At 72.1% G+C, this 228,265-nt stretch carries 202 protein-coding genes, 3 tRNA genes and 1 pseudogene (2 of these 206 cut by a window edge); 82 read left to right on the top strand and 124 right to left on the bottom strand.

Annotated features, from left to right (window positions below; all coding sequences use genetic code 11):
* From IE316_RS25520 to IE316_RS25500, 5 genes are all read left to right on the top strand, one after another.
* A protein-coding gene (locus IE316_RS25520) for a helix-turn-helix domain-containing protein (RefSeq protein ID WP_190206805.1) crosses the window boundary here: on the top strand, window positions 1–29 show its end. The gene continues 823 nt to the left of window position 1, outside the view; 29 of the gene's 852 nt are visible here — the last part of the coding sequence; its start codon lies off the left edge, out of view; its stop codon occupies window positions 27–29.
* A 14-nt stretch (window positions 30–43) separates the two neighbouring features.
* On the top strand, window positions 44–235 hold the full coding sequence (locus IE316_RS25515) for a hypothetical protein (RefSeq protein WP_190206804.1): 192 nt from the start codon (window positions 44–46) through the stop codon (window positions 233–235).
* A 103-nt stretch (window positions 236–338) separates the two neighbouring features.
* Complete coding sequence (locus IE316_RS25510; RefSeq protein WP_190206803.1) at window positions 339–1,700, top strand: extracellular solute-binding protein; 1,362 nt, start codon at window positions 339–341, stop codon at window positions 1,698–1,700.
* Window positions 1,697–2,563, top strand: a complete 867-nt coding sequence (locus IE316_RS25505; RefSeq protein ID WP_190206802.1) for a carbohydrate ABC transporter permease — start codon at window positions 1,697–1,699, stop codon at window positions 2,561–2,563. Before IE316_RS25510 ends, IE316_RS25505 begins: the two co-directional genes overlap by 4 nt.
* Before the next feature lie 6 nt (window positions 2,564–2,569).
* Window positions 2,570–3,409, top strand: a complete 840-nt coding sequence (locus tag IE316_RS25500) for a carbohydrate ABC transporter permease (RefSeq protein WP_190206801.1) — start codon at window positions 2,570–2,572, stop codon at window positions 3,407–3,409.
* A gap of 38 nt (window positions 3,410–3,447) precedes the next feature.
* Here the strand turns inward: IE316_RS25500 and IE316_RS25495 are convergent, their stop codons facing one another.
* A complete protein-coding gene (locus IE316_RS25495) occupies window positions 3,448–4,473 on the bottom strand; it encodes an ATP-dependent 6-phosphofructokinase (RefSeq protein ID WP_190206800.1) in 1,026 nt (341 codons plus the stop codon).
* 193 nt (window positions 4,474–4,666) lie between these two features.
* Here IE316_RS25495 and pta point away from each other — a divergent pair, with 193 nt between their 5' ends.
* From pta to pyk, 3 genes are all read left to right on the top strand, one after another.
* Window positions 4,667–6,757 (top strand): phosphate acetyltransferase, encoded by a 2,091-nt coding sequence (gene pta, locus IE316_RS25490; RefSeq protein ID WP_190206799.1) that lies wholly within the window; start codon window positions 4,667–4,669, stop codon window positions 6,755–6,757.
* Window positions 6,754–7,968, top strand: a complete 1,215-nt coding sequence (locus IE316_RS25485; RefSeq protein ID WP_190206798.1) for an acetate kinase — start codon at window positions 6,754–6,756, stop codon at window positions 7,966–7,968. Before pta ends, IE316_RS25485 begins: the two co-directional genes overlap by 4 nt.
* Before the next feature lie 105 nt (window positions 7,969–8,073).
* Complete coding sequence (pyk, locus tag IE316_RS25480; protein ID WP_190206797.1) at window positions 8,074–9,501, top strand: pyruvate kinase; 1,428 nt, start codon at window positions 8,074–8,076, stop codon at window positions 9,499–9,501.
* Between the two features lie 88 nt (window positions 9,502–9,589).
* Here pyk and IE316_RS25475 read toward each other — a convergent pair whose 3' ends face one another.
* The 4 genes from IE316_RS25475 to IE316_RS25460 all read right to left on the bottom strand — a co-directional run bounded on the left by IE316_RS25475 (window position 9,590) and on the right by IE316_RS25460 (window position 13,824).
* Complete coding sequence (locus IE316_RS25475) at window positions 9,590–10,996, bottom strand: hypothetical protein (protein WP_190206796.1); 1,407 nt, start codon at window positions 10,994–10,996, stop codon at window positions 9,590–9,592.
* Entirely contained in the window at window positions 10,986–11,474 is a 489-nt protein-coding gene (locus IE316_RS25470; RefSeq protein ID WP_190206795.1) for a DUF6114 domain-containing protein, read from the bottom strand. Before IE316_RS25470 ends, IE316_RS25475 begins: the two co-directional genes overlap by 11 nt.
* Before the next feature lie 91 nt (window positions 11,475–11,565).
* The gene (locus tag IE316_RS25465) at window positions 11,566–12,210 is read right to left on the bottom strand and encodes a DUF6230 family protein (RefSeq protein WP_190206794.1); all 645 of its coding nucleotides are present in this window, start codon (window positions 12,208–12,210) and stop codon (window positions 11,566–11,568) included.
* A gap of 639 nt (window positions 12,211–12,849) precedes the next feature.
* Window positions 12,850–13,824 (bottom strand): tetratricopeptide repeat protein, encoded by a 975-nt coding sequence (locus tag IE316_RS25460; protein WP_190206793.1) that lies wholly within the window; start codon window positions 13,822–13,824, stop codon window positions 12,850–12,852.
* 235 nt (window positions 13,825–14,059) lie between these two features.
* Here IE316_RS25460 and IE316_RS25455 point away from each other — a divergent pair, with 235 nt between their 5' ends.
* A complete protein-coding gene (locus IE316_RS25455) occupies window positions 14,060–14,779 on the top strand; it encodes a TetR/AcrR family transcriptional regulator (RefSeq protein WP_190206792.1) in 720 nt (239 codons plus the stop codon).
* A gap of 84 nt (window positions 14,780–14,863) precedes the next feature.
* On the opposite strand, the gene icmA is transcribed toward IE316_RS25455, so the two are convergent.
* The 3 genes from icmA to IE316_RS25440 form a co-directional block, all read right to left on the bottom strand.
* Window positions 14,864–16,564 (bottom strand): coenzyme B12-dependent isobutyryl-CoA mutase large subunit, encoded by a 1,701-nt coding sequence (gene icmA / locus IE316_RS25450; RefSeq protein ID WP_190206791.1) that lies wholly within the window; start codon window positions 16,562–16,564, stop codon window positions 14,864–14,866.
* A 72-nt stretch (window positions 16,565–16,636) separates the two neighbouring features.
* Window positions 16,637–16,975, bottom strand: a complete 339-nt coding sequence (locus tag IE316_RS25445) for a DUF3817 domain-containing protein (protein ID WP_190206790.1) — start codon at window positions 16,973–16,975, stop codon at window positions 16,637–16,639.
* 56 nt (window positions 16,976–17,031) lie between these two features.
* Window positions 17,032–17,541 carry a MarR family winged helix-turn-helix transcriptional regulator gene (locus IE316_RS25440; RefSeq protein ID WP_190206789.1) on the bottom strand — a complete coding sequence of 170 codons (510 nt, stop codon included), beginning with the start codon at window positions 17,539–17,541 and terminating at the stop codon, window positions 17,032–17,034.
* Between the two features lie 166 nt (window positions 17,542–17,707).
* Here IE316_RS25440 and IE316_RS25435 point away from each other — a divergent pair, with 166 nt between their 5' ends.
* Window positions 17,708–18,697, top strand: a complete 990-nt coding sequence (locus IE316_RS25435) for a glycoside hydrolase family 6 protein (RefSeq protein WP_190206788.1) — start codon at window positions 17,708–17,710, stop codon at window positions 18,695–18,697.
* 12 nt (window positions 18,698–18,709) lie between these two features.
* Here IE316_RS25435 and glxA read toward each other — a convergent pair whose 3' ends face one another.
* From glxA to IE316_RS25415, 4 genes are all read right to left on the bottom strand, one after another.
* The gene (glxA, locus tag IE316_RS25430) at window positions 18,710–20,665 is read right to left on the bottom strand and encodes a radical copper oxidase GlxA (protein WP_190206787.1); all 1,956 of its coding nucleotides are present in this window, start codon (window positions 20,663–20,665) and stop codon (window positions 18,710–18,712) included.
* 3 nt (window positions 20,666–20,668) lie between these two features.
* Window positions 20,669–22,468, bottom strand: coding sequence for a glycosyltransferase family 2 protein (locus tag IE316_RS25425; RefSeq protein ID WP_190206836.1), 1,800 nt, complete (start codon window positions 22,466–22,468; stop codon window positions 20,669–20,671).
* Window positions 22,469–22,633: 165 nt separating this feature from the next.
* On the bottom strand, window positions 22,634–22,927 hold the full coding sequence (locus IE316_RS25420; protein WP_190206786.1) for an MTH1187 family thiamine-binding protein: 294 nt from the start codon (window positions 22,925–22,927) through the stop codon (window positions 22,634–22,636).
* Entirely contained in the window at window positions 22,924–23,268 is a 345-nt protein-coding gene (locus IE316_RS25415) for a DUF3817 domain-containing protein (protein WP_190206785.1), read from the bottom strand. The genes IE316_RS25420 and IE316_RS25415 overlap by 4 nt, the downstream gene beginning before the upstream one ends.
* Window positions 23,269–23,401: 133 nt before the next feature.
* Here IE316_RS25415 and IE316_RS25410 point away from each other — a divergent pair, with 133 nt between their 5' ends.
* The 4 genes from IE316_RS25410 (at window position 23,402) to IE316_RS25395 (ending at window position 26,026) form a co-directional block, all read left to right on the top strand.
* Entirely contained in the window at window positions 23,402–24,034 is a 633-nt protein-coding gene (locus IE316_RS25410) for an AIM24 family protein (protein WP_190206835.1), read from the top strand.
* Entirely contained in the window at window positions 24,034–24,684 is a 651-nt protein-coding gene (locus IE316_RS25405; protein WP_190206784.1) for an AIM24 family protein, read from the top strand. The genes IE316_RS25410 and IE316_RS25405 overlap by 1 nt, the downstream gene beginning before the upstream one ends.
* Complete coding sequence (locus tag IE316_RS25400; protein WP_190206783.1) at window positions 24,681–25,454, top strand: AIM24 family protein; 774 nt, start codon at window positions 24,681–24,683, stop codon at window positions 25,452–25,454. Before IE316_RS25405 ends, IE316_RS25400 begins: the two co-directional genes overlap by 4 nt.
* Window positions 25,455–25,549: 95 nt before the next feature.
* Complete coding sequence (locus tag IE316_RS25395) at window positions 25,550–26,026, top strand: MarR family winged helix-turn-helix transcriptional regulator (protein WP_190206782.1); 477 nt, start codon at window positions 25,550–25,552, stop codon at window positions 26,024–26,026.
* Window positions 26,027–26,045: 19 nt separating this feature from the next.
* On the opposite strand, the gene IE316_RS25390 is transcribed toward IE316_RS25395, so the two are convergent.
* Together IE316_RS25390 and IE316_RS25385 are read right to left on the bottom strand one after the other, a co-directional pair.
* Entirely contained in the window at window positions 26,046–27,428 is a 1,383-nt protein-coding gene (locus IE316_RS25390; RefSeq protein WP_190206781.1) for a sensor histidine kinase, read from the bottom strand.
* Complete coding sequence (locus tag IE316_RS25385) at window positions 27,425–28,093, bottom strand: response regulator transcription factor (protein WP_190206780.1); 669 nt, start codon at window positions 28,091–28,093, stop codon at window positions 27,425–27,427. The genes IE316_RS25390 and IE316_RS25385 overlap by 4 nt, the downstream gene beginning before the upstream one ends.
* Before the next feature lie 122 nt (window positions 28,094–28,215).
* On the opposite strand from IE316_RS25385, the gene IE316_RS25380 reads away from it, so the two are divergent.
* Window positions 28,216–28,692 carry a PepSY domain-containing protein gene (locus IE316_RS25380; RefSeq protein ID WP_190206779.1) on the top strand — a complete coding sequence of 159 codons (477 nt, stop codon included), beginning with the start codon at window positions 28,216–28,218 and terminating at the stop codon, window positions 28,690–28,692.
* A 145-nt stretch (window positions 28,693–28,837) separates the two neighbouring features.
* Here IE316_RS25380 and meaB read toward each other — a convergent pair whose 3' ends face one another.
* Complete coding sequence (gene meaB / locus IE316_RS25375) at window positions 28,838–29,794, bottom strand: methylmalonyl Co-A mutase-associated GTPase MeaB (protein ID WP_190206778.1); 957 nt, start codon at window positions 29,792–29,794, stop codon at window positions 28,838–28,840.
* 31 nt (window positions 29,795–29,825) lie between these two features.
* Entirely contained in the window at window positions 29,826–31,049 is a 1,224-nt protein-coding gene (locus IE316_RS25370; protein WP_190206777.1) for an acetyl-CoA C-acetyltransferase, read from the bottom strand.
* Window positions 31,050–31,196: 147 nt separating this feature from the next.
* On the opposite strand from IE316_RS25370, the gene mce reads away from it, so the two are divergent.
* The 7 genes from mce (at window position 31,197) to IE316_RS25335 (ending at window position 40,930) form a co-directional block, all read left to right on the top strand.
* A complete protein-coding gene (gene mce, locus IE316_RS25365) occupies window positions 31,197–31,637 on the top strand; it encodes a methylmalonyl-CoA epimerase (protein WP_190206776.1) in 441 nt (146 codons plus the stop codon).
* A 233-nt stretch (window positions 31,638–31,870) separates the two neighbouring features.
* A complete protein-coding gene (gene scy, locus IE316_RS25360) occupies window positions 31,871–35,851 on the top strand; it encodes a polarized growth protein Scy (protein WP_190206775.1) in 3,981 nt (1,326 codons plus the stop codon).
* A 183-nt stretch (window positions 35,852–36,034) separates the two neighbouring features.
* The gene (locus tag IE316_RS25355) at window positions 36,035–36,970 is read left to right on the top strand and encodes a coiled-coil domain-containing protein (RefSeq protein WP_190206774.1); all 936 of its coding nucleotides are present in this window, start codon (window positions 36,035–36,037) and stop codon (window positions 36,968–36,970) included.
* Window positions 36,971–37,055: 85 nt separating this feature from the next.
* Window positions 37,056–38,021: an ABC transporter ATP-binding protein gene (locus tag IE316_RS25350; RefSeq protein WP_190206773.1), complete on the top strand. Its 966-nt coding sequence runs from the start codon at window positions 37,056–37,058 to the stop codon at window positions 38,019–38,021.
* Window positions 38,018–38,794 carry an ABC transporter permease gene (locus tag IE316_RS25345; RefSeq protein WP_190206772.1) on the top strand — a complete coding sequence of 259 codons (777 nt, stop codon included), beginning with the start codon at window positions 38,018–38,020 and terminating at the stop codon, window positions 38,792–38,794. The genes IE316_RS25350 and IE316_RS25345 overlap by 4 nt, the downstream gene beginning before the upstream one ends.
* A 112-nt stretch (window positions 38,795–38,906) precedes the next feature.
* Window positions 38,907–40,082 (top strand): ABC transporter ATP-binding protein, encoded by a 1,176-nt coding sequence (locus IE316_RS25340; RefSeq protein WP_190206771.1) that lies wholly within the window; start codon window positions 38,907–38,909, stop codon window positions 40,080–40,082.
* A complete protein-coding gene (locus IE316_RS25335) occupies window positions 40,079–40,930 on the top strand; it encodes an ABC transporter permease (protein WP_190206770.1) in 852 nt (283 codons plus the stop codon). The genes IE316_RS25340 and IE316_RS25335 overlap by 4 nt, the downstream gene beginning before the upstream one ends.
* A gap of 7 nt (window positions 40,931–40,937) precedes the next feature.
* On the opposite strand, the gene IE316_RS25330 is transcribed toward IE316_RS25335, so the two are convergent.
* A complete protein-coding gene (locus tag IE316_RS25330) occupies window positions 40,938–41,270 on the bottom strand; it encodes an Rv1322 family protein (protein ID WP_190206769.1) in 333 nt (110 codons plus the stop codon).
* 255 nt (window positions 41,271–41,525) lie between these two features.
* Between IE316_RS25330 and IE316_RS25325 the strand changes: the two genes are divergently transcribed.
* Window positions 41,526–42,554, top strand: coding sequence for an LLM class flavin-dependent oxidoreductase (locus tag IE316_RS25325; RefSeq protein WP_190206768.1), 1,029 nt, complete (start codon window positions 41,526–41,528; stop codon window positions 42,552–42,554).
* A gap of 71 nt (window positions 42,555–42,625) precedes the next feature.
* Here IE316_RS25325 and IE316_RS25320 read toward each other — a convergent pair whose 3' ends face one another.
* Window positions 42,626–43,018 carry an SCO5389 family protein gene (locus IE316_RS25320; RefSeq protein WP_190206767.1) on the bottom strand — a complete coding sequence of 131 codons (393 nt, stop codon included), beginning with the start codon at window positions 43,016–43,018 and terminating at the stop codon, window positions 42,626–42,628.
* A 291-nt stretch (window positions 43,019–43,309) separates the two neighbouring features.
* On the opposite strand from IE316_RS25320, the gene nucS reads away from it, so the two are divergent.
* Window positions 43,310–43,981 carry an endonuclease NucS gene (nucS, locus tag IE316_RS25315; RefSeq protein ID WP_190206766.1) on the top strand — a complete coding sequence of 224 codons (672 nt, stop codon included), beginning with the start codon at window positions 43,310–43,312 and terminating at the stop codon, window positions 43,979–43,981.
* A gap of 69 nt (window positions 43,982–44,050) precedes the next feature.
* On the opposite strand, the gene IE316_RS25310 is transcribed toward nucS, so the two are convergent.
* The 4 genes from IE316_RS25310 to IE316_RS25295 form a co-directional block, all read right to left on the bottom strand.
* Window positions 44,051–46,792: an ATP-binding protein gene (locus IE316_RS25310; RefSeq protein WP_190206765.1), complete on the bottom strand. Its 2,742-nt coding sequence runs from the start codon at window positions 46,790–46,792 to the stop codon at window positions 44,051–44,053.
* A gap of 313 nt (window positions 46,793–47,105) precedes the next feature.
* A complete protein-coding gene (locus IE316_RS25305; protein ID WP_003997851.1) occupies window positions 47,106–47,429 on the bottom strand; it encodes an STAS domain-containing protein in 324 nt (107 codons plus the stop codon).
* A gap of 161 nt (window positions 47,430–47,590) precedes the next feature.
* Window positions 47,591–48,439, bottom strand: a complete 849-nt coding sequence (locus IE316_RS25300) for a 3-hydroxyacyl-CoA dehydrogenase family protein (protein ID WP_190206764.1) — start codon at window positions 48,437–48,439, stop codon at window positions 47,591–47,593.
* A gap of 123 nt (window positions 48,440–48,562) precedes the next feature.
* A complete protein-coding gene (locus IE316_RS25295) occupies window positions 48,563–49,204 on the bottom strand; it encodes a TetR/AcrR family transcriptional regulator (protein WP_190206763.1) in 642 nt (213 codons plus the stop codon).
* Window positions 49,205–49,299: 95 nt separating this feature from the next.
* On the opposite strand from IE316_RS25295, the gene IE316_RS25290 reads away from it, so the two are divergent.
* From IE316_RS25290 to IE316_RS25280, 3 genes are read left to right on the top strand one after another with little or no spacing between them, the layout of a single operon-like run.
* Window positions 49,300–50,082, top strand: a complete 783-nt coding sequence (locus IE316_RS25290; RefSeq protein WP_190206762.1) for an ABC transporter ATP-binding protein — start codon at window positions 49,300–49,302, stop codon at window positions 50,080–50,082.
* Window positions 50,083–50,092: 10 nt separating this feature from the next.
* Window positions 50,093–50,842, top strand: a complete 750-nt coding sequence (locus tag IE316_RS25285; RefSeq protein ID WP_190206761.1) for an ABC transporter permease — start codon at window positions 50,093–50,095, stop codon at window positions 50,840–50,842.
* A 13-nt stretch (window positions 50,843–50,855) separates the two neighbouring features.
* Complete coding sequence (locus IE316_RS25280; RefSeq protein WP_190206760.1) at window positions 50,856–51,428, top strand: cob(I)yrinic acid a,c-diamide adenosyltransferase; 573 nt, start codon at window positions 50,856–50,858, stop codon at window positions 51,426–51,428.
* Here IE316_RS25280 and IE316_RS25275 read toward each other — a convergent pair.
* Complete coding sequence (locus IE316_RS25275) at window positions 51,332–52,027, bottom strand: hypothetical protein (RefSeq protein ID WP_229910552.1); 696 nt, start codon at window positions 52,025–52,027, stop codon at window positions 51,332–51,334. The two genes, IE316_RS25280 and IE316_RS25275, sit on opposite strands and share 97 nt — an antisense overlap.
* A 153-nt stretch (window positions 52,028–52,180) precedes the next feature.
* Between IE316_RS25275 and IE316_RS25270 the strand changes: the two genes are divergently transcribed.
* From IE316_RS25270 to IE316_RS25260, 3 genes are all read left to right on the top strand, one after another.
* Complete coding sequence (locus IE316_RS25270; RefSeq protein ID WP_190206759.1) at window positions 52,181–53,356, top strand: sensor histidine kinase; 1,176 nt, start codon at window positions 52,181–52,183, stop codon at window positions 53,354–53,356.
* Window positions 53,353–53,994: a response regulator gene (locus tag IE316_RS25265; protein WP_190206758.1), complete on the top strand. Its 642-nt coding sequence runs from the start codon at window positions 53,353–53,355 to the stop codon at window positions 53,992–53,994. The genes IE316_RS25270 and IE316_RS25265 overlap by 4 nt, the downstream gene beginning before the upstream one ends.
* Window positions 53,995–54,133: 139 nt before the next feature.
* A complete protein-coding gene (locus tag IE316_RS25260; protein ID WP_190206757.1) occupies window positions 54,134–55,969 on the top strand; it encodes a glycoside hydrolase family 18 chitinase in 1,836 nt (611 codons plus the stop codon).
* A 5-nt stretch (window positions 55,970–55,974) separates the two neighbouring features.
* On the opposite strand, the gene IE316_RS25255 is transcribed toward IE316_RS25260, so the two are convergent.
* From IE316_RS25255 to IE316_RS25135, 25 genes are all read right to left on the bottom strand, one after another.
* Window positions 55,975–56,421, bottom strand: coding sequence for a DUF2550 domain-containing protein (locus IE316_RS25255; RefSeq protein ID WP_190206756.1), 447 nt, complete (start codon window positions 56,419–56,421; stop codon window positions 55,975–55,977).
* A 129-nt stretch (window positions 56,422–56,550) separates the two neighbouring features.
* Window positions 56,551–56,925 carry a F0F1 ATP synthase subunit epsilon gene (locus IE316_RS25250; RefSeq protein ID WP_190206755.1) on the bottom strand — a complete coding sequence of 125 codons (375 nt, stop codon included), beginning with the start codon at window positions 56,923–56,925 and terminating at the stop codon, window positions 56,551–56,553.
* A 113-nt stretch (window positions 56,926–57,038) separates the two neighbouring features.
* Window positions 57,039–58,487 carry a F0F1 ATP synthase subunit beta gene (atpD, locus tag IE316_RS25245; protein WP_190206754.1) on the bottom strand — a complete coding sequence of 483 codons (1,449 nt, stop codon included), beginning with the start codon at window positions 58,485–58,487 and terminating at the stop codon, window positions 57,039–57,041.
* Window positions 58,487–59,404: a F0F1 ATP synthase subunit gamma gene (locus IE316_RS25240; RefSeq protein ID WP_190206753.1), complete on the bottom strand. Its 918-nt coding sequence runs from the start codon at window positions 59,402–59,404 to the stop codon at window positions 58,487–58,489. Before IE316_RS25240 ends, atpD begins: the two co-directional genes overlap by 1 nt.
* A 21-nt stretch (window positions 59,405–59,425) precedes the next feature.
* On the bottom strand, window positions 59,426–61,015 hold the full coding sequence (gene atpA, locus IE316_RS25235) for a F0F1 ATP synthase subunit alpha (protein ID WP_190206752.1): 1,590 nt from the start codon (window positions 61,013–61,015) through the stop codon (window positions 59,426–59,428).
* A 142-nt stretch (window positions 61,016–61,157) separates the two neighbouring features.
* Window positions 61,158–61,979, bottom strand: a complete 822-nt coding sequence (locus tag IE316_RS25230) for a F0F1 ATP synthase subunit delta (RefSeq protein ID WP_190206751.1) — start codon at window positions 61,977–61,979, stop codon at window positions 61,158–61,160.
* Window positions 61,976–62,536, bottom strand: a complete 561-nt coding sequence (locus IE316_RS25225; protein ID WP_190206750.1) for a F0F1 ATP synthase subunit B — start codon at window positions 62,534–62,536, stop codon at window positions 61,976–61,978. Before IE316_RS25225 ends, IE316_RS25230 begins: the two co-directional genes overlap by 4 nt.
* Window positions 62,537–62,576: 40 nt before the next feature.
* Window positions 62,577–62,801, bottom strand: a complete 225-nt coding sequence (gene atpE / locus IE316_RS25220) for an ATP synthase F0 subunit C (RefSeq protein WP_190206749.1) — start codon at window positions 62,799–62,801, stop codon at window positions 62,577–62,579.
* Window positions 62,802–62,874: 73 nt separating this feature from the next.
* Entirely contained in the window at window positions 62,875–63,714 is an 840-nt protein-coding gene (gene atpB / locus IE316_RS25215) for a F0F1 ATP synthase subunit A (protein ID WP_190206748.1), read from the bottom strand.
* A 210-nt stretch (window positions 63,715–63,924) separates the two neighbouring features.
* Complete coding sequence (locus IE316_RS25210; RefSeq protein WP_190206747.1) at window positions 63,925–64,359, bottom strand: Cg1360 family ATP-synthase-associated protein; 435 nt, start codon at window positions 64,357–64,359, stop codon at window positions 63,925–63,927.
* A 287-nt stretch (window positions 64,360–64,646) separates the two neighbouring features.
* Window positions 64,647–65,966 carry an MraY family glycosyltransferase gene (locus tag IE316_RS25205; protein ID WP_190206746.1) on the bottom strand — a complete coding sequence of 440 codons (1,320 nt, stop codon included), beginning with the start codon at window positions 65,964–65,966 and terminating at the stop codon, window positions 64,647–64,649.
* A 129-nt stretch (window positions 65,967–66,095) separates the two neighbouring features.
* On the bottom strand, window positions 66,096–67,349 hold the full coding sequence (gene glyA / locus IE316_RS25200; RefSeq protein ID WP_190206745.1) for a serine hydroxymethyltransferase: 1,254 nt from the start codon (window positions 67,347–67,349) through the stop codon (window positions 66,096–66,098).
* A gap of 92 nt (window positions 67,350–67,441) precedes the next feature.
* Window positions 67,442–68,113, bottom strand: coding sequence for an arsenate reductase/protein-tyrosine-phosphatase family protein (locus IE316_RS25195; RefSeq protein ID WP_190206744.1), 672 nt, complete (start codon window positions 68,111–68,113; stop codon window positions 67,442–67,444).
* Window positions 68,110–68,757, bottom strand: coding sequence for an L-threonylcarbamoyladenylate synthase (locus IE316_RS25190; RefSeq protein ID WP_190206743.1), 648 nt, complete (start codon window positions 68,755–68,757; stop codon window positions 68,110–68,112). The genes IE316_RS25195 and IE316_RS25190 overlap by 4 nt, the downstream gene beginning before the upstream one ends.
* Before the next feature lie 52 nt (window positions 68,758–68,809).
* On the bottom strand, window positions 68,810–69,655 hold the full coding sequence (gene prmC, locus IE316_RS25185) for a peptide chain release factor N(5)-glutamine methyltransferase (protein WP_190206742.1): 846 nt from the start codon (window positions 69,653–69,655) through the stop codon (window positions 68,810–68,812).
* A gap of 25 nt (window positions 69,656–69,680) precedes the next feature.
* Window positions 69,681–70,748, bottom strand: a complete 1,068-nt coding sequence (gene prfA / locus IE316_RS25180; RefSeq protein WP_190206741.1) for a peptide chain release factor 1 — start codon at window positions 70,746–70,748, stop codon at window positions 69,681–69,683.
* Between the two features lie 108 nt (window positions 70,749–70,856).
* Window positions 70,857–71,081: a 50S ribosomal protein L31 gene (gene rpmE / locus IE316_RS25175; RefSeq protein ID WP_190206740.1), complete on the bottom strand. Its 225-nt coding sequence runs from the start codon at window positions 71,079–71,081 to the stop codon at window positions 70,857–70,859.
* Between the two features lie 137 nt (window positions 71,082–71,218).
* Window positions 71,219–72,358 carry an LCP family protein gene (locus IE316_RS25170; RefSeq protein ID WP_190206739.1) on the bottom strand — a complete coding sequence of 380 codons (1,140 nt, stop codon included), beginning with the start codon at window positions 72,356–72,358 and terminating at the stop codon, window positions 71,219–71,221.
* Between the two features lie 336 nt (window positions 72,359–72,694).
* Window positions 72,695–74,755: a transcription termination factor Rho gene (gene rho, locus IE316_RS25165; protein WP_190206738.1), complete on the bottom strand. Its 2,061-nt coding sequence runs from the start codon at window positions 74,753–74,755 to the stop codon at window positions 72,695–72,697.
* A 411-nt stretch (window positions 74,756–75,166) separates the two neighbouring features.
* Window positions 75,167–76,096, bottom strand: a complete 930-nt coding sequence (gene thrB / locus IE316_RS25160; protein ID WP_190206737.1) for a homoserine kinase — start codon at window positions 76,094–76,096, stop codon at window positions 75,167–75,169.
* 317 nt (window positions 76,097–76,413) lie between these two features.
* Complete coding sequence (gene thrC, locus IE316_RS25155; protein WP_190206736.1) at window positions 76,414–77,472, bottom strand: threonine synthase; 1,059 nt, start codon at window positions 77,470–77,472, stop codon at window positions 76,414–76,416.
* A gap of 6 nt (window positions 77,473–77,478) precedes the next feature.
* Window positions 77,479–78,771 carry a homoserine dehydrogenase gene (locus IE316_RS25150; protein ID WP_190206735.1) on the bottom strand — a complete coding sequence of 431 codons (1,293 nt, stop codon included), beginning with the start codon at window positions 78,769–78,771 and terminating at the stop codon, window positions 77,479–77,481.
* A gap of 160 nt (window positions 78,772–78,931) precedes the next feature.
* On the bottom strand, window positions 78,932–80,323 hold the full coding sequence (gene lysA, locus IE316_RS25145; protein ID WP_190206734.1) for a diaminopimelate decarboxylase: 1,392 nt from the start codon (window positions 80,321–80,323) through the stop codon (window positions 78,932–78,934).
* A gap of 29 nt (window positions 80,324–80,352) precedes the next feature.
* On the bottom strand, window positions 80,353–81,369 hold the full coding sequence (gene nrtL / locus IE316_RS25140; protein ID WP_190206733.1) for an ArgS-related anticodon-binding protein NrtL: 1,017 nt from the start codon (window positions 81,367–81,369) through the stop codon (window positions 80,353–80,355).
* Window positions 81,370–81,443: 74 nt separating this feature from the next.
* Window positions 81,444–81,944 carry a response regulator gene (locus IE316_RS25135; RefSeq protein WP_190206732.1) on the bottom strand — a complete coding sequence of 167 codons (501 nt, stop codon included), beginning with the start codon at window positions 81,942–81,944 and terminating at the stop codon, window positions 81,444–81,446.
* 98 nt (window positions 81,945–82,042) lie between these two features.
* Here IE316_RS25135 and IE316_RS25130 point away from each other — a divergent pair.
* Window positions 82,043–82,114, top strand: a tRNA-Arg gene (locus tag IE316_RS25130).
* Between the two features lie 175 nt (window positions 82,115–82,289).
* On the opposite strand, the gene IE316_RS36005 is transcribed toward IE316_RS25130, so the two are convergent.
* From IE316_RS36005 to IE316_RS25070, 13 genes are all read right to left on the bottom strand, one after another.
* Window positions 82,290–82,916 (bottom strand): DUF6083 domain-containing protein, encoded by a 627-nt coding sequence (locus tag IE316_RS36005; protein ID WP_268257651.1) that lies wholly within the window; start codon window positions 82,914–82,916, stop codon window positions 82,290–82,292.
* Entirely contained in the window at window positions 82,858–83,391 is a 534-nt protein-coding gene (locus IE316_RS25125; protein WP_373311292.1) for a site-specific integrase, read from the bottom strand. Before IE316_RS25125 ends, IE316_RS36005 begins: the two co-directional genes overlap by 59 nt.
* 126 nt (window positions 83,392–83,517) lie before the next feature.
* A complete protein-coding gene (locus IE316_RS25120; RefSeq protein WP_190206731.1) occupies window positions 83,518–84,813 on the bottom strand; it encodes a 5-methylcytosine restriction system specificity protein McrC in 1,296 nt (431 codons plus the stop codon).
* Window positions 84,813–85,961: an AAA family ATPase gene (locus IE316_RS25115; RefSeq protein WP_190206730.1), complete on the bottom strand. Its 1,149-nt coding sequence runs from the start codon at window positions 85,959–85,961 to the stop codon at window positions 84,813–84,815. Before IE316_RS25115 ends, IE316_RS25120 begins: the two co-directional genes overlap by 1 nt.
* Window positions 85,954–86,394, bottom strand: coding sequence for a hypothetical protein (locus IE316_RS25110; protein ID WP_190206729.1), 441 nt, complete (start codon window positions 86,392–86,394; stop codon window positions 85,954–85,956). Before IE316_RS25110 ends, IE316_RS25115 begins: the two co-directional genes overlap by 8 nt.
* A gap of 196 nt (window positions 86,395–86,590) precedes the next feature.
* The gene (locus tag IE316_RS25105; protein ID WP_190206728.1) at window positions 86,591–88,816 is read right to left on the bottom strand and encodes an Eco57I restriction-modification methylase domain-containing protein; all 2,226 of its coding nucleotides are present in this window, start codon (window positions 88,814–88,816) and stop codon (window positions 86,591–86,593) included.
* Window positions 88,813–89,886 carry a DNA adenine methylase gene (locus IE316_RS25100; RefSeq protein ID WP_190206727.1) on the bottom strand — a complete coding sequence of 358 codons (1,074 nt, stop codon included), beginning with the start codon at window positions 89,884–89,886 and terminating at the stop codon, window positions 88,813–88,815. The genes IE316_RS25105 and IE316_RS25100 overlap by 4 nt, the downstream gene beginning before the upstream one ends.
* A 1,177-nt stretch (window positions 89,887–91,063) precedes the next feature.
* A complete protein-coding gene (locus tag IE316_RS25095; RefSeq protein WP_190206726.1) occupies window positions 91,064–92,704 on the bottom strand; it encodes an alpha/beta hydrolase in 1,641 nt (546 codons plus the stop codon).
* An 87-nt stretch (window positions 92,705–92,791) separates the two neighbouring features.
* The gene (locus IE316_RS25090; protein ID WP_190206725.1) at window positions 92,792–94,783 is read right to left on the bottom strand and encodes a heavy metal translocating P-type ATPase; all 1,992 of its coding nucleotides are present in this window, start codon (window positions 94,781–94,783) and stop codon (window positions 92,792–92,794) included.
* Between the two features lie 93 nt (window positions 94,784–94,876).
* A complete protein-coding gene (locus tag IE316_RS25085; protein WP_190206724.1) occupies window positions 94,877–95,638 on the bottom strand; it encodes a class I SAM-dependent methyltransferase in 762 nt (253 codons plus the stop codon).
* A 150-nt stretch (window positions 95,639–95,788) separates the two neighbouring features.
* Window positions 95,789–96,988, bottom strand: coding sequence for an aminotransferase class V-fold PLP-dependent enzyme (locus IE316_RS25080; RefSeq protein WP_190206723.1), 1,200 nt, complete (start codon window positions 96,986–96,988; stop codon window positions 95,789–95,791).
* 2 nt (window positions 96,989–96,990) lie between these two features.
* Window positions 96,991–98,316 carry a pyridoxal-phosphate dependent enzyme gene (locus IE316_RS25075; RefSeq protein ID WP_190206722.1) on the bottom strand — a complete coding sequence of 442 codons (1,326 nt, stop codon included), beginning with the start codon at window positions 98,314–98,316 and terminating at the stop codon, window positions 96,991–96,993.
* On the bottom strand, window positions 98,313–99,845 hold the full coding sequence (locus tag IE316_RS25070) for a type III PLP-dependent enzyme domain-containing protein (RefSeq protein WP_190206721.1): 1,533 nt from the start codon (window positions 99,843–99,845) through the stop codon (window positions 98,313–98,315). Before IE316_RS25070 ends, IE316_RS25075 begins: the two co-directional genes overlap by 4 nt.
* Window positions 99,846–100,099: 254 nt before the next feature.
* Between IE316_RS25070 and IE316_RS25065 the strand changes: the two genes are divergently transcribed.
* The gene (locus tag IE316_RS25065) at window positions 100,100–100,834 is read left to right on the top strand and encodes a DUF4142 domain-containing protein (RefSeq protein WP_190206720.1); all 735 of its coding nucleotides are present in this window, start codon (window positions 100,100–100,102) and stop codon (window positions 100,832–100,834) included.
* A gap of 14 nt (window positions 100,835–100,848) precedes the next feature.
* On the opposite strand, the gene ku is transcribed toward IE316_RS25065, so the two are convergent.
* Window positions 100,849–101,973 (bottom strand): non-homologous end joining protein Ku, encoded by a 1,125-nt coding sequence (ku, locus tag IE316_RS25060; protein ID WP_190206719.1) that lies wholly within the window; start codon window positions 101,971–101,973, stop codon window positions 100,849–100,851.
* Window positions 101,974–102,040: 67 nt separating this feature from the next.
* Here ku and ligD point away from each other — a divergent pair, with 67 nt between their 5' ends.
* Entirely contained in the window at window positions 102,041–102,922 is an 882-nt protein-coding gene (gene ligD / locus IE316_RS25055) for a non-homologous end-joining DNA ligase (protein ID WP_190206718.1), read from the top strand.
* 75 nt (window positions 102,923–102,997) lie between these two features.
* Here ligD and IE316_RS25050 read toward each other — a convergent pair whose 3' ends face one another.
* Window positions 102,998–103,801, bottom strand: a complete 804-nt coding sequence (locus tag IE316_RS25050; RefSeq protein ID WP_190206717.1) for a nuclease-related domain-containing protein — start codon at window positions 103,799–103,801, stop codon at window positions 102,998–103,000.
* Between the two features lie 112 nt (window positions 103,802–103,913).
* Here IE316_RS25050 and IE316_RS25045 point away from each other — a divergent pair, with 112 nt between their 5' ends.
* From IE316_RS25045 to IE316_RS25020, 6 genes are all read left to right on the top strand, one after another.
* The gene (locus IE316_RS25045; protein ID WP_190206716.1) at window positions 103,914–104,414 is read left to right on the top strand and encodes a protein-tyrosine phosphatase family protein; all 501 of its coding nucleotides are present in this window, start codon (window positions 103,914–103,916) and stop codon (window positions 104,412–104,414) included.
* Window positions 104,415–104,640: 226 nt separating this feature from the next.
* Complete coding sequence (locus tag IE316_RS25040; RefSeq protein ID WP_229910550.1) at window positions 104,641–105,369, top strand: hypothetical protein; 729 nt, start codon at window positions 104,641–104,643, stop codon at window positions 105,367–105,369.
* A 2-nt stretch (window positions 105,370–105,371) separates the two neighbouring features.
* The gene (locus IE316_RS25035; protein WP_190206833.1) at window positions 105,372–106,604 is read left to right on the top strand and encodes an ATP-binding protein; all 1,233 of its coding nucleotides are present in this window, start codon (window positions 105,372–105,374) and stop codon (window positions 106,602–106,604) included.
* A 269-nt stretch (window positions 106,605–106,873) separates the two neighbouring features.
* Window positions 106,874–107,281, top strand: coding sequence for an SH3 domain-containing protein (locus IE316_RS25030; RefSeq protein WP_190206715.1), 408 nt, complete (start codon window positions 106,874–106,876; stop codon window positions 107,279–107,281).
* Window positions 107,282–107,324: 43 nt separating this feature from the next.
* Window positions 107,325–108,683: an FtsW/RodA/SpoVE family cell cycle protein gene (locus IE316_RS25025; RefSeq protein WP_190206714.1), complete on the top strand. Its 1,359-nt coding sequence runs from the start codon at window positions 107,325–107,327 to the stop codon at window positions 108,681–108,683.
* A complete protein-coding gene (locus IE316_RS25020) occupies window positions 108,680–110,137 on the top strand; it encodes a penicillin-binding transpeptidase domain-containing protein (protein WP_190206713.1) in 1,458 nt (485 codons plus the stop codon). Before IE316_RS25025 ends, IE316_RS25020 begins: the two co-directional genes overlap by 4 nt.
* A 47-nt stretch (window positions 110,138–110,184) precedes the next feature.
* Here IE316_RS25020 and IE316_RS35655 read toward each other — a convergent pair.
* Window positions 110,185–110,304: pseudogene (locus IE316_RS35655) on the bottom strand (Uma2 family endonuclease); the annotation flags it as partial.
* Window positions 110,305–110,524: 220 nt separating this feature from the next.
* Here IE316_RS35655 and IE316_RS25015 point away from each other — a divergent pair.
* The 4 genes from IE316_RS25015 (at window position 110,525) to IE316_RS25000 (ending at window position 113,750) form a co-directional block, all read left to right on the top strand.
* Window positions 110,525–111,463, top strand: coding sequence for an AurF N-oxygenase family protein (locus IE316_RS25015; protein ID WP_190206712.1), 939 nt, complete (start codon window positions 110,525–110,527; stop codon window positions 111,461–111,463).
* A 41-nt stretch (window positions 111,464–111,504) separates the two neighbouring features.
* Window positions 111,505–112,158: a TetR/AcrR family transcriptional regulator gene (locus IE316_RS25010; protein ID WP_190206711.1), complete on the top strand. Its 654-nt coding sequence runs from the start codon at window positions 111,505–111,507 to the stop codon at window positions 112,156–112,158.
* Between the two features lie 10 nt (window positions 112,159–112,168).
* Complete coding sequence (locus tag IE316_RS25005; RefSeq protein ID WP_190206710.1) at window positions 112,169–112,480, top strand: DUF8847 domain-containing protein; 312 nt, start codon at window positions 112,169–112,171, stop codon at window positions 112,478–112,480.
* A gap of 103 nt (window positions 112,481–112,583) precedes the next feature.
* Window positions 112,584–113,750: a C40 family peptidase gene (locus tag IE316_RS25000; RefSeq protein ID WP_190206709.1), complete on the top strand. Its 1,167-nt coding sequence runs from the start codon at window positions 112,584–112,586 to the stop codon at window positions 113,748–113,750.
* On the opposite strand, the gene IE316_RS24995 is transcribed toward IE316_RS25000, so the two are convergent.
* Genes IE316_RS24995 through IE316_RS24975 form a run of 5 tightly spaced genes read right to left on the bottom strand, consistent with a single transcriptional unit; the run spans window position 113,714 to window position 119,351 of the window.
* Window positions 113,714–114,976, bottom strand: a complete 1,263-nt coding sequence (locus IE316_RS24995; protein ID WP_190206708.1) for a styrene monooxygenase/indole monooxygenase family protein — start codon at window positions 114,974–114,976, stop codon at window positions 113,714–113,716. The two genes, IE316_RS25000 and IE316_RS24995, sit on opposite strands and share 37 nt — an antisense overlap.
* 17 nt (window positions 114,977–114,993) lie before the next feature.
* Window positions 114,994–115,632: a GTP-binding protein gene (locus IE316_RS24990; RefSeq protein WP_190206707.1), complete on the bottom strand. Its 639-nt coding sequence runs from the start codon at window positions 115,630–115,632 to the stop codon at window positions 114,994–114,996.
* The gene (locus IE316_RS24985; protein ID WP_190206706.1) at window positions 115,613–116,047 is read right to left on the bottom strand and encodes a DUF742 domain-containing protein; all 435 of its coding nucleotides are present in this window, start codon (window positions 116,045–116,047) and stop codon (window positions 115,613–115,615) included. The genes IE316_RS24990 and IE316_RS24985 overlap by 20 nt, the downstream gene beginning before the upstream one ends.
* Window positions 116,044–116,547, bottom strand: a complete 504-nt coding sequence (locus IE316_RS24980; protein ID WP_190206705.1) for a roadblock/LC7 domain-containing protein — start codon at window positions 116,545–116,547, stop codon at window positions 116,044–116,046. Before IE316_RS24980 ends, IE316_RS24985 begins: the two co-directional genes overlap by 4 nt.
* On the bottom strand, window positions 116,544–119,351 hold the full coding sequence (locus IE316_RS24975; protein WP_308438942.1) for a sensor histidine kinase: 2,808 nt from the start codon (window positions 119,349–119,351) through the stop codon (window positions 116,544–116,546). Before IE316_RS24975 ends, IE316_RS24980 begins: the two co-directional genes overlap by 4 nt.
* A gap of 416 nt (window positions 119,352–119,767) precedes the next feature.
* On the opposite strand from IE316_RS24975, the gene IE316_RS24970 reads away from it, so the two are divergent.
* Window positions 119,768–120,553, top strand: coding sequence for a protein phosphatase 2C domain-containing protein (locus IE316_RS24970; RefSeq protein WP_190206703.1), 786 nt, complete (start codon window positions 119,768–119,770; stop codon window positions 120,551–120,553).
* 10 nt (window positions 120,554–120,563) lie between these two features.
* Here the strand turns inward: IE316_RS24970 and IE316_RS24965 are convergent, their stop codons facing one another.
* Entirely contained in the window at window positions 120,564–121,064 is a 501-nt protein-coding gene (locus IE316_RS24965) for a MarR family winged helix-turn-helix transcriptional regulator (RefSeq protein ID WP_190206702.1), read from the bottom strand.
* A 215-nt stretch (window positions 121,065–121,279) separates the two neighbouring features.
* Between IE316_RS24965 and IE316_RS24960 the strand changes: the two genes are divergently transcribed.
* A complete protein-coding gene (locus IE316_RS24960; RefSeq protein WP_190206701.1) occupies window positions 121,280–122,098 on the top strand; it encodes a lysozyme in 819 nt (272 codons plus the stop codon).
* 140 nt (window positions 122,099–122,238) lie between these two features.
* Here the strand turns inward: IE316_RS24960 and lon are convergent, their stop codons facing one another.
* Complete coding sequence (lon, locus tag IE316_RS24955) at window positions 122,239–124,665, bottom strand: endopeptidase La (protein ID WP_190206700.1); 2,427 nt, start codon at window positions 124,663–124,665, stop codon at window positions 122,239–122,241.
* 390 nt (window positions 124,666–125,055) lie between these two features.
* Between lon and IE316_RS24950 the strand changes: the two genes are divergently transcribed.
* The 4 genes from IE316_RS24950 to IE316_RS24935 all read left to right on the top strand — a co-directional run bounded on the left by IE316_RS24950 (window position 125,056) and on the right by IE316_RS24935 (window position 131,825).
* Window positions 125,056–125,742 carry a spermine/spermidine synthase domain-containing protein gene (locus tag IE316_RS24950; protein WP_190206699.1) on the top strand — a complete coding sequence of 229 codons (687 nt, stop codon included), beginning with the start codon at window positions 125,056–125,058 and terminating at the stop codon, window positions 125,740–125,742.
* A gap of 113 nt (window positions 125,743–125,855) precedes the next feature.
* Complete coding sequence (locus IE316_RS24945; RefSeq protein ID WP_190206698.1) at window positions 125,856–126,596, top strand: response regulator transcription factor; 741 nt, start codon at window positions 125,856–125,858, stop codon at window positions 126,594–126,596.
* The gene (locus IE316_RS24940) at window positions 126,593–127,702 is read left to right on the top strand and encodes a HAMP domain-containing sensor histidine kinase (protein ID WP_190206697.1); all 1,110 of its coding nucleotides are present in this window, start codon (window positions 126,593–126,595) and stop codon (window positions 127,700–127,702) included. The genes IE316_RS24945 and IE316_RS24940 overlap by 4 nt, the downstream gene beginning before the upstream one ends.
* Before the next feature lie 280 nt (window positions 127,703–127,982).
* Window positions 127,983–131,825 carry a multifunctional oxoglutarate decarboxylase/oxoglutarate dehydrogenase thiamine pyrophosphate-binding subunit/dihydrolipoyllysine-residue succinyltransferase subunit gene (locus IE316_RS24935; RefSeq protein ID WP_190206696.1) on the top strand — a complete coding sequence of 1,281 codons (3,843 nt, stop codon included), beginning with the start codon at window positions 127,983–127,985 and terminating at the stop codon, window positions 131,823–131,825.
* Between the two features lie 71 nt (window positions 131,826–131,896).
* Here IE316_RS24935 and fxsT (IE316_RS24930) read toward each other — a convergent pair whose 3' ends face one another.
* The 13 genes from fxsT (IE316_RS24930) to IE316_RS24870 form a co-directional block, all read right to left on the bottom strand.
* A complete protein-coding gene (fxsT, locus tag IE316_RS24930) occupies window positions 131,897–134,830 on the bottom strand; it encodes an FxSxx-COOH system tetratricopeptide repeat protein (protein ID WP_229910557.1) in 2,934 nt (977 codons plus the stop codon).
* Between the two features lie 437 nt (window positions 134,831–135,267).
* Window positions 135,268–136,590 carry a CHAT domain-containing protein gene (locus IE316_RS24925; RefSeq protein WP_229910549.1) on the bottom strand — a complete coding sequence of 441 codons (1,323 nt, stop codon included), beginning with the start codon at window positions 136,588–136,590 and terminating at the stop codon, window positions 135,268–135,270.
* Window positions 136,580–138,463: a magnesium chelatase gene (locus tag IE316_RS24920; protein WP_190206695.1), complete on the bottom strand. Its 1,884-nt coding sequence runs from the start codon at window positions 138,461–138,463 to the stop codon at window positions 136,580–136,582. Before IE316_RS24920 ends, IE316_RS24925 begins: the two co-directional genes overlap by 11 nt.
* A gap of 7 nt (window positions 138,464–138,470) precedes the next feature.
* Window positions 138,471–139,412: an AAA family ATPase gene (locus IE316_RS24915; RefSeq protein ID WP_190206694.1), complete on the bottom strand. Its 942-nt coding sequence runs from the start codon at window positions 139,410–139,412 to the stop codon at window positions 138,471–138,473.
* Window positions 139,409–139,789 (bottom strand): CU044_2847 family protein, encoded by a 381-nt coding sequence (locus IE316_RS24910; RefSeq protein ID WP_268257650.1) that lies wholly within the window; start codon window positions 139,787–139,789, stop codon window positions 139,409–139,411. The genes IE316_RS24915 and IE316_RS24910 overlap by 4 nt, the downstream gene beginning before the upstream one ends.
* Window positions 139,790–139,884: 95 nt before the next feature.
* Window positions 139,885–142,926: an FxSxx-COOH system tetratricopeptide repeat protein gene (fxsT, locus tag IE316_RS24905; protein WP_190206693.1), complete on the bottom strand. Its 3,042-nt coding sequence runs from the start codon at window positions 142,924–142,926 to the stop codon at window positions 139,885–139,887.
* A 132-nt stretch (window positions 142,927–143,058) separates the two neighbouring features.
* Complete coding sequence (locus IE316_RS24900) at window positions 143,059–144,576, bottom strand: aKG-HExxH-type peptide beta-hydroxylase (protein WP_190206692.1); 1,518 nt, start codon at window positions 144,574–144,576, stop codon at window positions 143,059–143,061.
* Window positions 144,576–145,805, bottom strand: a complete 1,230-nt coding sequence (locus IE316_RS24895; RefSeq protein WP_190206691.1) for an FxsB family cyclophane-forming radical SAM/SPASM peptide maturase — start codon at window positions 145,803–145,805, stop codon at window positions 144,576–144,578. The genes IE316_RS24900 and IE316_RS24895 overlap by 1 nt, the downstream gene beginning before the upstream one ends.
* A 72-nt stretch (window positions 145,806–145,877) precedes the next feature.
* Entirely contained in the window at window positions 145,878–146,096 is a 219-nt protein-coding gene (fxsA, locus tag IE316_RS24890) for an FxSxx-COOH cyclophane-containing RiPP peptide (RefSeq protein WP_190206690.1), read from the bottom strand.
* Window positions 146,097–146,147: 51 nt separating this feature from the next.
* Window positions 146,148–149,480 (bottom strand): SAV_2336 N-terminal domain-related protein, encoded by a 3,333-nt coding sequence (locus IE316_RS24885; RefSeq protein ID WP_190206689.1) that lies wholly within the window; start codon window positions 149,478–149,480, stop codon window positions 146,148–146,150.
* Window positions 149,481–149,487: 7 nt separating this feature from the next.
* Window positions 149,488–150,513, bottom strand: coding sequence for an AAA family ATPase (locus tag IE316_RS24880; protein ID WP_190206688.1), 1,026 nt, complete (start codon window positions 150,511–150,513; stop codon window positions 149,488–149,490).
* A gap of 114 nt (window positions 150,514–150,627) precedes the next feature.
* Window positions 150,628–152,775, bottom strand: a complete 2,148-nt coding sequence (locus tag IE316_RS24875) for a VMAP-C domain-containing protein (protein WP_229910547.1) — start codon at window positions 152,773–152,775, stop codon at window positions 150,628–150,630.
* A complete protein-coding gene (locus tag IE316_RS24870) occupies window positions 152,772–153,242 on the bottom strand; it encodes a CU044_2847 family protein (RefSeq protein ID WP_190206687.1) in 471 nt (156 codons plus the stop codon). Before IE316_RS24870 ends, IE316_RS24875 begins: the two co-directional genes overlap by 4 nt.
* A 263-nt stretch (window positions 153,243–153,505) precedes the next feature.
* On the opposite strand from IE316_RS24870, the gene IE316_RS24865 reads away from it, so the two are divergent.
* The 3 genes from IE316_RS24865 to IE316_RS24855 all read left to right on the top strand — a co-directional run bounded on the left by IE316_RS24865 (window position 153,506) and on the right by IE316_RS24855 (window position 155,743).
* Window positions 153,506–153,691 carry a DUF6104 family protein gene (locus tag IE316_RS24865; RefSeq protein ID WP_190206686.1) on the top strand — a complete coding sequence of 62 codons (186 nt, stop codon included), beginning with the start codon at window positions 153,506–153,508 and terminating at the stop codon, window positions 153,689–153,691.
* A 194-nt stretch (window positions 153,692–153,885) separates the two neighbouring features.
* Window positions 153,886–154,773: a DUF4097 family beta strand repeat-containing protein gene (locus tag IE316_RS24860; protein WP_190206685.1), complete on the top strand. Its 888-nt coding sequence runs from the start codon at window positions 153,886–153,888 to the stop codon at window positions 154,771–154,773.
* A 1-nt stretch (window position 154,774) separates the two neighbouring features.
* Entirely contained in the window at window positions 154,775–155,743 is a 969-nt protein-coding gene (locus tag IE316_RS24855) for a PadR family transcriptional regulator (protein WP_190206684.1), read from the top strand.
* 71 nt (window positions 155,744–155,814) lie between these two features.
* Here IE316_RS24855 and IE316_RS24850 read toward each other — a convergent pair whose 3' ends face one another.
* From IE316_RS24850 to IE316_RS24835, 4 genes are all read right to left on the bottom strand, one after another.
* A complete protein-coding gene (locus IE316_RS24850; protein ID WP_190206683.1) occupies window positions 155,815–156,378 on the bottom strand; it encodes a Clp protease N-terminal domain-containing protein in 564 nt (187 codons plus the stop codon).
* A complete protein-coding gene (locus IE316_RS24845; RefSeq protein WP_190206682.1) occupies window positions 156,378–156,587 on the bottom strand; it encodes an RNA polymerase sigma factor sigma-70 region 4 domain-containing protein in 210 nt (69 codons plus the stop codon). Before IE316_RS24845 ends, IE316_RS24850 begins: the two co-directional genes overlap by 1 nt.
* A 152-nt stretch (window positions 156,588–156,739) precedes the next feature.
* Entirely contained in the window at window positions 156,740–157,705 is a 966-nt protein-coding gene (locus IE316_RS24840) for a zinc-binding dehydrogenase (protein ID WP_190206681.1), read from the bottom strand.
* Between the two features lie 162 nt (window positions 157,706–157,867).
* Window positions 157,868–159,091: an NAD(P)-dependent malic enzyme gene (locus tag IE316_RS24835; RefSeq protein ID WP_190206680.1), complete on the bottom strand. Its 1,224-nt coding sequence runs from the start codon at window positions 159,089–159,091 to the stop codon at window positions 157,868–157,870.
* Window positions 159,092–159,693: 602 nt separating this feature from the next.
* On the opposite strand from IE316_RS24835, the gene IE316_RS24830 reads away from it, so the two are divergent.
* Genes IE316_RS24830 through IE316_RS24820 form a run of 3 tightly spaced genes read left to right on the top strand, consistent with a single transcriptional unit; the run spans window position 159,694 to window position 162,404 of the window.
* Window positions 159,694–160,662: an ABC transporter substrate-binding protein gene (locus IE316_RS24830; RefSeq protein WP_190206679.1), complete on the top strand. Its 969-nt coding sequence runs from the start codon at window positions 159,694–159,696 to the stop codon at window positions 160,660–160,662.
* Between the two features lie 42 nt (window positions 160,663–160,704).
* Window positions 160,705–161,643: an amino acid ABC transporter permease gene (locus tag IE316_RS24825; protein ID WP_190206678.1), complete on the top strand. Its 939-nt coding sequence runs from the start codon at window positions 160,705–160,707 to the stop codon at window positions 161,641–161,643.
* A gap of 8 nt (window positions 161,644–161,651) precedes the next feature.
* Complete coding sequence (locus IE316_RS24820; RefSeq protein ID WP_190206828.1) at window positions 161,652–162,404, top strand: amino acid ABC transporter ATP-binding protein; 753 nt, start codon at window positions 161,652–161,654, stop codon at window positions 162,402–162,404.
* A gap of 58 nt (window positions 162,405–162,462) precedes the next feature.
* On the opposite strand, the gene IE316_RS24815 is transcribed toward IE316_RS24820, so the two are convergent.
* A complete protein-coding gene (locus tag IE316_RS24815) occupies window positions 162,463–163,233 on the bottom strand; it encodes a class I SAM-dependent methyltransferase (protein WP_190206677.1) in 771 nt (256 codons plus the stop codon).
* Between the two features lie 99 nt (window positions 163,234–163,332).
* Between IE316_RS24815 and IE316_RS24810 the strand changes: the two genes are divergently transcribed.
* On the top strand, window positions 163,333–163,983 hold the full coding sequence (locus IE316_RS24810; protein WP_190206676.1) for a CGNR zinc finger domain-containing protein: 651 nt from the start codon (window positions 163,333–163,335) through the stop codon (window positions 163,981–163,983).
* Here IE316_RS24810 and sodX read toward each other — a convergent pair.
* The gene (sodX, locus tag IE316_RS24805; RefSeq protein ID WP_190206675.1) at window positions 163,866–164,300 is read right to left on the bottom strand and encodes a nickel-type superoxide dismutase maturation protease; all 435 of its coding nucleotides are present in this window, start codon (window positions 164,298–164,300) and stop codon (window positions 163,866–163,868) included. The two genes, IE316_RS24810 and sodX, sit on opposite strands and share 118 nt — an antisense overlap.
* A 145-nt stretch (window positions 164,301–164,445) precedes the next feature.
* Between sodX and sodN the strand changes: the two genes are divergently transcribed.
* Window positions 164,446–164,841 (top strand): superoxide dismutase, Ni, encoded by a 396-nt coding sequence (sodN, locus tag IE316_RS24800; RefSeq protein WP_014674929.1) that lies wholly within the window; start codon window positions 164,446–164,448, stop codon window positions 164,839–164,841.
* Window positions 164,842–165,094: 253 nt separating this feature from the next.
* On the opposite strand, the gene IE316_RS24795 is transcribed toward sodN, so the two are convergent.
* Together IE316_RS24795 and IE316_RS24790 are read right to left on the bottom strand one after the other, a co-directional pair.
* On the bottom strand, window positions 165,095–165,913 hold the full coding sequence (locus IE316_RS24795) for a class I SAM-dependent methyltransferase (RefSeq protein ID WP_190206674.1): 819 nt from the start codon (window positions 165,911–165,913) through the stop codon (window positions 165,095–165,097).
* On the bottom strand, window positions 165,910–167,250 hold the full coding sequence (locus IE316_RS24790; RefSeq protein WP_190206827.1) for a helix-turn-helix domain-containing protein: 1,341 nt from the start codon (window positions 167,248–167,250) through the stop codon (window positions 165,910–165,912). The genes IE316_RS24795 and IE316_RS24790 overlap by 4 nt, the downstream gene beginning before the upstream one ends.
* Before the next feature lie 104 nt (window positions 167,251–167,354).
* On the opposite strand from IE316_RS24790, the gene IE316_RS24785 reads away from it, so the two are divergent.
* A complete protein-coding gene (locus IE316_RS24785; protein WP_229910545.1) occupies window positions 167,355–167,942 on the top strand; it encodes an ATP-binding protein in 588 nt (195 codons plus the stop codon).
* 33 nt (window positions 167,943–167,975) lie between these two features.
* On the top strand, window positions 167,976–168,473 hold the full coding sequence (locus tag IE316_RS24780; protein ID WP_190206673.1) for an NUDIX domain-containing protein: 498 nt from the start codon (window positions 167,976–167,978) through the stop codon (window positions 168,471–168,473).
* 235 nt (window positions 168,474–168,708) lie between these two features.
* Here IE316_RS24780 and IE316_RS24775 read toward each other — a convergent pair whose 3' ends face one another.
* From IE316_RS24775 to IE316_RS24760, 4 genes are all read right to left on the bottom strand, one after another.
* Window positions 168,709–173,529: an ATP-binding protein gene (locus IE316_RS24775; protein ID WP_229910544.1), complete on the bottom strand. Its 4,821-nt coding sequence runs from the start codon at window positions 173,527–173,529 to the stop codon at window positions 168,709–168,711.
* Between the two features lie 627 nt (window positions 173,530–174,156).
* On the bottom strand, window positions 174,157–174,765 hold the full coding sequence (locus tag IE316_RS24770; RefSeq protein WP_190206672.1) for a GNAT family N-acetyltransferase: 609 nt from the start codon (window positions 174,763–174,765) through the stop codon (window positions 174,157–174,159).
* A gap of 360 nt (window positions 174,766–175,125) precedes the next feature.
* The gene (locus tag IE316_RS24765; RefSeq protein WP_190206671.1) at window positions 175,126–176,316 is read right to left on the bottom strand and encodes a family 2 encapsulin nanocompartment cargo protein polyprenyl transferase; all 1,191 of its coding nucleotides are present in this window, start codon (window positions 176,314–176,316) and stop codon (window positions 175,126–175,128) included.
* On the bottom strand, window positions 176,313–177,722 hold the full coding sequence (locus IE316_RS24760) for a family 2B encapsulin nanocompartment shell protein (RefSeq protein ID WP_190206670.1): 1,410 nt from the start codon (window positions 177,720–177,722) through the stop codon (window positions 176,313–176,315). The genes IE316_RS24765 and IE316_RS24760 overlap by 4 nt, the downstream gene beginning before the upstream one ends.
* Before the next feature lie 301 nt (window positions 177,723–178,023).
* Between IE316_RS24760 and IE316_RS24755 the strand changes: the two genes are divergently transcribed.
* On the top strand, window positions 178,024–178,614 hold the full coding sequence (locus IE316_RS24755; RefSeq protein WP_190206669.1) for an N-acetylmuramoyl-L-alanine amidase: 591 nt from the start codon (window positions 178,024–178,026) through the stop codon (window positions 178,612–178,614).
* Between the two features lie 22 nt (window positions 178,615–178,636).
* Window positions 178,637–179,542 carry a 1-aminocyclopropane-1-carboxylate deaminase/D-cysteine desulfhydrase gene (locus IE316_RS24750; RefSeq protein WP_190206668.1) on the top strand — a complete coding sequence of 302 codons (906 nt, stop codon included), beginning with the start codon at window positions 178,637–178,639 and terminating at the stop codon, window positions 179,540–179,542.
* On the opposite strand, the gene IE316_RS24745 is transcribed toward IE316_RS24750, so the two are convergent.
* Window positions 179,543–181,138 (bottom strand): Na+/H+ antiporter, encoded by a 1,596-nt coding sequence (locus tag IE316_RS24745; protein ID WP_190206667.1) that lies wholly within the window; start codon window positions 181,136–181,138, stop codon window positions 179,543–179,545.
* Window positions 181,139–181,199: 61 nt separating this feature from the next.
* On the opposite strand from IE316_RS24745, the gene IE316_RS24740 reads away from it, so the two are divergent.
* The 3 genes from IE316_RS24740 to IE316_RS24730 all read left to right on the top strand — a co-directional run bounded on the left by IE316_RS24740 (window position 181,200) and on the right by IE316_RS24730 (window position 183,290).
* Window positions 181,200–181,466: a UBP-type zinc finger domain-containing protein gene (locus tag IE316_RS24740; RefSeq protein WP_190206666.1), complete on the top strand. Its 267-nt coding sequence runs from the start codon at window positions 181,200–181,202 to the stop codon at window positions 181,464–181,466.
* A gap of 262 nt (window positions 181,467–181,728) precedes the next feature.
* The gene (locus IE316_RS24735; RefSeq protein ID WP_019326945.1) at window positions 181,729–182,142 is read left to right on the top strand and encodes an ATP-binding protein; all 414 of its coding nucleotides are present in this window, start codon (window positions 181,729–181,731) and stop codon (window positions 182,140–182,142) included.
* A 17-nt stretch (window positions 182,143–182,159) separates the two neighbouring features.
* Window positions 182,160–183,290: an RNA polymerase sigma factor SigF gene (locus tag IE316_RS24730; protein WP_190206665.1), complete on the top strand. Its 1,131-nt coding sequence runs from the start codon at window positions 182,160–182,162 to the stop codon at window positions 183,288–183,290.
* 94 nt (window positions 183,291–183,384) lie between these two features.
* Here the strand turns inward: IE316_RS24730 and IE316_RS24725 are convergent, their stop codons facing one another.
* Window positions 183,385–183,846, bottom strand: a complete 462-nt coding sequence (locus tag IE316_RS24725; RefSeq protein ID WP_190206664.1) for a hypothetical protein — start codon at window positions 183,844–183,846, stop codon at window positions 183,385–183,387.
* Between the two features lie 116 nt (window positions 183,847–183,962).
* On the opposite strand from IE316_RS24725, the gene IE316_RS24720 reads away from it, so the two are divergent.
* Window positions 183,963–184,931 carry a diacylglycerol/lipid kinase family protein gene (locus tag IE316_RS24720; protein WP_190206663.1) on the top strand — a complete coding sequence of 323 codons (969 nt, stop codon included), beginning with the start codon at window positions 183,963–183,965 and terminating at the stop codon, window positions 184,929–184,931.
* A gap of 316 nt (window positions 184,932–185,247) precedes the next feature.
* Window positions 185,248–185,505 carry a WhiB family transcriptional regulator gene (locus IE316_RS24715; protein ID WP_029383210.1) on the top strand — a complete coding sequence of 86 codons (258 nt, stop codon included), beginning with the start codon at window positions 185,248–185,250 and terminating at the stop codon, window positions 185,503–185,505.
* Between the two features lie 254 nt (window positions 185,506–185,759).
* Here the strand turns inward: IE316_RS24715 and IE316_RS24710 are convergent, their stop codons facing one another.
* Together IE316_RS24710 and IE316_RS24705 are read right to left on the bottom strand one after the other, a co-directional pair.
* Window positions 185,760–187,226, bottom strand: coding sequence for a PAS domain-containing sensor histidine kinase (locus tag IE316_RS24710; protein ID WP_190206824.1), 1,467 nt, complete (start codon window positions 187,224–187,226; stop codon window positions 185,760–185,762).
* A gap of 495 nt (window positions 187,227–187,721) precedes the next feature.
* Window positions 187,722–188,327, bottom strand: coding sequence for a TetR/AcrR family transcriptional regulator (locus IE316_RS24705; protein ID WP_190206662.1), 606 nt, complete (start codon window positions 188,325–188,327; stop codon window positions 187,722–187,724).
* Window positions 188,328–188,421: 94 nt separating this feature from the next.
* On the opposite strand from IE316_RS24705, the gene IE316_RS24700 reads away from it, so the two are divergent.
* Both IE316_RS24700 and nagB read left to right on the top strand, forming a co-directional pair.
* Window positions 188,422–189,174, top strand: a complete 753-nt coding sequence (locus tag IE316_RS24700; protein ID WP_190206661.1) for an SDR family oxidoreductase — start codon at window positions 188,422–188,424, stop codon at window positions 189,172–189,174.
* Between the two features lie 216 nt (window positions 189,175–189,390).
* Entirely contained in the window at window positions 189,391–190,176 is a 786-nt protein-coding gene (gene nagB / locus IE316_RS24695) for a glucosamine-6-phosphate deaminase (protein ID WP_190206660.1), read from the top strand.
* 266 nt (window positions 190,177–190,442) lie between these two features.
* Here the strand turns inward: nagB and IE316_RS24690 are convergent, their stop codons facing one another.
* The 4 genes from IE316_RS24690 to IE316_RS24675 form a co-directional block, all read right to left on the bottom strand.
* Entirely contained in the window at window positions 190,443–191,933 is a 1,491-nt protein-coding gene (locus tag IE316_RS24690; RefSeq protein WP_190206659.1) for a glycoside hydrolase family 3 protein, read from the bottom strand.
* A gap of 10 nt (window positions 191,934–191,943) precedes the next feature.
* On the bottom strand, window positions 191,944–192,819 hold the full coding sequence (locus IE316_RS24685; RefSeq protein WP_190206658.1) for a carbohydrate ABC transporter permease: 876 nt from the start codon (window positions 192,817–192,819) through the stop codon (window positions 191,944–191,946).
* Window positions 192,816–193,808 (bottom strand): carbohydrate ABC transporter permease, encoded by a 993-nt coding sequence (locus IE316_RS24680; RefSeq protein WP_190206657.1) that lies wholly within the window; start codon window positions 193,806–193,808, stop codon window positions 192,816–192,818. The genes IE316_RS24685 and IE316_RS24680 overlap by 4 nt, the downstream gene beginning before the upstream one ends.
* A gap of 136 nt (window positions 193,809–193,944) precedes the next feature.
* Window positions 193,945–195,246: a sugar ABC transporter substrate-binding protein gene (locus IE316_RS24675; protein WP_190206656.1), complete on the bottom strand. Its 1,302-nt coding sequence runs from the start codon at window positions 195,244–195,246 to the stop codon at window positions 193,945–193,947.
* A gap of 452 nt (window positions 195,247–195,698) precedes the next feature.
* Between IE316_RS24675 and IE316_RS24670 the strand changes: the two genes are divergently transcribed.
* From IE316_RS24670 to mctP, 3 genes are all read left to right on the top strand, one after another.
* Window positions 195,699–196,463: a GntR family transcriptional regulator gene (locus IE316_RS24670; protein ID WP_190206655.1), complete on the top strand. Its 765-nt coding sequence runs from the start codon at window positions 195,699–195,701 to the stop codon at window positions 196,461–196,463.
* Between the two features lie 160 nt (window positions 196,464–196,623).
* Window positions 196,624–196,881, top strand: a complete 258-nt coding sequence (locus IE316_RS24665; protein ID WP_190206654.1) for a DUF3311 domain-containing protein — start codon at window positions 196,624–196,626, stop codon at window positions 196,879–196,881.
* On the top strand, window positions 196,878–198,488 hold the full coding sequence (gene mctP / locus IE316_RS24660; RefSeq protein ID WP_190206653.1) for a monocarboxylate uptake permease MctP: 1,611 nt from the start codon (window positions 196,878–196,880) through the stop codon (window positions 198,486–198,488). Before IE316_RS24665 ends, mctP begins: the two co-directional genes overlap by 4 nt.
* A gap of 107 nt (window positions 198,489–198,595) precedes the next feature.
* Here mctP and IE316_RS24655 read toward each other — a convergent pair whose 3' ends face one another.
* Window positions 198,596–198,814: a hypothetical protein gene (locus IE316_RS24655; protein ID WP_190206652.1), complete on the bottom strand. Its 219-nt coding sequence runs from the start codon at window positions 198,812–198,814 to the stop codon at window positions 198,596–198,598.
* A 93-nt stretch (window positions 198,815–198,907) separates the two neighbouring features.
* On the opposite strand from IE316_RS24655, the gene IE316_RS24650 reads away from it, so the two are divergent.
* Window positions 198,908–199,873, top strand: a complete 966-nt coding sequence (locus IE316_RS24650) for a GlxA family transcriptional regulator (RefSeq protein WP_190206651.1) — start codon at window positions 198,908–198,910, stop codon at window positions 199,871–199,873.
* Window positions 199,874–199,896: 23 nt separating this feature from the next.
* Here the strand turns inward: IE316_RS24650 and IE316_RS24645 are convergent, their stop codons facing one another.
* From IE316_RS24645 to IE316_RS24610, 8 genes are all read right to left on the bottom strand, one after another.
* A complete protein-coding gene (locus IE316_RS24645; protein WP_190206650.1) occupies window positions 199,897–201,267 on the bottom strand; it encodes a bifunctional albaflavenone monooxygenase/terpene synthase in 1,371 nt (456 codons plus the stop codon).
* Window positions 201,268–201,272: 5 nt separating this feature from the next.
* Window positions 201,273–202,349 (bottom strand): epi-isozizaene synthase, encoded by a 1,077-nt coding sequence (gene cyc1, locus IE316_RS24640; RefSeq protein WP_190206649.1) that lies wholly within the window; start codon window positions 202,347–202,349, stop codon window positions 201,273–201,275.
* Window positions 202,350–202,602: 253 nt separating this feature from the next.
* Entirely contained in the window at window positions 202,603–203,253 is a 651-nt protein-coding gene (gene def / locus IE316_RS24635; protein ID WP_190206648.1) for a peptide deformylase, read from the bottom strand.
* A gap of 114 nt (window positions 203,254–203,367) precedes the next feature.
* A complete protein-coding gene (locus tag IE316_RS24630) occupies window positions 203,368–204,348 on the bottom strand; it encodes a tetratricopeptide repeat protein (protein WP_190206647.1) in 981 nt (326 codons plus the stop codon).
* 396 nt (window positions 204,349–204,744) lie between these two features.
* Window positions 204,745–205,056, bottom strand: coding sequence for a mycothiol system anti-sigma-R factor (gene rsrA / locus IE316_RS24625; RefSeq protein ID WP_190206646.1), 312 nt, complete (start codon window positions 205,054–205,056; stop codon window positions 204,745–204,747).
* Window positions 205,053–205,739 carry an RNA polymerase sigma factor SigR gene (gene sigR, locus IE316_RS24620; RefSeq protein ID WP_190206823.1) on the bottom strand — a complete coding sequence of 229 codons (687 nt, stop codon included), beginning with the start codon at window positions 205,737–205,739 and terminating at the stop codon, window positions 205,053–205,055. The genes rsrA and sigR overlap by 4 nt, the downstream gene beginning before the upstream one ends.
* 257 nt (window positions 205,740–205,996) lie before the next feature.
* On the bottom strand, window positions 205,997–206,635 hold the full coding sequence (locus IE316_RS24615; protein WP_190206645.1) for an alpha/beta hydrolase family protein: 639 nt from the start codon (window positions 206,633–206,635) through the stop codon (window positions 205,997–205,999).
* Window position 206,636: 1 nt separating this feature from the next.
* Window positions 206,637–207,452, bottom strand: a complete 816-nt coding sequence (locus IE316_RS24610) for an SOS response-associated peptidase (protein ID WP_190206644.1) — start codon at window positions 207,450–207,452, stop codon at window positions 206,637–206,639.
* A gap of 105 nt (window positions 207,453–207,557) precedes the next feature.
* Between IE316_RS24610 and IE316_RS24605 the strand changes: the two genes are divergently transcribed.
* The 4 genes from IE316_RS24605 to IE316_RS24590 all read left to right on the top strand — a co-directional run bounded on the left by IE316_RS24605 (window position 207,558) and on the right by IE316_RS24590 (window position 211,189).
* The gene (locus IE316_RS24605; protein ID WP_190206643.1) at window positions 207,558–208,280 is read left to right on the top strand and encodes a M50 family metallopeptidase; all 723 of its coding nucleotides are present in this window, start codon (window positions 207,558–207,560) and stop codon (window positions 208,278–208,280) included.
* A 134-nt stretch (window positions 208,281–208,414) separates the two neighbouring features.
* Window positions 208,415–209,731 (top strand): 3-phosphoshikimate 1-carboxyvinyltransferase, encoded by a 1,317-nt coding sequence (gene aroA / locus IE316_RS24600; protein WP_190206642.1) that lies wholly within the window; start codon window positions 208,415–208,417, stop codon window positions 209,729–209,731.
* A gap of 10 nt (window positions 209,732–209,741) precedes the next feature.
* Window positions 209,742–210,755 carry a ribosome small subunit-dependent GTPase A gene (gene rsgA, locus IE316_RS24595; RefSeq protein ID WP_190206641.1) on the top strand — a complete coding sequence of 338 codons (1,014 nt, stop codon included), beginning with the start codon at window positions 209,742–209,744 and terminating at the stop codon, window positions 210,753–210,755.
* A 110-nt stretch (window positions 210,756–210,865) separates the two neighbouring features.
* Window positions 210,866–211,189, top strand: a complete 324-nt coding sequence (locus IE316_RS24590) for a DMT family transporter (RefSeq protein ID WP_190206640.1) — start codon at window positions 210,866–210,868, stop codon at window positions 211,187–211,189.
* A 13-nt stretch (window positions 211,190–211,202) separates the two neighbouring features.
* Here the strand turns inward: IE316_RS24590 and IE316_RS24585 are convergent, their stop codons facing one another.
* Window positions 211,203–211,814 (bottom strand): TetR/AcrR family transcriptional regulator, encoded by a 612-nt coding sequence (locus IE316_RS24585; protein ID WP_190206639.1) that lies wholly within the window; start codon window positions 211,812–211,814, stop codon window positions 211,203–211,205.
* Between the two features lie 425 nt (window positions 211,815–212,239).
* Here IE316_RS24585 and hisN point away from each other — a divergent pair, with 425 nt between their 5' ends.
* Together hisN and IE316_RS24575 are read left to right on the top strand one after the other, a co-directional pair.
* Entirely contained in the window at window positions 212,240–213,040 is an 801-nt protein-coding gene (gene hisN / locus IE316_RS24580) for a histidinol-phosphatase (protein WP_190206638.1), read from the top strand.
* A gap of 140 nt (window positions 213,041–213,180) precedes the next feature.
* Window positions 213,181–213,567, top strand: a complete 387-nt coding sequence (locus tag IE316_RS24575) for a CBS domain-containing protein (protein WP_190206637.1) — start codon at window positions 213,181–213,183, stop codon at window positions 213,565–213,567.
* A gap of 78 nt (window positions 213,568–213,645) precedes the next feature.
* Here IE316_RS24575 and IE316_RS24570 read toward each other — a convergent pair whose 3' ends face one another.
* Window positions 213,646–215,097 carry a catalase gene (locus tag IE316_RS24570; protein ID WP_229910542.1) on the bottom strand — a complete coding sequence of 484 codons (1,452 nt, stop codon included), beginning with the start codon at window positions 215,095–215,097 and terminating at the stop codon, window positions 213,646–213,648.
* A 145-nt stretch (window positions 215,098–215,242) separates the two neighbouring features.
* Between IE316_RS24570 and IE316_RS24565 the strand changes: the two genes are divergently transcribed.
* Window positions 215,243–215,659 carry a Fur family transcriptional regulator gene (locus tag IE316_RS24565; protein ID WP_190206635.1) on the top strand — a complete coding sequence of 139 codons (417 nt, stop codon included), beginning with the start codon at window positions 215,243–215,245 and terminating at the stop codon, window positions 215,657–215,659.
* Window positions 215,660–215,772: 113 nt separating this feature from the next.
* Here IE316_RS24565 and IE316_RS24560 read toward each other — a convergent pair.
* From IE316_RS24560 to IE316_RS24545, 4 genes are all read right to left on the bottom strand, one after another.
* Window positions 215,773–215,846, bottom strand: a tRNA-Met gene (locus IE316_RS24560).
* A 440-nt stretch (window positions 215,847–216,286) separates the two neighbouring features.
* Window positions 216,287–218,101, bottom strand: coding sequence for a tetratricopeptide repeat protein (locus tag IE316_RS24555; RefSeq protein ID WP_190206634.1), 1,815 nt, complete (start codon window positions 218,099–218,101; stop codon window positions 216,287–216,289).
* Between the two features lie 208 nt (window positions 218,102–218,309).
* Window positions 218,310–218,383, bottom strand: a tRNA-Met gene (locus IE316_RS24550).
* Window positions 218,384–218,435: 52 nt separating this feature from the next.
* A complete protein-coding gene (locus IE316_RS24545) occupies window positions 218,436–221,411 on the bottom strand; it encodes a UPF0182 family membrane protein (protein ID WP_190206822.1) in 2,976 nt (991 codons plus the stop codon).
* Window positions 221,412–221,576: 165 nt separating this feature from the next.
* On the opposite strand from IE316_RS24545, the gene IE316_RS24540 reads away from it, so the two are divergent.
* On the top strand, window positions 221,577–222,119 hold the full coding sequence (locus IE316_RS24540; RefSeq protein ID WP_190206633.1) for a PPA1309 family protein: 543 nt from the start codon (window positions 221,577–221,579) through the stop codon (window positions 222,117–222,119).
* Between the two features lie 9 nt (window positions 222,120–222,128).
* Here IE316_RS24540 and IE316_RS24535 read toward each other — a convergent pair whose 3' ends face one another.
* The 4 genes from IE316_RS24535 to IE316_RS24520 all read right to left on the bottom strand — a co-directional run bounded on the left by IE316_RS24535 (window position 222,129) and on the right by IE316_RS24520 (window position 225,331).
* Complete coding sequence (locus IE316_RS24535; RefSeq protein ID WP_190206632.1) at window positions 222,129–223,223, bottom strand: YlbL family protein; 1,095 nt, start codon at window positions 223,221–223,223, stop codon at window positions 222,129–222,131.
* A gap of 57 nt (window positions 223,224–223,280) precedes the next feature.
* Window positions 223,281–223,445, bottom strand: a complete 165-nt coding sequence (locus IE316_RS24530; RefSeq protein ID WP_190206631.1) for a hypothetical protein — start codon at window positions 223,443–223,445, stop codon at window positions 223,281–223,283.
* A 174-nt stretch (window positions 223,446–223,619) separates the two neighbouring features.
* Window positions 223,620–224,078, bottom strand: coding sequence for a molybdenum cofactor biosynthesis protein MoaE (locus IE316_RS24525; protein WP_190206630.1), 459 nt, complete (start codon window positions 224,076–224,078; stop codon window positions 223,620–223,622).
* A 140-nt stretch (window positions 224,079–224,218) separates the two neighbouring features.
* Window positions 224,219–225,331: an SDR family oxidoreductase gene (locus IE316_RS24520; protein ID WP_190206629.1), complete on the bottom strand. Its 1,113-nt coding sequence runs from the start codon at window positions 225,329–225,331 to the stop codon at window positions 224,219–224,221.
* Between the two features lie 193 nt (window positions 225,332–225,524).
* Between IE316_RS24520 and IE316_RS24515 the strand changes: the two genes are divergently transcribed.
* Window positions 225,525–226,952 carry a zinc-dependent metalloprotease gene (locus IE316_RS24515; RefSeq protein ID WP_190206628.1) on the top strand — a complete coding sequence of 476 codons (1,428 nt, stop codon included), beginning with the start codon at window positions 225,525–225,527 and terminating at the stop codon, window positions 226,950–226,952.
* Complete coding sequence (locus IE316_RS24510) at window positions 226,949–227,464, top strand: NUDIX hydrolase (RefSeq protein WP_190206627.1); 516 nt, start codon at window positions 226,949–226,951, stop codon at window positions 227,462–227,464. Before IE316_RS24515 ends, IE316_RS24510 begins: the two co-directional genes overlap by 4 nt.
* Before the next feature lie 126 nt (window positions 227,465–227,590).
* On the opposite strand, the gene IE316_RS24505 is transcribed toward IE316_RS24510, so the two are convergent.
* Window positions 227,591–228,265: the 3' portion of an AIM24 family protein gene (locus tag IE316_RS24505; RefSeq protein ID WP_190206626.1), read on the bottom strand. Its footprint extends 81 nt past the window's final position; only the last 675 of its 756 coding nucleotides appear in the window; the start codon falls outside the window, past its right edge; it ends in the stop codon at window positions 227,591–227,593.

The raw sequence follows: 228,265 nt of genomic DNA, 5'->3' as shown, positions 1-228,265 counted from the left end.
TCATGCATTCCATCGCACGCCAGCTCTGACCCGAGAGGACACCATGCCCGACATCACCTGGGAAGCCCCCTACTGCGCCGAAGGCAACAACTGCTTCCGCATAGGCACCGACCCCCAAGGCAACGCCTACCTCGCCGTCGCCGGGCAGGAGGAGCACTACGTCACCGACACCGCCGAGGCCCTGCGCGCCCTCATCCGCGGTATCAAGGACGGCGCCGCCGACCACCTCCTGTGACCACGCTCCGCGCACACGCATTGACCTGACGCGACCGCTCCTCTTACGTTCGCTGGGCAGGAACTTCCGGCCACAACGACGTAGGCCACCAGGAGGTCAGCCCGTGCGTCCCACCGCAGCCCTGCTCCTCGCCTCCGCACTCGCCGCCACCGCGCTCACCGCCTGCTCCGGCGGAACCGGCGACGACCCCGACACGCTCAAGGTCTCCTACAAGCAGTCGACGGACAACTCCGTGAAGGTGATGGACACCTTCCTCGGTGGCGTGAAGTCGCAGTTCGAGAAGGCCAACCCCGGCAAGAAGGTCGAGCTGGTGCCGATCAAGGCGCCGGACTCGGAGTACTACACCAAGCTCCAGCAGATGCTGCGCAGCCCCAGGACCGCGCCGGATCTGGTCTACGAGGACACCTTCCTCATCAACTCCGACATCACCAGCGGGTATCTGAAGCCGCTCGACCCGTATCTCGCGCAGTGGAAGGACTGGGACAGCTTCATCGGCACGGCGAAGGCCGCCGCCCAGGGCGAGGACGGGAAGACGTACGGCGTCCCGGACGGCACCGACACCCGGGGGCTGTGGTTCAGCAAGGACGTGTTCGCGAAGGCCGGGCTGCCCGCCGACTGGCAGCCGAGGAGCTGGGACGACATCCTCGCCGCCGCCCGCGCCATCAAGGCGAAGGTGCCCGGCGTCACCCCGCTCAACGTCTACACCGGCAAACCGGCCGGTGAGGCGGCCACCATGCAGGGCTTCCAGATGCTGCTGTACGGGACCGGGGACGGCACCGATGACCCGCTCTACGACAAGGCGTCCAAGAAGTGGATCGCCGCGGGGAAGGGCTTCCGGGACGCCTTGTCCTTCGTCCGGACGGTGTACCGGGAGAAGCTCGGGCCCGACGTGTCCGACGCGCTCGACCCCAACTTCGCCACCACGGTCCGCGGCGAGCTGCTGCCCGCCGGAAAGCTCGGCATCGCGCTGGACGGCTCCTGGCTGCCGCAGGACTGGCTGCCCGGCAGCGGCCACGAGTGGCCCGAGTGGTCCAAGGAACTGGGGCTCGCCGCCATGCCGACGCAGACCGGGCAGGCGCCCGGCAAGGTCAGCATGTCGGGCGGCTGGACCTGGGCGATCCCGGCCAAGGCCGGCAACCCCGACCTCGCCTTCGCGTTCATCGAGGCGATGCAGACCAAGGCCAACGCCCGCAAGTGGTACGTCGCCAACTCCGGCATCGCCGTCCGCGAGGACGTCGCGAAGGACCCCGCGTACCGGAACGCCCAGCCCGGCACCGCGTTCTTCACCGGACTCGTCCCGTACACCCACTACCGGCCCGCCTACCCGGCGTATCCGAAGGTCTCCGTCGCCATCCAGGAGGCCATGGAGGGCGTGACGACCGGTGACATGACGGTGGCGGAGGCGGCGCGGCACTACGACGAGGCGCTGAAGGAGGCCACCGGCGACCAGGTGGTCCAGAGGTGAGCGGTGCGCGCCGGTCCCTGGTCCGGGCGCTGCCCCTCTCCCCCGCCGTCGCCCTGCTGCTGCTCTTCCTCGCCGGTCCGATCGCGTACTGCGTGGTCATCGCCTTCACCGACCTGCAACTGACCGGGCAGGCCCAGGAGTCGTTCGTCGGGTTCGACAACTTCCGCCGGGCCTTCGGCGACGAGGCGTTCCTGAACGCCGTATGGCTGACGCTGGTGTTCACGGTGCTGTCGTCGCTGGTCGGGCAGAACACGCTCGGGCTGGCGCTGGCCGCGCTGATGCGGCGGGCGTCGAAGCCGGTGCGCACCCTGACCGGCGGGATCGTCGTCACGGCGTGGGTGCTGCCGGAGGTGGTCGCCGGCTTCCTGCTGTACGCGTTCTTCCGCCGCGAGGGGACTCTCAACGCCATCCTGGACTGGCTGCGTCTGCCCTCCCAGAACTGGCTGTTCACGCTGCCGATCCTCGCCGTGTCCTTCGCCAACGTGTGGCGCGGGACGGCGTTCTCGATGCTCGTCTACTCCGCCGCGCTGGACGAGATCCCCCAGGAGATCACCGAGGCCGCCGAGGTCGACGGCGCCGGGGGCTGGCGCCGGATGTGGCACGTGACCCTGCCGATGATCCGCCGCTCCATCGCCACCAACCTGATGCTCAACACCCTCCAGACGCTGTCGGTGTTCGGGCTGATCTGGGTGATGACCCGGGGCGGCCCCAGCGGCAAGAGCCAGACGCTGCCGCTGTTCATGTACGAGCAGGCGTTCCAGAACAGCCTGATCGGTTACGGCACGGCGGTCGCGCTGCTGCTGTTGCTGATCGGCTCGCTGTTCTCGGTGGTGTACCTGCGGCTGCTGCGGACGGAGGTCTGACCCGCCATGGCCCCTGCCCTCGCCGCGCGCCGCTCCCGCCGCCGACTGGCCGCCGACGCGGGGCTGCTGCTGGCCGCCGCCGCGTTCGCGCTGCCCCTGGTGTGGGTGGTGCTGTCCGCCCTCGACCCGCACGCCGGCCTGACGGTGCGGGCACCGGACGGCCTCACCCTGGACCACTTCGACGCGATCCTCACCGACGACATCACGTTCCGGCCGCTGCTGAACAGCCTGATCCTGTGCGGCGGCGCGACGGCGCTGACGGTGGCCTGCGCGGCGCTCGCGGCGTACCCGCTGTCCCGGTTCCGCTCCCGGCTGAACCGGCCCTTCCTGCTCACCGTGCTCTTCGCCACCTCGCTGCCGATCACCGCGATCATGGTGCCGGTGTACGCCCTGTTCGTCCGGGTGAACCTGATCGACACCTTCCAGGGGACGATCCTGTTCTTCGCCGCCTCCCAGCTCCCGTTCGCCATCTGGCTGATGAAGAACTTCATGGACGGGGTGCCGAAGGAGCTGGAGGAGGCCGCCTGGACCGACGGGGCCTCGTCCTTCCAGTCCCTGCTGCGGATCGTGCTGCCGCTGATGGGGCCGGGGGTGGCGGTGGTGACGGTGTTCTCGTTCGTGATGATGTGGGGGAACTTCTTCGTCCCCTTCATGCTGCTGCTCACCCCGGACCGGATGCCGGCCTCGGTCAGCATCAACGAGTTCTTCGGCAACCGGGGCATGGTGGCCTACGGCCAGCTCGCCGCGTTCTCGGTCGTCTACTCGACGCCGGTGATCCTGCTGTACGTGCTGATCTCCCGGCGGCTCGGCGGGGGGTTCGCGCTGGGCGGGGCGGTCAAGGGGTGAACCGCGGGTCCGCGCCCGCCCGGGCGCCTGCGTACCGCCTAGAAGACCGACTCCGCCTCGTCCATCCGGTCCTTCGGGACCGTCTTCAGCTCGGTCACGGCCTCCGCCAGCGGCACCATCACGATGTCCGTGCCGCGCAGCGCCGTCATCCGCCCGAACTGGCCCCGGTGCGCGGCCTCCACCGCGTGCCAGCCGAACCGGGTGGCCAGCACCCGGTCGTACGCGGTGGGCGTGCCGCCGCGCTGGACGTGGCCGAGGATGACCGGCTTGGCCTCCTTGCCCAGCCGCCGCTCCAGCTCGTACGCCAGGGCGGTGCCGATGCCCTGGAAGCGCTCGTGGCCGAACTGGTCGATCTCGCCGTGCCCGTAGTCCATGGACCCCTCGACGGGGTGGGCGCCCTCGGCCACGCAGATCACCGCGAACTTCTTGCCCCGGGCGAACCGCTCCTCGACCATCTTGACCAGGTCGGCCGGGTCGAAGGGCCGCTCCGGCAGGCAGATGCCGTGGGCGCCGGCCGCCATGCCGGACTCCAGGGCGATCCAGCCGGCGTGCCGGCCCATGACCTCGACGACCATGACCCGCTGGTGGGACTCGGCGGTGGTCTTCAGCCGGTCCATCGCCTCGGTGGCCACGCCGACGGCCGTGTCGAAGCCGAAGGTGCGGTCGGTGGAGGAGATGTCGTTGTCGATGGTCTTCGGCACGCCGACCACCGGCAGACCCGCGTCCGACAGCATCCGGGCCGCGGTCAGCGTGCCCTCGCCGCCGATCGGGATCAGCGCGTCGATGCCGAAGCTCTGGATCATGTCGCCGGCGTTCTCGCAGGCTTCGCGGAGCCGGTCGCGCTCCAGCCGGGAGGAGCCGAGGATGGTGCCGCCGCGGGCGAGGATGCCGCTGACCGCGTTGAGGTCGAGGGGGCGGTAGCGGCCGTCCAGCAGCCCGGCGTACCCGTCCTCGAAGCCGATGACCTCGTCGCCGTAGTTGTCGACCGCTCGGTGCACGACCGACCGGATCACTGCGTTCAGGCCCGGGCAGTCGCCGCCTGCGGTGAGAACTCCGATACGCATCGTGCTGTGTCTCCTGCTCGCTGTTGACACCGGTGAGCCACTGTCGATTCTTCCACGTCCCACCCACCACCGCCGACAGGGCATTGACGGGCGCCTTATATAGCCGCGGAGGTATTGTCAAGAGGGTTCCGCTCACCTCGGTGGGCGATTTTTATGACCGCGACGCCCACTCGCACAGGAACGGAGAGCACGCGTGACGCGCAGCGTGTACGTGACCGGTATCGACCGCGGCGACGGCCGCCAGGTCGTCGAGCTGGGGGTCATGGAACTCCTGACCCGGCAGGTCGACCGGGTCGGCGTCTTCCGCCCCCTCGTCCACGACGGCCCCGACCGGCTCTTCGAGCTGCTGCGCGCCCGCTACCGGCTCGCGCAGGACCCGTCGACCGTGTACGGCATGGACTACCAGCGGGCCTCCGCCCTCCAGGCCGAGCAGGGCACCGACGAGCTGGTCTCCGCCCTGGTGGACCGCTTCCACCTGGTCGCCCGGGACTACGACGTCGTCCTGGTCCTCGGCACCGACTTCGCCGACACCCAGCTCCCCGACGAGCTGTCGCTGAACGCCCGGCTGGCCAACGAGTTCGGCGCGTCGGTGATCCCGGTGGTGGGCGGGCGGCGGCAGAGCGCCGAGTCGGTGCTGGCCGAGACCCGCAACGCCTTCCGCGCCTACGACTCCCTCGGCTGCGACGTCCTGGCCATGGTCGCCAACCGGGTGGCCCGCGAGGACCGGGCGGCCATCGCCGGGCAGATGGCCGGCCGGCTGCCGGTGCCGTGCTGGGTGCTGCCCGACGAGCCGGCCCTGTCGGCGCCCACCGTCTCCCAGATCGCCCACGCCCTCGGCGCCAAGGTGGTCCTCGGCGACGACTCCGGGCTGGCCCGGGACGCGCTGGACTTCGTCTTCGGCGGCGCCATGCTGCCCAACTTCCTGGGCGCCCTGACCCCCGGCTGCCTGGTCGTCACCCCCGGCGACCGCGCCGACCTGGTCGTCGGCTCGCTCGCCGCGCACAGCGCCGGCACCCCGCCGATCGCCGGGGTGCTGCTCACCCTGGACGAGGTGCCGAACGACGCCATCCTCACCCTCGCCGCCCGCCTCGCCCCCGGCACCCCGGTGCTGACGGTGCCCGGCAACAGCTTCCCCACCGCCGAGCGGCTGTTCTCCCTGGAGGGCAAGCTCAACGCGGCCACCCCGCGCAAGGCGGAGACCGCCCTCGGCCTGTTCGAGCGGTACGTCGACACCGCCGACCTCAGCAAGCGGGTCTCCGCTCCGAGCAGCGACCGGGTCACCCCGATGATGTTCGAGCACACCCTTCTCGAACAGGCCCGCTCCGACCGGCGCCGGGTGGTCCTGCCCGAGGGCACCGAGGTGCGCGTCCTGCACGCCGCCGAGGTGCTGCTGCGCCGGGGCGTGTGCGACCTGACGCTGCTCGGCCCGGTCGAGCAGATCCGCAAGAAGGCCGCCGACCTGGGCATCGACCTCGGCGACAGCCAACTGATCGACCCGGCCACCAGCGAGCTGCGCGACGCCTTCGCCCAGCGGTACGCCGAGCTGCGCGCCCACAAGGGTGTCACCGTGGAACTGGCGTACGACGTCGTCTCCGACGTGAACTACTTCGGCACCCTGATGGTGCAGGAGGGCCTCGCCGACGGCATGGTGTCGGGCTCGGTGCACTCCACGGCGGCCACCATCCGCCCCGCCTTCGAGATCATCAAGACCAAGCCGGAGGCGTCGATCGTCTCCTCGGTGTTCTTCATGTGCCTGGCCGACAAGGTCCTGGTCTACGGCGACTGCGCGGTCAACCCGGACCCGGACGCCGAGCAGCTCGCCGACATCGCCGTGCAGTCGGCGACCACGGCGGCCCAGTTCGGGGTGGCGCCCCGGATCGCCATGCTGTCGTACTCGACCGGCACCTCCGGGACCGGCGCCGACGTGGACAAGGTGCGCGCGGCCACCGAGCTGGTCCGGGCCCGCCGCCCCGACCTGCGGATCGAGGGCCCCATCCAGTACGACGCGGCGGTGGAGCCGACGGTCGCCGCGACCAAGCTGCCCGGCTCGGAGGTGGCCGGCCAGGCCACCGTGCTGATCTTCCCCGACCTGAACACCGGCAACAACACCTACAAGGCCGTGCAGCGCTCGGCCGGCGCGATCGCCGTCGGCCCGGTCCTGCAGGGCCTGCGCAAGCCGGTCAACGACCTGTCCCGGGGCGCGCTCGTCCAGGACATCGTCAACACCGTCGCCATCACCGCCATCCAGGCCCAGTCCCCGACCGAGAAGGCCCCCCACCAGTGAGCAGTCCCACCCGTGTCCTCGTCCTCAACTCCGGCTCGTCCTCGCTGAAGTACCAGTTGCTCGACATGCGCGACAGCAGCCGGCTCGCGGTGGGTCTGGTCGAGCGGATCGGCGAGCGGACCTCCCGGCTGAAGCACACCCACGTGCCCGACGGCAGCACCCGCGAGCAGAACGGCCCGATCGCCGACCACGAGGCCGCCCTGAAGGCGGTCGCCGGGGAGCTGGCCCGGGACGGCCTGGGCCTGGACTCCCCGGAGCTGGCCGCGATCGGGCACCGGGTGGTGCACGGCGGCATGTTCTTCACCGAGCCCACCCTCGTCGACGACTCGGTGCTCACCGAGATCGAACGGCTGATCCCGGTCGCCCCGCTGCACAACCCGGCCAACCTCACCGGCCTGCGCACCGCCCGCGCCCTGCGCCCCGACCTGCCCCAGGTCGCCGTCTTCGACACCGCGTTCCACACCACGATGCCGGAGGCCGCGGCGCGCTACGCCATCGACCCGAAGATCGCCGACCGGCACCGCATCCGCCGCTACGGCTTCCACGGCACCTCGCACGCGTACGTCTCCCGCGAGACCGCCAGGCTGCTGGGCAAGGACCCGGCCGAGGTGAACGTCATCGTGCTGCACCTGGGCAACGGCGCCTCGGCCTCGGCGGTCCAGGGCGGCCGGTGCGTGGACACCTCCATGGGGCTGACGCCTTTGGAGGGGCTGGTGATGGGTACGCGGTCGGGAGACCTGGACCCGGCGGTCATCTTCCATTTGGAGCGCGTAGGCGGAATGTCCACCGACGAGATCGACACTCTCCTCAACAAGAGGAGCGGCCTGTTCGGTCTGTGCGGCGACAACGACATGCGGGAGATCCGGCGCCGCGTGGACGCCGGGGACGAAGCGGCGAAGCTCGCCTTCGACATCTACATTCACCGTCTGAAGAAGTACATCGGCGCCTATTACGCGGTCCTCGGACGGGTGGACGCGGTCGCCTTCACGGCCGGGGTCGGCGAGAATGCGGCACCGGTGCGGGAGGCTGCCGTGGCGGGCCTGGAGGGACTGGGCCTGGCGGTCGACGCCGGGCTGAACGCCGTACGCGGCGACGGTCCCCGGCTGATCTCCCCCGAGGACGCCCGGGTGAAGGTCGCCGTGGTGCCCACGGATGAAGAATTGGAGATCGCGACACAGACGTACGCACTGGTCGAAAAGAACAACGGATGACCGGTCGAGGTCACTGCTGAATTCACGACTGAGCACCCCCGCGCCCGTTTGTAGCTTCCGCTAGGCGGAATATTCCGGAGCGAAACAAACCGATAGGATCGCCCCATGCGCCGTTCGAAAATCGTCTGTACTCTCGGCCCCGCGGTCGACTCCCACGAGCAACTGGTCGCGCTGATCGAAGCCGGCATGAACGTGGCCCGCTTCAACTTCAGCCACGGCACGCACGCCGAGCACCAGGGGCGGTACGACCGGGTCCGGGCCGCCGCCAAGGAGACCGGCCGGGCCATCGGGGTGCTCGCCGACCTCCAGGGCCCCAAGATCCGCCTGGAGACCTTCGCCGAGGGCCCGGTGGAGCTGGTCCGGGGTGACGAGTTCACCATCACCACCGAGGACGTGCCGGGCGACAGGACGATCTGCGGCACCACCTACAAGGGCCTGCCCGGCGATGTCGCCAAGGGCGACCAGATCCTCATCAACGACGGCAACGTCGAGCTGAAGGTCACCGAGGTCGAGGGCCCCCGGGTGAAGTCGATCGTCATCGAGGGCGGCGTCATCTCCGACCACAAGGGCATCAACCTGCCCGGCGCGGCGGTCAACGTGCCCGCGCTGTCCGAGAAGGACGTCGAGGACCTGCGGTTCGCGCTGCGCATGGGCTGCGACCTGGTCGCGCTCTCCTTCGTCCGGGACGCCAAGGACGTCGCCGACGTGCACCGGATCATGGACGAGGAGGGCCGCCGGGTCCCCGTCATCGCCAAGGTGGAGAAGCCGCAGGCGGTCGACAACATGGAGGACGTCGTGATGGCGTTCGACGGCGTGATGGTCGCCCGCGGCGACCTGGCCGTCGAGTACCCGCTCGAAAAGGTCCCCATGGTGCAGAAGCGCCTGATCGAGCTGTGCCGGCGCAACGCCAAGCCGGTGATCGTGGCGACCCAGATGATGGAGTCGATGATCACCAACTCCCGGCCGACCCGCGCCGAGGCGTCCGACGTCGCCAACGCCATCCTGGACGGCGCCGACGCGGTGATGCTCTCCGCCGAGTCCAGCGTGGGCGCGTACCCGATCGAGACGGTCAAGACCATGTCGAAGATCGTCACCGCGGCCGAGCAGGAGCTGCTCTCCAAGGGCCTCCAGCCGCTGGTCCCGGGCAAGAAGCCGCGCACGCAGGGCGGTTCGGTGGCTCGTGCCGCCGCCGAGATCGCCGACTTCCTCGGCGGCAAGGGCCTGGTGGCGTTCACCCAGTCCGGTGACACCGCCCGCCGGCTCTCCCGCTACCGCGCGGTCCAGCCGATCATCGCGTACACCACCGACGAGGCCACCCGCAACCAGCTCGCGCTGAGCTGGGGCGTGGAGTCGTACGTCGTGCCGTTCGTGAACTCCACCGACGAGATGGTCGACCTGGTCGACCAGGAGATGGTGAAGCTCAACCGCTTCTCCCCCGGTGACGTCGTCGTGATCACCGCCGGTTCGCCCCCCGGCGTCCCCGGCACCACCAACATGGTCCGCGTCCACCACCTGGGCGAGACGCGGTCCTGACACCGGCGCATACGCACCGAGGGCGCCCCCTGCGGCAGGGGGCGCCCTCGGCGTTGTGCGGCTCCCGAACGGGTCCTTGGCGGGGCGTTCAGCCGGTGACGTACTGATGCAGCCCCGGGATGTGCAGCGTGCCGCCGAACTGGCCGGCCTGCACGACCGTCACCTTGGTGAAGTAGATCACCGGGATGTCCAGCGGCGGCGGGTGCTCCGGGTCGAACGTGATCGGGATCAGCCCGAGCAGGTTGCCCGAGATGCTCTCCGTGTACATGACGGTGTCGCCGTCCTTGATGGTGGACGTCGAGCCCTTCGCCGCCTGCACGTGGTACGTCTTGTTCTGCCGCTCGTCCTGCACGATCTGGTGCAGGTCGCCGATGTCGGTGCCGGCGGACACGACGTACTTGAGCACCTTCTTCGTCGCCCCGCTCGCCGTGCGCACCTCGACGACCCCCTTGTACGAGGCGCCCTTGAGCAGCAGCGAACTGGCCTCCAGCCTCCAGGGAAGGTCGGGCAGCGCGAGGGTGTTGTCCACGCCGCCCTCCGCGTCCGTGGCGGCGGGGCAGTCCTCCGGGTCGACGGAGGGGCCGGCGGAGCCGCTGGGGGTGGGGCTGGGGCTGGCGGAGGCGGTGGCGGTGGCGTCCGGGGACGGGGTGGCCTGGTCGGCCTGGTCCGTCTGGCCCGCCTGGTCCGTCGTGTCGTCCGCTGCCGTCTTGTCGTCACCGGTCGTCCCGGACGCCTTGCCGGGGTCGTCGGTGGCGTCGGTGGCGTCCTTCAGGGCGTCTTTGGCGGCCTCGGCCGCCTCGGTCGCCGGGTCGGTGGTGGCGCCCGACGCCGGTTCCGAGGCTCCGTCCGTCGGCGCCGGGCTCTCCTCGGCGTTCTTGTGACCGCCGGTAAGGATGCCCTCCAGGGCGTCGCCGATGTCCTCCAGCAGACCGCCGTCCTTCTCGGAGGGGGAGGGCGAGGCCGACGGCGACGCGGTGGACGCGGATTTGGAGGCGGACGGCTCGGGGGCCGGGACGGCGGCCTGGTCGTCGTCCTCGTCGTCCCCGTCGTCCCCGTCGTCGGAACCTGAATCCGACGAAGAGGACGAGCCGGTGCCGGTGCCCGTGCCCTTCCGTGTGGTGGCCGAGGGGCTCGGCTCGTCCGACGGTGTGTCGGCGTCCTCGGCCGCCTCCGACTCGCTCGCGCTCGCGGAGGGCGTCGGCGTGGCGGAAGCGTCGTCCTTCTCGCCGGCCAGCGCCTCCACGCACGCCTGGTACTCCTCGGCCGTCAGGCTCTTGGAGTTCGCCGCGGGGTCGTTGCCGTCGGCGAGGGCCAGCGTCGGCGTGAGCCCCATCCCCATGAGGACCGCCGTCGGCATCGCCGCGAGGGCTATCGCCTTCCCGGCCGGCACGTGGAACCTGGTGAACAGCGGCTTCTTGGGTGCCGCGTGGCGCGGCCCGGTTCTCACGCGGGACGCCCCCGCGTCCGACCCGTGAGTCACCTCGTCAGCCGGCACTGTGCCTCCCGTTCGCCCCGTTGGCCGGGCTCGTTCCTGACAGATCGTTCGGCTCGTCCGAGGCGGTCTCCGACACCGGCTGCGGCTGACCCGGCGCCCACGACACGGCCATCGCCCCGCCGATCAGCGAGAGCAGGAAGCCGATGACGAAACCACCGAAGTTGGACACGGGGATGGACACCAGGGCGAGGAGGATCGCCGCGACACCCGCGAAGGTCCGCACGTGCTTCTGGAACCAGAGGCTGATGCCGAGGACGACCAGCAGCACACCGATGATCAGAGAGCCGGCCCCGGCGGTGGTGGACATCGCCACCGTGAGGTTGCCGAGCTTCAGGTTCGCGTACGGGAAGTACATGATCGGGAAGCCGCCGAGCAGGACGAGCAGACCTGCCCAGAACGGCCGGGTGCCCCGCCAGTCTCGGAACTGCTGCCTGCGGCGGGTGAACTGGCCGGTGGCGGCAGGAGTCTCGGCGCTCATGGAAAACAGCTCCCTGGTACAGCGTTGCTGTGGTGATGATGTGCGGGTCGACGGGCGGGGGCGCGGCCGGCCCCCACCCGTCAACAGGGGCTCAGTAGCACTCGACGCCTTCGCCGTCGCCCTTCTTGAGCGACATGTGAAGACCGCTGAGCCTGAAGGTCCCGGCGGTGGTGGCCCACGCCGTCTGCTTCACGTCCTTCAGGTTGGCCTCGGACGCCTGCTGCGAGAAGCCGCCCGGGTTGGCCCGCCCCTGGGAGACCTCCGCCTTCTTCTGCTTGGGACCCTTGCTGATGGCCCCGGCCGCCACACCGATGTCGATGTTCTTGAACTCAGCATCGGCCTGCAGGTCCGCGACGTCGATGTAGAGACGCTCGGCGTAGACCGCTTCCTGCTTCTTGGCCGTGTCACCGGCCTCCAGCCGCAGGGTGATGGGCCCCAGCACCGGGATCTTGGTGACGACCGACTGGCACAGCTTGTCGATCTCGGCGCTCTTGAACGCCGAGACGGCCACGGCGTTCTTGCCGCTGGCGCCCTCGTTGTAGGCGCCGTACTGCGAGAAGCCGTGCCCGGTCAGTTCCCTGGCGGTCACCTTGAACTGCTGCCCCGACACACTGAACGACGCGGCCAGCGCACCCTGGGCCAGGGCGACTCCTATCGCGGCCGTCGCGGCGACGCTGGGCACCATGACCACAGCGAACCGCTTCCATCTGGTCCCGCCACGCACTTGGGACTCCATATTTCCTCCTTCTCGGACGTACATCTCCTGGCCTCGGTTCGCCCTCGGTCGGCGGCTCGGCCGGGCAGGGATGGGAGAAGTGCTACGTCCTCGGGAAGGAGAGCGCCCGCGCTCGGCGGCGCGCTCCACGCGCCCGAATCACCGGCGATCACCCCCGAGCGACAACCACTGGTCGCGCCTGACGCACATCACGCACAACCTGCCGGGCAGGCTCCGCCGGGTGCGGCGAAGACCCCCCTGCCCAAGGACCGGCGTCACTGCCGCCGGACCTGCTCGGTGGGGACCCAGGAAGTCCCGCGGCCCGATTGGCTGTCGGGGTACGGGAATGGACCGAGCGTCGCCGATCGTGGTGCATTCTGGCCGCCCGCACAAGGGGGTTCATTACTCGCTAGTAACGGCCGGATAACCACACCACGACACACCGGCCCCGACCGGCGACGCTCGGTGTCACCGTTGGGCGGAACAAATCCGCCGAACCCCGGACAGAACCCGGCAGTTCGGCGGCCTCGACTTACTGGCAGTAACAGCGGCCGCGATTGCCAAGATTTGGCAAAGCGCGGCCGCATCGGTCGTCGGGCGTCAACTTGTCGCTAACGGACAGCACACCGGCGGTACACCGGGGCATGCGCCCGGCGCGGGTCAGAACAGGGCGCGCGCCAGCGCGCGGCGGGCCGCGACCACCCGCGGATCCTCCGCGCCGACCACCTCGAACAGCTCCAGCAGCCGTACGCGTACGGCGTCCCGGTCGTCGCCGAAGGTGCGCCGCACGGTGTCGATGAGGCGCCCGAAGGCGTCGTCCACGTGCCCGCCGACGAGGTCGAGGTCGGCGGCGGCGATCTGCGCCTGGACGTCGTCCGGCTTCTCGGCGGCGTCCTTGCGCACCTGCTGGGGGTCGAGGTCCTGGACCCGCTGCAGCAACTGGGCCTGGGCGAGGCCGAGCTTGGCCTCCATGTTGGCCGGGTCCTCGTTGAGCACGTTCTGGTACGCGCGCACCGCGCCGCCCAGGTCGCCCGCGTCCAGCGCGCGGACGGCGGCCTCCAGGGCGGCGTCGTGCGGGCCGGCCGGGGCGGCGGGGGCCTGCTGGGCGGCGCCGGGCTGGGCCTCGGGGTCGACGACCAGGCCGGTGAGGCCGAAGCGCTCCTCGGCCACCTGCACCAACTGGTCCAGGGTCCCCCGGATCTGGGTCTCGCCGGCGGCGCCCTGGAAGAGCGGCAGCGCCTGCCCGGCGACCACCGCGAAGACGGCCGGGATGCCCTGGATGCCGAACTGCTGCATCAGCATCTGGTTGGCGTCGACATCGATCTTGGCCAGCACGAACCGGCCGTTGTACTCGACGGCGAGCCGCTCCAGGACGGGGCTCAACTGCTTGCAGGGCTCGCACCACTCGGCCCAGAAGTCGATGACGACCGGGACCTCGGTGGACCGCTGGAGGACATCGCGCTCGAAGCCCGCCTCGTCGACGTCGATGACGAGATCGGCCGGGGAGACGCCGCCCCCGCCGCCCTGCCGCGCGGCCTGGGCGCGCGCCTGCTCCGCCTTCGCCTTGGCCTCCTGGGCCGCCTTCACCGCGGCGAGGTCGACGACTCCGCTCATGGACATGTTCCGTGGCTGCATGCGCCTATCCTCCCCCGTACCGCGCGCGTCTGTGAAAAGCGGTCCGAAACCCGCCCTGATGTGTGCTGCCGGCGCCGGGTCCCCACCCGCGCCCCGGTGGTCGTCGCTCGGCGCGGCGGTGTCCCCGCGCGCTTTCGCTACGGCTCGTAGCGTAATACCCCGGGGTGGCGCCGGACCAGGGCCCGCCGGTGATCTGCCTCACGGCCGGGCCGGAACGGCCGGATAGGGTCGGGGGATGCAGAGCCGCACCCCCGTCAGCCGTGCCGGCCGTCCGCGCAGCGCCGCGGCCGACGCCGCGATCCTGGCCGCGACCCGGGCGGCCCTGGTCGAACTGGGCTGGTCCAAGCTCACCCTGTCCGACGTGGCCCTGCGGGCGGGGGTCGCCAAGACGACCCTCTACCGCCGCTGGGCAGGCAAGAACGAACTGGTGGTCGACGCGGTGGCCGAGCTCTTCGACGAGCTGGCCCTGCCCGACCGCGGCAGTCTCGCCGCGGACGTGGAGGGCGTGGTGCTCCAGTTCGCCGCGATCCTGGCGCGTCCGGAGGCGCGCAGCGGCCTGATGGCGGTGGTGGCGGAGGCCACGCGCGACGACGCGCTGCGCGAGCGCATCCGCGGCTCGATCGTGGAACGCCAGAAGCGGCTCGTCCTGGCGGGCCGCGCCCGCGCCCAGGCCCGCGGCGAACTGCCCGCCGACCCGGACCCGGAGCGCGCCGCCCGCACGGCCGACCTGATCTTCGACATGGTCGCGGGCGCGGTCGTCCACCGCACCCTGGTCAGCGCCCAACCCGCGGACGGACCCTGGGTGACCGCCCTCACCCACGTCCTCCTCCACGGCCTGACGACCCCCTCCCGCCCGCCCGAGCCGGACACGACGGCCACCACCCGCCCGACCGACCCACCCCCGACGGCCACTTCCCGCCCGACCGAGCCGGACACGACGGCCACTTCTCAGTAGGCCGAGTCGGGTGGTGGGTGGGCATAGGCCGGGGGTCCAGGGGGCGGAGCCCCCTGGTGCGGGCCGCCGCCCCGGAACCGGCGCCTAGAAGCCCGCCGGTTCCGTGTACACCCCCCACTCCTCCCGCAGCACCCCGCAGATCTCCCCCAGCGTGGCTTCCGCCCGCACCGCCTCCAGCATCGGCCCGATCATGTTCCCGCCCGCCCGCGCAGCACCCAGCATCGCGTCCAGCGCCCCCCGAACCGCCGCCTCGTCCCGCCCGGCCTTGCGCGCGCCCAGCGCCCGCACCTGCTCGCGCTCCACCTCGTGGCTGACCCGCAGAATCTCCAGGTCCCCGGTGACCGACCCGGTGTGGGCGTTGACGCCCACCACTTTCTTGTCGCCCTTCTCCAGCGCCTGCTGGTACCGGAACGCCGACTCCGCGATCTCCCCGGTGAACCAGCCGTCCTCGATCCCGCGCAGGATCCCGGAGGTCATCGGCCCGATCGGGTGCCGCCCGTCGGGGTGCGCCCGCAGCCCCCGCTCCTTGATCTGCTCGAAGATCTTCTCCGCGTCCGCCTCGATCCGGTCGGTGAGCTGCTCCACGTACCAGGACCCGCCCAGCGGGTCGGCGACGTTGCCGACGCCGGTCTCCTCCATCAGCACCTGCTGAGTGCGCAGCGCGATCTCCGCGGCCTGCTCGCTGGGCAGCGCGAGGGTCTCGTCGAGCGCGTTGGTGTGCAGCGAGTTGGTCCCGCCGAGCACCGCCGCCAGCGCCTCCACCGCCGTGCGCACCACGTTGTTGTACGGCTGCTGCGCGGTCAGCGAGACCCCGGCGGTCTGGGTGTGGAAGCGCAGCCACTGCGCCTTCTCGCTGCGGGCCCCGTACACGTCCCGCATCCAGCGCGCCCAGATCCGCCGCGCGGCCCGGAACTTGGCGATCTCCTCGAAGAAGTCGACGTGCGCGTCGAAGAAGAAGGACAGCCCCGGCGCGAACACGTCCACGTCGAGGCCGCGCGACAGCCCCAGCTCCACGTACCCGAAGCCGTCCGCGAGGGTGTACGCCAGCTCCTGCGCCGCCGTCGCCCCGGCCTCGCGGATGTGGTAGCCGGAGACGGAGAGCGGCTTGTAGGCGGGGATGCCGGCCGCGCAGTACTCCATCAGGTCGCCGATCAGGCGCAGGTGCGGCTCGGGCTGGAAGAGCCACTCCTTCTGGGCGATGTACTCCTTGAAGATGTCGGTCTGGAGCGTGCCGTTGAGCACGGCCGGGTCGACGCCCTGCCGTTCGGCGGCGACCAGGTACATGCAGAAGACGGGCACGGCGGGCCCGCTGATCGTCATCGACGTGGTCACGTCGCCCAGCGGGATGTCCCGGAACAGCACCTCCATGTCGGCGGCCGAGTCGATGGCGACCCCGCAGTGGCCGACCTCGCCGAGCGAGCGGGGGTCGTCGGAGTCGCGGCCCATCAGCGTCGGCATGTCGAAGGCGACCGAGAGGCCGCCGCCGCCGTTGCGCAGGATCATCTTGTAGCGCTCGTTGGTCTGCTCGGCGTTGCCGAACCCGGCGAACTGCCGGATGGTCCACGTCCGCCCCCGGTAGCCGGTCGGATACAGCCCCCGGGTGAAGGGGTACTCCCCGGGCCAGCCGATCCGCTCGAACCCCTCGTACCGGTCGCCGGGCCGGGGCCCGTACACCGGTTCCACGGGGTCGCCGGAGAGCGTGGTGAAGTCCGCCTCGCGCTTGCGCGCGGCATCGTACCGGGCCTGCCAGCGACGGCGGCCTTCCTCTATGGCGTCAGCGTCCATACCCCGAATTTACTAGGACGTCCAAGTAAATGTCGATGGGCAACCGCCGTACGGGTCCGTACGGCGGCGGGACTACGCCTTGGCGACCGCCGGCGCGTCCTGGGCGAACCGCGCCTGCAGCTCGGGGGTGATCCGGCGCTCCACGAAGAACGCGGCGGTCGGGATGGTCCCCGCGAGCAGCACCCAGAGCTGCTTCTTCACCGGCCACTTGGCCTTGGCGCCCAGGTCGAAGGCGAACACCAGGTAGATCACGTAGAGCCAGCCGTGCGCGATGCTGACGACCCGGGTGAAGTCGTCGGCACCGTCCATCTTCAGCAGGTACTTCGCGATCATGCCGAGGCAGAGCAGGATCAGCAGCACACCGGTGACGTACGCCATGACGCGGTAGCGCGTCAGCACGCTCTTTTTCATGCGTACGAGCGTAACCACCCGTTTCGGGCGATCTTCCGGCGGGCCCGCCGGCCCGCTCAGTCGTCCGCGAAGTCCCCCGCCGCCACCCGCAGCGGCCGGAGCATCGCGAAGATCTCGGCGCACTCCTCGGCGTCGTAGCAGCCCAGGCCGAAGTCCATGGCCATCAGGTCGCGGGTGGCGGCCTCGACCACCTCGCGGCCCTTGTCGGTGATGGTGGCCAGGGTGCCGCGCCCGTCGTTGGGGTTGGGGCGCTTGGCCACCAGACCGGACCTGACCAGCCGGTCGACGGTGTTGGTCACGGAGGTGGGGTGCACCATGAGCCGCTCGCCGATCTTGGACATCGGCAGTTCGCCGGACTTGGAGAAGGTGAGCAGCACCAGCGCCTCGTACCGCGCGAAGGTCAGCCCGTAGGGCTTGACCACCGCGTCGACCTCGGCCAGCAGGATCTGCTGGGCGCGCATGATCGAGGTGATGGCCGCCATGGAGGGCACGTTGCCCCAGCGCCGCTTCCAGCTTTCGTCGGCGCGGGCGATGGGGTCGAAGGAGAGACTGAGGGGCTTCGGCACGGCATCAGACCTTACCGGCCGGTCATATGCCGAACAGCCCTGTCTCGCCCATCGGGCGGCCGTCCGGCCCCCTCCCCGGCGGGCCCTGCCGCGCCGAGCGTGTCCCTTGTGTCACGATACGTTTCGGATCATCACACAATGTCACCTCGGTTCTCAGGGAGCAGCGATGTCCCGGCTGATCCAGACCCTCGCGACGCTCGCCGCCCTCGGCCTCGCGGCGGGCTGCTCGTCCGCGCCCGAGACCGGCGGGGCGTCCGTCGCCGCGCCCGCCTCGACCCGGCCGGCCGACTCCCCGTTCTGGGTCGACCCGGACAGCCCCGCCGCCCGGCAGAGCCGGCTCTGGCGCCAGCAGGGCCGGGCCGAGGAGGCCGGGCTGCTCCAGCGGATCGCCGGGCAGCCCGCCGCGCTCTGGCCGGCCGGTGAGATCGACCCGGCGCCGCTGGTGAGCCGGGTCGCCCGGGCGGCGAAGGCGGCGGGCCGCACGGCGCTGTTCACCGCGTACAACATCCCGCACCGCGACTGCGGCCAGCACTCGGCCGGCGGGGCCCCCGACGCGGCGGCCTACCGGCAGTGGACCGGCCGGTTCGCCGACGCCATCGGGGACGCGAAGGCCCTGGTGGTGCTGGAGCCCGACGCGGTCGCGCACATCGTGGACGGCTGCACCCCCGGCGAGCTGCACGCCGAGCGCGAGCAACTGCTCGGCGAGGCGATCGCCCGGTTCAAGGAGCAGCCGAACACCGCGGTGTACCTGGACGCCGGCAACCCGGCCTGGATCACCGAGCCGGAGAAACTGGTGGAGCCGCTGAAGCGGGCCGGGATCGACCGGGCCGACGGCTTCGCGCTGAACGTCTCCAACTTCCAGACCACCGAGGACACCACCCGGTACGGCAAGCTGCTCTCGGCGGGCCTGGGCGGCAAGCACTTCGTCATCGACACCAGCCGCAACGGCAACGGCCCGCTGCCCGGCGTCTGGTGCAACCCGCCCGGCCGGGCGCTGGGCACCCGCCCCACCACCGGCACCGGCGACCCGGCCGTCGACGCCTATCTGTGGGTCAAGCGGCCGGGCGAGTCGGACGGCAGTTGCGCGGGCGGTCCGGACGCGGGCCGGTGGTGGCCGGAGTACGCCCTGGGGCTGGCCCGCGGCGCCGGGGCGTAGCGCCGAGGCCGCTCACGGCACCTGGAGCCACCGGGCCTTCGACGGCGTGCCCTCGGCGTCGGTGACGAACAGCATGTACCAACCGGGCGGCACCAGCGCGGGGTCCTCGGGGACGTCGAAGGTGACCGCGTTCCCCTTCTTGGTGACGCCGAGTTCGATGGAGCGCTGCTCGACGTCGGTGGTGTGGGTGACCGCGCTGGGCCGCATCAGCCGGGCCTCGGCCACCCGCTCGGGGTGCGCGGTGCGGAAGGTGACCCGGTGGCCGGCGCCGAGGCGCTCGGGACCGCCGGTCAGGACCGGGCGGCCGGCCGCGTTGCGGTGCAGGGCGGGCGGGGTGAAGACCTCCATGCGCTGCTCGAAGTGGCCGAGCTTGGTGTTGCGCTGGTCGTCGAAGAGCGGGTCGGAGCCGAAGGTGGCGATCCGGCCGTCGGGCAGCAGCAGCGCCTCGGAGTGGTAGTTGCGGCCCACCTTCGGCGCGGCGGCCTCCTTGAAGGTGTTGCTCTTCGGGTCGTAGACCTGCGCCCGGAGGATGTTGCTGGCGCTGCGGCCCCGGTAGTCCCTGGAGCCGTTGGAGGTGAACACGGTGTCGTCCGGCATGATCACGCTGTTCAGGTAGCGCGTGCCCTGCGGCAGCTCCGGGCCCCGCTCGAAGACCGGGTTGTCCTTCTTCAGGTCCACCACGGCCGTGCGCGGGGTCGACTTCTTCGACTCGCCGACGCCGCCGCCGCCGAGCACCATCACCTTCTGGTCCTGCGCCGGGGGCAGCAGCAGGGAGGCGGAGGTCTCCAACTGGTCGGGGTCGGTCAGGCCGGGCACCTTGCGGAAGGTGTTGGTCTCCAGGTCCCACAGCCCGGGGTCGCGGCCCTGGTCGGCGGGCCCGTACCCGGCGTTGGAGCCGGAGTAGAACAGCTTGCCGCCCTGGGTGAGGAACAGGGCCGGGTACGTCGGGAAGTACCGCTTGGGGCCGGGCGACCACTTCTTGGTCCGCGGGTCGTAGATCTCGTTGTCGCCGGGGTCGATCATGCCGACGTCGTCGAGGCCGGAGGCGGCGAGCACCCGGCCGTCGTCGAGGCCGACCAGGGTCGGGTACCAGCGGGCCTTGTCCATCGGGTCGACCGGCACGTACTTCTCGGCGACCGGGTCGAACTCGTAGGCGGCGCGGATGCCCTGGAAGTCCTGCTTCTCCAGGGTGATCTTCTCCGACAGCCCGTAGGTGTTGGCGGCCTCCTCGCCCTTGAGGCCGACGATTTCGTACTGGGCCTGGGTGTCGGTGACCGACAGCGGGCCCTTCTCCACGGCCTCCACGAAGACCCGGGCCTCGCTGGCGGTGACCTTGGTCTTCCAGGGCTGGACGACCCCGCGGGCGTCCCGGGTGACCTCGAAGGAGCGCTTGGCCCGGGGCAGGGTGACGTCGAACTTGGAGACGTACTCGACGCCGGCCGGGGAGCGGAACCGGGTGCCCTTGGGGAGGCGTACGGTCTTGTCCGGGTTCTCGTTCTTCACCCGCATGCCGCCGCCGGCCCGTTCCACCTCGCCGTCGAGCAGTTCGTAGCGGGCGGTGCCGCCGGCCACCAGCAGGCGGCCGTCGGGGAGCTGGGCGTGTCCGGAGCAGAAGAAGTCCTCCGGGGTGGGGATCTTCTTGAAGGTGTTCTTCTCCGGGTCCCACAGCACGGTGTCGAAGGAGCCCGCGTCGAACTTCTTCTGCTCGTTGCCGGAACCCGCCACGATCAGCACCTTGCCGGTGTGCAGCAGGGCCGCGTGGATGGCGTTGGTGCGGTACTCCTCGGGGATGGCGACCTGGCTCCAGGAGCCGTACTTCGCCTGGTAGGCGGGCCGGGAGATCTTGTAGTCGTGGTACTTCTCGCCCGCGAAGTCCAGGGCGGCCGGGGCGTTGAGGCCGGCCAGCACCGCGATGCCGCCGATGCCCAGGACGGTCTTCTTGGTTCTCTGCGAGGGCTGGTAGGCCATGGCCTAGTTGCCTCCTGTCATGGTGCCGGAGACGGACGAGGTGGCGCCGGTCGCGGCGAACGCCGGGGCGGGGCCCGCCGCGGCGGACGCGGGCGCCGGGGTGTCCGGGGCGGGCCGGGGGCCGGGGGCGCGGCGGTCTCGCAGGCGGCCCGCGGCCCAGACGCCGACCGGGGCGAGCGAGATCGCGGTGGCCAGGAACGCCCAGGTCCGCATGGCCACGTGGGTGTGGTCCAGGACGGCCGAGGCGGTCAGCGAGGCGATCAGCAGCGCGGCCCAGGAGAGGTGGATGCGGAAGGTGAGCAGCCGGTCGGGGCTGGCGTCGCCGCCCTTGGGGGTGACGACGAAGCGGCTGGGGCGGCGCAGCAGCGCCTCGGTGAAGGACTTCAGGTAGATCGGGGCGGACAGCGCCGACATGGCCATGCCGGCCAGGCCGCCGGAGCCCCGGGGCTCGTGCGGGGAGACGTTGTGCCGGCGGTTCCACAGGTAGAGGCCGACCTGGAGGGCGGCGGCGTCGCTGTAGAGCATCAGCCAGACCGAGGCCGCGACCTCGGTGCCGGAGGCGCCGAACCAGAGGAACAGCACACAGCTCAGGATGCCGAGGAACCAGTTGACGGCCGTCATCGGGTAGTAGACGAGCATCAGGCTGTAGGAGAGCAGCCGCCCCGCGGGCATCCGGAAGGGGGCCTTCCAGTACTGCTTGAGGAGGGTCTCGTAGGTGCCCCGGGACCAGCGCATCTGCTGGGTGAAGAAGTCGGTCCAGGAGGCCGGGCCCTCGCCCACCGCGAGCACGTCGGGGGTGTAGACGGACTCCCAGTGGCGGCCGGTGGCCGGGTTGCGGTGCCGGTGGATCTCGAAGCCGGTGGCCATGTCCTCGGTGATGGAGTCGTACAGGCCGCCGACCTGTTTGACGGCACAGACCCGCACCACGTTGTTGGTGCCGACGAACATGGGGGCCCGGTAGCGGTTGCCGGCCCGCTGGATCAGGGCGTGGAAGAGGAACTGCTGGGACTCGGCGGCCTTGGTGACCGGGTTGTGGTAGTTGCCGTACACCTGGGGGCCGACCACGAAGGCGACGTCCGGGTCGCGGAAGTAACCGAGCATCCGCTCCAGGAAGTTGGGCAGCGGTACGTGGTCGGTGTCGACGGAGGCGAAGAAGTCGTAGGCGTCGCCGTGCATGGCGATCCAGGCGTTGTAGTTGCCGTGCTTGGTGCGGGCCTTGTGGACGCCGCTGTCCTGGTTCCACTCGGGGACGCCGCGGCGGGTGAAGTGCTTCACGCCGAGTTCCGCGCAGAGCGCCCTGGCCCGCTCGTCGTCGCCCTCGTCGAGCAGCCAGACGTCGAGGGTGCCGTCGTGGGTGAGGCGGGTGGCGCCCTCCAGGGTGGCGCGGACCATGGCGAGGGGTTCCTTGCCCGGGACGTACGTGGTCAGGAAGGCGACGCGGGTGCCGGGTTCGGGGACGACCGGGACGGGGTCGCGGGCGACCATCGTGGCGTGCGCCACGGAGGCGACGTTGACCAGCATGAACAGCTCGATCAGGCCGATGGAGACCAGCATGGCCACGTCGAGGCCGGTCAGCCAGCGGTCGGCGCCCTCGCGCCGCACCCAGTGGGTGGGCCAGACCAGGTAGACGAGCAGGACGCCGGTGAGCAGCGGCGCGAGGCTCATCAGGAGGACGGCCCTTATTCGCCGGGGCTCCCGTGCGAGCAGCGAGGTGTACCGCACCCGGTAGGCGGCGCCGTCCGGCTGGGTGAGCGGGCCCGCCAGTCGGCTGTGGGTGTCGTAGTCGTAGCCCTCCGGCCGCACAGCGTCCTCCAAGGGATGGGGAGTGATCTACCCATACAAAAGTGGAGAATTACCGGCGTGTCGAACTGGGGGCGTCCAGCCGGGTGGGCACCTGCCACCGCCCGGAGCGGGGTACGGCGACGCCCCCGGCCGGGGCGGCGCGGGGGCGTACGGGTGAGGCCCGGGTCAGCCGGCGAGATGCCGCTCGACCGTCTCGACCTTGGCGGTGAGCGCGTCGGTGACGCCGGGGCGGATGTCGGCCTTGAGGACCAGGGAGACGCGGGGCGCCCGCGCCTCGACCGCCGCCACCGCGCGCCGGACGACGTCCATGACCTCGTCCCACTCGCCCTCGACGGAGGTGAACATCGCGTCGGTGCGGTTGGGCAGCCCGGACTCCCGCACCACCCGCACGGCGTCGGCGACGTACTCCCCCACGTCCTCGCCGACGCCGAGCGGCGTCACGGAGAAGGCGACGATCACGCGCCCACCACCCCTTCCCGGCGGGCGCGGGAGGCGATCACCGCGTCCTCGGCCTCGCGGCGCAGCCTGCGCTCGGCGAAGAAGCCGCCGGTCGGCAGGACCGACAGCACGAAGTACAGGGCGGCGGTGCCCAGCGGCCACTTGGCGCGGTTCCAGGCGTCCGCCCAGAAGACCACGTAGAGGACGAAGAGCACGCCGTGGATCATGCCCATCACCGGCACGGCGTTGAAGTCCGTGGTGCGCTTCAGCACCGAGCAGACCAGCAGGAGCAGGAAGGAGATCGCCTCGGGGCCGGAGACCAGGCGGAGGCGGCGGAGGGCTGTGGCGGTCTTGAGGTCCACGGGTGGGTCACCTTCGGTGGGAGAGACGTCGACGATCTTTGTGAACGTACGCACAAGCGCCCGGCCATTGTGGCAAACCCGGGACCGGCGGGGCCGGGCGGGTGCGGTCTCGGCTACCGTCCAGGGCGTGGCGATGTTCCGACTCCAGGGCAGCAAGGTGCTCGCCGTCGACCTGACCGGGGACGCCGTGAAGGCGAAGAACGGCTCGATGGTCGCGTACGACGGGCAGATGTCCTTCAAGAAGCTGAGCGGCGGGGGTGAGGGGCTGCGCGGCATGGTGACGCGGCGGCTCACCGGGGAGCAGATGACGGTGATGGAGGTGAAGGGGCACGGGACCTGCTGGTTCGCCGACCGGGCGGCCGAGATCAACCTGGTGACGCTCCGGGGCGACCGACTGTACGTCGAGTCGAGCAACTTCCTCGCGGCCGACGCGGGGCTGCGCACGGGCACGGAGTTCACCGGGCTGCGCGGCGCCTCGCAGGGCAACGGGCTGTTCACCACGACCGTCGAGGGGCACGGCCAGGCGGCGGTCATGTCGGACGGGCCGGCGGTGGTGCTGCGGGTCAGCGCCCAGTACCCGCTGACCGTGGACCCGGGGGCGTACGTCGCCCACCAGGGGAACCTGCGGCAGTCCTTCCAGTCGGGTGTGACCTTCCGCACCCTGATGGGCGAGGGCGGCGGGGAGGCGTTCCAGATCCGGTTCGAGGGGGACGGCCTGGTGTACGTGCAGCCGAGCGAGCGGAACACGATCGCGGGGGATGTCTGATGGCGTTCCGGGAGATCAACTCCAAGATGGTCGAGGCCACCGTCGCGCCCGGCGAGAGGCTGTTCAGCCAGCGCGGGGCGATGCTCGCCTACCGGGGCGAGGTGTCCTTCACCCCGAACCTGCGCGGCGGCCAGGGCGGGGTGATGTCGATGATCGGGCGCCGGGTGGCGAACGAGGACACCCCGCTGATGACCGTCGAGGGCAGCGGCACGGTGCTGTTCGGGCACGGCGGCCACCACGTCCAGGTGATCCGGCTGGCCGGCGACACCCTCTACGTGGAGGCCGACCGGCTGCTCGCCTTCGAGGGCACCCTGGAGCAGGGCACGGTCTTCCTCGGCGCCCAGGGCGGGGTGATGGGCCTGGTGCGCGGGCAGGTCAGCGGCCAGGGGCTGTTCACCACCTCGCTCACGGGGCACGGGGCGGTCGCCGTCATGGCGCACGGCGGGGTGATCGAGATCCCGATCAGCCCCCAGCGCCCGGTCCACGTCGACCCGCAGGCGTACGTCGCCCACCACGGCGACGTGCGCAACAGGCTGTCCACGGCACTGGGCTGGCGGGACATGGTGGGGCGCGGCTCGGGCGAGGCGTTCCAACTGGAGCTGAGCGGCAGCGGGGCGGTCTACGTCCAGGCGTCGGAGGAGAAGCTGTGAGCACGGTCTGGGACCCGGCGACCCTGCCGGCCGACGACAACGTCGACGCGTACACCTTCTGCGTGGAGCTGACGGGCAGCCAGTGGTTCCTGCAGAAGGGCAAGATGACCGCCTACTACGGGACGATCGAGTTCAACGGGATCGGGCACGGCCGGCTGGACCGGCTGGTGCGGACCTCGTTCCATTCGCCTCTGCACGCGAGCGACTGGGTGGTGGCCGAGGGCTCGGGCAAGATGCTCCTCGCCGACCGGGCCTTCGACGTCAATTCCTACGACCTCGAAGAGGGCAACCTCACCATTCGCTCCGGCAACCTGCTTGCTTTTCAGCCAAGTCTCGCTCTCAAGCAGTCGATCGTGCCGGGTTTTCTGACCCTCATCGGAACCGGCAAGTTCGTGGCCGCCTCCAACGGCCCGGTGGTGTTCATGGAACCCCCGCTGCGGGTGGACCCGCAGGCCCTGGTCGGCTGGGCCGACTGCCCCTCGCCGTGCCACCACTACGACCACGGGTACATGACCGGTCTGCTGGGCGGTCTACGTGCGCTGACGGGCCTCGGCGGGGCCTCCGGGGAGGAGCACCAGTTCGAGTTCGTGGGGGCGGGGACGGTGCTGCTCCAGTCGAGCGAGGCGCTCATGCCCGAGCAGCCGACGGGGGCGGCTCCGCAGCAGCCGGGGGTGCCCGGCGGCGGGGCGCCCGGCCCCCAGGGAGCGGGCCCCGGGACACCGCGCCTTCCCGGACAGCTCGGCGACCTCCAGCGCCGCTTCGGCCTGTGAGCGGTAACCTGCGGAGTGTGACCTCGAACGTGTGCACACCGTCACAGAACACCCCTCACTAGTTCGCTTTTCAACTTCTTAGGTAGACTTCATTCATGGAGACCGAGACGGCCACCCGCTGGCTGACCGATGCGGAGCAGTGTGCTTGGCGCACCCACCTGGAGGTCAACAAGCTGTTGACGTACCAACTGGAGAAGGACCTGCAGCCGTTCGGCCTGACGATGAACGACTACGAGATCCTGGTGAACCTGTCCGAGTCGGACGACGAGCGGATGCGGATGAGCGACCTCGCCACCGCCACCCTCCAGTCCAAGAGCCGCCTCTCGCACCAGATCACCCGCATGGAGAACGCGAACCTGGTACGGCGCGAGAACTGCGAGTCCGACCGCCGGGGCCTGTACGCGGTGCTCACCGAGCACGGCAAGGAGACCATGCGGAAGGTCGCGCCGCACCACGTGGCATCGGTGCGCAGGCACTTCATCGACCTGCTGCCCCAGGAGGCCCTGACGGAGCTGGACAAGGCCCTGCGGCCCGTCGCCGACCATCTGCGGGGCCAGCGCGGACGCCCCTGACCGGGGACGTCCCGCCCGGCTAGGCGGCCGGCAGGCGGAGCTCGAACAGGGCGCCGCCCGCCGGTGCGTCGCGGACCGTGAGCGTGCCCTCGTGCCGGACGGCCACGTCCCGGGCGATGGCCAGGCCCAGCCCGGCGCCGCCGTCGTCCCGGCTGCGGGCCGCGTCCAGCCGGACGAACCGCTCGAAGATCCGCTCCCGGTCGCCCGCGGGCACCCCGTCCCCGTCGTCGGCGACCCCGGCCACGGCGACCCCGCCCTCCCGCCGCACCGACACCTCGACCGCCGACCGGGCGTGCCGCTGGGCGTTGTCCAGCAGGTTGGCCAGCACCCGCGCCAGTTGCCCGCGCGAACCCAGGACGGTCACCCCGTCCGCCGCGCGCACCGTCACCCCGGCGCGTCCCGCGGCCTCCTCCCGGGCCAGCGCCGCCAGGTCGACCCGCGCGTCCGCCGGCCGCTCCCCCGCGTCCAGCCGGGCGAGCAGCAGCAGATCGGCGGCGAGCCGCTGGAGCCGTACGGTGTCCTCCACCGCGCCCGCCACGTCCAGCAACTCCGGGTGCGCGGCGCCCACTTCGAGCTGGGTGCGCAGGGAGGCGATGGGGCTGCGCAGCTCGTGCGAGGCGTCGGCGACGAACCGCCGCTGGCGTTCCACCGAGCTCTGCAGGGCGGCCAGCGTCTCGTTGGTGGTCAGCGCCAGCCGGGCCACCTCGTCGTGGGTGCCGGGCACCGGGACGCGCCGGGCGAGGTCCTCGGAGCGGGTGATGGCGGCCATCTCCCGCCGGATGCCCTCCACGGGGCGCAGCGCGCGCCGGGTGACCAGCCAGGTCACGGCCCCGACCACCACCAGCAGCACCGGGAAGCCGATCAGCATCACGGTCAGCGCGGTCCGTACCGCGCCGTGCTCGGCGGAGAGCGGGGCGCCCGCGTACACGGTGAGGGTGCCGCGGTCCTCGGTCTCCACGGTCACCGCGGCGAACCGGTAGTCCTCGGTCTCCCCGTCGACCGTCGCCCACCCGTCGCTGAGCGTGGCCCGCGCCCCGACCTCACCGTCCCCGGCGTCGTCGGCGTCGTCGTGTCCTTCCCCCGGCCGCGGCTCGACCGCGTCGGTCCCCGTGCCGCCGATCCGCTCCAGGTCCTCGCCGGCCGCGACCAGCCGCCCGTCCTCGTCGACGACCTGCACCGGCCGGTCGTCCAGGTCCAGCGCCAGGTCCTCGTACGGCGTCCCGGCGGCCACCTGGGCCGCCACCTGCCGCGCGGACCGCTCGGCCTGCGTCCCGGCCTGGCCGAGCAGGTTCGAGCGCAGCGACAGCAGGACGGCGGTCCCGGCGGCGACCAGGGCCACGGCGACCACCAGCGTCGCGGCGAGCGTGGCCCGCGCCCGCACCGAGCCGAACAGCCGGTTCACGGCCGGGCCTCCAGCCGGTACCCGGCGCCGCGCACGGTCCGGATCAGCTCCGCCCGCAGCTTGCGGCGGAGCGCGCTGACGTACACCTCGACGATGTTGGGGTCGCCGTCGTAGGCGAAGTCCCAGACGTGTTCGAGGATCTCGCTCTTGGACACCACCTCCCCGGCCCGCATCACGAGCTGTTCGAGGACCGCGAACTCCTTGGCGGTGAGCGCGACTTCGGCCGCGCCGAGGAAGACGCGCCGCGCGGCGGTGTCGACCTTCAGGTCCCCGAGCACCCGCACCGGGGAGGCCGAGCCGCCCGGCCCGCGCCGCCGCAGCAGCGCCTTGACCCGGGCGACCAGGACGACGTAGGAGAACGGCTTGGTCAGGTAGTCGTCCGCGCCCGTGTCCAGCCCCTCCGCCTCGTCGTACTCGCCGTCCTTCGCGGTGAGCATCAGGATCGGCACGTCGTGGCCGGCGGCGCGCAGGGCGGCGCAGACCCGGTAGCCGTTCAGGCCGGGCAGCATGATGTCGAGGACCACCAGGTCGTACGTGCCCTCCCCGGCCCGGCGCAGGCCCTCCCGGCCGTCGTGGACCACGTCCACGGCGTAGCCCTCGGCCGTCAGGCCCCGGGCGAGCGACAGGGCCAGCCGCTTCTCGTCCTCCACGATCAACAGGCGCATGCGGTCCAGGGTGGCAAACCCGACCTGAAGATCCCTTCAGGCGGCTTCAGCGCGCGTTCAGCGACGGTCGGCGACGGTGGGGGCATCGACATCGGTCACGGACCACTTCGGGAGGAAACCGTATGAAGCGCAAGGCCGTCATCGCCGCCGTCACCGCCGCCGTCCTGCTGGGCGGGGGTACCGCCACGGCCCTCGCGGTCGCGGAGGACGACGACCGGGCCGTGCCCGCCCGCGTCGGCGCCGCGGACGCCATCACCGCCGCGCTGCGGCACACCGCGGGCACGGCCGTCTCCGCCGAGCTGGAGGACGAGGACGACGGCCGCCCGGCGGCCTGGGAGGTCGACATCCTCGCCGGCGACGACACCTGGCACAGCGTCCGGATCGACCCGGCCACCGGCAAGGTCCTCGGCTCCCGGGCCGACGACGCCGAGGACGACGACCCGGCCGGGGTGCGGGCGGCGCTGAAGCGCACGTCGGTGACAGCGGCGCAGGCGGCGGCGTCCGCCAAGGGGACGGTGACCTCCGTGGAGCTGGACGACGACGGGCGCGGGGGCTGGGAGGTCGAGACGCGCTCCGGCGACGGGGCGGACGACGACTGACGGCGGGTGCGGGTGGTCTGTGGCTGGTCGCGCAGTTCCCCGCGCCCCTGACGGGGCGCTCACCGCGCGTCCCTCAAGGGGCGCGGGGAACTGCGCGACCAGCCCCCACTCGCCGGCACCCGGCGACGGCGCGCTGGCCCCCGGATCAGCCCCGCGTCAGCCCCGCGACCAGTTCGTCCGCCGCCCGGTACGGGTCCAGCTCGCCCGCGACGATCCGCTCCGCCAGCGCCCCCAGCCGCCGGTCCCCGTGCAGGTCCCCGATCCGCTCGCGCAGCGCCGTGACCGCGATGGTCTCGACCTCGCGGGCGGCCCGCGCCGCCCGGCGCTCGGTCAGCACCCCCCGCTCCTCCATCCACGCCCGGTGCTTCTCCAGCGCCTCGACGACCTCGTCGACGCCCTCGGCGCGGGCGGCGACCGTCTTGACGATGGGGGGCCGCCAGTCGCCGGGGGCGCGGGACTCGCCGAGGCCGAGCATGTGGTTCAGCTCCCGGGCCGTCGCGTCCGCGCCGTCGCGGTCGGCCTTGTTGACCACGTACACGTCGCCGATCTCCAGTATCCCGGCCTTCGCCGCCTGGATGCCGTCGCCCATGCCGGGGGCCAGCAGGACCACGGAGGTGTCGGCCTGGGAGGCGATCTCCACCTCCGACTGCCCGACGCCGACCGTCTCGACGAGGATCACGTCGCAGCCCGCCGCGTCCAGCACCCGGATGGCCTGCGGCGCGGCCCAGGCGAGGCCGCCGAGGTGGCCGCGGGTGGCCATGGAGCGGATGTAGACGCCGGGGTCGGAGGCGTGCTCCGACATCCGCACCCGGTCGCCGAGCAGCGCACCGCCGGAGAACGGGGAGGACGGGTCGACGGCGAGCACACCGACCCGCTTGCCCTGCTTGCGGTACGCCGTCACCAGCGCCGAGGTCGAGGTCGACTTGCCGACGCCCGGGGAGCCGGTGAGGCCGACCACGTACGCCCCGCCGGTCAGCGGGGCCAGCGCCGCCATGACCTCGCGGAGCTGCGGGGACGCCCCCTCGACCAGCGAGATCAGCCGCGCCACGGCCCGCGGCCGGCCTTCCCTGGCCTGGGCCACCAGCGAGGAGACGTCCTGCATCACAGCTCCGTTCCACTCAGAGGAAGTCGGGTCAGACCTTCGGTACCCGGACGATCAGCGCGTCACCCTGGCCGCCGCCGCCGCACAGCGCCGCCGCGCCGACGCCGCCGCCGCGCCGCTTCAGCTCCAGCGCCAGGTGGAGCACCAGACGGGCGCCGGACATGCCGATCGGGTGACCGAGGGCGATCGCACCCCCGTTCACGTTCACCTTTTCGGGGGAGATCCCGAGGTCCTTCATGGACTGCACGGCGACCGCCGCGAACGCCTCGTTGATCTCGATCAGATCAAGATCCGAGACCTCCAGGCCCTCCTTCTTCAGCGCGTGCCGGATCGCGTTCGACGGCTGCGACTGCAAAGAGTTGTCCGGCCCGGCCACGTTGCCGTGCGCGCCGATCTCGGCGATCCAGTCCAGGCCCAGCTCCTGCGCCTTGGCCTTGCTCATGACGACGACGGCCGCCGCGCCGTCGGAGATCTGCGAGGACGACCCGGCCGTGATCGTGCCGTCCTTGGCGAAGGCCGGGCGCAGCTTGCCGAGGGACTCGGCGGTGGTGTCCGGGCGGATCCCCTCGTCCTTGCTGAACAGCACCGGGTCGCCCTTGCGCTGCGGGATCTCCACCGGGGTGATCTCGGCCTCGAACAGGCCGTTCTTCTGCGCGGCGGCGGCCCGCTGGTGGGAGAGGGCGGCGATCTCGTCCTGCTCCGCGCGGCCGAGGCCCAGCCTGGCGTTGTGCTTCTCGGTGGACTCGCCCATGGCGATGCCCTCGAAGGAGTCGGTCAGCCCGTCGTACGCCATCGCGTCGAGCAGCTCGACCGCGCCGTACTTGAAGCCCTCGCGGGACTTGGGCAGCAGGTGCGGGGCGTTGGTCATGGACTCCTGGCCGCCGGCCACGATCACGTCGAACTCGCCGGCCCGGATCAACTGGTCGGCCAGCGCGATCGCGTCCAGCCCGGACAGGCAGACCTTGTTGACGGTGAGCGCCGGGACGTTCATCGGGATGCCGGCCTTGACGGCGGCCTGCCGGGCCGGGATCTGCCCCGCCCCGGCCTGGAGCACCTGACCCATGATCACGTACTGCACCTGGTCGCCGCCGATCCCCGCACGGTCGAGGGCGGCCTTGATCGCGAAGCCGCCGAGGTCGGCCCCGGAGAAGGACTTCAGCGAGCCCAGCAGCCGTCCCATCGGGGTACGCGCGCCCGCGACGATGACGGAGGTCGTGCCGTTCGTTCCGGAGGCTCCGGACGTTCCAGAAGACATGAGCTGCGATCCCCTTACCGGCCTGCACAGCCGAGGAGTGAACGAGGGTTTACTCGAATGTACTGAGCGGTATCCCGCCCGTCACCGGGCCGTCGGTGTGATCGCGCGCACGTTGCGTAACCACCCCGGGAGCGCTGCACTGAAACCATGCTGACGCGAATCGACCACATCGGAATCGCCTGTCATGACCTCGACGCAACGGTCGAGTTCTACCGGACCACCTACGGCTTCGAGGTCTTCCACACCGAGGTGAACGAGGAGCAGGGCGTCCGCGAGGCCATGCTCAAGATCAACGATACGTCGGACGGCGGCTCCTCGTACCTCCAGCTCCTCCAACCGGTCCGCGAGGACTCCACGGTCGCGAAGTGGCTGGCCAAGAACGGCGAGGGGGTGCACCACATCGCCTTCGGCACCGCCGACGTCGACGCCGACGCCGCGGACATCCGCGGCAAGGGCGTACGCGTGCTCTACGACCAGCCCCGGCGCGGCTCCATGGACTCGCGCATCACCTTCCTGCACCCCAAGGACTGCCATGGCGTCCTGACAGAACTGGTGACTTCCGCCCCCGTTGAGTCACCTGAGCACTGACCCCCGTACATAGGGGCCGGTAGGGTTGGGTGCGGTCGCCGCTCGATCCATGGCGACCGGTTCCGCCGTCGCCGGCGGGGCCGTATGCCGGGGTCCGGGTTTCGGGGGACGAGCGCCGGGGCAGCAGCTCATGCTCCGCCGTTGATCTGACACCATTCCCCGGGGGCCCCGTCCGCGGACGGACGGGGCTCGTTCGGAGAGTGTTGCGACCAGGGGACGGATGGGACCGCGCAGTGCGGGGCTACGAGAGCCAGGAGCGAGAGCCGGCGGCTGACGTCGACCACCTCTCTCGGTTCGAGGCCGAGATGAAGCGGCTGAAGACCGAGCGGGAAAAGGCGATCCAGCACGCCGAGGACCTCGGCTACCAGGTCGAGGTGCTGCGCGCCAAGCTGCACGAGGCGCGCCGCACCATCATGTCCCGGCCCGCCTTCGACGGCGGTGATCTCGGGTACCAGGCCGAGCAGTTGCTGCGCAACGCCCAGATGCAGGCCGACCAGATCCGCGCCGACGCCGAGCGCGAGCTGAGCCAGGCCCGGGCGCAGACCCAGCGCATCCTCCAGGAGCACGCCGAGCAGGCGGCCCGGCTCCAGGCGGAGCTGCACCAGGAGGCGGTCGCCCGGCGCCAGCAGCTCGACCAGGAGCTGGCCGAGCGCCGGCAGACCGTCGAGAGCCACGTCAACGAGAACGTCGCCTGGGCCGAGCAGTTGCGCGCCCGCACCGAGCAGCAGGCCCGCCGGCTCCTCGACGAGTCCCGCGCGGAGGCCGAGCAGTCCCTGGCCGCCGCCCGCGCGGAGGCCGAGCGGCTGACCGCCGAGGCCCGGCAGAAGCTGCGCGGCGAGGCCGAGTCGGCGCGCGCCGAGGCCGAGCAGATCCTGCGCCGCGCCCGCGCCGACGCCGAACGGCTGCTCGACGCGGCCTCCACCCAGGCCCAGGAGGCCACCGACCACGCCGAGCGGCTGCGTACCTCCACCGTCACCGAGTCCGAGGAGGCGCGCCGCCGCGCCCAGGAGCTGAGCCGCGCCGCCGAGCAGCGGATGGCCGAGGCCGAGGAGGCGCTGCGCAAGGCCCAGTCGGAGGCCGAGAAGCTGGTCGCCGAGGCCCGCGAGTCCGCCGCCAAGGCCCTGGCCGGCGCCGAGGCGGCCAACGAGACCCGGACCCGCACCGCCAAGGAGCAGGTCGCCCGGCTGGTCGGCGAGGCCACCAAGGAGGCGGAGGCCACCAAGGCGGAGGCCGAGCAGCTCGTCGCGGACGCCCGCGCCGAGGCCGAGAAGATCGTCGCCGAGGCCGCCGAGAAGGCCCGCACGATCACCGCCGAGGAGACCGCCACCCAGTTGTCCAAGGCGGCCAGGACCGCCGAGGACGTGCTCACCAAGGCGTCCGAGGAGGCCAAGCGGACCACCCGCGCCGCCGCCGAGGAGGCCGAGCGGATCCGCCGGGAGGCCGAGGCCGAGGCGGACCGGCTGCGCGCCGAGGCGCACGACATCGCCGAGCAGCTCAAGGGCGCGGCCAAGGACGACACCAAGGAGTACCGGGCCAAGACGGTCGAGCTGCAGGAGGAGGCCCGCAAGCTGCGCGGCGAGGCCGAGCAGTTGCGGGCCGAGGCGGTCGAGGAGGGCGAGAAGATCCGCGCCGAGGCCCGCCGGGAGGCCGTGGCGCAGATCGAGGAGGCCGCGAAGTCCGCCGAGGAACTCCTCGCCAAGGCCAAGGCCGACGCCGACGAGCTGCGGGGGACCGCCACCGCCGACAGCGAGAAGGTCCGCACCGAGGCGATCGAGCGGGCCACCACCCTGCGCCGGCAGGCCGAGGAGACGCTGGAGCGCACCCGCGCGGAGGCCGAGCGGCACCGCGCCGAGGCCGCCGAGCAGGCCGAGGCCCTCCAGGCCGACGCCGAGCGCGCCGCCCGCGAGCTGCGCGAGGAGACCGAGCGGGCCGTCGCGGCCCGGCAGGCGGAGGCCGCCGAGGAGCTGACCCGGCTGCGTACCGAGGCCGAGGAGCGCCTGGCCGCCGCCGAGCGGGCGCTGACCGAGGCCCGCGAGGAGGCCGAGCGGATCCGCCGGGAGGCCGCCGAGGAGACCGAGCGGCAGCGCGCCGAGGCCGCCGAGCGGATCCGGACGCTCCAGCAGCAGGCCGAGGCCGAGGCCGACCGGCTGCGCACCGAGGCCGCCGCCGACGCCTCCGCCTCCCGCGCGGAGGGCGAGAGCGTCGCCGTACGCCTGCGGTCGGAGGCCGCGGCCGAGGCCGAGCGGCTGAAGTCGGAGGCGCAGGACAGCGCGGACCGGATGCGGGCGGAGGCGCAGGCCGCCGCCGAGCGGATCGCCGCCGAGGCGTCCGAGACGCTGGCCGCCGCCCAGGAGGAGGCCGCCCGGCGCCGCCGCGAGGCCGAGGAGCTGCTGGGCTCGGCCCGGCAGGAGGCCGGCCAGGAGCGCGAGCGGGCCCGCGAGCAGAGCGAGGAGCTGCTCGCCTCCGCGCGCACCCGCGTGGAGGAGGCGCAGGCCGAGGCCACCCGGCTGGTCGAGGAGGCCGACCGGCGCGCCACCGAGCTGGTGTCGGCCGCCGAGCAGCACGCGACGCAGGTCCGGGAGTCGGTCGCCGGACTGCACGAGCAGGCCCAGGAGGAGATCGCCGGGCTGCGCAGCGCCGCCGAGCACGCCGCGGAGCGGACCCGCCGCGAGGCCGAGGAGGAGGCCGACCGGGTCCGCGCCGACGCCTACGCCGAGCGGGAGCGGGCCGGCGAGGACGCCTCCCGGCTGCGCCGCGAGGCCCGCGAGGAGACCGAGGCGGCCAAGGCGCTGGCCGAGCGGACGGTGTCCGAGGCGGCCGCCGAGGCCGAGCGGATCCGCTCGGACGTCGCCGAGCACGCCCAGCGGGTGCGCACCGAGGCGTCCGACACCATCGCCGAGGCCGAGCAGAGCGCGGCCCGCACCCGGGCCGACGCCCGGGAGGACGCCAACCGCATCCGCTCGGACGCGGCCACCCAGGCGGACACCCTGATCAGCGAGGCCCGCTCGGAGGCCGAGAAGCTGACCACCCAGACGGCCGCCGAGACCGACAAGCTGCGCACCGAGACGGCCGCGGCGGCCGAGCGGGTCCGCACCGAGGCCGCGGACGAGGCCCGGCGGGTGCGCGCGGAGGCCGCCGAGGCGTCCGAGAAGCTGCGCGGCGAGGCGGCGGCCGAGGCCGAGCGGGTCCGGGCGGAGGCGACCGCGCGGGCCGAGGCGCTGCTGTCGGACGCCACCGGCGAGGCGGAGCGGTTGCGGGCCGAGGCCGCCGAGGCGGTGGGCTCCGCGCAGGCGCACGCCGAGCGGATCCGGACCGAGGCCGAGCGGGTCAAGGCGGAGGCGGCGGCCCAGGCCGAGCGGGTCACCACCGCCGCCCGCGAGGAGGCCGAGCGCACCCTGGACGAGGCCCGCAAGGACGCCAACAAGCGGCGTTCGGAGGCGGCCGAGCAGGTCGACAAGCTGATCACGGAGACCACCGCCGAGGCCGACAAGCTGCTCACCGAGGCGCAGCAGCAGGCGCTGAAGACCACCGCGGACGCCGAGTCGCAGGCCGACAGCATGGTGGGCGCGGCCCGCGCGGAGGCCGAGCGGATCGTCGCCGAGGCGACCGTCGAGGGCAACACCCGGGTGGAGAAGGCCCGCACGGACGCCGACGAGCTGCTGGTCGGCGCCCGCCGGGACGCCACCGCCATCCGGGAGCGCGCCGAGGAGCTGCGCGAGCGGCTCACCGCCGAGATCGAGGAGCTGCACGAGCGGGCCCGCCGGGAGGCCGCCGAGACGATGAAGTCGGCCGGCGACCGCTGCGACGCGCTGATCAAGGCGGCCGAGGAGCAGCTCGCCAAGGCCGAGGCGAAGGCCAAGGAGATCGTCTCCGAGGCCAACTCCGAGGCGGGCAAGGTCCGGATCGCCGCGGTCAAGAAGGCCGAGGGGCTTCTGAAGGAGGCCGAGCAGAAGAAGGCCACCCTGGTGAAGGAGGCCGAGGAGCTGAAGGCCGAGGCGATCCGCGAGGCACGGCGTACGGTGGAGGAGGGCCAGCGCGAGCTGGAGGTCCTCGTCCGGCGGCGGCAGGACATCAACGCCGAGATCTCCCGGGTGCAGGACGTGCTGGAGGCGCTGGAGTCCTTCGAGGCACCGGCCGCCGGCAAGGACGCCGGGGTCAAGGCCGGCGCCGCGGTGGGCGCTCCCCGATCGGGTGGCAAACCGTCGGACGGGTAGCGCTCACGGCCAATTCGTAGTCTCCTTGAGACCTTTGGCCAACTCTTTGGCAAGGCATCCGTCGGTCAGCCACTCGAAAGAGGTGTCATTCTCCAGATCAAACACGCATCCGCTCGATGACACACCGCATTGGCCCCTAGGATTCCGACTATCACCTCACCGGTCTCATTCGACAGGAACCCCATGAGCGACACTTCCCCCTACGGCTTCGAGCTTGTGCGGCGTGGGTACGACCGCGCTCAGGTGGACGAACGTATCTCCAAGCTCGTCTCCGACCGTGACAGCGCTCTCGCCCGCATCACCGCTCTGGAAAAGCGCATCGAGGAGCTTCACCTCGAAACCCAGAACGCCCAGGCGCAGGTCAGCGACGCGGAGCCGTCGTACGCCGGTCTCGGCGCCCGGGTCGAGAAGATCCTGCGGCTCGCCGAGGAAGAGGCGAAGGAACTGCGCGAGGAGGCCCGCCGTGCCGCCGAGCAGCACCGCGAGCTGGCCGAGTCGGCCGCCCAGCAGGTGCGCAACGACGCGGAGGCGTACGCGGCCGAGCGCAAGGCCAAGGCCGAGGACGAGGGCATCCGGATCGTCGAGAAGGCCAAGAGCGACGCCTCGCAGTTGCGGTCCGAGGCGCAGAAGGACGCGCAGTCCAAGCGCGAGGAGGCCGACGCCCTCTTCGAGGAGACCCGGGCCAAGGCCGCGCAGGCCGCCGCCGACTTCGAGACCAACCTGGCCAAGCGCCGCGAGCAGTCCGAGCGGGACCTGGCCTCGCGTCAGGCCAAGGCCGAGAAGCGGCTCGCCGAGATCGAGCACCGCGCGGAGCAGCTCCGGCTGGAGGCCGAGAAGCTGCGCACCGACGCCGAGCGCCGGGCCCGCCAGACGGTGGAGACCGCGCAGCGCCAGGCCGAGGACATCGTGGCCGACGCCAACGCCAAGGCCGACCGGATCCGTTCGGAGTCCGAGCGCGAGCTGGCCGCCCTGACCAACCGCCGCGACTCCATCAACGCGCAGCTCACCAACGTGCGCGAGATGCTGGCGACCCTCACGGGCGCCGCGGTGGCCGCCGCCGGCACGTCCTCCGACGACGAGCCGATCTCCCGCGGGGTGCCCGCGCAGCAGTCCCGGTAACACCTCGCTGTACCGGGGTCGAACACCGGCCGAGCCCTCTGCCACTGGGGTGGCAGAGGGCTCCGTCGCGTTCTAGCGTGTCCGCATGATTGAGCTGGAGGGGCTGACCAAGCGGTACGGCGAGAAGGTGGCGGTCGACCATCTGACCTTCTCCGTCAGACCGGGCATCGTCACGGGCTTCCTCGGGCCCAACGGCGCCGGCAAGTCGACGACCATGCGGATGATGCTGGGCCTGGACCGGCCCACCGCCGGCGCGGTGCGCATCGACGGGATGCGCTACGACCAGCTCAAGGACCCGCTGAAGTACATCGGGGCGCTGCTGGACGCCAAGGCGATGCACGGCGGGCGCAGCGCCTACCACCATCTGCTCTGCCTGGCCCAGTCCAACGGGATCGACCGGCGCCGGGTGCACGAGGTGCTGGACACGGTCGGTCTGACCTCGGTGGCGAAGAAGAAGGCCAAGGGCTTCTCGCTCGGCATGGGCCAGCGGCTCGGCATCGCGGGCGCGCTGCTCGGCGACCCGCGGATCCTGATGTTCGACGAGCCGGTCAACGGCCTGGACCCCGAGGGCATCCACTGGATCCGCAATCTGATGAAGGCCCTCGCCGCCGAGGGCCGGACCGTCTTCGTCTCCTCGCACCTGATGAGCGAGATGGCGCTGACCGCCGACCACCTGGTCGTCATCGGCCAGGGCAGGCTGCTCGCCGACACCTCCATGGCCGACTTCATCGCCCGCAACTCCCGCTCGTACGTGCGCATCCGCACGCCGCAGCGCGAGCAACTGCTCGACGCGCTGCACGGAGCCGGGATCACCGTGGTGGAGGCCGGCGCCGAGGTGCTGGAGGTGGACGGCGAGAAGTCCGAGCAGATCGGCGAGCTGGCCGCGCGGCACCAGATCGTGCTGCACGAGCTGAGCCCCCAGCGGGCCTCGCTGGAGGAGGCGTTCATGCGGCTCACCGCGGAGTCGGTGGAGTACCACGCGCACGACGGGCGGCCGCTCGGCGGGCCCGAGCCGCGGCAGGCGTGGGGACCCGACTGGAGGAAGGCATGAGCATGGCGGCGACACAGGTGGTCCGGTCCGAGTGGACCAAGATCCGGTCGGTGGCCTCCACGGTGTGGACGCTGGGGCTGGCCGTGGTCGTCACCCTCGCGCTCGGGATGCTGATCGCGGCCCTGTCCAAGAACGAGTACGACACCATGGACGAACGGGACCGGCTCGCCTTCGACCCGACCTTCACCAGCTTCGCCGGGATGAGCCTCGGCCAGTTGGCAATGATCGTCTTCGGGGTGCTGGTGGTGGCCAACGAGTACAGCAGCGGCATGATCCGGACCTCGCTGGCGGCGGTGCCCCGGCGCGGCACCTTCCTGTTCAGCAAGGTCGCCGTGGCCACCCTGCTCGCCCTGGTGGTCTCCATGGTCACCAGCTTCGCCGCCTTCTTCCTGGGGCAGGCGATGCTCGGCCACCTCAAGGCGTCGATCGGTGACGCCGGGGTGCTGCGGGCGGTGATCGGCGGCGGCCTCTACATGACGCTCATCACCATGTTCTCCATGGGCGTCGCCGCGATGCTGCGCTCCCCGATGCTGTCGCTGGGCATCCTGATGCCGTTCTTCTTCCTGATCTCCAACATCCTGGGCAGCGTCGACGCGACCGAGAAGGTCGGGCGGTTCCTGCCGGACCAGGCGGGCAGCAAGATCATGCAGGTGGTCCCGCCGCTCGACGACGACACCCCGTACGGCCCCTGGGGCGGCCTCGGCATTCTGGCGCTCTGGGTGGTCGCGGCGCTCCTCGGCGGCTATCTGGTGCTGAAGCGGCGGGACGCCTGAGCCCGGCCGGATTTTGCGCGGACTTGAACGGAACCGTCAGCGCCTCGATAGGCTCCTAACCCTTACGGGGGCGTGTGCCCCGCTGTCCTGAACCATTCGATGGGTGCGGAGCATGATCGAGGCTGTCGGCCTGACCAAGCGATACGGCGACAAGACCGCCGTGCACAACCTGTCCTTCCAGGTGCGGCCCGGCGCCGTCACCGGCTTCCTCGGACCCAACGGCTCGGGCAAGTCGACGACGATGCGGATGATCCTGGGCCTGGACAACCCGACCGCGGGCCACGTCACGATCAGCGGCCACCCGTACCGGCAACTGCCGAACGCCCCCCGGCACGTCGGCGCCCTGCTCGACGCCAAGGCGGTGCACGGCGGCCGCTCCGCCCGCAACCACCTGCTCAGCCTCGCCCAACTGTCCGGCATCCCGGCCCGCCGGGTCGACGAGGTGCTCGGCGTGGTCGGCCTGCAGGAGGTCGCCGGCAAGCGGTCCAAGGGCTTCTCGCTCGGCATGGGCCAGCGGCTCGGCATCGCCGCCGCGCTGCTCGGCGACCCCCAGGTGCTGCTCTTCGACGAGCCGGTCAACGGCCTCGACCCGGAGGGCATCCTCTGGGTGCGGAACCTGATGAAGGCGCTCGCCGCCGAGGGCCGGACCGTCTTCGTCTCCTCGCACCTGATGAGCGAGATGGCGCTGACCGCCGACCACCTGATCGTCATCGGGCGCGGCCAGTTGCTCGCCGACATGAGCGTGACCGACTTCATCTCCGCCAACTCCGCCGACTTCGCCCGCGTCCGCACCCCCGGCACCGAACCGCAGGCCCGCGAGAAGCTCACCTCCGCGCTGACCGAGGCGGGCGGGCACGTCATGCCGGAGCAGGACGGCGCGCTGCGGGTGACCGGGCTGCCGCTCCCCCGGATCAGCGACATCGCCCACGAGGCGGGCGTCCGGCTGTGGGAGCTGTCGCCGCACCAGGCGTCGCTGGAGGAGGCGTACATGCGGATGACACAGGGCGTGGTGGACTACCGGTCCACCGACGACCAGAAGGCCGGGCTGCACCAGGTGCCCCCGCCCGGCGCGGGGCCCGCGGTGCCGGTGCCGGGGCAGGGCCAGCCCGGCTGGTACGCCCCGCCGCCGCCCCAGCAGGGCGGGCCGCTGTTCGCGCCGCCGCCCGGCCCGTACGGCGCGCCGCAGCCCAACCCCTACGCGCAGCCGGCGCCCCAGGGCCAGGGGCCGGGGCAGCCCGCCGCCGCGCCCGTCACCGCCGACCGCACCGAGCCCGAGGACCCACGATGAGCACGCCCCAGCCCCCGCTGCCGCAGGCCGCGCCGCGGCCGCCGTACCCCGGTTACACCTCGCCGATCCCGGTGGTGCGCACCCATCTGCTGCACGCCGTCGCCTCCGAGTGGACGAAGATGCGGTCGGTGCGCTCCACGATGTGGACGCTCGGGGTGTTCGTGCTGCTGGTCGTCGGCATCGGCGTGCTGGCCGGTGCGGTGGTCGGCTCCACCACCGCCGACATGTCCGGGTCCAATCCGCTGGAGCTGGGCTTCTTCGGGCTGCTGCTGGGCAGCATGTGCCTCATCACGCTCGGCGTGCTGACCACGGCCTCGGAGTACGGCACCGGCATGGTCCGCACCACGATGACCGCCTGCCCCAGCCGGGGCCGGGTGCTGGCGGCCAAGGCCGTGGTGTTCTTCCTGGTGGCCTTCGTGGTGACCCTGGTCTCCACCACGCTGACGGCGGTCGTGCAGGTGGCGCTGCTGGAGGGCAGCGGCGCCGAGTCGCCCGGCGGCGAGGACTGGCTCAAGGCCACCGTCGGCGTCTCGCTCTACCTGGCGCTGCTGGGCCTGGCCTCGCTCGCCGTCGGCTCGATCATCCGGCACTCGGCGGGCGCCATCACCATCATGATCGGCGTGCTGCTGGCCCCGCTGGTGATCGCCCTGTTCATGTTCACCGATTCGCTCAAGGACGTGCAGCAGGCCCTGTTCGAGTACTCGATCCCCAACCAGCTCAGCATCTTCTACGCCAACTCGCTCAGCGACAGCGGCCCCTCGGGCTGGGACCCGCTGTGGATGGTGCTGGTGGTGACCGCCGTCGCGTTCGGCCTCGCCTACGCCCTGCTGGAACGGCGGGACGTCTGAGCGCCGTTCAGAACCGCGGCGCGTTCCGGGACCGCTGCACCCGCGTGGTGCGGCGGTCCCGGGCGTTCCAGCACGCCTTGTGCCAGTGCCGGCGCTCGTCGACGCCCGAGTGCTCCGGCCAGGCCACCACGTGCGGCACGCCGTCGGGGATCATCTGGTCGCAGCCGGGGCAGCGGTAGGACTTGCCCTGCGCGCTGGCGCCGGCCACGTGCCGCACGTACCACTCCTCGTCCCCCCAGCTCTGCGAGGACTGCCAGCCGCCGTAGCGCCCCGGGCGGTCGTCCTCGGCACTCCGGCCGGACAGACCGGCTCCCTTGGGTCGGTTGCGACGCGGGGACACGGGACACCTCACGGAGCTCTACGGGGAGTACGGGTCGGAAACCAGCCTACGCGGGCGGGGCGGGGGCGGACGGTACGGCACCCGGCGTCCGCGGCGCCCGTACGACGGGTCCCCGGCACGTCCCCCGCCGCGCCCGGGGGCCCGTTCTCCCGACAATCGGCAAATCTCTCCGCTCGGCCGTGTCCTCGGCACGTGTCGTGCGGTTATGCGCTGTGGGGGAGCTCCGCGTCGGAGCCGAGGAAGCAGGAAAAAGCAATGCGCGTAGGAACTTTCGTGTTGGCTGCCCAGTTCCCGGGGCAGGGCCAGGGAGAGGCGTTGCACCGCGCGGTCCGCTCCGCCGAGGTCGCCGAGGAGGCCGGGCTGGACTCGGTCTGGCTGGCCGAGCACCACTTCGTGCCGTACGGCACCTGCCCGTCCGCCGTGACGCTGGCCGCCCTGCTGCTGGGCCGCACCTCCCGGCTGCGGATCGGCACCGCCGTCAGCGTGCTGCCTACCGCCCATCCCGTCGCCCTCGGCGAGCAGGCCGCGCTGCTGCACGTGACGAGCGGCGGCCGGTTCACGCTGGGCGTGGGGCGCGGCGGGCCCTGGGTGGACCTGGAGGTGTTCGGCGCGGGTCTGGCGGCCTACGAGCGGCAGTTCCCGGAGTCGCTGGACCTGCTGCTGCGCTGGCTGCGCGACCCGGTGGTCTCGGCGTCCGGCGAGCGCCACCGGTTCCGCGAGGTCCCCGTCGTCCCCCGCCCCCGCGAGGCCCTCACCGAGGCGCCGGGCCCGGAGGTCGTCGTCGCCTGCACCTCCCCGGCCGGCGTGGAGCTGGCCGCCGGGCGCGGGCTGCCGATGCTGCTCGGGATGCACATCGGGGACGAGGAGAAGGCCGAGATGGTCGCCCTGTGGCGGCGGCACGCGCGGGCGGCCGGGCGGCCCGGCGAGGAGATCAGGGGCGCCCCGCACATCTCGGCCGGCGTCTGCCAGATCGCCGACCGGCGCGGCGACGCGGCGGAGACGCTGACCAAGGCGATGCCGGGCTGGCTGCGCCGGGGCCTGGCGGCCCATGTCACGGTGGACGGCCGGGCCCGGCGGATGCGCGACCCGCTGGCCTATACGGAGCTGCTGTGCGGCCTGCACCCGGTGGGCACCCCCCGGCTCTGCGCCGACCGGCTGGCGGCGACCAGCGAGCGCACCGGTATCTCCCGGTTCGCCCTGCTGGTGGAGGGCTCCGGCGATCTCGCGGCCACCGAGGAGAACGTACGGCGGCTCGGCTCCGAGGTCCTGCCCCACCTGCGCTGACTCCCCGGGGGCCTGCCGCTCCGGTACGGACCGCGCCTCCCGCGCACGGAGCGGCAAGCGGGGCTTCGGCATCAGCAGTCGCGGAGTTCCGGCGACTGGTTGAGCACCTGGCCGCGCACCGAGGTGAACCGGGCCAGCCTCCCGTCGGCGGAGGAGTCCGGCGCGAAGACGGCCACCCGGTGGCAGTTCTGGAAGGCCAGGCGGACACCGAAGTGCCGCTGCAGCGCTCCGCGTATCGCGTCACTCGCGAGTGCGCGCAGCAACTGGCCGCGCGCCTGCTCGTCCGGCGGGGGCGTCTGATTGTCGGCGAACTCGCCGCCGTCGACCTTGAGCTGAGCCACCAGGGAGCTGATCATTTCCCATGCGTAGGGCAGGGAAGTCCGGACGCAGTCGACGAATGCAGCGTCGTCGACCTCGCCTCGCTCGGCCTGTTCGAGTAGGGCCGGTGAGACGTCGAGCGACATGGGTTCTCCTCTCGCACCCCCGACCAGCGGGGGATGCCGGACAGTAAGGGAGTCCTGGGGCTCCGGACACGCTGTGTGCACGACCCGCGACCTCCCGTTCCCTACCGTAGGCAGCCCGAGGGGGCCGCACCAGGAGAATGTGCAGATGCGCGACCGGGGACCGGGGCACAATCGGCCAGTGCGCAAGAAGGGACCAAGGGGAGAAGCGGGGCGATCCCCGGCCCCTCGTCCGGGAGGCGGGACGGGGTGCGAATCGCGCCGGGGCGGGCGGGTCGAGTAGCGTTGCCGACCATGCGTCTCGTCATTGCCCGCTGCTCCGTGGACTACGCCGGGCGGCTCACCGCTCATCTCCCCTCGGCACCCCGCCTGATCCTGGTCAAGGCGGACGGCAGCGTCTCGATCCACGCCGACGACCGGGCCTACAAGCCCCTGAACTGGATGTCGCCGCCCTGCACCCTGAAGGAGGGCACCGGTGACGACGCCGGTGTGTGGACGGTCGTCAACAAGGCGGGCGAGAAGCTCATCATCACGATGGAGGAGGTCCTCCACGACTCCTCGCACGAACTGGGCGTGGACCCCGGCCTGATCAAGGACGGGGTGGAGGCACACCTCCAGGAGCTGCTCGCCGACCGGATCGAGGTGCTCGGCCAGGGCTACACCCTCATCCGCCGCGAGTACCCGACGGCGATCGGGCCGGTCGACATCCTGTGCCGGGACGCCGAGGGGCGGACCGTCGCGGTGGAGATCAAGCGGCGCGGCGAGATCGACGGCGTGGAGCAGCTCACCCGCTACCTGGAGCTGCTGAACCGGGATCCGCTGCTCGCCCCGGTGCGCGGGGTGTTCGCCGCGCAGGAGATCAAGCCGCAGGCCCGGGTGCTGGCGACCGACCGGGGCATCGGCTGCCAGGTGCTGGACTACGACGCGCTGCGCGGCATCGAGGACGACAAGCTGCGGCTGTTCTGAGCCATCGCGGACGAGGGCCGGGCTCCCCTGGGGGGCCCGGCCCTCGCCCGTCGCGGGGTGCGGGCGGTGTCACATGATCTGGCCGGTGGCCGCCGTGCCGGGGGCGCTGCCGGACGCGCTGGAGGCGGAGGTCACCGGGGATGTCGGCGTCTCCGGGGTCTGCGTCGGCTGGGTCGGCGTCTCCGGCTCCGTTTCCGTGGGCGAGGTCGGCGTGCTCGGCGTCTGGCTGCCGCTGGGCGGCTTCTGCGTGCCCGTGGGGGGCTTGTGGGTGCCGGTGGGCGGCTTGCCGGACGTCGACGGCTTCGGGCTCTGGGACGGGTCGGCGGAGCCGCTCGGGCGGCGGGTGCCGCTCGGGTCGTCCGACGGCGTGGCCGAGCCGGTCGGCGCCGGGTCGTCGGCGGTGCCCGGGGTGCCGTCCGGGCCGGGGTCGGTGGGGACCGCGCCCGCGTACCCGGGGTCGCCGGAGCCGCCGTCGCCGTCGTCGCCCGGGTCGGTAGAGGAGTTGCCGTCGTCGCCGGTGCCCTGGCTGGCGGAGGGGTTGACGCCGACCCGGTCGGCGGGGCCGTCGGTGTCGCCGTCGGAGGTGGCGCCGAGGGTGACGACGGTGCCGAGCACGGCGACCAGCAGGGCGCCGGCGCCCGCCGCGACGAGGTTGCGCCGGGCGAAGCCCCTGATGCCACCGCGGGCCTTGCGGGACGGGCTGCCGCCCGGGGGACGGCCGGGGGGACGGCCCGAGGACCGGTTGGCGACCAGGGTCGGGGCCTGCGGGGAGGGACGCAGCGGCGGAAAGGGCTCGGGCGCCTGCTCCCGCCGGTCACCGGCCCCCTCCGCCCCAGTAGCCGGGGCGGAGCCGTCCGGGGCCGGCCCGGACCCGCCCGCGACCGCGGCGAAGCCGCTCGCGGTATCGGACCCACCGGCCGCGGCACCGGGACCACCCGTTACGGCACCGAAGCCGTCCGGGCCACCCGCTACCACACCGAAGCCGCCCGGACCGTCCGCTACGGCACCGGGACCGGCCGCCCCCGCGCCGGGCGCGAAGGGGACTCCCGCTCCGAAGCCCCCGAAGACCGCCCCGCCGCTCATCCCGGGAGTGTCCCCGGACCGGTCGGCGACCAGGGCGAGGGCGCGGCGGCCGGCCACGGTGCCGCGGCGGTCGGCGGCGGCGCCGCGCAGCCCGATGGACGCCTCCAGTTCGGCGCGGGCCCGGTCCAGACGGTCCTCGCAGAGCGCGAGGACGCCGAGTTCGTGGTGGAAGTACGCCTGTTCGGCGACGTCGCCGGCGAGCCGGGCGGCCTCCGCGCCGGAGCGCAGCGACCGCTCCCAGGCGGCCCAGCGCAGCCCGGCGGCGAACGCGGGCGCCGCCGTGCGGGCCAGGGCCACCGCCGGGGCCTCCTCGTCCTCGGCCGGCGGCTCGGTGCCCGGCGCCAGCACCGTGAGGGCGGCCAGCAGGGCGTCGGCCTCGGCGCAGACGCGTTCGGGGGTGACCGAGGGGTGCCCGGCCCACCAGGCGTAGTGCCGGGCGGCCTCCAGGGCGCGGCCGGGGATGTCGTCGCCGTACCCGGCGCTCTCCAGTTGGGTGAGGACCCCGGCGGCCAGCCGGTAGCGGGAGCCGACCGGCGAGATCAGTCCGCAGGCGGACAGCTCGCCGAGGGCGGCGTCCGCGTGGGTGTCGCCGACCAGCGCGGGCAGATGCGCCTGGTGGGGCATCTCGCCGCCGAGGGCGACGGCGAACTCCAGGGCGGCCCGGCCGGCGGCGCTGAGCCGGGAGGCGAGCAGCGGCGCGGGCGCGGCGGCCTCCCCGAGGGACGGCAGCGGTACGTCGTCCCCGGCGCCGGTGTCGTAGGGGGCGGCGTCCTCGGGGGCGGTGTCGGCGAAGACGCCGAACTCGTCGACGGCGTCGGCGCCGGCCCGCAGTCTGTCGCGGTGCCGCAGCAGGGCGCCGGCCTGGACGAACCGCAGCGGCAGGCCCTCGGACTCGAACCAGAGGTCGCCGGCCCAGTTGGCCTCCTCCTCGGTGAGGGGGCGGCCGGCGGCGTGCTCCAGCAGGGCCACGCCGTCGGCGCGGTCCAGGCCGGTGAGGAGGACCTCCTCGACGCCCGCCTCGGCGGACGGGGCGGGCACGTCGGGGGTGGCGGCGAAGAGGAAGGCGCACTCGGGGGTGGCCGCCAGCAGTTCGTCGAGGGCGGTGCCGCCGAACTCCAGGTCGTCCAGCAGGACGACCGCGCCGATCTCCCGGACGTGGGTGAGGAGTTCCTCGCGGGCCGGGCGGTGCCGGGGCGCGTGGTGGACGGCGTGGAAGAGGTCGTGGAGCAGGTCGTCGGCGGTGCGGTGGAAGCCGCTGAGGCGGACCACGCCGTCGGGGGCGAGGTCGGCGCAGTCCTCGGCGACCACGTCGAGCAGGCGGGTGCGGCCGGAGCCGGCGGGGCCGGTGAGGCGTACCGACCGGCCGCGGGCGAGCAGCCGGACCAGGCGGTCGCGTTCGTCGTCGCGGGCGAGCAGCGGCAGCGCCGGCCGGGCGGGGCCGGGCGGCGCGGGGGGCCGGGCGGCGCGTGCGGTCGCGGCGCGTTCGGCCGGGGTGCGCTTGACGGGGCGGGCGGGCCGCTCGGTGGGCGGGCAGACCTCTATCTCGCTGCCGTCGACGGGGTTGACGGTGAGCAGGAAGTCGCCGGCCACGAGCCGCACCATGCGGGCCGGCGCGGGCGCGTGCTGGCCGAAGTCGGGCGTCAGGGGGTCCCTGGGCGGACGCGGGCGCGGCGCGTGGCCGTCGCCGTCGTGGCCGTACTCCTCAGGTCCCCGGTCGTTCGGGTCCATAGGTTCAAGCCCCCCAAAAGCGTCGTGTGCTTCGGTCACCGGTCGGGACCACCCTCCCGGCCTTGCCGCACACCGCGCTGTCGCTTCTGGTCCGGGCCCGCCTGTGGGTCACGAAGGCGGCGGGCAGCCGAACCCTAAACCTTCGGTCAGTATCTCCGACAGTCCGGGGTACCGCGCCGCCCGAGACGTCACGGTCTCGTGAGGATTGCGCGCGTCGTACGTTTCGCCGAGGGGTGATCCGGGTCTCCCCCGGGCGCCGCTTCACACCTGTCCCGGGGGCACGGCCGTCCCGGAGCCGCATCCGTCCGGGGAGTCACACCCGGGGCAGGCTCTCCACGCCGATGCCGCCCTCGATGGCGAGGATGCGGTGCAGCCGGGTGGCCACCAGCAGGCGCTGCATCTGCGGCGGTACGCCGCGCAGCACCAGGCGCCGGCCGCAGCGGCCGGCCCGCCGGTGGGCTCCCATGATCACGCCGAGTCCGGTGGCGTCCCAGGAGTCCAGCTCGGACAGGTCGAGCACCAGGTCGCCGGCTCCGTCGTCGACGGCCGAGTGCAGGACCGTACGGGCGTCCGCCGCGCTGCGGACGTCGAGGCGGCCCCCGACGACCAGTTCGGCGTGGTCGCCCCTGATGTGCATATGCGCTCCCGTGAGTGCGTCTCGTGCTCCGCGGTGTGGTGTCGGATCGGTGCCCGGTGTGCCATGCGGGTGACGCAACCTCTGACCGCGTGGGGCGGACGGAGGTTGCGGGCCGTGAGCGAACCGATACCGAATTCACTCCGGCGTGTGATGTGCGCGGCTCAGTACTTGTAGAAGCCCTGCCCGCTCTTGCGGCCGATGTCACCGGCGTCGACCATTCGGCGCATCGACTCCGGCGCGGCGAACTTCTCGTCCTGGGACTCGGTGTAGATGTTGCTGGTGGCGTGCAGCAGGATGTCCACGCCGGTCAGGTCGGCGGTGGCCAGCGGTCCCATGGCGTGGCCGAAGCCGAGCTTGCAGGCGAGGTCGATGTCCTCGGCGGTGGCGACGCCCGACTCGTGGAGCTTGGCGGCCTCGACCACCAGGGCGGAGATGAGCCGGGTGGTGACGAAGCCGGCCACGTCGCGGTTGACGACGATGCAGGTCTTGCCGGTGGACTCGGCGAACTCCCGCGCGGTGGCGAGGGTTTCGTCGCTGGTCTTGTAGCCGCGTACCAGCTCGCACAGCCGCATCATCGGGACCGGGGAGAAGAAGTGGGTGCCGACGACCCGTTCGGGGCGCTCGGTCACGGCCGCGATCTTGGTGATCGGGATGGCGGAGGTGTTGGAGGCCAGGATCGCCTCGTCCTTCGCCAGTTTGTCGAGCGCGCGGAAGATCTCGTGCTTGACGTCCAGCTTCTCGAAGACGGCCTCGACGATGACGTCCGCGTCGGCGACGGCGTCCAGGTCGGTGGTGGGGGTGATCCGGGCGAGGGCGGCGTCGGCGTCGTGCGCCTCCAGGGCGCCCTTGGCGACGAACTTGTCGTAGGACGCCTTGATGCCGTCGGTGCCGCGGCGCAGCGCCTCGTCGGTGACGTCGCGCAGGACGACGTCCCAGCCCGCCTGTGCGGAGACCTGGGCGATGCCGGACCCCATGAGACCGGCTCCGATGACGGCGAGCTTGCGTGCCACTGTGCGACTCCCCTGATGCGCGTCCTTCTGCCTCTCCGGCGGACACTAGCGGTCGGAAGGGGCGGTGTGACCGGTAAGTAACGCGCGTCACGTCTCAGATGACGGACATCACACCGCAGGGGGTCATCCGGCGGCTCGTACGGCGTAGTTGAGCACCTTCTCGCTCAGCAGGTCCTCCATCTCGTCGAGGAGCACCAGTGTTTCCCGGGAGACCCGGGAGGGGGTGCCGCCGGCCAGCATCCGCTGCCCGATGGCGGACATCACGGTGGAGTGCACCCAGTTGATCTGACCGGCGATCAGGGCGGGCATCGGGTCGTCGCCGGGGGCGCCGGTCTCCTCGCGCAGGGTCTGTTCGAGGTCCTGGAGGACCTCCTGGCCGATGGCCCACAGGCGGGAGCGGAGCGCGGGCGAGTCGTGCACCACCCGCATGAACCGCGCGTACCCGGCCATCAGGCCGACGCGGGGCGACACCGACTCGACCTCCTCGCGCAGTTCGCGCAGGACCGCGGCGGCGGCCGACTCCCCGTCAGGCCGGCCGCGCACCCAGCGCGAGAGGCGGTCGACGACGCCCCGGGAGCGGTCGAGGAAGAGGTCCTCCTTGGCCGGGAAGTAGTTGTAGACGGTGTTGACGGAGACGTCGGCGGCCTCGGCGACCTCGGCGACGGTCACCGCCTCGAAGCCGCGCTCCAGGAACAGACCGGTGGCGACATCCGAGATGTACTGCCTGGTCTGCCGCTTCTTCCGTTCCCTGAGTCCCTCGGCCATGCCCGCATCCTAGTTCGCTGGGCACGGTCAAAACTTGGGTCGCGCGAAAACTTGGGGACGTTGCAAGTTTTCAGTGACTCTGTTTTTCTGGGGGCATGGCAATCATCAGCACCGCCGGTCTGGCCCGTACCTTCCGCACCCGGCACGGCCCCGTCCAGGCCGTGCGCGGCATCGACCTGACCGTGCGCGAGGGGGAGATCCTCGGCTTCCTCGGGCCCAACGGCGCCGGCAAGACCACCACCCTCCGGATGCTCACCACGCTGCTCCCGCCGACCGGCGGCGCGGCCACGGTCGCCGGGTGCGACCTGGCGAAGGACCCCGCCGGGGTGCGCCGGGCCTGCGGGTACGTGGCCCAGTCCGGCGGCGTCGACCCCCAGATCACCGTCCGGGAGGAGCTGGTCACCCAGGGCCGCCTCTACCGCCTGCCGAAAGCGGTGGCCGCCGAGCGCGCCGGGGAACTCGCCCGCGAGCTGGACCTGACCGGGCTGCTCGACCGCAGGTGCGGGGCGCTCTCCGGCGGGCAGCGGCGCAGGCTGGACATCGCGATGGCGCTCACCCACCGCCCGAAGGTGCTCTTCCTCGACGAGCCGACCACCGGTCTGGACCCCGGCAGCCGCGCCGGCCTGTGGGAGCTGGTCCGCGGGCTGCGCGACCGGTACGGCACGACCGTCTTCCTGACCACCCACTACCTGGACGAGGCGGACGCCCTCGCGGACCGCCTGGTCATCGTCGACCGGGGCGTGGTGGCCGCCGAGGGCACTCCGGCCGCGCTGAAGCTGGCCTACGGCGGCTCGGCCGACGCCACCCTCCAGGACACCTTCCTCGCCATCACCGGCCGCGGCCCCGCCCCGGCCGACGCCGCCCCCGTCGCCGTATAGGAGCCCCCGGATGCTGCTGCACGACACCGCTCTCGTCTACGGCCGCTATCTGCGCCAGTCGCTGCGCTCGCGGTTCGCGCTGCTGTTCGGCGTGCTGATGCCGCTGCTGTACCTGCTCTTCTTCGGGCCGCTGCTCACCGGTCTGCCGCTGGGCGGGCGGGGCAGTTCCTGGCAGGTGCTGGTGCCCGGACTGCTGCTGCAACTCGGGCTGTTCGGCGCCTCGTTCGCCGGGTTCATGATCATCCTGGAGAAGGGGCAGGGGGTGGTCGAGCGGATGCGGGTCACGCCCGTGAGCCGGCTCGCGCTGCTGCTGGGGCGGGTGCTGCGGGAGGCGACCGTGTTCGTCTTCCAGGCGGTGCTGCTGGTGCTGGCCGCCGTGGCGATGGGGCTGCGGGCCCCGCTGCCCGGGGTGCTGATCGGGTTCGGGTTCGTCGCGCTGCTCACCGTCTCGCTGGCGTCGCTGTCGTACGCGCTGGCGATGAAGGTCGCCACCCCGCAGGGGTTCGGTCCGGTGGTCAACGCGCTGACCCTGCCCGCGATGCTGCTGAGCGGTCTGATGCTGCCGATGACGCTGGGCCCGCGCTGGCTGGACGTGCTGTCCCACCTGATGCCGCTGCGCTACCTGGTGGACGCCGTGCGGGACGCCTACGTCGGCCGGTACGCCACCGCGCACATGCTCTACGGCTCCCTGGTCGCCGTCGGCCTGACCGTGCTCTCCGTGACGGTCGGCACACGCGTGTTCCGCACGGCCGGGGCGTAACTACGCTGGGCGCATGGTCAACCTGACGCGCATCTACACCCGGACCGGCGACCGGGGCACCACCGCCCTCGGCGACATGAGCCGGGTCCCCAAGACCGACCTGCGGATCGCCGCGTACGCCGACGCCAACGAGGCCAACGCGGTGATCGGCACGGCGATCGCGCTCGGCGGGCTGCCCGAGGAGGTCGTCGAGGTCCTGGTCCGGGTGCAGAACGACCTGTTCGACGTGGGCGCGGACCTCTCCACGCCGGTCGTCGAGAACCCGGAGTACCCGCCGCTGCGCGTCGAGCAGTTCTACGTGGACAGGCTGGAGGCGGACTGCGACCGCTTCAACGGCGAGCTGGAGAAGCTCCGCTCGTTCATCCTCCCCGGCGGCACGCCCGGCGCCGCGCTGCTGCACCAGGCGTGCACGGTGGTCCGCCGGGCCGAACGCTCCACCTGGGCCGCGCTGGAGGCGCACGGCGAGACGATGAACCCGCTCACCGCGACCTACCTCAACCGCCTGTCCGACCTGCTCTTCATCCTCGCCCGCACCGCGAACAAGGAGGTCGGGGACGTGCTGTGGGTGCCGGGCGGGGAGAGGTAGCTCCCGGCCCGGTCCCCGGCCGCGCCCTCGTCGCGGCCGGGCGCGCCGGTCCCCGCGCCCTTGGGCGGCTCCGGCGGACGCTTCGGCCAGATCAGGTACGTCAGGGCGATCAGGCCGTGGATGACGGCCGCCCGCCAGGCGAACTGCTCCCAGCTCTCCAGGGGGCCGCTCCGGGCGGGGTCGTCGACGTACCACATGGCGAGCCGGAGCAGCCCGGTCGCCACCGCGGCGGCGACCAGCGTGCCGAGCCAGACCGCGCCCTCGTGCCGGGCCCGGGCCAGCCCGTAGCGCGGGGGCCGGACCGGCGGGCGGCCGTCGAGGCGGTGCGCGGCGTGGCCGTCGAGCCACTTCACCGTGCGGTGGCCGTGACCGGCGGTGTAGCCGAGGTAGAGCGCGGCCAGGCCGTGCGTCCAGTCCGGATCGGCGCCGTTCCTCAGGTCCAGCGCGGTGACGGCCAGCAGCGCGACCTCCAGGAGCGGCTCGCACAGCAGCAGGGCCAGGCCGGTGCGCGGCATCCGCAGCAGATAGCGCACGGCCAGCCCGGCGGCCAGCAGCACCCAGAAGCCGACCTCGCAGACGATGATCAGGGTGACGATCACGGTTCGCTCCTCTCGGTCACCCCGTCCAGGCTCCCCCGTGCGCCGCCCCCGGGCGTCGTCGCCGGTGACGAATCCCGGGTACATCGAACGATGCAGTGCCGGACCGTCCCCGGGGATCAGGCGGACGCCGCCCCGGCCGTGTTGGATGAGGACATGGCCGTACGACTCCCCCGCCCGCACCGCTTCGACGGGTACGTCGCGGCCGGCGGCCTGCTCAGCGGCGTGCTGCTGACGGTCCTCGGACTCGGCGTCCGCCCCTCCGACGACCCGATCGTGCTCTTCGACGGGCCCTGGCCGCCGCTGGTGCCGCTCGCCGTCACGGCGGGCTGCGAGCTGCTGCGCCGGTCCGCGCCGCGCGCCGCCCTGCTGGTCGGCACCGCCGCCGTCGTCCTGGACCTGACCACCCAGGGCAACCTGGTCACGGTCATGCTCTTCACCGACCTGATGTACGCCGCCGTCCTGTACGGCCCGCCCGCCGCGGCCCGCCGCATCCCGTGGATCACCGGGCTGCTCACGGTCGCGGGCACGGTGGTGCCGTTCGCGGTGTGGCGGGTGCCGGAGGCGCTGCTGATCGGGGTGGCGATCGGGATCGTCGCCTTCGGGCCGGCCTCCACCGGCCTGATCGTCCGCAACCACCGGGAGGCCGCCGACGCCGCCCTGCTGCGCGCCGAGCAGACCGCGCTCCTCGCCGAGCAGGACCGCGTGCAGGCGGTCACCGCGGAACGGTCCCGGATGGCCCGCGAACTGCACGACCTGGTCGCCAACCACCTCTCCGCGATCGCCATCCACTCCACGGCCGCGCTCTCCCTGGACGACCCCGGCACCTCCCGCCGCGCCCTCGCCGTGATCCGCGAGAACAGCGTGGAGGGACTGGCCGAGATGCGGCGCCTGATCGGCATCCTGCGCGACGCCGGCGCCGACGCCGGGCCCGCCGCCGCGCCCACCCTCGACGGCCTGCCCGCCCTGGCCGACGGCGCCCGCGCCAACGGACTCGACGTGCGCCTCACGACCGTCCCCGGCGAGGGACTGCCGGTGCCGGTCGAGCTGGCCGCCTACCGGATCGTCCAGGAGTCCCTCACCAACGCCCTCAAGCACGCCGCCGCCGGACCCGTGCACGTCACCCTGGCCAGGGACGCCCGGGTCCTCACCGTGACGGTGACCAGTCCGTACGCCGAGCGGGACCGGCCCCGCGCCCCGGGTTCCGGGGCCGGTCTGGTCGGGATGCGGGAGCGGGCCGCGCTGCTGGGCGGCACCTTCGCCGCCGGACCCGACGGCGCCCGGTGGACCGTACGCGCCGTGCTGCCCCTCACCGAAGGAGACCCCGCATGATCCGCGTCCTGGTCGCCGAGGACCAGTCCGCCGTCCGCGCCGGACTGGTGCTGATCCTGGACAGCGCCCCCGACATCGAGGTGGCCGGCGAGGCCGCCGACGGCGAACGGGCGGTGGCCCTAGCCCGGGAGCTGCGACCCGACCTGGTGCTGATGGACGTACAGATGCCGCGCCTGGACGGGGTGTCGGCGACCCGGGAGATCGTCGCCGAGGGGCTGGCGGACGTGCTGGTGCTGACCACCTTCGACCTGGACGAGTACGTGTTCGGGGCGCTGCGGGCGGGCGCCGCCGGGTTCCTGCTGAAGAACACCGAGGCGGCCGACCTGCTCACCGCCGTGCGCACGGTGGCCGCCGGGGAGGGCATCGTCGCCCCGGCCGTGACCCGGCGGCTGATCGCCGAGTTCGCGGCGCGGCCGGCCCGGCGGACCGGCGTCGACCCGGCGGTGCTGGAGGAGTTGACCCGGCGGGAGCGCGAGGTACTGTCCTGCCTCGGCGAGGGGCTGTCCAACGCGGCGATCGCCGACCGCCTCCAGATGGCCGAGGCCACGGTGAAGACGCACGTCAGCCGCTTGCTGGGCAAGCTGGGGCTGCGCAGCCGGGTGCAAGCGGCGGTGCTCGCGCAGGAGTTGGAGCGCTGAGTCCGGGGACGACACCCGCCGTTCGCCCAGTGGTCCAGACCTATTGACCTATGGTCCAGACCTTTCTATTCTCGCGGCACTGCGGGCGTGATGGCTCAGTCATGCCCCCGACAACACCCCCATAAAAGGGAGGCGCATCATGCGCTTCAAGCTCAGACACCGGGCCGCGGCGCTCACCGCGACGCTCGCTCTCCCCCTCGCCGGCCTCGTCGCCCTCGCGGCGCCCGCCCCGGCCGCCACCACCGCGACCGCCGCCACCGCCACCTACGCCAAGACCCAGGACTGGGGCTCCGGCTTCGAGGGCAAGTGGACGGTGAAGAACACCGGCACCACCAGTATCAGCTCCTGGACCGTGGAGTGGGACTTCCCCTCCGGCACCAAGGTCACCTCCGCCTGGGACGCCACCGTCACCAACTCCGGTGACCACTGGACCGCCAAGAACCTCGGCTGGAACGGCACCCTCGCCCCGGGCGCCTCCGTCTCCTTCGGCTTCAACGGCTCCGGCTCGGGCTCCCCGGCCGGCTGTAAGCTCAACGGCGGCTCCTGTGACGGCACCTCCGTCCCCGGCGACGCCGCCCCCTCGGCGCCGGGCACCCCCACCGCCTCGGACATCACCGACACCTCGGTGAAGCTGTCCTGGTCGGCGGCGACCGACGACAAGGGCATCAAGAACTACGACGTGCTGCGCGACGGCGCCAAGGTGGCCACCGTCACCGGCACCTCGTACAGCGACACCGGCCTGACCAAGGGCACCGACTACTCGTACACCGTCCAGGCCCGGGACACCGCCGACCAGACCGGCCCGGCCAGCGGCGCCGTCAAGGTCCGCACCACCGGCACCACCGACCCGGGCACCCCCGGCTCCAAGGTCAACCTCGGCTACTTCACCGAGTGGGGCGTCTACGGCCGCAACTACCACGTGAAGAACCTGGTGACCTCGGGCTCCGCCTCGAAGATCACCCACATCAACTACGCGTTCGGCAACGTCAAGAACGGTCAGTGCACCGTCGACGACACCTTCGCCGCGTACGAGAAGGCGTACACCGCCGACCAGTCCGTCAGCGGCACCGCCGACACCTGGGACCAGCCGCTGCGCGGCAACTTCAACCAGTTGCGGCAGCTCAAGGCGAAGTACCCGAAGATCAAGATCCTGTACTCCTTCGGCGGCTGGACCTACTCCGGCGGCTTCGGACAGGCCGCCCAGAACGCGGCCGCGTTCGCCAAGTCCTGCAAGTCGGTCGTGGAGGACCCGCGCTGGGCGGACGTCTTCGACGGCATCGACATCGACTGGGAGTACCCGAACGCCTGCGGCCTGACCTGCGACACCTCCGGCCCCGCCGCGCTCAAGACGCTGACCCAGGCGCTGCGCGCCGAGTTCGGCAAGGACTACCTCATCACCGCCGCGATCACCGCTGACGGCTCCTCCGGCGGCAAGCTCGACGCGGCCGACTACGGCGGCGCCGCGCAGTACCTCGACTGGTACAACGTGATGACGTACGACTACTTCGGCGCCTGGGCCACCACCGGCCCGACCGCCCCGCACTCCCCGCTGACCTCGTACTCCGGCATCCCGACCGCGGGCTTCAACTCCGCGGACGCGATCGCCAAGCTCAAGGCCAAGGGCGTGCCGGCCGGCAAGCTGCTGCTCGGCATCGGCTTCTACGGCCGCGGCTGGACCGGCGTCACCCAGTCCGCCCCCGGCGGCACGGCGACCGGCGCGGCGCCCGGCACCTACGAGGCGGGCATCGAGGACTACAAGGTCCTCAAGAACTCCTGCCCCGTCACCGGCACCATCGCCGGCACGGCGTACGCCCACTGCGGCACCCAGTGGTGGTCGTACGACACCCCCTCGACGATCGCCGGCAAGATGACCTGGGCCAAGAACCAGGGTCTGGGCGGCGCGTTCTTCTGGGAGTTCAGCGGCGACACCAGCAACGGCGAGCTGGTCACCGCGATCAGCAACGGCCTGAAGTAATACCCCTAAGCGACATTGACGCGCTGACCGGGCGGGGCTGCCTCAAGCCACGCGAGGAAACCGGTCAGCGCGTCTTCGCTCATCGCCAGTTCCAGCCGGGTCCCCCGGTGCAGACACGCGAGGACCACGGAGTCGGAGAGCAGGGCCAGCTCCTCCTCGCCCTCCGGGACGCGGCGGCCGGCCACCTCGATCGCGGAGCGCTCCAGCACCCGGCGCGGCCGGGGCGAGTACGAGAAGACCCGGTACCACTCGACGCGGTCGCCGTTGTACCGGGCCACCCCGTAGGCCCAGCCCTTGCCGTCGGCGTCGCCCTCCCGGGGGGCGTCCCAGCGCAGCGAGCAGTCGAAGGTGCCGCCCGAGCGCTGGATCAGCCGGCGGCGCAGTCCGAAGACGAACAGTCCCACCACCAGGAGGGCGACGATCGTTCCGCACACAGTCAGAGCGAGGACCATCGGCACCGACCTCCTCGTCTCCTAGGTAACGGAACGTAAAAAACACCCACATCTGCCTCAGCCGCGGCCGGGTCCGGATCACTCCGGTCCCAGCCGCGGCTGAGTGACGTCATAGCACGGCGCGTGGGCTCAGTGCGCCGCCGCCGCACGCAGTCGGACGTCCGCGCGCCGCTCGGCGGTGGCGTCGCCCTCCGCCTTGGCGCGCTCCAGCTCCCGCTCCGCGCGCTGGACGTCGATCTCGTCCGACAGCTCGGCGACCTCCGCCAGCAGCGACAGCTTGTCGTCCGCGAACGAGATGAAACCGCCGTGCACCGCGGCGACGACCGTCCCGCCGTCACTCGTACGAATGGTCACCGGGCCCGACTCCAGCACACCGAGCAGCGGCTGGTGACCGGGCATGACGCCGATGTCGCCGGACGTGGTGCGCGCGACGACCAGGGTGGCCTCGCCGGACCAGACCTCTCGGTCGGCCGCGACCAGCGCGACGTGCAGCTCAGCAGCCAAGGGTGGCTCCTCGGGTCACCACCCGGCGGTTCTGCCGGGTGTTGGTTACAAGTCTAAGGGGCGTGGCGGAGGGGGCGGGACGCGCCCGCCCCCTCACCGGAAGACCGCGGGGGTCAGGAGACGCCCAGCTCCTTCGCGTTCTTCTTCAGGTCCTCGAGACCACCGCACATGAAGAACGCCTGCTCGGGGAAGTGGTCGTACTCACCGTCGCAGATCGCGTTGAACGCGGCGATCGACTCGTCCAGCGGCACGTCCGAGCCGTCCACGCCGGTGAACTGCTTGGCGACGTGGGTGTTCTGGGACAGGAAGCGCTCGACGCGGCGGGCGCGCTGGACGACCAGCTTGTCCTCCTCGCCCAGCTCGTCGATGCCGAGGATGGCGATGATGTCCTGGAGGTCCTTGTACTTCTGCAGGATGTTCTTGACGCGCATGGCGCAGTCGTAGTGGTCCTGCGCGATGTACCGCGGGTCCAGGATGCGGGACGTGGAGTCCAGCGGGTCCACGGCCGGGTAGATGCCCTTCTCCGAGATCGGACGGGAGAGCACCGTCGTCGCGTCGAGGTGGGCGAAGGTGGTGGCCGGGGCCGGGTCGGTCAGGTCGTCCGCGGGGACGTAGATCGCCTGCATCGAGGTGATCGAGTGACCGCGGGTCGAGGTGATGCGCTCCTGGAGGAGGCCCATCTCGTCGGCCAGGTTCGGCTGGTAGCCCACCGCGGAGGGCATGCGGCCGAGCAGGGTCGACACCTCGGAGCCGGCCTGCGTGAAGCGGAAGATGTTGTCGATGAAGAACAGCACGTCCTGCTTCTGGACGTCACGGAAGTACTCGGCCATGGTCAGGCCGGCCAGCGCGACGCGCAGACGGGTGCCCGGGGGCTCGTCCATCTGGCCGAAGACCAGGGCGGTCTTGTCGATGACGCCGGACTCGCTCATCTCGTCGATGAGGTCGTTGCCCTCACGGGTGCGCTCGCCGACACCGGCGAACACGGAGACACCGTCGTGGTTGTTGGCGACGCGGTAGATCATCTCCTGGATGAGCACCGTCTTGCCGACGCCGGCGCCGCCGAACAGACCGATCTTGCCGCCCTTGACGTACGGGGTCAGCAGGTCGATGACCTTGACGCCGGTCTCGAACATCTCGGTCTTCGACTCGAGCTCGTCGAAGTTCGGGGCCTTGCGGTGGATGGACCAGCGCTCGCCCTCGTACTTCTCGTCGACGTTCAGCACCTCACCGAGGGTGTTGAACACCTTGCCCTTGGTGAAGTCGCCGACCGGGACGGTGATGCCGTCGCCGGTGTCGGTGACCGGGGCCTGGCGGACCAGGCCGTCGGTGGGCTGCATGGAGATGGTGCGGACCAGGCCGTCACCCAGGTGCTGGGCGACCTCCAGGGTCAGCGTCTTCTTCTCGCCGGCGTTGGCCGGGTCGGCCACCTCGACGTGAAGGGCGTTGTAGATGTCCGGCATCGCGTCGACGGGGAACTCCACGTCGACGACCGGGCCGATGACCCGCGCGACGCGGCCCGTGGCCACGCCCGCCGCAGCGGTCGGCTCAACAGTGGTGGTCATTACTTGTCACTCCCCGCGGTCGCGTCGGCCAGGGCGCTGGCGCCACCGACGATCTCGCTGATTTCCTGGGTGATTTCGGCCTGGCGGGCCGCGTTGGCAAGACGGGAGAGCGTGTTGATCAGCTCGCCCGCGTTGTCGGTGGCCGACTTCATCGCGCGCCGCGTGGCGGCGTGCTTGGAAGCGGCCGACTGGAGCAGCGCGTTGTAGATCCGGCTCTCGACGTACCGCGGCAGCAGGGCGTCGAGGACGTCCTCCGCCGACGGCTCGAAGTCGTACAGCGGGAGGATCTCGCCCTTGGCGGGCGACTCCTCCTTGACCTCTTCGAGGCGCAGCGGCAGCAACTGGGCGCCGACCGCCGTCTGGGTCATCATCGACACGAACTCCGTGTAGACGATGTGGAGCTCGTCCACGCCGCCGTCCGCGGTGTCCTTCTCGATGGCCTCGATCAGCGGCGCCGCGACCTTCTTGGCGTCCGCGTACGACGGCTCGTCGGTGAAGCCCGACCACGACTCCGCGATCTTGCGCTCGCGGAAGTTGTAGTGGGCGACACCCCGGCGGCCGACGATGTAGACGACGACCTCCTTGCCTTCCTGCTCCAGCTTGGCGGTGAGCTGCTCCGCCTGCTTGATGGCGTTGGAGTTGAAGGCACCGGCCAGACCGCGGTCGCTGGTCAGCAGCAGCACCGCGGACCGGGTGACCGTCTCGGCCTGGGTGGTCAGCGGGTGCTTGGTGTTCGATCCCGTGCCGACCGCGGTGACCGCGCGGGTCAGCTCGGTCGCGTACGGCGTGGAGGCCGCCACCTTGCGCTGCGCCTTGACGACGCGCGAGGCGGCGATCATCTCCATCGCCTTCGTGATCTTCTTGGTCGCGGTGACGGATCGGATGCGACGCTTGTAGACCCGGAGCTGGGCTCCCATGAGTCAGGTCCCTTCCTTACGTCACTTGGCCGCGGCCGGGGCGTCCTCGCCGAGCAGCTTGCCGTCCGAGGTCTCGAACTGCTTCTTGAACTCGGCGATGGCGTCACCGACGGCCTGCAGGGTGTCGTCGGACATCTTGCCGCCCTCGCGGATGGAGGTCATCAGGCCCTGCTCCTTGCGGTGCAGGTACTCCAGCAGCTCCCGCTCGAAGCGGCGGATGTCGGCGACCGGCACGTCGTCCATGCGGCCGGTGGTGCCGGCCCAGACGGAGACGACCTGGTCCTCGGTGGACATCGGCTCGTACTGGTTCTGCTTGAGCAGCTCGACCATGCGCTGGCCGCGCTCGAGCTGGGCCTTGGAGGCCGCGTCCAGGTCGGAACCGAAGGCGGCGAACGCCTCCAGCTCACGGAACTGGGCGAGGTCCACGCGGAGCCGGCCGGAGACCTGCTTCATCGCCTTGTGCTGCGCGGAACCACCGACTCGGGAGACGGAGATACCGACGTTCAGCGCGGGGCGCTGACCGGCGTTGAACAGGTCCGACTCCAGGAAGCACTGGCCGTCGGTGATGGAGATGACGTTGGTCGGGATGAACGCCGAGACGTCGTTGGCCTTGGTCTCGACGATCGGCAGACCGGTCATCGAGCCGGCGCCCATGTCGTCGGAGAGCTTGGCGCAGCGCTCCAGCAGCCGGGAGTGCAGGTAGAAGACGTCACCGGGGTACGCCTCGCGGCCCGGCGGACGGCGCAGCAGCAGCGACACGGCGCGGTAGGCGTCGGCCTGCTTCGACAGGTCGTCGAAGATGATCAGGACGTGCTTGCCCTCGTACATCCACTGCTGGCCGATGGCCGAGCCGGTGTACGGCGCCAGGTACTTGAAGCCGGCCGGGTCGGAGGCCGGGGCGGCGACGATGGTCGTGTACTCCAGCGCGCCGTTCTCCTCCAGCGCGCGGCGGACCGACGCGATGGTGGAGCCCTTCTGGCCGATGGCGACGTAGATGCAGCGGACCTGCTTCTTCGGGTCGCCCGAGCGCCAGTTGTCGCGCTGGTTGATGATCGTGTCGACGGCCAGGGCGGTCTTGCCGGTCTGGCGGTCGCCGATGATGAGCTGGCGCTGGCCGCGGCCGATCGGCGTCATGGCGTCGACGGCCTTGTAGCCGGTCTCCATCGGCTCGTGCACCGACTTGCGCTGCATGACCGTGGGGGCCTGCAGCTCGAGGGCGCGGCGACCGGAGGTCTCGATCTCGCCGAGGCCGTCGATCGGGTTGCCGAGGGGGTCGACGACGCGGCCGAGGTAGCCCTCGCCGACCGCGACGGAGAGGACCTCGCCGGTACGGGTGACCGGCTGACCCTCCTCGATGCCGCTGAACTCACCGAGGACGATGGCACCGATCTCGCGCTCCTCGAGGTTGAGGGCGAGGCCGAGGGTGCCGTCCTCGAACTTCAGCAGTTCGTTGGCCATGGCCGAGGGCAGCCCCTCGACCTTCGCGATGCCGTCGCCGGCAAGGGTGACCGTACCGACCTCCTCGCGCGAGGCCGCGTCCGGCTGGTACGACTGGACGAAGGTCTCCAGTGCGTCCCGGATCTCCTCCGGCCGGATCGTGAGCTCCGCCATCTGGGTTCCCTGCTCTCCTTGTTGGGCCCGAAGTTTCACTTTGGGGGGATGTCTCGAAATCCCGGACTCCCCCCTGAACGAGGTGAATCCTCTGCACGGCCCAACCGGGCCGTAGGTACACGTACGTACTGCTTTGAAGTCGCTAGCCCGCCAGGCGGCGGCCGGCGTCCTCGAGGCGGTCGGCGATGGAGCCGTTGATCACCTCGTCGCCGACCTGCACCCGCATCCCGCCGAGGACCGCGGGGTCCACGTCGAGGTTGAGGTGCATGGGGCGGCCGTAGAGCTTGGCGAGGGCGGCGCCCAGGCGCTGCTTCTGCGGGTCGCTCAGCGGCACCGCCGACGTGACGACGGCGACCATGCGGTCCCGGCGCTCGGCGGCGAGCTTGGACAGGGACTCGAGTCCCGCTTCCAGGCTACGTCCCCGGGGCGCGGTGACCAGACGGGTCACCAGCCGCTCGGTGACCGGCTTGGCCCTGCCCCCGAGCAGGGTGCGCAGCAGCGCGCCCTTGGCCGGGGCGGTGGCCTTGCGGTCGGTCAGCGCGGCCCGCAGCTCGGTGCTGGAGCCGACGATCCGGCCGAACCGGAACAGCTCGTCCTCCACGTCGTCGAGGCTGCCGTCGCGCTGGGCGGCGGTGAGGTCGGCGGTGTTCGCCAGTTCCTCCAGCGCGTCCACCAGGTCGCGCGACTGCGACCAGCGGGCGCGCACCAGTCCGGCGACCAGATCGGCGGTGGGGCCGCCGACCTGGGTGCCGAGCAGGCGCCGCGCCAGTTGCGCCTTGGCCTCGCCGTCCTGCGCCGGGTCGGTGAGGACCCGACGCAGCGACACCTCACGGTCGAGCAGCGCGGTCACGGCGGCCAGCTCGTCGGCGAGCCGGGCCGCGTCCACGGACGTGGCGTCCGTCAACGCGTCCAGTCGCTCACGGGCGGCGGCCAGCGCCTCGCGGCTCGCACCGTGCGCGGTCATCGGGCCGCCTCGGCGGTCGACGCCTTGCCGTCCAGCTCGTCGAGGAAGCGGTCGATGACCCGGCTCTGCCGGGCGTGGTCCTGGAGGGACTCGCCGACCAGCTTGCCGGCCAGCTCCGTGGCGAGCTTGCCGACGTCCTGGCGCAGCGCGGACGCGGCGGCCTTGCGGTCGGCTTCGATCTGGGCGTGACCGGCGGCGATGATCTCCTCACGCTGCCGCTGGCCTTCCGCGCGCATCTCGGCGATGAGCGCGGCACCCTGCTCCTGCGCCTCCTGGCGCAGGCGCGCGGCCTCGTGGCGGGCCTCGGCGAGCTGGGCCTTGTACTGCTCAAGGACGCTCTGGGCCTCGGTCTGCGCGGCCTCGGCCTTCTCGATACCGCCCTCGATGGCCTCGCGACGCTCCTCCAGAACCTTGTTGATGTTCGGGAGCAGCTTCTTGGCGAGGAAGCCGAAGACGATGACGAAAGCGATGAGGCCGATGACGACTTCCGGCCACGGCGGGATGAGGGGGTTTTCCTTCTCACCCTCAGCCGCCAGGAAAACCAGGGCGGAGTTCACATCAGTGCCTTTCGTCGAAAGGGTCGGTCGTCAGTCCGTCTTAGTAGACGAACGGCATGACGAGACCGATCAGGGCGAGCGCCTCACAGAAGGCGAAGCCCAGGATCTGGTTGGCGCGGATCAGGCCGGCCGCCTCGGGCTGGCGGGCGAGGGCCTGGGTGCCGTTGCCGAAGATGATGCCGACGCCGACGCCGGGGCCGATGGCGGCCAGGCCGTAACCAACGGAGCTGAGCGAACCATCGACAGCGGCAAGGGTGTTGGACATGCCAGTTCTTCCTTCTCTTTACGGACCGGTGGGGGTTGGCCACCGGACGGCTAGGGGGTAGGAGGCGGGACGCTCAGTGGTGCTCGGCGAGCGCGCCCTGGATGTAGGTGCAGGTCAGCAGGACGAACACATACGCCTGCACGGCCTGGATGAACAGCTCGAAGGCCGTCATGATGATCGTCATGACGAACGAGACGCCGGCGTAGGCGATGCCGATGCCGTTCAGCAGGTACCAGCTCGCGATCGTGAAGAGCAGCAGCAGGGTGTGGCCCGCGAACATGTTGGCGAAGAGCCGGACGGCGTGCGTGAAGGGGCGGACGATCAGGTTCGAGAAGAACTCGATCAGCATGGCCAGCGGCAGCACGGCGCCGAGCGACTTGTCGTAGCCCGTCACGTTCTTGAAGAAGCCGACGAATCCGTGGCGCTTGAACGTCAGGGAGACCCAGAGGATGTAGACGATCGCGGCGAGGCCGGCGGGGTAGGCGATGATCGACGTCACCGGGAACTGGGCGACCGGGATGATCGACCAGAGGTTCATCATCCAGATGAAGAAGAACAGGGTGACGATCAGCGGGACGTACTTCTCACCCTCCCGCTTGCCGAGCGTCTCGTAGACCACACCGCGGCGGATGAAGTCGTAGCCGGACTCGGCGATCATCTGGAGCTTGCCCGGGACGACCTTGGGGCGCGCGAACGCGGCCCAGAAGAAGCCGACGATGATGACCGAGCCGAGGAGCGCGAGCAGCATCGGCTTGTTGAAGTAGAAGCCGTTGCCGTCCGCGTTGCCGGCGAGCGGCTCGAAGAGGAACGAGTGCAGGCCGGGAGCCGGGAAGCCACAGCCGTCGAAGATGTGGCAGTCGGTCTCGAAGGCGAGCACCTGCGTCGGGTCAGCACTCACCGCGGGCTCCTTCATCGTGGCGCATGGGTACGGCAACCTCGTTGTGTCGGCGCGGCGCGGAGCCGCGGTTCGGCACGGGACTGGTGTTACGGATGTGGGGGCGGCTGTGGGGCATCTCGCCTCGCGAATGAGCAGGCGACAGCTCAGATGCCCGCGCCCGCGATGCCGCAGTTGGCACCGGACGATAGCAGGATCTCTTCGACGTGCTTATCCCGGCCCTACCCCTCACGACGGGCGCCCCGTCTTTTCGGGCTTGTCGTCCGAGGAGTCGGGTTCGACGTAGAGGATCTTCGCCTTCATGTGGGCGCGGGTCTGCGCGGCGATCCACGCCAGGGTGCCGACGACCAACGTGATCGCGAAGGACCGGGGGTTGAACAGGCTGGTGTTCTTGAACGCGGCGAGGAAGACGAACAGCAGCAGGATCTGCGCCGCGTAGAGCATCAGGCCCATCGCCTGGAAGAGGTGCGGAAGCGATTTGGCGGTGCGCTGCAGGACGTACAGCCCGATGCCCATGAACAGGGTCACCACCAGGGTCGCGACGACCGCTCCGAGCACACCCTTGCCACCGGCCAGCACACCACTGACGACGGCGGCGATGGCGCCGGCGGCGACTGTGGGCACAGCGGCCTGGAGCAGGGTCCGGACGTCGTTGGACGGCATGGCGGCAACTCCGCTTTTCACAGGGGGCAGGGTGTCGTCATGGACGAGCGTAGTCCCGGGCTGAGTGGTGTCCTCACGCCAAGAGAACCGGCGCATCGCGGTCCTTCGGCTCTATCCGGGGGTTCTCGTGAACCGTATCACAAACTATTTGATGAGGTCTTTACCTGAGGGTGTGCGCGCTGTCACACATGAGAGTGAAGCTGCGCGTTTGTGCAAAAACAGCGCCGACTTGTCTGGTATTGGGGCGCTTCGCTCCCCCACGACTTGGCAATGCTCTAGTCAGATTCTTACCTTGGCAGCTTCGATCGGGGACCGACGGCCGTTGCGCCATTGACACCCGTGACACCGGAGACCCCGGCCGGCACCCGGTCCTCGCCCTCGTCGTCCGCGTCCGCCGCCCGCGCCCGCGGTGCCGCGCCGGCCGCCGGGGCACCCACCGCGCGCCGCCGGTAGCGCGGCGGGACCAGGCGCTGCGCCCAGAGCGGGACGCGCGGGGTGAACCGCGGCAGCAGGAGCAGCACCAGGCCCAGGGCGCTGAGGAAGACGACCCCCAGCACGATCCACATCGAGGCCGAGTTCACCGAGTAGGCGAGCGCGCCGAAGGCGATCAGCGCCGACCAGAAGTACATGATCAGCACCGCCCGGCTGTGGCTGTGCCCCACCTCCAGCAGCCGGTGGTGCAGATGCCCCCGGTCGGCGGCGAACGGCGACTGGCCGCGCCAGGTGCGCCGGACGATCGCCAGGATCAGGTCGGCGGCCGGGATGGCGATGATGGTCAGCGGCATCAGCAGCGGGATGTAGACCGGCACCATCTGGTGCACGGTGTTGCGCTCGGAGCCGGAGAACAGCCGCATCGCGTCCGGGTCGACCTGCCCGGTCACCGAGATCGCGCCGGCCGCCAGCACCAGGCCGATCAGCATCGACCCGGAGTCCCCCATGAAGATCCGCGCCGGGTGCATGTTGTGCGGCAGGAAGCCCAGGCACATGCCCATCAGGATCGCCGCGAACAGGGTGGCCGGGGCGGCGGCCTCGATGCCGTACGAGTACCAGATCCGGTAGGCGTACATGAAGAACGCCGCCGAGGCGATGCACACCATGCCGGCCGCGAGCCCGTCCAGGCCGTCCACGAAGTTGACCGCGTTGATGGTGATGACCACCAGCGCCACCGTCAGCAGCGTGCCCTGCCCCTGGGTGAGCGCCACGTTGCCGACGCCCGGGATGGGCAGCCACAGGATCGTCAGACCCTGCACCACCATCACACCGGCGGCGATCATCTGGGCGCCCAGCTTGATCAGGGCGTCGATCTCGAACTTGTCGTCCAGCACACCGATCAGCCAGATCAGCGCGGCCCCGGAGAGCAGCGCCCGGGGCTCGTTGGAGGTCTCGAAGACCTGGTTGAGGTTGGTGAGGTGGTCGGCGACCAGCATGCCCGCGCACAGGCCGAAGAACATGGCGATACCGCCGAGCCGCGGAGTGGGTTCCCGGTGCACGTCCCGGGCCCGGATCTCCGGCATCGCCCCCGCCACGATCGCGAACTTCCGCACCGGCCCGGTCAGCAGGTACGTCACCGCGGCCGTGATGCAGAGCGTCAGCAGGTATTCACGCACGGGCTTCCCCACAGGTCTCGCTGGCCATTCCAGGCCCACACCCTAGCGATGCGCGCATATGGGTGGGGACTTCCGGGTAGCGACGATGGTTGCACGCGCGGCTGTGCCCCCCGGAGCAACCGCCGTCTTTCACCCCGGATACGGCGGAAACGCCTCCGCCAGTCCCCGGGCCAGCGACCGCGCCCGGGTGACCCCCGTCTCCTCCCTGAGCACCCCGCCGATCAGTTCGGCGATCAGCGCCATCTCCGGCTCCGCCATGCCCTGCGTGGTGACCGCCGCGGTGCCAAGGCGCAGGCCCCGGGCGTCCGGGTGCGGCAGCGCGCAGCAGTCCAGGACCAGGCCGGCCGCCGCCAGCCTCCCGCGCGCGGTGCGGCCGTCGACGCCGAGCGGCGCCGGGTCGACGGTCAGCAGGTGGGTGTCGGTGCCGCCGGTGGTGACCGCCAGGCCCTGGGCGGCCAGCCGGTCGCCGAGCACCCGGGCGTTGGCGACGACCTGATGGGCGTAGGCGGCGAAGGCGGGGGTGCGGGCCTCGCCGAAGGCGACCGCCTTGGCGGCGACGGTGTGCATCTGCGCGCCGCTCTGGGTGAACGGGAAGACCGCCCGGTCCACCCGCTCGGCCAGCTCGGCGCCGCACAGGATCATGCCGCCGCGCGGACCGCGCAGCACCTTGTGGGTGGTGGCGCAGACGATGTCCGCGTACGGCACCGGGCTGGGCGCCGCTCCCCCGGCGACCAGCCCGATCGGATGGGCGGCGTCCGCGATGAGGTACGCGCCGGCCTCGTCGGCGACCTCGCGGAAGAAGGCGTAGTCCAGGTGCCGGGGGTAGCAGATCGAGCCGCACACGATGGCCTTGGGCCGGTGCGCGCGGGCCAGCGCGCGCACCTGGTCCCGGTCGATCAGGCCGGTCTCCGCGTCCACCCCGTAGCCGATGAACCGGAACCAGCGGCCGGAGAAGTTCCCGGGCGACCCGTGGGTGAGGTGCCCGCCGTGCGGCAGGCCGAGGGCGAGGACGGTGTCGCCGGGGCGCAGCAGCGCGGCGTAGGCGGCGAGCACCGCCGAGGAGCCCGAGTGGGGCTGGACGTTGGCGTGCTCGGCCCCGAACAGCGCCCGGGCCCGCTGTACGGCGAGGCGCTCGGCGGCGTCGGCCAGCTCGCAGCCGCCGTGGTGCCGGGCGCCCGGGTAGCCCTCGGCGTACTTGTTGGCCAGCGGGGAGCCGAGCGCGGCCAGCACGGCGGGTGAGGTGAAGTTCTCGGCGGCGATGAGCTGGAGCGTGCCGGCCTGCCGGTCCCGCTCGGCGAGCAGCACGTCGGCCATCTCGGGGTCCTGCCGCCGCAGAACGTCGGCGTCGGCCACGCCGGGGGCGACGGGATGGGTGACCGGCATGGCAGCGCTCCGGGCGGCTCGTCGACGAGGGCGTACGACCACTGTAGGCCCGGGGCGCGCCGGGTGCCCGCCGGAGTGCGGCGGGGTGCCCGTCAGGTGCGCGCGGGCACCCCGGTCAGCGCGGTGACCACCGGGTCGAGCGCCTGGTGTATCTCCTCGCCGATCGACCGGAAGAAGGTCAGCGGGGCGCCGTAGGGGTCGTAGACCTCGTCCGCCTCCGCCGTCGGGGCCAGCAGCCAGCCGCGCAGCGCGGCGGCGGCCCGCACCAGGGCGCGGGCGCGGGCCACCACGCCCTCCTCCAGGGGCGGCAGGGTGGCCGGGTCGATGGCGTTGACCAGGCGGGTGAACTCCTTCAGCGTGAAGGTCCGCAGGCCCGCCGAGTGCCCCATGGAGATCACCTGCGCGCGGTGGTCGCGGGTCGCGGTCAGCACCAGGTCGGCCCGGATCACGTGCTCGTCCAGCAGTTCGCGGCCGACGAAGCCGGAGGCGTCCGCGCCGAAGTCGGCGAGCACGGTCTCCGCGTTGGCCTCCATCGGGGCGCCCTCGTGGCCCCAGGTGCCGGCGCTCTCGACGATCAGCGGGCCGCCCAGGATGCCGAGCCGCTCCCGTACGAAATGGCGGGTCAGCCGCTCGGTGATGGGCGAGCGGCAGACGTTGCCGGTGCTGACGTGGAGGATGCGGAACCGGTCGCGGGGAAGGCCGACGAAGGTCGTCGTCTGTTCCGCGAGACCGCCTATGCCGCGCCCCGCCTCAGGGGCCGTCAATTCGCCACCTCGAGGTCGGGTACGACCTTCCTCAGTTCCTCCGCCGGGATCGCGCCGGCCCGCAGCAGCACGGGCACCTCGCCGGTGACGTCGACGATGGAGGAGGGCTCGTTGCCGGGGGTGGGGCCGCCGTCCAGGTAGACGGAGACGGAGTCGCCGAGCATGCTCTGCGCGGCGTCGCAGTCCTCCGGCACGGGGTGCCCGGTGAGGTTGGCGGAGGTGACGCCCATGGGGCCGACCTCGGTGAGCAGCTCGATGGCGACCGGGTGCAGCGGCATCCGGACGGCGACGGTGCCCCGGGTGTCCCCGAGGTCCCACTGGAGCGAGGGCTGGTGCCGGGCGACCAGGGTGAGCGCGCCCGGCCAGAACGCGTCGACCAGCTCCCAGGCCGACTCGGAGAAGTCGGTGACCAGGCCGTGCAGCGTGTTCGGGGAGCCGATCAGCACGGGGGTGGGCATGGCACGGCCCCGTCCCTTGGCCTCCAGCAGGTCGGCGACGGCCTCCGCGGAGAACGCGTCGGCGCCGATCCCGTACACCGTGTCCGTCGGCAGCACCACCAGCTCGCCACGGCGGACGGCGGACGCGGCCTCGCGCAGACCGGTCACGCGGTCGGTCGCGTCGTTGGTGTCGTATCGCCGTGCCATGTCTAGCGGGCCTCCTCGTGCACGTGCTGCGGATGCGGGGTCGGGGCGGTGCTCACGGCAGCGCCTTGCGGGCGGTGGCGAACCGGGGGCGGTTGTTGAGGTCGGGGTGGTCGGCGGCGTCGGCCCAGCCCCGCTCCTCGGTGAAGATCCACGGCACCTGGCCGCCCTGGGTGTCGGCGTGCTCGACGACCACCACACCGCCGGGGCGCAGCAGCCGGTGCGCGGTGCGCTCCAGGCCGCGGATGAGGTCCAGGCCGTCCTCGCCGGAGAACAGCGCCATCTGCGGGTCGTGGTCGCGGGCCTCGGGGGCGACGTACTCCCACTCGGTGAGCGGGATGTACGGCGGGTTGGAGATGACCAGGTCGACCTGGCCGTCGAGGTCCGGGAAGGCGGTCAGGGCGTCGCCCTGGCGCAGCTCGACCCTGGAGCCCGCCATGTTCCTGCGGGTCCACACCAGGGCGTCCTCGCTCAGCTCCACGGCGTACACCCGCGAGCGCGGCACCTCCTGGGCGAGGGCCAGCGCGATGGCGCCGGAGCCGGTGCACAGGTCGACGATGCAGGGCTCGACGACGTCCATGGCGCGCACCGCGTCTATCGCCCAGCCGACCACCGACTCGGTCTCCGGGCGGGGCACGAAGACGCCGGGGCCGACCTGGAGCTCCAGGTAGCGGAAGTAGGCGCGTCCGGTGATGTGCTGGAGCGGCTCGCGGGCCTCACGGCGGGCGATGACCTCCCAGTACCGGGCGTCGAAGTCCGCGTCCCGCACGGTGTGCAGCTCGCCCCGCTTGACGCCGTGCACGAACGCGGCGAGCTCCTCCGCGTCGGTGCGCGGCGAGGGCACGCCGGCGTCGGCCAGCCGCTGGGTGGCCTGGGCCACCTCCATGAGCAGCAGGTTCACGCGTCCTCCGAGCTGTCGGTGAGGGTCAGGCGGCGGCGAGCTTGGCGGCCGAGTCCGCGTCGACGCAAGCCTGGATCACCGCGTCGAGGTCGCCGTCCAGGACCTGGTCCAGGTTGTACGCCTTGAAGCCGACGCGGTGGTCCGAGATGCGGTTCTCCGGGAAGTTGTACGTACGGATCTTCTCGGAGCGGTCGACGGTGCGGACCTGGCTGCGGCGGGCGTCGGCGGCCTCCCGCTCCGCCTCCTCCTGCGCCATGGCCAGCAGCCGTGAGCGCAGGATACGCAGGGCCTGCTCCTTGTTCTGGAGCTGGCTCTTCTCGTTCTGGCAGGAGGCGACGACGCCGGTCGGGATGTGCGTGATGCGCACGGCGGAGTCGGTGGTGTTCACGGACTGCCCGCCGGGCCCGGAGGACCGGTAGACGTCGATGCGCAGGTCATTGGGGTTGATCTCGACGTCGACCTCCTCGGCCTCGGGGGTCACCAGGACACCGGCGGCGGAGGTGTGGATGCGGCCCTGCGACTCGGTGGCGGGCACCCGCTGCACGCGGTGCACCCCGCCCTCGTACTTCAGCCGGGCCCACACGCCCTGGCCGGGCTCGGTCTGGCCGCGGGTCTTCACGGCGACCTGGACGTCCTTGTAGCCGCCCAGCTCGGACTCGGTGGCGTCGATGATCTCGGTCTTCCAGCCGACCCGCTCGGCGTAGCGCAGGTACATGCGCAGCAGGTCCCCGGCGAACAGCGCGGACTCGTCGCCGCCGGCGCCGGCCTTGATCTCCAGGATGACGTCCTTGTCGTCGCTGGGGTCGCGCGGGACGAGCAGCAGCCGCAGCTTCTCGGTCAGCTCCTCGCGGTGCTTCTCCAGCTCCTTGACCTCGGCCGCGAACTCCGGGTCGTCGGCGCCCAGTTCCCGCGCGGTCTCGATGTCGTCGCCCGTCTGCTTCCAGGAGCGGTACGTGGCGATGATCGGGGTCAGCTCGGCGTAGCGCTTGTTCAGCTTGCGCGCGTTCGCCTGGTCGGCGTGGACCGACGGGTCGGCGAGCGTCTTCTCCAGGTCGGCGTGCTCGGCGACGAGTTCCTCGACGGCCTCGAACATCTTGGGGCTCCTGATACTGCGGGGAAAGGGGAAGGCGGGCGACCAAAAACGCCGGTCCCGGCACGCCCCGGGCGGGGGCGCGGCCGTGGACCGGCGGTCTGGGGCTCGCTACTTCTTGGAGCCGGCGGCAGCCTTGCCGAAGCGGGCCTCGAAGCGGGCCACGCGGCCACCGGTGTCGAGGATCTTCTGCTTGCCCGTGTAGAACGGGTGGCACTCGGAGCAGACCTCGGCCCGGATGGTGCCGGACTGGATGGTGCTGCGGGTGGTGAACGACGCGCCGCAGGTGCAGCTCACCTGGGTCTCGACGTACTCGGGGTGGATCTCGCGCTTCAAGGTGTCTCCTAGGTTCGGGAGGGCTCCGGGTCGCCGCCGCGGATTGCGGGAGCGTGAACCGGGGCCGACGGACCAGTCTGCCAGGACTGGCGCCTACTCCCCAAACCGGGGGGCGGGGCCGGGTATTCCCGGCCTGGTCAGGAGGGGCTGACGACGCCGTCCGCCTTGCCGGTGGCGGTGTCCTTCGTGGCGCTCTTGGGGATCGCCCGGTCGTTCTTGAGGGCCGTCCAGACCTGCTGGGCCTTGGTCTCCTCGACGATGACGCGGTTGCCGTCCTGCGGGTCGTACTGGACCGGCATCGTGACCATGGTCATGCTGCCGGCGCCGATGCCCTTGAGGCCGCCGGCGAAGGACATCAGGGCGTTCACCGAGCCCAGGCCGGAGTCGGTGGTGACGGCCTTGGTGGCGGTGTCGGCGAGGTCGACCAGCTTCTTGGGGCTGGTCAGCAGCCCGATCTCCTTGACCTGATCGACCAGGGCCTTGATGAACGCCTGCTGGAGCTGGATGCGGCCGAGGTCGGAGCCGTCGCCGACGCCGTGCCGGGTGCGGACCAGGCCGAGCGCCTGCTCGCCGTCGAGGGTGTGCTCGCCGGCCTTGAGGCTGAGGTGGCTGTCGGGGTCCTCGATGTCCTTCGTGGTGGTGATGTCGACGCCGCCGAGTTCGTCGATGAGCTTCTGGAAGCCGCTGAAGTCGACTTCCAGGTAGTGGTCCATGCGCAGTCCGCTGAGCGACTCGACGGTCTTGACCGCGCAGGCGGCGCCGCCGGTGGCGTACGCGGAGTTGAACATGGCGTTGGTGGCGGCGGGGTGGACGCCGCCCTCGGCGTCGGTGCACTCGGGGCGCTCGATGATGGTGTCGCGGGGGATGGAGACCACGCTGGCCTTCTGGTGGCCCTCGTGGATGTGCACGATCATCGCGGTGTCGGAGCGGGCGGTGCCGTCGTCGGTGCCGCCGCCGAGCTTCTTGTTGCCGCCGGCGCGGGTGTCGGAGCCGAGGACCAGGATGTTCTCGGAGCCGTCGTCGGTCTTCTCCGGGCGGTCGGTGCCCAGGGCCTGGTCGATGTCGACGCTGTGCAGGTTGCCGTTGAGCTTGAAGTACAGGTAGCCGACCCCGCTGCCGCCCAGGACGACGATGCCGGCCGCGGTCCAGGCGGCGACCAGCAGGCCCGTGCGGCGCCGGCCGCGCGGCTTGCGGCGGCGGCCCTTGGCGCGGCGGCGCGGGGCCCTGGTGCCGGGCTCTGACGGTATGCCGGGCTCCGGCGTGCTCTCGGCGGACATGTGCTCCTCGGCTCTCGGACTCTCGACGCACCATCGTCGCTCCGTCCGGTCAGACGGAGAAACCCGGGAAAGGGTTGCACAGCGTTCCGTGACCGAACGGCCCCGCCATGACTACGCACCGTATCGACGGTGGCGGCGAAACCGGGGGCTCACCTGCGGTTTCACCGGGGCGCACGGAACCGCACAGAAAACTCACAGAAAGGGAGCAGTGTGGCAAACGTCTCCCGTGCGCCCCTGCCGTCCCTCCCGTCACCGGGGCCTACGCACGCCACGAGGGCCGCTCCCGGTGCGGGAGCGGCCCTCGTGGCGTTACGGGTGGCGGTGCGGGACGGGCCCTCAGTCGCCGTTGCCCGGCGCGGGGGTCGTCTTCTGGATCTGGAGCAGGAACTCGGCGTTCGACTTGGTCTGCTTCATCTTGTCCAGCAGCAGCTCGATCGCCTGCTGCGAGTCGAGGGCGTGCAGCACCCGGCGCAGCTTCCAGACGATGGCCAGCTCCTCGCTGCCGAGCAGGATCTCCTCCTTGCGGGTGCCGGACGCGTCCACGTCCACCGCGGGGAAGATGCGCTTGTCGGCGAGCTTCCGGTCGAGCTTGAGCTCCATGTTGCCGGTGCCCTTGAACTCCTCGAAGATCACCTCGTCCATGCGGGACCCGGTGTCCACCAGCGCGGTGGCGAGGATGGTCAGCGAACCGCCGTCCTCGATGTTGCGGGCCGCACCGAAGAAGCGCTTCGGCGGGTACAGGGCGGTGGAGTCGACACCACCGGAGAGGATGCGGCCGGAGGCCGGCGCGGCGAGGTTGTACGCACGGCCCAGACGCGTGATCGAGTCCAGCAGCACGACCACGTCGTGGCCCAGCTCCACCAGGCGCTTGGCGCGCTCGATGGCCAGCTCGGCGACGGTGGTGTGGTCCTCGGCCGGGCGGTCGAAGGTCGAGGAGATGACCTCGCCCTTGACCGACCGCTGCATGTCGGTGACCTCTTCCGGACGCTCGTCGACGAGGACGACCATCAGGTGGCACTCGGGGTTGTTGTGCGTGATCGCGTTGGCGACCGCCTGCATGATCATGGTCTTGCCGGTCTTCGGCGGGGCCACGATCAGACCGCGCTGGCCCTTGCCGATCGGCGAGACCAGGTCGATGATCCGGGTCGTCAGCACGCCCGGGTCGGTCTCCAGGCGGAGCCGGTCCTGCGGGTACAGCGGCGTCAGCTTGTTGAACTCCGGCCGCCCGCGGCCGTGTTCGGGCGCCATGCCGTTGACCGAGTCGAGGCGGACCAGCGCGTTGAACTTCTCGCGCCGCTCGCCCTCCTTGGGCTGGCGCACCGCGCCGGTGATGTGGTCGCCCTTGCGCAGGCCGTTCTTGCGGACCTGGGCGAGGGAGACGTACACGTCGTTGGGGCCCGGGAGGTAGCCCGAGGTACGGATGAACGCGTAGTTGTCGAGGATGTCGAGGATGCCCGCGACCGGGATCAGGACGTCGTCCTCGTTGATCTGCGGCTCGGCGGCGATGTCGTCGCGCCCGCGGCGGCCCCGGCGGTCCCGGTAGCGCCCGCGTCGGCCGCGCCGGCCGCCGTCGAAGTCGTCGTCGTCCTGCTGCTGGCGGTCCTGCCGGCCGCCGCCCTGCTGCTGGCGCTGGCCGCCGCCCTGGTTCTGCTGGTCGTCGCCCTTGCCGCGGCGGTCGCGGTCACCGCGCTCCCGGTCACCGCGGTCGCGGTCCCGGCCGCGGTCCCGGCGGTCACGCCGGCGGCCCTCGCCGCCGTCGCCGTCGGAGCGGGCGTCGCCCTGGTGCTGCTGGCCGCCCTGGCCCTGCTGCTGCGTCTGCTGCGCGGTGTCGGTCTTCGGCTCGGCGACGGCCGTGTCGGCCGCGGCGGCCGGGCTCCCGGCGTCGGCGGTGGCGCGGCGGCGGCGGCGCTCGGCGGGGGCCTCCTCGGCCTCGCTCGTCCGGGCGGGGGTGCCGGCGGGCTGTCCCGGGATCTCGATCTGCTGCTGGGCGCCGGCGGCCTTCTCGGCGGAGTCGGTGGCCTTGGCCGCCTTCTTCCCCGCCTTCTCGCCCTTGTCGGCCTGCTCGGCGGCGGGGCCCTCGTCGCCGGTGCGGGTCCGGGCGGTGGCGCGGCGCTTCGGCTTGCTCTCGGCGGCGCCGTCCGCGGCCTTGGCGGGCGCGCCCGAAGCGGCCTGCGCCTCCTTGATGACCTCGATCAACTGGCTCTTGCGCATCCGCGCGGTGCCCCTGATGCCGAGGCCGGATGCGACCTGCTGCAACTCGGCCAGCACCATGCCCTCGAGGCCGGTACCGCGGCGCCGCCGGGAGCCGGCACCGGTGGCAGGCGCGGAGGCGTCCGTGGCGGGCGCTGCAGCGGTCTCCTCGACACGTGCGCCCATCAGATCGGTGGTGTCGCTCACGAAGGGTCCTTCCCTGGAGCGGACGTCGGCCTGTCTGGCTCGGCGACCGGTTGTGCTGTCCGGCTTCGGTCCTTGCTGTGTGAACCGTGCCGGGGCGGTGGTCCGCCTAAGCGGCGGAAGAGATATCTGGTGATGGCGCTTCCTTGAGCCGTGGCACCCAGTGTCTGTGTCACGCGGCGTGGTCGCACCGGTTCCGAAGCGTGCCCGGCGAGCCGCTCAGTGCCGATGGAGGCCGGACGCGTGGCGTACGGCGGTCACAACACAATGCGGCTTGGGGGGCTCCCGGAAGAATGTCTGTCCCGGACGGGGACACGAGGCACCTCGCCATGGTGAGGTCGGGTGCAGACTTGAGGTTAACACTACCGGATCCAACAAACATTCCCCCTCTCCAAATCCGGCAACCGTGCGCATTCACATGTCGCCGGGGGGCGCGAGCGGCAGCACGCTCGCCCCTCGCAGGTCCAGGCCGAGCCGGTTCGCCGCCCAGTCCGCACCGGCCAGCGCCTCGACCTTGTCGGCGGTGCCGGCGTCGGCCAGCGCCATGACGGTGGGCCCGGCACCGGAGATCACCGCCGGGATGCCGTCGCTCCGCAGCCGGTCCACCAGCGCCGCGCTCTCGGGCATCGCCGGGGCGCGGTACTCCTGGTGGAGGCGGTCCTCGGTGGCCGGCAGCAACAGCTCGGGGCGCCGGGTGAGGGCTTCGACGAGCAGTGCGGCGCGGCCGGCGTTGGCGGCGGCGTCGACATGCGGCACGGTCCGCGGGAGCAGTCCGCGCGCCGTCTCCGTCAGTACCGGCTTCCCGGGGACGAAAACCACCGGAACGATGGAATCGGCGGGCTCCATCCTGATCGCACGGGCGGCACCGCTCTCCATCCAGGACAGGGTGAAGCCGCCGAGCAGACAGGCCGCCACATTGTCCGGGTGCCCCTCTATCTCGGTGGCGAGGTCGAGCAGCGCCGCGTCGTCCAGGCGGGCCTCGCCGCCTATGGTCACCGCGCGGGCGGCGACGATGCCGGCGCAGATGGCGGCGGAGGAGGAGCCGAGGCCGCGGCCGTGCGGGATGCGGTTGGCGCAGACGATCTCCAGGCCGCGCGGCTGCCCGCCGAGCAGGTCGAAGGCGGTGCGCAGGGAGCGTACGAGCAGGTGCTTCTCGTCGCGCGGCAGGGTCTCGCTGCCCTCCCCGGCGATGTCGATGTGCAGCCCGGAGTCGGCCACCCGGACGACGACGTCGTCGTAGAGCCCCAGCGCGAGGCCGAGGGCGTCGAAGCCCGGGCCGAGGTTGGCGCTGGTGGCGGGGACGCGCACCCGGACGGCGGCGGCGCGGAACGCTGGACCGGCCATCGCTCGTTGACTCTCCTTGAGCTGCGTGATGGTCGAATGACTCCGAGGGACATCCGATGACGTACGGGAACCCGATCCGGTCGCCGCAGCCTGCCGTACGGACGACCGTCCCGACCGCTTCCCGGCCGCGGGGACGGCGCGGCACCGCGGCATATGCGGCGGGCGGGTTCGGTACAGCCTATCGAAGGAAGGTTCTGTGGCGACATAGGGCGCACAGGAGGCGCACGATGCGTGTCGTAAGCCCCCTATGCACCCCCTGGGGAACGCCTCCCCCGACCGGCGCCGCCGGGGCCCCGGCTAGGCGGACCGCGGCGGCGTCAGACCAGGCCGAGGCGTTGCGCGGCGGTCGCGGCGTCGACCGGGACGGTGACCGGCTGGGGGGCGCCGGCCACGGCCCAGTCGGGGTCCTTCAGGCCATTGCCGGTGACCGTGCACACGATCGTCTGGCCCGGGTCGACCTTGCCCTGCTCGGCGGCCTTCAGCAGACCGGCGACCGACGCGGCGGAGGCGGGCTCCACGAAGACGCCCTCCTGGGAGGCCAACAGCCGGTAGGCGCGCAGGATCTCACGGTCCGTCACCTCGTCGATGGCGCCGCCCGACTCGTCCCGCGCGGCGAGCGCGAAGTCCCAGGAGGCGGGGTTGCCGATCCGGATGGCGGTGGCGATGGTCGAGGGGTCCTTGACCACCTCGCCGCGCACGATCGGCGCGGAGCCGGACGCCTGGAACCCCCACATGCGCGGGGTGCGCGCGGCGACCCCGTCGGCGGCGTACTCCCGGTACCCCTTCCAGTACGCGGTGATGTTGCCCGCGTTGCCGACCGGCAGGACGTGGATGTCGGGCGCGTCGCCGAGCATGTCGACGATCTCGAAGGCGGCCGTCTTCTGCCCCTCGATCCGCACCGGGTTGACCGAATTGACCAGCGCCACCGGGTAGTTGTCGCTGAGCGCGCGGGCCAGGGTGAGGCAGTCGTCGAAGTTGCCGTCGACCTGGAGGATCTTCGCGCCGTGCACCAGGGCCTGGCCCATCTTGCCGAGCGCGATCTTGCCCTGCGGCACCAGGACGGCGGACACCATGCCGGCCCGCACCCCGTACGCGGCGGCGGAGGCCGACGTGTTGCCGGTGGAGGCGCAGATGACGGCCTGCGCGCCCTCCTCCTTGGCCTTGCTGATGGCCATGGTCATGCCGCGGTCCTTGAAGGACCCGGTGGGGTTCGCGCCCTCCACCTTGAGGTGGACCTCGCAGCCCGTGCGCTCGGAGAGCACCTGCGCGGGCACGAGCGGCGTGCCGCCCTCGCGGAGCGTCACGACCGGCGTGCTGGCGGAGACCGGCAGCCTGTCCCGGTACTCCTCGATGATTCCGCGCCACTGGTGGGTCATTGCTGGTTACTCTCCTTCAACCCGCATGATGCTGGCGACACCCCGCACGGTGTCGAGCTTGCGCAGCGCCTCGACGGTGCCGCCCAGGGCGGCGTCGGACGCGCGGTGGGTGACGACGACGAGCGATGCCTCGCCGTCCTTGCCGGACTGCCGGACGGTGTCGATGGACACCCCGTGCTCGGCGAACACCGTGGCCACCTGGGCGAGGACGCCCGGCTTGTCGGCGACGTCGAGACTGATGTGGTACCGCGTGACCACCTCGCCCATCGGCGACACGGGCAGCGCGGCGTACGCGGACTCACCGGGCCCGCGCCCGCCGCCGAGCCGGTTGCGGCAGACGGCGACCAGGTCGCCGAGGACGGCGGAGGCGGTCGGCGCCCCGCCGGCGCCGGGCCCGTAGAACATGAGCTGCCCGGCCGCCTCCGCTTCCACGAAGACGGCGTTGTAGGCCCCGCGGACATTGGCCAGCGGATGGCTGAGCGGGATCATCGCGGGGTGCACCCGCGCGGTGACGGAGGCCCCGTCCGCGGCCCGCTCGCAGATGGCGAGCAGCTTGATGGTGCAGCCCATCTCCTTGGCGGAGGCGAAGTCGGCGGCGGTGACCTCGGTCATGCCCTCGCGGTGGACGTCGTCCAGGCGCACCCGCGTGTGGAAGGCGATCCCGGCGAGGATGGCGGCCTTGGCGGCGGCGTCGAAGCCCTCCACGTCGGCGGTCGGGTCGGCCTCCGCGTACCCGAGGGCGGTGGCCTCGTCCAGCGCCTCCTGGTAGCCGGCGCCGGTGGAGTCCATGGCGTCGAGGATGAAGTTGGTCGTCCCGTTGACGATGCCCAGCACCCGGTTGACCTTGTCGCCGGCCAGGGACTCGCGCAGCGGCCGGATCAGCGGGATGGCGCCGGCCACGGCGGCCTCGTAGTACAGGTCCCGGCCCTGCCCGGCGGCGACGGCGTGCAGCGCGGGGCCGTCCTGGGCGAGCAGCGCCTTGTTGGCGGAGACCACGGAGGCGCCGTGCTCCATGGCGGTGGTGATCAACGTCCGGGCGGGCTCGATGCCGCCGATGACCTCGACGACCACGTCGATGTCCCCGCGTTTGACCAGGGCGGTGGCGTCCGTGGTGACCAGGGCGGGGTCGATGCCCTCGCGTACCCGGTCCGGCCGCCGTACCGCCACGCCCGCCAGCTCCACCGGGGCGCCGATCCGGGCGGCGAGGTCGTCGGCGTGCGTCGTCATGATGCGCGCCACCTCTGAGCCGACCACTCCACAGCCCAGCAGCGCCACCTTCAGCGGACGCGTACGCATCATCCGACCTCGTTTCCTCTTACCGTCTGCGGTGGAACCAGTCTCACTCACCGGACGGGAGTTTCTGCCCTTCGTCCGGATCCTGAGACATTAATTTCATTTGCGCGGGGCGTACGCACGGAAGATCTCCCGCGCGTACGCCCCTCCCCCGGGGCCCGCCGGATCAGCCGACGTCGAGCCGCAGCAGGTCCTCCTCGGTCTCCCGCCGCACGATCGCCCGCGCCTCACCGTCCCGGACCGCGACCACGGGCGGGCGCAGCACATGGTTGTAGTTGCTCGCCATGGACCGGCAGTACGCCCCGGTGGCCGGTACGGCGATGAGGTCGCCGGGCGCCAGATCGGCCGGCAGGAACGCGTCCTTGACCACGATGTCCCCGCTCTCGCAGTGCTTGCCGACCACCCGCGCGAGCATCGGCTCGGCATCGCTGGCCCGGGACACCAGGGCGACGCTGTACTCGGCGTCGTAGAGCGCGGTACGGATGTTGTCCGACATGCCCCCGTCGACGGAGACGTAGGTCCGCAGCCCGTCGAGCGGCTTGACGGTGCCGACCTCGTACAGCGTGAAGGCGGTCGGCCCGACGATGGCCCGCCCGGGCTCCACCGAGATCCGCGGCACCCGCAGGCTCGCCGCCTCGCACTCCCGCGTGACGATCTCGGTCAGCGCCTTGGCGATCTCGTGCGGCTCGCGCGGGTCGTCGTCACTGGTGTACGCGATCCCGAGCCCGCCCCCGAGGTCGATCTCGGGCAGCTCCACACCGTGCTCGTCCCGGATGTCCTTCAGCAGCCCGACCACCCGGTGCGCGGCGACCTCGAACCCGGACATGTCGAAGATCTGCGACCCGATGTGCGAGTGGATGCCGATCAGCTCCAGCCCGTCGAGCTGCAACGCCCGCCGCACCGCCTCGGCGGCCTGCCCGCCCGCCAGCGGAATCCCGAACTTCTGATCCTCGTGGGCGGTGGCGATGAACTCGTGCGTGTGCGCCTCCACCCCCACGGTGATACGGATCTGCACCCGCTGCCGCGTCCCCAGCTCCCGGGCGATGTGCGCCACCCGGACGATCTCCTGGAAGGAGTCGAGCACGATCCGCCCGACCCCGGCGCGCACCGCCCGCTCCAGCTCCTGGACGGACTTGTTGTTGCCGTGGAAGGCGATCCGCTCGGGCGCCATCCCGGCGGACAGCGCGGTGGCCAGCTCGCCCCCCGAGCACACGTCGAGGTTCAGCCCTTCCTCGTCCAGCCAGCGGACGACGGCCCGGGACAGGAACGCCTTCCCGGCGTAGAACACGTCGGCGCCGGCCCCGAAGGCCGTGCGCCAGGCCCGCGCCCGGGCCCGGAAGTCGCTCTCGTCCAGGACGTAGGCGGGCGTGCCGAACTCCTCGGCGAGCCGGACGACGGACATCCCGCCGACGGTGACGACCCCGTCGGCGCCGCGGTCGACGGTCCGCGCCCACACCTTCGGGTCCAGGGCGTTGAGATCGGCGGGCGGGGCGGCGTAGTGCCCCTCGGGGAGGACGTCGGCGTGCCGGGGCCCGGCGGGGTGTGCGGAACGGCTCATTTCTCCGGTGGCTCTCTTCTGGGCTCTCGTCAGAGGTGGTCGGGTGCGTCGATGCCGAGCAGGGACAAGCCGCCGGCCAGCACCGCCCCGGCGGCTTCGGCGAGCGCGAGCCGGGCACGGTGGGCGGCCGAGGGTTTCTCCTCCCCGACGGGCAGCACCAGCGGCAGCAACGGCAGCAGCTCGTCGGCGACGGCGACGAGCTGCCGGGCCACCCGGTCCGGAGCCCGGTCCCGCGCCGCCACCGCCAGCACCCGCGGATGATCCCCGAGCCGCGCGAGCAACGCCTGCGCCCCGTCGACGGGCCCCGGGACGGCCCCGAACCCCAGCTCGGCGGCGTTGCGCCCGAGCGCCCGCGTACGGGCATGGGCGTACCGCACCCGGAACAGGGGGTTCTCCTCGCGCTGCACGAGATGCCGGGCGTCGATGCGGGGGGTGTCGTGGGCGGCCGGGTGGAGCAGGGCCCAGCGGGAGGCGTCGGGGCCTAGGGGGTGGGGGGAGGTGGGGGCGGGGGTTGGGTGGAGGTGGAGGGCGGTGGGGGCGTCTGTGGGGGTGGGGCGGGCGTTGGTGTGGGCGTCGCGGGCGTCGGCGTCGTACACGGGGACGCCTTGTGATCGGAGGATGCGGGCGACGGCGTCACGGAAGACGAGGGCGCGAGCCTCGGAAGGACAGAGGAGCCGCACTCCAGGCCCCTCCCCACCGCGCTCGACGAACCCGTACCGGACCCCGTCCCGCAGGATGCGCTCGACGAGCCCGACGGAGGCGTCCTGGCCAAGGTGGACATTGAGGAACCCGGGCCCGGTGACGACGACCTCGCGGATACCGCCGGTGCCGAGGAGATAGGGCCGCAGCACCTCGGCCACACGCCGGGGCGGCTGCCCGGCCGGCCGGGCGAGCTGCAAGGCGAGGTTGCTGGCGTAGTCCCCGCACCCCCCGGGCCCCGGCACGGTCACCACGGCCCGCTCAGGAACGGCCACGCTGAGCTTGCCCTCGTCGACAGCGCACCGCACGGCGTGCAGCAGGGTGCGCGAGAGCTCGACGGGGGTCACGGGACCAGCGTAGGGGAGGAGAGGGGCGGGTAGGCGAACCGGTTCGCGGCAGTCCCGGCATGTGGACGACGCCGCTACCCGGCCCACTCCCCACGCGCGGCGAACCGACCCCCGTCACCGTCACCGTCCCCTCCCTCCCGGCGCGGCGGACACTCGGCCAGCCGCCGCACCAGCCCCACCAGGTCGGCGGGCTCGAACGGCTTGGACAGAAACGCGTCGACACCGACATCAAGACCGGCGTCGACCTCGCCCTGGGCGCAAGCACTGACGATGGCGAGCGGAAGATCCCGGGTACGCGGATCGGCCCGCAGTCTGGCAGCGGTACGGAGCCCGTCGAGGCGGGGCATGACCACGTCGAGGGTGACCACATCGGGCCGCACCTGATGCACGACTTCCAGACACTCGGCACCATCGGCCGCGGTCACGACCTCGAAGCCCTCCAGCTCGAGGTTGACCCTGATCAACTGCCGGATCACCTTGTTGTCGTCCACGACAAGGACCCGGCTAGACGCGCCTGGCACAACTTGAGAGTAGGTCGGGACCGGCCATCGCGTCCGGCTTTTCCCGACTTCCACCCCCTGTGGGGGACCCGCCCTTGATCACCTGACGCCCAACCCGGTCATGACCACCCCGACAGAGCTGGTAGTGTTCTACCCGTCGCCGCGAGCGACACGCCCCCGTAGCTCAGGGGATAGAGCAACGGCCTCCGGAGCCGTGTGCGCAGGTTCGAATCCTGCCGGGGGCACCTTGCAGGAGGTGCCTAAAGACCCCGTCATCAGCGGAAACGCTGAGAGCGGGGTCTTCGCGTATGTGCAGGCGTGTGCGGCCCGGAGCGGCCGTATGCCGGGGTCTGTGGACTATTCGTGGACAGGGCCTTGGGGCATTCGCCCTGGTCAGGCCCAACGTTTCGAGAGTGCCCGTCAGTCGGCGTCCGGCCATTGCTCAGGGGGCGGAGGCGGCTCCGGCTCGTCCCGTTCCGTCTGCCGCGCGTTCTCTCCTCGCAAGGCCGTCAGCCACGGCCATGAATCCGGCAGCGGTTGCGCAGGGCAGGCTAAGCGGTGCGCGATACGGCAGCGCTGGAACTGAGCCGGCGGACAGACCCCGTAGACGGTCACCCGCCCATCAGACAGCTCGATCCACCGGTGCTCCGCGGGCACCGTGTGAGCCAGTGGAGCCATGTGGGGTTCCAACATCACCCAGTCATACTCAAGCATCGCCACCCGATCTTGCGGTAAGCCACAGTACGGACAGCGGGACTGCCCGCTACCCAGTCGGAGCGGCGTCTTCTCCAAAGCCCCCGTAAGGCGAGGGGCGGCATCGCGGCGGCCCCTGCGTAGAGCGCGAACCAGACGGGACACCTGAGGCAGTGGTGCGCTGATAGAGAAATACGACCCGGCAGGTGCAACCAGCAACCACCGACCAAAAAAGCGACCGAGACATGACGAAGCCCCCAGCCCGAAAGCCAGGGGGCCAACGCCCAGAGACCGATCACTCGTACTCGCGCGACAACTCTTCGATCTTGCCGTTAGCGATTTCCTGCCGACCATCGATGCATTTGGCATAGCGGGACAGCAGAACCTCGACACTGTTGCCCGCACGCTCGACAACCTCGGTGGTGTCCACCCCGGAGTTCAGCCACGTCGACAGCGCCGAGTGCCGAAGATCGTACGGACGCGCAGCGAGCGGGGAGGCGACCGCGGCCGGCGGGAGTGCCAGCGCACGAGCCTCCTGCCAGACGCGGTAGTACGTGGACGAGCCGTCCACTCCCCCGCGTTCTTTGGTGAACAGCCGCCCGTCCTCGGCAGTCCCGAACGTATCGATGTGCTGCCGGAGGATAGTCAAGAGCTGGGGCGGGATCGGCACGAGCCGGACCTCTTCCGCCAGCCGGTTCTTGCGGCCCTGGTCGTCGTGGGTCTCGCTATAGTCGGTCCACCGCTTGCCGACACTGGACCGCGTCCGGTTCAACAGTGCTGCACCCCAACCGGCCTCGGGCAACTTCAGATCCGCACCGGTGAGGCCCACGGCCTCAGCCGGACGCAGGGCGCCGTCGAATGAGATGACTTCTTAGGCCCTCGAACTCTGCCGTAGCCGCTCAGGCCACGGGTACCTGTCCGGAGGCCGTCGGCAGCCAGCAGCAAGCGTCGCGGATCAATTACTGAGAAGTTGCGCGTCCATGACTCCCGATGCGAGGTTTCGGCTGAAGCTTTCGAAGCCCTGGGTGAGGCTGACGCCTCGGCACTCGACCAGCATGGCATCAATCCTTTCCTCGCCGACCTCGATCGTTTGGAATATCTGAGTTGAACCGGGCTCCGTCGGGTCCCCGTGTGAGGCGGGGCGTGGATAGAGGAGAATCATCCGCTGGACACCCGCAGCGCGCATGAAGGCCAGAGACTCGTAGACGTCGGAGTTGTCGACGGACAGCTTGCCGTTCAGCCGGGTTCGGTACTTGGCGTCGACAAGCAGTGTGGGCGCGTCGCGTGGCCCAACCGTCACGTCCGGAGTGACCTTAAGCACCTTGCTGTCCCTCTTGCCGAGCGAGAAGCCCATTGACGAGTGCACCTCGGTCGGGGCAAGCCCCACACGCAGCGCAAGCTCGCACAGCTGCTGCCAGGTGGACCACATCACCATCACGTAGCCGGGTGCATTCAGGTGTTTCTCCTGATAGCCAACGCCGAAGCCGTTGAGCACTTCCACGGATAGGTCGTACAGGGACTGCCAGTGGTGGTAGCGGTTCGGCAGCTTGCGATGCCTGGCCGAGCGCACCTCCCGCTGGGGAGCCAGCGCCTGGCGCATGCGGAGCAGCTGGCGCGCCGTCTCACCGTCCTGGGCCTCGGGTATCAGGACACTCGCCGCAGACGAGATGATTTCATTCCAGAAATTCACATGGTCGAAGACCAGCTGGGTCTGGCGGAAACCCTCTGCGTCCGGCAAGACAATGCCGACCGGGTCGAGGTCACCGACGACGGCATAGTCGTACACCGTACGGGACCTGTACTCGCGCAGCGGACGCCGGTGACTGGCCCAATACAGGTTCGCGAGGGTACGGCCTACCAGCGTGGCGAGATCGCCGCGGGTGGCAACGTCGGCGCGCAGATGCTCCCGCGGCAACAGCTTTCCCGTTCTACTCAGCAGGGCCACGCGGAAGAAGTCCTGCCGCCAGTCTGGGTCCGCCCCGTCCAAGAACTTCGGCACGATCTCCAGCTCTAGCTGCGGTGAGAGCCTGAGCAAGCCGGCGACGCCATCGATCCGGACCGTGCCAGCCGATGAGATACGCAGTGGGAGACGCTCATAACCAAGCAGATTCACCAGGCGCTGCCCCGCCTGGAAGAGCAGCCGCTCGACCTCCGGTTCCGGCTGCCCCGCCAACTGGGCCAGCCGGGACACCAAACGTGTTTCCTCACGATTCTCAGCCAGGCGTACTCGATGCAACGTCGTGCTGCTCATCAGGGCGACTCAGCGATGGCCTTGAGGGCCGGATAGACCTGGTCTTGCCGCAGTTCCCCGGCTGGCGACAGCTGGAGTACCGGCTGCTCGGCGAAGGTCACCGACGTGAGCGAGAACGGGCTGCCTGGAGCACCTGCCGATATTGTCTCGGCGACGCCCTGCAGGTCACCGAAAAAAACCTCGTCGATGTGGGCGCGTAGAAGCCGCCAGCAGTCGGCCGCGTACCGCAGTGCCATTTCCTTGTCCGTCGGCGCGACCGCGTGCATGAGAGCACCATGGCCCATCTGATAGGCCGCACCTCGGCCTAGGGTAAGCCGTTCGTTCACCTTCCGCCAAGCCCGCACCAACGCCGCGTAGACATCCCTGTGATCTGTCGGCTGCTCGGGAAGGGTCGCGTCGGGCTGGGCTACGGGGCTTCCCACAAGCTCGAAATAGGTCCTTAGGACAGCCTCGTCGGGGTTCAGCTGGTGGGGCACGAACCGCCGTTGGAAGGCCACATCGAGCGGCGCCACCGACGCGTCCGCCTGGTTCATCGCACCGACGATGTAGAGATGCCGTGGAAGCGCGTAGTCGACCATCTGTCCGTCGTCGCCGAGCAGTTCGAAGGTCTGGGTGGACTTCCGGGGCAGGCCGTCAACATCGAGGCGCTTGTCGCTCTCCAGTGCCACGATACTCGCGCCGAAGACGGCCACGGCCGGCCCTCTGTTGATTTCGTCGATGATGAGCAGAGAGGCACCGTCGCCCTTCAGGGCGTGTTCGGCCGCTCGGTAGAGGATGCCCCGGGAAACGGTGAAGCCCAGCGGCTCTCCTTCCTGAACGATTCTGGGTACGAGACCACGTAGCACGTCCCGCTGGTGAGTGCTCTGGTCGAAGGCGGTGCTGAATACCCGGCGATCCGTGCGGTCTGGGCTGGGTAGCCAGTCGGGGACGGCACCCACCGAGGGCAGCAAAATGTCCTCGTCAGGCTGGTAGATCGATGCATTGCCGCCGCCTTCTCCGCGAAAGGCATGCTTTAGTTCGGCGAGCAGCCGTGACTTGCCCGTCGCGGGTGGACCGCTAAGCAATACGTTGTTTCGCTCGCCCAGGAGCTCCATAATACGAATGCAGTCATCGGAGAACGTGGGGGCCGTCATTTGCTGATCAGTCATCGGCGATCCCGTGACAGTGCTCAACCTCGGCCACACAATCGATGTAGCCCTGGACGGAACTCTTGGCCCTGCGGCTGGGGCTGTCCTTGCACGAGAGAATGTGATACGTCAGTTCCCCGTCCCACTTTCCGGCGCGCAGGTCGCGCTCATACGCGTAGTGGGCTCTGACCTCAGTTTTGTGTTGCATAAGCAGAAAGAACGCCGCTCCGAGCTCGGGGTCGGTCTTCGGCAGACCGAAATGCTTGTGGATGAGGGGAATCCGTCCTTCCGTGGGGCGCGTATCCGTGGGGTCTTCCCAAAGCAGTTCGACCTCGATGGCCCCGGTCCCGTTCGATTTTCGGTACTTCACGGGACCGCACGGGAAGTGCACGACCTTCCTGCCCCCGCCCCGCACCCGCTGCAGCTGCTTCGTATGGGGCAACAGCTTCCTCATGACCGGATCGAACTCCCGGTAGGGAAGCCGGAAATCACGCGCTCCACCCCCCGTTGGGGCGTCATTCGATACTGCCTGGAGCTTCCTTAGATCCCCAGCACTCACCTGTTTGTAGACAACCCGCAGTATGCCTGCCGTACGCAGCGACCCATTCACCGCCATCTTTACCCCCACTTCACCTGCCGTGCAGGTCACTTCATTCGCAAAACCGGGCGTAGTCCGCCGGGACATAGGCGACAGCCCCCAGCCGCTCCGCCTCGGCGACCCTGTCAGCCCATGGCTTGGCCGCGCCACCGGAGTGTGCCCGGGACAGAACGAGGTCCCGGGTGATCGTCGACTGCTCCTCGCCGTCGAGCGCGGGCTGGCCTCGGTCGAGCAACGGGAAGTCATCGAAAATCAACTGAAGTTCGTCCGGCCCCAGGCCGTACGCCTCAGCCACCAGCACGTCGATCTCAGCCCTCGCCCGAGCTGCGGCGGCGGCATCTAGGGCGTAGCAGCGCTGGCCTTCCATCCCCGTCAGCTGCTGGGACAGCTCGATGATGCGGCCACCGTCGCGGCTGTCCGGCTCGATAGACGGAAGCGGGATGGAGTTCAGCAGGAAATAGTTCATTGAGGTGGTGGTGATCCGGCGGGCCAGCCAGTCCACCGGGATGCTGTTCATCAGCGCCACCCACAGATGTACCAACGTCTCGCCTTTGCCCGATGGCGGTTCGAAGACTACGGTCGGTACCTTGTTTCCACACACCACCCCTGGCGGGATGACGGCCGCGAGCAGAGTGCGCTCGTTGGTCTGCCCGGTGACATCGCAGAACCCCGCCCTTACGGTGTTTACCCGCTCCGCTATGCCGCGCCGCAACTGGATGGTGGGGTACCAGTGCTGCGGGCCGATGTCCGCGTTGGCGAGAGCCAGCGCCTCCCACTGCGCGGCCCGGCCGGTCCCCGAGCGATACGCTTTGGCCCGGGAGCGGTACTGATGGACCATCCGGCCCTCGATCACCGGCAGATAGCCGACTGCCGGACGGCTCCTGAAGTGGGCACGGTCCCGAGACATATCGACTTCACGCGCCAGCTGCGCCTGCCATGGGCCGTCTTGATCGCCGAACGGCGTGCCAGCTTCGGACATCCGTCGGAACAGGTTCCACTCCGCCTGCCCTCGCACCTCGGGAACAGTCAGATCTGCGCGGGTCGCGGCGAGTTCGGACCGATCGATGATGACGCGGGAGGTTTCGCCGAGGCCGGTGTCCGTCCCGGAGGCATGCTTAAGCACGATTGGACGCGCCTTCGGGCTCTCTTGCCTGCGCTCCTGGCTTTCGCCGAGACGTGCCTCGACAGCGAGAAACTTAAAGCGTGTGTCGATAGCGAAGAACCGGGCGCGGTTCTCCATGACGGTGAACTCCAGCTCCGAGGCACAGTCAAACAGGAATCTACGCAGCGCCTCGGTACCTTGCGAGCGGATCAAGCCGGCTGGCACCAGTAGGGCCAGCCTTCCCCCTGAGCGTAGCCGCCGGCAGGAGAATTCCAAGAATAGCTTGTACAGGTCGGCCTCCCCCCGCCCCTGCAGTTGGGCGTTGGCGGCCAGCTGCCCGAGGTAGTCCAGCATCTGGCGACGTTCCTGGGTTAGCGCCTGGGACAGACCGTCATGGGGTGTGTAGTCGGCGCCGTAGTGACGCTCCACGCCGACCTTCGCAAGCAGCTCGTGCCGCGTGACCTTGAGCTTTTCCCATGGCGGGTTGCCGATCACCGCGTCGAAGCCGCCCGGGCTCACCCGTTCCCATGCGGCGTCCTCGACCAGCAGGCTGTCCCCCTGGAGCAACCGCTCCTGAAGGCTTAGCACGGCCTTGAAGTCGTTGCTAACAGCGGCCAGCGCCAGCCGGGCACCGCGCAACGCCAGGTCGGACAGGTCTGCGGCACAGGCGATGTCCGCGACGTAGTCCGTGGTGCTGACCCTGCCGTGTTCGCCCACTGCCAGCGCGAGGGCGGTCAGGAGCAGGCCAGAGCCAGCCGCCGGGTCGATAACCTTCATTCCGGGCCGGATGTGCCCGGCAAGCTCCTCAGCGAGGTAGCGCGCGAGGCGGAAATCGGTGTAGTAGGCGCCCATGGCGCGCCGTTCTCCGTGCGAAACTTCCACGCGCGCGAGTGAGGCCAGCGCGAGCGGCAGAGGAACAACGGCGCTGTCCGCAGCACCGAGGGCTTCAAGAAGCCGGGCTGCCGACTGCCGGACGGCCACCACATTGGTACCCGTGCGCTGTCGGGACTCGGCGCAGAAAGCGGCCCAATACTCATCAACGTCTAGACCCGCGAACCCGCAGGAGGCGACTTCGAGCACCTCCAAGCGCCGCTCCGGGTCACGCCCCGCAGTCTCCTCGAGCACAGTCTCGGCACCGGCCATCAAGCTCTGCTCGTAGGCGCGCACGGCGGTCATGCCACCTCCCGCTCGGCGTGCTGAGCAGCGGGCACGAGGGCGACCTGCGCCGTACGACGCAGTTCGAGAACGTATTCGTGCACCGAGTCAGCCTTGCGGACAGCGGCGTCGTTCGGTCGGTAGCGTCCGATGTCGCCGAGGGAGTGCACGGTCAGTTCACCGAGAGGCGCCAGCGCGGCTATCAATTCATCCTGTGCCACATGCCCCTCGGAGCTGTACGAAAGCAGCACCCGCCCAGCGGCACAGTCACGCATCAGGGAAACCAGCGCTCCCAGAGCCCGTTTGCGGTAGCAGAAATCGGAAGCCAGGTGCTTCCACGGCCGCAGACCAGTGACTCCGCCGACCTCGGGTTCGTCACCCACCGCGATGGTCTCCAGAATGTGGTAATAGGCTGCGTACTGCCGCTTGGTGTACGGCGGGTCGAAGTACACGACGTCCTCGGGGCCGACCGGAACTTCGGTGACGTCTCCGACGTAGACGTCCACCTCAACCGTTTGGCTGCGCAGCTCCCGGGGCCTGAGTTCGAGGTCGCGCATGCCTGTGCTCGACCAGTGGCGCAGGAAGCATCCGTAGGTACCGGCGATGTTGGCCACACGGTTGGCAGCCGCGAGCAGGTCCGCGATAAGCAGCCGTTCCTCTACTGCGCTGATCACACCCTCCTTGCGCCAGGCTGTGATTTGCGCCCGCATGGCGTCTATACGAGAAGCGTTCGCCTTAGTGAAGTAGCGGCGCTCTACACCAGCATGTTCTGCTGACAGAGGGCTGTACTCGCGTGTAATGAAGCCGACCACTGGATGCAAGGCGCTTAGTGCTTCGAGCGCGGCCTCATAACCGCCGAGCTCAGCGAAGAGCACTTCACTGCTGGCGATCAACCGGGCCGCAGCGACGATGGTGGAGCTTGTGAGATGGTCGTTGATCCGCACTGGCCAACCCATGTTTGCCGCGGCCTCCGCGACCACGCCAGTACCGCTGAAGCCGTCCACGAAGACCCCGGCGCCGGACGGAAACCCAGCTAGCTCGGCGATCAGCCCCGAAACCCTGGCCTTGGAGCCGATGTACCGGACACTCACCGTCTTGCCACTCCCATCACGTACCAGTTCGGCCGCACGACTGAACCCTCAGAAACCACAGCTCGAGACCCTGTGAAGTTATACCGCGCCCCACTGACAACGCTCGAAACAGCAGACCGAGCTTACGGCACGGGCCAAGAAACACCCGAGGGTCCTCCAGCTCCGGCGCGAGGTGACAGCGAGACAGGTTTGTTCTGACGGGATCAATGGCCAGATCGTGTCCCACCTCATGATATACGCGACCTTGCTCGATACGTAGCGGTAAGCCGCACGTCGGCCGCCGCATGGGACACGACTCCCGCATCACAAGCGGTTGACCTGCCGTCAGCGCCGTTGACGGCCCTGGAACCGCGTCGATGCTGCGGTGGCCTGCACATTCCGAGCACTTGATCGGCTACACCACCCGGCGGGACGCAGCTTGTGGCCATGCTGCTCGCAGAAAGCACCACTAAGATTCTGCCAGCGTGCGGTGCTAACGTACTGCGTTGCCGAGCCCAAGCTCGTCATCCGTTGCATGGCCGAGGAACTCGGCGTTCACCCCGAGGCTGTGCGCGGCTCGGTCCGCCAGACCAAGGCAGATGCTGGCGAGTGGGATGACCAGTGACCAGCTGAGCGTGAGGAGCTTGTGGCCTTGCGCAGGGAGAATGTCCAGCTCAAGCGAGCGAATGAAGTGCTGCCGACGACGTTAGCGCCTCTCGCAGCGAAATCCGACCCGACCCGGCATAGGTGACGGCACTCCTTGACCTCGGCGCTCAACCAGCTCGCCGCGCTGGCCGAGCTTGTGGAGACGGTATGGCGGCGGTGGGCCATGGACTATCTGTGGACTTGGCCGCACTCCCCACCGGCTCCAAGGCCGTGGCCTGCCGCTTCGCGAGGGAGCCAACCGGCCACCGGAGCCGCGTGCGCAGGTCCGAGTCCTGCCGGGCACTTTGCCTCAACGAGCACGACGATGCGGTTAAGCAGCGCAGATGCCAAGGATGAAGAGCGGGAACCAGCCTCACTGGGTCCCGCTCTTTGTCGTTGGGCGCGGATCACCACGGAGACCAGTCTCCAGGCGTCGTCTGAGAGCCGCAGTGAAGGAGACGTTCCGGTGCAACCTGGTGGAACGGTGCTTCAACCGGCTGAAGCAGTGGCGCCGCATCGTCGGACAAGACGGCCGAGTCCTGCCAGGTGGCCGTCATCGTCGCTGCTCTGCTGACGTGGGCGTGACCGTCGGCAGCAGCTCCGCGGGCCACTTCTGCGGCACGTCGGTGCAGTAGACGTCCCTGCTCGGCATGCGGCCGGTCGTCAGGAAGGTGACCGTGGTTTTGTCGGCGCAGGTGGAGCCCTGGGCGTAGACGGAGTGGCCGCCGTTGTCGACGCCGATGAAGGCGGAGGCGGAGCCGAGGGACTTGTGCAGGCCGAGGCCGGCTTCCCAGGGGGTGGCGTGGTCGCGGCGGTTCTGGAGGATGAGGGTGTTGCGTGGGCCGCCCTTCAGCACCTTGACGGGCGGCTCGGTCGGCTTGGCCCAGTAGGCGCAGGGCCAGATGTTGGCGGGCATGCCCGCGGTGAGCGGCCACTTCTGGCGGTCGGCGGCGGTGCGGGCGGCGTAACCGTCGATGTCGTGCGGCCATTCGGCGTCGCCGCAGGTGAGGGCCATGAACATGGTGGCCTGGTTGTCCGCGGGGACGCCCGGGGTCGGCGGAGTGTCGGCGAGCAGCTCGTTCAGGACCGCGGTGTCGGCGGGTGTGAGGCTCCCGTGGGACAGGTCCTCGGCGGCCTTCCAGAACTCGGTGAGCTTGGGGAGGGTGGTGTTGTGGAGAAGGAGGGCGTAGGTCATGTTGCGCAGGAGTGCGCCGTCCAAGGAGATCGGTGTGCCGGGTATGGGTGCGGGGGTGCGGTCGAGCCGGTCGGCCAGAGCGAGATAGGTGCGGGTCACCTGCGCGGCGGTCGTGCCCAGTTCCAGGGTGTCGGACCGGGCCGCGGCGACGCGGGCGGCGTCGGGGAAGCGGTCGGCCATGCCCTTGCCCCAGGTGTCCGCCACCTGGTGGGCCCATACCTTGGTGGGGTCGACGTTGCCTTCCAGGATCACCCGGTCGGTGCGGTTCTGGAAGAGGGAGCGGTAGACGGTGCCGAGATAGGTGCCGTAGGACTGGCCCCAGTAGGAGATCTTCCGCTCACCGAGCGCCTGGCGGATGCGGTCCATGTCGCGGGCGGTGTTGGCGGTGTTGTAGTGCCGCAGGGTCTTGCCCACCGTGTCGGCGCACTGCTGGGCGGCGGCTCGGGCGTGGGCCACGTTCTTGGTGATCGAGCCGTCCGCGGCGGGATAGGGGAAGAGGCCGGGGACGCTGGGGTCGCGCAGACCGCAGCTCTGCGGGGTGCTGTGTTCGACGCCGCGCGGGTCGAAGCCGATCAGGTCGTAGCGGTCCAGCACGGACTTCGGCAGGGTGGACGCCATGGTCTCGGGCATGTCGAGGCCGCCCACGGCCGGTCCGCCGGGGTTCAGCAGGAGAACGCCGTGTCGCTTCCCGGGCTGGGCGGTGGACAGCCGGGAGACCGCCACGTCGATCTTCGTCCCGCCCGGCTTCCGGTAGTCGAGCGGTACCTTCAGCGTTCCGCAGTCCAGGCGGGGGGTACGGGTCCGTCCGCCGGCCGGGGGCGGGCACTCGCCCCAGGTGATCCGGGCGTCGCCCGCGGTTGCGCCGACGCGCTTGTCCGAGACCGTGGCCGATGGTGAGCCCTCGGCCTCGGCGCCGCACGCGACCAGTGCGGTGCCTGCCAGGGTGGAGACCAGCAGGGCTGCGGCGATGCGGTGGGTGGGACTGCCTGTGGTGGGCATGGTGGTGTCCTTGACTGCTGGATCGGTCGGCCTTGTCGGGCCGTTTCGTTGATGATCCGAGTCAATAAGAGAGCGCCGGCTGGCGCGTCACCCCGGAGAAGGCACTTGCCGGTAGCTCGCTCGGGGGATCCCCCAAGCCTTCTCCCGCAGCAGCCGCAAGCCGTTCAGGCCGACCAGGACCGTCGAGCCCTCGTGACCCGCGACGCCCAGGGGCAGGGGCAGGGTGCCGAAGAGGTCCCACAGGGAGAGGGCGGCGATGAAGGTGCCCGCGATGACCAGGTTCTGGGTGACCAGGCGGTGGGCGCGGCGGGAGAGGGCGACGACCTGGGGGACGGTGGCGAGTTCGTCGCGGACGACGACCGCGTCGGCGGTCTCCAGGGCCAGGTCGGAGCCGGCCCGGCCCATCGCGACGCCGGTGTGGGCGGCGGCCAGGGCGGGGGCGTCGTTGACGCCGTCGCCGACCAGCAGGACCTTGCGGTCGCGGTCCGTCAGGCGTCGTACCGCCGTCACCTTGTCCTCGGGGAGCAGGCCCGCGTGGACGTCGTCGCCCGCGATGCCGACCTCGGTGGCCACGCGGTGGGCGGCGCGTGCGTTGTCGCCGGTGAGCAGGAGCGGGCCGGTGCCGGTCAGGGCGGTGAGCGCGGCGATCGTGGCGGGGGCGTCGGGGCGTACGCGGTCCGCGATGCCCAGGACGCCCAGGCAGTCGCCGTCGCGGGTGACGACGACCGCCGTACGGCCCGCCGCCTCCAGGTCACGTACGGCCGCTGCCGCCGGCCCCTCGACCGGAAGCCGGGACGGGGCGCCCACCCGGATCGTCGCGCCGCGCACCGTCGCGGTCACGCCGACTCCGGGGGCGGAGGCGAAGTCCGTCGCGGGCGGCAGGGCGAGTCCGAGGGCGCGGGCCGCCTCGACGACGGCTCGGGCCAGCGGGTGTTCGCTGGGGTGTTCGGCCGCGGCGGCCAGGGTCAGCAGGTCGGTCTCGGGGACGGTCAGCGGGCGCAGGTCGGTGACCTGGGGGACGCCCTCGGTCAGGGTGCCCGTCTTGTCCAGGGCGACCGTGTCGATCCGGCCCAGGCGTTCCATCACCACCGCCGACTTGACCAGGACGCCGTGCCGGCCCGCGTTGGCGATGGCCGAGAGCAGCGGCGGCATCGTGGCGAGGACCACCGCGCACGGCGAGGCGACGATCATGAAGGTCATCGCCCGCAGGAGGGTGTCGCGGACCTCGGCGCCGAGGGCGAGCGGGATCAGGAACAGGGCCAGCGTGGCGGTGACCATGCCGATCGAGTAGCGCTGCTCGATCTTCTCGATGAAGAGCTGGGCGGGGGCCTTGGTCTCCGAGGCTTCCTCGACCATCCGCACGATCCGGGCGATCACCGAGTCGGACGGGTCGCGTTCGACGCGGACCCGGACCGCGCCCGTGCCGTTCAGGGTGCCGGCGAAGACCTCGTCGCCGGGCCGCTTGGGTACGGGGAGGGGTTCTCCGGTGATGGTGGCCTGGTCGATCTCCGTGCTGCCGGCCAGGACCCGGCCGTCGGCGCCCACCCGCTCCCCCGGGCGGATCAGGAGCGTGTCCCCGACGGCGAGCCGCTCGGTCGGCACCGTCTCCTCCGTGCCGTCGGGCGCCAGCCGGGTCGCCGTGGTGGGGGCGAGGTCGAGCAGGCCGCGTACCGAGTCGGCGGTACGGGCGGTCGCCACCGCCTCCAGGGCACCGGAGGTGGCGAAGATGACGATCAGCAGCGCGCCGTCCAGGAACTGTCCGATGGCGGCGGCGCCGAGGGCGGCGACCACCATCAGCAGGTCCACGTCGAGGGTCTTGTCCTTGAGCGCCTTCAGGCCCGCCCAGCCGGGCTCCCAGCCGCCGGTGACGTACACGGCGGCGTACAGCGGGGCCCAGGTCCACGCGGGGGCGCCGAGCAGGTCGAGCGGGAGGGCCAGGAGGAACAGCAGCAGCGCGGCGGCGGCCCAGCGGGCCTCCGGCAGGGCGAGGACGCGGGTGCGGCGGCGGACGACGGCGCCTTCGCGGACGTCGCCGGGGGCCCGGGACGAGGACAGGGTGGACGACGGCGTGGAGGACATGGCCGACAGAATACAGGAATGGATGAACAGGTCTTCATGCGTTCACCCGCAGTCGCAGTCGCAGTCGCAGTCGCAAGTGCCTACGGCCGCCGTTTACGCCACCGCCGCCAGGACGTGGCTGTCGCCGAACTGCCAGACCGGTGTCACCTCGCGGAAGCCCGCCGCCCGGAGGAGTTCCGTGTGGTGGGCGACGGTCCGCGGGGTGTCCCGCGCGGCCGGGGCCGGGGGGCGGCGGGCGCGTTCCGTGAACAGGTCGGTGAGTTCCGGGTCGCGGGCCGCCGCGCTCCACCAGGACTCCCAGTCCTCCGCGCCGCCCGTCCGCGAGCGTTCGGCGCGCCGGCGTCCGACGTGTGCGGTGAGGGCGGCGCAGGCCGGGCCGGCCGGCGGGAAGTGGTCGCCGTTGACGAGGACGCCGCCGGGGCGGAGCAGGGCGGCCAGGCGGCGGTAGGTGCGGAGCAGGGCGGGACGGGAGAGGTAGTGCAGGGCGGTGGTGGAGACGGCCGCGTCCAGGGGGCGGTCCAGGCCGAGCGCCCGGTCCCAGTCACCGGCGCCGATCTCGGTGTCGACGTATCGCGCGGCGTACGGGTGGTGGGTGCGGCCCAGTTCGAGCAGGACGGGGTCCGTGTCCACGGCGACGATCTCGGCGTCGGGGAAGCGGGCGGCCAGCCGGGCGGCGAGGGAGCCGGGGCCGCAGCCGAGGTCGAGGAGGAGGGGGCGGCCGGAGTGGCCGGCGGTGGCGTGTTCGACGACATCGGCGATCACGGTGAAGCGTTCCTCGCGGTCCAGGGCGTAGCGCTCCTGCTGGCGTTCCCAGCGCTCCACCCATCGGCGGGCCGTCGCCATGCTCACGCCCATCGGCTCACACCCATCGGCTCACACCCATCGGTTCCCACTCATCGCCACATCGGCTTTCGGCGCGTGCGCGCCTCAGCCGTCTCGTTCGTCCCGGGTGGCGCAGACTCTACAGGTGAAAACGGTTCTCATTCACATCGACGGGCCGGGCGCTCAGGCGAGTGATGCGAGGACGTCCAGCAGGCGGTCGATCTCCGCCACGGAGGTGTAGCCGTGCACGCTCACCCGGACGACGCCCTCCGTCTCGTCCGCCCCGGCCTGGCAGAGGGTGTCCGCGCGGACCATGAAGCCGTGGCTGAAGAGGATGAAGCCGAGGTCGTCGGAGGGGATGGCCGGGTGGCGGAAGGAGACCAGGCTGTGCCGGCGCTGCACGTCCGTCCCGGCGGTCAGGCTGGCCTGGCAGCCGAGGATCTCGTACGGGGCGAGGCGGGCCAGGCCCTCGGTGAGGCGGGCGGTGAGGGCGGTGGTCCAGCGGGCGATCCGGTCGACGCCCGCCGTGTCCAGGGCGTCGAGGGCGGCCTCCAGGGAGGCGATGCCCACGGTGTTGGGGGTGCCCCGCCAGCCGCCGGGGCGGAACTCGGGGCCGCGCCGGGGGTCGTTGCGGGCCCAGACGGCGCCGGTGCCGGGCAGGGCGAGGGCCTTGTGGCCGGAGAAGACCACGAAGTCCACGTCCAGGTCGGACACGGAGACGGGGAGGTGGCCGACGCTCTGGGCGGCGTCCAGGCAGATCGGTACGCCGGGGCCGACGGCCGCGCGCAGCCGGTGCACGTTCATGTCGCCGCCGTAGACGTGGTGGACGTGGGTGGCGGCGACGAACCGGGTGCGGGGGCCGACGAGGGCGGGCAGGGCGCGGTGGTCGTAGTCGCCGGAGCCGCGCTGGTAGGGCAGGGGGCGTATCCGGACGCGCACGCCCCGGGCGGCGAGCAGGTCGGCGGCCTCCCGCCAGGGGTCGAGGTTGGCGCGGTGGTCGGCGTGCGGGACGAGGATCTCGTCGCCGTCGGTGAGGTGGGCGGTGAGCCAGTCCCGGGCGACGGTGCGCAGCCCCTCGGTGGTCCCGCTGGTGAAGTGGACGGCGGAGCCGGACCCGCCGGGGTCGCCGAGGAACTCCCCGACCCGGCGGCGGGTGCGTTCCACCAGCTCGGTGGTGCGGTTGGCCCAGGGGTAGGTGCCCCGGCCCGCGTTGGCGTTGGCCGTCGTCAGATACGTCTGTACGGCGTCCAGGACGGCCCGGGGCTTCTGGGCGGTGGCGGCGCTGTCGAGGTAGGCCAGGCCGGGGTGGGCGGTGATGATGGGGAACCCGGCGCGGAAGTCCCGGTGCCAGCCGTCGAGTTCCTTCAGGTCGGCGTCGCTCATGGTCAGTCCCGTACCAGGGGGGCGCCCGCGTCCCGCCAGGCGACGACGCCGCCGGCCAGGCTGCGGACGTCGGGGTGGCCCATGCGGGTCAGCAGGGCGGCGTAGCGGGCGGACTTCTCGCCGACCGGGCAGGCCAGCAGGACGGGGCGGCGGGTGCTGAACGGCAGGCCGCCGCGGAGCAGTTCGCCGAAGAGTTCGTCGGCGATGTTGATCGAGCCGTCGATGTGCAGGGCGGCGTAGGCGTGCGGTCCGCGCAGGTCGACGACGAGGGGGGCCGGGTCGCCCTCGGTGATCCAGCGGCGGGCGGCCTCGGGGCCGACGGTCTTGGCCTCGGCCCGGACCTCGGCCTCGGTGAGGGCGGCGGCGGAGTTCTTCAGCGGGGGCCGGCCGAGGAGTTCGGGGCGGCGCTGGCGGACGTATCCCAGGTAGCTCTCGGCGCGGTCGCAGACGATGAAGACCGCCGTGCGGCGTTCGGTCAGCTCCCGGTCGACGGTACGCAGGTGGCGTATCGCGCCCTGGAAGGCGGCGCCGCCGGTGGGGCCGGAGAGCAGGGCGCAGCGGCGGATCAGGGTGACCATGCCGTCGATGGCCTCGTCGGCGGTGACGGTCTCGATGGTGTCGTACGTGGCCGGGTCGAAGAGGCCGACCTGCTGGACCTCGTCGATGGTGCGGATGCCGGGGATGAAGTCGGACTTGTCGGCGACCAGGCCGATGACCCGCACGTCGGGGTCGTGTTCGCGCAGGACGCGGGCGACTCCGGTGGAGGAGCCGGCGGTGCCGACGCAGGCCACGAAGTAGTCCGGGGCGCGGCCGTCGAGGTCCTTGACGATCTCGGGGCCGGTGCCGGAGGCGTGGGCGTCGGTGTTGCGCGGGTTGAAGTACTGGTCGGTGTGCAGGTAGTGGCCGCCGGGTTCGGCGAGGGCCTGGTGGAAGCGGGTGAGCGGGTCGTCGGTGTCGGTGGGGTCCAGGCACTCGCTGCGGCCGGGGAGTTCCTCGATCTCGGCGCCGAGCAGCAGCAGGAGTTCCTTGATCTCCGGGATGCGCATCCGGTTGGTGACGCTCTTGAACGTCAGGCCGTGCAGTCCGGCGAGGAGGGCGAGGGCCTTGGCGGTGTTGCCGCTGGAGAGTTCCACGACCTGTTCGCCGGGGCCGGCCGCCGCCAGCAGCGGGCGGGCCATGTGCCAGGCGGGGCGGTCCTTGACCGAGCCGAAGGGGTTGAGCATCTCCAGCTTGGCGTACAGGTCGATACGGGTGAGGCCGTGCACGGCCGGGTCGATGCGGACCAGCGGGGTGTTGCCGATGGCGTCGGTGATGCTGTCGTACCTCATGCCGTTCCCCCCGGGTGCGTGGTGGGCCAGTACTCCTCGTCCAGGCACCAGCGCCAGGAGCCGCCGTCGCGGACCACGGCGACCGTCCGGGCGACCGGCTGGCGCTGGGCCCGGTGGGCGTGGAAGTCCATGGCGTAACCGGCGGTGTTGGCGAAGGCGAGCAGGTCGCCGGGGCGGGGCCGGCGGGGCAGGAACACGGTCCTTCGGGTGATCAGGTCGGCCTCCAGACAGAGGTTGCCGAACAGGTGGACGCCCACCGGTCCGGCGTCGGGCGGGCTGTCGGCGGGTGTGGTGTCACCGGATGGGCTGTCGGCGGGTGGGCTGTCGCCGGGGCGCGGCAGGAGGACCGGGTCGACGAGGACGCCGTGTTCCTCCAGGCTCATGTCCCCGGCGTTCATGGCCAGGCGGACCAGGAGGTCGCCCGAGTCGGAGGGGGTGACGTCGAGCACCCGGGCGAGGACGGCGCCGCACTGGTCGACCAGGGCGCGTCCCGGCTGGGTGGACAGGTCGTAGAGGTGTTCCAGGAGCAGGGTGGCGGGCGGGCGGCCGGTGGCCGGGGCGGGGGTGGTGAGCAGCTCGTCGAGGTAGCCGGGGCCGGCGTCGGGGCGGTGGGCCGGGTAGAGGGCGAGGGCGCCGCGCAGGGTGCCGCCCTCGTTGCGCAGGCCGTAGCCGTGGCCGCGCCAGGTGAGGGCGGGGCGGGTGCCGAGGACGGCGTTGCCCAGTTCGGTGGTGTAGCGGTCCCACTGGGCGGCGTCGTCGACGTAGCCGACGCCGAAGCCGCCGCCGATGTCGAGGACGCGGGGGTCCCGGCCGCGGGCGCGCAGGGCGTCCAGGAAGCCGACGCACTGCTCCAGGGCGACGGCCTTCTCGGCGAGGCCGGTGGTGTCCAGGTGGTAGGCGACGCCGACGGGTTCGACGGCGTCGCGGTGCCGGTCGAGGGCGTCCAGCAGGGCCTCGGCCTCGGTCAGGGGGGTGCCGAAGCGGCTGCGCCGGGAGCGGACCCTGACCCCGGTGGCACCGGCGCCGGTGGCGGCGTCGAAGCCGGACAGCCGCGGCAGGACGGCGACCCGGGGCAGCGCGAACCGGCGTACGAGGTCGGCGAGTTGGCCGAGTTCGGTGATCGAGTCGGGGTGGACGGTGACGCCGGTACGGGCGGCCAGCCACAGGAACGCGGGGTCCTTCGGGCCGGTGGCCGTGATCCGGTCCGGGGTGAAGCCGGAGGCCAGCGCGTGCTGGAGTTCGCCGAGCGAGGCGACGTCCACGCCGACGGCGGCCGGGTCGGCGGCGGCCAGCCGGCGCAGCAGGCTGTTCGCGCCGTTGGCCTTGTGGGCGAAGGTGACCCGGCCGGCGAGGTGGTGCTTGCGGTAGACGGCGAGGAAGCGCTCGGCGTTCTCCGCGACGCGGTCGGGCAGCAGCACGTTGAGCGGGGAGCCGAGGGCGTCGACGAGGGTGTGCAGGAGGTGCGGGGTGTCCAGCAGTGCGTCCAGCGGGGGTTCGAGCCGGGGTCGCAGGTATAAGGGCACGCGCACGTCGGGTTCCTCCCGCGGGGACCGGCCAGTGGTTCGGAGGCATCATTTCCGAATACATACGTCTTTATGCTCGGGGCCGGTGGGGAGCGCGCGGCGAGCCGGGCGCCGGGGTGGTGAGCGAGGCGGGCGCCGGGGCGGTGAGTGAGCCGGGCACCGGGGCCGTGAGCGGGGCGGGCGCCGGGCCGTGAGCGGGGCGGGCGCCGGGCACGTACCTCCTGCCGTACGCGAGGGGTTCGTGTCGTACGGGAGGCAGCATGCGCATGTCCCGCGGCGGGTTCGGGGTGGTCGCCCTGTTCGGTCTGCTGGGTCTGACCCTCACCGCGCTGGCGTTCCCGTCGGTGGTCGGGCTGGAGGGGAAGCCGGGCGGTCAGGACCGGGTGGTGGCCAGTACCCCGTTCGGGCCGCTGACCGAGGCCGACCGGGACTTCGTGGTGAAGGTGCGGGCGGCGGGGCTGTGGGAGTACCCGCTGGGCGAGCTGTCGATGCGGCGGGGGACGACGGAGGCGATGCGGGAGGCCGGCGCGCACCTGGTCGCCGGCCACGCGGGGCTGGACGCCGCCTGCCGCCGGATCGCCCCGCGACTGGGCATCACCCTGCCCAACCGGCCCAGTCCGCAGCAGCAGGGGTTCGTACGGACGGTGTCGGCGGCCTCGGGCGAGGAGTTCGACGCGACGGCGGTCACCATCATGCGCGTCACCCACGGGCAGATCTTCCCGGTGGTCGCCGGCATCCGGGCGACCACCCGGAACACGCTGGTGCGGGAGCTGGCCGACCTGGCCAACGACACCGTCCTGGACCATATGACGGTCCTGGAGAGGACCGGCCTGGTCGGATTCGGGGAGGTCGGCTTCCGGCAGACCGCGCCCGCGAAGCTGCCCGGGGACCGGACCACCCCGCCGCCGCCCCGGCCGGGCGAGCCGGTCGCCGTCCTCACGCCCCGGCCGGACCTGGACGTGCGGACCGGGGGGCCGGCGGGCGAGGGCCGCTGAGCCGCCGTACCCGGTCAGGCGCTGCGCTTGCGGGAGGCCGTCTTCTTGGCGGAGGTCTTGGACGCCGACGCCCCCGACGACGACTTGGCCCCCGTTCTGGACGCCGTCTTGGAGGCCGTCTTCTTCGCGGTGCCCTTCGCCGTGGCCGTGGTCTTCTTCTCCGTGCTCCTGGCCGTCGACTTCTTCGGGGCGTCCGCGGCCTTCCGGCCGGCGGCGGCCGTCTTCTTCGCCGTGGAGGTCGACTTGCGGCCGGCGGGCTGCTTGGGGGCGGCGCGGGACGTCTTGCGCCGCGGCAGCGATCTGACCTCCGCCTCGGCCCGCTCCCCGGCCTGCTCGCCGGGCTCCTCCTCCCCCGGTTCCTCCCCGCGCGAGCGGCGGGCCGCCCGGACGCTGTTCTCCAGGGCCGCCATCAGGTCCAGGACCTTGCCGGGCGTCGCCGCACGCGGCGCCTCGGGGGGCGCCTCCCCCGCCGCCTTCGCGGCGATGACCTCTTCCAGGGCCTCGCGGTACTCGTCGTGCAGATCGTCCAGGTCGATCTCGCCGAGGGTGTCCATCAGGGCGTCCGCGAGATCCAGTTCCTTGTCGCGGACGGTGACGTCGGTGTCGGGGGCGACGCCCTCGGGGGCGCGTACCTCGTCCGGCCAGAGCAGCCCGTGCATGGCGATCGCGTCGCCCACCACCCGCAGCATGCCCAGCCGCTCCCGGCCGCGCAGCGCGTACTTGGCGATGGCGACCCGGTTGCTGCGCTTGAGCGCCTCGCGCAGCAGCGTGTACGGCTTGGCGGCGGGGGCGCCGCCGGCCGCGAGGTAGTAGGCGGCGCCCATCTGGAGCGGGTCGATGCGGTCCTCGGGGACGAAGGCCACGATCTCGATGGTCCGCGCGGTCGGGATCGGCAACTGCTCCAGGTCCTCGTCGGAGATCGGGATCATCGAGCCGTCGGCGTCCTCGTACGCCTTGCCGATCTCCGCCGAGGTGACCTCGCGGTCCTCCAGTTCGCAGACCTTGCGGTAGCGGATGCGGCCGCCGTCCTCCGTATGGATCTGGCGGAAGGAGATCGCGTGGCTCTCGGTCGCGTTCACCAGCTTGATGGGGATGCTGACCAGGCCGAACGAGATGGCGCCGTTCCAGATGGATCGCACGTGCCGCACCCTTCCTCTCGATGGCCACGCGGGGCGGTATGTCCCTGTTTTATGAGATTCTCACGGTATGGCGCCTATCACAGAGGTGGAGGGGCGGCGGGTGGCCCTCAGCAACCTGGAGAAGGTGCTGTATCCCGCGACCGGGTTCACCAAGGCCGAGCTGCTGCACTACTACGCGACCGTGGCCGGGGTGCTCCTCCCCCATCTGCGGGACCGGCCGGTGTCCTTCCTGCGGTATCCGGACGGGCCGGACGGGCAGCGGTTCTTCACCAAGAACGTGCCGCCGGGTACGCCCGACTGGGTCACCACCGCCGAGGTGCCGCGCTCGGAGGGGCCCTCCCGGATGGTGCTGGTGCGGGACCTGCCGAGCCTGATGTGGGCGGCGAACCTGGTGGCCGAGTTCCACACCCACCAGTGGGTGGCCGTCGACCCCGAGCGGGCCGACCGGCTGGTCTTCGACCTGGACCCGGGGCCGCCCGCGACCGTCGTGCACTGCTGCGAGGTCGCGCTGTGGCTGCGCGAGCGGCTTCGGCGGGACGGCATCGAGGTGTACGCCAAGACGTCCGGGGCGAAGGGGCTGCACCTGCTGGCCGGGGTGCGGGGGTCCTCCTCGGAGCGGGTGTCGGAGTACGCCAAGGCCCTCGCGGTGGAGGCGGAGCGGGCCATGCCGGAGCTGGTGGTGCACCGGATGACGCGCAGTCTGCGGCCGGGGAAGGTGTTCGTGGACTGGAGCCAGAACGCCGCGCGGAAGACCACCGCCGCCCCCTACACCCTGCGGGCCCGCGCCGAGCCGGCCGTGTCCGCGCCGGTCACCTGGGAGGAGGTGGCCGGGTGCCGGGCACCGGGGGATCTGGCGTTCCTGGCGGCGGACGTGGTGGCCCGGGTGCGGGACTCCGGGGATCTGCTGGCCCCGCTGTTCGACCGGGGGGCGGCGGGGGCGCTGCCGTGACGGGGCGTGGTTCGGCGGGGGGGTGCCGGACGCGGGAGGCGGGGAGGGGCCAGCCGCCGGGATCGGGGACGCGTCTCAGACCCGGGTCCAGGTGGCCCGGTCGCGGGCCAGGGCGTGCAGGGACTCGACGTCCGCCGGTTTGAGGACGCCGCCGGGGCGGGACAGCTCGGGCAGTTCCGTGTCGGTGAGGACGCGGACCTCCCGGGGCGGGGCGGTCACCGTGACGGAGGCGGCGCCGACCAGGACGAGCACCGGGCGGACCTCGGCGGTCAGGGCGTAGGAGGCGCGGTGGGCGTCGGCGCGCACCCGGTCCAGCAGCGGCCGGGGCTCCCGGCGCCCCAGGGCGACCAGCGGATCGGCGACCCGCACGCGCAGCCTGCGGGCGTACCGCGCGTGCACGGCGAAGAGGCCGCCGGGGCCGATCAGCAGATGGTGGATGCGGTCGCCGCCCGGCAGCGGCACGGAGTGCAGGGTGTGCCAGCCGGCGCCGTCGAGCCGGTCCAGGGCCTCCCCGGTGGCCTGCTCGGCGGCCAGTGCCCGGCGCCGGGGGTCGGCGCGCAGCCGGTGCGGCGGGCCGGGGTCGCGGTCCAGGTCGATCAGGAGGGCCTCGCCGGGCCGGTTGGGGGCCAGGTCGTCGTCGGGGTGCAGGGTCAGCCGGGCCAGCTCGGCCGAGGTGGGCACCGGGGGCGGGCCGACGGTGACGGGGCCGGTGAGGAACGGGGCCAGGGCGTCCAGCACGTCCTGGCGGCGCTCGTCGCCGAGCAGGCTGACCCGGCCCGTGTCCCGGTCGTACCAGGCGATGTTCCGGCCGTCGGCGAGACAGACGTAGAGCCGGTCCCGGCCGCGGCGCCGGCGCGGTACGACGCGCAGTCCGCTCATGCACCATCACCCCGGACCATGGGAACAGGCGGGGTGCTCCAGGGGCAAGAACCCGGCTACCTTGGACAGCGCTCGGTCCGGCGGAGGCGACCACGGGGAGGCGCGCTTGCGTATGCGGGGCGGAGAGGCCGGCGTACCGGCTCCGGACAGTCCGTGGAACGAGATCGTGCCCGGTCTGTGGATGGGCGGGCACCAGTACCGCAGGTCCCCCGGGCAGTTGGCGTCCGCCGTGGTGGGGGACGAGTTCGACCTGGTGCAGACCCTGCTGCGGCTGCCCGGACACGGGCCGGCGGCGGGCGTCGAGCACCAGGTGTGGCCGATCCCCGACGGGCCGCTGGACGGCACCCAGTTGGCCGGGGTGATCCGGCTGGCGGAGGCCGCGTGCGCGGCGCTGGACCGGGGCCGCAGGGTTCTCGTCCGCTGCTACCACGGGTACAACCGCTCGGGTCTGGTCGTCGCCCACGCCCTGGTCCGGCGGGGCCGGTCCCCGGAGGAGGCGATCCGGCTGATCCGGGCCCGGCGCTCGCCCTGGGCGCTGCACAACGAGCTGTTCGTGGAGTACCTGCGCACGGGGCTGCCGACGGTCCGGCTGCTGGAGGAGCTGGCGGAGTAGGTCTCTCTCCCCACCGACCCGCCCCGCACGACACCGGGCCCCGCAACGCCCCCCCCCCCCCCCCCCCCCCCCCCGCGAGCCGGCGGAGTAGGTCCCCACCCGCCGGGAGGGCGCGCGCCCGCCACCGGGAACCCGCCGGTACCGCGCCGGTACCGGTGCGCAAAAGGGACGTCCGCCTGAATAAGGTGGTCCGGGTCATCGACGAGCCACGAACCGCGGGAGTGCCGTGCCCCCCAGTCGCCGCCGGCGCGCGTTGCGTCCCCTCGCCACCGGGGCCCTGGTGCTCGCGGCCGGCTCCGGCTGCGGCGACTCCGGCGGGCCGCTGAGCGCGGGCGCGACCCCGACCGCGGTGAGCCCGGCGCGGCTCTGGCCCGGACTGCCGCCGGCCTCCAGTCCGGCGTGGGACTACGGCGAGACGGACACCGAGACCGTCGAGGGCGTCCGCGTGCCGGACGGCGATGTGCGCCGGGTGGACCCGGCGGCGGTGGTCCGCGCGGAGATCGCCGCGCACCCGGAGGACTACGCCGGGGCGAAGGCCCCGTACCGCGAGACCGGCGCGCGGCTGGCCGGGTGCGGCGCGGACCGGGACCGGTGCCCGCTGCTCACGCCGTACTACCGGGACCTGACCGGGGACGGCCGGGACGATCTGACGCTGGGCTTCCGGCTGCCGCCGACCGGGCAGACGGCCGTGCGGGTCTACACCGTCATCGGGCACGAGCTGGTGCGGGTGATGTCGAACAACGACGCGGTGAGCGCGGTGGAGCTGGCCGGACGGTCGGTGATCATCAGGTCGCCGTCCGAGGTGGCGGGGTACGAGTACCGGCTCCAGTGGACCTGGGACGCCGACCAGCGCGCGATGCTGCTCACCCACGACGAGATGCTGCGCACCGGGGACCACGGGCACCCCCGGCCCCGGCGCACGCCCTCGCCCTCGCCCTCGGGGGGCGCCCGGTGAGGATGCCCCGGTGGGCCGGTCCGCTCGCGGTGAAGGCCGCCGTGTTCATCACGGTGATGTGCTGCGCGCTGGCGGCGCTGCTCGGCGTGCTGGTGCACGTCTCGGTGACCAACCAGACCGTCGGCCAGGCCCGCGACCGGGCGCTGGACCAACTGGCGGAGGCGACCGCGGCGTACGAGGCCGGGGACGCCCCGCGCCGGGGCGCGGCCGTCGATCCGCCGGAGCTGCCGGGGGCGCTGCGGAAGCTGGCGGTGGCGGGGAACCGGGCGACGATGGTCGCCGAGTACCGGGGGCGACCGGCGATGTGGGCGGCGGGCCCCGTCCAGGGCGGCCGGGCGCTGGCGGTGACCGTCGACTACGCGCAGGGCAAGCGGACCATCGACGGTCTGGACCGGGCCATCGTCGGGTCCTCCGCGCTGGCCATCGGGGCGACGCTGCTGGTCGGCGCGTTCGCGGTGACCCGGGTGACGAGGCGACTGCGGGCCACCGCGGCGGTGGCCCGGCGGATCAGCGCGGGGGACCTGGACGCGCGGGTCGGCGACCCGCGGACCAAGGACCCGGCGCGGTCGCAGGACGAGGTGGCCGCGGTGGCCGCCGCGCTGGACTCCATGGCGGCCTCGCTGCAGGGCAAGCTGCTGGCCGAGCAGCGGTTCACCGCGGACGTGGCGCACGAGCTGCGGACCCCGCTGACCGGGCTGCACGCGGCGGCCGAGCTGCTGCCGCCGGGCCGCCCGACCGAGCTGGTCCGGGACCGGGTGGCGGCGCTGCGCACGCTCACCGAGGACCTGCTGGAGATCTCCCGGCTGGACACCGGGCGGGAGCGCCTGGAGGTGGACGCCGAGGAGCTGGGCGCGCTGGCCCGCCGGGTGGTGCGGGCCTCCGGCACCGACACCGAGGTGCGGGTCGTGCGGGACGCCCGGGTGGAGACCGACCGCCGCCGGCTGGAGCGGGTGCTCGGCAACCTGGTCGGCAACGCGCACCGGCACGGGCGGGCGCCGGTGGTGCTGACCGTGGACGGGCCGGTGATCACCGTACGGGACCACGGGGACGGCTATCCGGAGTACCTCCTGGCGCACGGGCCGCAGCGGTTCCGCACCGAGGGCGGGGCGAAGGGGCACGGGCTGGGGCTGACCATCGCGCGGGGCCAGGCGGAGGTGCTGGGCGCGCGCCTGGAGTTCACCAACCCGGCGGACGGCGGGGCGGCGGCGGTACTGACACTGCCGCGACGGCCGTGACACCGCCGTCCCGGCGGTACTGACGCTGCCGTCCCGGCGGCCCTGACCCTGCCGTCCCGCCTCGGCGGTGCCGACCCTCCCCGGCCCTGGCCCTGTCGTCCCGGCGCGGCGGCCCTGACGCTGCCCCGCTGCCCCGCTGCCCCGTGCCCCCAGCAGCCCCGACAGACACCCCTCCCCGATGGCGCAGCGCGACGCGCGCGCACCCCTCGCCGCTCCTAAGGTGGCGATCAGTCACGTCCGACACCTTTCGTCCCCGTGGAGGTCACGCCATGTCCCCGCACTCCCCCGCCGCCCGCCGTCTCGCCATGGCGCTCGCCGCCGGTGCGGTCGCCGCGGTGGCCGCCGCCGGGCCCTCCGCCGCGCTCGGGCCCGCGCCCGGGCCCGCGCCCCGGGGCGACGGTCCCGCGACGAGCGGCCGGCCGGGCGGCGACCAGTCCGGGCCGGCCCGCTACCGGGGCGTCGTCACCGCCGGCACGCTCGCCCTGCGCAGCGGCCCCGACCGGGGTTCGGAGGTCATCCGGTACGCCCACCGGGGCGAGACCGTGCGCATCTACTGCAAGACCGGCGGCGAAACGGTCGACGGCAACCCCCTCTGGTACCTGCTCGCGGACGGCACCTGGGCCTGGGGGTCGGCCCGGTACATCGACAACATCGGCCCGGCACCGCACTGGTGCTGATGCCGAAACACCACACACCCTCCCCATTAGGTAAGTTCCGGACATGACGAAGGCCGGAACCGGAATCACCGTGGCAGCGGCGGACGCCCCCGCTCCCGTCGCCCGCCTCCCGCGGCGCCGGGGCATCGAACTCGCCCTCATCGTGGTGGCCGTCCTGCTGTCCGTGTTCGGCTACTGCAACGTGGGCCTGGCCCAGCACGGCACCCTCCCGCCCGGCGCCGCCGGCTACGGCGCCGGGCTCGGGGTGCTCGCCCTGCTGGCGCACCTCGCGGTCCGGCTGCGCGCCCCCTGGGCCGACCCGCTGCCGCTGCCGATCGGGGTGCTGCTCAACGGCCTGGGCCTGGTGCTGATCTACCGGCTGGACCTGGAGACGCCCGGCGACCGGGCGGCCCCCACCCAACTGGTGTGGTCCACCCTCGGCATCGCCCTGTTCATCGTCATCGTGCTGGTGCTGCGCGACCACCGCCTGCTCCAGCGCTACACCTACGTCTGCGTGGCCGCGGCGCTGGTGCTGCTGACGCTGCCGATCCTGTTCCCGGCGGTCAACGGCGCCCGGATCTGGCTGCGGGTGGCCGGGTTCTCCATCCAGCCGGGCGAGTTCGCGAAGGTGCTGCTCGCGGTGTTCTTCGCCGCGTACCTGGCCGCCAACCGCAGCGCGCTGGCGTACGCGGGCCGCCGGGTGTGGCGGCTGCAACTGCCCACCGGGCGGGTGCTCGGCCCGATCGTCGCGGTCTGGCTGGTCAGCGTGGGCGTGCTGGTCCTGGAGCGCGACCTCGGCACCTCGCTGCTGTTCTTCGGCCTGTTCGTGGTCATGCTGTACGTCGCCACCGGCCGCCTCGGCTGGATCGCCGTCGGCCTGCTGCTGGCCTCGCTCGGCGCGGTCGCCGTGGGCTGGCTGGAGCCGCATGTGCACGGCCGGGTGGAGGACTGGCTGCACCCGTTCGCGTCCATCGAGGCCGGGCGGGGCCCGAACCAGTTGGCCCAGTCGCTGTTCGCGTTCGCCGCCGGGGGTGTGACCGGCACCGGGCTGGGGCTCGGCCACTCGGTGCTGATCGGCTTCGCCACGAAGTCCGACTTCATCCTGGCCACCGCCGGGGAGGAGCTGGGCCTGCTCGGTCTGACGGCGATCTTCCTGCTGTACGCGCTGCTGGTGGAGCGGGGGCTGCGGGCGGGGCTGGTGCTGCGGGACCCGTTCGGGCGGCTGCTCGCGGTGGGGCTGTCCTCGCTGGTGGCGCTCCAGGTGTTCGTCATCGCGGGCGGGGTGACCGGGCTGATCCCGCTGACCGGGATGGCGATGCCGTTCCTGGCGCAGGGCGGCTCCTCGGTGGTCACCAACTGGGCGATCGTCGCCCTGCTGATCCGGCTCGGCGACTCGGCGCGCAGGCCGGCGGCGCGGTCATGACCCGGCACATCCGGCACGCCGCCGCGTTCTGCGTCCTGCTGCTGGTCGCGCTGCTGGTCAACGCGGTGCGGGTGCAGGTGGTCAGCGCCCCGGAGTACGACCGCAACCCGGCCAACCGGCGGCCGGACATCGCCCGGTACCAGCAGCCGCGCGGGGACATCCTGGCGGGCGGCGAGCCGGTCACCGGCTCCCGGGACACCGGGCAGCACCTGCGCTACGAACGGACCTACCGGGACGGGCCGCTGTACGCCCCGGTGACCGGCTTCGCCTCGCAGGAGTACGGCACCACGCTGCTGGAGCACGCGGCGGACGGGGTGCTGTCCGGCGCCGACCCGCTGCTCGCGCCGCTGCCGCTGTGGCACGACGTGACGGGCGCCCCCAACCCGGGCGGCGACGTGGTGACGACGATCCTGCCGGCGGCGCAGCGGGCGGCGTACCGGGGGCTGGGCCGGCGTCCGGGGGCGGTGGCCGCGGTGGAACCGGCCACCGGGCGGATCCTCGCCCTGGTGTCCACGCCGTCCTACGACCCGGGGGAGCTGTCCGGCAACGGGAAGGCGGCGCTGCGGTCCTGGCGGCGGCTCAACCGGGACCCGGGCAGGCCGATGCTGAACCGGGCGGTGCGCCGCACCTATCCGCCGGGGTCGACGTTCAAGGTGGTCACGGCGGCGGCGGCGCTGGACGCGGGGGTGGCCGGGGACCTGGACGCGCCGACCCGGTCCCCGGACCCGTACCCGCTGCCCGGCACCCGGACGCGGCTGACCAACGGGTCCGGGGGGTGCCGGAACGCCTCGCTGCGGGCGGCGTTCGAACGGTCCTGCAACACCGTCTTCGCGCGGCTCGGGGTGGACGTGGGCGTGCGGCGGATGACGGCGACGGCCGAGGCCCTCGGCTTCAACGACGGGGGGCTCACCGTCCCGTTCCCGGTGGCGCGGAGCACCTTCGACGCCTCGGTGGACCGGGCGCAGTTGGCGCTGTCGTCGATCGGGCAGTACAACACGCGGGCCACGCCGCTGCAGATGGCGATGGTGGCGGCGGCGGTCGCGGACCGGGGGCGAGTGCGCACGCCGTACCTGGTGGAGCGGACCACGCGGGCGGGCGGCGGCGTGCTGTCGGCGGCCGGGGCCCGGCCGGTGCGGCAGGCGATGCGGCCGATGACGGCCGCGCGGCTGAAGGAGCTGATGCGGGACGTGGTGGAGCACGGCACCGGCGGCAACGCGGCGATCCCGGGCGCGGTCGTCGGCGGCAAGACCGGCACCGCCCAGCACGGCGTCGGCAACTCCGGCGCGCCCTACGCCTGGTTCGTCTCCTGGGCGCAGGGCGCCCGGGACCTGGAGCCGAGGGTGGCGGTCGCGGCGGTGGTCGAGGGCGCACCGGCGGACCGGGGGGAGATCACCGGCGGCGGGCTGGCGGCCCCGGTGGCCCGCGCGGTGATGGCGGCGGTTCTGGGTTCCTGAGGCGGAGGGGGTGCCGGGTCGCTACGAGGGCTGCTCCGGAGGGACGACAGCTCCGTGTGCGGAGGCAGGTTCGGGAGCCGGTCGAGGTCGTCGGCCGTCCAGCCGCCCTCCGGCGGACGAGGCCACGCGTATTCCGCGTCCAGCCCGTCCTCGCGTGCGGCGCTCATCATCACTCCCCTGCGCTGGAGTCCGGCCGACCCGGCCAGCGTACCCAGGGCGAACGTCCGCACGGCACTCCAACGGGCGACCCGGCGCCGTGCCGTTGACGGCGACGCCCTTCTTTACTCGCGGTCAACAAGTTGCGCGCAGGGGATTGACGGGCTTGCTGACAGGCAGTCTTATAAGAAGGGAGAGTGACCGCGGGTAACACGACGAGGTGGGACAGCCATGACGACCCTGACGGAAGCCGACGCGCTCGAAGGGCTGCGGGACGCGCTCGGTCTGCTCAAGGACCGCGAGCAGGTCGCCGAACGGCTGCTCGCCTCTTCCGCCAAGCACTCCTTCGACCCGGACAAGGAGCTGGACTGGGACGCGCCCTTCGAGGAGGGCAAGTGGTTCTGGCCGCCGGAGCTGGTGTCGCTGTACGACACTCCGCTGTGGAAGCGGATGAGCGAGGAGCAGCGGATCCTGCTCTCCCAGCACGAGGCCGCGGCCCTCGCCTCGCTCGGCATCTGGTTCGAGCTGATCCTGATGCAGTTGCTGGTCCGGCACATCTACGACAAGTCGGCGACCAGCGCGCACGTGCGGTACGCGCTGACCGAGATCGAGGACGAGTGCCGGCACTCCAAGATGTTCGCCCGGCTGATATCGCGCGGCGGGACGCCCTGGTACCCGGTGAGCCCGCTCCACCAGCACCTCGGCCGGCTGTTCAAGACGATCTCCACCACGCCGGGGTCCTTCACCGCCACCCTGCTCGGCGAGGAGGTCCTGGACTGGATGCAGCGGCTGACCTTCCCCGACGAGCGGGTCCAGCCGCTGGTCCGGGGCGTCACCCGCATCCACGTCGTGGAGGAGGCCCGCCACGTCCGGTACGCCCGCGAGGAGCTGCGCCGCCAGATGGTGACGGCCCCGAAGTGGTCCCAGGAGTTCACCCGGATCACCTCCGGCGAGTTCGCCCGGGTCTTCTCGATCGCCTTCATCAACCCCGAGGTCTACACGAACGTGGGACTGGACAAGCGCGAGGCGATGGCCCAGGTCAAGGCCAGCGGCCACCGCCGCGAGGTGATGCAGAACGGCTCGAAGCGCCTGACGGACTTCTTGGACGACATCGGCGTGCTGCGCGGCGTCGGCCGGAGGCTGTGGCGGTCGTCGGGGTTGCTGGCCTAAGCCGGACAAGGCGGGCGGACGTACCCGTTACCCTGCGGGACATGACCCCGCAGGCTCCCCCACCCGCGTACCGCCGGCTCAGCGTCGAGGAGCGCCGCAGCCAACTGCTGGAGGCGGCGCTCGCCCTCTTCGCCCACCGGCCGCCCGAGGAGGTGTCGCTGGACGACGTGGCCGAGCAGGCCGGGGTCTCCCGCCCCCTGGTGTACCGGTACTTCCCCGGCGGCAAGCAGCAGCTCTACGAGGCCGCCCTGCGCTCGGCCGCCGACGAGCTGCGGCTCTGCTTCGACGAGCCCCGTCAGGGCTCCCCGCTCGCCCGGCTGGCCCGCGTCCTGGACCGCTACCTCGCCTTCGTCGACCAGCACGACACCGGCTTCAGCGCCCTGCTGCGCGGCGGCAGCGTCGCCGAGACCTCCCGGGCGTCGGCCATAGTGGACGGCGTACGCCGGGACGCCGCCGAGCACATCCTGCGCCACCTGGACGCCGACGAGCCCGGCCCCCGGCTGCGGATGACGGTCCGGATGTGGATCGCGGCGGTGGAGGCGGCCTCGCTGATCTGGCTGGACGAGGAGAAGCAGCCGCCCGCCGAGGAGCTGCGGGACTGGCTCGTGGAGCAGTTCGCCGCCGTGCTGGCGGTCACCGCCCGCCGCGACCCGCAGGCGGAGGCGGTGCTCCGGGTGCTGTCGGCGGATGTCTGACACTGGTGCGGTGAAGAGCGAAGAGACCCCCTTCGAGGGCGGCCCCATGGACGGCCGGGTGCTGCCCGTGCTGGTGGGGATGACCGGGCATCCGCCGAAGACGTACCGCATCCCGGTGCCCGACCCGGCCGGCGGCCCCCCGACGGTGCTGGTCTACCGCCGGGTGCCCAGGGACCCCGGCCGCCGGGCCGGCTTCGCCCGCTGGAAGTACTCCTACGCCCCCGAGGGCGTGCCCCGCGCCCGCCCCCGCTGGCCCTGGTCGAAACCCGCGGCGGGCCCGGAGGCCACGCCGGGCGGCAAGCCGGACGACGCCGACGGGTGACGCGGTTGCGCCGGGCGGCGCACACTCGGCGCGCGCGCCGTAAGCGGGCGCCCGATGCTCGCGGTGCGGAGCGGACCCGCCGCTGCGCACCGGAGGTGATGACGTGTCAGGAAGGCTTCTGCGCCTGGTCTGTGCGACCGCGGTGGCGGCCGGCACCGCCCTCGCACCCGTACCCGCCGCGGCCGAACCCGCCCCCGGCGGGCGCCCGGTGGCCGAGCTGCTGACGGACCTTCAGAAGCTGTACCGGGACGCCGAGAAGGCCACCGAGGTCTACAACGGCGCCGAGCAGCGGCTCCAGGAGCAGCAGCGCCGGGTGCGGGACCTGGACGCGGCGCTGGCCCGTGCCCGGCTCTCGCTGCGCACCAGCCGGGCCGAGGCCGGGAAGCTGGCCCGGCAGCAGTACCAGAGCAGCACCGGCCTCTCCCCCTACGTACGGCTGCTGCTGGCCCGCGATCCGCAGCACGCCCTCGACCAGGGCCATGTCATCGGGCAACTGGCCCGGGACCGGGCGCGCACGGTGGGCGAACTGACCGGCGGCGAGAAGAAGGCCGGTGAGCTGGCCCGCCGGGCCCGCACCGCCCTGGACCGGCAGCGCGCGCTGGCCGAGCGCCGCAAGGCGGCCCGCGACGAGGTGCGGGAGAAGCTGCGCGAGGTCGAGGAGCTGCTGGTCTCGCTCGCCCCGGAGGAGCTGGCGGCGCTGGCCGCGTTCGAGCGGAAGGGCACCGCCGAGGCCCAGGACCGGTTCCTGGCCTCCGGCGCGCTCGGCACCGCCGCCGCCCCGCCGTCCGCCGCCGGCGACCGGGCGCTGCGCTTCGCGGTGGACCAGCTCGGCAAGCCCTACGCGTGGGGCGCGCAGGGCCCCGGGGCGTACGACTGCTCGGGGCTGACCTCGCGGGCGTGGGCGCGGGCCGGGACGCCGATCCCCCGGACCAGCCAGGAGCAGTGGGCCCGTCTGGAGCGGGTGCCGCTGGACGAGCTGCGCCCCGGCGACCTGGTCGTGTACTTCCCCGAGGCCACCCATGTGGCGCTGTACCTCGGCTCCGGCCTGGTGGTGCAGGCTCCGCGTCCCGGCGCCGAGGTCAAGGTGTCGCCGATCGCGGCCAACCCGGTCCTCGGCGCGGTACGGCCCGACCCCGGGGCGCCGCCGGTACGGGACTACGTGCCGCCGGAGCTGCCCGCGGGGGCGGCGGACGGGTCGGACGAGGGGTACGCCTCCGTGTACGCGCCGGGCGCTCAGGCGCCGGCCGCGCCGGAGACCTCCATCAGGTAGCCCTCGGCCTTCTTCGGGTCGTAGAAGAAGTTCTCGAAGTCGGCCGGGTCGTTGAAGCCGTTGGCGATGCGGTGGGCGACCGGCTGGAGCTGGCCGGCCGCGCCGATCAGGTTCAGCACGTGCTCCGGCGGCGGGGCCAGCATGGCGTTGGTCCACTTGACGACGTGCTGGGCGGTCTCCCAGTAGCGGTCGAAGGCGGCCTGCATCCAGGTCTCGTCGAACGGCTTGTCGCCGTGTTCCAGGATCGAGGCGAGGTAGGAGGCGGCGCACTTGGACGCCGAGTTGGAGCCCTGCCCGGTGATCGGGTCGTTGGCGACGACCACGTCGGCCACGCCGAGCACCAGGCCGCCGCCGGGCAGGCGGCCGATGGGGTGGCGGACGGTGGGGGCGTAGCGGCCGGCCAGGGTGCCGCCGGCGTCGGTCAGTTCGACCTTGGTGGCCCGCGCGTACTCCCAGGGGACGAACTTCTCCATGAGTTCCAGGGTCAGGGAGAGGTGCTCCGCCGGGTCCTTGACGTCCTTGAAGACGTCCAGCGGGCCGCCGGGTATGCCCTCCCAGAACAGGATGTCGGCGCGGCCGGAGGTGGTGAACGTCGGCATGATGAACAGCTCGCCGACGCCCGGCACCAGGTTGCAGCGGACCGCGTCGAAGTCGGGGTGCTCCGGGCGCGGGGCCAGGCCGTGCACATAGGCGACGGCGAGGGCGCGCTGCGGCTCGCTGTACGGGGACCGCGAGGCGTCCCGGCCGAACATCTGCACGAGTTCGCCCTTGCCGGCCGAGACCAGGACCAGGTCGTAGGCGCGGGAGAAGTAGTCCAGGTCGCCGACGGCGGCGCCGTGGATGACCAACTGGCCGCCGCGCTGGGCGAAGGTCTCCATCCAGCCGGCCATCTTCACCCGCTGGTCCACGGACTGCGCGTAGCCGTCCAGCCTGCCCACCCAGTCGACAGCGCGCTGGGTGGGGCCCGGGTCGTGCGAGCCGGGCGCGGCGACCGAGACCCCGAGGCCCTCGATCTTCGGGGCCTGGGACTCCCAGAAGTTCAGCTTCAGGTCACGCTCGTGCTGGAGGGCGGTGTGGAACATGCACTGCGTCGACATCACCCGGCCCGTGCGGATCTCGTCCGCGGTCCGGTTGGACATCAGGGTGACCTCGTAGCCGTGCGACTGGAGGCCGAGGGCGAGCTGGAGACCGGACTGGCCGGCTCCGACGACGAGTATCTTCCGCATGCGGGGGTTTCCGTCTTCTACTCGGGTGTTTCGTCCAGCGCGTGGCCCACGAGGGACAGGAGGGTCTCGATGACCGAGATCCGGCGGCGCGCATCCATGATCATTACAGGTATGTGCCGCGGGATCGTCAACGCCTCCCGTACGTCCTCCGGTTCGAACCGCTCGCTGCCGTCGAAGTGGTTGACCGCCACGACGTACGGCAGCCCGCAGCTCTCGAAGTAGTCCAGCGCCGGGAAGCAGTCCTTCAGCCGCCGGGTGTCGGCCATCACCACCGCGCCGATCGCGCCGCGCACCAGGTCGTCCCACATGAACCAGAACCGCTGCTGGCCCGGCGTGCCGAACAGGTAGAGCACCAGGTCGTCGTCGAGCGTGATGCGGCCGAAGTCCATGGCCACCGTGGTGGTGAGCTTCTCCGGCGTGGCGGTGAGGTCGTCGGTCTCCTCGCTCGCCTCGGTCATCAGCGCCTCGGTCTGCAGGGGCGTGATCTCCGAGACGGACGTGACCAGCGTGGTCTTGCCCACGCCGAAGCCGCCCGCCACGACGATCTTCGTGGCGATCGGCGCGCGGCCCGGGTCCGTCTGCCAGGGCTGCAGGGGCTCGTCGGGCTCGACGAGCGGGGAGACGCCGAAGGCGGCGTCAGAGACGACGGAGTCCACTCAGCACCCTTTCCAGCAGAGCGCGGTCCGGACGGCCCGTGCCGTGGCCGGTCCCGGTGCCGTACACACGGATCTTTCCCTGGTCCGCGAGGTCGCTCAGGAGCACGCGGACCACGCCGAGCGGCATCTTCAGCAGCGCGGCGATCTCGGCCACCGTACGCATCCGGCGGCACAGTTCGACGATGGCCCGCATCTCCGGCATCACCCGGGAGAGCGGGGCGCTCGTCAGTTCCTTGCGCTCCTCGGCGGCCTCCAGCGCGGCCGTGCCGGTGGCGCCGACGAACGTCTCCACCAGCAGCACATGGCCGAACCGGGTCCGGCCGCCGGTGAGCGAGTAGGGGCGGACGCGGGCCGGCTTGCGGTCGGCGCCGCGGACGGGGAGGTTCTTGCGGTTCTTCTCGGGGCCGCTGCTCATCGGGGGCTCCCCGTCGACTCGGACTCCAGGGATTTTCGCAGCTCGCTGCGGAGCTCCGGGGTGAGCACATGCCCGGCCCGGCCCACGAAGAGCGCCATGTGGTACGCCACCACGCTCATGTCGCAGTCGGCGGAGCCGTGCACGCCGAGCAGCGAGCCGTCGCTGATCGACATCACGAACAGGCTGCCCTCCTCCATGGCGACCATGGTGTGCTTCACGGTGCCGAAGTCCATCAGCTTGGCGGCGCCGACGGTCAGGCTGCCGATGCCCGAGACGATGGTCGCGAGGTCGGCGGCGGAGCCGCGCGGACCGGTGCGGCGCTCGGTGCGCGCGCGGCGGGCGGCGTCGGTGCTCTCCTGGTCGGAGGAGAGCAGGAGCAGTCCGTCGGAGGAGACGACGGCGACCGAGAGGATGCCGGGCACCTCCTCGACGAGGTTGGTCAGCAGCCAGTGCAGGTTGCGGGCCTCACTGCTCAGTCCGAAGGTACTGGGCGCGGTCAACTGCTTGCCTCCTCGACAGTGCCCCCCGTGGCTTCTTCGGTCGTCCCCGCCGCGGCGTCCGGGGTGCGGTGCCCGGCGGTCTGCTCGGCGATCTCCGCCGCCACATCGCGCCGGCCGGCCTCCGCGCCCCGGCGGAATCCGCCGAGGCGGCGGCGGAGCGCCTCGGCGTCCACGGAACCCGCGCGCGGGGGCGGCGCCGCCGCGGGGGTGCTGATCCTGGGGGTCCGCTTGGGCAGCCCCTTGTCGGTGACGGGGTCCTCCGGGTCGTCGGGGACCCGGTCGTGGGCGGGTTCGGCCTCGGGCCGGCCCTCGTCCCGGTTCTCGTCCCGGTTGTCGTTCTCGTTCTCGGTGCCGGTCTCCGGCGTGCCGGGGGCGGAGTCGGGGGACGGTTCCGCCGCCGGGGCCGGGATGAGCAGTTCCATGGTGGTCTCGGAGACCGTCCGGTCGGCCTCCTCGGGGGCCTCTTCGGCGGGCTCCGCGGGCTCCTCGGAGGCCGCTGCGGGGGCCTGCTCTGGTGCGTCCGTGCGCTGGCCGTCCGCCGACCGCCGTACCGCCCGCTCCGCCGCCTCGACCAGCGGGTCGCCGCCCTCGGAGCGGCCGTGCAGGACGTTGGAGTTGGCCTCGGCGTCGGCGCCCGGCAGGGAGAAGCCGCCGGTGCCGTCGGTGACCGGGGCGGCCGGGGCGACCGCGGCCGGCGGCGCCTCGGCGAGCAGGGCCGTCGGCAGCACGACGACGGCGGCGATCCCGCCCTGCTTCTGCTCGCGCAGCTTCACCCGGGCGCCGTGCCGGTGGGCGAGGCGGGCGACGACGTACAGGCCCAGTCCCAGGCCGTCCTCGCCGTCCTGGTCGTAGGCGGCCTCCGGGTCGAAGTCGGCGAGGCGGGCGTTGAGCCGCTCCAGCTTGTCGCCGGGGACGCCGATGCCCTCGTCCTGGACGGAGAGCATCACCTCGCCGTTCTCCAGCAGCCAGCCGGAGACCTCGACGGGCAGCTCGGGCGGGGAGAACGAGGTGGCGTTCTCCATCAGTTCGGCCAGCAGGTGGGAGAGGTCGTCGGCGGCGAACCCGGCCACGTGCGCGTGCGGCGGCAGCGCGGCGATGCGGACCCGCTCGTAGCGCTCGATCTCGCTGACGGCGGCCCGCACCACGTCGACCAGCGGCACCGGTCCGGCGGTGTGCTGGACGTGCTCGGTGCCGGCCAGCACCAGGAGGTTCTCGCTGTGCCGGCGCATGACCGTGGCGAAGTGGTCGAGCTTGAACAGGGTGGCCAGCCGCTCGGGGTCCTGCTCGCGCTCCTCCAGGCCCTCGATGACGCCCAACTGGCGCTCGATCAGGGCAAGGGTGCGCAGCGCGAGGTTGACGAAGGTGCCGTCGACGGCCTGCCGCATCCGCTTGAGCTGGGCGGCGGACTCGGCCAGCTCGGCGCGGAGCTCCTCGCGGGCGTCGGCCATCTTCTGCCGCTGCCCGACCAGGTGCTTGCGGTCGGCCTCCAGGGTGGTGACGCGCTCGGCGAGGGCGACGGCCCGCGCGTGCAGGGCGTTGACGGAGCGGACGGCCTGCGCGAACTCGTCGTTGCGGCCGGTGAAGGCGACCGGCTCCTCGGCGGTGGGGTCCTCGGCCCCGGCGAGCCGGGCGGAGCCCCGGCGCAGCACCGCCAGCGGCCGGGTGAGACTGCGGGCCATGGCGGTGGCGACGCCGACCGCCAGCAGCATCAGGGCGCCGAGCAGGGCGATGCGGATCTCCAGCGCGGTGACGTCGTCGTCGCGGAGCTGGGCGAGGTCCTTGGTGCGCCGGTCGTAGAGGGCGGACTCGGCGCCGCGCATGGCGTCGACCCGGGCGGTGAGCGCGGCCTCCAGCTTCTCGGCGCTGGTGGTGAGGTCGTCGTCGGAGAGGGAGGGCTGGTCGGTGAGGGCGGCCAGGTACTTCTCGGCGGTGTCGACCTCGGGCCCGGTGACCGTGGCGTCGTAGCGCTCGCGTGCCGTCCGAGGGGCGCTCTCGCGGAAGCCGGCGAGCGCGGCGTCGGAGCGGACCCGGGACTGCTGGGCGGCGGCGGCCAGGGCGTCGCGCTGCTTGCCGTCGGCGCCCGAGGAGGTGGTCGTCTCGGTCGGCAGCCCGCTGACCGGGTCGATGACCGTCTGGGTGCTGCTGGGCACGGCGAGGGCGGCCAGCAGCAGGCCCCGGGCGGCGGCGGCCTGCTGGACGGCGGAGTCCAGCTCGGCCAGCGCGTGCCCGCCGGCGCCGGCCCGGGACGGCATGCGCTCGGCCAGCTCCTCGGCCAGGGCGTGCAGTTCGGTGATGACGGTGGAGTACGCCTGGTGCGCCTCCAGGGCGCTGGTCCGGCCGGTGAGCGCCGCCCGGCGCAGGGCGGCCACCGCGTCCAGGTCCTCGCGGAGCGCGGCGGGCGCGTCGGGGTCGGCGCGCAACTCCTCGACCTGCCGGTCCACCCGGGCGCCGCGCTGCTCCGAGGGCGCCTTGGACTTGGGGCGCCCGGCGGCGATGTACGGGGTGACCTCGTCGCGTTCGTCGGCGAGGGAGTGGGCGAGGGTGAGCGCGTCCTGGGTCCGCTGGGCGAGCGTCACCAGTTCCTGCGCGTCACCGACCTGGCCCGACGCGGCGACCACCGAGGGCGCGCCGGCGGCGGCGATCGCGGCGGCGACCACCGCCACGGCCACGATCAGCCGGTTCCGTACATGGGTGGGGCGGCCCTTGCCGACGGGGGCGGCCGGGGCGGCGGTCCCGGGGGTCGGCTCCGTCCCCCCGACGGGGGCCGTCTGCTTGCCTGTGCGACGAGGCCGCGTCTTCTGCACCGGTGCTCGCATTCCTGACTCGTGTACCCGTGGGCCCGGGTGGCGCTCCGTCAACTGGCCGGCCGGCGCGTTCACCCTCCCCCGAGCCGTCGACCGCGCTCGAGCGGAGCGGGGCCCCCACCGGCTCCCGACCCTTGCAGTGCCCCTCGGCACCGGGTGTGCAACACCTGACCCGCCACCCGAAGGAGTGAACCCCGGAGGGGAGTTGGTGGGCAAGTCGCCCCGACGGGCGGGGCCCGCCCGCGCGGTGAGCCGGTTGGACGTTCGCGGCGGGGCGGTGGCAGTATTTGCCGCCGCGCGTTCCCGGGGTGCGGCATTCCCCCCAAATTGGGCGGCTGACCTGCACCGCCGTACCGGTTCCGGGATCTCCGCCGACGCTTCGCGGACGGTGTGAAGGGCTGGTGCAGACTGACCGGATGCGTACCGAACTGGTCTCGGAACCCAGCAGCCCCGGTCTGCCCAACGAGGACTTCGCGAGCGTCGGTCTCGCGGCCTCCGGACAGGGCGGCGCGCTCGTCCTGCTGGACGGGGTCACCCCGCCGCGCGGCGCGTCGGGCTGCCGGCACTCGGTGCCCTGGTTCACCGCGCACCTCGGCGGGGCGCTGACCGATCTGACCGTTTCCCTCCTGGATGTCCCCCTCACCGAGGCCCTTTCCCGTGCCATCGCCGCTACCGCCGATGCACACGCCGTCACCTGTGACCTTTCTCACCCCCGGACGCCGCAGGCGACGGTGGTCCTGGCGCGCTGGTCGCCGGAGGCGGTGGAGTACCTGGTGCTGTCCGACTCGGCGCTGCTGCTGGAGTCCCCCGACGGGACGGTGACGGCCCGTCTGGACGACCGGCTGGCGCGCCTGCCGCGCTCGGCGCTCGCCTCCGCGGCGCGGGTCGACGCGGAACTGCGCAACAAGGAGGGCGGCTTCTTCACCGCGGCGGCCGATCCGGCGGTGGCGGCGCGGGCGGTGACGGGAGTGCTGCCGCGCGGTGAGGTGCGGGCGCTGGCGACGCTCACGGACGGGGCGGCGCGCTGGGTGGAGACGTTCGGGGAGGGCGACTGGGCGGACTGCTTCCGGGTGGTCCGCAAACAGGGGGCGCGGTGGCTGGTGGACCGGGTGCGGGAGCTGGAACGCGCGGACACCGGCCGCCGGTTCCTGGGCCGGGCCAAGACCCACGACGACGCCACGGTGGTCTACGCGGAGCTGTAGCCCTCCCGGGTCAGCGCTGCTCCATGCCCCGGTTCAGCTCGTGCAGCAGCCGGGCCAGTTCGGCGACCTCGGCCGGGTCCCAGTCGGCGAGCCGGCCGGCGTAGCGGGCGCGGCGGGCCTCGCGCACCCGGCGGACCCGCTCATGGCCCTCCTCGGTGAGGGTGATCAGCCAGGCGCGGCCGTCGGCGGGGTCGGGCTCGCGGGCCACCAGGCCCAGCTCCTCCAGGGCGCGCAACTGGCGGGACATGGTGGCCTTGCCGACGCCGATGTAGGCGGCGAGTTCGGTGGCGCGCTGGCCGCCGCACTCGTCCAGCCGGACCAGCAGCCCGTACGCGGAGGACTCCAGGTCCGGGTGGACCTCCCGGGCCATCTCGCCCTGGTTGGCCCGCGCGCGGCGCAGCAGGACCGTCAACTCGCGCTCCAGGGCGAGGAACTCGGGCTGTTCCAGGCCGTTCGCGGCGGCCGGCCCCGCCGCGCCCCGCCGTCCGTCGCCGTTCCCGCTTCCGTGCACGTCAGCCCCTGCCTCGTTTTCCCGGTTCTGAAAGTTTCCGCCGGACAGCGCCATCGCCGCAGCTCCGTCAGTATTTCGCAGGCTTAGACCAACGGCAGCTTCCGGTCCCCCTTCCACCGGCCGGTCTACGTGCGTAGCGTCGCCCCCGGGACCTGGCTGGCATGCCCACGCCAGTCCCCTCCCCACCGGGCACCACCGACCATCGGAGGCACGCCATGCCCGTGCACAGACCCGGATCGGCCCCCCGCCGCCGACTCGCCGCCGTCGGGACCCTGCTCGCCGCCTTCTCCCTGCTGCTCACCCTGCCCTCGGCCGCCGCGGACACCCCGCCCCGCGGCTCGGCCCACATGGGCATGGGCGTCCTGGAGCACGACGGGCGGCAGGGCACGCCCGTCCCCGGCGACGCCACCCAGACCGAGGGCGTCGACGTCTCCAGCCACCAGGGCAACGTCGCCTGGTCGACCCTGTGGAACAGCGGGGTCAAATGGGCCTACGTCAAGGCCACCGAGGGCACGTACTACACCAATCCGTACTTCGCCCAGCAGTACAACGGCTCGTACAACGTGGGCATGATCCGCGGCGCGTACCACTTCGCCACCCCGGACACCACCAGCGGCGCCACCCAGGCCAACTACTTCGTCGACCACGGCGGCGGCTGGTCCCGCGACGGCCGGACGCTGCCGGGCGCCCTCGACATCGAGTGGAACCCGTACGGCGCCTCCTGCTACGGCAAGACGCAGAGCCAGATGGTGAGCTGGATCGCGGACTTCCTGGCCACCTACAAGGCCCGCACCGGCCGGGACGCCGTCATCTACACCGCCACCAGTTGGTGGACCGAGTGCACCGGGAACTACGGCGGTTTCGCCACCGCCAACCCGCTGTGGATCGCCCGGTACGCCACCACGGTGGGGACGCTGCCGGCCGGCTGGTCGTACTACACGATGTGGCAGTACACCTCGTCCGGACCGACCGTCGGCGACCACGACCGGTTCAACGGCGCCCTGGACCGGGTGGTGGCGCTCGCCAACGGCTGAGCCGCCCGCGTACGGCGACGGACCCAACGGCCGACCCGCCCGCGCACGGCGAAGGACCAACGGCCGACCCGCCCGCGTACGGCGAGAGCCCGGGCCTCCCTCACGGGACCCGGGCCCTCCCCTGCGTCCGGCCGCGTCCGTCACGCCGCGACCGGAACCTCCTTGGGCGCCACCCCGCTGGTCGCGGGCGCGAGTGCCAGTTCCAGGACCTGGCGGACGTCGGTGACGGTGTGGACGTCGAGCTTGTCCAGCACCTCCGCGGGCACGTCGTCCAGGTCGGGCTCGTTGCGCTTGGGGATGATCACCGTGGTGACGCCCGTCCGGTGCGCCGCGAGCAGCTTCTGCTTCACCCCGCCGATCGGCAGCACCCGGCCGGTCAGCGACACCTCACCGGTCATCGCCACGTCGGTGCGGACCAGCCGGCCCGACAGCAGCGAGGCCAGCGCCGTGGTCATGGTGATGCCGGCGCTCGGGCCGTCCTTGGGGACCGCGCCCGCCGGGAAGTGGATGTGCACGCCCCGGTCCTTCAGATCGGCGACCGGCAGTTCCAGTTCGGCGCCGTGCGAGCGCAGGAAGCTCAGGGCGATCTGCGCGGACTCCTTCATCACGTCGCCGAGCTGCCCGGTCAGGGTCAGCCCCGCCCCGCCCGTCTCCGGGTCGGCCAGCGACGCCTCGACGTACAGCACGTCGCCGCCCGCGCCGGTGACCGCCAGGCCGGTGGCCACACCCGGCACCGAGGTGCGCCGCTGAGCCGGGTCCTGGGCGGACTCGGGCACGTGGTGCGGCCGGCCGATCAGGTCCCGCAGGTGCTCGGCGCCCACGGTGAACGGCAGCTCCCGCTCGCCCAGTTCGTGCTGGGCCGCCACCTTGCGCAGCAGCCGGGCGATCGACCGCTCCAAGGTGCGCACCCCGGCCTCGCGGGTGTACTCCCCGGCCAGCTTGCGCAGCGCGCCCTCCTCCAGGACCACCTCGTCCTTGTCCAGGCCGGCCCGCTCCAGTTGGCGCGGGAGCAGGTGGTCCCGGGCGATGACGATCTTCTCGTCCTCGGTGTAGCCGTCCAGGCGGACCAGCTCCATGCGGTCGAGCAGGGCCTCCGGGATGGCCTCCAGGACGTTGGCGGTGGCCAGGAAGACCACGTCGGAGAGGTCCAGCTCGACCTCCAGGTAGTGGTCGCGGAAGGTGTGGTTCTGGGCCGGGTCCAGCACCTCCAGCAGGGCCGCCGCCGGGTCGCCGCGGAAGTCCGAGCCGACCTTGTCGATCTCGTCCAGCAGGACGACCGGGTTCATCGAGCCGGCCTCCTTGATCGCGCGCACGATCCGGCCGGGCAGCGCGCCCACGTACGTACGGCGGTGGCCGCGGATCTCCGCCTCGTCGCGCACGCCGCCGAGGGCGACGCGGACGAACTTGCGGCCCATGGCGTGGGCGACGGACTCGCCGAGGCTGGTCTTGCCCACGCCGGGCGGGCCGACCAGGGCGAGGACCGCGCCGCCGCGGCGCCCGCCGACCACGCCCAGACCGCGCTCGGCGCGGCGCTTGCGGACGGCCAGGTACTCGGTGATCCGCTCCTTCACGTCCTCCAGGCCCGCGTGCTCGGCGTCCAGGACGGCCTTGGCGCCCTGGATGTCGTACCGGTCCTCGGTCCGCTCGTTCCACGGCAGTTCCAGGACGGTGTCCAGCCAGGTGCGGATCCAGGAGCCCTCGGGGGACTGGTCGCTGGCCCGCTCCAGCTTGTCGACCTCCTTGAGCGCGGCCTCGCGGACCTTCTCGGGCAGGTCGGCGGCCTCCACCCGGGCGCGGTAGTCGTCGGACTCCTCGCCCTCCTGCTCGCCGTTCAGCTCGCGCAGCTCCTTGCGGACGGCCTCCAACTGGCGGCGCAGCAGGAACTCGCGCTGCTGCTTGTCGACGCCCTCCTGGACGTCCTTGGCGATGGTCTCGGCGACGTCCTGCTCGGCGAGGTGGTCGCGCAACTGCTGGGTGGCGAGCTTCAGGCGGGCGACCGGGTCGGCGGTCTCCAGCAGCTCGACCTTCTGGTCGGTGGTCAGGAACGGCGAGTAGCCGGAGTTGTCGGCGAGGGCGGAGACGTCGTCGATGGCCTGCACGCGGTCCACGACCTGCCAGGCGCCGCGCTTCTTCAGCCAGGCGGTGGCGAGTGCCTTGTACTCCTTCACCAGTTCGGTGACGTGACCCGGCAGCGGGTCGGGCACGCTCTCGTCGATCCGGGTGCCCTCGACCCAGAGGGCCGCGCCCGGCCCGGTGGTCCCGGCGCCGATCTTCACCCGGCCCCGGCCGCGGATCAGGGCCCCCGGGTCGCCGTCGGCCAGCCGGCCGACCTGCTCGACGGTGCCGAGCACGCCGGTGCCCGGGTAGGAGCCGTCGATGCGCGGCACCAGCAGGACCTTCGGCTTGCCGGGTTCGTTGCGGGCGGCGGCCTGGGCGGCTTCCACCGCGGCCCGTACCTCGGAGTCGCTCAGATCGAGGGGGACCACCATCCCGGGCAGCACGACCTCGTCGTCGAGCGGCAGCACGGGCAGGGTGAGCGGTGTGAACGCCGTGGACTCAGCAGCCATGATCTCCCCTTCGGCAGTCAAGTTGAGTTATGCCGACTCAATGCTCGGGGAGCGGTGATTGTTCCCCGCCCCGTGTTCGCTCTGAGCGATCACCCTCCCGGGGTGGCTGGTCGCGCAGTTCCCCGCGCCCCTGACTGCGCTGCCTCACCCGCCCCGAAAGGGCACCCCACCCATGACCGCCGGGGAGCACACCCACCCAGGGGCGCGGGGAACTGCGCGACCAGCCCCCACGCACCCGCACCCGACCCTCAGGGGCGCGGGGAACTGCGCAACCAAACCCCACGCACCCGCACCCGCCCCCCCCAGGCCGACCGCCACGCGTACTCTCAGCGGCCACCGCGCCCCGGTAATTCCGCCACCCACCGCTCGGCCGGATGTCAGGATGACCGCATGTCCGTCGGCCACGAAGTCCCCGAAGTCCTGGACCGCCGCGAGGGCCCCTACGGCGAGGTCGTACTGCGCCGGCACGGCGACCTGCTGCAGATCATCGCCAACGGCTGCTTCCTCATGGACACCTCCGACGGCCGCTCCGAACGCCGGCTCGTGGACGCCGCGCTCGCCGCGCTGCCGGCGCCCGCCGTGCGCCCCGCCCCGCACGTCCTGATCGGCGGCCTGGGCGTGGGCTTCTCCCTCGCCCGTGCGGCCGCGAATTCGCGCTGGGGACGGATCACGGTGATCGAGCGCGAGCCCGCCGTCATCGACTGGCACCGCACCGGACCGCTGGCCGCACTGACCCGCGAGGCGCTGGCCGACCCCCGCACCCGGATCGTGGAAGCGGATCTCGTCGATTACGTCAATGAGACTTCCGACACGTTCGACGCGCTCTGCCTCGACATCGACAACGGCCCCGGCTGGACCGTCACCGAGGGCAACGAGGGCCTGTACGCGCCGACCGGACTGGCGGGCTGCGCACGGGTGTTGAGACCCGGCGGAGTGCTCGCCGTGTGGTCCGCGCGACCCTCTCCCGAATTCGAAGAAACCTTGTGTAATGCCGGGTTCCAGCAGGTGCGTACCGAAGAGATCCCCGTTGCCCGGGGCGTTCCGGACGTGGTGCACCTCGGCGTCCGGCCTGGATAGCGATGGCCCGGTGACTCCCCGTACGCTGCTGCTCTGACGCCGATCATTCAAGCGTCAATCGCAGTCATGGGATCACCCCACGGATTCCGTAAAGCACACCTCAGGGGCGGGCGATGGAGCAGACACACACCTCCCACAACGGCACGACGACGGCTGCCCCGGGCGCGCAGCGCCGGGTGCTGGTGGTCGAGGACGACCAGACGATCGTGGACGCCATCGCGACCCGCCTGCGCGCCGAGGGATTCCTGGTGCAAACGGCGGGCGACGGTCCGTCCGCCGTGGACACGGCCGAGGCGTGGCAGCCCGACCTGCTGATCCTCGACATCATGCTGCCCGGCTTCGACGGCCTGGAGGTCTGCCGCCGGGTGCAGGCCCAGCGCCCGGTGCCGGTGCTGATGCTCACCGCCCGCGACGACGAGACGGACCTGCTGGTCGGGCTCGGCGTCGGCGCCGACGACTACATGACCAAGCCGTTCTCGATGCGCGAGCTGGCCGCGCGGGTGCATGTGCTGCTGCGCCGCGTGGAGCGGGCCGCGCTGGCCGCCACCACCCCGCGCAGCGGCATCCTGCGCCTGGGCGAGCTGGAGATCGACCACGCACAGCGCAGGGTGCGGGTGCGCAGCGAGGACGTCCACCTCACGCCCACCGAGTTCGACCTGCTGGTGTGCCTGGCCAACACCCCGCGCGCGGTGCTCTCCCGGGAGCAGTTGCTGGCGGAGGTGTGGGACTGGGCGGACGCCTCCGGGACCCGCACCGTCGACAGCCACATCAAGGCGCTGCGCCGGAAGATCGGCGCCGAGCGCATCCGCACGGTGCACGGCGTGGGCTACGCGCTGGAGACGCCGACGCCATGAGCGCCGGACGGGAGGCCGCGCGGAGGAGCCCCGGGCAGCCCTGGGGCGGCGTACGCCCGTTCTCGATCAAGACCAAGCTGGGCGCGCTGGTCGTCATCTCGGTGCTCATCACCACCGGGCTGCTGATCATCGCCGCCCGCACCGAGACCGAGCTGCGGTTCATCACGGTCTTCTCGATGATCGCCACGCTGCTGATCACCCAGTTCGTGGCCCACTCGCTGACCGCCCCGCTGGACGAGATGAACGCCGTCGCCCGGTCCATCTCGCACGGCGACTACACCCGCCGGGTCAGCGAGAACCGCCGTGACGAGCTGGGCGACCTCGCCCAGACCATCAACCGGATGGCCGACGACCTGGAGGCCCAGGACCGCCAGCGCAAGGAGCTGGTGGCCAATGTCTCGCACGAGCTGCGCACCCCCATCGCGGGCCTGCGCGCGGTGCTGGAGAACATCGTCGACGGCGTCACCGAGGCCGACCCCGAGACCATGCGGACCGCCCTCGGGCAGACCGAGCGGCTCGGCCGGCTGGTGGAGACCCTGCTGGACCTGTCCCGCCTGGACAACGGCGTGGTGCCGCTGCGCGCCCGGCGCTTCGAGGTGTGGCCGTACCTGTCCGGGGTGCTCAAGGAGGCCAACATGGTCGCCTCGGCCCGCGCGGGCATCGCCTCCGGCTCCGGCAGCCACACCCGCACCGACGTCCACCTGGCGCTGGACGTCTTCCCCACCGACCTGACCGCGCACGCCGACCCCGAGCGCATCCACCAGGTGGTCGCCAACCTCATCGACAACGCGGTCAAGCACAGCCCCCCGCACGGCCGGGTGACGGTCCGGGCCCGGCGCGGGGACGGGCCGGACTCCCTGGAGCTGGAAGTGATCGACGAGGGGCCCGGCATCCCGCGCTCGGAGTGGCACCGGGTCTTCGAGCGGTTCAACCGGGGCGCGGTGACCCGGCCGCACGGCCCCGGCAGCGACGGCGGCACCGGCTTGGGCCTGGCGATCGCCCGCTGGGCGGTGGATCTGCACGGCGGCCGGATCGGGGTGGCCGAATCGGAGCGCGGCTGCCGGATCCTCGTCACCCTTCCGGGAGAGCCGTCCACCGCCGGTTGACGTACAGTGCGAAGCGGAGCCACCAGGTCCAGGGAAGTCCGCGCTGGCGGACACGTGTGACCCGGAAGGAGCCCGCGCCGCTGGGCGCCGCGGGCCGCCGCGCCCTTCCCGGACGACCCGGAACCCCGCTTGTTTCCCGTCCTTTCCGGCGGTGAAACACGCTCCGTGATGTGACTTACACGACGATGAACGGGCCCGGCCTGACCTTCCGGGTCCGGGAGGCGTAGCCTTTATTCCCGCTGTCCATCACCTTGTGAAGCGGAAGAGGGCGGTTGCCGCCGTGTCGCCACAGTCCCCCAGTAACTCGAGCATCTCGACCGACACCGACCAAGCGGGGAAGAACCCCGCAGCGGCCTTCGGTGCCAATGAGTGGCTCGTCGACGAGATCTATCAGCAGTACCTCCAGGACCCCAATTCGGTGGACCGAGCCTGGTGGGACTTCTTCGCCGACTACAAGCCGGGGGCGCCCGCCGCCCAGGCTGCGTCGGGCAGTGCGGCCGCGGGGGCCGCGCAGACCACCAGCACGGCCCAGCCCGCCCCGGCTCCCCGGGCCGCCCAGGAGCCCGCCCAGGCCCCGGCCCCGGCCGCCCCGGCAGGGCCCGCCCAGGCCCCGGCGCCCGCCGCCCAGCCGGCCGCGCAGGCCGCTCCCGCCGCCCCGGCCGGGAAGCCCGCCGCCGCCCAGCCGGCCCCCGCCGCGAAGCCGCAGCAGCAGCCTCAGCCGAAGGCCAAGGCCGAGCCGGCCCAGGAGTCCGCCGAGGGCCCCGAGCTGGTCACCCTGCGCGGCCCGGCCGCCGCGGTCGCGAAGAACATGGACGCCTCGCTGGAGATGCCCACGGCCACGTCCGTGCGCGCCGTCCCGGTGAAGCTGCTGTTCGACAACCGCATCGTCATCAACAACCACCTCAAGCGCGCCCGCGGCGGGAAGATCTCCTTCACCCACCTCATCGGGTACGCGATGGTGCAGGCCATCAAGGCCATGCCGTCGATGAACTGGTCCTTCCAGGTCAAGGACGGCAAGCCGACCCTGGTCAAGCCGGACCACGTCAACCTCGGTCTCGCCATCGACCTGGTCAAGCCCAACGGCGACCGCCAGCTCGTCGTCGCGGCGATCAAGAAGGCCGAGACGCTCAACTTCTTCGAGTTCTGGCAGGCGTACGAGGACATCGTCCGCCGCGCCCGCGAGAACAAGCTGACGATGGCCGACTTCACCGGCGTCACGGTCTCCCTGACCAACCCCGGCGGCCTGGGCACCGTCCACTCCGTGCCCCGGCTGATGCCCGGCCAGTCGGTCATCATGGGCGTCGGCTCCATGGACTACCCGGCCGAGTTCCAGGGCACCTCCCAGGACACCCTGAACAAGCTGGGCATCTCCAAGGTCATGACGCTGACCTCGACCTACGACCACCGCGTCATCCAGGGCGCCGCGTCCGGCGAGTTCCTCCGCCAGGTCGCCAACCTGCTGCTCGGCGAGAACGGCTTCTACGACGAGATCTTCGAGGCGCTGCGCATCCCCTACGAGCCGGTCCGCTGGCTCAAGGACATCGACGCCTCCCACGACGACGACGTCACCAAGGCCGCGCGGGTCTTCGAGCTGATCCACTCCTACCGGGTCCGCGGCCACGTCATGGCCGACACCGACCCGCTGGAGTACCGCCAGCGCAAGCACCCCGACCTGGACATCATCGAGCACGGCCTCACCCTGTGGGACCTGGAGCGCGAGTTCGCCGTCGGCGGCTTCGCCGGCAAGTCGATGATGAAGCTCCGCGACATCCTCGGCGTGCTCCGCGACTCGTACTGCCGCACCACCGGCATCGAGTTCATGCACATCCAGGACCCCAAGCAGCGCAAGTGGATCCAGGACCGGGTGGAGCGCTCGCACTCCAAGCCGGAGCGCGAGGAGCAGTTGCGCATCCTGCGCCGCCTGAACGCGGCCGAGGCGTTCGAAACCTTCCTGCAGACCAAGTACGTCGGCCAGAAGCGGTTCTCGCTGGAGGGCGGCGAGTCCGTCATCCCGCTGCTGGACGCGGTCCTGGACTCGGCCGCCGAGTCCCGCCTGGACGAGGTCGTCATCGGCATGGCCCACCGCGGCCGGCTGAACGTACTGGCCAACATCGTCGGCAAGTCGTACGCGCAGATCTTCCGCGAGTTCGAGGGCAACCTCGACCCGAAGTCCATGCACGGCTCCGGTGACGTGAAGTACCACCTGGGCGCCGAGGGCACCTTCACCGGCCTGGACGGCGAGCAGATCAAGGTCTCGCTGGTCGCCAACCCCTCGCACCTGGAGGCGGTCGACCCGGTCCTGGAGGGCGTCGCCCGCGCCAAGCAGGACATCATCAACAAGGGCGGTACGGACTTCACCGTGCTGCCGGTGGCGATCCACGGCGACGCGGCCTTCGCGGGCCAGGGCGTGGTGGCCGAGACCCTGAACATGTCGCAGTTGCGCGGCTACCGCACCGGCGGCACGGTCCACATCGTCATCAACAACCAGGTCGGCTTCACGGCGGCGCCGGAGTCCTCGCGCTCCTCCATGTACGCCACCGACGTGGCCCGCATGATCGAGGCCCCGATCTTCCACGTGAACGGCGACGACCCGGAGGCCGTGGTCCGCGTCGCGCGGCTCGCCTTCGAGTTCCGCCAGGCGTTCAACAAGGACGTGGTGATCGACCTCATCTGCTACCGCCGCCGCGGTCACAACGAGTCGGACAACCCGGCCTTCACCCAGCCGCTGATGTACGACCTGATCGACAAGAAGCGCTCGGTGCGCAAGCTCTACACCGAGTCCCTCATCGGTCGCGGCGACATCACCCTGGAGGAGGCCGAGCAGGCCCTGCAGGACTACCAGGGCCAGTTGGAGAAGGTCTTCACCGAGGTCCGCGAGGCCACCTCGAGCCCGGCCGCCGTGGCGCCCGCCGACCCGCAGGCCGAGTTCCCCGTCGCCGTGAACACCGCGGTGACCGGCGAGGTCGTCAAGCGGATCGCCGAGTCCCAGGTCAACATCCCCGACCACATCACCGTCCACCCGCGGCTGCTGCCGCAGTTGCAGCGCCGGGCGGCGATGGTCGAGGACGGCACCATCGACTGGGGCATGGGCGAGACCCTCGCCATCGGCTCGCTGCTGCTGGAGAACGTGCCGGTGCGGCTGGCCGGCCAGGACTCGCAGCGCGGCACCTTCGGCCAGCGGCACGCGGTGATCATCGACCGCACCACCGGCGACGAGTACACCCCGCTGCAGTACCTCTCCGAGGACCAGGCCCGGCTCAACGTCTACAACTCGCTGCTGTCCGAGTACGCCGCGATGGGCTTCGAGTACGGCTACTCGCTGGCCCGCCCGGACGCGCTGGTGATGTGGGAGGCGCAGTTCGGCGACTTCGTCAACGGCGCCCAGACGGTCGTGGACGAGTTCATCTCCTCGGCCGAGCAGAAGTGGAACCAGACCTCCGGTGTGGTCCTGCTCCTCCCGCACGGCTACGAGGGCCAGGGCCCGGACCACTCCTCGGCCCGCCCGGAGCGGTTCCTCCAGCTCTGCGCGCAGAACAACATGACGGTCGCCATGCCGACCTCGCCGGCGAACTACTTCCACCTGCTGCGGTGGCAGGTGCACAACCCGCACCACAAGCCGCTGGTGGTCTTCACCCCGAAGTCGATGCTCCGCCTGAAGGCGGCGGCGTCGAAGGCGGAGGAGTTCACCACCGGCCAGTTCCGCCCGGTCATCGGCGACGACTCGGTCGACGCGGCCGCCGTCAAGAAGGTCGTCTTCTGCGCCGGCAAGGTCTACTACGACCTGGACGCCGAGCGGAAGAAGCGCGGCGTCACGGACACCGCCATCATCCGCATCGAGCGCCTGTACCCGCTGCCGGGTGCCGAGCTCCAGGCGGAGATCGCCAAGTACCCGAACGCCGAGAAGTACCTGTGGGCCCAGGAGGAGCCGGCCAACCAGGGTGCCTGGCCGTTCATCGCGCTCAACCTGATCGACCACCTGGACCTGGCGGTCGGCGCCGACGTCCCGCACGGCGAGCGCCTGCGCCGCATCTCGCGCCCGCACAGCTCCTCCCCGGCGGTCGGCTCCGCGAAGCGGCACCAGGCCGAGCAGGAGCAGTTGGTCCGCGAGGTCTTCGAGGCGTGACCGGCTGACCCGATGTGACACGGCGAAGGGCCCGGCCCCGGGGGGTTTCCCCGGGGCCGGGCCCTTCCGTGTCAGGTGCGGTGCGGCTCGAAGTCCCAGTAGCGGCGGGCGGGCCCGCCGTGCCCCGCCTCGTCCAGCGCCCGTTCCCGGGCCCGGTCGGCCTCGTCCGCCCGCCCCAGGGCGCGCAGATCGGCCGCCAGCCCGCGCAGGGCCGACCCGGTGAAGGGGTGCGCGGGGCCGAGCACCCGGGCGGCCCGGTCGGCGGTGTCCCGGCTCAGCGCGGCGGCGCGCTCGGTGTCCCCGGCGACCGCGCGCAGCGCCGCCTCGTTCAGCGCGCAGCCCAGCGTCCAGGGATGGCCGGGGCCCAGCCTCGCGGCCATGCCCGCCCGGGCCGCCCGGGCCAGCTCCAGGGCGCCCCGCGGGTCGCCGGCCCGGTGCAGCGCCAGCGCGTGGTTGGCGCGGGCGCCCACCGCGTACGGGTGGTCCGGGGACAGGGTCTCCTCATAGGCGGCGACGACGGCCGCGCTGAGGGCGCGGGCCCGCTCGGCGTCGCCGTGTTCCCGGGCGAAGCAGCTCTGGCCGACGGCGAGGATCAGGGTCAGCGGATCGCGGTCGCCCAGGATGTGGACGGCCCGCTCCAGCGCGTCGGCGAAGTACCGGCCCGCGTCGTCCAGGTCGCGCGCCGCGTACCGGCACATCGCCAGGTTGTGCTGGGCCCGCAGCGCCTGGACGGTGTCGGGGCCCAGCGTCTCCCGGACCACCCGCAGGCTCGGCTCCTGCACCGCTGTCGCCTCGCCGTACCGGCCCAGCAGCCGCAGGTCGAGGGCGTAGGCGTGCTCCGAGTTCAGCGTCCACGGGTGCCGGTCCCCCAGCAGGGCGCGGCGTGCGGCCAGTGTGGCGCTGTTGAGCCGGCAGGCGTCCTCGTAGCGGCCGAGCAGGCGCAGCGAGACGGCCACGTTGTTGCGGGCGTTGACGGTGGCGGTGTCGTCCTCGCCGAGCCGCTCGCGGTAGGCCGTGAGGACCCGCTCGGACATCTCCAGTGCCTCCGCGTACCGGCCGAGTCCGCGCAGGTCCGCGGCGAGGCCGCCCAGGGCGCGCAGGTAGGCCGGGTCCCGTTCGCCGCGCTGCCGGCGCAGGTGGTCGGCGGCGGCCCGCTCGATGCGCATCGTGCGGTCGTAGTCGCCCACGGCCCGCAGCAGATTGGCGTAGTGGTACGTCAGCTCCCAGATCCGCGGGTGGCTCTCGCCGAGCAGGGCGCGCCAGGCGTCCATGGCCCGGCCGCCGAGCTTGCCGCCGGCCGCGTACTCGCCCGAGAGGTACAGGTAGCGCAGGCAGTTGAGGACCAGGCGCTGCACGCCGGGGTCCTCGCTCGCCAGGACCTGGGCGTGCTTGAGGTGCGGGACGATCTCGGCGTAGGCGGGCCACAGCGCCGGGCTGGACGGCTTGCCGGGGTCGGCGGCGGCCAGGGCCCGCCGGACCACGTCGGCGAGTTCACGCGCGGTGTCCTCGGGCAGCTCGGCGCGGACGAAGCCGTGCACCACGCGGTGGAGGTAGAGGACCTCGCGGGCGGGGTCGGCCTCGTGCGGTTCGACCCGGACCACGGAGTACCGGCGGAGCTGGTCGACCGCCGCCGCCCACAGCGCGGGGTCGGTCAGCAGACGGGCGACGGAGGGCGGCAGGCCCTCGCGCGGCAGCTTCCTGAGCAGGTGGACGGGGACGTGGCCGGGGGCGAAGAAGGTGCACAGGCGCAGCAGGTCGACGGACTCGGGGACGGCCGCGCGCAGGCTCTCCAGGAGGATCGTCCAGGCCGTCCGGTAGGCCAGCGGGAAGTCCGCCGACACCCGCAGCACGTCGTCGGCGGTGCCGGCCTCCAGCAGGGCGAGGTACTCGCCCACCGGCAGGTCGGACTCGTCGAGCCAGCCGGCCGTCTGGTCGAGGAGCAGCGGCAGGTCCCCCAGCGCCTCCGCCAACTGGTCCGCCTCGGGGCCGCTCAGCCGGGGCGCCCGGCGGCGGACGAAGGCCACCGACTCCTCCCGGGTGTAGACGGGCACCTCCAGCAGCTCGCTGCCGTGCTCCGCCCAGTCCGGGTTGCGGGAGGTGACGAGCACGTGTCCGGGACCGGCGGGCAGCAGATCGTGGATCTGGTCCGGCTCGTCCGCGCCGTCCAGGACCAGCAGCCACCGGGAGTACGGCTCGCCCCGGCGCAGGGCGTCGCGCACGGCCCGCACCCGCATGCCGTACTCCTCGCCCGTCCGCAGTCCCAGTGCCGGCGCCAGTTCGGCCAGCCGGCGACGGCAGGTGGCCCGGGACTCGGCGTGCACCCACCACACCACGTCGTACTCCGGGCCGAACCGGTACACGTACTCGGTGGCCATCTGGGTCTTGCCGACGCCGGACATGCCGTGCAGCGTGACCCTTCCGGCGTCCCGCAGAAGGCGGTGCGCCGCGGCGAGCAGCGCCTCCCGGCCGGTGAAGCGGGGGTTGTGGCGCGGTACCAGGCCCCAGACGTCCGGCCTCGACGCGGGGTACCGCACGTCGTCCACCCGCTCGGGAAGGGGGTCGGCCGGCAGGTCCAGCCGGGCCAGCAGCCGTCGTTCGGCCTCCTCGGCACCGAGTGCCGTCAGGTCCACCGGGCGGAGGGCGGCGGTGGCCGCCGGGACGGGCACCGAGGTGACGGACACGGCGGCGAACCCCGACGGGTCCGCGGCGGCGATGTCGCGCAGGGCCCGCTCCCATTCGTCCCGGGTGCGTCCGCCCGCCTCGAAGTAGGGGGCGCTGAGGACCATCAGGACCGGTCCCGCCGTCCGCAGGCCGGAGAGCAGTCCGGCCAGCGGCACCCCGGCGGGCGGGTCCCAGCGCCGGCGGTCCACCCGCACTCCGCGCCTTCTCAGCCGGTCCCCGATCCAGGCGGCCCACGCCCGGTCGGGACCGGCGAAGCTGATGGTGACCGTCCCCGTCCCGGGACGCGGGCGGGGCGGCGCGGGCTCGGCGCGGCCGGGCCGCAGGACGGGCGGCCGGGGCACGTCCTCGACCGGGCGGGCCGGGGTCCGCTCCTCCCGGGTGCCGTCGCCGGCCCGGATCTCGCAGCGCAGCTCGGCCTTGCGGACGGGCACCCCCCACTGGTTGCTGACCGTCAGCCACAGCGAGGCCGGGCCGGTGTCGGTGCCCGCGGAGACCCGGAAGCGGGCGGGTCCGTACGTACCGCCGAAGCGGTGCAGGACCACGCTGGGTTCGCCGAGGGCGGCGCAGGCGAACAGGGGGGCACCGTCGAGGGTGACGGTGAAGGTGAACTCCTCCTCCGGGTACGGCCAGTCGGCCGGGGTGCCGTCCGGGGCCGGGAGGGGGCCGCGCAGGTCGACGGTGACGAGGTAGTCAGCGCCCGCCTCGGCCTGCCGGGGCCAGGCCACGACCGGTTCGATCAGCAGCGGGCGCTCGTTGCCGGTCACCGTCCGGGCCCCGCTTCGGTGTGCCGCGCGCCCGCCGCCGAGATGAGCCCCAGTGTGGTCCGGGGGTGCCCGTAGTAGTGGAACATGAAGGCGTACAGCAGCCGCAGGACCCGTTTCTGGCCGGTGCCGTCGATCCGTCCGGTGTCGTCGAGGAGGCTGGGCAGCCGGGCCGGGGACCCGAACTCGGCGAGGGCCCGGGCGCGGAAGGCCCGCAGCGTCTGGGGCACCGACCGGTGCGGGTGGGCGGCGACCTCGCGCACCAGCTCGCGTACGAGCGTCCTGGCTTCCTCGTCGCCGACCTTCCCGGCGGTGACGAGACAGCCGCCGGCGCCCTTGCGCAGGAACAGCTCCGCGAAGCCGCGCAGCGCCTCCTCGCCCTGCGCCCGGTTGGTGACGAACCGCCCGGAGTCGCAGGCGTTGAGGCAGACCAGCGAGCGGTCGCGCAGCAGCACGGTCATGGCCTCGCCGTTCAGCTCGGCCCAGGTGCGGTCGCCCAGGGTGAGACGCGGCACGGTGTCGCCGTAGCCGCCGTGGCAGCCGAGGTAGACCAGGCCGGTGGTGTCGGGGTGGGTGTCGAGGTCGTGCAGGAAGGGGGTCATCCGCCCGTGCAGCTTGTGCGCGTACGGGGCGAAGACGTGGCCGTCGTCGGCCATGTCCCGGTGCAGATAGCCGAGGACGCGGCCGCGGCAGCCGCCGGTCTCCCGGGGCAGGCCGTGGCTCAGGTCGCGGACGGTGGTCCAGCGGGAGACGACGGTCAGCGCGCCCAGCGGCCCGCCGGGCAGCCCGCGGGCCGGGTCCTCGGGCAGCCAGAACAGCTCCCAGGGCAGGTCGAAGCCGGTGTCGTCCCAGACGACGAGGCGCAGTTCGTCACCGTGCCGGGCACGGATCCGGTCGAGCCAGTGGGTGAGTTCCGGTTGGTTGGACGACCACAGGCGGATGCCGTGCAGCACCTCGGAGGGGTACTCGCCGTCGTCCCGGCGCAGGGTGGCGAGGCTGATGCCGGGGGCGGCCAGGCGGGTCGGGCCGGGCGCGCAGGTCAGGGTCAGGTCGCCGCACCAGCCGCGCAGCCGGTACCCCTGCGCTCCGCCGGGGCCCTCGCCGCGCAGGACGCGGAGCACCGCGAAGCCGTCCTCCAGGCGGGCGCCGGGGTGGGTCTCGGTGCCGCCGAGTCCGGCGGGCGGTTCCTGCACGCGGCGCATCTGCCCGGTCCGCACGACCGGTCTGCGTGCCGCCGCCTTCAGCCCGGGCAGTCCTCTGCGGAGCACGGCGGTACGGGTCTCCCCCAGCCACCTCGGCGCCCGCTGCGGCTCAGTGGCCACGCTCGCCCCCCGGGGTGCGGGGCGGGCCGGACCGCGGCTCGCCGTCCACCGGTGCCCCCGGTTCCGTGCGGCCCTCGACGACCGTCGCGCCGAGGCTGTCGGCGAGGACGAACGGCAGGTCGCCGTAGGGTTCCCGGGCCGGGTCGACGACGGCGACGTGCAGCCGGGTGCGGTCCATCGCGCCGATCCGGGCGGCGGCCTCGACCGTGTCCTCGACGCCGGCGGCGGCCACCTCGCCGGTGAGCCGCCCGGTGTGGCTGGCCCGCAGGGGGATGTTGCCGCGGCCGTCGGTGACGACGACCAGCCACGCCTCCGCGGGTCCGGTGCCGTGCTGCCGGAACGTGCGCCGCAGCGTCTGCGCCGCGAGTTCGATCCCGTGGGCCAGCGGCGTCGCGCGGCCCGCCCGGCGGTACAGCGCGGCCAGCACCTGGGGGTCCAGGACGCTGCGCGCGGCGAAGCTCTGGGCGCGCAGTTCCTCGGCCGTGTCCGCCGCGCCCACCTCGACGACATGGACGGTGGCCCGGCTGGTGTACGCCCACTGCAGGAAGGGCGTCAGGGCGTCCTGCCAGTCCCAGTCGCCGCCCCGGCAGGTGTGGTCCAGGAGCAGCACCAGGACGCGCTCGGGGGCGCCGGCCCGGATGTTGCTGTGCAGATCGGCCGGCGAGACGGTGAACCGGTCGGTGCCGCGCACCCGCTGGTGCACCGCGGCCTCCCGCACGGTACGCACGTACGCGAGGTCGCGCAGGTCGGTGGCGCGCCGGGTGCCGATGACGGGGCCGCGGGCCAGGGCGGGCCCGGAGGTGCGCCGGCCGGGGCTGCGCAGCGGCGTGGCGTCGGGAGGACCGGACGCCTCGTCCTCCGGGAACGGGGTGCCGGACCCGGCCGGGCTGCCGCCGGGGGCGCCGCCGATGCCTTCGGCGGGGCCGGTCTCCAGCAGCGCCCGGTCCCCGGCGGGGCGGGGCGGTGCGTCCCGGGCGGGCCGGCGTGCCGGGACCGTGCGGGGCGTGCCGCCGGCCGGCGGCCCGGGGTCGCCGTCCGGCGCGGGGACGGGTCCGGGGCGCGGGGCGTCCGGCACGGGCAGGCCGATGACCCGGGCCGCCGCGTCGCAGTGCCCGGCGTCCGCCGACGGGGCGCCGTCCAGGGCGGCGAGGGTGCGGGCGAGGCGGGCGAGGGCCAGTCGGCGGCGGACGCCCGCCTCGCCGCCGAGCAGTTCGTGGACGCGGGTGAGGGCCTCGTCGGTGACCGGGACGGGCGGCACGCCCCGGACGGCGGCGGCCCGCCAGGCGGGCGGCAGGGCGGCGAGCAGCGGCTCCACGGGCGGCAGGGTGAGGCCGGGCACCGGCAGCCGTACCGCGAACCGGTCCAGCAGATGCCGGCTGAGCCGTCCCGCGTCGGCCGACCGGCACAGGGCCAGCCAGCGGGCCCGGGGCCGGATCGTCCGGCGTACTCCGGTGCGTTCCACCACGGTGACGTCGGCACCGACCAACTGGACGGCGGCGCGCATCCCGGCGACGCTCAGCCGGGGCAGGTCGGGCACGACGACGAGCGGCGGCGGTCCGGGCTGGCCGGCGGCGGCGACGAGGGGGCCGGGTGCGGTGCGGAAGGAGAGGCCGTGCTCCTCGCGCCGCAGCTCGGTGCGGGCCCACAGGTCCTCGTCGCGGCCGGCGGCGCCCAGCACCAGGGGCGCGGGCGGGCGGTCCGTGGTGCCGGTGAGGAGGGCGGTGAACAGCCGGGTCACCGGGTCGAGGAGCCGGGGCTCCAGGTCGAGGAGGAGGACCCCGGACAGGGCGGGTTCGGCGGCCGCGCAGACCAGGGCGTGGGTGAGGCGGCGCGCGGGGTCGTCGGCGGTGCGGCGCGGCAACGGGGCGGCCATGACCGGCTCAGGCCCCGAAGAGGTCCTCGACCCGGGCCTGGTCCTCCGGCCCCCAGTCGAAGGTGCCGCCGTGGGTGGTCTCCGGCCGCCGGTGCCGCAGGGCCATCGGCAGGACCCGCAGGACGTGCTCGGGCGCCACCCGGTCCGCGCCCTCCAGGGCGGCGAGGGCACGGGCCGCCAGCGTGGCCACGATCTCCCCGCGCTGGCCGACGGCCTCCGTGCGGTCCGCCGCCCGGCCGCAGAGCCTGAGGACCTCGTCGGGCACGCCGACCTCGGGTACCCGCCGCCGGGCCGTCTCCAGCCGCTGCCGGAGCTCGGCGTCGTCGCGCCGCGCGGCCGCGAGCCAGCCGGAGTCCTTCCGCTCCAGTTCCTCCTCGAAGTCCAGCACCGTGCGGATCAGCCGGTACCGGGCGTTCTCGTCCAGTTGTTCGGCGGTGACCATCAGCCCGAACCGGTCGAGCAACTGCGGCCGCAGTCCGCCCTCTTCGGGGTTCATGGTGCCGACCAGCCCGAAGGAGAGGGTCCGCGCGGCGGCGAGCCCTTCGCGCTGCACCGACAGCACACCGGTGGAGACGACGTCCAGGATGATGTCCACCAGGTGGTCGTCGAGGAGGTTGACCTCGTCGACGTAGAGCAGCCCCTTGTCCGCCGCGTCCTCCAGCAGGCCGGGCTGGGGGCGGGCCTCGCCGCGGATCAGGGCGTCCAGTTCCCAGCCGCCGAGGACCCGGTCGTCGGTGGCGTTGATGGGCAGGGTGACCGGCAGCTCGCCGTGCGCCATCAGCGCGAAGGCCCGCACCAGCGTGGACTTGGCGGTGCCGCGCGGCCCGGCCATCAGCACCCCGCCGATCCGGGGCAGTACGTGGTTCAGCTCCAGCGCGAGCTTCAGCTCCCCCTGGCCCACCACCCGGGAGTAGGGCAGGATCCGCGCGTCCGGCGGGGCGCCCGTCACGGGGCGGTCCCCGCGGGGGCGGTCCGCCAGCGCAGGGTGACCTGGAGCTGGGCCTCGGCGCCGCTGCGGACGAGGGTGGCCACCCCGGCGTCGAGCCTGATGGCGAGCTGCAGCTCGATCTCGTCGGGCCGCAGCGCCTCCTCCAGTTCCCCGAAGCGCCGTACGGCCTGCGCCGCACACCGGCGGGCCAGGTCGAGTCCCTCGGTGTAGACGTCGCGGGCCACCCGGACGACGCGTTGCCCGGCGCCGTCCCGGGTTCTCTCGTCGCCGTAGACGAGGTCGAGTCCGTCGACGGCGGCCCCGGACAGCTCCGCGTCCACCTCGACCGGTACGGGCCCGTCCGCTCCCCCGGCAACGGGCCCCACCAAGATCACCACACGTCCCCCTGGGTCAGCTCACGTGTGTTTCCGGCGTGCTGAGTGAACCGGTTCCTTCCCCGGCGCGGTGGGGGTTATGCGCACCGGGGAGGCCGTCAGGTCGACTGCGGTTCGAAGTCCCAGTAGGGCCGGTTGCGGGCGCGGGCCGAGACGGTGTGCGAGTGCTTGCTGCCGAGGGTGGCGTCCAGGTCGGTCAGCGCCTCCTGCTCGACCTTCTCGGCCTGGCGGCGGTCCCGCAGTCCGCGCAGGTCGGCGGCGTAGGCGATACGGGTCGACAGGGTGAGCGGGTGGGTGCGTCCGAGCCACTCCGTCGCCCGGGTCACGGTGTCCCGGCTCAGGTCGGCCGCGCCCTCGATGTCGCCCACCAGGTTGCGCAGCGCCGAGGCGTTCAGGGCGCAGCCGAGGGACCAGGGGTGGCTCTCGCCCAGCGCCTGGGTCATCTCCCCGTGCGCCTGCTCGATGAGGGCGTGCGCCTGCTCCCGCTCACCGACGTTGCGCAGGATCAGCGCCTGGTTGGCGCGGGCCCCGGCGATGAACGGATGGCCCTCGGTGAGCATCACCTCGTAGCGGGCCACGACGGCCTCGCTCAGTTCCCGGGCCTGGTCGATGTCACCATGCTCTCGGGCGTAGCAGCTCTGGCCGGTGGCGAACATCAGGGTCCACGGGTTGGTCTCGCCGAGCACGCGCTCGCCCCGCTCCAGGACGCTGGCGAGCAGCGCCCCGGGCTCCTGGGGACCGTCGCCCTGGTCCCTGCGGCGGTCGCGGTCGCCCATCCGGTACCGGCACAGGGCGAGGTTGTACTCGGCCCTGAGGGTGAGCGGATTGTCGCGGCCCAGGGCGATGCGCGCCTCGTGGACGTTCTTGCGCTGGATCGACTCGGCCTCCGCGTAGCGGCCCAGCAGCCGCAGGTCGATGGAGTACGAGTTCTCCGAGCTGAGGGTGAAGGGGTGCCGGGCGCGCAGGAACTGGCGGCGGGCCTCCATGGTCTGCTTGTCGACGTCCAGGGCCTCCCGGTACCAGCCGAGCAGCCGCAGGGACAGCGCCAGGTTGTTCTGCGCGCTCAGTGTCCGGGAGTCCTGTTCGCCGAGGAGTTCGCGGTAGGCCGCCAGGACCCACTGGGACATCTCCAGCGCCTCGTCGAAGCGGCCCAGACCGCGCAGGTCGGCGGCGAGGCCGGCGGCGGCGCGCACGTGTTCCAGGTCCTGCTCCCCGCGCTGCTCGCGCAGGTGGTCCACGGCGTCCCGGCTCAGTGCCTCGCTGCGGACGTAGTCGCCGCTGGCCCGCAGCAGATTGGTGTAGTGGTACGTCAGTTCCCAGATGCGCGGGTGGCTCTGGCCGAGCAGTTCCCGCCAGGCGTTCAGGGCGCGCTCGGCGAGCTTGATGCCGGAGGGGTACTCGCCGGAGAAGTACATGTAGCGCAGGCAGTTGAAGACCAGGCGCTGCACCTGCGGGTCGCGGCTCTGCAGGACGTCCGCGTACTTCAGGTGCGGGGTGATCTCGGCGTAGCCCGGCCAGAGGTCGGAGTCGGTGGGGCGGCGCGGGTCGGCGGCGGCCAGGGCGCGGCGCACGACGTCGACGAACTCGTGCCGGTCGCTGTCCGGCATGTCCTTGTGCACGATCTGGTGGACCATGCGGTGCAGGTACAGCGACTCGCCGGAGGAGACGGTCTCGTCGCCCGAGGACTCGTGGGACTCCAGACGCACCACCGAGTACGTACGGAGCTGGTTGATCGCCCGGTTCCACAGCAGCGGGTCGTTGAACAGCCGGGCGAGCTGCTCCGGCAGTTCGTCGCTCGGCACCTCCCGCAGCAGTCGTACGGGGATGAAGCCGGGGGCGAAGAAGGTGCACAGCCGCAGCAGGTCGACGGATTCGGGGACGGTCTCGCGGAGCTTGTTCAGCAGTATCGACCAGGCGGTCTGGAAGGCCAGCGGGAAGTCCGCGGACACCTTGACCACATCGCCGTCGACGCCGTCCTCCAGCAGCCTGATGTACTGCCGTACCGACATGTCCGAGTCGTTGAGCCAGCCGGCCGTCTGGTCGAGGAGCAGGGGCAGATCCTCCAGCGCATCCGCCAACTGGTCCGCCTCGGTCTCGGTCAGCCGCGGAGCGCGGCGGCGGATGAAGGCCACCGACTCGTCGCGGGCGTAGACCGGGACCTCCAGCAGCCGGCTGTTGTGCTCGCCCCACTCGGGGTTGCGGGAGGTGATGAGGACGTGCCCGGGGCCGTTGGGCACCATGTCCCAGATCTGGTCCGGTTCGTCCGCGCCGTCGAGGATGAGCAGCCACCGCGAGTACGGCTCGCCCCGCCGCAGCGAGTCGCGTACCGCCCGCAGCCGCTCGCCGTACTCCTGGCCGGTCTGCAGGCCCAGTTTGGGCGCCATCTCGGCCAGTTGCCGGCGGTAGGTGACCCGGCCCTCCGCGTTGACCCACCACACCACGTCGTACTCGGAGCCGAACCGGTGGGCGTACTCCGCGGCCAACTGGGTCTTGCCGACGCCGGACATGCCGTAGAAGGTCAGGACGCCCGCCCCCGGCTCCGAGTTCAGCAGCAGGTTGTACGCCTCGTTGAAGAGGTCCTCGCGGCCGGTGAAGCGGGTGTTGCGGCGGGGGACGGCGCCCCAGACGTCCGGCATGGAGGCCGGGAAGCGCGGGCCGCGGCGGGCGGCGGCGGGGGGTTCGGACAGCGGCTCGGAGGGCAGGTCGAGGCGGTCCAGGAGCCGGCGTTCGGCCTCCTCGGCGCCCATGTTGGTGAGGGCGACCGGGGCCAGGACGGCGGCGGCCGAGGGGATGGTGGCGGTGGTGACGGAGACGGCGGCGAAGCGGGACGGGTCGGGGGCGACGACCTCGCGCAGCGCCTCGTTCCACTCCTCGTGGGTGCGCGGGCCGAGCTGGAAGTACCAGTCGCTGACGACGATGAGGATGCGGCCCTCGGCCAGCTTCAGGTCGCGCAGCAGGTCCACCAGGGGGACGTCGGCGGGCGACTCCCAGCGCAGGTACACCACCCGCTGCCCGCGCCGCTCCAGGCGGTCGCCGATCCAGGCCGCCCACGCCCGGTTGAAGCCGGCGAAGTGGATCGTGACCGTCTGCCTCGCGGCCCCCCTCTCGGTCGGGTCGACCGGCTTACGAGCTCCAGACATGCAGCGGCCTCCAGCGCGCGTAGTACCACGGAATCCTAGGACCTCGGCGCGCCACGCGTAAGTACGACGACCGACGGGCACACACCTCGGCGCGACGATCTTTCCGCACCCGGGCGGTCCGCGCAGGCATCCTCACTCTTTCGGCCGTGGGAGAGCGGGAGCGTGCCGCTGTGTCCACAGGGCGCGCGCCGATTGCACGTACGCCCGCGCGCGGGCCGTGTGGTCGCGGGGTGCGGGGTGGTCGGCCAGTTTCTCGTAGGTGGCGGCCAGCGCGTCGACGAAGCGGCGGCCGGACACGGTGAGGTCGGGCGAGCCGACCAGGGCGGGCAGGGCGGCGCCGACCTGGGCGTGGTAGCGGGCGTGCTGGGCCCAGGCCCACTCCCGTTCCGGCGGGCGGGCGGTGAGGGCGCGGCGCTGGTGGAACGCGGCCAGCGCGAGGTGCGAGTAGGTGCCCTGGAGCAGCCCGTCGTAGGGCCGGGGGTCGGGCCGCCAGGGGGCGAAGTAGCGGGCCTCGGGGCCGGCCCGGTGCAGGGTCAGCAGGTCGCCGAGGGCGGCGAGTTTGGCGTGCTGGAGTTCGTGCACCAGGGTGGCGGCGAAGGTGACCGGGTCGGGGGGCGTGCTGCTGAGCAGGGCGCCGAACGCCTCGCCCCGGGTGGCGCTGCAACTGCCCCGGCCGGTGCCCACGTCGGGCGGCATCTCCAGCGGGACCAGGCAGCGCAGCAGGGCGGTGGCCTCGGTGAGGCGGTGGGCGCCGCCCGAGCGCAGCGCGGCGGCCGTGCCGGACCAGGACTGCAGCCACCGTTTGCGTCCGGCGTCGTCGAGGGTGGCGACGCCGCTGAGGCTGCCGCGGTGGCTGGCGTAGGGGGGCTCGCGGTAGGGGTCGAGGTCGTCGAGCGGCATCGGGGGCGCGTCGGGGGTGAGCCCGGGGAGCGCGTGCGCGGGCGTCCACGCCGGGGAGCCGGACCAGGCGCCGGTGCCGTGCTCCAGATGGACGCGGATGTCGGGCGCGTCGGGCTGCCGGACCGTCAGGGTGCCCTTGCGGTGGGTGACGTCGACGGGTACGTCACCGGAGGCGGCGGTGTGCAGGGCGCCCAGCGAGGGCAGGGTGAGCACCCCGGCGCGGGCGGTCAGCCGCACGGTGAACGGGAGGCCGGCCACGGCGGCGGCGACCGCGGCGACCGCGCTGAAGTGGGCGAGGTCCCGCCGCAGCGCCCGCCGCCCGGCCGGGGTGCGGGCCCCGCCGTCCAGGCCGCGCAGGCAGGAACGGGCCCAGGGGCCGATGAGCGGGTGGAAGAGCCGGGCCCGGGCGGGAGTGGGCCGGGGCGCCGTCCCGCCCTCGGCCGGTGGGGCCTCCCCGCCCCCGGCCGATGGGGCCGCCCCGCCCTGGGCCGGTGGGGCGCCGCCGGTCCGGGCGGTGGCCGGCGCGGGGGCCCGGTCCGCCTCCGCCAGCATCGCCCAGTCCGCCCGCAGCCGGGCCCTGCGGTCCGGGTCGCAGACGTCGGGACCGGCCGACTCCGCCGCGTCCAGGACGGCCCGCAGGGCGAGCAGGCGCCGGGTGTCCTGGTCGCGGACGAGGAAGGCGAGGGCGTCGGGTCCGCCCTCGGTACGGGCGAGTTCGTCCAGGAACCGGTCCGGGACGGTCGGGAACATCACGGAGCGCCCCCTTCGGGCGAGGACGGCAGGGACGGTACGGGTGCCGCGGCGCCGGCCAGCTTCCCGGCCACGTGCCGGATGAAGCGCTGGAGGTCGGCGCAGTACACGGACGGGTTGCGGAAGCCGTGTCCGGCGCGGTAGCGGTGCGCGTAGTGGCCGCCGCCGCACACGCGCAGCAGCGGACAGGCCCGGCACTGCCCGGCGAGGGCCGCCGCGCCCGTCTGCCGGGCGGCGACACCGGGGTGCCGCAGGGCCTCGTCGAAGCTGTGCCGGAACACGTCGAGGCCGGTCAGCGCGGCCCCGGGGTACGCCGAGGCGAGCGAGTCGACCTGCTGGATCGACCCGTCGGTCTCCACCACGACCGCGTCGAACGGCGCCAGCCCCAGCGCCTCGGTGGCCGCCGGCAGCCCGAGCAGCAGCGCCACGCACTCCTCGAACAGCCGCACCCGGGTCTCCCGGCGGCCCGCCGCCCACCAGCGGTCGAAGGCGGCGCACAGCCAGTCGCCGTAGCGGGTGCCGGTCCGGCCCGGCGGAGGCGTGGTCCAGTTCCCGTGCGGCAGCAGCAGGTGCAGCGCGGGCGGGCGCAGGGCGAGCAGGGACTCGTACGTCCCGACCGGGTCGAGGTCCGGGTCGACGACGGTGAGGACGCCCGCGTACGAGGCCGGGAAGCGGTCGGCGAGCAACCGGGTGCCGCGGGCCGCGGCCGGCCAGGACGGGCGGCCCGCGTGGTCCACCCGCCGCCGGTTGTGCGCGGCGGTGCCCCCGTCGAGGCTGACGCCGACCCGGATGCCGGCGCCGGCCAGCACGGTGAGGCGGGCCGCGGTCAGCAGGGTGGCGTTGGTCTGCACGACGGCGTGCACGGCGCATCCGGCGGGGACGCGCTCGCGGACCCGGTCGGTGAAGGCGGCGAGCGTGCCGGCGCCCGCGAGCAGGGGTTCGCCGCCGTGCAGGACGAGGGCGAGGCCGGTCAGGGCGTGGGCGCGGGCGTGCTCGGCGATCCGGGTGGCGGTGCGGTCCAGGACCTCGGCGGGCGCGGCGGCGGGGCGGCTGCGCCAGTTGCTGTCGGGGCCCTCGTAGAGGTAGCAGTAGGTGCAGGCGAGGTTGCAGCGGCCGTGCGCCTTGACGATGAACTGACGGAAGGGGACGGCCGCCGATCCGGACACTGAGCACCCCCATGCCGTACGCCCCCGCGCCGCCGCGGCCGCCGGTGCCGCACGGGGCGGCATTCCCGGCGCGGCCCGGGGCCGAAACCCGGGCCGGTCGAAGTTGTCCTAATCACGCACCCGGGTCAGCGAACCTCAGAAGGAGTTGTCGAAGCCCCACATCATCTCGCTCGGCTCCGCCGCCCGGGTCCGCAGTTCCTGGAGCACCTCCCGCAGCACCGGGTGCTCGATCGTCCCCAGCCGGTCCAGGTCCAGGGCGAGCAGGTCGGGCAGGGGCTCGGGCGGGGGCTCCGGCCGCTGCTCCGCGGCACCGGTGCTCCCCGGCCCGTCGGCGGGCTCGTACGCTGCGTCCATACCCCGTTCCCTCTCGCTCGATGACCCGGTGAGCCGGCCCGGCGCGGCGGCTCACTCCAGTTCGGCCAGCCGCTGTGCCGTCTGCCGCGCGGTCGGCTCCGCCGTGCCCAGGTGGTCCTCCGGCAGCCTGGCCCACTGCGCGCGGGCCGCCCGGTACGCCTCCCGGGCCGCCCGGGGGCGCGCCGCCGCCTCATAGGACATACCCCGCCAGTGGTGTGCCTGCGCGGCCAGTTCCACCGCCTCCTGGCGGCGGCGTTCCGTTTCGGCCGCCGCCTCCGCCCGCCCGGCGGACTCGGCGGCGGCCCGGAACGCGTCCACCGCCACGTCCAGCCGGGTCGCCCGGCCCAGGTTCTGGTATGCCTCGAACTGCGCCTGCCCCAGCTCCAGTCGGCAGCGCGCCGCCAGCAGCGGGTCGTCCGCGTCGGCCGCGGCGAGCCCGAGGAGGTGCTCGGCCTCGCGCAGGTCGACCCGGTCGCCGCGCACCTGGTAGCGGTGCATCAGCGCGCGGCCGAGCAGCAGCAGCCGGTGGGCGGTGCGGCGGCTGCCCGCCGGGGTCTCCATCCGGCAGTCCCGCAGCACCCGGATGGCCTGGGACAGTTGCTCCTGGGAGGGCGTGCCGCTCTCCAGGGCGGCCAGCCGCAGCAGCACCTCGCCCCACTCGGCGAGCACGTCGGCGTGGGCGGGCGCGTCCCGGGGCATGCGCTGCGCGGCCCGGGCGAAGCGGTCGGCGGCCCGGTGCAGTTCGGCGGGGTCGCCCGTCTCGGCGTACCGGGCGACGGCGATCCGCCCGGCGCGCACCAGCAGCGCCGCGCGCTGTCCCTGCTCCCGTACGACGCCGAGGGCCTCGTCGGTGCGGGTCTCGGCCTCGTCGAGCGGCCCGTCCGACCGCAGCAGGGCGTCGACCAGGTCGGTCAGCGTCCGCACCCGGGCCCGGACCGCCTCGGCGCTCTCCGCCCGGCCGCCGGTGGCCAGCGCCCGGCCCAGCGACCGCGCCGCCTGCTCGGCGTACAGCTTGGCCTGCGCCCGGTCGGCCGTCACCTCCGCCAGCCGCAGCAGCATCCGGCCGTGGGCCAGCGGCAGTTCGGGCGGGCGGTCGGTGCGGTCGGGCCAGGCGTCGGCGAACGCCTCCAGCATGCCGACGGCGCCCTGGAGGAGCGCGCTGTCGCCGCCGAGCCGCCACTGGGCCTCCAGGGCGTCGACCCGCTCCAGGGTGAGCCGCAGCGCCTCCCGTTCGTCCAGGCCGGGGGCGGCGCTGGCCACGGCGTACTCGCGGTCGGCGCGGCGCAGCAGCTCCAGCGCGCCGGGCCGGTCGCCGTGGCGCCGGGCGTCGGTGGCGGCGGCGTGCAGCACGCGCGCGAGGACGGCGCGTTCGCGCAGCGCGTGCGGGTGCGCGGCGGCGCGCTCGGCGGCCTGTTCCGCCTCGCCGAGCAGGGCGGTGCCGCCCTGCACCTCCCACAGCCGCAGCGTGCAGCGCGCGTACTCGGCCCACAGGGCGGGGTCGGTGCCGGCCGGGCCCTCCCGCTCGGTGGCGCCGCGCAGCAACTGCACGGCGTCGATGAGGTCCTGGACCATGCCCTCGTCGTCGAACCGGGCGAGCAGGTCGCGGGCGCGGGTGACCGCCTGGTGCGGGGGGCGCCGGTCGGCCGGCGGGGGGTCGGCGCGGTCGTCGTACCCGGGCGGGCCGTCGTAGAGGGCGAGCTGCTCGGGCAGGGGCATGAACCGCTCCAGGACGCGGGCCGCGATCTCCGCGAAGGGCTGCGGGACGGTGGCGTCCTCGCCGTTGTCGGCGTAGCGGGCGCCCGGGGCCCGGGAGCGGCCGTCGCCGTCGCCCAACTGGGCCAGGGCGAGGGCGGGGAAGTTGGGGCCGCCCTTGCCGAAGCGCTGCTCGATGTACTCCGAACAGTGCTTGAGCACCAGCATGGCCTCGTCGCGGCCGAGCCGGGACAGCAGGGCGTCGCGCACGTCCGGCTCGATCTCGTACCACTGGGTGCCGTCCGTGCCGTACTCCTCGCCGGCCCGGGTGACCAGGCCGCTGACCAGGACCTCGGCCAGTTCGGCGGGGCCGGAGCCGGGGAGCATGGTGCGCTGCACCAACTGCATCACCGGCAGGCACAGCGGCGCCGCCGCGAGGTAGACGGCGAGCCGGCCGGCGGCCGGGGAGGCGCCGGAGCTGAACCGGCTGACCCGCTGGTACGGGCTGAGCCGGCGGTCGGCGCGGGCGGCCGGGGCGGGCGGCTGGTCGGCGCGGACCCAGCCGACGGCGCCCGGCACCGGTCCGGCGCCGGCCCCGGAGAGCAGCTTGGCCCAGGCGCCGAGGGCGACCGGCTCGGGCGGCAGCACGGGTACGGGCAGGGCGCCCCGGCGGGCCGCGGCGGGCCGGCCGCCGGGGACCCGGACGCAGAGCGCGGCGGCGCCGCCGAGGGTGTCGCCGCGGGACAGCTCGCCGAAGGTGACGGGCAGCCGGGTGCGGTTCCACATGCGCTGCGGCAGCGGCTGGAGGACGGCGACCGGGCCCTGCCGGGACAGGTGGTGCAGCAGCCGGTGGGCGTGGCCGCTGTGCCAGAGCGGGCCCGCGCAGTCGCTGACCAGCAGCACGATCCGGCGGCCGGTGGGGTCGCCGAGCCGGTCCGCGGAGTGCAGCGGCGCGGCGTGCGCGTCGGGGCTGCGGCTGACCGCGACCGCGCCGTCCGGGTCGCGGTGCAGATGGCTGACCTCGATGTCGGAGAAGGCGCCCAACTGGCTGAAGATCTGCTCCAGTTCGAGGAACAGCCGGTCCCACACCCGCATCGAGGAGGAGGCGTCCAGCACCAGGTGCAGCCGGGCGTCGCGCCGGGTCACCCGGCGGTACACGGGCAGCACCAGCCCGCCGGCCCGGGCGCTGCGGTCGGCGGTGGCGGTCTCGTCCAGGGTGCGGCGGCGGGGCGGGGCGGGGCTGCGGTAGCCCTGCAACGGCCGCAGCACCCGCTGGAGTTCGAGGGGGGCGGGGAGTACGGGGGCGGCGGGGACCCCGACCGGCAGGGCGCGGGCGCGGCCCGCTCCCCCGGTGCCCCCGGCGCGCGGCACCGGGTAGAGGGCGACCCGCCGGTCGGCGGGGACGGTGCCCGGCGGTTCCCCGGGCGCGGCGGGGCGCGGGTCGCCGTCCGGCGGCGGGGACACGGGCCGGGCGGGCGGCGGTGCCGGTGGCGGCACGACCCGGCCGCCCGGCGGGAACCGCTCGTCCGGTTCCCGGGCCGGGCGGGTCCAGCGGGCCAGCCACAGGGCGTCGCTGAGCTGCTCGGCGTCCGGGTCGAGGCCGATCTCCCGCAGCCGCAGGACGAGTTCGGCCAGGGGGTCGGGGCGGTCGCCGGGGGTGCCGGGACCGTGCCGCGCCGCTGCGTCGGGCATCAGCGCGTCACCTCGGACGGTCGAGCCGCTGGATGAGCAGGTCGGCGAGCCGGTCGCGGCTGGGCGGCGCGGCGGCGTCCGTGAGGTAGATCGCGTTGAGCAACTGGTCCGCCGCCAGCAGTTCGCTGCGCGAGCGCTCCAGGAACCGGGTGATCAGGTCGTCGCCCGCGCGGGCCGCCTCGTCGCCCAGGTGGGCCCGGACGAAGGTGGCGAGCCGGTTGTGGTCGGGGCGGCCCAGCTCCAGGTGGATGCAGCGGCGCATCAGGGGCGCCGGGAAGTCCCGTTCGCCGTTGCTGGTGAGCACCACGAAGGGGAACGCCCGGCAGCGCACCCGGCCGTCGCGCACCCGCACCTTCACGCCGTCGGCGGTGAGCACCTCGGCCTCGCCGCCGGGCAGCCGGTCGGCGATGCGCTCCAGCTCGGGGATGGCGAACTCGCCCTCCTCCAGCACGTTCAGCAGGTCGTTGGGGAGGTCGATGTCGCTCTTGTCCAGCTCGTCGATGAGCAGCACGCGCGGTGTCTCCGAGGGCAGCAGTGCGGTGCCCAGCGGGCCGAGCCGGATGTAGCTGCCGATGCCCTCCACGGCCCCCGGCGACCCGGCCGCCGACCCGTACCCCCCTTGGGCGGCGATCTGCACGTCCTGGAGCCGGGCGATGGCGTCGTAGTGGTAGAGGCCGTCCTGGAGGCTGGAGCGGCTGACGATGGACCAGCGCAGCACATTGCCGAGGCCCAGTTCGTACGCCACCGAGTGCGCCAGGGTGCTCTTGCCGGCCCCGGGCGAGCCGGTGACCAGCAGGGGGCGGCGCAGATACAGCGCCGCGTTGATCATCTCCAGCTCCTCGGCGCCCGGCCGGTGCAGTTCGGCCAGGTGCCGGTGGGCGCCGAGCCTGCGGTCCTCGGAGCCGTCGCCCGCGTCCGGCCCCTCGTGCCGGCTGGAGAAGTCGCGCCAGGGCGGCGGGTCGGGGAGGCGCTCGATCCCGTCATGGGGTTCGCCGGCGCCTCGGTAGATGAGCCACTCACTGGATTCGGTCATGATCCGGTCCTCGTCGTCACTCGTCCACAGGGGCGGCCGTCCGAACGTTCCTCACCGTATCGATCCTCCGAGGGCCTGATAAGGCGGTCGGCGAAGACAGGGGGGTGGACGGGGTCAAGGCGCCTCCAGCAGTTCGCCCGCGCCGGGCAGCGGCTGGTGCGGATCGTCGTACAGGAGTGCTATGCCGTCGGCCCAGAAGGTCTCGGTCCGGCCGTCCCGCAGGCCCCGGCGCAGGGCGTGCACGACCTCGGGCAGTCCGTGCGCGCTGGGCGGGTCGGCGATCTCGTCGAAGGTGCCGCGGTGGAACTCGCCGCAGACCGCGTCCGGCAGCCCGCGCCGGCGGCGCCACAGGGCGACGCCGAAGCCGCCGCGCACGATCCGGGCGAGCGCCGCGGCGTCGTCGTCGAAGCGGTCGTCGCCGTAGCGGCAGAGCACGGGCACTGTGCCGTGCGCCAGGGCGCGCAACTGCTCCAGCGGCGGTACGGGTTTGCGCAGCCCTTCGTCGCAGTCGAGGACCTCGACCTTGGCGCTGTGCGTGTGCAGCCACCGCCAGCGGGCCCGGCGCTCCTCCTCCAGGTCGACCGGGTCGGCCAGCGGCCAGATGTCCTCGCCGTCGGCGAACGGGTCGTCCGCGGCGAGCTGTTCGCGGTCCGAGCAGCGCAGCACCACCGGGCGCAGCGCGCCCAGCGGCTGCTCGTCCGGGCCCAGCGTCCACTCGTCGGCGTCGACCCGGCCCAGCAGGGAGTGCGGTACGGCGACCTGGAGGACGGCGGGCCGGCCCGGCTCGTCGCACTGCCGGAACGCCTCGGTGAGCGCGGCCGCCAGGTGGTCGGCGAGCCGCGCCAGCGGGGCCCGCTCGGCCTCGTCCAGGCGCCGGGCGTCCTGGCCGGGCGGGACCACCGAGACCGACCAGTCGCAGTGGTCCGGCTCCCAGTGCCGCCGCACCAGCTCCACCAGGACGGACGGCCGCGCCACGGGCGTCCGCTCGGGGAGCCGGCCGGGCGGTGCGGCCGGGCCGGGGCCGGCCGGGGGCCGGTCGGGCCGCCCGCCGGTACGGGGCCGGGGCGTAAGACCGCGCAGCCGCTGCTCGGCGAGGCCCCGGCGCTGCCGGACCCCGAGCCGCTGCCCGGCCGCCCACACCCAGTCCCACAGGGCCTCCTCGGCGGCCTGGGTGCTGGGCGCCACATAGGGCCGCTCGGCGGTCAGCACCCGTACCGCGTAGTCGAGGACCAGGCCGAGGGCGCCGTCGTCGCGGGCGCTCTCGTACAGGGCGCCCAGTCCGTCCCGCCAGCCCCGGGGGGCGGGCAGCGGCAGGGGCGCCTGGAACTCCGGCAGGTCGTCGAGGATGTCGAGCAGCGAGCGGGTGCTGGCCGGGGGCGGCAGGTCGGCGAGCCGGCCGAGCAACTGCGCCCGCTCGTCCGGGCTGAGGGTGCGGCCGGGCCGGGCGCCCAACTGGCCCTGTACGTCGACCCAGGTGTGGCGGCGCCCGGCGGGGTGCCGCTGGCGGTCCCGGTGGTAGCGGTCGTGGGCGTGGAAGACGCGCTGGTAGAGGTCGTCGCGCTCGGTGGTGAGGGGGCCGGCGGGCACGGGCAGCGTGCGCAGTTGCTCCAGCCCGATGGAGGTGCCGCCGCGCGCGTGCTGCGAACGGGACTTCACGATGCCGATGATCTCGCCGCGCAGCGGGTCGACCACGGGGCCGCCGGAGACGCCGTGCGGCAGGTCGTTCTCCCCGAGGCGCATCTGGACGTCCGTGGACAGGCTGCCGACGGTGCCCTGGACGGCGAGGGTGCCGTACAGCATCTGGAGGCGGCCGTCGAGGACGGTCCAGCCCGCGTAGAGCACCTTGCCGTCGCCGTAGTACGCGGCCGGGCGCTCGGACACGTACCCGCACTCGTGCTGGACGGGCGCGGTCAGCTCGATCAGCGCCAGGTCGGGGGGCGGCCAGGTGCCGGGGACCGCGGCGGCGCCCTCCGGGAGGGTCGTCACCACATGGCCGGGGACCGCGGACATGCCGTGGCCCGGCGCCGGTTCGTACACCACCGAGACGTCGCCCCCCTCCCCCTCGCATGCCACGTGCGCGCAGGTCACCACCCAGTTGGGAGCGATGAAGAAGCCGCTCCCGAGGAATGCCTCGGGTTCGTCCAGGGCATACCCGGCCCCCGGTCGATGAATGCGCACGGTGGCCGCCATGACGAGGCCACCCAGCGCACGGCGGGCGGCATCCAGGGGGCTCGACGCGCCCGGGTCGTGCCGGTCCGTCATGCCGCGCCCCCGCCCGGCGTGCCCGGAGCGCCGCCGTGCCCCGCCGCGCCGGGGGGTGCGCCGTGGCGCGGGGCGCCGGCGTCGCTCCCCCCGCCGTCGCCGCTCCCGTCCTGCGGCACCGGCGGTCCGCCGTTCCAGGTGAGGGTGACGGTGAGGCCGGCCTTGGCCTCGCCGTCGGCGAGCAGGCCGACGACCTTGCCGGCCTTCGCGGTCAGCTCGATGCCGAACTGCACGCTGACCTCGTCCGGCCGTACCGCGCGCAGCGGCTCGGCCAGCGACCGCGCCACCCCGGTGACCAGCGAGTGCAGGCCCTCCACGGTCGCCTCGACGCGCTCGGCGAACCCGGTGTCGCTGTACGACAGCTCCCCCGGGTGCCCGGACAGCTCGGCGGCGCCCGAGATCCGGGCCCACACCGGGGTGCCGTCCGGTAAGGCGATCCGTGCGACCCTCGTCACTTCCTGTTCCATGGACGTCCCCCGTTCCCCCGCGAACCCCTGGTACCGGCCGCCTTCGCGAGGCTAGCCCCCCGGGTTCCGCCGGCGCGAGGGCCCGGCCGCGGCCGCGGGCCCGCCGTTCCCTGCGCCTATCCTTTTTTCTGTCCTCTGTCGTCTTTCGTGCCCGGTCGCGCGCCGGGCACGAAAGACCTCACCCTCATTTTTTCCCGCAGGAAACAGGGTCCTTCCCAGGAGGGGCGTGCCCTATCCCTGCGCCGACCGACGGAGCACCATCCATGTACTTCACCGACCGCGGCATCGAGGAGCTGGAGAAGCGGCGCGGCGAGGAGGAGATCACCTTCGAGTGGCTCGCCGAGCAGTTGCGGACCTTCGTCGACCTCAACCCGGACTTCGAGGTCCCGGTGGAACGCCTGGCGACCTGGCTGGCCCGGCTGGACGACGAGGACGACGACGACCTGTAGCGGCGGCCCGGCTCGGCGGGGCCTGCCCGGGGTGTTCCGCCCTGGGTCCCCGCCCGGCACCAGCACCGGCACCAGCACCGGCACCGGCTCTGAACCACTCGTACGAGTGTCTTGACTTCCGACACCCGCGATATATCGTGATAGAGGCAGAACGCGATATGGCGTGTCGCGTCGCGTCGTCAGGAGGGTGCACCATGTCCGAGTGGTCCGTTTCCGAGCCCACCAGGCTCACCTTCGACGCCCCCGTGAGCGAACTCCATGTCCGCGTCGTCGACGGCACGGTGAACGTGGTGGGGACGGAGGAGAGTTCCGCCCGCCTGGAAGTCTCCTCGATCGAGGGACCCCCGCTGATCGTGACCCAGCGCGGCGGCACCCTCACGGTGGCCTACGAGGACCTGCCCTGGAAGGACTTCCTCAAGTGGCTGGACCGTACCGGCCGGCGCCGCAGCGCGGTGGTCTCCCTGGCCGTCCCGGCGGCCACGCGCGTGGAGGTCGGCGCGGTCTGCGCCGCCACCGTGGTCTCCGGGCTCGACGCCCCCGCCGAGGTCAAGGGCGTCACCGGCGACACCACACTGGTCCGGCTGGCCGGCCCGGTCCGCGCCGACACGGTCTCCGGCAGCGTGGAGGCCCAGGCCCTCACCGGCGACCTGCGGTTCCACTCCGTCTCCGGGGACCTGACGGTCGTCGAGGCCGGGTCCTCCGTCCGGGCGGATTCGGTGAGCGGTTCGGTGATCGTCGACTGCGATCCGGCCAGCCGCCCCACCGACCTCAGCCTGACCAGCGTCTCCGGTGAGATCGCCGTCCGGCTCCCGCACCCGGCCGACACCGAGGTCGAGGCCAACACGGCGAGCGGCACGGTCTCCAGCGCCTTCGAGGACCTGCGGATCGGCGGCCGCTGGGGCGCCAAGCACATCACCGGCCAACTGGGCGCGGGCAGCGGCAGACTCAAGGCGACCACGGTCTCCGGTTCCATCGCCCTGCTGCGCCGCCCGCCGGCCCAGGAGCATCCGTGGGACGCCGAGCCGGTGGACACCCCCGGTGACGACCCCACCGCCGGCCCGACCGACAAGAAGGTGCTCTGACATGCCCCCCGTCTTCGCCCACGGCCGCCTCCGCCTCTACCTCCTGAAGCTGCTCGACGAGGCCCCCCGCCACGGCTACGAGGTCATCCGCCTCCTCGAAGAACGCTTCCAGGGCCTCTACGCGCCCTCGGCCGGCACGGTCTACCCGCGTCTGGCCAAGCTGGAGGCCGAGGGCCTGGTCACCCACACCACCGAGGGCGGCCGGAAGGTGTACGCCATCACCGACGCGGGCCGCGCCGAACTGGCCGACCGCAGCGGCGAGCTGGCCGATCTGGAACTGGAGATCCGCGAGTCGGTCGCCGAACTCGCCGCGGAGATACGGGCCGATGTGCGGGGCGCGGCCGGCGATCTGCGCCGGGAGATGCGGGCGGCGGCCACCGCCTCCCGCCGGACCACCGGGGGCGGGGGCGACCAGGGCTCGCCGTTCGGGGACTTCGCCGACCTGGGCGACAAGGACGCGTGGCGGGCCGCCAAGGAGGAGATGCGCCGGGTCAAGCAGGAGTGGAAGGAGCAGGCCCGCCGCGCCAAGGACGAGAGCCGCCGGGCCCGCGAGGAGGCCCAGCGGGCCCGCCGCCAGGCCAAGGAGGCCCAGGAGGAGGTGCAGCGCATCGCCCGCCGGGTGCAGGAGCAGGTGCAGGACCACTTCGCCCGCGGCGACTGGCCGACCGGCCTGCGCGAACTGGCCAAGGAGGTCGCCGAGTTCGGCAAGGGCGTCGGCTTCGGCCGCCCGGCCTACACCCCCGCCGCCGAGGACTTCCCGGCCGGCTACGAGCCCTCCTGGGCCCACGCCACCGACTCCACCGGCGACCCGGCCCGCGACCTCGACCGCCTGCTGGACCGCTTCCGTGACGACATCCGCGACACCGCCCGCGACCACGGCATCACCGACGCCCAGCTCCAGGCCGTCCGCCACCACCTGACGGCCACCGCGGCCCACCTCCACACGGTCCTGGACCCCCGGAAACCCTGAGCGGTGCCGGGCGCCCCGGAGGGACGCGGGTCACCGCACCAGGAGGGCGTCCGGAAGGGAAGAAGCACCGCTCACCCCGCCCGAGCCTCCCCCTCCCCGCCCAGCACCCGGCTCAGGGACTCATGGGTCACGCCGTGGTCGGCGAGGACCTCGGCCGGGACGCCGGGGCGGGTGGTCAGGGCGAGGAGGAGGTGCTCGTCGCCGATGTGCCGGTCGCGGCGCGCGAGGGCCGCCCGGAGGGACCCGGTGAGGACCTCCTTGGCGTCCCGCCCGAAGCCGACCCGGCGCGAGCGCCGGGCCCCGCCCTCCGGATCGCCGGTCATCGCCCCGGCGCCGTGCGCCTCCTCCACCCGGGACACGATCTCCGTCACATCGATCCCGAGCCCGGCCAGCGCGTCCGCCTCGGCCCGGGAGAGCCCGGCCCGCCGCCGGGCCTCGTCCAGCGCCCGCCGTACCGACTCCCCCTGACCGCCGGCCCCCAGCGCGGCCAGCGCGAACGAGGCACGGCTGCCCTCCCGGTCCAGCAGCGCCAGCAGCAGGTGCTCGGCGCCCACCGTCCGCGCCCCCGCCGCCTCCGCGTGACCGACCGCGTCCTGCACCACGGCCCGCGCGTCCTTCGTGAACCGCTCGAACATCAACGCCTCCCGTACTTCTTGTGCACGGCCTGCCTGCTCACCCCGAGTTCCGAGGCGATCTCCTGCCACGACCAGCCCTGCTCGCGCGCACTGCGCACCTGCACCGACTCCAACTGCTCCAGCAGCCTCCGCAGCGCGGCGACGGCCCGCAGCCCGACCCGTGGATCGCGATCCCCCGCCCGCGCGGCGAGATCCGTTGCTTCGCTCATACCGTCAACCTAAATTGACATCCATCGCTCGTCAACCCTAGTTGACACCCCGATCACCCCGATCGCGCCGATCGCGCCGATCGCCCTGGAAAACACGAACGGCGGGCCCGTTCCCGGACCCGCCGCCCACGACCGCGCCTGCCCGGCGACCGTCAGGCCGTGCTCAGTACGATCTTCCCGAACTGCTCCCCGGCCGCCATCCGTTCGAAGCCCTCCCGGGCCCGGTCCAGCGGCAGCACCTCGTCGACGACCGGACGCACCCCGGTCGCGGCGCAGAAGGACAGCAGGTCCTCCAGCTCGTCCTTGGTGCCCATCGTCGACCCGACCACCTTCAGCTCCAGGAAGAAGATCCGGGTCAGCTCCGCGTGCGAGGGCCGGTCACCGCTGGTCGCACCGGAGATGACGATCGTCCCGCCGGGCCGCAGCGACTTCACCGAGTGCGACCAGGTCGCCGCCCCCACCGTCTCGATCACCGCGTCGACCCGCTGGGGCAGCCTCGCCCCCGGCTCCACCGCCTCCACGGCCCCCAGCTCCACCGCCCGCTTCCGCTTCGCCTCGTCCCGGCTGGTGGCGAAGACCCGCAGCCCGGCCGCCTTGCCCAGCACGATCGCGGCGGTGGCGACCCCGCCGCCGGCCCCCTGCACCAGCACCGAGTCCCCGGGCCGCACCCCGGCGTTGGTGAACAGCATCCGGTACGCCGTCAGCCAGGCCGTCGGCAGACAGGCGGCCTGTGCGAAGGAGAGTTCCTTCGGCTTGGGCAGGATGTTCCAGGTCGGCACGGCGACCCGCTCGGCGAACGTCCCCTGGTAGCGCTCGGTGAGGATGGACCGGGGCTCCCCCGGCCCGACCCCGTGCCCGGTCTGGCCGATGACCGAGTGCAGGACGACCTCGTTGCCGTCCTCGTCGATCCCGGCGGCATCGCACCCCAGGATCATCGGCAGCCGGTCCTCGGAGAGGCCGACGCCCCGCAGGGACCACAGGTCGTGATGGTTGAGGGAGGCGGCTCTGACCTCGACGACACTCCAGCCGGGGCGGGCCTCGGGAGCCGGGCGCTCTCCCGACTCCAGCCCGGTCAGCGGCTGGTCGCGGTCGATTCGGGCGGCGTAGACAGCGAACATGCCCCCGACGATAGGTTCCCCGCCCGCCGTCCGGAACCGTGCGCCCCTGTGACACACACCCTCTTGCGCAACACGCGGAACGGCCCCGCCCCCGAGCCGGGAGCGGGACCGTTCACACCACGGACGCCGCGGACGCCATAGACGCCACGTGCGTCAGCGACGTCACCGCCGCGCGACCCCCTCCGCCCGCGCCGCGGCCGCCACCGCCGCGGTGACCGCCGGCGCGACCCGCTCGTCGAACGGCGACGGGATGACGTAGTCGGCCGCGAGGTCGTCGCCGACGACGGAGGCCAGCGCCTCGGCCGCCGCCAGCTTCATGCCCTCGGTGATCCGGGAGGCCCGCACCTGCAGCGCCCCGGCGAAGATCCCGGGGAACGCCAGCACGTTGTTGATCTGGTTGGGGAAGTCCGACCGCCCGGTGGCGACGACGGCCGCGTACTTGTGGGCGACCTCCGGGTGGACCTCGGGGTTCGGGTTGGCCATGGCGAACACGAACGCGCCCGGCGCCATCGACGCCACCGCCGCCTCCGGCACCGTACCGCCGGAGACCCCGATGAAGACGTCGGCGCCTTCCAGCGCCGCCTCCAGCGACCCGGACCGCCCCGCCTTGTTGGTGAACTCGGCCAGTTCCCGCTTCACCGACGTCAGGTCGTCCCGGTCCGCCGACACCACGCCCTTGCGGTCGGCGACCGCCACGTCCCCGATCCCGGCCTCGACGAGCATCCTGGCGATGGCGACGCCCGCCGCGCCCGCGCCCGAGATCACGGCGCGCAGCTCGCCCAGCGACCGCCCGCTCAGCCGCGCCGCGTTCCGCAGCGCCGCCAGCGTCACGACCGCCGTACCGTGCTGGTCGTCGTGGAAGACCGGGATGTCCAGCCGTTCCTGGAGCCGGCGCTCGATCTCGAAGCACCGCGGCGCCGAGATGTCCTCCAGGTTGACCCCGCCGAACGAGGGCGCGAGCCGCACCACCGTCTCGACGATCTCGTCGACGTCCGTGCAGGCGAGCGCGATCGGCACCGCGTCCACCCCGCCGAACTGCTTGAAGAGGATGGCCTTGCCCTCCATCACCGGGAGGGAGGCTTCGGGCCCGATGTCACCGAGCCCCAGGACGGCCGTACCGTCCGTCACGACCGCGACGACCGACGACTTCCACGTGTAGTCGTGCACCAGGTCCGGCTGCTCGGCGATCGCGCTGCACACTTTCGCGACCCCGGGCGTGTACGCCAGGGACAGGTCGTCCTTGTCACGGACGGGCACGGTGGCCCGCACGGCCATCTTGCCGCCGCGGTGCAGCGCGAACGCGGGGTCCAGCGAATCGAAGGAATCGCCGGCACGGTCGCTGTCGCTGTCACTGTCGCTGCGAGGATTGACGATCTCCGCTGCCACTTCCTATTACCCCTTAGCTCTGCATGGTTTGAGGGTTTGTCCACTCCTGGTGAGGAATGGGCGGGACCGCGCAAGGCCCACGGTGTGATGCGTACGGGCCAGTACGCGACGGACGCGCCGCACACGCGCCCTGAGCCCCGGATGAGGGGTGTAACGCTCCTTCTTACCGGACGGGCACCGCCCACGACGAGCCCCATAGGCGCAAGCTCACATCCCGGACGTCGGAAGCTGTCCGCAGTCATATGTCGGTGACATGACTCATAGTGCGAATTCCGGCCAAGCTCTCCGCGCCTCTTGACAAGAGAGGGAAGCAGTCCTTGGCGGACGGTCCGGCGCCCTGCCACCCGTCCGCATTCCGAGACCGACCGGAGATCTTCCGGCCGGACGCAGCGATTCCCGCAAAGGTTCGGTCGTGATGTACCGACCTGGTGCGGTTCGGGGGGTCACCCGTTATCCGATTTTGACATGGCGGCCTCCCTGAACAGCGCCGTCCGAATGGCAAGATGCCGTAATCACACGAGGTAGCGACACCCGAAGGTGTGTGCGCACGCCTGTGCACCCCGTCCCATCGGCTACTCCACCATCCGCCGGAGGAACCCACCATGACCGCAAGCTCCACCCGTCGCCCGACCGCCGCGACCTCCCGCACCGCAGCGGTCGGTGCGATCGCGGTCGCAGGCGCGCTGCTGCTCACCGGATGCGGCGACCAGACCAAGGACAAGGACAAGGGCTCCGGCGAGAGCCAGTCCGCGAGCAAGGCCCCGCTCGCCGACAAGCTGCCCCAGCAGATCCGCGACAAGGGCGTCATCAAGGTCGGCTCGGACATCGCGTACGCGCCGGTGGAGTTCAAGGACGACGCCGGCAAGACCGTCGGCATCGACCCGGACATCGCGGCGGCGCTGGGCAAGCAGCTCGGCGTGACGTTCGAGTTCCAGAACGGCACCTTCGACACGCTGATCGGCGGTCTCGCCGCCAAGCGGTACGACATCGCCATGTCGGCCATGACCGACACCAAGGACCGCCAGGAGGGCGTCGACGCCGACACCGGCAAGAAGGTCGGCGCGGGCGTCGACTTCGTCGACTACTTCACCGCGGGCGTCTCGCTCTACACCAACAAGGGCGACGACCAGGGCATCAAGACCTGGGACGACCTGTGCGGCAAGACCATGGCGGTGCAGCGCAACACCTTCTCCCACGACCTCGCCAAGGACCAGGCGGCGAAGTGCAAGAAGGACGGCAAGGGGACGCTGAAGATCGAGGACTTCGGCACCAACCCCGAGGCCGAGACCCGGATGCGCTCCAAGGGCGCCGACGTGGTCTCCGCCGACTTCCCGATCGCCGCGTACTCGGTGAAGAACGCGGGCGGCGGCAAGTACTTCGAGATCGTCGGCGACCAGGTCGAGGCGGGTCCGTACGGCATCGCCGTGGCCAAGGACAACACCCGGTTGCGCGACGCCCTCAAGGCGGCCGTGCAGGCGATCATCGACAACGGCGAGTACCAGAAGATCGTGGAGAAGTGGGGCGTCGCGGACGGCGCCGTCACCGAGGCCAAGATCAACGGCGGTTCCTGAACCGGCACGTCCGAACCGACTCGGTTCTGAAAGGCTCCACCCGTGACTGTTGACGTCAGCAAGACGGACGGTCCCGGCGCGACGCCCCCCGCCGGTCCGGAGGCCATCAAGGCCATCCCGGTCCGGCACCCCGGGCGGTACGTGTCCGCGATCATCGCGCTCGGCCTGCTGGGCGCGGTCGTCTACGCCTTCGCGCAAGGAAACATCAACTGGGGCGCGGTCCCCGACTACTTCTTCGACGACCGGATCCTGCACGGTGTCGGGAACACCCTGCTGCTCACCGTGCTCTCCATGCTGATCGGCATCGTCGGCGGCATCGTGCTCGCGGTGATGCGGCTGTCGAAGAACCCGGTGACCTCGTCGATCGCGTGGTTCTACATCTGGTTCTTCCGCGGCACCCCGGTCCTGGTCCAGCTCTTCGTCTGGTTCAACCTCGGCCTGGTCTTCGAGTACATCAACCTGGGCCCGATCTACAAGGACTACTGGTCGTCCTTCATGACGCCGCTGCTGACGGCGCTGCTCGGCCTGGGCCTGAACGAGGCCGCGTACATGGCGGAGATCTGCCGGGCCGGCCTGCTCTCGGTCGACGAGGGCCAGACCGAGGCCGCGCACGCGCTGGGCATGAGCCACACCAAGACCCTGGGCCGGATCGTCATCCCCCAGGCGATGCGGGTGATCGTGCCGCCCACCGGCAACGAGGTCATCAACATGCTGAAGACGACCTCGCTCGTCTCGGCGGTGCAGTTCTACGACCTCTTCAAGGAGGCCCAGGACATCGGCCAGAACGCGGGCTCCACGGTGGAGATGTACTTCCTCGCCGCCGCCTGGTACCTGATCATGACCTCGATCCTCAGTGTCGGCCAGTACTACGTCGAGCGGTACTACGCCCGCGGCTCCACCCGCTCGCTGCCGCCGACCCCGCTCCAGCGCTTCAGGGCCGCGGTCCTGCCCGCCCGCCGCCCGAAGGGAGTCACGGCATGACGCATCCCATGGTCAGGGCCGAGGGCGTGCACAAGTCCTTCGGCACGGTCGAGGTCCTCAAGGGCATCGACCTCCAGGTGAACTCCGGCGAGGTCTTCTGCCTCATCGGCCCCTCCGGCTCCGGCAAGTCCACCTTCCTCAGGTGTATCAACCACCTCGAAAAGATCAACGCCGGGCGTCTGTACGTCGACGGGGAGCTGGTCGGCTACCGGCAGAAGGGCGACAAGCTCTACGAGCTGAAGGACAGCGAGGTCGCCCTCAAGCGCCGGGACATCGGCATGGTCTTCCAGCGCTTCAACCTGTTCCCGCACATGACGGCCATCGAGAACGTCATGGAGGCGCCGGTCCAGGTCAAGGGCGCGAGCAAGGCCGAGGCCCGGGAGCGCGCGACCCGGCTGCTGGACCGGGTCGGCCTGGCCGACAAGGCCGGCAACTACCCCGCGCAGCTCTCCGGCGGCCAGCAGCAGCGGGTCGCCATCGCCCGGGCGCTGGCGATGGACCCCAAGCTGATGCTGTTCGACGAGCCGACCTCGGCCCTCGACCCGGAGCTGGTCGGCGACGTCCTGGACGTCATGCGCGACCTCGCCGAGTCCGGTATGACCATGGTCGTCGTCACCCACGAGATGGGCTTCGCCCGCGAGGTCGGCGACAGCCTGGTCTTCATGGACGGCGGCGTGGTGGTCGAGTCCGGCAACCCGCGCGAGGTGCTGACCGACCCGCAGCACGAGCGGACGAAGGCGTTCCTGTCCAAGGTGCTCTGAACGACCGGAAGGGGGCGGTACGGTTCCGCCGTACCGCCCCCTTCCTCCGCTCCGGCGGCTACTTCAGCGCGAGCAGCAGCGTGTCCGACGGCGAGCACCACACGGGCCGCACCTCGCCGAAGCCCTTCTCGCGCAGCACGCGCGCGTGCCAGGCCACCGGCGGGGTGTCGCCCTCGGCGTGCTCGCCGTAGAGCGCGAAGCGCCGGGCCGTCGGCTCGGCGAGGACCGGGTCCGCGGCGGCGAGCCGCCACCACTCGGCCCAGTCCAGGGCGCCCTCGCGCCGGGCCTCCTCCATGCGCGCGTGCCGCTGCGCCCGCTCGGCCTCGTTGATCCGGGGCGTCGTGTCGTCGATCATGTGGTCCGCGTTCAGGAACACACCGCCGTCGCGGACGAGTTCCGCGATCTGGCCGTAGAGGGCCGCGAGGGGTTCGGCGTGCAGCCAGTGCAGGGCCGTGGCGGTCAGCACCGCGTCGTAGGAGTCGTACGGCAGCCCGGCCGTCCAGCCGGGGTCCTTGAGGTCGGCCGTGACCAGGGTGACCCGGTCGTCGCCGCCGAAGGTGCCCTCGGCGATGGCCAGCAGCGCCGGGTCGAGGTCGACACCGGTGCTGGTGGCCCCGGGGAAGCGGGCGAGCAGCCGGGCCGTGATGCTGCCGGTGCCGCAGGCGAGGTCCAGGACGCGCGGCGTCCGGCCGACCAGGGCCTCCACCATGTCGAGCATGATGCGGAAGCGTTCCTCGCGGTCGGGCATGTACCACTCCTGCTGCCGGTCCCAGCTCTTCTGCCAGGCCCCCCAGTCGGCACCGGTCGTGGTGGTGTCCGCGTCCGTCATCGAGCCCCTCCTCGGATCCGTCACGTAATACCCTGGAAGCACGATCGCTCATTACCCGACCGCAGGCACGACCATAGAGCCCCTTCGTAAGGACTACAAGTGGAACTGGCCTATTACTCGGATTACGCCGTACGCCTCGTCAACACCGAGGAGCCGGTCCGGGGCAAGGACTCGCTGACGTCCGTGGAGGCCGTCCGCGACCTGTTCGGCGACAACCAGTCGGCGGCCCGGCGGGCCACCGAGGCGGACGTGACCCGGTTCCGCGGGGTCCGGGCCCGGCTGCGCGCGGTCTTCGACGCGGCCGACGGCGGCGACGAGACCCTGGCGGTGGACCTGCTGAACTCCCTGCTCCTGGAGTTCCCGGTCAGCCCCCAGATCTCCGGCCACGACTTCCGGGACGACGACGGCCGCCCGCTGTGGCACATGCACCTGGCCGACCACCCGTCGAACGCGACCGCCGGGTACGCCGCGATCGCCGCGATGGGCCTGGCCTTCCACCTCACCGAGTACGGCGTGGACCGCCTGGGCGTGTGCGAGGCGACCCCGTGCCGCAACGCCTACCTGGACACCTCCACCAACCGCTCCCGCCGCTACTGCTCCGACCGCTGCGCCACCCGCGCCAACGTGGCCGCCTACCGGGCCCGCAAGCGCCTGGCGGCCGACCGGTCGGACAGCACCGGCCTGACCGCCGACAGCGCCCAGCGGACCAGCGCGAACGGCGACCGCCGGCCCGGCCCGAGCGGCCGGTAGCGCAGCCGTACCGTGCCCAGGACCAGGTCCTCGGGCACCACCCCGTAGTCCGTGCTGTCGCCCCCGGCGTACGCGTTGTCCCCGAGCACCCACCAGCCGCCCTCGCGCCGCTGCGCGGCCCGCTTGACGACGAGCAGGTCCTGCTGGAACGGGTGCCGCAGCACCACCACGTCACCGGGCCGCACCCGGGCTCCCCAGTGCACCAGCAGCAGGTCCCCGTGGTACAGCGTCGGCACCATCGACGGTCCGGTCACCTCGGCCGGCCCGAAGGGCAGCGGCCCTCTCGCACGGCCGGTCTCCTGCGACAGCTCCGGCATCACCCGGCACCTCCCCGGTCATTCCTCCACCAGTCCCAGTGTCACCCCGGACTTTTGTCCTAAGCCCACGGGGGCACTCGCGAAAACGGGCCTCCAGGGGAGTAATGTCCCCCCTGAGAAGACGATCACGAGGAAGGAATGCTTCATGCTTTCCCGCCTGTTTGCCCCCAAGGTCAAGGTCAGCGCCCACTGCGACCTTCCCTGCGGCGTGTACGACCCTGCCCAGGCCCGCATCGAGGCGGAGTCGGTCAAGGCCGTCCAGGAGAAGATGGCCGGCAACGACGACCCGCACTTCCAGGCCCGCGCCACCGTCATCAAGGAGCAGCGCGCGGAGCTGGCCAAGCACCACGTGTCGGTCCTGTGGAGCGACTACTTCAAGGCCCCGCACTTCGAGAAGTACCCGGAGCTGCACCAGTTGGTCAACGACACCCTGAAGGCCCTCTCGGCCGCCAAGGCGTCCACCGACCCGGCCACCGGCCAGAAGGCGCTGGACTACATCGCCCAGATCGACAAGATCTTCTGGGAGACCAAGAAGGCGTGATCTTCGATCATGCCGTTTGACCTGCGGTTTCCTTGTTCGCATGGTCTTCCGGTCCGCACCCGGTCCGCAGTCCGCCGAGCACGGCGTCCATGACGGACCGGGTGCGGTCCTGTCTGCGCGGCCACAGGTACGCGTCGATCCACGGCATGGTGAGGGCGGACGCGCGCCCGCTCGGGGGCCTCGTTCCCGGCCGCCTGGAGCGCCTTGCGGGCGACGTTCCACCGGGTCTGGCAGCGCCACTGGTTGAGGGATCTCAGGGGCGGCAGACGAGGATGCCGCCGAGGCAGGTGATCCGGTACGTGCCGTCGCGGGCGATGTGATCGGCGACGAGCGTGCGGGCCCGGTCGATCGTCGCGTCGAAGGGCACCTCGTGCTGGTCCGCCCAGGCGCGGTACGAAGCCATGTGGGCGATGACGGGCCCGGGCTCGTGGACCGTGATGGTTCCCGGCAGTTCGATGACCTCCACGCGGCGGAATCGTTCGCCGAGGAGAGCCGGTGCCTTCTCGAGGGAGAAACGGGCGCTGAGCGAGATGCGAGCCGGACCCCGGCCGGTACCGAGGACGTCACCGGCGGCCCGCTGCCAGAGGTCGTCGAGTTCGGCCTTGTCACGGTCGCTGTTGGTGGAGGCGATCACCACCCCGCCGCGGGTGATGACACGGGCCAGTTCCTCGACCGCCTGGGGAATGTCGGACACGTGGTAGAGCATGTGGAGCGCCAGAGCGGCGTCCATGCTCCGCGTCGCCAGCGGAAGCCTCGTCGCGTCCGCCACGGCAACCGGACCGGGGACACCGGCAATGATTCCGGGGGCGATGTCGAGTCCGAGCAGGGACAGGTCGGGGCGGTCCTGGCGGAGCCGTTGGATGAACTTGCCGTTGCCACAGCCGATGTCGACGACGCTCCCGCGTACGTCGCCGAGTCGCTCGGCGACCAGGCCGGGCAGGTCGTACCGGGGCGTCTGCCACCGGTAGAGCGACTGCCGGGCGGCCAGGTCCCGGTCTCCGTTGTAGGCGCTGCCCACCAGGCGGGTCCGGTCGGTGACAGCGGCATCGTGGGCGGCGGACGGATCGGTCACGTCGGCGACTCCGGAGGGCGGGCGGCTGGCGAGGAAGCACGGACGGCGATGTGCTGAAGTCGTTCGCGCAGGTGCACCGCCTGCGTGGCTCCACCGTACTGCGGCCCCGCCAACTCCCGCCCGAGAGCGGTCAGGCGGCGCACGATGCTGGCCGACATGCGCTCCGGTGAGGACCGGAGCACGAAACCGAGCGTCTCCTCGGTCCCGTCCAGGTCGCCCAGGAGCAGGTGCCCGCGGGCGAGATCGAGATGCGCGGCGAACAAGTCCCCGACCGACTGGTCGTCACCGTCCGCGCTGCGATAGAGGCGGATCGCCGTCCTCGCGCTGCCGATGGCCCGCTGGACGTGCTGCCGTCCTCCCACGGCCAGGAGGGTGGTGCCGGCGTACGCGAACTGCTTGGCGGCCGGGAAGTCGAAGATCCCCGGTTCCTCGCCCCGACCGGACATCGCCTCACGGGCATGCTCGGCGTCCGACAGAGCGGTGAGCGCACCCACCGAGTCGCCCACCATGGCCAAGGCCCGTGCCTCCAGGCTCGCCAGACGCGCGCGGATACTGCCACTCGCCCGGTGCCGCCGGCCTTCATGGGCCAGCCGTGCCGCCTGCTCGTACTGCCCGGTCCAGTACGCGATCAGAGACTCCACGGCCCGTACCCAGGCAAGCATCCCCTCGTGTCCGGCCGCCGCGGCACTGGCACGTGCGGTGCGGGCATGGGTGGCGGCGGAGCCGTAGTCGCCGAGGTCGAGGCAGACATGCGCGAACAAGCCGCAGAGGCGCGAGGCGGAGAGACAGAGGTCGGTGGTCTGCCGGGGATGCTGACGCCCCCGCAACAGCTCGAACACGCCGTCCCGCAAGCGTTTGATCTCGACGTACTGCTCCATCAAGGGGTGACTGACGTACGTACGGGCAAGACGACCGACATCCGCGTCCACCTGCTCGACGACCACCTCGTCGGCGTTGCGTCGCGCGATGAACCGGGCGAACTCGGCCGATCGCGCAGCGTCCTCGGACAACGTCTTGCCACGAATGCCGGACGATGGGAACGATCGGGCGAGCGGCTCGTTCTCGCCCTTCACGGGACCCGCTTCGCTGCCCCGTCGCCCTTTGCTGACGGCGGCGGCCCGGTCGAGCAGAGCGACCTCGACACCGAAGACCTGAGCCAGGTACCTGCGGGCGTACGGAACGGGAATCCGTGCCTCACGCTCGTAGCGCCCGATCTCCTTGCCGGTCTTCGCGTGGCGTCCTTCCAGGACGTTGTACTCGTCGGCGACCCTCTGCTGGCTCCAGCCGCGTGCGGTGCGCAGATGGACGAGCAACGAGCCGATCCCGGTGCCGTTCAAGCTGTCCCCCAGGAACACGTGGACTCCGGCCCCCATAGTGGCTCCCGCTTTGGCCCCCGCGGCGGCTCCCGACCCGAACGAGTTAAGCCGCTTTGCTGTCGGCCATGACGATCGGACCCACCGACGAGGCGCCCGACGCCGCACCGAACCACCTGCCGGGCACGGGCCGGCACCGCGCCATGCTCCTCCCCCGCAGCCGGACCACACCACGTGCCGCTCGCGACTTCGTCGTCGCCGCACTGACCGAATGGGGCGAGACCAGCCGCCTCGACGACATCCGGGTGTGCACCTCCGAACTCGTCACCAACGCCTTGCTCCACGGGACACCCGCCGGCCGCATGATCCTCGTAAGCGTCGAGGTTCTCGACGAGCAGGTGCGGATCGAGGTCCACGACGCCCGTGAGGAGGCTCCAGTCCAACGTGCTCCAGCGGATTCCGCCGTCGACGGCCGCGGCCTGCTGATCGTCTCGACGACCGCCGACAGTTGGGGTACGACTGAGCGGGTAGGCCCCGGGAAGTGTGTCTGGGCCACATTCCAACGCGCCACAGGCGGAGCCGCGCCGCTGTCGGCCCACACCACCGGTCAGTGGGCCTCAACCTCGCCGCCCAGGCCCATGCCGCCGAAGCGGTCTCTCCGACCGGACGCGGAAGGCAATCACCTCACGCCGCACCCCGGGGGAGTCCGCCCCTGACATGCTCAGGAACCGACCGCCGAAGGGAAAACCGTGGCCCCGCAGACCGACGACCAACCGAAGGCCCTCAAGTCAGCGCGCGAATCCATGACGCTGCTGGTCGCCGCGGTCATCGTCCACGACAAGGTCACCAACCGCGTCGTCCTGCTCCAACGCAGCGAGACCGCAAAATTCGCCCAGGGCATGTGGGACCTCCCCGTCGGCAAGAGCGAACCGGGCGAGCCCATCACGGAGACCGCGGTCCGCGAACTCTACGAGGAGACGGGCCTCATCGTGAAGCCCGAGTCCCTCAAGGTCGCCCACATCATCCACGGCGCCTGGGGCGTCGAGGCCCCAAACGGCTTCCTCACGGTCGTCTTCGCCGCTGAGGAATGGACCGGCGAACCCGAGAACCGCGAACCTCGCAAGCACGCCCAGGTCCGCTGGGTCGCCGCTGACGCCATCCCTGAAAACTTCGTGGACACCACGTCAAGCGCCCTCCACCATTACCTAGGGGGAGGATCAGCGGTCTCCCTTGACGGCTGGCAATAGCAGCCGGACTATTTCAAGGGCATCCGTGCGCAATAGGCGTACGTCAGCCAAGGTCGTTCGCGCGTGATTCAAGACACCAAGGCCGTTTCCTCCTTGCTCAATGCCATCGCGCGTTCCAGTCGCCGAATGCAAACCCTCGCGACCTTGCTGCCCCTTGCCGACGCGACGTACCCGCATGATCGACCATATCTCGCAGCCCGGAAGTCTCGCGAGAGATCGGGCAGGCCCTGAGCCATCACCTGCTATATGGCGCCAGTCCTTCATTTCCGGCGACGACCAAGGAATCGACGAGCACTTGCCACTTGTCCAATTCACCGATTTCTTCGGCCGTCCTACGAATTTCCTTAAGCCAGTTGTTCGAGAGCCACGACCGCTTGACCGTGACACGTCCATCTTGAATGCAGAGGTCAGAAACCCAATACACGCCACGGGTAGCCTGCACTTCCTCCGGGAGCTTCCGCAGGATGCCGATGAGCGCGTCGACGGACTGGGCCTCCCCGCGAGCAGTCGGCAGCCAATCGTCGATCGATTCGACTAGGTCCTCAGCGCGGACCCAGTCGACGGGTTCGCCGACGACCTCGTTGTACAGGCCCTGCGTCCACGGAAGAGGGTCCGGCAGCAGGGCAGCGGCAGCCCAGTCGCCCCAATGATGGTCACGGTAGGGGCTCGAGTCATCATTTAGGTAGCCAATGGCATGGCGCAGCAACGACGGCCAGACACCTCGCGCAGCTTCAGCCAAGCGTTCGTTCTCTGCACCTGCCGCGGCAAGACCGTGGAGAAAATTCGACATTAGCCCTGCGTCTGCGCGAAGGACGTCGAGGTGTTCGAGCACCGGCCCGGCGTCACCGTCCCTCGCGAAGCATTCGAGCAGGGCCCGTGCGGCGACAAGGGTGTGCGTCCCGCGGTCGTCCGCGGTCCAGCCCTCCTTCTCGTACACAACCATGGCACGTCGCTCAACGTCGAGAAACGCGGCGAGGAGCGTAGCTGCGTCGTCGGTGCAACAGTGGTCCGCCGACGCAGCTGCCCCGAGCCCGCGAATGGCCGCGTCCAGAACCGCGATATCAACGCAGTCACCCGTTAGTTCCTGGAGCCGTTCGGCAACGTCGCCAGCAATCCGGACATTCGGCCGTCGCTGACCGTTCTGGTCCCACAGACCGATTTCTGCGCCACGGGCGGTCTCAAGAAGCCAGTTCAACGCGGTCCGGTGGATGCAAGAGTCGTAGTGGCATGGGGACCTCCAGACGACATCGCATCCGCGCGCCAGGTACAGCCGAGTCTCCAAGGACGCCTTGCCTGCCATCACATGGCCGGCCTCGGCAACATCTTCGATCGAGCCGCTGGCTGCTTCCAGCGGCCCTGCCAGTGCGGGTGTGAGAAACGCCGGCAAGGCTTGAGCCACGGCTCGGTCGGCACCAAGATCGAAGAACTGGTCTTCGTGACGTTGATCCTCGGCCTCCCGGAACAACAATACGATTCCGATGACGAACTCAGTTACGAACTGCTCTTCGTTGCCCAGCGCCTCCATATCACCAGCGGCGGCTCGTTCGACCGCAGCTCGAACGACATGGGCAACGGCGTCCACAGGCCGACTCGGCATCAGGTCTTCATCGGCTTCGACCAAAGCACGTCCTGCCGCCAGGTCCGCAGCGATCTCCTCCGACGAGGGCGGCACGTACTCGGCGTCGTGCTTGGTCGAGCCCCAGTACCGATTCTGCAGGCGCAGACTGGTCCGCACGACCTCCTGGTGAGCCGCGTGCGCCTCTTGCGCTGCTTGCAGCTCAAGCGGTGGTTCGACCTCGATGTAGACCTGATCACCATGCTGCTTAACCCGATATTGCTCCGGGTCCAGGCTAGCGGCCCAATTCTTCGTACACTCCTGGCTAATGCTCAGCCGGTCGCCGTTCTCGACAAGCTTGTCGGCGACCTTCTTCAAAGCCTGGGCACGCTCCTTCCCGCCGTGCACCATCAGCCACATGGCTACCTCACGCGGTGTCCACTGGCGACGTTCAAGGTTTGCGAGTCCTTCAGTTGCTGCACGCAGCCCTACGTACTCACTCGTCCTGCGGCCAAACTCCAGCTCCCATACCACAGGTTCGGCGAGGAAAAGGTCGAGCTCGGTGCCGACTTTCTCAATGTGGCGCACTAGCAGACCGAATAGCATCCCCGGAATCGCCAGGTTTTCGCAGCCGTTCAAGAGGGTCTCGACAATCACCCTCGGTGATGCCCCCTGACTCAACCATGTGTCAGCAAGACGTTCCATCGCCTGGAGCGCGCTCATAGCCGAGTATGGGCCAACTGACGTGCCCCGGTACCAGCTCCACACGTGGCTGTCGCCGACGTACAGGCGGGCGGTGCCGTCAAGGTTCAGAACCGCACCGAGGTCTTCACCCTCTGCGCTATCTGTTTCGCCATCGGCGCTTTCGTCCCGGGCCCGGACAGGCTCAGCAAACGCGTCAGGTGACCTAAGCCGCGACAGCGTCGTTACGCGCGCCCGAGCACCGCTGTTCAGGACGTCGTTCAACACCCGCACCGATGTCGGCAAGGGCGCTGTCTGGAACAGCTGCCAGAACCCACCGAAGTAGTACTGGAAGAAGGGTGCTCCGAAACCGGTCCATCGGCCCTGATGCCCTCGGACACCCTCGTCTCGGTGCCAGCTGGGCTGATCGTCGATGTAGTAGGCCGCCATCAACGTCGCCAATAGTTCGGGGTCTTTCTGGGCCAAGGCTCGGGCGCTCAACGGCGAGTCCACAGCCGGAGCCAGGAACGCTGGCGCATCGTCCGCGATGGCCCGAAGGCATGCTTCGGCGGCATCATCGATGTCCGGGCCGAGCAGGGCCAACGTTTCGACGAACTCTTCCTTCGTCAGGTGGTGATTCAGCTCGCGTCGGCGTCGCCGACGCTGCGACATCCACCCAGACGGTATGTCCCCGCTGTTTTTGCGTAGAGGGAAGGAGTTCCAGTAGGCAACGAGACGGTCCCGAAGCCGGACTCGTAGTTCGTTGCCAGCCGTAACGTCCGCTAGGGACAGGGCTTGCAGCCAGTCCGCGAGCAGTTCGAACGACTCCTTCGACACGTCCCACGGCTTTTCGTCATCGAGGAGAAGTTGCACAACCGGGTTCGTGACCAGACGGTCGACCAGCCCGTTCGCCTTATGCCGCTGCTGAACAACTCGAACCACGTCGCCGAGCACCAGGCCGACCGCCTGATCCGTGCACGCTGACTTCAGGCATTCGTACGCGTATGGAGTCGCCAGAACCGCCTCAACCGGAACATCACTCCACCGGGGTCCGCGTGCTGCCGCGAACACCTCAAACTGCGAGCGCAGTTCGATGAACTTCCGGACGGGCCGAGCGTCTGGTGCTTTCAGTAGTCCCTCGCACGCAAGAGTGGTGGCCGACAGCGCCCACCGGGGCGCTCCCGCTGCCTGCAGCAACTCGGCGGGGCTCTGATCACGGACGAGAAGGATGGCGGTCGCGTACCGTCGGACTTCGTCATGTGCAAAGTCCGGCTGGTTCCGATACCGGCTCGGTGGCGCAAGCAGATGATCCCGACGCAGCATGTCGACCGCTGCGGCATCGACGCCTGCGTCAGGTCGACGGTCCTGGGGCAGCTTCATGGTCTCTGCGGCTACCGCGAGCAGTGTCTGTTCGCGTGCCTCCGCCGAGCCGACACCGGGCCGCCCATCGCCCCGCACAATCCTGCTCCACACCAGATCAAGGCATTCCCACTCACCCAGTGAGCTATCTGGCTCCGCCCCGGTTCGAGCCAGAAGATCCAGTACGACGGGCCTTCTCAGCAGCGAGTTCACGGGCAGGTCTCGCAGGACCGTACGCAAAAGCGGAAAGTGGTCTGAGACGACGGATATGTCCTCATCGCCCAACGGCCGCATCTCAAAAGACGAAATGGACTTCGGGAACCCCAGCTCCACCTGCTCCCGCACGAAACCCAGTGCCACGTCAGATGTCACCGCAACGAGCCCAACACCCGCCGCAGCCGCGGCCAGCACCAGGTCACTCAACAGGCCAGCAGACCGCTCCAGAGCAGCATCAGCAGCGTCGATGACCAGTACTCGAGAAGGTGCCGATATCTCCGCGAGCACGTCCTCCAGCGAAACCCCGAGCGCAGCTCGCAGCTCCAAACTCGACTGCGGCATGCCACGGAAGTTCACCACCGCCCCCCGGAACCCGGCGGGGTCTGCGGCTTCCAACTCTGCAACGGCCGACAGAGTCAGCGCACTCTTACCGATGCCCGACTCGCCAGATACCAACAAAGCCGAAGCACGGGTACCGGCCTCGCGCAGGGCATGAGCGAGTCGTTCGCGGCGGTCGGCGAACGAGATCTCGACCGGCCCTCCGGACGACTCATCACCGATAGTGGCCCGCACACCGGCAACGGCCAACTTGCGTTGCTCAGCAAGCACCGACCAGGCGTGCCGACTTCGAGTCGTAGCCGAGTCCAAGACCACGTGAATGTCACGGCGGAGCACCTTGAGGTCCACCACAGCGCCAGTCGCGTCGTAGCGGGTTGCCTCGACCTCGAGACGGTCCCGGACCACCACCCCGTCGGCGGCAGCCGAGGCCACGCTGTCCAGCGACGTCGCGACCGCTGTGCGGTCGCCTTCGTCCGGGCTCTGAACCGCAAAACCGAGGATGTGCAGCCGGCCAAGCAGCCGCCACTCCAGCCGCAGGATCTCTTCCTGCGTTGTGTCGTCTTCGACGACCTTCTCGACCATCTCCAGAAAATGCTCATGCCGCTTACGCACCGGCTTGGACCAGCGGCGTTCGACGTCCATGGACGCTTGGAACGACTCCGGGTCGGCATGAGCACGCGCGATGCCGCAGAGCGTTGCGAGCTGGTCCCACTGATCGGACCGACCGGCGGTCGCTACGGCGACCTGGTGAGTGTCGGCGTCGAACCTCTCGACCTCGGCGAGCATGGACCCGACGAGCTTCACCGTGTCGCCGTGGCTCTGGACGAAGTTCGGCGTTGCTCGACATGCCACGGCAAGGATGACCTCGGCTGCCGCATCGCCGCATTCGATCAGAAGATCGTCCACCGGGTGCGCCGGACCGGTTTGGAACGACACCCTCCGGACCGGCAGCTCAGATACCTCCGTCCGTCGTGCGCCAGTCAACATGCCAGCGAGATAGACAGCCGCGACGCGGTGCGCGAACGAAACACCACCACCGCCGGTCGCATAGGTGCTCGATCCTCGCTCAGTTTCACCGGCTGCAGCGATGTCGCCTCCGGCCGTCGCATCTTCGGGAGCAGCAGCGGGTCCAGATGCCGTTTCACCCCCGGGCCGAGCAGCATCCGGTGCAACAGACTCGTCCATATGTTCCTCGGTGGCATCGTGCTATCAGCGGCCGTACGGCTCACCGTAGCGGAGCGTTCAGAACCGTGCAGTGATATCGCATCAGTCCCGGCCCAGTCCGCACACAGTCCGCAGAACACCCGATCAGGACCGTCGCACCCCATCACCACCAATCACCAAACGGCCAGGTCAGCGACCCGCAGGAGACATCCTCGCAGGTCACCGACCCGGCCCATTACTAGGAGACCAAGAAGGCGTGACCCTGGTCGGCCGGCGATCGGTGCACCATCGCGGGCCTTTGGGCATCCTGCAGGGGCCCGGCCGTACCGGCCGGGCCCTCAGCGCTGTCCGGGACGCCTCGCGGCGGGGCTACCCGGCCACCGCCCCCGGCTCGCGCCACATCGGCCACATCCGGGGGCCGTCGTACGGGAGTTCCAGGGGGCGGCCGGTGAGGGTGAATCCCAGGCGCTGGTACAGGCCGGAGCTGCGGGCGCTGCTGGCCTCCAGGTAGGCGGGTGTGCCGGCGCGGTCGCAGCGGTCGAGGACCGAGCCGATGAGCGCGGTGCCCAAGCCCTCGCCCTGCCGCTCGGGGGTGACGCCGATCATCCACAGGTACTCGTGGGCCCGGCCCGTGGGATGCACATCGGCGGTGAGCCGGGCGATCAGCTCCACGCGCTCGTTGTCCGGGTCGACGGCCTCGCGGATCCGCGCCGGTTCGTCGTCACCGTCGTCGTCGGGTGCGTCGGCGGGTATCGGCAGCCAGAGCGCGCAGGCCGAGCCGTCCTCGGTGAGGTCGACGCGACCCTCGGCGAGGACGATGTCGGTGAAGGCGGCCATCAGCCGGTGGTGCGTCCGGCGGCGGTACTCCGCGCCGGGGAAGACCCAGGTGCTGACCGGGTCGTCCTGGAAGGCCGCGTCCAGCAGTCGCACGACCGTGTCCCGGTCGTCCTCCCCCGCCGTCCGGATCGCCACGCCCATGCCCCACCCCTTCGTCTCAACGGCCAGTGTCCGTACGGGGGTTGAGCGTAACCGGTGGGACTGGCGGGGGCTCGGGGTACGCCTGAGGCGGGTCCCGCACACCGTGGGGCAGTGCGGGACCCGCCGGGACCGGAGCCCGCGCGGTGCGACCGCACGGTGTCGGAACCGTACGGCCCTGTTACGGGCTCCGGGGTCGGTGGGGGAAGGTGCGGAGCGGCGGGGACTGGCCTGGGTCGGCGCTCGCTGCGGGTTCCAGGTCGGCGGGGGAACGGGACCGGGGTGGCGCCCCGCCGCGGGCACCGGGCTCCTGGGCCGGTGCCCGCGGCGGACGCTGGGTGGGGGAGACGGCGGCGCCCGGGCTCACGCGGTGCGGCGGGTGACGAACTCCGCCAGGGCGAGGAGGCCGCCCGCCGCCTCCGGTTCGGGGACGGCACGGGACAGTTCCTGCATCGCGCGGGCCATCCGGTCGGCCGCCTGGGTCTGCGCCCAGTCCCGGCCGCCCGCCCGCTCCACGGCCAGCGCGGTGCGCTCCAGGTCCTCCGCTCCCTCCTCGTACGGCATCGCGTACCGCTCGGCCAGCTCGGCCGCCGCCGGGGTGCCGGAGGTGAGCGCGGCGACCACCGGCAGCGACTTCTTGCGGGCCGCCAGGTCCGCCCCGGCCGGCTTGCCGGTGCGGTCCGGGTCGCCCCACAGGCCGATGACGTCGTCGATGAGCTGGAACGCCAGCCCCGCCTCCCGGCCGAACGCGTCCAGCGCCGCCACGTCGTCCTCCTCGGCACCCGCGTACAGCCCGCCCAGGGCGCAGGCGCAGCCCAGCAGCGCGCCGGTCTTGGCCTCGGCCATGGCGAGGGTCTCCGCCAGGGTGACCTCGTCCGGCCGGCGCCGCTCCATCGCCGTGTCCGTCTGCTGTCCGGCGCACAGCTCCACCACGCAGTCCGCGAGCCGGGCGACCGCCGCCGCGGACGCCGGGTGCGGGTCGGCGGCGAGCAGCCGCAGGGCCAGCGCCAGGAGGGCGTCGCCGACCAGGATCGCGTCGGCGTCGCCGAACACGGTCCAGGCGGTGGGCCGGTGGCGACGGGTGGTGTCCCGGTCCATCACGTCGTCGTGCAGCAGCGTGAAGTTGTGCACGAGTTCCACCGCGACCGCCGCGCGGACGGCCGCCGCGCGGGCCCGGGCTCCGCCGACCGCGGCGGCCGAGGCGAGCACGAGCGCGGGCCGGATCGCCTTGCCCGCGTTGCCCGTCGCCGGGCTGCCGTCCGCGTGGCTCCAGCCGAAGTGGTAGCGGGCCACCCGGCCCAGTGCGGCGGGCAACTCACCGACGGCCGCACGCAGTTCCGGGTCGACCGCCGCCCGCGCGCGGCGCAGCAGCGTCGTCGCCTCGTGTCCCTCGGACTCGCCCGGTGCCCGCCCCTCGGAGCTCCGCGGCCCGTTCGTGCGCTGCGTCCCGATCGCCCCCTGCCTCTCCAGCGTGCCGGCGGGACCGCCTCCCGTACCCCCCGGGACGTCCCCGCCCGGCGGGACGGGGACACGGCGTGCGGGAGGAGGGGTCATCGCCAGCGGCCGATCTCGACGTTCTCCAGGACGCCGAGCGCGTCCGGCACCAGGACCGCGGCCGAGTAGTAGGCGGTCACCAGGTACTTGATGATGGCCTGTTCGTTGATGCCCATGAAGCGCACCGACAGGCTGGGCTCGATCTCGTCCGGGATGCCGGTGGCGCGCAGCCCGATGACACCCTGGTCGGCCTCGCCGGTACGCATGGCGATGATCGAGGTGGTCCGGGCCTCGCTGACCGGGATCTTGTTGCACGGGTAGATCGGCACGCCCCGCCAGGTGGGGATCCGGTTGCCGGCGATGTCGATGGTCTCCGGGACCAGTCCCCGCTTGTTCAGCTCGCGTCCGATGGCGGCGATCGCGCGCGGGTGGGCGAAGAGCAGCCTGGTGCCGCGGCGGCGGCTGAGCAGCTCGTCCAGGTCGTCCGGGCTGGGGACGCCGTCGTGCGGCTGGATCCGCTGGTCGTACTCGCAGTTGTGCAGCAGGCCGAACTCGCGGTTGTTGATCAGCTCGTGCTCCTGGCGCTCCTTGAGCGCCTCGACCGTCAGCCGGATCTGCTGCTCGGTCTGGTTCATCGGCTGGTTGTAGAGGTCGGCCACGCGCGAGTGGATGCGCAGGACGGTCTGGGCGACGCTCAGTTCGTACTCGCGGGGCTTGGCCTCGTAGTCGACGAAGGTGTGCGGGATGTCCGGTTCGCCGGTGTGGCCGGCGGCGAGGTCGATCTCCTTCTCCCCGTGCTTGTTGGTGCGCTGCTGGGGGATGGAGCGCCGCTGCTGGATGTGGTCGCGCAGGGAGTCGCTGCGCTCCGAGACCTGCTCGACCGCCTGGCGGGGCAGTACCAGGACCGTGCAGGCGGTCACCGCGCGGGCGGTGTACTCCCAGATGGCGTCCGCGTCGAGCAGGGCCTGGTCGCCGAAGTAGGCGCCGTCGGCGAGGACGCCGAGCACCGCGTCGTCGCCGTAGGGGCCGGTGCCGACCTTCTCGACCTTGCCGTGCGCCAGCAGGTAGACCTCTTCGGTCTGGCTGCCGAACGAGGCGATCACGTCGCCGGGGCCGAACTCCCGCTGCTCGCAGCGCCGGGCCAGCTCCGAGAGCACCTCGTCGTCCTCGTACGAGCGCAGGGCCGGCAGCTCGGTCAGCTCCGCGGGGATGACTTCGACCCGGTCACCCGTCTTCACGAACGTGACCCGGCCGTCGCCCACGGCGAAGGTTAAACGCCGGTTCACCCGGTACGTACCGCCCTGGATGTCGACCCAGGGCAGTGTGCGCAGCAGCCAGCGCGAGCTGATCTCCTGCATCTGGGGCACGGACTTGGTCGTGGTGGCCAGGTTCCGCGCGGCCGCCGTGCCGAGGGACTGCTGCGGCCTGGTCTGCTCGGTGCTGCGGACCTCATCGCCTACCGACATAAAGGATTGCCTTCCCGGTCCTGCCCGGCGCGTCCGTGCGCCCGGCATCGATGTGCACGGGTCAGCCTTCCTCACCCGCCGGGGCGGTGCTATTACCCGAAAGAGCGGGAATGGACGGGCCTGTGGCGGGGCACCATAAGGGCTCGTTCCACCGCCTCTCCGGCGACCGGATTCCGGACGCTGGCCGGTTCGGCTCGCACACGGTCCGAACGGCTGGCTGGCGATCACCGCGTTGCGGTATACGCAACCGGTACGAGCGGATCGCGCCGGGCGGTCGCCGTGCGGGACGAAGGAGCGGCCCATGGCTACACCCATGTCCGCGAGCAGTCTGGTCAAGGCGTTGAAGGCGGAGGGGGTCACGGTCGTCGAGGTCGGCGACTGGCGGACCCACAACCGCAACCACAAGGGGCCCTGGGGCCCGGTCCACGGGGTCATGATCCACCACACGGTGACCAAGGGCAGCGCCCGGACCGTGGAGATCTGCCGCAAGGGCTACGAGGACCTGCCGGGCCCCCTGTGCCACGGCGTGATCACCAAGGACGGCCGGGTCCATCTGATCGGCCATGGCCGGGCCAACCACGCGGGCCTCGGCGACGACGAGGTGCTGCGCGCCGTGATCGCGGAGAAGGGGCTGCCGAAGGACAACGAGGCCAACACCGACGGCAACCGGTACTTCTACGGCTTCGAGTGCGAGAACCTGGGCGACGGCGAGGACCCGTGGCCGGCCGTCCAGTTGGAGGCCGTCGAGCGGGTGGCCGCCGCGATCTGCCGCTACCACGACTGGAACGAGCGGTCCGTCATCGGACACCTGGAGTGGCAGCCGGGGAAGGTGGACCCGCGCGGGTTCACGATGGCGTCGATGCGCGAGCGGATCCGGGACCGCCTGAAGTGAGCCGGTGTCCGACAATGGCGGGATGACCGCCCTGGACGTCCTGCGCCCCCGCCTGCCGTCACCGCTGCGGGAGGTGCGGGACGACCGCTTCGAGCGGCACGGTGTCCGTCTGCTTCTCAAACGCGACGACCTGGTGCACCCGGAGCTGATCGGCAACAAGTGGCGCAAGCTCGCACCGAACCTCGCGGCGGCGGCCGGCCGCCCGGTCGTCACCTTCGGCGGCGCCTACTCCAACCATCTGCGCGCCACCGCCGCCGCGGGCCGCCTCCTGGGCCTGAGCACCGTGGGCGTGGTCCGCGGCCACGAGCTGGCCGGCCGGCCGCTGAACCCGTCCCTGGCCCGGTGCGCCGCCGACGGGATGCGGCTGCGCTTCGTCGACCGGGCGACGTACCGGCGCAAGACCGAGCCCGCGGTGCTCGCCGCGCTCCTTCGCGATTGCGACGCCGAGAACGCGTACGTCGTCCCCGAGGGTGGCAGCAACGCCGCGGCGGTGCGCGCCTGCCGGGAGCTGGGCGCGGAGCTGGGCGACCGGGCCGACGTCGTCGCCGTGGCGTGCGGCACCGGGGGCACCCTGGCGGGGCTGGCCGCCGGGCTCGCCCCCGGGCGGCGGGCGCTGGGCGTGCCCGTGCTCAAGGGCGGCTTCCTGGACGGCGACATACGCCGTCTCCAGCAGGCGGCCTTCGGCGGGCCCCGGGGCGCGTGGTGGCTGGACGACCGCTTCCACTTCGGCGGTTACGCCCGGGTCTCCCCCGCGCTGGACGCCTTCGCCGCGGACTTCGAACGCCGCCACGGGGTGCCCGTGGAGCGCCTGTACGTCGCCAAGGCGCTCTACGCCCTGCTCGCCCTCACCGAGGAGGGCGCCTTCCCGCGCGGGACGACGCTGGCGGCCGTGATCACCGGCCGCCCTTTCCCCGAGCGAACGCTCTGACTAGGCGGCCTCCCGGTACGCGGCGGCCTCCTCCAGGTCCAGGCGGCGCAGCAGGACGCGCAGCATCTCGTCGTCGATGTAGCGGCCGTCGCGCAGCTTGACGAACACCTCGCGCTCGGCGCTGATCATCTCCCGGGAGAGCCGGCGGTAGGTGTCGTCGACGGTCTCGCCGGTGACCGGGTTGACCTGGCCGAGCCGTTCCCAGACGGCGTTGCGGCGGCGCTCCAGGACCGTGCGCAGGCGCTCGGCGAGCGGGCCCGGCAGGGCGTTGCGGTCGTCCGCCAGGAGGTCGTCCAGGCGCCGCTCGGCGGCCCGGGACGCCTGTGCCTGGGCGTTGGCCTCGGCGAGCGTCTCGGCCTGGGGGTCGCGGCCGGCGAACTTCAGCAGCCGGATCAGCGGGGGCAGGGTCACGCCTTGGACCACCAGGGTGCCGATGACCGTGGTGAACGTCAGGAACAGGATGAGGTTGCGCTCGGGGAAGGGGTCGCCGCCGTGCACGGTGAGGGGGATCGAGAAGGCGATCGCCAGGGAGACCACGCCGCGCATCCCGGCCCAGCCGATGACGAACGGCGTCTTCCAGGTGGGGTTCTCCTCGCGCGCGCGGATGCGTGCCGACAGGACGCGCGGCAGGAAGGTGGCCGGGTACACCCACAGGAACCGGGTGACGACCACCACCACGAAGAGCAGGATCGCGTACCAGGCGGCGTCGATCCCCTCGTACGCCCCGAGTCCCCGCAGGACCACCGGCAACTGGAGGCCGATCAGGGCGAACACGGCCGACTCCAGGACGAAGGCGACCATCTTCCACACCGCCTCCTCCTGGAGCCGGGTGGCGAAGTCGACCTCCCACGCGCGGTGGCCGAGGTAGAGGGCGACGACGACCACCGCGAGGACGCCGGAGGCGTGCACCTGCTCGGCGACCGAGTAGGCCACGAACGGGATCAGCAGGGAGAGCGTGTTCTGCAGCAGCGCCTCCCGCACGTGCGTGCGCAGCCAGTGCAGCGGCGCCATCAGCACCAGGCCGACACCGACGCCGCCGACCGCGGCGATCAGGAACTCCCCGATCCCGCCGGCCCAGGTGGCGCCCTCGCCGACCGCCGCCGCGAGCGCCACCTTGTAGGCGGTGATCGCGGTGGCGTCGTTCACCAGGGACTCGCCCTGCAGGATCGTGGTGATCCGCGAGGGCAGCCCCACCCGGCGCGCGACCGCCGTGGCGGCGACGGCGTCCGGCGGCGCCACCACCGCGCCCAGCACCAGCGCCGCGGTCAGCGGCAGCCCCGGCACGATCAGGTAGGCGGCCCAGCCGACCGCGAACGTCGCGAACAGCACGTACCCGACGGAGAGCAGGGCCACCGGCCGCATCTGGGCCCGCAGGTCCAGGTAGGAGCTGTCGGTGGCGGCGGTGTAGAGCAGCGGGGGCAGCAGCAGCGGCAGCACGATGTGCGGGTCGAGGGTGTAGTCGGGCACCTTCGGTACGTAGCTGACCGCCAGTCCGGCCGCGACCAGCAGCAGCGGCACCGGCACCGGGAAGCGCCGTCCCGCCGCGGCGACCGCCGCACTGCCCGCCACCAGCAACAGCAGCGGCATCACGTCCATGCTCCCCGCCCGCCCTCTTCTTCCGCGCGGTCACCCGCGCACCCGTCGTAACCTGGCAATCATGAAACAGTGCACGCACGTCGACGCGCTGCCGCACCCGGAGCCGAGGCCGCTGAGCGAGACCTGTCCGGAGTGCCTGGCCGAGGGTACGGACCCGGTGCAGTTGCGGCTCTGCCTCACCTGCGGTCATGTCGGCTGCTGCGACTCCTCGCCGCGCAGGCACGCCACCGCCCACCACCAGGCGACCGGGCACCCGGTGATGCGGACCTTCGAGCCCGGCGAGGACTGGCGCTGGTGCTTCGTCGACCACGTCCTCGTGCCAAGCTGAGGGCGGCCCGGGAGGGGACGGTTCGACCGTCTGACGCCTGGGTACGTCAACCCGGCGCGCGCTCTTCCGATTTGGGCCCGCCCGACCTCTAGCCACTCAGCGTGTTCAGGTGTTTACTATGAGTGACAGCAAGGGGTTGGGGTCTCGGGGACAGGAAAGTTCCGAGCGCGATAACGTCACCGCTGAACCACGTATCGCGTCACCGCGTTACCCGAGGGCTGACCCTCGGCCCTGAAACGCTTGTACCACCTTGGAGGTGAGGGTGTCCCAGATCGCAGGCGAGCCCGCGACCCAGGACTTCGTGGAAGTCCGGCTGCCGGCCGCGGGTGCCTACCTGTCGGTGCTGCGTACGGCGACGGCCGGCCTCGCGGCCCGTTTGGACTTCACCCTCGACGAGATCGAGGACCTGCGCATCGCGGTGGACGAAGCCTGCGCGATCCTGCTCCAGCAGGCCGTGCCCGGCTCCGTGCTGAGCTGTGTCTTCCGCCTCGTCGACGACTCGCTGGAGGTCACCGTCTCGGCGCCCACCACGGACGGCCACGCCCCGTCGCGCGACACCTTCGCCTGGACCGTCCTGTCCGCCCTGGCGGGCAAGGTCTCCTCCGCCGTGGACGAGGACAACACCGTGTCGATCAGTCTCTACAAACAGCGCGGCGCGGGACCCGGGCCGGCGTGAGGACAGGGGACGGGCCGGTGCGGGACGAGAATCGCGGCACACGGGAGCTGCCGTACGAGGACCCCCGTTCCCCGAACGGGACCCGGTGCACGGCGGATGGCATCGATGGCATCGACGGCATCCCCGAGCAGGCCCGCCCGCACCCCGAGGACACCACCGAGGAGGCCGGCGCGGGAACCGGCGTCCCGGGCGAAGGGCGGCGGGCCGGGAGCGGGGACGGTGCCGTGCAGAGCGCGCCTGCGGGCGGGCGGAGCGGGGGCGGCCCCGCCCGGCCCGGCCGAGCGGAGGCGAGGGCTCCGGAAAGGGCTACGGGCGGGACGATGAGCGAGCACGAGCGACACTCCGAGGACGACGCGCCGGGCGCGCGGGGCGTGCCGGGCGCACACCACGATCCGCAGGACCGCAGCGGGGCGCGTGCCCTCTTCACCGAGCTGCGCGGACTGGCGGACGGCAGCCCCGAGTACGCGGAGCTGCGCAACCGGCTGGTCCGCATGCACCTGCCGCTCGTCGAGCACCTCGCGCGCCGCTTCCGCAACCGCGGGGAGCCGCTGGACGACCTCACCCAGGTCGCCACCATCGGGCTGATCAAGTCCGTCGACCGCTTCGACCCGGACCGCGGCGTGGAGTTCTCCACGTACGCGACCCCGACGGTGGTCGGCGAGATCAAGCGGCACTTCCGGGACAAGGGCTGGGCGGTACGGGTCCCGCGCCGCCTGCAGGAGCTGCGGCTGTCGCTCACCACGGCCACGGCGGAGCTGTCCCAGTTGCACGGCCGCTCCCCCACCGTGCACGAGCTGGCCGAGAAGCTCGGCATCTCGGAGGAGGAGGTCCTGGAGGGCCTGGAGTCCGCCAACGCGTACTCCACCCTGTCCCTGGACGTCCCCGACACGGACGACGAGTCCCCGGCGGTCGCGGACACCCTCGGCGCGGAGGACGAGGCGCTGGAGGGCGTCGAGTACCGCGAGTCGCTCAAGCCGCTCCTGGAGGACCTGCCGCCCCGGGAGAAGCGGATCCTGCTGCTGCGCTTCTTCGGCAACATGACGCAGTCGCAGATCGCCCAGGAGGTCGGCATCTCGCAGATGCACGTCTCCCGGCTGCTGGCGCGCACCCTGGCGCAGTTGCGGGAGAAGCTGCTCGTCGAGGAGTGAGGCCGCGCGGGGCGGGTCTCGCAGGGGACCAGTGGGCCGCCGGACCGGCGGGCCGGCTGCTCGCGGGTGCCGCCGGAGCGGACCGGCCGACCCGCTACTCGCGGGTGCCGCCGGGCCCCCGGATGCCGAGGGCCCGCGTGGTCTCGGGGTTCACGATCAGCACCAGCGCCGCGACGGCCACGACCGCGAGCACGATCCCCGCGGGGATGGCGACGCTGTCGGCCTGGAGCAGGTTGTAGGCCACCGGCAGCGCCATGATCTGCGTGATCACGGCGGGCCCCCGGCTCCAGCCCCGCCGGGCGAGCAGTCCCCGGGCGGCCAGCAGCGGCAGCAGCGCGAGGACGACCAGGGTGACCCCGCCGGTGACGGCCTGGGTGCGGTCGTCGGGGTGGCCGGTGAGGCCGCCCACCAGCATCCACAGCCCGCCGACGACGAGCGCGAGCCCCTCCAGCCCGGCGAGTGCGGCCGCGGCGGTCAGCCGGGCCGGGCGGGGGCCCGGCTCGCCGGCGGCGACGGGGGCGGCGGCTTCGGGGCGGGGGTTCTGCTCACTGCTCACCCCTGAAGGGTAGCCCGCACGGCACCGGGGTCCGTGTCCAGGTTCACGCCGGTATCGCCTCCCTGATCCACACCTTGGTCTGGGCCCGGTACCGCCCAGTAGGTACCCTGCAACCCATGCGTGCACTTCTCGTGGTCAACCCGGCGGCAACCACCACGAGCGCGCGCACGCGCGACGTACTGATCCACGCGCTCGCCAGCGAGATGAAGCTGGAGGCGGTCACCACCGAGTACCGCGGCCACGCCCGGGACCTCGGCAAGCAGGCGGCGCTGAGCCAGGACATCGAGCTGGTGGTCGCCCTCGGCGGCGACGGCACCGTCAACGAGGTCGTCAACGGCCTGCTGCACGCGGGCCCCGACCCGGAGCACCTGCCCGGCCTGGCGGTGGTCCCCGGCGGCTCCACCAATGTCTTCGCCCGCGCCCTCGGCCTGCCCAACCACGCGGTGGAGGCCACCGGCGCCCTGCTGGACGCCCTGCGCCGGGGCAGCGAGCGCACCGTGGGCCTGGGGCTGGCCTCCGGCACCCCGGGCTCGGAGGACGAGGCCGTGCCCGCCCGCTGGTTCACCTTCAACGCCGGACTCGGCTTCGACGCCGGTGTCGTCGGCCGGGTCGAGCAGAAGCGCGAGCGGGGCAAGAAGTCGACCCACGCGCTCTACGTCCGTCAGGTCGTGCGCCAGTTGCTGGGCGAGCCGCACCGGCGCAGCGGGACGATCACTTTGGAGCGGGTCGGTGAGGAACCGGTCACGGATCTGGTCCTCTCCATAGTCTCGAACACATGCCCCTGGACTTTCCTGGGTAATCGCCCGATCTATGCGTCACCTAAAGCCTCGTTCGACACCGGACTCGACGTACTGGGCCTCAGCCGCCTCTCCACGGCCGCTGTTGCCCGGTATGGCACCCAGTTGCTCACTTCGTCCCCCGAGCGCGGACCCCGGGGAAAGCACGCCGTGTCGCTGCACGATCTGACCGACTTCACCTTGCATTCGAAGGTGCCGCTGCCCCTCCAGATGGACGGTGACCACCTGGGGCTGCGTACCAGCGTGACGTTCACAGGCGTACGCCGTGCACTGCGTGTGATTGTGTGAGCAGAACGGGCGAAAGTCCTTTCACTCGAACGTTTAGGCCAGGGTCCACCCCATGGAAGTACGGCTGTGACCTAGTCGACACCGAAGAATCAAAAAAAACTTTCCGGAAGGGGTTGTATCCGCCGCTGAGGTTTGCGAGTCTCTACGTGGCGATCGGGACGGCCCGCAACACCGGCCTCCACAGATCACCGGAACCCCTCTTCAAACCAAGGACCACGCCAAGGATTGGCGGTCGGCCCTTCACTTGTTGAGGGATTCGTGAAAGCGTTCACATTCACAAGCAACCTGCAAGTCATACCAAGGAGAGGTAGCAGCCATGGACTGGCGTCACCGCGCCGTTTGCCGCGAGGAAGACCCCGAGCTCTTCTTCCCCATCGGCAACACCGGTCCTGCGCTGCTGCAGATCGAGGAAGCCAAGGCCGTCTGCCGTCGCTGCCCGGTTATCGAGCAGTGCCTGCAGTGGGCGCTCGAGTCCGGTCAGGACTCCGGCGTCTGGGGTGGTCTCAGCGAGGACGAGCGCCGTGCCATGAAGCGCCGCGCCGCCCGCAACCGGGCCCGTCAGGCATCCGCCTGACACACCCGCCCCGCAAACAGCCTGAGCTTGGCGGCGCGTACAGCGAGTACGCATCTCCCGCCCCCGAGCCGCAGCGCGCAGTACCCCCGATGCTCCCCGAAGCTCTTCGAGCCAGGGGTACCCCCAAGGGCAGCAGCGAGCACTGGCCCCGGATCACTGGTGATCCGGGGCTTTTTGCTGCGTACTTGCTGCGTACTCTCCGGTGAGCGGCCGGGCTCACTTCTGCGCGGATACCGTCCGGTGAGCGGCCGGGCTCACTTCTGCGCGGGCACCGGGATGTCGAGGATCACCCGGGTGCCGCGCTCGGGGGCCGGGACCATGTCGAAGGCGCCGCCCAGCTCGCCCTCCACCAGGGTGCGGACGATCTGCAGGCCCAGGTTGCCCGAGCGGTGCGGGTCGAAGCCCTCGGGCAGGCCGACGCCGTCGTCCTGGACGGTGACCAGCAGACGGGCCTCCTTGCTGGTGCCGCCGCGGACCGCCGAGACCTCGACCGTGCCGGTGTCGCCCTCGCGGAAACCGTGCTCCAGCGCGTTCTGCAGGATCTCGGTCAACACCATCGACAGCGGGGTGGCGACCTCGGCGTCCAGGATGCCGAAGCGGCCGGTGCGCCGGCCGGTGACCTTGCCCGGCGAGATCTCGGCGACCATCGCCAGCACCCGGTCGGCGATCTCGTCGAACTCCACCCGCTCGTCCAGGTTCTGGGACAGCGTCTCGTGCACGATGGCGATCGACCCCACCCGGCGCACGGCCTCCTCCAGCGCCTCGCGCCCGCGTTCGGAGCCGATCCGGCGGGCCTGGAGGCGGAGCAGCGCGGCCACCGTCTGGAGGTTGTTCTTCACCCGGTGGTGGATCTCCCGGATGGTGGCGTCCTTGGTGATCAACTCGCGTTCGCGGCGGCGCAGTTCCGTCACGTCCCGGAGCAGTACCAGCGAGCCGATGCGGGTGCCCTTGGGCTTGAGCGGGATGGCGCGGAACTGGATCACGCCGTCGTTGGCCTCGATCTCGAACTCGCGTGGCGCCCAGCCGCTGGCCACCTTGGCGAGCGCCTCGTCCACCGGGCCGCGCGAGGGGGCGAGTTCGGCGGTGGTCCGGCCCAGGTGATGGCCGACCAGGTCCGCCGCGAGGCCCATCCGGTGGTACGCCGACAGCGCGTTCGGCGAGGCGTACTGGACGATGCCGTCGCCGTCCACCCGGATCAGACCGTCGCCGACGCGCGGCGAGGCGTCCATGTCGACCTGCTGGTTCTCGAACGGGAAGGAACCGGCCGCGATCATCTGGGCCAGGTCGGAGGCGCTCTGGAGGTACGTCAGCTCCAGTCGGCTCGGGGTGCGCACGGTGAGCAGGTTGGTGTTGCGGGCGATGACGCCCAGCACGCGCCCGTGGCGCCGTACCGGGATCGACTCGACGCGGACCGGGACCTCCTCGCGCCACTCCGGATCGCCCTCGCGCACGATCCGGCCCTCGTCCAGGGCCGCGTCCAGCATGGGGCGCCGGCCGCGCGGGACGAGATGGCCGACCATGTCGTCCTGGTACGAGGTGGGGCCGGTGTTCGGCCGCATCTGGGCGACCGAGACGTACCGGGTGCCGTCGCGGGTGGGCACCCACAGGACCAGGTCGGCGAAGGAGAGGTCGGAGAGGAGCTGCCACTCCGAGACCAGCAGGTGGAGCCACTCGAGGTCGGAGTCGTCCAGGGCGGTGTGCTGGCGCACGAGTTCGTTCATGGAGGGCACGGGGTGAGCGTACCCGCCGGTTCGGACACCGATCGGAACCGGCCACTTCGGGCCGCGCACCGACCGGGCACCGGCCGCGTACGGGCCGCGCCACCGACCGCGTACGGGTCATGCACAGGCCGAGCACCGGCCGCGTACGGGCCGGTCGGCCGGGTCCGGGAACACCCGCGGGCCGCGGCGCCTGGGAGGGACCCTCAACCCTCCCGGCACCGCAGCCCGGAGCAATATTCGGCCGTGGGGTGTGCGGTCCCGGTCGGCCGAAGGTCGAGGAGCCGGGGCAGTCAGGGCAGAGAGCCCGGTTCCTCGGTCCGCCCTCCTGTGCGGGGAAGGCGGAAGCCTGACGTGAGGTGCTCGGTGTTCGAACGACCCGTGGCCATTGTGGACTAGACCACTATCGGTGTCCATGCGGCGGACGCGTCCGTTCTTGTCACATTCCGCCGACTGCTCGGACGCCCGAACACCCAGCAGCAGAGTAACCCCGTCGGCTCATGAGCGGGGCCAGACGGACAGGGCAATTTCGACGAGCGCCTCCAGCTCCGCCCGGCTCGCGCCGTCGCGCGCCTGCTGGGACATGCCCTGGATCATGGCGCCGGTGTGCCGGGCCAGGGCGGCGGCGTCGGTGTCCGCCGGCAGGACGCCCGCGGCGACGTCGGCCCGTATCCGGCTCTCGAACGCGGCGATGTTGGCGTTGCGCCGGTCGCGCAGGAACTGTTCGACCTCGGGCGTGGAGCAGTTGGTGGCCGCGTGGACGACGAGGCAGCCGTGCGGGCGGCCGGGGAGCGTGTACTCGACGGCGGCCTGGCGCAGGGCGCGTTCCACGGCGGCGCGGGCGGTGGGCTCCTCGGCGAGGGCGCGGTCGGTGAAGGAGCCGTAGCGGCTGCCGTACTCCGCGACGACCTCCTCGAACAGCGAGCGCTTGTCGCCGAAGGCGGCGTAGAGGCTGGGGGCGCCGATGTCCATGACCCGGGTGAGGTCGGCGACGGACGTGGCCTCGTAGCCGTGTTCCCAGAAGGCCATCAGCGCCTTCTCCAGGGCGGTGGCGCGGTCGAAGGAGCGGGGGCGGCCACGGCCGCGGCCGGGTGCGGTTGCCATGGGTGGATTTTATAGCGAGCACTAGAGAAAGGCCGCCGGAGTGTTGTACGGTTTTTTCTGTAGCGACCGCTAGAGATTTGAAGGGGGCGGCACCATGGGCGTGCTCACGGGCAGGACGGCGCTGGTCACGGGCGCGAGCAGGGGCATCGGGCGGGGGATCGCCGAGCGGCTGGGGCGGGACGGCGCCCGGGTCGCGGTGCACTACGGCAGGAGCGAGGCGGCGGCGAAGGAGACGGTCGCCGCCATCGAGGAGGCGGGCGGCTCGGCGTTCGCCATCGGCGCGGAGCTGGGCCGGCCGGGGGACGCCGAGGCGCTGTGGGCGGAGTTCGACCGGCACGCGGACGGACTGGACATCCTGGTGAACAACGCGGGGATCGGCAGCGCCCGGCCGATCAAGGAGATAACGGAGGAGGAGTACGACCAGGTCTTCGCGGTGAACGTGAAGGCGCCCTTCTTCCTCGTCCAGCACGGCATCCGGCGGCTCCGCGACGGCGGGCGGATCATCAACATCTCCTCGGGCCTGGCCCGCACCGCCCTGATGCCGGACAACATCGCCTACGCGATGACCAAGGGCGCGCTGGACGTCTTCTCCCGCGACCTGTCCAAGGTGCTGGGCCCCCGGGGCATCACGGTGAACTCGGTGGCGCCCGGGATCATCGACACCGACAACACCGCCCCGATGCTGCACGGCACCGAGGGCGGCTGGGCCCGGGCGGCGGCGTTCTCGGCGCTCGGCGGGGTGGGCAGCCCGGCGGAGGTGGCCGACGTGGTCGCCTTCCTGGCCTCGGACGCCGGCCGGTGGGTCACGGGGAGCTGGGTGGACGCGACGGGGGGTTCGCTGCCGTAGGGCGCCGGGGGTCGGGAACTGGGGGCCGAGCACCGGGAGCCGGGGCCGGGCGCCGGGGGCCGGAGGTCGCGGCCGGGGGCGCGTCCGCCGTGCGGTGGCGGCCGGTCGGGGGCCCGGGGAACCTGGGAGGGAAGGCGCCGCTCTGTTAGATTGGTCTAAACCACAGAGCCCTTCCCGGGGTGTTCTCCAGTCCCCTCTTCAGAACGGCAGGCCAGCGTGGAAGTTGTCATCGTTCCGGACGCCAGGGCGGGCGGCGAGCTGATCGCCGAGGCCATGGCGGAGCTGCTCAGGCGCAAGCCCGACGCCCTGCTCGGGGTGGCCACCGGCTCGACGCCGCTGCCCGTGTACGAGGCGCTGGCGGCCAAGGTGCGCGCCGGTGCCGTGGACACCTCGCGGGCACGGATAGCCCAGCTCGACGAGTACGTGGGGCTCCCGGCGGAGCACCCCGAGTCGTACCGGTCGGTGCTGCGGCGGGAGGTGCTGGAGCCGCTCGGGATCGGGATGGACGCATTCATGGGCCCCGACGGCACGGCCGCCGACGTGCAGGCCGCGTGCGAGGCGTACGACCGGGCGCTGGCCGGGGCCGGCGGGGTGGACCTGCAGTTGCTGGGCATCGGGACCGACGGGCACATCGGCTTCAACGAGCCCTGTTCCTCGCTGGCCTCGCGGACCCGGATCAAAACGCTGACCGAGCAGACCCGGGTGGACAACGCCCGCTTCTTCGACGGCGACATCGCGCAGGTCCCGCACCACGTGATCACACAGGGCATCGGCACCATCCTGGAGGCCCGGCACCTGGTGCTGCTCGCCACCGGCGAGGGCAAGGCGGACGCGGTCGCCGCGACGGTGGAGGGACCGGTCGCCGCGGTGTGCCCCGCCTCGGCACTGCAGCTCCACCCGCACGCCACCGTGGTCGTCGACGAGCCCGCCGCGTCCAAGCTGAAGCTCGCCGACTACTTCCGGCACACGTACGCCAACAAGCCGGACTGGCAGGGGATCTAACCCCGCCCCGCACAGGGCGAAGGCGCCGGTCCCGGTGGGGATCGGCGCCTTTGTCGTGGGGTGAGCGGCCTTGCGGCGAGGCGGGTTGTGCCGCTTTCCGGGCGGGGCGGGTCGCGTCGCCCCCGGGCGGGATGGGCCGTGCCGCTTCCCGACCGCAACGGGCTGCACCGCTCCCCAGCCGGGAGAGGTCGCGCCACTCCCGGGCCGGAACGGGCCGCGCCGCTCCCCGGCCGGGACGCGTCACTCCCCCGTCAGGTCAGACCCCGTCACTCCCCACCCGTCAGCACCTCCGCCGCCGCCCGGCCGCACACCCTGGCGGCGCCGTGCGTGGCCAGGTGGAGGGCGCCGCGGGGCGGGGCCTGGGGGATGCCCATCTCGACCACGACGGTGTCGGGGCGGGCGGCCAGCAGGGTGTCCAGGGCGGCGGCCATCCAGGGGTGGCGGTGTTCGTCGCGGACGACGGCCACCACCCGGCGGTCACCGGCCGCCCGCAGTACCTCTTCGCCGGCGCCGGGGCCGGAGAAGCCGCCGGTCTCGGTGCCGGGGAGGAGACGGAGGAGTTCGGCGGCGACGCCCCAGGGGGTCTCGTTGCCGACGGCGATGTTGGGAGCGGGGGTGAGGGAGGCGACGAAGGGCGGTGCGGTGAGCGGGGTGAAGCCGGCGGCGCCGGTGACGCGCAGGGCGCGGCGGGCGGCGCGCAGGCCGACCTCCTCGTCGGCGGCGAGGGCGCGGCCCGCGGCGGCGGTGGCCGAGGTCCAGCGGGCCAGGGCGCGGACGCGCTCGGCGGCGTCGGCGAGGCGTTCCTCGGGCAGTTCGCCGGAGCGGACGGCGGCGACCAGGGCGTCGCGCAGCCTGCGTACGGTCTCCTCGTCGGAGAGGCCGCCGCCCACGCAGATGGCGTCGGCGCCGGCCGCGATGGCGAGGACGCTGCCGTGTTCGATGCCGTAGGTGCCGGCGATGGCCCGCATCTCGATGCCGTCGGTGACGATCAGGCCGTCGTAGCCCAGTTCGCCGCGGAGGAGTTCGATGAGGATCCGCCGGGAGAGGGTGCCCGGGTGGTCCGGGTCCAGGGCCGGGGCGAGGATGTGGGCGCTCATCACCGCCCGGGTGCCGGCCTCGATCGCCGCGCGGAACGGCACCAGGTCGCGTTCGGCCAGCACGGTGGCGTCGGCGTCGATGCGCGGCACCGCGTGGTGGGAGTCGACGGCGGTGTCGCCGTGGCCGGGGAAGTGCTTGGTGCAGGCGGCCACACCCGCCGACTGCAGGCCGGTGACGTAGGCGGCGGTGTGCCGGGCGACCAGGGCGGGGTCGGCGCCGAAGGACCGTACGCCGATCACCGGGTTGTCGGGGTTGGCGTTGACGTCGGCGGACGGGGCCCAGTCGAGGTTCACGCCGCAGGCGGCGAGGCGGCGGCCCAGTTCGGCGGCGACGCCCCGGGTCAGCTCCACGTCGTCGACCGCGCCGAGCGCGTGGTTGCCGGGGAAGGAGGAGCCGGTGCGCACCTCCAGACGGGTGACGTCGCCGCCCTCCTCGTCGATGGCGACCAGCACGTCGTCGCGTTCGGCGCGCAGCTTGGCGGTGAGCGCGGCGACCTGCTCGGCGGAGGCGACGTTGCGGCCGAACAGGGCGACGGCCGCGAGGCCCTCGCCGAGCCGGCGCAGCAGCCAGTCGGGGGCGGTGGTGCCGGTGAAGCCGGGCTGGAGGACGGTCAGCGCGTTGCGGGTGAGGGTGTCGGTGCCCTGGGTCAGTGTCGTCATCGGGTCGGCGTCATCCCTTCACGGCGCCGGAGGTGAGCCCGGCGGCCATCTTCTTCTGGACGATCATGAAGAAGGCGACCACCGGTATCGCGATCAGCGTGGAGGCGGCCATCAGGGCGCCGTAGTCCGTGCCGCGGGAGGTGGTGAAGTTCATGAGCCAGACGTTGAGCGTGTATTTGTCGTTGTCCTGGAGCACGATGTAGGCCAGCAGGTACTCGTTCCAGGCGTTGATGAGGGAGAAGATCGACGCGGCGGCGAGGCCGGGCGCGAGCAGCGGGAAGACCACCCGCCAGAAGGCGCCCATCCGGGAGCAGCCGTCGACCATCGCGGCCTCCTCCAGCTCCAGCGGGATGTTCACCACGAAGCCGCGGATCATCCAGGTGGCGAACGGCAGCGTGGAGACCAGGTAGATGACGATGACGCCCCAGTACTCGTTGATCGCGCCCAGGTCGTTCAACTGGATGTAGAGCGGGATGAGCATCGCGGTGGGCGGCAGCAACTGCACCACCAGCAGCACGATCATGAAGACCTTGCGGCCGGCGAAGCGGAACCGGCCGATGGCGAAGGCGGCGATGGTGGAGAGCACCATCGCGCCGACGACGGCGGTCACGCAGATGATCAGGCTGGACTGGATGGCGGTGCCGAAGTTGGGCGCGTCGATCGCCCGGCGGAAGTTGTCGAAGGTCAGGGAGGTCGGCCAGAGCTTCTGGTCGTAGGAGCGGATCTCGGCGTTGGTCCGCAGGGAGCTGACGATCAGCCAGTAGACCGGGAAGGCCATCACGACGAAGGCGACGAGTCCCACGGCGTTGTAGAAGTGCCGGCTGCGCTTCTTGCGGTCGGGCCGGTAGGGGGACGCCGGGGCGCGGGTGGCGGTCGTGTCACTCACTCGACCTCTCCGATCTTGAGCAACTGGCGCAGGTAGTAGACGGCCACGCCGGACAGGAGCAGCACGGTGATCAGCGCGATGGCGGCGCCCTGGCTGAAGGAGTTGGACTCGAACGCCTTCTCGTAGGAGTACAGGCCGAGGAGGTTGTACTCGGGTTCGGGCTTGTTGCCGCGCATCAGGAAGACCTGGCCGAAGACGTTGAAGTCCCAGATCACCGAGAGCGTGGCCACCATCTGGAAGACCGGCTTGATCACCGGCCAGGTGACGTAGCGGAAGACGCCGGCGCGTCCGGCGCCGTCGAGTTCGGCGGCCTCCTCCAGTTCGGCCGGTACCTGGGTGAGCGCCGCGTACAGGGTGACGGCGACGAAGGGCACCGCGCCCCACACCACCACCGCGCCGATCATGAAGAAGCCCTGCTTGGGGTCGAGCCACCAGTTGTGGCCCTGGTAGTCCATGCCGAAGTACTTGGTCAGCACCATGTTGGCGACGCCGTAGTCGGAGTCGGCGAACCAGCGGAAGATCGAGGTGGCGACCAGCAGCGGCAGCGACCAGGCCGCAATCAGCGCGCCGGTCAGCAGCAGCCGTACCGCCTTGGTCATGCGCTGCATGGAGTGAGCGAGGAAGAGGCCGATGGCCATGGTGGCGACCACGCACACGACCATGAACAGCACGGTCCGCCACAGGACGTCGTAGAACTCGCCGTCGCCGAGGATGTTGGTGAACTGCTCGAAGCCGACCCACTCGGCGGCGTCTCCGGTCCACAGTTCCCGTCGGCCGACGTCCTGGAAGGACATGACGACGGTCTTGATCAGCGGCCAGACGAACACCGCGGCGAGTGCCACGACCGCCGGGGCGATCAGCAGGTAGGGCAGCAGGGGCCCGTTCGTCCACCGGGTTCTGCGGGGCGCGGACGGTGCCGGGCCGTCACTGGGACGCGCCCGCGGGCCGGACACCTCCGGTTCGGCTGATTTGATGTCGGCGGCACTCACTGTGCTGGCCTTCCGTTCGAAGGGTCTGCATCGGATCGGTGGCCGGCGCACCGCCAGGGGGTCGGCCGTCCGACCGGCCCTGCCCGGCCGGACGGCCGGGCAGGGCACCGGAGGTCAACGAGGGTGGGGCGCCGGATCAGGCGCTCTCGTTGATCATGGAGTTGATCTCCGCGTCCGCCGCCTTGGTGGCGTCGGCGACCGACTTGCCCTTGAGGATGTCGAGCAGCATCGTCTCCAGGGTCTCCTTCTTCTCGATCGCTGCCCAGCCGGGGGCGATCGGCGTGAACCACGCGTCGGGGACCGCGTTGGCGATCGGGGCCGTGGCCGGCTTGGCCTTCAGCGGCTCCAACTGCTTGGTGTTGTTGGGCAGGATGTCCTTGGCGGCGAGCGCGGCCTCGGACTTCTCGCTGGTGAACATCGAGATCCAGTCCTGCGCCAGGTCCTGGTTGTCGGACTTAGAGATGGTGGCCAGGTCGGAGCCGCCGATGAAGGAGGGCAGGGCCTTGCCGTTCGGGCCGGGCATGCCCGCCACCGCGATCTTGTCCTTGAGCTTGGCGTTGCCGTTCGCCTTGGAGTCGACGACGCTGCCGGCCTCCCAGCCGTTGCCGTAGAGCATGGCCGTCTTCTCGTTGGCCATGACGTTGGCGTGGTCCTGCTCGTCCTTGGTCTGGTCGCCGTGGTTGTACTTCTTGACCAGGTCGACGAAGTGCTGGATGCCCTGCTGCGCCTCGGGCGTGGACAGCGCGGCCTTCCACTCCTTGCTGCCCTCGTCGTAGCTGGCGATCTGGCCGCCGTACGCGGCGACGTAGGACATGGCGGCGTACCAGTAGCGGCCCGGCAGGTACAGCGCGGAGAAGGCGTTGTCCTTCTTGTACTTGGCCTGCACCTTGTCGAGCGCCTTGAGCAGGTCGTCCTCGGTGGTGGGCAACTGGTCGGAGCCGGTGCCGGCCTTGAACATGTCCTTGTTGTAGATGGCGACCCGGGCACCGGCGTAGTACGGGACGCAGTAGAGCTTGCCCTCGTAGGAACAGGTGTCCTTCAGACCCTTGATCCAGGTGTCGGAGTTGTCGTACTTCTTCTCGTCGATCTCGCCGAGGGCACCGTTGAGGATGTACGTCATCGTCTCGGTGTTGCCCAGCTCGACCACGTCGGGGAACTTGTCCCCGGACAGCGCGGCGTCCAGCTTCTTGGTCTTGTCGGCCCACTGCTGGTACTGCACGTTGACCTTGACGCCCGGGTACTTCTTGTTGAAGTCGGCGTTGGCCTGCTTGACCAGCTCCGGCCAACTGCTCTGGGCGTCGACCATCAGCCAGACGGTCAGTTCGCCCTTGCGGTCCTTCGGGTCCTGCCCGGACGCGCCGTCGTCGGAGCCCCCGCACGCCGCGATGGAGACCATCATGCCCGCGACACCGATCGCGGATATCAGCTTGCGCTTCACGCCACCCTCCTCAGGGATGCCACAAACCCCCCTGCCTCCCCGCGGTAACTCGCAGACACGTGACCGCCCTTGGGGCCGGGACCTGGACCAATGGTGTAGACCAGTACGGGGAGCCTGGCCCAGACCAATAAGGCTGTCAAGGGTGTGAAAGCGCGCTCCCGGGGTCCGTGATGCGACCGAGATATGCAGGGACCTTTCATTCCGCAAGCGGCAGATCGGACGGTCGCCGGCGGCCGTACCACCGACCTGCGCGGGCGCCCGCGGAGGGGGTCCGCGGGCGCGTACCACCGGGTCCGTACGGCGCGGTGGACTAGACCAACGGGGGGCGCGGAGGTATACAGAGGGGATCACGGAGCGTGCGGGCACACCCCGCGCGCCGCCGTGCCACGATGTGAGCCGTGGCCGATAGCGGATGTCGGTCGCTTCGGCACCCGGAGCCGGGAAGGCAGAGCATGAGCACCGACGTCAGCAGTGCGGAGAACGAGGGTGGGGCGGCCGTCCGTACCGCGCGCGTGCCCAAGTACTACCGTCTGAAGAAGCATCTGCTCGACATGACGCGGACCCAGGCGCCGGGCACCCCGGTACCGCCCGAGCGCACGCTGGCCGCCGAGTTCGACACCTCCCGCACCACCGTGCGCCAGGCCCTGCAGGAACTCGTCGTCGAGGGCCGGCTGGAGCGCATCCAGGGCAAGGGCACCTTCGTCGCCAAGCCCAAGGTCTCCCAGGCGCTGCAACTGACCTCGTACACCGAGGACATGCGCGCCCAGGGCCTGGAACCCACCTCGCAGCTCCTGGACATCGGCTACATCACCGCCGACGAGCGACTCGCCGGGCTGCTGGACATCACCGCCGGCGGCCGGGTGCTGCGCATCGAGCGGCTGCGGATGGCCAACGGGGAGCCGATGGCCATCGAGACCACCCATCTGAGCGCCAAGCGCTTCCCCGCCCTGCGCCGCAGCCTGGTCAAGTACACCTCCCTCTACACCGCCCTCGCCGAGGTGTACGACGTCCATCTCGCCGAGGCCGAGGAGACCATCGAGACCTCGCTGGCCACCCCGCGCGAGGCCGGGCTGCTCGGCACCGACGTGGGCCTGCCGATGCTGATGCTCTCCCGGCACTCCCGGGACCGGGACGCCCAGCCGGTGGAGTGGGTGCGCTCGGTGTACCGGGGCGACCGCTACAAGTTCGTGGCCCGCCTCAAGCGCCCCCAGGACTGAACCGGCGGGAGGCCGATCCCCGGGAGGGCTCCCGCTGCTGCCGAGCGCCGGACCGGCCGCCGCGGACCGTTATGCGGACGGGGTCTTCCGCTGTCGTGTCACCGTCACCTAGATTGCCGCGCATTGCAGAGGTGATCACCTAGGGGACGGAGCCGCAGCCATGTCACAAGCCCCGGAAGCAAGCAGGGGGCCGGTGGTGACGCCGGTGCGCGTCGTCATCGGCGTCTGCCTCCTCGCACCGTTCGTCGCCATGCTCTGGGTCGGCTCGTACGCGAAGACCGACCCGGCGTTCATCGGCATCCCGTTCTTCTACTGGTACCAGATGGCCTGGGTGCTGATCTCCACGGCGCTGACGGCGATCGCGTACCGGCTGTGGCAGCGTGACCAGCGCGCCCGCAAGGGAGGTGCGGGCAAGTGAACGGGGGCGTGAACGGCGTCGCACTCGCCGTCTTCATCTTCTTCTTCCTGCTCGTCACCGCGATGGGCTTCCTGGCCGCCCGCTGGCGCCGGGCCGAGAACGAGCACAGCCTGGACGAGTGGGGCCTGGGCGGCCGCTCGTTCGGCACCTGGATCACCTGGTTCCTGCTGGGCGGCGACCTCTACACCGCCTACACCTTCGTCGCCGTCCCGGCGGCGATCTACGCGGCGGGCGCCTCCGGCTTCTTCGCGGTGCCGTACACGATCCTGGTCTACCCGCTGATCTTCACCTTCCTGCCCCGGCTCTGGTCGGTCTCGCACAAGCACGGGTACGTGACCACCTCGGACTTCGTGCGCGGCCGGTTCGGCTCGAAGGGGCTGTCGCTGGCGGTGGCCGTCACCGGCATCCTCGCCACGATGCCGTACATCGCGCTCCAACTGGTCGGCATCCAGGCCGTCCTGGACGTGATGGGCGTCGGCGGCGGGGAGGACACCAACTGGTTCGTCAAGGACCTGCCGCTGCTGATCGCCTTCGGTGTGCTCGCCGCGTACACCTACTCCTCGGGGCTGCGGGCGCCCGCGCTGATCGCGTTCGTGAAGGACACACTCATCTATCTCGTGATCGCGGTCGCGATCATCTACATCCCGATCAAGCTGGGCGGCTTCGACGACATCTTCGCGGCGGCCGGGGAGAAGTTCGAGGCGGCGGGCGCCGGCGGGGTGACACCGGCCCCGGCCGGCCAGTGGACGTACGCCACGCTGGCCCTCGGCTCCGCGCTGGCGCTGTTCATGTACCCGCACTCGATCACCGCGACGCTCTCCTCGCGCAGCCGTGAGGTGATCCGCCGCAACACCACGATCCTGCCGCTGTACTCGCTGATGCTGGGCCTGCTGGCGCTGCTGGGCTTCATGGCGATCGCGGCCGGGGTCAAGGTGGAGAACGGGCAGTTGGCGATCCCCCAGCTCTTCGAGGACATGTTCCCGGACTGGTTCGCGGGCGTGGCGTTCGCGGCGATCGGCATCGGCGCGCTGGTCCCGGCGGCCATCATGTCCATCGCGGCGGCCAACCTCTTCACCCGCAACATCTACAAGGACTTCATCCGGCCCGACGCCACGCCGGAGCAGGAGACCAAGGTCTCCAAGCTGGTGTCGCTGCTGGTCAAGGTCGGTGCGCTGATCTTCGTGCTCGGCATGGACAAGACGGTCGCGATCAACTTCCAGTTGCTCGGCGGCATCTGGATCCTGCAGACCTTCCCGGCGCTGGTGGGCGGCCTGTTCACCCGCTGGTTCCACCGCTGGGCGCTGCTGGCCGGCTGGGCGGTCGGCATGGTCTACGGCACGGTCGCCGCGTACGGCGTGGCCTCGCCGACGCAGAAGCACTTCGGCGGCTCCTCCAAGGAGATCCCGGGCATCGGCGAGATCGGGTACATCGGGCTCACCGCCTTCGTCCTGAACGTCCTGGTCACGGTCGTCCTGACGGTCGTGCTGAGGGCCGCGAAGGCGCCCGACGGCATCGACGAGACCAGCCCCGCCGACTACACGGCCGACGCGGGCGACCCGGGCGTCCAGGTCGAACTGCCCCCGGCCACGGCGGGCTCCGCCCACTGACCCGTTCGTCCGGGAGGAGCACGCGGCACAGGAGCGGGCCGCCGGGGAGCACATGCCCGGCGGCCCGTTCGCGGTTCTCGCCGGCGTCGGGCCGGCCCCGGTCGGGGTCAGGAACTGACCAGCTTCTTCGCACGGCGTCCCGCGGCGGACCAGGTGGCGGCCGGGGGCTCCGCCGGACGCGACGCCGCGGGCTGCTGGGCCTGCCTGATCTCGCGGTCGATCCGCCGGTCGCGGACGATCCCGGCCACCGAGGGGAGGACCATCACGGCGAAGAGGCCGAGGGTGACGAGCATTCCGATGAGGGCTTCTGTCTGTTCTCCGGTCATGCACACCACTGTCCCGCCGGACGCTCCTTACCGGGAGCGGCAGGACTGCCGTAAGACCTCGAATTCCTGCCAGTTCCGAGGCAGACTGACGGCATGTTGCGAAACGTGGCGGCGGTACTGCTGGGCGGCGTGCACCCCTTCGAACTCGGCGTGGTCTGCGAGGTGTTCGGCATCGACCGCAGCGACGAGGGGCTGCCGGTGTACGACTTCGCGGTGGTCTCCGCGGAGGGCCCGTCGCTGTCCACCCATGTGGGCGGGCTGACGGTCTCCACCCCGTACGGCCTGGACCGGCTGGAGGAGGCCGATCTGATCGCGGTCCCGGCGGGCGCGGACTACTCCCGCCGGGAGTACCCGCCGGAGCTGCTCGACGCGCTGCGGCGGGCGGTGGACCGGGGCACCCGGGTGCTGAGCGTGTGCTCCGGGGTCTTCGTGCTGGGCGCCGCCGGTCTGCTGGACGGGCGGCGCTGCGCGGTGCACTGGCACCACGCCGACGAGCTGGCCCGGCAGTTCCCGCGGGCCACCGTCGAGCCGGACGTGCTCTACGTCGACGAGGACCCGGTGATCACCTCGGCCGGCACGGCCGCCGGGATCGACGCCTGTCTGCACCTGGTCCGCAAGGAGCAGGGCCCCGAGGTCGCCAACGGCATCGCCCGGCGCATGGTGGTCCCCCCGCACCGCGACGGCGGGCAGGCGCAGTACATCGAGCGGCCCCTGCCGCGCTCCTCCTGCGACACCGTCGGCGAGGTGCTGGCCTGGATGGAACGCAACCTCGACCAGGAGGTCACCGTCGAGCAACTGGCCGCCCGCGCCCACCTCGCCCCGCGCACCTTCGCCCGCCGCTTCCAGCAGGAGACGGGGACGACGCCCTACCGCTGGCTGCTGCGCCAGCGGGTGCTGTTCGCCCAGCATCTGCTGGAGGCGACGGACGAGACGATGGACACCATCGCCTGGCGGGCCGGGTTCGGCACGGCGGCGGCGCTGCGCCACCAGTTCGTCCGGGCCCTGGGCGTCACCCCGAACGCCTACCGGCGCACGTTCCGGGGCCCGCAGGCCGCCTGACCGCGCGCCGGGGCGCCCGGGGGTCAGCGCGGCACGGCCCGCACCTTCAGCGCGCGCGGCCGCAGGGTGATGCCGATCCGGGGCCGGGGGTCCGAGCCGGGCGCCTGCTCGAAGCGGTAGGCGGTGGCCAGCACGGCCGTGATCAGGGTGAGTTCGGCCATGGAGAAGTGGTCGCTGGGGCACTTGCGGTTGCCCACGCTGAACGGGGCCATGGCGTACTTGGGGACCTCCCCGCTCCGCCCGGGCAGCCACCGGTCGGGGTCGAACTGCTCGGGCCGGTCGAAGGAGCGCCGGTCGCGCTGGACGGCGTACGGGCTGTAGATGACGTCCGCGCCGGCCGGAATGCGGTACCCGCCCAGCTCGGTGTCGGCCACCGTCCGCCGGGTCAGCACCCACACCGCGGGATGCAGCCGCATGGTCTCGACGACCACGTTCGCGGTGTACGTCAGCTTCCGCACGTCCTCGAAGGCGACGGGCCGGCCGCCCACCGTCCTTTCCACCTCGGCGCGGATCCGATCACCGGTCTCCGGGTGCTCGGTGAGCACCAGGAGCAGCGACATGAGCATGGAACCGACGGTTTCGCTGCCGGGCGTGAGGATCGCGATGACCTGGTCGTGGATCTCCTGTTCCCCGATGGGCTCGCCCTGGTCGTCCTTGGCGTCCAGCAGGGCCGTCAGCAGATCGTCCGGTTTCCGGCCGCTCGCCCGCCGGTCGGCGACGATCTCGTCGACCAGGAGGTGCAGATCGGCCAGGGCCCGGTTGAATTCCCGGTTGCTCGGCACGGGGACGCGGTAGAGCGGCCCGAGGGGCACGACCATGCGCTGGTACATGCCGCTGAACAGCGTGGCGAGGTCGGCGCAGATGCGCTCGGCGTGGACGTCCATGTAGCCGCCCCGCATCAGGCAGCGGGCGGAGACCCGCACGGCCGCGCGGAAGGACTCGGCGGTGACGTCGAGGACCTCCCCGGTGCTCCAGCGGTCCACCAGCGCGTACGCCTCCTCGGCCATGACCGGCCCGTACCCGGGGATCGCGTCGAGCCGGAACGCGGGCTGGATGGTGCGCCGCTGGCGCCGGTGCAGCGGGCCGTTGGCGGTGGCCACGCCCTCCTTGCCGAGCAGGCTCTCCAGGGACTCCCAGAGCGGGCCGGCGATGATGTAGTCGGGGCTGAGCGCCAGCGCGCCGGTGAGGTGCGGGGCGGTGACGGCGTACACCGTCTTGGGGCCCAGGCGGAGGCGGACCACGTCGCCGTGGTCGCGCAGCCGGGTCAGGAAGGCCAGCGGGTCGCGGGCGAGTCTCCAGCCGTGGCCGAGCAGCGGTACGGCGCCGCCCGCGACGGGCGGTTCGGACAGAGCGGTTCCGGTCGCGGCGGCGGGTCCGGCGGACTCGACGGTCATCTCTCTCACCTGGCCGCTTCGTTGTCGACGTAGGGGGGCGTGGACCGGTCGTCCCAACTGTCGACCATGTACCGGCCGGACTCGTGGTGGAACCAGTAGACGGAACTGAACCAGTTCCGCATGTTCGCCACGCAGGAGCGCACGGTGTCGCCGAGTTCCTTTCCGTCCGCGGTTCCGTCGGCGAGTGCGTCGGCGAACCGCAGCACCTCCCGTTCGGCGAGCGGGAATTCGGCGACGCATTCCTCGATACGCCGCCGCAGGTCCGCTATGGCCTCCTCCAGGGTCATTTTCTCGTGCGTGATGAGGCTGATGCCGAGGTTGTGCACCTCGTCGCCCGCGATTTCCTTCGGCAGTGAGCAGAGGTCGTTGTACCAGGCGGCGAATTCCTGGCTGAGCAGCGCGGCCCTCCGGTAGGCCGGGTGGGCGCGCACCCGGTCGGGGAGTTCGCGGCCCGCGCTCGGCTCCAGCAGATCGGTCCAGATCCAGTGCGCGAAGGTGAGCCGGCGCAGCGCGAGGTACTCCTCGACGCCGGGCACCACACCGTGCGCGCGGTTGTGGAACTCCCGGTCGTACGCCTCGATCACCGCGTGGAAGTGCCGGGCGAACCGGGCGTTCCAGGTGGCCGGCAGAAACCCGTACAGGCGCAGCACACTGTCGGCGAACCCGGCGACCAGCGGGTCCGCGTGGTGCAGATGGGTCCGGGGGGTCTCCAGGGCCGTGTGCAAGTGGCGCCGCAGCCGTCGCCAGGCGGCGGTCCGGCCGTGCACGATGTCCCGGTCGTGCCGGTCGTCCCAGACGAAGAACCAGGCGCTGAAGTCCGCGATGGCCTGGAGGACCTCGTCGGGGGCGCCCAGGTAGTAGCCGGCCATGAGGTCCGTGTAGCACAGGCCGTCGGCCTGCTCCTCCACCGTGCCGGCCGGCATGAGCCGCTTTTCCAGCAGCCACGCGCGGGTCTTCTCCTGAAGCTTTGGCCAATACTCATGGAGCCGCCGGGGAAAGGCCGCCTCGATCACCGGAAGGGCGAGCGACGGTGGGACGGCGATCGCGGTCGGTGTCGATGTGCTGCCGTGTGAGAAACGCACGAACGAACCCCTCTCAGCCGCCGAAGACGCACGCCCCTCCCGCTGTGCCGGACGTGCGCCGTTGCGTATCCCGTCCTTCCCATTCAGCACCACAACTGACCGCTCCGGGCACGGATTTGCTCCATTGCCCGGCCCGGGTGCCGGGATTCTCCTGGTGTGTGGCGGCTTTCCGGGGAAACACACGCGAACGGCGCCTGTTCCGGGCGGTGTTGCCGGACAGGCGCCGTGCGCGGGAGGGCCCTGGGGCGGGAGGTCAGTCGTTCGGGACCACCGGGTAGCGGGGCTCGTTCTCGGCCATCTGGCGCAGCGCGTCCTTGCGTTCCCGCTTGGAGAGCCGGTCGATGTAGAGGTACCCGTACAGGTGATCGGTCTCGTGTTGGAGGCACCGGGCGAAGTAGCCGGTGCCCCGCACCTTGATCGGGTTGCCCTTCTCGTCCTGCCCGGTGACCTCGGCGTAGTCGGGTCGGGCCAGCGGGGCGTACGCGGTCGGCACGGACAGGCAGCCCTCGTTGCTGTCGTCGAGGCGGCGCCGCTCGGCGGGCAGCTCGACGAGCTTGGGGTTGCAGACCACGCCGACGTGCCGGACGCCCTCGTCGTCGGGGCAGTCGTAGACGAAGACCTTGCGGTCCACGCCGATCTGGTTGGCGGCCAGGCCCACGCCCTCGGCGGTGCGCTGGCTGGCGAACATGTCCGCGACGAGCTGCTGGAACTCCTCGCCGAAGTCGGTGACGTCCGCGCACTCCTTGTGCAGCACCGGGTTCCCGACCACCGTGATCGGCCGCGAGGTGCCGCGCTCCCGCCAGGCGGCCTCGCGCTCCTCGCAGTCCTCCGTGTCGATGACGTATCCCTCGTCGTCCACGGGGAGCACGCCCACGTGCTGCTGATCGGTGTCCTGCTGCGCCATGACGGACGTACGCCTTCCTAGAAAAACAGGGGGTGTGTTGCTGATACAGGGTACGGGCCCCGGGCCCCGCCGGGGGCGCCGGGAAGTACGCGGCCGGCCACGACGAACCCTCGGCTAACACACTTCTTCAAGATCCCGCCAATCCCGGGAATCCGGACTGTCCGCCACCCACCCGTCCAGCAGCCCCCGGACCAGCGAAGCCGGCGCGGCCACCCCGCACTCCCGCTCCGGCACCCACAACTGCCCGTCCGTGCGGTGCCCCAGCGGCCCCGGGTGCCCCGGCTCGCTGTGATCGTGCGGGTCGAGGTGCTCCCCGTCGCCCTCGTCGGCCGGCATCCGCGACTCCGAGCACATCCGGCACAGCAGCCGCACGGACGACGACCAGTCCTCCGCCGCGAACCCGGCGTCCGCGGCGAGCTGCTCCAGCGCGTCCCGGTCGGACTCGGTCGCCGCCTCCAGCAGCACCACCCAGGTCGGCACCGGCGAGGGCGCCCACAGCTCGATCTCGTCGAAGACCGGGTAGGCGTGCCCGGCGGCGGTGGTCCGCTCGCCGTGCGGGACGCCGTCGTGCAGGACGACCTCGCCCCAGCGCCGCCCCGAGGACGGCAGCGGGATGGACAGCACCTCGATCCGGGCCGGGTCCAGCCGCCGCCCCCACACGACCTCGGCCTCGCCCTCGGGGGAGAGCCGGACGGCGGCGCTGCCCAGGTTCATGCCGAGCGGCTCGCCGGAGTCGGTGGCGTCCCCGGGCGGCTTCAGCCCGTACGCCTGCCAGGCGCGGCGGGCCAGCGGCCAGTCCTGCAGGGCGGTGGCGGCGATGCCGACGTTCCACCAGTCGGGCGCCCCGGCGTCCCGGTCGAGCAGCGCGACGGCCCGCAGTCCGGCCGTGCGGGCCTGCTCCCAGTCGTGCCGGAACTTGTGCAGCAGGGCCAGGTTGAACCACGACTCCGACAGCCACGGCTCCAGATCGGCGGCCCTCGTCAGCAGTGCCCCCGCGTCCTCGTACCGGCCGTCGCCGATCAGTGTGAACGCCCGGTCGGTGGCCTGCCGCCAGGAGGCGGAGGGCCGGTGCCGTCCCTTGCCGAAGATCCTCACGATTCCCGCCTGCCAGTTCCGTTCTGTGGGCTGGCTGTGCCTTCCCGCGCCCCCGGACACCCTCTCCTGCGCATCAAACCACGTACGGCCGGAAGGGCGCTCATTACCCATGGGTTACCCAACCGACGGGGAGGTAAGGCCGGCTCGGGCGAGGACCCGGGCCGATGCCGCCAGGACCTCGGGGGCGCGGTCGCCGCGGTCGCCGGGCTCAGGTGCGCGGGTGCCGCGAGGGGCCCGCCGGGACCGGCGCCCCGGGACCTGTCGTCGCAGGCGTCGACGGCCCGGACGATCCGCGCGGCGGGCGGCTGGGCCGACCGCCCGCCAGGGGGTGAGCGCAGGTGTGCGCGCGGGGAGGAGGTGCGGGCCGACGGCCCGCGTTAGCACGTTCGGGTGAGGTCAGGATTCCCGCCGGGTGGCCGGCGAGGCCGTGACGTCGTGCTCGGGCACGGCCTCCCCGGAACGGATCAGCTCGATCCGCCCCATCACCTTGGAGCGCAGGTCACCGGGCACGTCGTCATGTCCGCAGCACCGCTTGACCAGCTTCTTCACGGCCTGCTCCAGACCGTACTTCTCCAGGCACGGCGAGCACTCCTCGAAGTGCGTCTCGAACTTCGTGCACTCCGTGTCGGGCATCTCTCGGTCGAGGAACTCGTAGAGATGATCGAGGATCTCGCTGCAATCCGTCTCGTGCGGCTCTCCGCAGCTCATGACCCCGAGCCTTTCGCTTCGTTCGACTCTCCGGCGCCGGCCGGGACCAGACCGCGGTCGCGGGCGTAGTCCTCCAGCATGCCGCGCAGTTGGCGGCGCCCACGGTGCAGGCGTGACATCACGGTCCCGATGGGTGTCCCCATGATGTCCGCGATCTCCTTGTAGGCAAAGCCCTCGACGTCCGCCAGGTACACGGCGATGCGGAATTCCTCGGGGATGGCCTGGAGGGCCTGCTTCACGTCCGAGTCGGGCAGGTGGTCCAGCGCCTGGGACTCCGCGGAGCGCAGGCCCGTGGACATGTGCGACTCGGCGCGCGCCAACTGCCAGTCCTCGATCTCCTCGGCCGCGCTGCGCTGGGGTTCGCGCTGCTTCTTGCGGTACGAGTTGATGAAGGTGTTGGTGAGGATCCGGTAGAGCCACGCCTTGAGGTTGGTGCCCTCACGGAACTGATGGAAGGACGCGTACGCCTTGGCGTACGTCTCCTGCACCAGGTCCTCGGCGTCGGCCGGGTTGCGCGTCATGCGCAGCGCGGCCGAGTACATCTGGTCGAGGAACTCGAGCGCGTCCCGCTCGAAGCGCGCGCTGCGCTCCGCGGTCGTTTCCGCGCCCGTGCCGCCCGGGCCCTCGGGCTGCTCCGCCTGGCCGTTTTCGGTCCCTGCGTCGGTACCGGTGACCGGACCCACCTCCTCCAAAGCCGTCATGGGACCGAACCCGGCCCCACTCGAATCGGAGGATAGACGACTTCCCGGTCCGCCCGCCGCCCCAATAGGGGTGGTCTTCGCCGCGTGCAGCACCGTCCACTCCAGGTCGGGGCGGCTGCGTCGGCTCGGGCAGAAGGTGGAACCCATGCGGCGGACTTCCTTCCCTACGGCTTCGGTACTGGGGTCCCAGCACGTACGCACCGCACAACAGCGGCCGGGCGCCGGTCATTCCCTGGAGTTCACTCCAGTGATCCGACCCACCCGGCGACCGCGTCGGTCAGCACCGCGAGGGCCTCGTCCTGGCCGATCGGGGCACGTTTGGGCACGGCGAAACCGTGGTCGCCGTGGGCCACCTCGACCAGGCGGTGGGGCCCCTCGGGGAACTCCCCGGGCCGGCCGAAGGGGTCGTTGCCGCCCTGGACGACCAGGGTGGGGACGCCGGTGCCGAGCAGCTCGGCGGCGCGGGACTTCTCGGGCCGGCCCGGTGGGTGCAGCGGGAAGCTCAGGGCGAGGACGGCCCGGGCGCCCAGCTCGGCGGCGGTGCGGCAGGCCACCCGGGCGCCGGCGCTGCGTCCGCCGGAGATCACCGGCGGGCCGGGGGCGGTCAGCGCGGGCCAGACGCCCCGCCACCCGGCGTCCAGGGTCTTCGGCGCGGGCGCGAGCCTCTTGCCGGCCACCCGCCAGGGCTGCTCGACGAGGGCGACGGTGACACCGTGCGCGGGCAGGGCGCGGGCGAGTGCCTGGAGGTCGCGGGCCTCGACGCCGCCGCCGGCGCCGTGGCCCAGGGCCAGCACGTACCGGGGGCGGCCGGCCGGGTACCAGGTGAGGCGGGCGGGGCCGGCCTCGGTCCCGATGGTCTCGGTGATCTCTGTGCTCACGCTAGAAGAGTGTGCCCTCCACCGGGCCCTCCAGCTCCTTGAGCAGCTCCGGGCCGTTGTTGCGGACGTTGCTGACGGCGGTGGTGACCGGGTAGGCGCGCATCAGGCCGCCGGGCGGCGGCGCGAGCAGCGGCATCAGGTCGTCCGGGTCGGTGCGCGCCGGGTCCAGCCAGGCGTCCCAGCGGTCCGGGGTGAGCATCAGGGGCATCCGGGGGTGGATCTCGGCCAGCGAGCGGGGGCCGTCCTCGGGCGCCGCCGCCAGGGGTGCCGTCTCGGCCTCGGTGGTGATCACCGAGCAGGTCGCCCACCAGGCCAGCGGGTGGTCGTCGGGCAGCGTCCGGTCCCGCCAGAACTCGTACAGCCCGGCCATGGCGAAGACCGAGCCGTCGGCCGGGGTGACGAAGTAGGGCTGCTTGCGGGGCCGCTTCCGGCGGCCCTCGACCTCCAGGTCCCGCTCCTGCTTGCCGGTGACCCACTCGTAGTAGCCGTCGGCGGGCAGGATGCAGCGCCGGGTGGCGAAGGCGCGGCGGTAGGAGGGCTTCTCGTGGACGGTCTCCGCGCGGGCATTGATCATCCGGGCGGCGCCCTCGGGCGTCTTGGCCCAGGACGGGACCAGGCCCCACTTCAGCTTCCGCAACTGGCGAACCGGGGCCGGGTCGCCGGCGTCCTTCAGAGGGCGGTCCAGGACCGCGTAGACCTCCTTGGTGGGAGCCACGTTGTAGTCGGGCTCCAGGGTCTCCTCCGGTTCCCACTTGTCGATCTCGAAGATTCCCGCGAGATCCTCGGGTCCACGACTCGCCGCATACCGTCCGCACATACGTGCCACACTGCCAGGCCCGCCCGCCTCCCGGCCACCACCCCCCGGAGCGGGCGCCGCACCCCGCACCCGTCCGACCGCGTCCACGAGGAGCCCGCACCGAACATGGACCGCCTCGCCTCCGCCTCGCTCACCTCCCTGTGGGACGAGATCTCCGGCACCCAGCCCGACCCCGACCTGTGGGTGGTGCTCGCCACCCTGGCCGCCGCGCTCGCGGTGGTGGTGCTGCGGCTGCCGTGGCGGATAGCCCGCAACGCCATCACCATCGCCCACGAGGGCGGCCACGGGCTGGTGGCGCTGGTCACCGGGCGCACGCTGACCGGCATCACCCTGCACTCGGACACCAGCGGCCTGACCGTCAGCCGGGGCAAGCCGCACGGCCTGGGCATGATCCTCACCGCCGTCGCCGGCTACACCGCTCCCCCGCTGCTGGGCCTCGGCGGCGCCGCGCTGCTGGCGACCGGGCGGATCACGCTGCTGCTGTGGCTGGCGACGGCGCTGCTGCTCGCCCTGCTGGTGATGATCCGCAACGCCTACGGGGCGCTGACGGTGTTCCTGACCGGCGGCACGTTCGTGCTGGTCTCCTGGTTCGCGGGGACGCAGGTGCAGGCGGCGTTCGCGTACGCGGCGGTGTGGTTCCTGCTGCTGGGCGGGGTGCGCCCGGCCTTCGAACTCCAGGCGAAGCGGGCCCGGGGCGGGGCCGGCGACTCGGACGCGGACCAACTGGCCCGGCTCACGCACGCGCCCGCGGGGGTGTGGTTCTTCCTCTTCCACGCGGTGTCGCTGTGCTCGCTGATCGGTGGCGGGCGCTGGCTGCTTGAAGTGTGAACGGGACATGTGGCACATCACCACTCCAAGCACCACAGCATATATGCACGACACATACCATGACGTTGTTTCGGTCCGGTTTCGCCATTTTTGATCAAGATCTCCGATCGGCCTCAGCCACTAAAGTGGGGCCCATGACCGTGAACCCCGCACACACCGCCCTCTGGCCCGCCCCGCACGCGAGCGGAGCCGTCGACGCGACGGTCCAGGTGCCCGGCTCCAAATCGGTCACCAACCGCGCCCTGGTGCTGGCCGCCCTCGCCTCCGAACCCGGCTGGCTGCGCCGCCCGCTGCGCTCCCGCGACACCCTGCTGATGGCCGGCGCGCTGCGGGCGCTGGGCGTGGGGATCGAGGAGGGCGTCGGCCCGGACGGCACCGGGGAGTTCTGGCGGGTGATCCCGGCCGGCCTGCACGGCCCGGCCACCGTCGACGTCGGCAACGCCGGCACGGTGATGCGCTTCCTGCCCCCCGTCGCCGCCCTCGCCGACGGCCCCGTCCGCTTCGACGGCGATCCGCGCTCGTACGAACGCCCGCTGCACGGCGTGATCGACGCGCTGCGCGTCCTGGGCGCCCGGATCGACGACGACGGGCGCGGCGCGCTGCCGCTGACCGTGCACGGCAGCGGGGCCCTGGACGGCGGCCCGGTCGAGATCGACGCCTCCTCGTCCTCCCAGTTCGTCTCCGCGCTGCTGCTCTCCGGCCCGCGCTTCAACCAGGGCGTCGAGGTCCGGCACACCGGCTCCACGCTGCCGTCGATGCCGCACATCCGGATGACCGTCGACATGCTCCGCGGGGTCGGCGCCCAGGTCGACACCCCCGAGTCGGGCGGCGAGCCCAATGTGTGGCGGGTGACGCCGGGCGCGCTGCTCGGCCGGGACCTGACGGTGGAGCCGGACCTGTCCAACGCCCAGCCGTTCCTGGCGGCGGCCCTGGTCACCGGCGGCAAGGTGCTGATCCCCGACTGGCCGGCCCGCACCACCCAGCCCGGCGACCGGCTGCGCGAGATCTTCACCGAGATGGGCGGTTCCTGCCAACTGACCGACTACGGGCTGGAGTTCACCGGCTCCGGCGCGGTGCACGGCATCGACGTGGACCTCTCCGAGGTGGGCGAGCTGACCCCCGGTATCGCCGCGGTCGCCGCCCTCGCCGACTCCCCCTCGACGCTGCGCGGCGTCGCCCACCTCCGGCTGCACGAGACGGACCGGCTGGCCGCGCTCACCAAGGAGATCAACGAACTCGGCGGTGACGTCACCGAGACCGCCGACGGCCTGCACATCCGCCCCCGGCCCCTGCACGGCGGCGTCTTCCACACCTACGACGACCACCGCATGGCCACGGCCGGCGCGATCATCGGCCTCGTGGTCGAGGGAGTCCGGATCGAGAACGTGGCGACCACGGCCAAGACCCTGCCGGACTTCCCCGAGCTGTGGACCGGGATGCTCGGGGCATAGGGGTTCCGCCATGCGCCGCTACGGCAAGCACACCGACGAGGACGACATCCGCACCCGTCCGGGCCGCCGCAACACCCGGCCCCGGACCAACATCCGGCCCAAGCACGAGGACGCCGCCTGGGGCATGGTTCTCACCGTCGACCGGGGCCGGCTGACCTGCCTGGTCGAGGGCCGCACCATCACCGCGATGAAGGCCCGCGAACTGGGCCGCAAGGCCGCGGTGGTCGGCGACCGGGTGGCCCTGGTCGGCGACCTGTCCGGGCAGAAGGACACCCTCGCCCGGATCGTCCGCATCGAGGAGCGCACCTCGGTGCTGCGCCGCACCGCCGACGACGACGATCCCTACGAGCGCGTCGTCGTCGCCAACGCCGACCAACTGGCCATCGTCACCGCCCTCGCCGACCCCGAGCCGCGCCCCCGGCTCATCGACCGCTGCCTGGTCGCCGCCTTCGACGGCGGGCTGACCCCGCTGCTGGTGATGACCAAGTCCGACCTCGCCCCGCCGGACCAACTCCTGGAGCTCTACGGCGACCTGGACATCCCCTACGTGGTCACCAGCCGCGCCGAACTGGAGACCGGCGACGCCGCCGACCGCGTACGCGAGCATCTGCACGGCAAGATCACCGCCTTCGTCGGCCACTCCGGCGTCGGCAAGACCACCCTGGTCAACGCCCTGGTCCCCGAGGACCTGCGGCGCACCACCGGCCATGTCAACGCGGTGACCGGCCGCGGCCGCCACACCACCACCTCCGCGCTGGCGCTGCCGCTCTCCTCCGACACCGGGAGCTGGGTCGTGGACACCCCGGGCGTACGGTCGTTCGGGCTGGCCCACATCGACCCGTCCCGGGTCATCCACGCCTTCCCCGACCTGGAACCCGGTACGGCGAACTGCCCGCGCGCGTGCAGCCACGACGAGCCCGACTGCGCGCTGGACGCCTGGGTCGCCGAGGGGCACGCCGACCCGGCGCGGCTGTACTCGCTGCGCCGGCTGCTGGCCACCCGGGAAGCGAAGGAAGGCGACTGACCCTCGCGTTGTCCGGCTCCCCGGGGGCCGGTAAGTGCATAATCGCACCAAGCCGGATTCAAGCCTGCGCAAAAGCGGTCACGGTACCGGGGACTACGGGAGGACGACGGATGGCGTGGCTGCTGGTGATAGTGGCCGGACTGCTGGAGACCGGCTTCGCGGTGTGCCTGAAGCTGTCGCACGGCTTCACCCGGCTGTGGCCGACGATCGCGTTCGCCGCGTTCGCGCTGGGCAGCTTCGGTCTGCTGACCCTCTCCCTGAAGAAGCTCGACGTGGGCCCCGCGTACGCGGTGTGGACCGGCATCGGCGCGGCCGGCACCGCCATCTACGGCATGATCTTCCTCGGTGACCTGGTCTCCACGCTGAAGATCGTCTCGATCAGCCTGGTCATCCTCGGCGTCATCGGCCTCCAGCTCTCCGGCTCGGCCCACTGACCCCCGCCGCCCGCTACGGCGCCGGCTGCCGCGCCAGCGCGGTGCGTACGAGATCGGCGACACCGCCCTCGCCCGGCGGCGGCGCGGTGACGCAGGACAGGGCGAGGCGGACGGCCAGCTCGCAGGAGCGGGCCAGCTCGGCGGTGTCCGCCCGGGGGACGCCGGGCGCGGCGAGCGCCGCCACGGCGCGGTCGCGGACCAGGGCCACCAGGTCGCCGGGTGCGGGCAGCGGGCCGTCCGCCCGGCGCTGCGCCGGGACCGCGGCGGAGGACGGCACCGCGGTCAGCGCCGGCGCGGGCAGCCGGGCACCCCAGCAGCCGGTGAGCAGGGCGCGGACCAGGACGTTCCCGCGGGCCGCCGACGTGGTCCACTCGGCGGTCGCGGTGAGCCGCTCCCGGGGGTCCCCGGCGCCGGCCAGGGCGCGTTCGACGCCGGCCAGATAGGCGTCCGCCTCCCTGCGGACGAGGGCGCGGGCGAGTCCCTCCTTGCTGCCGAACTCGTTGTAGAGCGTCTGCCGTGACACCCCGGCGGACGCGGCGACGTCCACCATCCGCACCGCCGACCACGGCCGCCGCGCCAGTGCCGCATAGGCGGCGTCGAGCAGGGATTCCCGCGCTGCAGGCATCATCGCCTCCCTCGGGGAGCAACTCTGCGCACAGATTTGACGCGCCCACGAACGCTGTCAATACCCACCGCACGGCCACGCAGCCTGCGGGCAATCGTGCGCCGCCGCCTGCGGGCAGTCGTGCGCCGCCGCCTGCGGGCAGTCCCGCGCCGCAGCCTGCGGGCAGTCACGCCGCCGTCTGCGGGCAGTCGTGCCGCTGGGGCGGCACGGGTGGGCGCAGGCGGCACCCCGCGACGCCGGGCTGCGCAACGCCCCCGCCTCGGCCCCGCCGACCCGCACCCTGCACCGCCGGGGCGCACAACGCCCCCGCCCCACCGACCCGCCCCGCACGACACCGGGCCCCGCAACGCCCCCCGCCCCACCGACCCGCCCCGCGCAACGCCCCTGCTGGCCCGCCCACTCCCCCGGCCGATACGGTGACGTACATGCCCGACTACCTCGACGACCTCCGCCTAGCCCACGTCCTCGCGGACGCCGCCGACGCCACGACGATGGACCGCTTCAAGGCCCTCGACCTCAAGGTCGAGACCAAGCCGGACCTCACCCCCGTGAGCGAGGCCGACAAGGCCGCCGAGGAACTGATCCGCGGACACCTCGCCCGCGCCCGCCCCCGCGACGCCGTCCTCGGCGAGGAGTACGGCGTCGAGGGCACCGGCCCCCGCCGCTGGGTCGTCGACCCGATCGACGGCACCAAGAACTACGTCCGCGGCGTCCCCGTCTGGGCCACCCTCATCGCCCTGATGGAGGCCGGCGAGGGCGGCTACCAGCCCGTCGTCGGCGTGGTCTCCGCCCCCGCGCTGGGCCGCCGCTGGTGGGCCGCCAAGGGCCACGGCGCCTTCTCCGGACGCAGCCTGACCTCGGCCTCCCGCCTCCAGGTCTCCCGCGTCTCGCGGATCTCCGACGCCTCCTTCGCGTACTCCTCGCTCACCGGCTGGGAGGAGCAGGGCCGCCTGGACGGCTTCCTGGACCTCACCCGCGAGGTCTGGCGCACGCGCGCGTACGGTGACTTCTGGCCGTACATGATGGTCGCCGAGGGCGCGGTCGACCTGTGCGCCGAACCGGAGCTGTCCCTGTGGGACATGGCGGCCAACGCGATCGTCGTCACGGAGGCCGGCGGCACCTTCACCGGCCTCGACGGCCGCCCCGGCCCGCACAGCGGCAACGCGGCCGCGTCGAACGGACTGCTCCACGACGAACTGCTGGGCTATCTCAACCAGCGCTACTGAGACGGACGGGGCAACTGGGACGACCGTCGCGCGACGCCCTCTTGTTGGCCTCCGCCGCGCCTGCCACTCTGAGAGTCCCCCCACTTGTGAACTTGTGAATCCATGCACCAGTCCCATGGATCACCAGGAGGTGGCTCCCCATGCTCGTCCGCGACGCCATGACCACGGTCGTCCTGACCGTCGGCCCCGACCACACCCTCCGCCAGGCGGCTTCCCTGATGGCCGCGCGCCGGGTCGGCGCGGCGGTGGTGTACGACCCCGACGCCGGCGGCATCGGCATCCTCACCGAACGCGACGTCCTGGAATCCGTCGGCCGCGGCCAGGACCCGGACGCCGAACGCACCCACGCCCACACCACCGGGGACGTCGTCTTCGCCAGCCCGGCGTGGACCCTGGAGGAGGCCGCGCGGGCGATGGCGCACGGCGGCTTCCGCCACCTCATCGTCCTGGACGGCGGCGAACCGGCCGGCATCGTCTCGGTCCGCGACATCATCCGCTGCTGGGTCCCGGCCCGCGTCCCCGTCTGAGCAGACGGAACGGGCCGGACCCCTCGGGTGAACGAGGAGCCCGGCCCGCCGCTACGACAAGCGATCCAGTGCTGGTGGTCAGCCGCGCAGGGCCTGGACCGCGGCCTCCAGCCGCTTGCCGAAGTCGACGTCCGCCTGGCGGAAGTTGTTGATCGCGCGCTCGATGATGTCCTCGCGCGAGACCTTGGAGATGGAGCCCGCCAGGTTGTTGATCAGGCGCTCCTTCTCGTCCTCCGTCATCAGCCGGTAGAGGTTGCCGGCCTGGACGAAGTCGTTGTCCTCGGCGTGCACCGGCGCCTCGGTCTCACCGGTGACACCGGTGACCGCGACCGGCTGCCACAGCGGGCGGTCCGTCTGGAAGGGGCCGCCGAAGCTGTTCGGCTCGTAGTTCTTCGCGCCCTTGTGGCGGCCGTCGTACAGGTAGCCGTCCCGGGCGTGGGTGCGCGCCTCGGTGGCGTGCGGCCGGTTCACCGGCAGGTGGTCGGCGTTGATGCCGACGCGGTAGCGGTGGGCGTCGCCGTACGCGAAGAGACGGCCCTGGAGCATCTTGTCCGGGGACGGCCCGATGCCGGGCACGAAGTGCGCCGGGGAGAAGATCGACTGCTCGACCTCGGCGAAAATGTTCTCCGGGTTGCGGTTGAGCTCCAGCTTGCCGAACCAGACGATCGGGTAGTCCGCGTGCGGCCACACCTTGGTCAGGTCGAACGGGTTGAAGCGGTAGGTCGCCGCCTCGGCCACCGGCATGATCTGCACGCCGACCGTCCAGGACGGGAAGTCGCCGCGCTCGATGGCCTCGCGCAGGTCGCGCTGGTGCGAGTCGGGGTCCTTGCCCGCGAGGATCTCGGCCTCCTCGGCGGTCAGGTTCTTGATGCCCTGGTCCGTCTTGAAGTGGTACTTGACCCAGAACGCCTCGCCGGCCTCGTTGTTCCACTGGAAGGTGTGCGAGCCGAAGCCGTCCATGTGGCGGTACGAGGCGGGGATGCCGCGGTCGCCGTGCAGCCAGGTCACCTGGTGGGTGGACTCGGGCGACAGGCTCCAGAAGTCCCAGACGTTGTCCGCCTCCTGGCTGCCCGTGTACGGGTCGCGCTTCTGGGTGTGGATGAAGTCGGGGAACTTGATGGCGTCCTTGATGAAGAACACCGGGGTGTTGTTGCCGACGAGGTCGTAGTTGCCCTCCTCGGTGTAGAACTTCACCGCGAAGCCGCGCGGGTCGCGGACGGCGTCCGCGGCACCCAGGTTGCCGGCCACGGTCGAGAAGCGGAGGAAGACCTCCGTCTCCTTGCCGACCTCGGAGAGGAACTTGGCGCGGGTGTACTTGGTGACATCGGCGGTGACCGTGAAGGTGCCGTAGGCCCCGGCCCCGCGGGCGTGCACGACCCGCTCCGGGATGCGCTCACGGTTGAAGTGGGCCAGCTTCTCCAGAAGGAGCTGGTCCTGGACGAGCACGGGGCCACCGACGCCCGCGGTCTCACTGTTCTGGTTGTCGGCTACCGGTGCACCGGCCTCCGTAGTGAGCGGTCCCTGAGTCACGTGGGCCTCCTGCGCCATTCCGTGCAAAACCTGTCGCTTGGCTAATGCCAGGCTCGATCCTACAATGGACAATGTCTAAGTCAAGTAAAGCTCCAAAGTCACACCTGTTCGGGACTCGGTCCCCCCTCCTGTTAGGCTGGACTGCATGAGTGACCTACTGGAACGGCTGCGTGGACGCGGATGGCGCATGACCGCTCAGCGGCGCGTCGTGGCCGAGGTCCTGGACGGTGAACACGTCCATCTGACGGCCGACGAGGTGCACGCCCGGGCCGTCGCCAAGCTCCCGGAGATCTCCAGAGCGACGGTCTACAACACGCTGGGCGAGCTGGTCACCCTCGGCGAGGTCCTCGAGGTCGCCACGGACAAGCGCGCCAAGCGGTACGACCCCAACGCCCACCGTCCGCACCACCACCTGGTGTGCGCGCGGTGCGGGGCGATCCGGGACGTCCACCCGAGCGGCAATCCGCTGGCCGACCTCCCCGACTCGGAGCGCTTCGGCTTCACGGTGTCGGACGTCGAGGTCACCTACCGCGGTCTGTGCCCCAACTGCGCGGCGGCGTAGTACGCCACCCGAGCCCCCGGTGTCCCTGGACGCCGGGGGCTTTTCGCGTGCGGGACGTGCCCGCAACACACCGAGGGCCGGAACCCTTTCGGATTCCGGCCCTCGGCCTTCAGTAGCGGGGACAGGATTTGAACCTGCGACCTCTGGGTTATGAGCCCAGCGAGCTACCGAGCTGCTCCACCCCGCGGCGATGAATGCAACGTTACGTCAAGGATGCGGGCAGAGGCAAATCCCTTCCCACGAACCCCACCCGGGCCTCCGCCCCCGACGGGCCGCGGCCGGTGGGCGGCGGCCGACGCGCCACGGCCCATGGGCCTCGACCGTGAGCCGGGGTCGACGACCACGGTCCACGACCTCGGGGCCCCGGTCGACGCGCCACGGCCGATGGACCTTGACCGGGTGAGCCGGGGTCGACGGCCGACGGCCCACGACCCCAGGACTCCGGCCGACGCGCCACGGCCGATGGACCTCGGCCGTGTGAGCCGGGGTCGACGGCCGACGGCCCACGACCCCAGGGCCCCGTCGACGCGCCTCGGCCGATGGACCTCGACCGGTGGGCCGGGGGTCGGCAGGCCCCGGCCGATGCGCCCCGGCCGATGCGCCCCGGCCGGCAGGCCAGGGCGCTCGTCACGCCGACAGTTCCTCACGCAGCGCGTCCCGGAGGCGGGCCGCGCGGCCGGCCACCTCGGCGGGGCCCAGGGAGGCGGCCCGGTCGGCCCAGCGCTGGCCCTCGGCCAGCTCGCCCCGGCGAGCGCAGACCAGGGCGAGCCGGAGCGCGGCCCGGCCGTGCCCGGCGTCGGCGGCGCGGGTCCACCACACCGCGGCCTCGGGCTCGCTGCCCTCCCGGGCCAGCAGCAGCCCCAGGTTGAACGCGCCGTTGCGGGACCCGGCCTCGGCCGCCGCCCGGTACCAGCGGGCGGCCTCCACCGCATCGCCCCGCGCGGCGGCGAGCATCCCGACCCGGACCTGGGCCCGGCGGTGCCCCTGGGTGGCCGCCCGCTCGTACCACTCCTCGCACTCGGTCTTCTCGTGCGCCGGCTCGCCCAGCTCGTGCGCGGGCGCCGGCGGCCGGCGCGCGTCGAGCAGGGTGGCCAGCCGGTACGCGGCCTCCGCGCTGCCGCCCCCCGCCGCGCAGCGCAGGTACCGCTCGGCCTCCGACTCGTCGCCGTCGCGCAGCCTGGCCATGCCGACCTGGAGCGCGGCCTCGGTGTGCCCGGCGGCGGCGGCCCGCTCGTACCAGCGCAGCGCCGCCGCGTCCTCGCCGCGCCCGGCGTGCAGGATGCCGAGGTTGAAGGCGGCGTCGACGCTGCCCGCCTCGGCGGCCTTGGAGAACCAGGGCTCGGCGCCGGTGCGGTCGCCGCCCTGGAGCAGCAGGATCGCCAGCGCGTTGGCGGCCTCGCGGTGCCCGGCGTAGGCCGCGCGCCGGTACCACTGCTCGGCCTGGGCGGTGCGGCCCTGCTCGGCGCAGAGCAGCCCGAGGTTGTACGCGCCGTTGTCGTCGCCCGCGTCCATCGCCGCGCGGTACCAGCGTTCGGCGGTCTGGGTCTCGCCGCGCTCGGCGTGCAGCGCGCCCAGCGCGTTGGCCGCGTTGCCGTCGCCCTCCTGGGCGGCGCGCAGCCACCACACGGCGGCGCTCTCGGTGTCCCCGGCGTCGCGCAGCAGGAAGCCCAGCGCGCAGGCGGCGCGGGTCTCGCCGTCCTTGGCGGAGGTCAGGTACCAGCGCCCCGCCTCCTTCAGCTCGCCGCGCTTCTCCAGGATCGCCCCGAGGTGCAGCGCGGCCCGCCGGTGTCCGCGCGCGGCGGCCTGCCGGTACCACTGCTCGGCCTCGTGCGCGGCCGACTCGGCGTCCGTGCCGGTCGCCGTCCCCGCGCGTCTGTCCAGGGCTCTGGCCAGCCGGTACGCGGCCTCCCGGTGCCCGCGCTCCGCCGCCGCCCGCATCCAGCGCTCGGCCGTGGCGTCGCCGCGGTGCTCCAGCAGGTCGGCGAGGGCGTAGGCGCCCAGGGTGTGGCCCTGTTCGGCGGACTGGCGCAGCCAGTACTCGGCGGCGGGCTCGTCGCCGCGCTCGCGGAAGTGCCGTCCGAGCGCGTGCGCCGCGGCGGCGGAACCGGCGACGGCCGCGATCCGCCACCATCCGGCGGCCTCGTCGGCGTAGCCGCGCTGGTGCAGCAGGACGCCCAGGTTGTTGGCGGCGGCGCGGTCGCCCGCGGCGGTGGCGGCGCGCAGATGGGGCTCGGCTCCGTCGAGATCGCCGCGGCGCAGCAGCATGGACCCGAGGACGCTCATCGCCTCGACGTCACCGGATTCGGCGGCGAGCCGCCGGCGCACTTCCTCGGCCGCCTCGTCCGCCACCGCGTCGGCCTCGTCCCCGGCCACGGCGGAACGGGCAGGCTGCGCAAATCGCCCTGTCTCGTACAGAGTTGCCTTGTCCCCCATAACGTCCATCGTCGCACCACCTGCAGCCTGGGTACACCTGGTATACCGCAGTCAGTGAGGTCACTTCAGCGTTTTGTCGACATGCCCACAGAGAGACAAGTCAAACACAGATCGCCCAACTCCCGTCGGCGGCAGGGCCGTAGCACCTGGGTCGGTACACGCGTTCGCACATCACAAAGGCCCGGATCCCTTTCGGAATCCGGGCCTTCGCTTGCAGTAGCGGGGACAGGATTTGAACCTGCGACCTCTGGGTTATGAGCCCAGCGAGCTACCGAGCTGCTCCACCCCGCGCCGTTGTGTTCACCACCGTATCACGGCGCGGGAGGGCAGTTGACCAGCCGGTTCAGCCGCTGGAGCTGGGATCGGGACTCGGGCTCGCCTGGTCCCCGTCCTGGTCACCGCTCTTGCCGTCGCTCTTGCCGTCGCTCTTGTCGCCGTTCTTGCCGGCGGCGTCGCGGTCGGCCTTCGCCTGGGCGTCCTCCGCCCGTTGCAGCGCTTCCTCCAGGTCCTTCTGGGCCTCGCCGTACGCCGTCCAGTCGTTCTCCTTCAGGGCCTTCTGGCCGGCCTCGAAGGCTGCCTGGGCGTCGTCCAGCGCGTCCTGGACCGTCGGGTCACTGGAGGTCGGCGGCCGGGTGGTGCCGTCGTCGCCCTGGTCCGGCGGCTCGGGCGTCGCCCCCTCGGCCCCGAAGACCTTGTCGAGGGCCTCGTCCAGCGTGTCCTCGAAGGCCGTCTGACCGCCGTAGGTGACCAGCACCTTGCGCAGCAGCGGGTACTTCAGGCCGCCGCCGCGGACGTAGACCGGTTCGACGTAGAGCAGTCCGCCGTCGAGCGGCACGGTGAGCAGGTTGCCGTACTCGACCTCCGAGTCGCCGCCTCTGAGCAGCCTGATCGACTCGGCGATGTCCTGTTCGGAGTTGAACTGGCTCTGGACCTGTTTGGGTCCGTCGACGGTCGTGCTGGTCGGCAGTTTCAGGATTCTGATCTTGCCGTAGCCGCTGGTGCCCGCCTCCGCGTCGACCGCCATGAACGCGCTGAGGTTGTCCCGCCCGTTGGGCGTGAACGTCGTCGTCAGCGAGAACGACTGCTGCTGCTGGTCGGGCATCTTCATGCTCAGGTAGTACGGCGGCACCGCGTCGCCCGACTTGTTGGTCGGGTCCTCCGGGACCTGCCAGACCTCGCTGCCGCTGAGGAACGTGTCCGCGTCGTCGACGTGGTAGCGGGTGAGCAGCTCGCGCTGGACCTTGAACAGGTCCTGCGGGTAGCGCAGGTGGGCCATCAGGTCGCCGGTGATCGCCGACTTGGGCTGCACCGTGTCGGGGAACGCCTTCATCCAGGTCTTCAGGACCGGGTCCTTGGTGTCCCACTGGTAGAGCTTGACGTCGCCGGTGTACGCGTCGACGGTCGCCTTCACCGAGTTGCGGATGTAGTTGACCTGGTTCTGCTGGGCCACCACCGCGCGGTTGTCGTTGGCCGCGGTGAGCGAGTCGGCCGTGGTGTCGCCGAGCGTGGTCCGGGAGGCGTACGGATAGCCGTTGGTGGTGGTGTACGCGTCCACGATCCACTGGATGCGGCCGTTGACGACGGCCGGGTAGGCGTCGCCGTCGATGGTCAGCCACGGGGCGACGGCCTCGACGCGGTCCTTGGGCGTGCGGTTGTAGAGGATGCGCGAACCGTCGCCGATCGCCCCGGAGTAGAGGATCTGCGGTTCGTTGAACGCCACCGCGTACGCGGCCCGGTTGATCGGGTTGGAGAGGTTGACCCCGCCGTCGCCCTTGTAGCTGGTGGTCTTCTCACCGCTGTCGTCGGAGTAGTCGATCTCCTTCTGGGGACCGCCGACGATCGAGTACGTGGTGGTCTTCTCGCCGTAGTAGATCCGCTGCTCGTACCGGGGCAGCTCGCCCTCGGAGGGCAGGTTGGACTCGGTGAAGACCGGGCGGCCCTCGGAGTCGACCTCGGTGCCCTTGGCGGCGACCACGCCGTAGCCGTGGGTGTAGCGGAAGTGGTTGTTGATCCAGTTCTGCTTGTCGACGCCCGCCAGGTTCAGCTCGCGCAGGCCGATGACCGTGTCCTGGTCCTGGCCGTCCTTGTTGTAGCGGTCGACGTCCAGGTTGTTGGGGAAGGCGTAGTACTTCCGCATCTGCTGGAGCTGCTGGAACGTCGGCGAGACGATGTTCGGGTCCATGATGCGGATGCTGGCGGCGTCGTCGACGTCCTTGCGCAGCTTCGTCAGGTCCTCGGTCTTGCTCTTGCCGTCGTAGTCGGTGACCTGGGTGCCGTCGATGCCGTAGGCGTCACGGGTGGCCTTGAGGTTCTTCTCGACGTACGGCGCTTCCTTGGCCTGCTCGTTGGGCTGGACCTGGAACTTCTGCACGATCGCCGGGTAGAGGCCGCCGATCAGGATGGCGGAGAGCACCATCAGGCCGAAGCCGATCACCGGCAACTGCCAGGTGCGGCGCCAGAGGGTGGCGAAGAACAGCAGCGCGCAGATGACCGCGATGCAGAACAGGATCGTCTTGGCGGGCAGATAGGCGTTGGCGTCGACGTACCGCAGGCCCGTCCAGTTGTCCGTGGCCTTGAAGTCGCTGGACTTCACCGCCAGCCCGTACCGGTCGAGCCAGTACGCGACCGCCTTGAACGCGACGAAGACACCGATCAGCACCGACAGGTGGCCGGTGGCCGCGGCGGTGGCGCGGGCGCCGGGGCTGGTGACGCGCAGCCCGCCGTACAGGTAGTGGGTGAGCGCGGCGGCGATCACGGAGAGGATCACGGCGGCGAAGCCGAAGCCGAGCAGGAACCGGTACCAGGGCAGGTCGAAGGCGTAGAAGGCGACGTCCAGCTTGAACTGGGGGTCCTTCTGGCCGAACGGCACGCCGTTGACCCACATCAGCCAGGTCCGCCACTGGCCGGCGGCGGAGGCGCCGGCGATCAGGCCGACCAGGGCGGTGATGCCGAGCAGCAGCCACTTCTTGTAGGGCGCGATGCCCATCCGGTAGCGGTCGAGGTTCTGCTGCTCCATCGACATGGCGCTCAGCGGGGGGCGCAGCCGGTGGGCCAGCCAGATGTTGAACCCGACGGCGAGCGCCATCAGCAGACCGAAGACGAAGAACAGACCGATCTTGGTCCACAGCGTGGTCGTGAACACCGACGAGTAGTGGACCGACCGGTACCACAGCCAGTCCGTCCAGAATCCCGCGAACATGGTGAACGCCATGGCCAGGACGGCCAGCACGCCCAGTGTCATCAGCAGGGTCCGGACCCGCCGGGACGGGCGTCCCACTCTGATCCGTGGCCCCGTCGGGCCTCCGCCGCGGTCCGGCATCTGGAAAGCCAAGGTGCGCACCTCGAAGTTCGCTGTCGATTCCGTCAGGCCCTAGGGTTCAAGGGCCCGCCGTGCGCCCCCGTGCTCGTGGGCCCACACTTAAGCAACTTACTCATCGTTTACTCGGTTCCCGATTCCGGCCCCGAACGAGGCAGGATTGTGACCATGTCCAACACCCCCATGGCAGCGAGCCCGCTCACCCGGGCCGTACTCGAGATCGACGAGTACGTCTCCGGCCTCGGCTGGGACCAGCCCGCACGCCTTTTCGCCCTCGTAGACACCGCCCGGCTGCAAGCCGAACAGCCCACGCTCGCCGACCGGCTCGGGCTGGCCGACGAGGGCGAGTCGGCCGGCCTCACACCGATCGAGCAGGACGAAGTGCCAACGGACCGGCCGCTGGACGAGTTCCTGGGCACCATCGCCTGGCCCGACGCGGTGGCCGGCTGCGCGCTGTCGGTGGAGCGGCTGATGCTGCCGCCGTCCGCCGAGGCGCAGGTCCCGCAGGGCCTGGGCGAGGCCGAGCTGGCGCGGTGGGTGGCGGACCACCCGGAGCGCCAGGAGGTCCGTATGACGGTGGCCGTGCTGCGCGACGGCGCCCGCGACTCGGCGCTGCGGCTGCGCGAGAAGGACTCCCCGACGGAGGTCCTCACCGGCTCCGATCTGGTCCCGGGGCTGGCCGAGGCGCTGGCGGCGACGTTCGCCGAGTAGCCCCGCGGCTCATCCGGCGGAGCAGGACGGCAGGCCGGCGGTGTCCCCGGAGCGGATGTCCTTCAGCGCGCCGAGCGCGTCGCCGATGGTGCGCACCTTGACCAGGGTGAGGCCGTCGGGGGTGTCCTTCGCGGCGGCGGCGCAGTTGTCGGCGGGCGTCAGGAAGTACCGGGCGCCCTTGTCGCGGGCGCCGACGGTCTTCATCTCGATGCCGCCGATCGGGCCGACCTCGCCGGCGTCGTCGATGGTGCCGGTGCCGGCGACGAACTCGCCGCCGGTGAGGTCGCCGGGCGTCAGCTTGTCGTAGATGCCGAGCGCGAACATCAGTCCGGCGCTCGGCCCGCCGACGTCGGCGAGCTTGATGTCGATGTCGAACGGGAAGGTGTGGTCGGTCCCGGCGGAGATCCCGACCACGGCGCGCCTCGCGCCGTCGTCGTGGGAGGCGGCCGTGGTGATGGTGACCTTCTCGGTGACGGTCGCCGCGCGGTGTTCCTTCTCGGCGGCGGCCTGCTCCTTGGCGGGCACGACCGTGAAGACGACGTCCTCGCCGGGCTTGTGCTTCGTCACCAGCTCGGCGACGTCCCCGGGCTGCTTGACCGCCGTGCCGTCGACGGACCTGATCACGTCTCCGGCGTGCAGCCTGCCCTCGGCCGGGGAGTCCTTGACCACGGTGGAGACCACCACCCAGGACCGCACCGGGATTTTCAGGGCCTTCAGCGCGGCGACCTTGGCGCTCTCCTGGGACTGGCTGAACTCCTCGGCGTTCTCCTGTGTGGACTGCTCCTCGGTCTTGCCGTCCGGGTAGAGCGTGTCGTGCGGGACGATCTTGTTGTCGTGGGCGAGCCAGCCGTAGACCGCCTCGACCAGGTTCATCTTGTAGTCGGCGCTGGTGACGCGGACCGTGGTCATGTTGAGGTGGCCGCTCGCCTCGTACGTCTTGTGCCCGGTGATCTGCAGTACCGGTTCGCCGTCGTGGTCCCCCAGCGTGTTCACCGTCGGCCCCGGGGACATCTCCGCGTACGGCACGGGGATGAACACTCCCGCGCACAGGAGCGCGATCAGCATCAGGGTGGAGGCGAGCATCGTCGCGGTGCGGCGTGGCATGGCACGACAGTACGGGACGTGTCTGTCAGCGCTCCGTCAGGGCGCCGGGGTGGTCGCTCAGGTCCGGGAGTGCGACTTCTCCATGGCCTCGCGGAAGCGGGCGTACCCGTCGAGTTCCGGTCCGTCGCCGCGTATCTTGCGGGTGCGGTTGGCCCAACTGCCCCACAGGCCCGCGACGATCCCGGCCACCAGCGGAATCAGCAACCAGGCGAGCGCCGCCATGCCGACCTCCCAACCCCATTGAGCGTCCGCGTATGACTGATCAGCAGATTAACCATCCGCAGTGACAACGCTCACGCCGGGGGGCCGGTTACGCAACCGGACGGCGCCCGGGCGCCCCTCAGCAGGCGCCCACCCGCCCTCCCGTCGCCCGGCCACCGCCCCTCGACGACGGCGCTACGCGCCGACCCATTCGTCGGTTCCGTCCGCGAAGGTCTGGTGCTTCCAGATCGGCACCTCGTGCTTGAGGTCGTCGATGAGCTTGCGGCAGGCGTCGAACGCCTCGCCCCGGTGCGGGCAGGAGACGGCCACCACGACGGCGAGGTCGCCCACCCGGAGGTCGCCCACGCGGTGTACGGCGGCCAGGGCGCGCACCGGGTACTCGGCGGCGACCTTCTCGGCGATCCGCCGCATCTCGGCCTCGGCGCTGGGGTGGCAGGAGTAGCCGAGCCGGTCGACGCCGGTGCCGCCGTCGTGGTCCCGGACGGTGCCCACGAACAGGGCGGTCCCGCCGGCGGAGGGGTCCCCGACGGCCCCGAAGACCTCGTCCACGGAGAGCGGTGTGTCCCGGATCGCGATCAGCTTGACCGGGTCCTGCGCGGCGCGCTCGCCGGGGTGCTCGTTCATGGCTGCCATGCGCCCATCGTGCCCCACGGCACGGACCTCGCGTCAATGGCGTGATCGACCGGTACGCGCGCGTGCCGCCTCGGAGCCTCCTACAGGCGCCGGCCGCCGCGCGCGTGCCGGCCTGGAGTCTTCCTAGGGCACCGGTCCGCTCAGATGCGCCGCCGGGCCTTGCGGGCCCGCCGGACCACCGCGGCGGCGCCCAGCAGCGCCACCGTGGCGCCCGCGGCCCCGGCCGCCGTCGCGTCCTTGCGGCCGAGCCGCCGTCCGGCGACCGTGTGCCGGCCGGCGACCTCCTTCAGGAGTTCGGCCAGCACCTCCTCGTTGGTGTACTTGGGCCGCCACCCGGCGTCGTGCAACTGGCTGCCGCTGACCACCCAGGGGTACATCGTGTAGGCGAGGTCCCCGGCCGGGGAGGGCGTCAGGCCGATGCGGTGCAGCCGGGCCGCCGCGCCGAGCGCGACCGCCGAGGGCAGCTCCATCCGCCGGATGCCGCTCAGCTCCTCGACCTCCTCCTGCTCCAGCCACCCGTCGCAGCCCACGGCGAGCTCGCCGTCGACCTTCTCCAGGGCCGCGTACTCCAGGGCGGTGCACAGGTCCTCGACGTGGCAGAACTGCCAGGCGGGCCGCGACCCGGCCACGACCAGCAGCCGGGGCGACTCGAAGTACCTGGTCAGGGCGGTGTCGGTGCCGCCGACCAGGACGGCGGGGCGGACCACGGTGACGTTGAGTCCGGGGTGCGCGCGGGGCGCCCGACGGGCCAGCCGCTCGATCTCCAGGAGGTCGCCCACGCCGGTGGCCTCGGCGGTGGCCCGCAGCTCGGCGTCCTCCGACAGCGGCAGCTCGTTGTCCGGGAGCGCGCCGTAGACCATCGCGGACGTGCAGAGCACGACCCGGTGCACCCCGGCCGCCGCCGCGGCGGTCAGCACGGTCTGGGTGCCCCGCACGTTGTAGGCCGTCCGGGCGGTGGCGTCGGTCTCCAGGTCCAGGTCCAGAGCGAGGTGCACCACCACGTCGGCGCCGCGCAGCTTGTCGGCGATGGCCGGATCCCGTACGTCCAGGAGGTGCCATTGGGCCGTCGCGCACTCGCCGCGCCGTTCGTCGATCGCGAGGACCCGCTTGACCTCGTCCGACGCGGCCAGCCGCTCGGTGAGCAGCGCGCCGACCCCGGACGCGGCGCCGGTCACCGCGACGACGGGTCCGCGCGCCACCGCGCCGGTTGACTGGTTTCGCGCTGCGCGAACCTGCGGATTCGGGGAACTCACCGGGCGTCTCCAGCGGTTGTCTTCAGTACGGTCGCGAGTGACGCGTACGTACCAGGTGGCATCCATCCTGCCGCAGGCCGTCAGTCGGCGAAGCACCGAGGCCCGATCCGCCCCGGGTGTCTACGCTGGGTGGTGAATGTCGGGCAGCCGTGCCGCCGGAGAGAACCGGCGGCCCTACCAGCCGAGGAACCCCGTGAGTGACACCCCATTCGGATTCGGCCTTCCGCCGGAGGAGCCGGACGACGGCGACGAGGGCAAGAAGAAGGACCAGCAGAGCGGCGGTGGTCAGGGACCGGCCAACCCGTTCGGTTTCGGCCTGCCCGGAGCCGGAGGTCTTGGCGGCCCCGGTGCGGACAATCCGTTCGCTGCCATGTTCGGTTCACTGAACCCCACCGACCTGGGCGCCGCGTTCCAGCAGCTCGGCCAGATGCTCTCCTACGAGGGCGGCCCCGTGAACTGGGACATGGCCAAGCAGATCGCCCGCCAGACCGTCGCCCAGGGCGCTCCGGACGGCACCAAGGACGCCAGCGTCGGCCCCGCCGAGCGCGGCGCCGTCCAGGAGGCCGTGCGCCTCGCCGACCTGTGGCTGGACGACGCCACCGCGCTGCCGTCCGGCGCGGGCTCCGCGGTGGCCTGGAGCCGCGCGGAGTGGGTCGAGGCGACGCTGCCCGCCTGGCAGGAGCTGGTCGACCCGGTCGCCGAGCGCGTCGGCACCGCCATGGGCGACGTCCTGCCGGAGGAGATGCAGGCCATGGCCGGCCCGCTGATCGGCATGATGCGCTCCATGGGCGGCGCCATGTTCGGCACCCAGATCGGGCAGGCCGTCGGCGTGCTCGCCGGGGAGGTCGTTGGCTCGTCCGACATCGGCCTGCCGCTGGGCCCGGCCGGCAAGGCCGCCCTGCTGCCGGCCAACATCGAGCGGTTCGGCAAGGACCTGGGCGTCCCCCAGGAGGAGGTGCGGCTCTACCTCGCGCTGCGCGAGGCCGCCCACCAGCGCCTCTTCGCGCATGTGCCGTGGCTGCGCTCGCACCTGTTCGGCGCGGTCGACGGCTACGCGCGCGGCATCAAGGTCGACACGGCCAAGCTGGAGGACGTGGTCGGCCAGTTCGACCCGCAGAACCCCGAGCAGATGCAGGAGGCCCTCCAGCAGGGCATGTTCCAGCCGGAGGACACCCCGGAGCAGAAGGCGGCCCTGGCCCGGCTGGAGACTGCCCTGGCGCTCGTCGAGGGCTGGGTGGACGCGGTGGTGCATGCGGCCGCCAAGCCGCGGCTGTCCTCCGCCGACGCGCTGCGCGAGACACTGCGCCGCCGCCGCGCCTCCGGCGGCCCGGCCGAGCAGACCTTCGCCACGCTGATCGGGCTGGAGCTGCGTCCGCGGCGGCTGCGCGACGCCTCCCGGCTGTGGGCGTCCCTGACGGACGCGCGCGGCGTGGACGGCCGGGACGGCCTGTGGGCCCACCCGGACATGCTGCCGACCGCCACCGACCTGGACGACCCGGACGGCTTCGTCCACCGCGAGCAGCTCGACTTCTCCGAGCTGGACAAGATGCTCGGCGAGGCCGCCGACAAGCCCGATCTGAAGAAGCGGGACCAGCGGGACGAGGGCGACGGCGGCGAGTGAGTCTCCACGACGACGCGGTCCTCGTACTGAAGGGGTACGAGGGCCAGGACGAGCTGCGGCAGGTCTACCTCGACCATCTGGCCGCCCACCCGGACGGCATGTGGAAGGCGTGCGGGGACGGTCACATCACGGCGAGCGCCCTGGTGGTCGACCCCGCCCGGGAGCGGGTGCTGCTGACCCTGCACCGCAAGCTGCGCATGTGGCTGCAGATGGGCGGCCACTGCGAGCCGGAGGACGCCACCCTGGCGGCGTCCGCGCTGCGCGAGGGCACCGAGGAGTCCGGCATCACCGGCCTGACCCTGCTGCCCGGCGGCCCGGTACGACTGGACCGGCACCACACGCCCTGCGCCTGGCACCTGGACGTGCAGTACGCGGCCCTGGCCCCGCCGGGGGCCGTCGAGGCGATCAGCGACGAGTCCCTGGACCTGCGCTGGTTCGGTTACGACGAGGTCGCGGAGGTGGCCGACGAGTCGGTCGTACGGCTGGTGGCGGCCACCCGGGCGAGGCTCTGACCGGGCCCGGGCAAGGGTTCCGCCCGCGCGGGGACCCGTACGGGCAAGGGTTCCGCCCGGGCGGGGACCCGCACGGTAAGGGGCGACCACCTGGGTGATCGCCCCTTACCCCGACCGGCCGGGAGGTCAGCTCCAGACGTTGCCCTGGTTCTGTCCCCGGGCGCCCTGCTGGCCCATGCCGTACTGGGCGGCGAGGCCCGAGCCGATCACCGCGTGCTGCGGCGGCAGCAGCTCACTGGGCTGGACGAGCGCGAAGCCGCTGCCCATGAAGCTCAGCTCCCAGCCCTCACCGGTGCTGCCGCGCCGCCGCCACACCCCGGAGGAGTGCGTCTGGGCCTGCATCTGCACCCGCAGACCGGTGGACCAGGCGACGATCGCGTCGGCGTCGCAGTTGACGTACGTGTCCGGCGTGACCCGCATCAGCAGCGGGGCGCCCGAGGTCATCAGGGCGACCCGGCCGCGCCCGGTGATGTTGAGCTGGTACTTCCCGGAGCCGGAGATGCCGTACAGGCTGTCGACGGCGATGACCTCGTGGTGCAGGGACGAGTCCATCGCCAGCACATAGCCGCTGTCGACGGTGAGGCCGTCCGGCTCGACCTCCATCACATGGACGTGCTGGGCGAGGTTGGCGAAGTAGACGGTGCCCTGCCCGTGGCAGCGCATCAGGTCCAGGCCCTCGCCGGTGCGCGCACGCGCGCGTGCCCGGCCGCCGCCCTGGTACTCGGCGTCGAACTCGACGAGCCCCTGGTAGGCGACCATGGTGCCCTTGCGGGCGAGGATGTCGTCGTGGCCCTCCAGGAC

This window comes from Streptomyces fumanus (assembly GCF_014655295.1).
GTDB classification, from domain to species: Bacteria; Actinomycetota; Actinomycetes; order Streptomycetales; family Streptomycetaceae; genus Streptomyces; species Streptomyces fumanus.
The sequence above is the reverse complement of the archived record's forward strand: the minus strand, read 5'-3'. Positions and strand labels throughout refer to the sequence as shown.

Bases quoted from the DNA above. Each gene is read 5' to 3' on its own strand.
- IE316_RS25515 (WP_190206804.1), top strand. From the start codon at position 44: ATGCCCGACATCACCTGGGAAGCCCCCTACTGCGCCGAAGGCAACAAC.
- IE316_RS25500 (WP_190206801.1), top strand. From the start codon at position 2,570: ATGGCCCCTGCCCTCGCCGCGCGCCGCTCCCGCCGCCGACTGGCCGCC.
- IE316_RS25495 (WP_190206800.1), bottom strand. From the start codon at position 4,473: ATGCGTATCGGAGTTCTCACCGCAGGCGGCGACTGCCCGGGCCTGAAC.
- pyk (WP_190206797.1), top strand. From the start codon at position 8,074: ATGCGCCGTTCGAAAATCGTCTGTACTCTCGGCCCCGCGGTCGACTCC.
- IE316_RS25470 (WP_190206795.1), bottom strand. From the start codon at position 11,474: ATGAGCGCCGAGACTCCTGCCGCCACCGGCCAGTTCACCCGCCGCAGG.
- IE316_RS25465 (WP_190206794.1), bottom strand. From the start codon at position 12,210: ATGGAGTCCCAAGTGCGTGGCGGGACCAGATGGAAGCGGTTCGCTGTG.
- IE316_RS25460 (WP_190206793.1), bottom strand. From the start codon at position 13,824: ATGCAGCCACGGAACATGTCCATGAGCGGAGTCGTCGACCTCGCCGCG.
- IE316_RS25455 (WP_190206792.1), top strand. From the start codon at position 14,060: ATGCAGAGCCGCACCCCCGTCAGCCGTGCCGGCCGTCCGCGCAGCGCC.
- icmA (WP_190206791.1), bottom strand. From the start codon at position 16,564: ATGGACGCTGACGCCATAGAGGAAGGCCGCCGTCGCTGGCAGGCCCGG.
- IE316_RS25445 (WP_190206790.1), bottom strand. From the start codon at position 16,975: ATGAAAAAGAGCGTGCTGACGCGCTACCGCGTCATGGCGTACGTCACC.
- IE316_RS25435 (WP_190206788.1), top strand. From the start codon at position 17,708: ATGTCCCGGCTGATCCAGACCCTCGCGACGCTCGCCGCCCTCGGCCTC.
- glxA (WP_190206787.1), bottom strand. From the start codon at position 20,665: ATGGCCTACCAGCCCTCGCAGAGAACCAAGAAGACCGTCCTGGGCATC.
- IE316_RS25410 (WP_190206835.1), top strand. From the start codon at position 23,402: ATGTTCCGACTCCAGGGCAGCAAGGTGCTCGCCGTCGACCTGACCGGG.
- IE316_RS25405 (WP_190206784.1), top strand. From the start codon at position 24,034: ATGGCGTTCCGGGAGATCAACTCCAAGATGGTCGAGGCCACCGTCGCG.
- IE316_RS25395 (WP_190206782.1), top strand. From the start codon at position 25,550: ATGGAGACCGAGACGGCCACCCGCTGGCTGACCGATGCGGAGCAGTGT.
- IE316_RS25385 (WP_190206780.1), bottom strand. From the start codon at position 28,093: ATGCGCCTGTTGATCGTGGAGGACGAGAAGCGGCTGGCCCTGTCGCTC.
- IE316_RS25380 (WP_190206779.1), top strand. From the start codon at position 28,216: ATGAAGCGCAAGGCCGTCATCGCCGCCGTCACCGCCGCCGTCCTGCTG.
- meaB (WP_190206778.1), bottom strand. From the start codon at position 29,794: ATGCAGGACGTCTCCTCGCTGGTGGCCCAGGCCAGGGAAGGCCGGCCG.
- IE316_RS25370 (WP_190206777.1), bottom strand. From the start codon at position 31,049: ATGTCTTCTGGAACGTCCGGAGCCTCCGGAACGAACGGCACGACCTCC.
- mce (WP_190206776.1), top strand. From the start codon at position 31,197: ATGCTGACGCGAATCGACCACATCGGAATCGCCTGTCATGACCTCGAC.
- IE316_RS25355 (WP_190206774.1), top strand. From the start codon at position 36,035: ATGAGCGACACTTCCCCCTACGGCTTCGAGCTTGTGCGGCGTGGGTAC.
- IE316_RS25350 (WP_190206773.1), top strand. From the start codon at position 37,056: ATGATTGAGCTGGAGGGGCTGACCAAGCGGTACGGCGAGAAGGTGGCG.
- IE316_RS25345 (WP_190206772.1), top strand. From the start codon at position 38,018: ATGAGCATGGCGGCGACACAGGTGGTCCGGTCCGAGTGGACCAAGATC.
- IE316_RS25340 (WP_190206771.1), top strand. From the start codon at position 38,907: ATGATCGAGGCTGTCGGCCTGACCAAGCGATACGGCGACAAGACCGCC.
- IE316_RS25335 (WP_190206770.1), top strand. From the start codon at position 40,079: ATGAGCACGCCCCAGCCCCCGCTGCCGCAGGCCGCGCCGCGGCCGCCG.
- IE316_RS25325 (WP_190206768.1), top strand. From the start codon at position 41,526: ATGCGCGTAGGAACTTTCGTGTTGGCTGCCCAGTTCCCGGGGCAGGGC.
- IE316_RS25320 (WP_190206767.1), bottom strand. From the start codon at position 43,018: ATGTCGCTCGACGTCTCACCGGCCCTACTCGAACAGGCCGAGCGAGGC.
- nucS (WP_190206766.1), top strand. From the start codon at position 43,310: ATGCGTCTCGTCATTGCCCGCTGCTCCGTGGACTACGCCGGGCGGCTC.
- IE316_RS25310 (WP_190206765.1), bottom strand. From the start codon at position 46,792: ATGGACCCGAACGACCGGGGACCTGAGGAGTACGGCCACGACGGCGAC.
- IE316_RS25305 (WP_003997851.1), bottom strand. From the start codon at position 47,429: ATGCACATCAGGGGCGACCACGCCGAACTGGTCGTCGGGGGCCGCCTC.
- IE316_RS25295 (WP_190206763.1), bottom strand. From the start codon at position 49,204: ATGGCCGAGGGACTCAGGGAACGGAAGAAGCGGCAGACCAGGCAGTAC.
- IE316_RS25290 (WP_190206762.1), top strand. From the start codon at position 49,300: ATGGCAATCATCAGCACCGCCGGTCTGGCCCGTACCTTCCGCACCCGG.
- IE316_RS25285 (WP_190206761.1), top strand. From the start codon at position 50,093: ATGCTGCTGCACGACACCGCTCTCGTCTACGGCCGCTATCTGCGCCAG.
- IE316_RS25280 (WP_190206760.1), top strand. From the start codon at position 50,856: ATGGTCAACCTGACGCGCATCTACACCCGGACCGGCGACCGGGGCACC.
- IE316_RS25270 (WP_190206759.1), top strand. From the start codon at position 52,181: ATGGCCGTACGACTCCCCCGCCCGCACCGCTTCGACGGGTACGTCGCG.
- IE316_RS25265 (WP_190206758.1), top strand. From the start codon at position 53,353: ATGATCCGCGTCCTGGTCGCCGAGGACCAGTCCGCCGTCCGCGCCGGA.
- IE316_RS25260 (WP_190206757.1), top strand. From the start codon at position 54,134: ATGCGCTTCAAGCTCAGACACCGGGCCGCGGCGCTCACCGCGACGCTC.
- IE316_RS25255 (WP_190206756.1), bottom strand. From the start codon at position 56,421: ATGGTCCTCGCTCTGACTGTGTGCGGAACGATCGTCGCCCTCCTGGTG.
- atpD (WP_190206754.1), bottom strand. From the start codon at position 58,487: ATGACCACCACTGTTGAGCCGACCGCTGCGGCGGGCGTGGCCACGGGC.
- IE316_RS25240 (WP_190206753.1), bottom strand. From the start codon at position 59,404: ATGGGAGCCCAGCTCCGGGTCTACAAGCGTCGCATCCGATCCGTCACC.
- atpA (WP_190206752.1), bottom strand. From the start codon at position 61,015: ATGGCGGAGCTCACGATCCGGCCGGAGGAGATCCGGGACGCACTGGAG.
- IE316_RS25230 (WP_190206751.1), bottom strand. From the start codon at position 61,979: ATGACCGCGCACGGTGCGAGCCGCGAGGCGCTGGCCGCCGCCCGTGAG.
- atpE (WP_190206749.1), bottom strand. From the start codon at position 62,801: ATGTCCAACACCCTTGCCGCTGTCGATGGTTCGCTCAGCTCCGTTGGT.
- atpB (WP_190206748.1), bottom strand. From the start codon at position 63,714: ATGAAGGAGCCCGCGGTGAGTGCTGACCCGACGCAGGTGCTCGCCTTC.
- IE316_RS25210 (WP_190206747.1), bottom strand. From the start codon at position 64,359: ATGCCGTCCAACGACGTCCGGACCCTGCTCCAGGCCGCTGTGCCCACA.
- glyA (WP_190206745.1), bottom strand. From the start codon at position 67,349: ATGCCGGTCACCCATCCCGTCGCCCCCGGCGTGGCCGACGCCGACGTT.
- IE316_RS25190 (WP_190206743.1), bottom strand. From the start codon at position 68,757: ATGGCACGGCGATACGACACCAACGACGCGACCGACCGCGTGACCGGT.
- prfA (WP_190206741.1), bottom strand. From the start codon at position 70,748: ATGTTCGAGGCCGTCGAGGAACTCGTCGCCGAGCACGCCGACCTGGAG.
- IE316_RS25170 (WP_190206739.1), bottom strand. From the start codon at position 72,358: ATGTCCGCCGAGAGCACGCCGGAGCCCGGCATACCGTCAGAGCCCGGC.
- thrB (WP_190206737.1), bottom strand. From the start codon at position 76,096: ATGGCCGGTCCAGCGTTCCGCGCCGCCGCCGTCCGGGTGCGCGTCCCC.
- thrC (WP_190206736.1), bottom strand. From the start codon at position 77,472: ATGACCCACCAGTGGCGCGGAATCATCGAGGAGTACCGGGACAGGCTG.
- IE316_RS25150 (WP_190206735.1), bottom strand. From the start codon at position 78,771: ATGATGCGTACGCGTCCGCTGAAGGTGGCGCTGCTGGGCTGTGGAGTG.
- lysA (WP_190206734.1), bottom strand. From the start codon at position 80,323: ATGAGCCGTTCCGCACACCCCGCCGGGCCCCGGCACGCCGACGTCCTC.
- IE316_RS36005 (WP_268257651.1), bottom strand. From the start codon at position 82,916: ATGGTCGGCAGGAAATCGCTAACGGCAAGATCGAAGAGTTGTCGCGCG.
- IE316_RS25120 (WP_190206731.1), bottom strand. From the start codon at position 84,813: ATGAGCAGCACGACGTTGCATCGAGTACGCCTGGCTGAGAATCGTGAG.
- IE316_RS25115 (WP_190206730.1), bottom strand. From the start codon at position 85,961: ATGACTGATCAGCAAATGACGGCCCCCACGTTCTCCGATGACTGCATT.
- IE316_RS25110 (WP_190206729.1), bottom strand. From the start codon at position 86,394: ATGAGGAAGCTGTTGCCCCATACGAAGCAGCTGCAGCGGGTGCGGGGC.
- IE316_RS25105 (WP_190206728.1), bottom strand. From the start codon at position 88,816: ATGACCGCCGTGCGCGCCTACGAGCAGAGCTTGATGGCCGGTGCCGAG.
- IE316_RS25095 (WP_190206726.1), bottom strand. From the start codon at position 92,704: ATGCCCACCACAGGCAGTCCCACCCACCGCATCGCCGCAGCCCTGCTG.
- IE316_RS25090 (WP_190206725.1), bottom strand. From the start codon at position 94,783: ATGTCCTCCACGCCGTCGTCCACCCTGTCCTCGTCCCGGGCCCCCGGC.
- IE316_RS25085 (WP_190206724.1), bottom strand. From the start codon at position 95,638: ATGGGCGTGAGCATGGCGACGGCCCGCCGATGGGTGGAGCGCTGGGAA.
- IE316_RS25080 (WP_190206723.1), bottom strand. From the start codon at position 96,988: ATGAGCGACGCCGACCTGAAGGAACTCGACGGCTGGCACCGGGACTTC.
- IE316_RS25075 (WP_190206722.1), bottom strand. From the start codon at position 98,316: ATGAGGTACGACAGCATCACCGACGCCATCGGCAACACCCCGCTGGTC.
- IE316_RS25065 (WP_190206720.1), top strand. From the start codon at position 100,100: ATGCGCATGTCCCGCGGCGGGTTCGGGGTGGTCGCCCTGTTCGGTCTG.
- ligD (WP_190206718.1), top strand. From the start codon at position 102,041: ATGGCGCCTATCACAGAGGTGGAGGGGCGGCGGGTGGCCCTCAGCAAC.
- IE316_RS25050 (WP_190206717.1), bottom strand. From the start codon at position 103,801: ATGAGCGGACTGCGCGTCGTACCGCGCCGGCGCCGCGGCCGGGACCGG.
- IE316_RS25045 (WP_190206716.1), top strand. From the start codon at position 103,914: ATGCGGGGCGGAGAGGCCGGCGTACCGGCTCCGGACAGTCCGTGGAAC.
- IE316_RS25035 (WP_190206833.1), top strand. From the start codon at position 105,372: ATGCCCCGGTGGGCCGGTCCGCTCGCGGTGAAGGCCGCCGTGTTCATC.
- IE316_RS25030 (WP_190206715.1), top strand. From the start codon at position 106,874: ATGTCCCCGCACTCCCCCGCCGCCCGCCGTCTCGCCATGGCGCTCGCC.
- IE316_RS25025 (WP_190206714.1), top strand. From the start codon at position 107,325: ATGACGAAGGCCGGAACCGGAATCACCGTGGCAGCGGCGGACGCCCCC.
- IE316_RS25020 (WP_190206713.1), top strand. From the start codon at position 108,680: ATGACCCGGCACATCCGGCACGCCGCCGCGTTCTGCGTCCTGCTGCTG.
- IE316_RS25015 (WP_190206712.1), top strand. From the start codon at position 110,525: ATGACGACCCTGACGGAAGCCGACGCGCTCGAAGGGCTGCGGGACGCG.
- IE316_RS25010 (WP_190206711.1), top strand. From the start codon at position 111,505: ATGACCCCGCAGGCTCCCCCACCCGCGTACCGCCGGCTCAGCGTCGAG.
- IE316_RS24995 (WP_190206708.1), bottom strand. From the start codon at position 114,976: ATGCGGAAGATACTCGTCGTCGGAGCCGGCCAGTCCGGTCTCCAGCTC.
- IE316_RS24985 (WP_190206706.1), bottom strand. From the start codon at position 116,047: ATGAGCAGCGGCCCCGAGAAGAACCGCAAGAACCTCCCCGTCCGCGGC.
- IE316_RS24970 (WP_190206703.1), top strand. From the start codon at position 119,768: ATGCGTACCGAACTGGTCTCGGAACCCAGCAGCCCCGGTCTGCCCAAC.
- IE316_RS24960 (WP_190206701.1), top strand. From the start codon at position 121,280: ATGCCCGTGCACAGACCCGGATCGGCCCCCCGCCGCCGACTCGCCGCC.
- lon (WP_190206700.1), bottom strand. From the start codon at position 124,665: ATGGCTGCTGAGTCCACGGCGTTCACACCGCTCACCCTGCCCGTGCTG.
- IE316_RS24950 (WP_190206699.1), top strand. From the start codon at position 125,056: ATGTCCGTCGGCCACGAAGTCCCCGAAGTCCTGGACCGCCGCGAGGGC.
- IE316_RS24945 (WP_190206698.1), top strand. From the start codon at position 125,856: ATGGAGCAGACACACACCTCCCACAACGGCACGACGACGGCTGCCCCG.
- IE316_RS24940 (WP_190206697.1), top strand. From the start codon at position 126,593: ATGAGCGCCGGACGGGAGGCCGCGCGGAGGAGCCCCGGGCAGCCCTGG.
- IE316_RS24920 (WP_190206695.1), bottom strand. From the start codon at position 138,463: ATGGCCGCCCCGTTGCCGCGCCGCACCGCCGACGACCCCGCGCGCCGC.
- fxsT (WP_190206693.1), bottom strand. From the start codon at position 142,926: ATGTCTGGAGCTCGTAAGCCGGTCGACCCGACCGAGAGGGGGGCCGCG.
- IE316_RS24900 (WP_190206692.1), bottom strand. From the start codon at position 144,576: ATGTTCCCGACCGTCCCGGACCGGTTCCTGGACGAACTCGCCCGTACC.
- IE316_RS24895 (WP_190206691.1), bottom strand. From the start codon at position 145,805: ATGCCGCCCCGTGCGGCACCGGCGGCCGCGGCGGCGCGGGGGCGTACG.
- fxsA (WP_190206690.1), bottom strand. From the start codon at position 146,096: ATGGACGCAGCGTACGAGCCCGCCGACGGGCCGGGGAGCACCGGTGCC.
- IE316_RS24885 (WP_190206689.1), bottom strand. From the start codon at position 149,480: ATGCCCGACGCAGCGGCGCGGCACGGTCCCGGCACCCCCGGCGACCGC.
- IE316_RS24880 (WP_190206688.1), bottom strand. From the start codon at position 150,513: ATGACCGAATCCAGTGAGTGGCTCATCTACCGAGGCGCCGGCGAACCC.
- IE316_RS24875 (WP_229910547.1), bottom strand. From the start codon at position 152,775: ATGACGGACCGGCACGACCCGGGCGCGTCGAGCCCCCTGGATGCCGCC.
- IE316_RS24870 (WP_190206687.1), bottom strand. From the start codon at position 153,242: ATGGAACAGGAAGTGACGAGGGTCGCACGGATCGCCTTACCGGACGGC.
- IE316_RS24865 (WP_190206686.1), top strand. From the start codon at position 153,506: ATGTACTTCACCGACCGCGGCATCGAGGAGCTGGAGAAGCGGCGCGGC.
- IE316_RS24860 (WP_190206685.1), top strand. From the start codon at position 153,886: ATGTCCGAGTGGTCCGTTTCCGAGCCCACCAGGCTCACCTTCGACGCC.
- IE316_RS24855 (WP_190206684.1), top strand. From the start codon at position 154,775: ATGCCCCCCGTCTTCGCCCACGGCCGCCTCCGCCTCTACCTCCTGAAG.
- IE316_RS24850 (WP_190206683.1), bottom strand. From the start codon at position 156,378: ATGTTCGAGCGGTTCACGAAGGACGCGCGGGCCGTGGTGCAGGACGCG.
- IE316_RS24845 (WP_190206682.1), bottom strand. From the start codon at position 156,587: ATGAGCGAAGCAACGGATCTCGCCGCGCGGGCGGGGGATCGCGATCCA.
- IE316_RS24840 (WP_190206681.1), bottom strand. From the start codon at position 157,705: ATGTTCGCTGTCTACGCCGCCCGAATCGACCGCGACCAGCCGCTGACC.
- IE316_RS24830 (WP_190206679.1), top strand. From the start codon at position 159,694: ATGACCGCAAGCTCCACCCGTCGCCCGACCGCCGCGACCTCCCGCACC.
- IE316_RS24820 (WP_190206828.1), top strand. From the start codon at position 161,652: ATGGTCAGGGCCGAGGGCGTGCACAAGTCCTTCGGCACGGTCGAGGTC.
- IE316_RS24815 (WP_190206677.1), bottom strand. From the start codon at position 163,233: ATGACGGACGCGGACACCACCACGACCGGTGCCGACTGGGGGGCCTGG.
- sodX (WP_190206675.1), bottom strand. From the start codon at position 164,300: ATGCCGGAGCTGTCGCAGGAGACCGGCCGTGCGAGAGGGCCGCTGCCC.
- sodN (WP_014674929.1), top strand. From the start codon at position 164,446: ATGCTTTCCCGCCTGTTTGCCCCCAAGGTCAAGGTCAGCGCCCACTGC.
- IE316_RS24785 (WP_229910545.1), top strand. From the start codon at position 167,355: ATGACGATCGGACCCACCGACGAGGCGCCCGACGCCGCACCGAACCAC.
- IE316_RS24770 (WP_190206672.1), bottom strand. From the start codon at position 174,765: ATGGGCGTGGCGATCCGGACGGCGGGGGAGGACGACCGGGACACGGTC.
- IE316_RS24765 (WP_190206671.1), bottom strand. From the start codon at position 176,316: ATGACCCCTCCTCCCGCACGCCGTGTCCCCGTCCCGCCGGGCGGGGAC.
- IE316_RS24760 (WP_190206670.1), bottom strand. From the start codon at position 177,722: ATGTCGGTAGGCGATGAGGTCCGCAGCACCGAGCAGACCAGGCCGCAG.
- IE316_RS24755 (WP_190206669.1), top strand. From the start codon at position 178,024: ATGGCTACACCCATGTCCGCGAGCAGTCTGGTCAAGGCGTTGAAGGCG.
- IE316_RS24750 (WP_190206668.1), top strand. From the start codon at position 178,637: ATGACCGCCCTGGACGTCCTGCGCCCCCGCCTGCCGTCACCGCTGCGG.
- IE316_RS24745 (WP_190206667.1), bottom strand. From the start codon at position 181,138: ATGGACGTGATGCCGCTGCTGTTGCTGGTGGCGGGCAGTGCGGCGGTC.
- IE316_RS24740 (WP_190206666.1), top strand. From the start codon at position 181,200: ATGAAACAGTGCACGCACGTCGACGCGCTGCCGCACCCGGAGCCGAGG.
- IE316_RS24720 (WP_190206663.1), top strand. From the start codon at position 183,963: ATGCGTGCACTTCTCGTGGTCAACCCGGCGGCAACCACCACGAGCGCG.
- IE316_RS24715 (WP_029383210.1), top strand. From the start codon at position 185,248: ATGGACTGGCGTCACCGCGCCGTTTGCCGCGAGGAAGACCCCGAGCTC.
- IE316_RS24710 (WP_190206824.1), bottom strand. From the start codon at position 187,226: ATGAACGAACTCGTGCGCCAGCACACCGCCCTGGACGACTCCGACCTC.
- IE316_RS24705 (WP_190206662.1), bottom strand. From the start codon at position 188,327: ATGGCAACCGCACCCGGCCGCGGCCGTGGCCGCCCCCGCTCCTTCGAC.
- IE316_RS24700 (WP_190206661.1), top strand. From the start codon at position 188,422: ATGGGCGTGCTCACGGGCAGGACGGCGCTGGTCACGGGCGCGAGCAGG.
- IE316_RS24690 (WP_190206659.1), bottom strand. From the start codon at position 191,933: ATGACGACACTGACCCAGGGCACCGACACCCTCACCCGCAACGCGCTG.
- IE316_RS24670 (WP_190206655.1), top strand. From the start codon at position 195,699: ATGAGCACCGACGTCAGCAGTGCGGAGAACGAGGGTGGGGCGGCCGTC.
- IE316_RS24665 (WP_190206654.1), top strand. From the start codon at position 196,624: ATGTCACAAGCCCCGGAAGCAAGCAGGGGGCCGGTGGTGACGCCGGTG.
- IE316_RS24655 (WP_190206652.1), bottom strand. From the start codon at position 198,814: ATGACCGGAGAACAGACAGAAGCCCTCATCGGAATGCTCGTCACCCTC.
- IE316_RS24650 (WP_190206651.1), top strand. From the start codon at position 198,908: ATGTTGCGAAACGTGGCGGCGGTACTGCTGGGCGGCGTGCACCCCTTC.
- IE316_RS24645 (WP_190206650.1), bottom strand. From the start codon at position 201,267: ATGACCGTCGAGTCCGCCGGACCCGCCGCCGCGACCGGAACCGCTCTG.
- def (WP_190206648.1), bottom strand. From the start codon at position 203,253: ATGGCGCAGCAGGACACCGATCAGCAGCACGTGGGCGTGCTCCCCGTG.
- rsrA (WP_190206646.1), bottom strand. From the start codon at position 205,056: ATGAGCTGCGGAGAGCCGCACGAGACGGATTGCAGCGAGATCCTCGAT.
- IE316_RS24610 (WP_190206644.1), bottom strand. From the start codon at position 207,452: ATGTGCGGACGGTATGCGGCGAGTCGTGGACCCGAGGATCTCGCGGGA.
- IE316_RS24605 (WP_190206643.1), top strand. From the start codon at position 207,558: ATGGACCGCCTCGCCTCCGCCTCGCTCACCTCCCTGTGGGACGAGATC.
- aroA (WP_190206642.1), top strand. From the start codon at position 208,415: ATGACCGTGAACCCCGCACACACCGCCCTCTGGCCCGCCCCGCACGCG.
- rsgA (WP_190206641.1), top strand. From the start codon at position 209,742: ATGCGCCGCTACGGCAAGCACACCGACGAGGACGACATCCGCACCCGT.
- IE316_RS24590 (WP_190206640.1), top strand. From the start codon at position 210,866: ATGGCGTGGCTGCTGGTGATAGTGGCCGGACTGCTGGAGACCGGCTTC.
- IE316_RS24585 (WP_190206639.1), bottom strand. From the start codon at position 211,814: ATGCCTGCAGCGCGGGAATCCCTGCTCGACGCCGCCTATGCGGCACTG.
- hisN (WP_190206638.1), top strand. From the start codon at position 212,240: ATGCCCGACTACCTCGACGACCTCCGCCTAGCCCACGTCCTCGCGGAC.
- IE316_RS24575 (WP_190206637.1), top strand. From the start codon at position 213,181: ATGCTCGTCCGCGACGCCATGACCACGGTCGTCCTGACCGTCGGCCCC.
- IE316_RS24565 (WP_190206635.1), top strand. From the start codon at position 215,243: ATGAGTGACCTACTGGAACGGCTGCGTGGACGCGGATGGCGCATGACC.
- IE316_RS24555 (WP_190206634.1), bottom strand. From the start codon at position 218,101: ATGGACGTTATGGGGGACAAGGCAACTCTGTACGAGACAGGGCGATTT.
- IE316_RS24545 (WP_190206822.1), bottom strand. From the start codon at position 221,411: ATGCCGGACCGCGGCGGAGGCCCGACGGGGCCACGGATCAGAGTGGGA.
- IE316_RS24540 (WP_190206633.1), top strand. From the start codon at position 221,577: ATGTCCAACACCCCCATGGCAGCGAGCCCGCTCACCCGGGCCGTACTC.
- IE316_RS24535 (WP_190206632.1), bottom strand. From the start codon at position 223,223: ATGCCACGCCGCACCGCGACGATGCTCGCCTCCACCCTGATGCTGATC.
- IE316_RS24530 (WP_190206631.1), bottom strand. From the start codon at position 223,445: ATGGCGGCGCTCGCCTGGTTGCTGATTCCGCTGGTGGCCGGGATCGTC.
- IE316_RS24525 (WP_190206630.1), bottom strand. From the start codon at position 224,078: ATGGCAGCCATGAACGAGCACCCCGGCGAGCGCGCCGCGCAGGACCCG.